Source organism: Mucilaginibacter sp. P25 (assembly GCF_050859465.1).
Taxonomy (GTDB): Bacteria; Bacteroidota; Bacteroidia; order Sphingobacteriales; family Sphingobacteriaceae; genus Mucilaginibacter; species Mucilaginibacter gossypii.
This window is the reverse complement of record NZ_CP193937.1, coordinates 5,226,552-5,457,237: the sequence shown is the minus strand read 5'-3', so window position 1 is coordinate 5,457,237 and position 230,686 is coordinate 5,226,552. Positions and strand designations below refer to the sequence as shown.

224 protein-coding genes, 1 tRNA gene, 12 pseudogenes and 1 riboswitch (2 of these 238 only partly in view) are annotated in these 230,686 nt (G+C 41.8%); of the genes and pseudogenes, 154 read left to right on the top strand and 83 right to left on the bottom strand.

The window, feature by feature from the left end; genetic code table 11:
* The 5 genes from ACRQ5D_RS27520 to ACRQ5D_RS27500 all read left to right on the top strand — a co-directional run.
* On the top strand, positions 1-2,174 hold the 3' portion of the coding sequence (locus ACRQ5D_RS27520; protein ID WP_091162748.1) for a GH92 family glycosyl hydrolase. 103 nt of this gene lie to the left of the window's left edge; the window shows 2,174 of its 2,277 coding nt (coding positions 104-2,277); its start codon lies off the left edge, out of view; its stop codon occupies positions 2,172-2,174.
* Between the two features lie 310 nt (positions 2,175-2,484).
* Positions 2,485-5,448, top strand: coding sequence for a discoidin domain-containing protein (locus ACRQ5D_RS27515; protein WP_432327271.1), 2,964 nt, complete (start codon positions 2,485-2,487; stop codon positions 5,446-5,448).
* A gap of 68 nt (positions 5,449-5,516) precedes the next feature.
* Positions 5,517-6,761 (top strand): L-fucose:H+ symporter permease, encoded by a 1,245-nt coding sequence (gene fucP / locus ACRQ5D_RS27510; RefSeq protein ID WP_091162750.1) that lies wholly within the window; start codon positions 5,517-5,519, stop codon positions 6,759-6,761.
* Positions 6,762-6,861: 100 nt separating this feature from the next.
* Positions 6,862-7,830: a LacI family DNA-binding transcriptional regulator gene (locus ACRQ5D_RS27505; RefSeq protein ID WP_431198470.1), complete on the top strand. Its 969-nt coding sequence runs from the start codon at positions 6,862-6,864 to the stop codon at positions 7,828-7,830.
* Positions 7,831-7,990: 160 nt separating this feature from the next.
* A complete protein-coding gene (locus ACRQ5D_RS27500; RefSeq protein ID WP_091162751.1) occupies positions 7,991-8,599 on the top strand; it encodes an MCP four helix bundle domain-containing protein in 609 nt (202 codons plus the stop codon).
* Between the two features lie 230 nt (positions 8,600-8,829).
* Here ACRQ5D_RS27500 and ACRQ5D_RS27495 read toward each other — a convergent pair whose 3' ends face one another.
* The 3 genes from ACRQ5D_RS27495 to ACRQ5D_RS27485 are packed head-to-tail and all read right to left on the bottom strand — an operon-like array spanning position 8,830 to position 11,196.
* Positions 8,830-9,513 (bottom strand): alpha-L-rhamnosidase C-terminal domain-containing protein, encoded by a 684-nt coding sequence (locus ACRQ5D_RS27495; RefSeq protein WP_432327269.1) that lies wholly within the window; start codon positions 9,511-9,513, stop codon positions 8,830-8,832.
* Between the two features lie 37 nt (positions 9,514-9,550).
* Positions 9,551-10,840 carry a hypothetical protein gene (locus ACRQ5D_RS27490; RefSeq protein ID WP_432327267.1) on the bottom strand — a complete coding sequence of 430 codons (1,290 nt, stop codon included), beginning with the start codon at positions 10,838-10,840 and terminating at the stop codon, positions 9,551-9,553.
* Between the two features lie 26 nt (positions 10,841-10,866).
* On the bottom strand, positions 10,867-11,196 hold the full coding sequence (locus tag ACRQ5D_RS27485; RefSeq protein WP_432327266.1) for a hypothetical protein: 330 nt from the start codon (positions 11,194-11,196) through the stop codon (positions 10,867-10,869).
* Positions 11,197-11,619: 423 nt separating this feature from the next.
* Here ACRQ5D_RS27485 and ACRQ5D_RS27480 point away from each other — a divergent pair, with 423 nt between their 5' ends.
* The 4 genes from ACRQ5D_RS27480 to ACRQ5D_RS27465 all read left to right on the top strand — a co-directional run bounded on the left by ACRQ5D_RS27480 (position 11,620) and on the right by ACRQ5D_RS27465 (position 12,907).
* Positions 11,620-11,943, top strand: a complete 324-nt coding sequence (locus tag ACRQ5D_RS27480) for a hypothetical protein (RefSeq protein ID WP_432327264.1) — start codon at positions 11,620-11,622, stop codon at positions 11,941-11,943.
* 71 nt (positions 11,944-12,014) lie between these two features.
* Positions 12,015-12,182 (top strand): hypothetical protein, encoded by a 168-nt coding sequence (locus ACRQ5D_RS27475; RefSeq protein ID WP_432327262.1) that lies wholly within the window; start codon positions 12,015-12,017, stop codon positions 12,180-12,182.
* Entirely contained in the window at positions 12,151-12,429 is a 279-nt protein-coding gene (locus ACRQ5D_RS27470) for a hypothetical protein (protein WP_432327261.1), read from the top strand. The genes ACRQ5D_RS27475 and ACRQ5D_RS27470 overlap by 32 nt, the downstream gene beginning before the upstream one ends.
* Before the next feature lie 43 nt (positions 12,430-12,472).
* Positions 12,473-12,907 carry a TlpA family protein disulfide reductase gene (locus tag ACRQ5D_RS27465; RefSeq protein WP_091162754.1) on the top strand — a complete coding sequence of 145 codons (435 nt, stop codon included), beginning with the start codon at positions 12,473-12,475 and terminating at the stop codon, positions 12,905-12,907.
* A gap of 5 nt (positions 12,908-12,912) precedes the next feature.
* On the opposite strand, the gene ACRQ5D_RS27460 is transcribed toward ACRQ5D_RS27465, so the two are convergent.
* Together ACRQ5D_RS27460 and ACRQ5D_RS27455 are read right to left on the bottom strand one after the other, a co-directional pair.
* Complete coding sequence (locus ACRQ5D_RS27460; protein WP_431198468.1) at positions 12,913-13,137, bottom strand: TetR family transcriptional regulator C-terminal domain-containing protein; 225 nt, start codon at positions 13,135-13,137, stop codon at positions 12,913-12,915.
* A gap of 5 nt (positions 13,138-13,142) precedes the next feature.
* Complete coding sequence (locus ACRQ5D_RS27455) at positions 13,143-13,508, bottom strand: TetR/AcrR family transcriptional regulator (RefSeq protein WP_432327258.1); 366 nt, start codon at positions 13,506-13,508, stop codon at positions 13,143-13,145.
* A 347-nt stretch (positions 13,509-13,855) separates the two neighbouring features.
* Here ACRQ5D_RS27455 and ACRQ5D_RS27450 point away from each other — a divergent pair, with 347 nt between their 5' ends.
* Positions 13,856-15,097, top strand: coding sequence for an MFS transporter (locus tag ACRQ5D_RS27450; protein WP_091162756.1), 1,242 nt, complete (start codon positions 13,856-13,858; stop codon positions 15,095-15,097).
* 97 nt (positions 15,098-15,194) lie between these two features.
* Here the strand turns inward: ACRQ5D_RS27450 and ACRQ5D_RS27445 are convergent, their stop codons facing one another.
* Positions 15,195-16,607, bottom strand: coding sequence for an MFS transporter (locus ACRQ5D_RS27445; RefSeq protein ID WP_256337324.1), 1,413 nt, complete (start codon positions 16,605-16,607; stop codon positions 15,195-15,197).
* Between the two features lie 120 nt (positions 16,608-16,727).
* Positions 16,728-16,918: riboswitch (cobalamin riboswitch) on the top strand.
* A 173-nt stretch (positions 16,919-17,091) separates the two neighbouring features.
* Between ACRQ5D_RS27445 and metE the strand changes: the two are divergent.
* Positions 17,092-19,415, top strand: a pseudogene (gene metE / locus ACRQ5D_RS27440) (5-methyltetrahydropteroyltriglutamate--homocysteine S-methyltransferase).
* Between the two features lie 228 nt (positions 19,416-19,643).
* The gene (locus ACRQ5D_RS27435) at positions 19,644-19,889 is read left to right on the top strand and encodes a cysteine-rich CWC family protein (protein ID WP_091162759.1); all 246 of its coding nucleotides are present in this window, start codon (positions 19,644-19,646) and stop codon (positions 19,887-19,889) included.
* Positions 19,890-19,950: 61 nt separating this feature from the next.
* On the opposite strand, the gene ACRQ5D_RS27430 is transcribed toward ACRQ5D_RS27435, so the two are convergent.
* From ACRQ5D_RS27430 to ACRQ5D_RS27415, 4 genes are all read right to left on the bottom strand, one after another.
* On the bottom strand, positions 19,951-20,451 hold the full coding sequence (locus ACRQ5D_RS27430; protein ID WP_091162760.1) for an SRPBCC family protein: 501 nt from the start codon (positions 20,449-20,451) through the stop codon (positions 19,951-19,953).
* 23 nt (positions 20,452-20,474) lie between these two features.
* Positions 20,475-20,963, bottom strand: a complete 489-nt coding sequence (locus tag ACRQ5D_RS27425; RefSeq protein ID WP_091162761.1) for a VOC family protein — start codon at positions 20,961-20,963, stop codon at positions 20,475-20,477.
* A gap of 122 nt (positions 20,964-21,085) precedes the next feature.
* Positions 21,086-21,505, bottom strand: a complete 420-nt coding sequence (locus tag ACRQ5D_RS27420) for a VOC family protein (protein ID WP_090527313.1) — start codon at positions 21,503-21,505, stop codon at positions 21,086-21,088.
* A gap of 6 nt (positions 21,506-21,511) precedes the next feature.
* Positions 21,512-21,841 (bottom strand): ArsR/SmtB family transcription factor, encoded by a 330-nt coding sequence (locus ACRQ5D_RS27415; protein WP_091162762.1) that lies wholly within the window; start codon positions 21,839-21,841, stop codon positions 21,512-21,514.
* A gap of 340 nt (positions 21,842-22,181) precedes the next feature.
* On the opposite strand from ACRQ5D_RS27415, the gene kdsA reads away from it, so the two are divergent.
* The 12 genes and pseudogenes from kdsA (at position 22,182) to ACRQ5D_RS27355 (ending at position 30,140) form a co-directional block, all read left to right on the top strand.
* The gene (gene kdsA / locus ACRQ5D_RS27410) at positions 22,182-22,958 is read left to right on the top strand and encodes a 3-deoxy-8-phosphooctulonate synthase (RefSeq protein WP_091162763.1); all 777 of its coding nucleotides are present in this window, start codon (positions 22,182-22,184) and stop codon (positions 22,956-22,958) included.
* 25 nt (positions 22,959-22,983) lie between these two features.
* Positions 22,984-23,223 carry a hypothetical protein gene (locus ACRQ5D_RS27405; protein WP_431198466.1) on the top strand — a complete coding sequence of 80 codons (240 nt, stop codon included), beginning with the start codon at positions 22,984-22,986 and terminating at the stop codon, positions 23,221-23,223.
* Between the two features lie 2 nt (positions 23,224-23,225).
* Entirely contained in the window at positions 23,226-23,888 is a 663-nt protein-coding gene (locus ACRQ5D_RS27400; protein WP_431198465.1) for a KpsF/GutQ family sugar-phosphate isomerase, read from the top strand.
* Positions 23,889-24,028: 140 nt separating this feature from the next.
* Positions 24,029-25,359 (top strand): annotated as a pseudogene (locus ACRQ5D_RS27395) (nucleotide sugar dehydrogenase).
* A 353-nt stretch (positions 25,360-25,712) separates the two neighbouring features.
* Entirely contained in the window at positions 25,713-26,972 is a 1,260-nt protein-coding gene (locus ACRQ5D_RS27390) for an undecaprenyl-phosphate glucose phosphotransferase (RefSeq protein WP_431198464.1), read from the top strand.
* Position 26,973: 1 nt separating this feature from the next.
* Entirely contained in the window at positions 26,974-27,198 is a 225-nt protein-coding gene (locus tag ACRQ5D_RS27385) for a hypothetical protein (RefSeq protein ID WP_431198463.1), read from the top strand.
* Positions 27,192-27,760 (top strand): annotated as a pseudogene (locus ACRQ5D_RS27380) (ABC transporter substrate-binding protein). The gene ACRQ5D_RS27385 and the pseudogene ACRQ5D_RS27380 overlap by 7 nt, the downstream one beginning before the upstream one ends.
* 93 nt (positions 27,761-27,853) lie before the next feature.
* Positions 27,854-27,935, top strand: a tRNA-Leu gene (locus ACRQ5D_RS27375).
* Positions 27,936-28,233: 298 nt separating this feature from the next.
* A complete protein-coding gene (locus tag ACRQ5D_RS27370; RefSeq protein WP_432327254.1) occupies positions 28,234-28,905 on the top strand; it encodes an SDR family NAD(P)-dependent oxidoreductase in 672 nt (223 codons plus the stop codon).
* Positions 28,905-29,273, top strand: coding sequence for a hypothetical protein (locus ACRQ5D_RS27365; RefSeq protein WP_432327252.1), 369 nt, complete (start codon positions 28,905-28,907; stop codon positions 29,271-29,273). Before ACRQ5D_RS27370 ends, ACRQ5D_RS27365 begins: the two co-directional genes overlap by 1 nt.
* Positions 29,274-29,651: 378 nt before the next feature.
* A pseudogene (locus ACRQ5D_RS27360) lies at positions 29,652-29,768 on the top strand (hypothetical protein); the annotation flags it as partial.
* A gap of 30 nt (positions 29,769-29,798) precedes the next feature.
* Positions 29,799-30,140, top strand: coding sequence for a helix-turn-helix domain-containing protein (locus ACRQ5D_RS27355; RefSeq protein ID WP_431198461.1), 342 nt, complete (start codon positions 29,799-29,801; stop codon positions 30,138-30,140).
* Between the two features lie 185 nt (positions 30,141-30,325).
* Here ACRQ5D_RS27355 and ACRQ5D_RS27350 read toward each other — a convergent pair whose 3' ends face one another.
* From ACRQ5D_RS27350 to ACRQ5D_RS27340, 3 genes are all read right to left on the bottom strand, one after another.
* Positions 30,326-30,673: a hypothetical protein gene (locus tag ACRQ5D_RS27350; RefSeq protein ID WP_091162769.1), complete on the bottom strand. Its 348-nt coding sequence runs from the start codon at positions 30,671-30,673 to the stop codon at positions 30,326-30,328.
* Positions 30,674-31,156: 483 nt separating this feature from the next.
* Positions 31,157-31,666: a helix-turn-helix domain-containing protein gene (locus ACRQ5D_RS27345; RefSeq protein WP_432327250.1), complete on the bottom strand. Its 510-nt coding sequence runs from the start codon at positions 31,664-31,666 to the stop codon at positions 31,157-31,159.
* Between the two features lie 125 nt (positions 31,667-31,791).
* Entirely contained in the window at positions 31,792-32,172 is a 381-nt protein-coding gene (locus ACRQ5D_RS27340; protein ID WP_432327248.1) for an AraC family ligand binding domain-containing protein, read from the bottom strand.
* A 287-nt stretch (positions 32,173-32,459) separates the two neighbouring features.
* On the opposite strand from ACRQ5D_RS27340, the gene ACRQ5D_RS27335 reads away from it, so the two are divergent.
* The 7 genes from ACRQ5D_RS27335 to ACRQ5D_RS27305 all read left to right on the top strand — a co-directional run bounded on the left by ACRQ5D_RS27335 (position 32,460) and on the right by ACRQ5D_RS27305 (position 39,625).
* The gene (locus tag ACRQ5D_RS27335; protein ID WP_431198459.1) at positions 32,460-33,581 is read left to right on the top strand and encodes a TonB-dependent receptor plug domain-containing protein; all 1,122 of its coding nucleotides are present in this window, start codon (positions 32,460-32,462) and stop codon (positions 33,579-33,581) included.
* A 115-nt stretch (positions 33,582-33,696) separates the two neighbouring features.
* Positions 33,697-35,205, top strand: a complete 1,509-nt coding sequence (locus tag ACRQ5D_RS27330) for a hypothetical protein (protein ID WP_432327246.1) — start codon at positions 33,697-33,699, stop codon at positions 35,203-35,205.
* A 38-nt stretch (positions 35,206-35,243) separates the two neighbouring features.
* Positions 35,244-35,513, top strand: a complete 270-nt coding sequence (locus ACRQ5D_RS27325; RefSeq protein ID WP_431198456.1) for a hypothetical protein — start codon at positions 35,244-35,246, stop codon at positions 35,511-35,513.
* Between the two features lie 19 nt (positions 35,514-35,532).
* On the top strand, positions 35,533-37,131 hold the full coding sequence (locus ACRQ5D_RS27320) for a RagB/SusD family nutrient uptake outer membrane protein (RefSeq protein ID WP_091162772.1): 1,599 nt from the start codon (positions 35,533-35,535) through the stop codon (positions 37,129-37,131).
* Positions 37,132-37,147: 16 nt separating this feature from the next.
* A complete protein-coding gene (locus ACRQ5D_RS27315) occupies positions 37,148-38,047 on the top strand; it encodes a hypothetical protein (protein ID WP_432327244.1) in 900 nt (299 codons plus the stop codon).
* Positions 37,968-39,371 (top strand): hypothetical protein, encoded by a 1,404-nt coding sequence (locus ACRQ5D_RS27310; protein ID WP_432327242.1) that lies wholly within the window; start codon positions 37,968-37,970, stop codon positions 39,369-39,371. Before ACRQ5D_RS27315 ends, ACRQ5D_RS27310 begins: the two co-directional genes overlap by 80 nt.
* A 29-nt stretch (positions 39,372-39,400) precedes the next feature.
* Complete coding sequence (locus ACRQ5D_RS27305) at positions 39,401-39,625, top strand: hypothetical protein (RefSeq protein ID WP_256337325.1); 225 nt, start codon at positions 39,401-39,403, stop codon at positions 39,623-39,625.
* Positions 39,626-40,041: 416 nt separating this feature from the next.
* Here ACRQ5D_RS27305 and ACRQ5D_RS27300 read toward each other — a convergent pair whose 3' ends face one another.
* Genes ACRQ5D_RS27300 through ACRQ5D_RS27265 form a run of 8 tightly spaced genes read right to left on the bottom strand, consistent with a single transcriptional unit; the run spans position 40,042 to position 45,319 of the window.
* Positions 40,042-40,752 (bottom strand): MarR family winged helix-turn-helix transcriptional regulator, encoded by a 711-nt coding sequence (locus ACRQ5D_RS27300; RefSeq protein ID WP_091162774.1) that lies wholly within the window; start codon positions 40,750-40,752, stop codon positions 40,042-40,044.
* 36 nt (positions 40,753-40,788) lie between these two features.
* Positions 40,789-41,856 carry an oxygenase MpaB family protein gene (locus tag ACRQ5D_RS27295; RefSeq protein WP_091162775.1) on the bottom strand — a complete coding sequence of 356 codons (1,068 nt, stop codon included), beginning with the start codon at positions 41,854-41,856 and terminating at the stop codon, positions 40,789-40,791.
* On the bottom strand, positions 41,853-42,602 hold the full coding sequence (locus tag ACRQ5D_RS27290) for an FAD-dependent oxidoreductase (RefSeq protein ID WP_431198454.1): 750 nt from the start codon (positions 42,600-42,602) through the stop codon (positions 41,853-41,855). Before ACRQ5D_RS27290 ends, ACRQ5D_RS27295 begins: the two co-directional genes overlap by 4 nt.
* Positions 42,603-42,622: 20 nt before the next feature.
* Positions 42,623-43,102, bottom strand: a complete 480-nt coding sequence (locus ACRQ5D_RS27285; protein ID WP_432327239.1) for an NAD(P)-binding protein — start codon at positions 43,100-43,102, stop codon at positions 42,623-42,625.
* 3 nt (positions 43,103-43,105) lie between these two features.
* Entirely contained in the window at positions 43,106-43,762 is a 657-nt protein-coding gene (locus ACRQ5D_RS27280; protein WP_091162777.1) for a flavin reductase family protein, read from the bottom strand.
* Position 43,763: 1 nt separating this feature from the next.
* Positions 43,764-44,480: an SDR family NAD(P)-dependent oxidoreductase gene (locus tag ACRQ5D_RS27275; RefSeq protein WP_091162778.1), complete on the bottom strand. Its 717-nt coding sequence runs from the start codon at positions 44,478-44,480 to the stop codon at positions 43,764-43,766.
* Complete coding sequence (gene folE / locus ACRQ5D_RS27270; RefSeq protein WP_091162779.1) at positions 44,480-45,160, bottom strand: GTP cyclohydrolase I FolE; 681 nt, start codon at positions 45,158-45,160, stop codon at positions 44,480-44,482. The genes ACRQ5D_RS27275 and folE overlap by 1 nt, the downstream gene beginning before the upstream one ends.
* A gap of 33 nt (positions 45,161-45,193) precedes the next feature.
* Positions 45,194-45,319 (bottom strand): hypothetical protein, encoded by a 126-nt coding sequence (locus tag ACRQ5D_RS27265; protein ID WP_369596615.1) that lies wholly within the window; start codon positions 45,317-45,319, stop codon positions 45,194-45,196.
* Between the two features lie 757 nt (positions 45,320-46,076).
* Here ACRQ5D_RS27265 and ACRQ5D_RS27260 point away from each other — a divergent pair.
* A complete protein-coding gene (locus tag ACRQ5D_RS27260; protein WP_091162780.1) occupies positions 46,077-47,123 on the top strand; it encodes an NHL repeat-containing protein in 1,047 nt (348 codons plus the stop codon).
* Positions 47,124-48,084: 961 nt separating this feature from the next.
* Here ACRQ5D_RS27260 and ACRQ5D_RS27255 read toward each other — a convergent pair.
* From ACRQ5D_RS27255 to ACRQ5D_RS27165, 19 genes are all read right to left on the bottom strand, one after another.
* A complete protein-coding gene (locus ACRQ5D_RS27255; protein WP_091162781.1) occupies positions 48,085-48,723 on the bottom strand; it encodes an MgtC/SapB family protein in 639 nt (212 codons plus the stop codon).
* 113 nt (positions 48,724-48,836) lie between these two features.
* Positions 48,837-51,491, bottom strand: coding sequence for a glycoside hydrolase family 78 protein (locus ACRQ5D_RS27250; protein ID WP_091162782.1), 2,655 nt, complete (start codon positions 51,489-51,491; stop codon positions 48,837-48,839).
* Between the two features lie 133 nt (positions 51,492-51,624).
* A complete protein-coding gene (locus ACRQ5D_RS27245; protein WP_432327234.1) occupies positions 51,625-52,896 on the bottom strand; it encodes a sugar transferase in 1,272 nt (423 codons plus the stop codon).
* Positions 52,897-53,090: 194 nt separating this feature from the next.
* Positions 53,091-53,555 (bottom strand): glycosyltransferase, encoded by a 465-nt coding sequence (locus ACRQ5D_RS27240; RefSeq protein WP_431198449.1) that lies wholly within the window; start codon positions 53,553-53,555, stop codon positions 53,091-53,093.
* Between the two features lie 2 nt (positions 53,556-53,557).
* Positions 53,558-54,208 (bottom strand): glycosyltransferase, encoded by a 651-nt coding sequence (locus tag ACRQ5D_RS27235; RefSeq protein WP_431198448.1) that lies wholly within the window; start codon positions 54,206-54,208, stop codon positions 53,558-53,560.
* Entirely contained in the window at positions 54,205-55,263 is a 1,059-nt protein-coding gene (locus ACRQ5D_RS27230) for a glycosyltransferase family 4 protein (protein WP_091162785.1), read from the bottom strand. The genes ACRQ5D_RS27235 and ACRQ5D_RS27230 overlap by 4 nt, the downstream gene beginning before the upstream one ends.
* Before the next feature lie 2 nt (positions 55,264-55,265).
* The gene (locus ACRQ5D_RS27225; RefSeq protein WP_143020678.1) at positions 55,266-56,516 is read right to left on the bottom strand and encodes an oligosaccharide repeat unit polymerase; all 1,251 of its coding nucleotides are present in this window, start codon (positions 56,514-56,516) and stop codon (positions 55,266-55,268) included.
* 3 nt (positions 56,517-56,519) lie between these two features.
* Complete coding sequence (locus ACRQ5D_RS27220) at positions 56,520-57,557, bottom strand: glycosyltransferase family 2 protein (RefSeq protein ID WP_091162787.1); 1,038 nt, start codon at positions 57,555-57,557, stop codon at positions 56,520-56,522.
* Complete coding sequence (locus ACRQ5D_RS27215; protein WP_091162788.1) at positions 57,550-59,070, bottom strand: hypothetical protein; 1,521 nt, start codon at positions 59,068-59,070, stop codon at positions 57,550-57,552. The genes ACRQ5D_RS27220 and ACRQ5D_RS27215 overlap by 8 nt, the downstream gene beginning before the upstream one ends.
* The gene (locus ACRQ5D_RS27210) at positions 59,070-60,359 is read right to left on the bottom strand and encodes a glycosyltransferase family 4 protein (protein ID WP_091162789.1); all 1,290 of its coding nucleotides are present in this window, start codon (positions 60,357-60,359) and stop codon (positions 59,070-59,072) included. Before ACRQ5D_RS27210 ends, ACRQ5D_RS27215 begins: the two co-directional genes overlap by 1 nt.
* 374 nt (positions 60,360-60,733) lie before the next feature.
* Positions 60,734-61,915: a lipid II flippase MurJ gene (locus tag ACRQ5D_RS27205; RefSeq protein WP_431198445.1), complete on the bottom strand. Its 1,182-nt coding sequence runs from the start codon at positions 61,913-61,915 to the stop codon at positions 60,734-60,736.
* 82 nt (positions 61,916-61,997) lie between these two features.
* A complete protein-coding gene (locus ACRQ5D_RS27200; RefSeq protein ID WP_431200883.1) occupies positions 61,998-62,495 on the bottom strand; it encodes a glycosyltransferase family 4 protein in 498 nt (165 codons plus the stop codon).
* A gap of 254 nt (positions 62,496-62,749) precedes the next feature.
* The gene (locus tag ACRQ5D_RS27195; protein ID WP_431198444.1) at positions 62,750-63,052 is read right to left on the bottom strand and encodes a hypothetical protein; all 303 of its coding nucleotides are present in this window, start codon (positions 63,050-63,052) and stop codon (positions 62,750-62,752) included.
* A 7-nt stretch (positions 63,053-63,059) separates the two neighbouring features.
* Positions 63,060-64,040 (bottom strand): lipopolysaccharide biosynthesis protein, encoded by a 981-nt coding sequence (locus ACRQ5D_RS27190; RefSeq protein ID WP_431198443.1) that lies wholly within the window; start codon positions 64,038-64,040, stop codon positions 63,060-63,062.
* A 118-nt stretch (positions 64,041-64,158) separates the two neighbouring features.
* A complete protein-coding gene (locus tag ACRQ5D_RS27185; protein WP_091162793.1) occupies positions 64,159-66,642 on the bottom strand; it encodes an SLBB domain-containing protein in 2,484 nt (827 codons plus the stop codon).
* Positions 66,643-66,803: 161 nt separating this feature from the next.
* Positions 66,804-67,037 (bottom strand): hypothetical protein, encoded by a 234-nt coding sequence (locus ACRQ5D_RS27180; RefSeq protein WP_431198442.1) that lies wholly within the window; start codon positions 67,035-67,037, stop codon positions 66,804-66,806.
* A 52-nt stretch (positions 67,038-67,089) separates the two neighbouring features.
* Positions 67,090-68,478 (bottom strand): hypothetical protein, encoded by a 1,389-nt coding sequence (locus ACRQ5D_RS27175; RefSeq protein WP_432327229.1) that lies wholly within the window; start codon positions 68,476-68,478, stop codon positions 67,090-67,092.
* A gap of 376 nt (positions 68,479-68,854) precedes the next feature.
* The gene (locus ACRQ5D_RS27170) at positions 68,855-69,109 is read right to left on the bottom strand and encodes a hypothetical protein (RefSeq protein ID WP_432329882.1); all 255 of its coding nucleotides are present in this window, start codon (positions 69,107-69,109) and stop codon (positions 68,855-68,857) included.
* The gene (locus tag ACRQ5D_RS27165; RefSeq protein ID WP_432327227.1) at positions 69,061-69,930 is read right to left on the bottom strand and encodes a tellurite resistance/C4-dicarboxylate transporter family protein; all 870 of its coding nucleotides are present in this window, start codon (positions 69,928-69,930) and stop codon (positions 69,061-69,063) included. Before ACRQ5D_RS27165 ends, ACRQ5D_RS27170 begins: the two co-directional genes overlap by 49 nt.
* A gap of 626 nt (positions 69,931-70,556) precedes the next feature.
* Here ACRQ5D_RS27165 and ACRQ5D_RS27160 point away from each other — a divergent pair.
* The 21 genes from ACRQ5D_RS27160 (at position 70,557) to ACRQ5D_RS27060 (ending at position 93,924) form a co-directional block, all read left to right on the top strand.
* Entirely contained in the window at positions 70,557-71,261 is a 705-nt protein-coding gene (locus ACRQ5D_RS27160; RefSeq protein ID WP_431198438.1) for a hypothetical protein, read from the top strand.
* 36 nt (positions 71,262-71,297) lie between these two features.
* Positions 71,298-72,425 carry a molybdopterin oxidoreductase family protein gene (locus ACRQ5D_RS27155; protein WP_431198437.1) on the top strand — a complete coding sequence of 376 codons (1,128 nt, stop codon included), beginning with the start codon at positions 71,298-71,300 and terminating at the stop codon, positions 72,423-72,425.
* Positions 72,367-73,512 (top strand): molybdopterin oxidoreductase family protein, encoded by a 1,146-nt coding sequence (locus ACRQ5D_RS27150; protein WP_431198436.1) that lies wholly within the window; start codon positions 72,367-72,369, stop codon positions 73,510-73,512. The genes ACRQ5D_RS27155 and ACRQ5D_RS27150 overlap by 59 nt, the downstream gene beginning before the upstream one ends.
* A 104-nt stretch (positions 73,513-73,616) precedes the next feature.
* Entirely contained in the window at positions 73,617-74,108 is a 492-nt protein-coding gene (locus ACRQ5D_RS27145) for a 4Fe-4S dicluster domain-containing protein (RefSeq protein WP_354437211.1), read from the top strand.
* Between the two features lie 184 nt (positions 74,109-74,292).
* Complete coding sequence (locus ACRQ5D_RS27140; protein WP_431198434.1) at positions 74,293-74,652, top strand: Rieske (2Fe-2S) protein; 360 nt, start codon at positions 74,293-74,295, stop codon at positions 74,650-74,652.
* Positions 74,653-74,686: 34 nt separating this feature from the next.
* On the top strand, positions 74,687-74,935 hold the full coding sequence (locus tag ACRQ5D_RS27135) for a DUF6755 family protein (protein ID WP_090527418.1): 249 nt from the start codon (positions 74,687-74,689) through the stop codon (positions 74,933-74,935).
* Between the two features lie 1,035 nt (positions 74,936-75,970).
* Entirely contained in the window at positions 75,971-77,557 is a 1,587-nt protein-coding gene (locus tag ACRQ5D_RS27130; RefSeq protein WP_432327223.1) for a TonB-dependent receptor plug domain-containing protein, read from the top strand.
* Positions 77,554-78,978 carry a hypothetical protein gene (locus ACRQ5D_RS27125; protein WP_432327221.1) on the top strand — a complete coding sequence of 475 codons (1,425 nt, stop codon included), beginning with the start codon at positions 77,554-77,556 and terminating at the stop codon, positions 78,976-78,978. The genes ACRQ5D_RS27130 and ACRQ5D_RS27125 overlap by 4 nt, the downstream gene beginning before the upstream one ends.
* Positions 78,979-79,012: 34 nt before the next feature.
* Positions 79,013-80,521 (top strand): RagB/SusD family nutrient uptake outer membrane protein, encoded by a 1,509-nt coding sequence (locus ACRQ5D_RS27120; protein ID WP_091162934.1) that lies wholly within the window; start codon positions 79,013-79,015, stop codon positions 80,519-80,521.
* An 11-nt stretch (positions 80,522-80,532) separates the two neighbouring features.
* The gene (locus ACRQ5D_RS27115; RefSeq protein WP_432327219.1) at positions 80,533-81,636 is read left to right on the top strand and encodes a discoidin domain-containing protein; all 1,104 of its coding nucleotides are present in this window, start codon (positions 80,533-80,535) and stop codon (positions 81,634-81,636) included.
* A gap of 8 nt (positions 81,637-81,644) precedes the next feature.
* Positions 81,645-82,775 (top strand): DUF5007 domain-containing protein, encoded by a 1,131-nt coding sequence (locus ACRQ5D_RS27110; RefSeq protein ID WP_243771468.1) that lies wholly within the window; start codon positions 81,645-81,647, stop codon positions 82,773-82,775.
* A 20-nt stretch (positions 82,776-82,795) separates the two neighbouring features.
* The gene (locus ACRQ5D_RS27105; RefSeq protein WP_091162799.1) at positions 82,796-85,942 is read left to right on the top strand and encodes a SusC/RagA family TonB-linked outer membrane protein; all 3,147 of its coding nucleotides are present in this window, start codon (positions 82,796-82,798) and stop codon (positions 85,940-85,942) included.
* A gap of 11 nt (positions 85,943-85,953) precedes the next feature.
* On the top strand, positions 85,954-86,457 hold the full coding sequence (locus tag ACRQ5D_RS27100; RefSeq protein ID WP_431198431.1) for a hypothetical protein: 504 nt from the start codon (positions 85,954-85,956) through the stop codon (positions 86,455-86,457).
* Positions 86,385-87,476: a RagB/SusD family nutrient uptake outer membrane protein gene (locus ACRQ5D_RS27095; RefSeq protein ID WP_431200881.1), complete on the top strand. Its 1,092-nt coding sequence runs from the start codon at positions 86,385-86,387 to the stop codon at positions 87,474-87,476. Before ACRQ5D_RS27100 ends, ACRQ5D_RS27095 begins: the two co-directional genes overlap by 73 nt.
* Positions 87,477-87,505: 29 nt before the next feature.
* Positions 87,506-88,111, top strand: a complete 606-nt coding sequence (locus ACRQ5D_RS27090; protein WP_431198430.1) for a hypothetical protein — start codon at positions 87,506-87,508, stop codon at positions 88,109-88,111.
* A 159-nt stretch (positions 88,112-88,270) separates the two neighbouring features.
* Positions 88,271-89,881: a DUF5008 domain-containing protein gene (locus ACRQ5D_RS27085; protein ID WP_091162802.1), complete on the top strand. Its 1,611-nt coding sequence runs from the start codon at positions 88,271-88,273 to the stop codon at positions 89,879-89,881.
* Between the two features lie 30 nt (positions 89,882-89,911).
* Positions 89,912-90,307, top strand: coding sequence for a hypothetical protein (locus ACRQ5D_RS27080; RefSeq protein ID WP_431198429.1), 396 nt, complete (start codon positions 89,912-89,914; stop codon positions 90,305-90,307).
* Positions 90,289-90,630, top strand: coding sequence for an alkaline phosphatase family protein (locus ACRQ5D_RS27075; RefSeq protein ID WP_431198428.1), 342 nt, complete (start codon positions 90,289-90,291; stop codon positions 90,628-90,630). The genes ACRQ5D_RS27080 and ACRQ5D_RS27075 overlap by 19 nt, the downstream gene beginning before the upstream one ends.
* Complete coding sequence (locus tag ACRQ5D_RS27070; protein WP_431198427.1) at positions 90,630-91,610, top strand: DUF4983 domain-containing protein; 981 nt, start codon at positions 90,630-90,632, stop codon at positions 91,608-91,610. Before ACRQ5D_RS27075 ends, ACRQ5D_RS27070 begins: the two co-directional genes overlap by 1 nt.
* Positions 91,611-91,641: 31 nt before the next feature.
* Entirely contained in the window at positions 91,642-93,075 is a 1,434-nt protein-coding gene (locus ACRQ5D_RS27065; protein WP_176844350.1) for a PA14 domain-containing protein, read from the top strand.
* Positions 93,076-93,111: 36 nt separating this feature from the next.
* Positions 93,112-93,924 carry a PKD domain-containing protein gene (locus ACRQ5D_RS27060; protein WP_176844351.1) on the top strand — a complete coding sequence of 271 codons (813 nt, stop codon included), beginning with the start codon at positions 93,112-93,114 and terminating at the stop codon, positions 93,922-93,924.
* 203 nt (positions 93,925-94,127) lie between these two features.
* On the opposite strand, the gene ACRQ5D_RS27055 is transcribed toward ACRQ5D_RS27060, so the two are convergent.
* The 6 genes from ACRQ5D_RS27055 to ACRQ5D_RS27030 all read right to left on the bottom strand — a co-directional run bounded on the left by ACRQ5D_RS27055 (position 94,128) and on the right by ACRQ5D_RS27030 (position 97,483).
* Positions 94,128-94,481: an SDR family NAD(P)-dependent oxidoreductase gene (locus ACRQ5D_RS27055; protein WP_431200880.1), complete on the bottom strand. Its 354-nt coding sequence runs from the start codon at positions 94,479-94,481 to the stop codon at positions 94,128-94,130.
* Positions 94,482-94,641: 160 nt separating this feature from the next.
* On the bottom strand, positions 94,642-95,520 hold the full coding sequence (locus tag ACRQ5D_RS27050) for an NmrA family NAD(P)-binding protein (RefSeq protein WP_091162806.1): 879 nt from the start codon (positions 95,518-95,520) through the stop codon (positions 94,642-94,644).
* A 163-nt stretch (positions 95,521-95,683) separates the two neighbouring features.
* Positions 95,684-96,205: a DUF420 domain-containing protein gene (locus tag ACRQ5D_RS27045; RefSeq protein ID WP_091162807.1), complete on the bottom strand. Its 522-nt coding sequence runs from the start codon at positions 96,203-96,205 to the stop codon at positions 95,684-95,686.
* Positions 96,205-96,471: a hypothetical protein gene (locus ACRQ5D_RS27040; RefSeq protein ID WP_432327214.1), complete on the bottom strand. Its 267-nt coding sequence runs from the start codon at positions 96,469-96,471 to the stop codon at positions 96,205-96,207. The genes ACRQ5D_RS27045 and ACRQ5D_RS27040 overlap by 1 nt, the downstream gene beginning before the upstream one ends.
* A 25-nt stretch (positions 96,472-96,496) precedes the next feature.
* Positions 96,497-96,835 carry an HD domain-containing protein gene (locus ACRQ5D_RS27035; RefSeq protein WP_432327213.1) on the bottom strand — a complete coding sequence of 113 codons (339 nt, stop codon included), beginning with the start codon at positions 96,833-96,835 and terminating at the stop codon, positions 96,497-96,499.
* Positions 96,836-96,892: 57 nt separating this feature from the next.
* Positions 96,893-97,483, bottom strand: coding sequence for a carbonic anhydrase (locus tag ACRQ5D_RS27030; RefSeq protein WP_091162809.1), 591 nt, complete (start codon positions 97,481-97,483; stop codon positions 96,893-96,895).
* Positions 97,484-97,607: 124 nt separating this feature from the next.
* Between ACRQ5D_RS27030 and ACRQ5D_RS27025 the strand changes: the two genes are divergently transcribed.
* From ACRQ5D_RS27025 to ACRQ5D_RS26990, 8 genes and pseudogenes are all read left to right on the top strand, one after another.
* On the top strand, positions 97,608-98,216 hold the full coding sequence (locus tag ACRQ5D_RS27025) for a TetR/AcrR family transcriptional regulator (protein WP_091162936.1): 609 nt from the start codon (positions 97,608-97,610) through the stop codon (positions 98,214-98,216).
* An 825-nt stretch (positions 98,217-99,041) separates the two neighbouring features.
* Positions 99,042-100,297: pseudogene (locus ACRQ5D_RS27020) on the top strand (putative DNA modification/repair radical SAM protein).
* A gap of 1 nt (position 100,298) precedes the next feature.
* Positions 100,299-101,057 carry a TIGR03915 family putative DNA repair protein gene (locus ACRQ5D_RS27015; protein ID WP_091162811.1) on the top strand — a complete coding sequence of 253 codons (759 nt, stop codon included), beginning with the start codon at positions 100,299-100,301 and terminating at the stop codon, positions 101,055-101,057.
* Between the two features lie 652 nt (positions 101,058-101,709).
* Complete coding sequence (locus ACRQ5D_RS27010) at positions 101,710-103,050, top strand: PhoH family protein (protein WP_090526023.1); 1,341 nt, start codon at positions 101,710-101,712, stop codon at positions 103,048-103,050.
* Between the two features lie 177 nt (positions 103,051-103,227).
* Positions 103,228-103,887, top strand: a complete 660-nt coding sequence (locus ACRQ5D_RS27005) for an MBL fold metallo-hydrolase (RefSeq protein ID WP_091162812.1) — start codon at positions 103,228-103,230, stop codon at positions 103,885-103,887.
* A gap of 415 nt (positions 103,888-104,302) precedes the next feature.
* A complete protein-coding gene (locus ACRQ5D_RS27000) occupies positions 104,303-104,935 on the top strand; it encodes an HAD family hydrolase (RefSeq protein ID WP_091162813.1) in 633 nt (210 codons plus the stop codon).
* Positions 104,936-104,946: 11 nt separating this feature from the next.
* Complete coding sequence (locus tag ACRQ5D_RS26995) at positions 104,947-105,741, top strand: DUF6438 domain-containing protein (RefSeq protein WP_091162814.1); 795 nt, start codon at positions 104,947-104,949, stop codon at positions 105,739-105,741.
* Positions 105,742-105,816: 75 nt separating this feature from the next.
* Complete coding sequence (locus tag ACRQ5D_RS26990; RefSeq protein ID WP_091162815.1) at positions 105,817-106,206, top strand: hypothetical protein; 390 nt, start codon at positions 105,817-105,819, stop codon at positions 106,204-106,206.
* Between the two features lie 25 nt (positions 106,207-106,231).
* On the opposite strand, the gene ACRQ5D_RS26985 is transcribed toward ACRQ5D_RS26990, so the two are convergent.
* From ACRQ5D_RS26985 to ACRQ5D_RS26970, 4 genes are all read right to left on the bottom strand, one after another.
* The gene (locus tag ACRQ5D_RS26985) at positions 106,232-106,510 is read right to left on the bottom strand and encodes a hypothetical protein (RefSeq protein WP_091162816.1); all 279 of its coding nucleotides are present in this window, start codon (positions 106,508-106,510) and stop codon (positions 106,232-106,234) included.
* 127 nt (positions 106,511-106,637) lie between these two features.
* Positions 106,638-107,003: a ferritin-like domain-containing protein gene (locus ACRQ5D_RS26980; protein WP_431198423.1), complete on the bottom strand. Its 366-nt coding sequence runs from the start codon at positions 107,001-107,003 to the stop codon at positions 106,638-106,640.
* A gap of 317 nt (positions 107,004-107,320) precedes the next feature.
* A complete protein-coding gene (locus ACRQ5D_RS26975) occupies positions 107,321-107,692 on the bottom strand; it encodes a response regulator (RefSeq protein ID WP_091162818.1) in 372 nt (123 codons plus the stop codon).
* A 64-nt stretch (positions 107,693-107,756) separates the two neighbouring features.
* Positions 107,757-110,771, bottom strand: coding sequence for a PAS domain S-box protein (locus ACRQ5D_RS26970; RefSeq protein WP_091162819.1), 3,015 nt, complete (start codon positions 110,769-110,771; stop codon positions 107,757-107,759).
* Positions 110,772-111,184: 413 nt separating this feature from the next.
* On the opposite strand from ACRQ5D_RS26970, the gene kaiC reads away from it, so the two are divergent.
* From kaiC to ACRQ5D_RS26930, 8 genes are all read left to right on the top strand, one after another.
* Complete coding sequence (kaiC, locus tag ACRQ5D_RS26965) at positions 111,185-112,447, top strand: circadian clock protein KaiC (RefSeq protein WP_432327207.1); 1,263 nt, start codon at positions 111,185-111,187, stop codon at positions 112,445-112,447.
* Entirely contained in the window at positions 112,437-112,946 is a 510-nt protein-coding gene (locus ACRQ5D_RS26960) for a hypothetical protein (protein WP_432327206.1), read from the top strand. The genes kaiC and ACRQ5D_RS26960 overlap by 11 nt, the downstream gene beginning before the upstream one ends.
* Positions 112,933-113,229, top strand: coding sequence for a circadian clock KaiB family protein (locus ACRQ5D_RS26955; protein ID WP_091162821.1), 297 nt, complete (start codon positions 112,933-112,935; stop codon positions 113,227-113,229). The genes ACRQ5D_RS26960 and ACRQ5D_RS26955 overlap by 14 nt, the downstream gene beginning before the upstream one ends.
* 4 nt (positions 113,230-113,233) lie before the next feature.
* Positions 113,234-113,551, top strand: coding sequence for a circadian clock KaiB family protein (locus ACRQ5D_RS26950; RefSeq protein WP_091162822.1), 318 nt, complete (start codon positions 113,234-113,236; stop codon positions 113,549-113,551).
* Positions 113,552-113,553: 2 nt separating this feature from the next.
* A complete protein-coding gene (locus tag ACRQ5D_RS26945; RefSeq protein ID WP_432327203.1) occupies positions 113,554-114,267 on the top strand; it encodes a PAS domain-containing protein in 714 nt (237 codons plus the stop codon).
* On the top strand, positions 114,239-114,505 hold the full coding sequence (locus ACRQ5D_RS26940; protein ID WP_432327201.1) for a PAS domain-containing protein: 267 nt from the start codon (positions 114,239-114,241) through the stop codon (positions 114,503-114,505). The genes ACRQ5D_RS26945 and ACRQ5D_RS26940 overlap by 29 nt, the downstream gene beginning before the upstream one ends.
* Positions 114,506-114,519: 14 nt before the next feature.
* Positions 114,520-115,221 carry a sensor histidine kinase gene (locus ACRQ5D_RS26935; protein ID WP_431200879.1) on the top strand — a complete coding sequence of 234 codons (702 nt, stop codon included), beginning with the start codon at positions 114,520-114,522 and terminating at the stop codon, positions 115,219-115,221.
* A gap of 85 nt (positions 115,222-115,306) precedes the next feature.
* Positions 115,307-116,083 (top strand): enoyl-CoA hydratase/isomerase family protein, encoded by a 777-nt coding sequence (locus tag ACRQ5D_RS26930; protein ID WP_091162824.1) that lies wholly within the window; start codon positions 115,307-115,309, stop codon positions 116,081-116,083.
* Positions 116,084-116,252: 169 nt separating this feature from the next.
* Here the strand turns inward: ACRQ5D_RS26930 and ACRQ5D_RS26925 are convergent, their stop codons facing one another.
* Positions 116,253-116,534 (bottom strand): hypothetical protein, encoded by a 282-nt coding sequence (locus tag ACRQ5D_RS26925; protein WP_432327200.1) that lies wholly within the window; start codon positions 116,532-116,534, stop codon positions 116,253-116,255.
* A gap of 92 nt (positions 116,535-116,626) precedes the next feature.
* Here ACRQ5D_RS26925 and ACRQ5D_RS26920 point away from each other — a divergent pair, with 92 nt between their 5' ends.
* The gene (locus tag ACRQ5D_RS26920) at positions 116,627-118,312 is read left to right on the top strand and encodes a MutS-related protein (protein WP_091162826.1); all 1,686 of its coding nucleotides are present in this window, start codon (positions 116,627-116,629) and stop codon (positions 118,310-118,312) included.
* 23 nt (positions 118,313-118,335) lie between these two features.
* On the opposite strand, the gene ACRQ5D_RS26915 is transcribed toward ACRQ5D_RS26920, so the two are convergent.
* Together ACRQ5D_RS26915 and ACRQ5D_RS26910 are read right to left on the bottom strand one after the other, a co-directional pair.
* Complete coding sequence (locus tag ACRQ5D_RS26915; protein ID WP_091162827.1) at positions 118,336-118,623, bottom strand: chaperone modulator CbpM; 288 nt, start codon at positions 118,621-118,623, stop codon at positions 118,336-118,338.
* A 12-nt stretch (positions 118,624-118,635) separates the two neighbouring features.
* Complete coding sequence (locus ACRQ5D_RS26910; RefSeq protein WP_091162828.1) at positions 118,636-119,559, bottom strand: DnaJ C-terminal domain-containing protein; 924 nt, start codon at positions 119,557-119,559, stop codon at positions 118,636-118,638.
* Between the two features lie 173 nt (positions 119,560-119,732).
* Between ACRQ5D_RS26910 and ACRQ5D_RS26905 the strand changes: the two genes are divergently transcribed.
* On the top strand, positions 119,733-120,245 hold the full coding sequence (locus ACRQ5D_RS26905) for a GNAT family N-acetyltransferase (protein ID WP_091162829.1): 513 nt from the start codon (positions 119,733-119,735) through the stop codon (positions 120,243-120,245).
* A 69-nt stretch (positions 120,246-120,314) separates the two neighbouring features.
* Here the strand turns inward: ACRQ5D_RS26905 and ACRQ5D_RS26900 are convergent, their stop codons facing one another.
* Positions 120,315-120,563 carry a hypothetical protein gene (locus ACRQ5D_RS26900; protein ID WP_432327197.1) on the bottom strand — a complete coding sequence of 83 codons (249 nt, stop codon included), beginning with the start codon at positions 120,561-120,563 and terminating at the stop codon, positions 120,315-120,317.
* On the bottom strand, positions 120,560-121,003 hold the full coding sequence (locus ACRQ5D_RS26895) for an HAD family hydrolase (RefSeq protein ID WP_432327195.1): 444 nt from the start codon (positions 121,001-121,003) through the stop codon (positions 120,560-120,562). The genes ACRQ5D_RS26900 and ACRQ5D_RS26895 overlap by 4 nt, the downstream gene beginning before the upstream one ends.
* A 205-nt stretch (positions 121,004-121,208) precedes the next feature.
* Between ACRQ5D_RS26895 and ACRQ5D_RS26890 the strand changes: the two genes are divergently transcribed.
* Complete coding sequence (locus ACRQ5D_RS26890) at positions 121,209-121,568, top strand: DUF1493 family protein (RefSeq protein WP_090526004.1); 360 nt, start codon at positions 121,209-121,211, stop codon at positions 121,566-121,568.
* A gap of 105 nt (positions 121,569-121,673) precedes the next feature.
* Here ACRQ5D_RS26890 and ACRQ5D_RS26885 read toward each other — a convergent pair whose 3' ends face one another.
* Positions 121,674-121,895: a PspC domain-containing protein gene (locus ACRQ5D_RS26885; RefSeq protein WP_022830549.1), complete on the bottom strand. Its 222-nt coding sequence runs from the start codon at positions 121,893-121,895 to the stop codon at positions 121,674-121,676.
* A 4-nt stretch (positions 121,896-121,899) separates the two neighbouring features.
* On the bottom strand, positions 121,900-123,186 hold the full coding sequence (locus tag ACRQ5D_RS26880; RefSeq protein ID WP_091162831.1) for a DUF2851 family protein: 1,287 nt from the start codon (positions 123,184-123,186) through the stop codon (positions 121,900-121,902).
* Positions 123,187-123,328: 142 nt separating this feature from the next.
* On the opposite strand from ACRQ5D_RS26880, the gene ACRQ5D_RS26875 reads away from it, so the two are divergent.
* The 5 genes from ACRQ5D_RS26875 to ACRQ5D_RS26855 all read left to right on the top strand — a co-directional run bounded on the left by ACRQ5D_RS26875 (position 123,329) and on the right by ACRQ5D_RS26855 (position 128,410).
* Positions 123,329-123,502, top strand: a complete 174-nt coding sequence (locus ACRQ5D_RS26875) for a hypothetical protein (RefSeq protein ID WP_431198418.1) — start codon at positions 123,329-123,331, stop codon at positions 123,500-123,502.
* Positions 123,424-124,638, top strand: a complete 1,215-nt coding sequence (locus ACRQ5D_RS26870; RefSeq protein ID WP_431200878.1) for an MFS transporter — start codon at positions 123,424-123,426, stop codon at positions 124,636-124,638. The genes ACRQ5D_RS26875 and ACRQ5D_RS26870 overlap by 79 nt, the downstream gene beginning before the upstream one ends.
* 161 nt (positions 124,639-124,799) lie before the next feature.
* Complete coding sequence (locus tag ACRQ5D_RS26865; protein WP_091162833.1) at positions 124,800-125,864, top strand: M20 family metallo-hydrolase; 1,065 nt, start codon at positions 124,800-124,802, stop codon at positions 125,862-125,864.
* Positions 125,865-126,219: 355 nt separating this feature from the next.
* The gene (locus tag ACRQ5D_RS26860; protein WP_432327193.1) at positions 126,220-127,182 is read left to right on the top strand and encodes a DUF5916 domain-containing protein; all 963 of its coding nucleotides are present in this window, start codon (positions 126,220-126,222) and stop codon (positions 127,180-127,182) included.
* A gap of 97 nt (positions 127,183-127,279) precedes the next feature.
* Positions 127,280-128,410, top strand: a complete 1,131-nt coding sequence (locus ACRQ5D_RS26855) for a hypothetical protein (protein WP_431198416.1) — start codon at positions 127,280-127,282, stop codon at positions 128,408-128,410.
* Positions 128,411-128,479: 69 nt separating this feature from the next.
* Here the strand turns inward: ACRQ5D_RS26855 and ACRQ5D_RS26850 are convergent, their stop codons facing one another.
* Positions 128,480-130,171 (bottom strand): sensor histidine kinase, encoded by a 1,692-nt coding sequence (locus ACRQ5D_RS26850; protein WP_091162834.1) that lies wholly within the window; start codon positions 130,169-130,171, stop codon positions 128,480-128,482.
* 517 nt (positions 130,172-130,688) lie between these two features.
* Positions 130,689-130,994, bottom strand: coding sequence for a hypothetical protein (locus ACRQ5D_RS26845; protein ID WP_431198415.1), 306 nt, complete (start codon positions 130,992-130,994; stop codon positions 130,689-130,691).
* A 447-nt stretch (positions 130,995-131,441) separates the two neighbouring features.
* Between ACRQ5D_RS26845 and ACRQ5D_RS26840 the strand changes: the two genes are divergently transcribed.
* The 11 genes from ACRQ5D_RS26840 (at position 131,442) to ACRQ5D_RS26790 (ending at position 141,418) form a co-directional block, all read left to right on the top strand.
* Complete coding sequence (locus tag ACRQ5D_RS26840; RefSeq protein ID WP_432327190.1) at positions 131,442-131,681, top strand: RNA polymerase sigma factor; 240 nt, start codon at positions 131,442-131,444, stop codon at positions 131,679-131,681.
* 45 nt (positions 131,682-131,726) lie between these two features.
* A complete protein-coding gene (locus ACRQ5D_RS26835; protein ID WP_431198413.1) occupies positions 131,727-131,972 on the top strand; it encodes an RNA polymerase sigma factor in 246 nt (81 codons plus the stop codon).
* Between the two features lie 36 nt (positions 131,973-132,008).
* A complete protein-coding gene (locus tag ACRQ5D_RS26830; protein WP_431198412.1) occupies positions 132,009-132,374 on the top strand; it encodes a hypothetical protein in 366 nt (121 codons plus the stop codon).
* Positions 132,352-132,930 (top strand): FecR family protein, encoded by a 579-nt coding sequence (locus tag ACRQ5D_RS26825; protein WP_431198411.1) that lies wholly within the window; start codon positions 132,352-132,354, stop codon positions 132,928-132,930. Before ACRQ5D_RS26830 ends, ACRQ5D_RS26825 begins: the two co-directional genes overlap by 23 nt.
* The gene (locus tag ACRQ5D_RS26820; RefSeq protein ID WP_431198410.1) at positions 132,927-133,151 is read left to right on the top strand and encodes a DUF4974 domain-containing protein; all 225 of its coding nucleotides are present in this window, start codon (positions 132,927-132,929) and stop codon (positions 133,149-133,151) included. Before ACRQ5D_RS26825 ends, ACRQ5D_RS26820 begins: the two co-directional genes overlap by 4 nt.
* 238 nt (positions 133,152-133,389) lie before the next feature.
* Complete coding sequence (locus tag ACRQ5D_RS26815) at positions 133,390-133,821, top strand: STN domain-containing protein (RefSeq protein WP_432327188.1); 432 nt, start codon at positions 133,390-133,392, stop codon at positions 133,819-133,821.
* On the top strand, positions 133,773-134,393 hold the full coding sequence (locus ACRQ5D_RS26810) for a TonB-dependent receptor plug domain-containing protein (protein WP_432327186.1): 621 nt from the start codon (positions 133,773-133,775) through the stop codon (positions 134,391-134,393). The genes ACRQ5D_RS26815 and ACRQ5D_RS26810 overlap by 49 nt, the downstream gene beginning before the upstream one ends.
* A 2-nt stretch (positions 134,394-134,395) precedes the next feature.
* Complete coding sequence (locus ACRQ5D_RS26805) at positions 134,396-136,900, top strand: SusC/RagA family TonB-linked outer membrane protein (protein ID WP_244311285.1); 2,505 nt, start codon at positions 134,396-134,398, stop codon at positions 136,898-136,900.
* Between the two features lie 19 nt (positions 136,901-136,919).
* Positions 136,920-138,896: a RagB/SusD family nutrient uptake outer membrane protein gene (locus ACRQ5D_RS26800; protein ID WP_091162838.1), complete on the top strand. Its 1,977-nt coding sequence runs from the start codon at positions 136,920-136,922 to the stop codon at positions 138,894-138,896.
* Positions 138,897-138,933: 37 nt separating this feature from the next.
* On the top strand, positions 138,934-140,139 hold the full coding sequence (locus ACRQ5D_RS26795) for a DUF5000 domain-containing lipoprotein (RefSeq protein WP_091162839.1): 1,206 nt from the start codon (positions 138,934-138,936) through the stop codon (positions 140,137-140,139).
* A gap of 34 nt (positions 140,140-140,173) precedes the next feature.
* Positions 140,174-141,418, top strand: a complete 1,245-nt coding sequence (locus tag ACRQ5D_RS26790) for a DUF4998 domain-containing protein (RefSeq protein WP_091162939.1) — start codon at positions 140,174-140,176, stop codon at positions 141,416-141,418.
* A gap of 70 nt (positions 141,419-141,488) precedes the next feature.
* On the opposite strand, the gene ACRQ5D_RS26785 is transcribed toward ACRQ5D_RS26790, so the two are convergent.
* Positions 141,489-142,697, bottom strand: a complete 1,209-nt coding sequence (locus tag ACRQ5D_RS26785; protein ID WP_091162840.1) for an MFS transporter — start codon at positions 142,695-142,697, stop codon at positions 141,489-141,491.
* A 77-nt stretch (positions 142,698-142,774) separates the two neighbouring features.
* Positions 142,775-143,050 carry an ArsR/SmtB family transcription factor gene (locus tag ACRQ5D_RS26780; RefSeq protein ID WP_091162841.1) on the bottom strand — a complete coding sequence of 92 codons (276 nt, stop codon included), beginning with the start codon at positions 143,048-143,050 and terminating at the stop codon, positions 142,775-142,777.
* A gap of 231 nt (positions 143,051-143,281) precedes the next feature.
* Between ACRQ5D_RS26780 and ACRQ5D_RS26775 the strand changes: the two genes are divergently transcribed.
* On the top strand, positions 143,282-143,590 hold the full coding sequence (locus tag ACRQ5D_RS26775; RefSeq protein ID WP_091162842.1) for a hypothetical protein: 309 nt from the start codon (positions 143,282-143,284) through the stop codon (positions 143,588-143,590).
* A 10-nt stretch (positions 143,591-143,600) separates the two neighbouring features.
* Here the strand turns inward: ACRQ5D_RS26775 and ACRQ5D_RS26770 are convergent, their stop codons facing one another.
* The gene (locus ACRQ5D_RS26770; RefSeq protein ID WP_090525447.1) at positions 143,601-144,074 is read right to left on the bottom strand and encodes an Lrp/AsnC family transcriptional regulator; all 474 of its coding nucleotides are present in this window, start codon (positions 144,072-144,074) and stop codon (positions 143,601-143,603) included.
* A gap of 148 nt (positions 144,075-144,222) precedes the next feature.
* Here ACRQ5D_RS26770 and ACRQ5D_RS26765 point away from each other — a divergent pair, with 148 nt between their 5' ends.
* The 11 genes from ACRQ5D_RS26765 (at position 144,223) to ACRQ5D_RS26715 (ending at position 154,945) form a co-directional block, all read left to right on the top strand.
* Positions 144,223-145,218, top strand: coding sequence for an NAD-dependent epimerase/dehydratase family protein (locus ACRQ5D_RS26765; protein WP_091162843.1), 996 nt, complete (start codon positions 144,223-144,225; stop codon positions 145,216-145,218).
* An 11-nt stretch (positions 145,219-145,229) separates the two neighbouring features.
* Positions 145,230-145,466, top strand: coding sequence for a sigma-70 factor domain-containing protein (locus ACRQ5D_RS26760; RefSeq protein ID WP_432327181.1), 237 nt, complete (start codon positions 145,230-145,232; stop codon positions 145,464-145,466).
* Positions 145,454-146,083 carry a sigma-70 family RNA polymerase sigma factor gene (locus tag ACRQ5D_RS26755; protein ID WP_432327179.1) on the top strand — a complete coding sequence of 210 codons (630 nt, stop codon included), beginning with the start codon at positions 145,454-145,456 and terminating at the stop codon, positions 146,081-146,083. The genes ACRQ5D_RS26760 and ACRQ5D_RS26755 overlap by 13 nt, the downstream gene beginning before the upstream one ends.
* 279 nt (positions 146,084-146,362) lie before the next feature.
* Entirely contained in the window at positions 146,363-148,219 is a 1,857-nt protein-coding gene (locus ACRQ5D_RS26750) for a beta-galactosidase (protein WP_091162845.1), read from the top strand.
* Between the two features lie 298 nt (positions 148,220-148,517).
* Positions 148,518-149,222 carry a hypothetical protein gene (locus ACRQ5D_RS26745; protein WP_432327177.1) on the top strand — a complete coding sequence of 235 codons (705 nt, stop codon included), beginning with the start codon at positions 148,518-148,520 and terminating at the stop codon, positions 149,220-149,222.
* Entirely contained in the window at positions 149,132-150,886 is a 1,755-nt protein-coding gene (locus ACRQ5D_RS26740; protein WP_432329879.1) for a response regulator, read from the top strand. Before ACRQ5D_RS26745 ends, ACRQ5D_RS26740 begins: the two co-directional genes overlap by 91 nt.
* Positions 150,887-151,127: 241 nt before the next feature.
* Positions 151,128-151,733: an RNA polymerase sigma-70 factor gene (locus tag ACRQ5D_RS26735; RefSeq protein ID WP_091162847.1), complete on the top strand. Its 606-nt coding sequence runs from the start codon at positions 151,128-151,130 to the stop codon at positions 151,731-151,733.
* A gap of 1 nt (position 151,734) precedes the next feature.
* Positions 151,735-152,697, top strand: a complete 963-nt coding sequence (locus ACRQ5D_RS26730; protein ID WP_091162848.1) for a FecR family protein — start codon at positions 151,735-151,737, stop codon at positions 152,695-152,697.
* Entirely contained in the window at positions 152,697-153,665 is a 969-nt protein-coding gene (locus ACRQ5D_RS26725; protein WP_432327175.1) for a carboxypeptidase-like regulatory domain-containing protein, read from the top strand. Before ACRQ5D_RS26730 ends, ACRQ5D_RS26725 begins: the two co-directional genes overlap by 1 nt.
* Positions 153,666-153,694: 29 nt before the next feature.
* Positions 153,695-154,429 (top strand): hypothetical protein, encoded by a 735-nt coding sequence (locus tag ACRQ5D_RS26720; RefSeq protein WP_431198402.1) that lies wholly within the window; start codon positions 153,695-153,697, stop codon positions 154,427-154,429.
* A gap of 45 nt (positions 154,430-154,474) precedes the next feature.
* A complete protein-coding gene (locus ACRQ5D_RS26715; protein ID WP_091162940.1) occupies positions 154,475-154,945 on the top strand; it encodes a RidA family protein in 471 nt (156 codons plus the stop codon).
* 250 nt (positions 154,946-155,195) lie between these two features.
* Here ACRQ5D_RS26715 and ACRQ5D_RS26710 read toward each other — a convergent pair whose 3' ends face one another.
* Positions 155,196-155,858: a PQQ-dependent sugar dehydrogenase gene (locus ACRQ5D_RS26710; RefSeq protein ID WP_431198401.1), complete on the bottom strand. Its 663-nt coding sequence runs from the start codon at positions 155,856-155,858 to the stop codon at positions 155,196-155,198.
* Positions 155,859-155,896: 38 nt separating this feature from the next.
* Positions 155,897-156,505, bottom strand: a complete 609-nt coding sequence (locus tag ACRQ5D_RS26705) for a hypothetical protein (RefSeq protein WP_431198400.1) — start codon at positions 156,503-156,505, stop codon at positions 155,897-155,899.
* A 273-nt stretch (positions 156,506-156,778) separates the two neighbouring features.
* On the opposite strand from ACRQ5D_RS26705, the gene ACRQ5D_RS26700 reads away from it, so the two are divergent.
* Positions 156,779-157,582, top strand: coding sequence for a hypothetical protein (locus tag ACRQ5D_RS26700; protein WP_091162850.1), 804 nt, complete (start codon positions 156,779-156,781; stop codon positions 157,580-157,582).
* Between the two features lie 191 nt (positions 157,583-157,773).
* Positions 157,774-158,745, top strand: a complete 972-nt coding sequence (locus ACRQ5D_RS26695; RefSeq protein ID WP_431198399.1) for a substrate-binding domain-containing protein — start codon at positions 157,774-157,776, stop codon at positions 158,743-158,745.
* A gap of 98 nt (positions 158,746-158,843) precedes the next feature.
* On the opposite strand, the gene ACRQ5D_RS26690 is transcribed toward ACRQ5D_RS26695, so the two are convergent.
* From ACRQ5D_RS26690 to ACRQ5D_RS26660, 7 genes and pseudogenes are all read right to left on the bottom strand, one after another.
* The gene (locus tag ACRQ5D_RS26690; RefSeq protein WP_432327172.1) at positions 158,844-158,984 is read right to left on the bottom strand and encodes a hypothetical protein; all 141 of its coding nucleotides are present in this window, start codon (positions 158,982-158,984) and stop codon (positions 158,844-158,846) included.
* 65 nt (positions 158,985-159,049) lie between these two features.
* Positions 159,050-159,391 (bottom strand): annotated as a pseudogene (locus tag ACRQ5D_RS26685) (GDSL-type esterase/lipase family protein); the annotation flags it as partial.
* Positions 159,388-159,528 carry a hypothetical protein gene (locus ACRQ5D_RS26680; RefSeq protein ID WP_432327171.1) on the bottom strand — a complete coding sequence of 47 codons (141 nt, stop codon included), beginning with the start codon at positions 159,526-159,528 and terminating at the stop codon, positions 159,388-159,390. The pseudogene ACRQ5D_RS26685 and the gene ACRQ5D_RS26680, both read right to left, overlap by 4 nt.
* 20 nt (positions 159,529-159,548) lie before the next feature.
* Positions 159,549-162,107 (bottom strand): ABC transporter permease, encoded by a 2,559-nt coding sequence (locus ACRQ5D_RS26675; protein WP_218134334.1) that lies wholly within the window; start codon positions 162,105-162,107, stop codon positions 159,549-159,551.
* Positions 162,108-162,111: 4 nt separating this feature from the next.
* Positions 162,112-162,801, bottom strand: a complete 690-nt coding sequence (locus tag ACRQ5D_RS26670) for an ABC transporter ATP-binding protein (RefSeq protein ID WP_091162853.1) — start codon at positions 162,799-162,801, stop codon at positions 162,112-162,114.
* Positions 162,802-162,952: 151 nt separating this feature from the next.
* A complete protein-coding gene (locus tag ACRQ5D_RS26665; protein WP_432327168.1) occupies positions 162,953-163,102 on the bottom strand; it encodes a hypothetical protein in 150 nt (49 codons plus the stop codon).
* A 22-nt stretch (positions 163,103-163,124) separates the two neighbouring features.
* Positions 163,125-163,586 carry a MarR family winged helix-turn-helix transcriptional regulator gene (locus ACRQ5D_RS26660; RefSeq protein WP_432327167.1) on the bottom strand — a complete coding sequence of 154 codons (462 nt, stop codon included), beginning with the start codon at positions 163,584-163,586 and terminating at the stop codon, positions 163,125-163,127.
* Positions 163,587-163,887: 301 nt separating this feature from the next.
* Between ACRQ5D_RS26660 and ACRQ5D_RS26655 the strand changes: the two genes are divergently transcribed.
* From ACRQ5D_RS26655 to ACRQ5D_RS26620, 8 genes are all read left to right on the top strand, one after another.
* Entirely contained in the window at positions 163,888-164,385 is a 498-nt protein-coding gene (locus ACRQ5D_RS26655) for an ABC transporter transmembrane domain-containing protein (protein ID WP_432327165.1), read from the top strand.
* A gap of 20 nt (positions 164,386-164,405) precedes the next feature.
* Complete coding sequence (locus tag ACRQ5D_RS26650; protein ID WP_431198395.1) at positions 164,406-165,587, top strand: ABC transporter ATP-binding protein; 1,182 nt, start codon at positions 164,406-164,408, stop codon at positions 165,585-165,587.
* Positions 165,588-165,622: 35 nt separating this feature from the next.
* Entirely contained in the window at positions 165,623-167,383 is a 1,761-nt protein-coding gene (locus tag ACRQ5D_RS26645; protein ID WP_091162943.1) for an ABC transporter ATP-binding protein, read from the top strand.
* A 174-nt stretch (positions 167,384-167,557) separates the two neighbouring features.
* Entirely contained in the window at positions 167,558-168,262 is a 705-nt protein-coding gene (locus ACRQ5D_RS26640; RefSeq protein WP_090525482.1) for an NUDIX hydrolase, read from the top strand.
* Between the two features lie 645 nt (positions 168,263-168,907).
* Positions 168,908-172,441: a gliding motility-associated C-terminal domain-containing protein gene (locus ACRQ5D_RS26635; RefSeq protein ID WP_091162856.1), complete on the top strand. Its 3,534-nt coding sequence runs from the start codon at positions 168,908-168,910 to the stop codon at positions 172,439-172,441.
* A gap of 1 nt (position 172,442) precedes the next feature.
* Complete coding sequence (locus tag ACRQ5D_RS26630) at positions 172,443-173,459, top strand: PorP/SprF family type IX secretion system membrane protein (protein WP_090525486.1); 1,017 nt, start codon at positions 172,443-172,445, stop codon at positions 173,457-173,459.
* Between the two features lie 261 nt (positions 173,460-173,720).
* On the top strand, positions 173,721-174,119 hold the full coding sequence (locus ACRQ5D_RS26625) for a hypothetical protein (RefSeq protein ID WP_091162857.1): 399 nt from the start codon (positions 173,721-173,723) through the stop codon (positions 174,117-174,119).
* Between the two features lie 18 nt (positions 174,120-174,137).
* Complete coding sequence (locus tag ACRQ5D_RS26620; RefSeq protein ID WP_091162858.1) at positions 174,138-174,371, top strand: hypothetical protein; 234 nt, start codon at positions 174,138-174,140, stop codon at positions 174,369-174,371.
* Positions 174,372-174,427: 56 nt separating this feature from the next.
* Here ACRQ5D_RS26620 and ACRQ5D_RS26615 read toward each other — a convergent pair.
* The 3 genes and pseudogenes from ACRQ5D_RS26615 to ACRQ5D_RS26605 form a co-directional block, all read right to left on the bottom strand.
* Positions 174,428-175,822 (bottom strand): annotated as a pseudogene (locus tag ACRQ5D_RS26615) (arginine decarboxylase).
* A 233-nt stretch (positions 175,823-176,055) separates the two neighbouring features.
* Positions 176,056-176,313, bottom strand: coding sequence for a helix-turn-helix domain-containing protein (locus ACRQ5D_RS26610; protein ID WP_432327162.1), 258 nt, complete (start codon positions 176,311-176,313; stop codon positions 176,056-176,058).
* 65 nt (positions 176,314-176,378) lie between these two features.
* Positions 176,379-177,035, bottom strand: coding sequence for a GlxA family transcriptional regulator (locus ACRQ5D_RS26605; protein ID WP_432327161.1), 657 nt, complete (start codon positions 177,033-177,035; stop codon positions 176,379-176,381).
* Between the two features lie 157 nt (positions 177,036-177,192).
* Between ACRQ5D_RS26605 and ACRQ5D_RS26600 the strand changes: the two genes are divergently transcribed.
* The 11 genes from ACRQ5D_RS26600 (at position 177,193) to ACRQ5D_RS26550 (ending at position 185,177) form a co-directional block, all read left to right on the top strand.
* Positions 177,193-177,615 carry a DoxX family protein gene (locus ACRQ5D_RS26600; RefSeq protein ID WP_091162860.1) on the top strand — a complete coding sequence of 141 codons (423 nt, stop codon included), beginning with the start codon at positions 177,193-177,195 and terminating at the stop codon, positions 177,613-177,615.
* 59 nt (positions 177,616-177,674) lie between these two features.
* On the top strand, positions 177,675-178,250 hold the full coding sequence (locus tag ACRQ5D_RS26595; RefSeq protein WP_091162861.1) for a dihydrofolate reductase family protein: 576 nt from the start codon (positions 177,675-177,677) through the stop codon (positions 178,248-178,250).
* Positions 178,251-178,355: 105 nt separating this feature from the next.
* Positions 178,356-178,679, top strand: a complete 324-nt coding sequence (locus tag ACRQ5D_RS26590) for an HTH domain-containing protein (RefSeq protein ID WP_091162862.1) — start codon at positions 178,356-178,358, stop codon at positions 178,677-178,679.
* Positions 178,680-178,864: 185 nt separating this feature from the next.
* Positions 178,865-179,137 (top strand): hypothetical protein, encoded by a 273-nt coding sequence (locus ACRQ5D_RS26585; protein ID WP_431198391.1) that lies wholly within the window; start codon positions 178,865-178,867, stop codon positions 179,135-179,137.
* Complete coding sequence (locus ACRQ5D_RS26580) at positions 179,095-179,919, top strand: hypothetical protein (protein WP_432327159.1); 825 nt, start codon at positions 179,095-179,097, stop codon at positions 179,917-179,919. Before ACRQ5D_RS26585 ends, ACRQ5D_RS26580 begins: the two co-directional genes overlap by 43 nt.
* Entirely contained in the window at positions 179,919-181,019 is a 1,101-nt protein-coding gene (locus ACRQ5D_RS26575) for a S8 family peptidase (RefSeq protein ID WP_091162864.1), read from the top strand. Before ACRQ5D_RS26580 ends, ACRQ5D_RS26575 begins: the two co-directional genes overlap by 1 nt.
* A gap of 47 nt (positions 181,020-181,066) precedes the next feature.
* On the top strand, positions 181,067-181,489 hold the full coding sequence (locus ACRQ5D_RS26570; RefSeq protein ID WP_432327157.1) for a hypothetical protein: 423 nt from the start codon (positions 181,067-181,069) through the stop codon (positions 181,487-181,489).
* On the top strand, positions 181,444-181,950 hold the full coding sequence (locus ACRQ5D_RS26565; protein ID WP_431198389.1) for a hypothetical protein: 507 nt from the start codon (positions 181,444-181,446) through the stop codon (positions 181,948-181,950). The genes ACRQ5D_RS26570 and ACRQ5D_RS26565 overlap by 46 nt, the downstream gene beginning before the upstream one ends.
* Positions 181,947-182,453, top strand: coding sequence for a hypothetical protein (locus tag ACRQ5D_RS26560; protein WP_431198388.1), 507 nt, complete (start codon positions 181,947-181,949; stop codon positions 182,451-182,453). Before ACRQ5D_RS26565 ends, ACRQ5D_RS26560 begins: the two co-directional genes overlap by 4 nt.
* 65 nt (positions 182,454-182,518) lie before the next feature.
* On the top strand, positions 182,519-183,163 hold the full coding sequence (locus ACRQ5D_RS26555; RefSeq protein ID WP_431198387.1) for a hypothetical protein: 645 nt from the start codon (positions 182,519-182,521) through the stop codon (positions 183,161-183,163).
* 277 nt (positions 183,164-183,440) lie between these two features.
* Positions 183,441-185,177, top strand: a complete 1,737-nt coding sequence (locus tag ACRQ5D_RS26550; RefSeq protein ID WP_091162866.1) for a phospho-sugar mutase — start codon at positions 183,441-183,443, stop codon at positions 185,175-185,177.
* An 81-nt stretch (positions 185,178-185,258) separates the two neighbouring features.
* Here ACRQ5D_RS26550 and ACRQ5D_RS26545 read toward each other — a convergent pair whose 3' ends face one another.
* Both ACRQ5D_RS26545 and ACRQ5D_RS26540 read right to left on the bottom strand, forming a co-directional pair.
* Entirely contained in the window at positions 185,259-185,669 is a 411-nt protein-coding gene (locus ACRQ5D_RS26545; protein WP_091162867.1) for an RNA recognition motif domain-containing protein, read from the bottom strand.
* A 170-nt stretch (positions 185,670-185,839) separates the two neighbouring features.
* The gene (locus ACRQ5D_RS26540; protein ID WP_091162868.1) at positions 185,840-186,088 is read right to left on the bottom strand and encodes a hypothetical protein; all 249 of its coding nucleotides are present in this window, start codon (positions 186,086-186,088) and stop codon (positions 185,840-185,842) included.
* A 723-nt stretch (positions 186,089-186,811) separates the two neighbouring features.
* Here ACRQ5D_RS26540 and ACRQ5D_RS26535 point away from each other — a divergent pair.
* From ACRQ5D_RS26535 to ACRQ5D_RS26505, 7 genes and pseudogenes are all read left to right on the top strand, one after another.
* A pseudogene (locus tag ACRQ5D_RS26535) lies at positions 186,812-188,151 on the top strand (DUF6377 domain-containing protein).
* A gap of 505 nt (positions 188,152-188,656) precedes the next feature.
* Entirely contained in the window at positions 188,657-191,698 is a 3,042-nt protein-coding gene (locus ACRQ5D_RS26530) for a SusC/RagA family TonB-linked outer membrane protein (RefSeq protein ID WP_091162870.1), read from the top strand.
* Positions 191,699-191,708: 10 nt separating this feature from the next.
* Positions 191,709-192,695: a RagB/SusD family nutrient uptake outer membrane protein gene (locus ACRQ5D_RS26525; protein WP_432327154.1), complete on the top strand. Its 987-nt coding sequence runs from the start codon at positions 191,709-191,711 to the stop codon at positions 192,693-192,695.
* The gene (locus ACRQ5D_RS26520) at positions 192,646-193,248 is read left to right on the top strand and encodes a RagB/SusD family nutrient uptake outer membrane protein (protein ID WP_432327152.1); all 603 of its coding nucleotides are present in this window, start codon (positions 192,646-192,648) and stop codon (positions 193,246-193,248) included. Before ACRQ5D_RS26525 ends, ACRQ5D_RS26520 begins: the two co-directional genes overlap by 50 nt.
* A 225-nt stretch (positions 193,249-193,473) precedes the next feature.
* Positions 193,474-194,298 carry an FG-GAP repeat domain-containing protein gene (locus ACRQ5D_RS26515; protein ID WP_432327150.1) on the top strand — a complete coding sequence of 275 codons (825 nt, stop codon included), beginning with the start codon at positions 193,474-193,476 and terminating at the stop codon, positions 194,296-194,298.
* Complete coding sequence (locus ACRQ5D_RS26510; RefSeq protein WP_432327148.1) at positions 194,295-196,619, top strand: VCBS repeat-containing protein; 2,325 nt, start codon at positions 194,295-194,297, stop codon at positions 196,617-196,619. Before ACRQ5D_RS26515 ends, ACRQ5D_RS26510 begins: the two co-directional genes overlap by 4 nt.
* On the top strand, positions 196,606-199,953 hold the full coding sequence (locus ACRQ5D_RS26505) for an FG-GAP repeat domain-containing protein (RefSeq protein ID WP_176844355.1): 3,348 nt from the start codon (positions 196,606-196,608) through the stop codon (positions 199,951-199,953). The genes ACRQ5D_RS26510 and ACRQ5D_RS26505 overlap by 14 nt, the downstream gene beginning before the upstream one ends.
* Positions 199,954-199,960: 7 nt before the next feature.
* Here the strand turns inward: ACRQ5D_RS26505 and ACRQ5D_RS26500 are convergent, their stop codons facing one another.
* Both ACRQ5D_RS26500 and ACRQ5D_RS26495 read right to left on the bottom strand, forming a co-directional pair.
* Positions 199,961-200,383 (bottom strand): hypothetical protein, encoded by a 423-nt coding sequence (locus ACRQ5D_RS26500; protein ID WP_432327146.1) that lies wholly within the window; start codon positions 200,381-200,383, stop codon positions 199,961-199,963.
* Positions 200,384-200,414: 31 nt separating this feature from the next.
* Positions 200,415-200,891 (bottom strand): hypothetical protein, encoded by a 477-nt coding sequence (locus ACRQ5D_RS26495; protein WP_432327145.1) that lies wholly within the window; start codon positions 200,889-200,891, stop codon positions 200,415-200,417.
* A 245-nt stretch (positions 200,892-201,136) separates the two neighbouring features.
* Here ACRQ5D_RS26495 and ACRQ5D_RS26490 point away from each other — a divergent pair, with 245 nt between their 5' ends.
* The 4 genes from ACRQ5D_RS26490 (at position 201,137) to ACRQ5D_RS26475 (ending at position 204,534) form a co-directional block, all read left to right on the top strand.
* Positions 201,137-202,012: a hypothetical protein gene (locus ACRQ5D_RS26490; RefSeq protein WP_432327144.1), complete on the top strand. Its 876-nt coding sequence runs from the start codon at positions 201,137-201,139 to the stop codon at positions 202,010-202,012.
* On the top strand, positions 201,981-202,463 hold the full coding sequence (locus tag ACRQ5D_RS26485; protein ID WP_431198382.1) for a vanadium-dependent haloperoxidase: 483 nt from the start codon (positions 201,981-201,983) through the stop codon (positions 202,461-202,463). Before ACRQ5D_RS26490 ends, ACRQ5D_RS26485 begins: the two co-directional genes overlap by 32 nt.
* A 30-nt stretch (positions 202,464-202,493) precedes the next feature.
* The gene (locus ACRQ5D_RS26480) at positions 202,494-203,291 is read left to right on the top strand and encodes a hypothetical protein (protein ID WP_431198381.1); all 798 of its coding nucleotides are present in this window, start codon (positions 202,494-202,496) and stop codon (positions 203,289-203,291) included.
* 133 nt (positions 203,292-203,424) lie between these two features.
* Entirely contained in the window at positions 203,425-204,534 is a 1,110-nt protein-coding gene (locus tag ACRQ5D_RS26475) for a hypothetical protein (RefSeq protein WP_431198380.1), read from the top strand.
* Positions 204,535-204,728: 194 nt separating this feature from the next.
* Here ACRQ5D_RS26475 and treA read toward each other — a convergent pair whose 3' ends face one another.
* Complete coding sequence (gene treA, locus ACRQ5D_RS26470) at positions 204,729-206,264, bottom strand: alpha,alpha-trehalase TreA (protein ID WP_432327141.1); 1,536 nt, start codon at positions 206,262-206,264, stop codon at positions 204,729-204,731.
* A 187-nt stretch (positions 206,265-206,451) separates the two neighbouring features.
* On the opposite strand from treA, the gene ACRQ5D_RS26465 reads away from it, so the two are divergent.
* Positions 206,452-207,603, top strand: coding sequence for a glycoside hydrolase family 130 protein (locus ACRQ5D_RS26465; protein ID WP_091162877.1), 1,152 nt, complete (start codon positions 206,452-206,454; stop codon positions 207,601-207,603).
* Between the two features lie 95 nt (positions 207,604-207,698).
* The gene (locus tag ACRQ5D_RS26460; RefSeq protein ID WP_091162878.1) at positions 207,699-208,013 is read left to right on the top strand and encodes a hypothetical protein; all 315 of its coding nucleotides are present in this window, start codon (positions 207,699-207,701) and stop codon (positions 208,011-208,013) included.
* 121 nt (positions 208,014-208,134) lie between these two features.
* Here ACRQ5D_RS26460 and ACRQ5D_RS26455 read toward each other — a convergent pair whose 3' ends face one another.
* Together ACRQ5D_RS26455 and ACRQ5D_RS26450 are read right to left on the bottom strand one after the other, a co-directional pair.
* Positions 208,135-208,659, bottom strand: coding sequence for a DEAD/DEAH box helicase (locus ACRQ5D_RS26455; RefSeq protein WP_432327138.1), 525 nt, complete (start codon positions 208,657-208,659; stop codon positions 208,135-208,137).
* A complete protein-coding gene (locus ACRQ5D_RS26450; RefSeq protein ID WP_431198378.1) occupies positions 208,656-211,457 on the bottom strand; it encodes a DEAD/DEAH box helicase in 2,802 nt (933 codons plus the stop codon). The genes ACRQ5D_RS26455 and ACRQ5D_RS26450 overlap by 4 nt, the downstream gene beginning before the upstream one ends.
* A gap of 158 nt (positions 211,458-211,615) precedes the next feature.
* Here ACRQ5D_RS26450 and ACRQ5D_RS26445 point away from each other — a divergent pair, with 158 nt between their 5' ends.
* The 3 genes from ACRQ5D_RS26445 (at position 211,616) to ACRQ5D_RS26435 (ending at position 215,984) form a co-directional block, all read left to right on the top strand.
* Positions 211,616-214,354 carry a bifunctional YncE family protein/alkaline phosphatase family protein gene (locus ACRQ5D_RS26445; RefSeq protein ID WP_091162880.1) on the top strand — a complete coding sequence of 913 codons (2,739 nt, stop codon included), beginning with the start codon at positions 211,616-211,618 and terminating at the stop codon, positions 214,352-214,354.
* 289 nt (positions 214,355-214,643) lie between these two features.
* Positions 214,644-215,753 carry a deoxyribonuclease II family protein gene (locus ACRQ5D_RS26440; RefSeq protein WP_091162881.1) on the top strand — a complete coding sequence of 370 codons (1,110 nt, stop codon included), beginning with the start codon at positions 214,644-214,646 and terminating at the stop codon, positions 215,751-215,753.
* Between the two features lie 21 nt (positions 215,754-215,774).
* Positions 215,775-215,984, top strand: a complete 210-nt coding sequence (locus ACRQ5D_RS26435) for an integrase core domain-containing protein (protein ID WP_176844356.1) — start codon at positions 215,775-215,777, stop codon at positions 215,982-215,984.
* Positions 215,985-216,400: 416 nt separating this feature from the next.
* Here ACRQ5D_RS26435 and ACRQ5D_RS26430 read toward each other — a convergent pair whose 3' ends face one another.
* The gene (locus ACRQ5D_RS26430; protein ID WP_091162883.1) at positions 216,401-216,883 is read right to left on the bottom strand and encodes a 5-fold beta-flower protein; all 483 of its coding nucleotides are present in this window, start codon (positions 216,881-216,883) and stop codon (positions 216,401-216,403) included.
* 237 nt (positions 216,884-217,120) lie between these two features.
* On the opposite strand from ACRQ5D_RS26430, the pseudogene ACRQ5D_RS26425 reads away from it, so the two are divergent.
* From ACRQ5D_RS26425 to ACRQ5D_RS26375, 11 genes and pseudogenes are all read left to right on the top strand, one after another.
* Positions 217,121-217,821 (top strand): annotated as a pseudogene (locus ACRQ5D_RS26425) (VIT1/CCC1 transporter family protein).
* 44 nt (positions 217,822-217,865) lie between these two features.
* Positions 217,866-218,285, top strand: a complete 420-nt coding sequence (locus ACRQ5D_RS26420) for a heme-binding domain-containing protein (protein ID WP_431200876.1) — start codon at positions 217,866-217,868, stop codon at positions 218,283-218,285.
* 64 nt (positions 218,286-218,349) lie between these two features.
* A complete protein-coding gene (locus ACRQ5D_RS26415) occupies positions 218,350-218,898 on the top strand; it encodes an MFS transporter (protein WP_432327135.1) in 549 nt (182 codons plus the stop codon).
* Positions 218,899-219,011: 113 nt separating this feature from the next.
* A complete protein-coding gene (locus ACRQ5D_RS26410) occupies positions 219,012-219,530 on the top strand; it encodes an MFS transporter (protein WP_432327133.1) in 519 nt (172 codons plus the stop codon).
* 243 nt (positions 219,531-219,773) lie between these two features.
* Positions 219,774-221,249 carry a proton-conducting transporter membrane subunit gene (locus tag ACRQ5D_RS26405; RefSeq protein WP_091162887.1) on the top strand — a complete coding sequence of 492 codons (1,476 nt, stop codon included), beginning with the start codon at positions 219,774-219,776 and terminating at the stop codon, positions 221,247-221,249.
* On the top strand, positions 221,246-222,004 hold the full coding sequence (locus ACRQ5D_RS26400) for a putative inorganic carbon transporter subunit DabA (protein ID WP_432327131.1): 759 nt from the start codon (positions 221,246-221,248) through the stop codon (positions 222,002-222,004). The genes ACRQ5D_RS26405 and ACRQ5D_RS26400 overlap by 4 nt, the downstream gene beginning before the upstream one ends.
* A pseudogene (locus ACRQ5D_RS26395) lies at positions 221,920-223,592 on the top strand (putative inorganic carbon transporter subunit DabA). The gene ACRQ5D_RS26400 and the pseudogene ACRQ5D_RS26395 overlap by 85 nt, the downstream one beginning before the upstream one ends.
* Positions 223,537-224,453: pseudogene (locus ACRQ5D_RS26390) on the top strand (DUF6671 family protein). Before ACRQ5D_RS26395 ends, ACRQ5D_RS26390 begins: the two co-directional pseudogenes overlap by 56 nt.
* Before the next feature lie 42 nt (positions 224,454-224,495).
* On the top strand, positions 224,496-224,696 hold the full coding sequence (locus ACRQ5D_RS26385) for a Sua5/YciO/YrdC/YwlC family protein (protein WP_432327129.1): 201 nt from the start codon (positions 224,496-224,498) through the stop codon (positions 224,694-224,696).
* Positions 224,647-224,823 carry a Sua5/YciO/YrdC/YwlC family protein gene (locus ACRQ5D_RS26380; RefSeq protein WP_143020686.1) on the top strand — a complete coding sequence of 59 codons (177 nt, stop codon included), beginning with the start codon at positions 224,647-224,649 and terminating at the stop codon, positions 224,821-224,823. The genes ACRQ5D_RS26385 and ACRQ5D_RS26380 overlap by 50 nt, the downstream gene beginning before the upstream one ends.
* A 210-nt stretch (positions 224,824-225,033) precedes the next feature.
* Positions 225,034-225,249 carry a hypothetical protein gene (locus tag ACRQ5D_RS26375; RefSeq protein WP_091162888.1) on the top strand — a complete coding sequence of 72 codons (216 nt, stop codon included), beginning with the start codon at positions 225,034-225,036 and terminating at the stop codon, positions 225,247-225,249.
* A 257-nt stretch (positions 225,250-225,506) separates the two neighbouring features.
* Here ACRQ5D_RS26375 and ACRQ5D_RS26370 read toward each other — a convergent pair.
* Positions 225,507-226,393: pseudogene (locus ACRQ5D_RS26370) on the bottom strand (LysR family transcriptional regulator).
* Between the two features lie 259 nt (positions 226,394-226,652).
* On the opposite strand from ACRQ5D_RS26370, the gene ACRQ5D_RS26365 reads away from it, so the two are divergent.
* From ACRQ5D_RS26365 to ACRQ5D_RS26340, 6 genes are all read left to right on the top strand, one after another.
* Positions 226,653-226,838, top strand: coding sequence for an isocitrate/isopropylmalate family dehydrogenase (locus ACRQ5D_RS26365; RefSeq protein ID WP_091162890.1), 186 nt, complete (start codon positions 226,653-226,655; stop codon positions 226,836-226,838).
* A gap of 114 nt (positions 226,839-226,952) precedes the next feature.
* Positions 226,953-227,231 (top strand): hypothetical protein, encoded by a 279-nt coding sequence (locus ACRQ5D_RS26360; RefSeq protein WP_091162891.1) that lies wholly within the window; start codon positions 226,953-226,955, stop codon positions 227,229-227,231.
* Positions 227,232-227,255: 24 nt separating this feature from the next.
* Positions 227,256-228,896, top strand: a complete 1,641-nt coding sequence (locus ACRQ5D_RS26355; RefSeq protein WP_432329877.1) for a peptidase domain-containing ABC transporter — start codon at positions 227,256-227,258, stop codon at positions 228,894-228,896.
* Positions 228,897-228,970: 74 nt separating this feature from the next.
* Positions 228,971-229,273, top strand: coding sequence for a biotin/lipoyl-binding protein (locus ACRQ5D_RS26350; RefSeq protein ID WP_432327127.1), 303 nt, complete (start codon positions 228,971-228,973; stop codon positions 229,271-229,273).
* The gene (locus ACRQ5D_RS26345; RefSeq protein ID WP_431200874.1) at positions 229,188-230,258 is read left to right on the top strand and encodes an HlyD family secretion protein; all 1,071 of its coding nucleotides are present in this window, start codon (positions 229,188-229,190) and stop codon (positions 230,256-230,258) included. The genes ACRQ5D_RS26350 and ACRQ5D_RS26345 overlap by 86 nt, the downstream gene beginning before the upstream one ends.
* Positions 230,255-230,686: the beginning of a TolC family protein gene (locus ACRQ5D_RS26340; protein ID WP_091162894.1), read on the top strand. The gene runs 963 nt beyond the window's last position; the window shows 432 of its 1,395 coding nt (coding positions 1-432); it begins with the start codon at positions 230,255-230,257; the stop codon falls past the right edge of the window. Before ACRQ5D_RS26345 ends, ACRQ5D_RS26340 begins: the two co-directional genes overlap by 4 nt.

Below are 230,686 nucleotides of genomic sequence, written 5' to 3'. Positions count from 1 at the left end.
CCAATACCAAATACGAGTTCTCGTACGGTAACACCTATCCGGCTACTTCGCTGCCTTTCGGCATGAACACCTGGACGGCGCAAACCGGCAAAAACGGCGATGGATGGAAATATCAGTACTTTGAGCATACTATCCGCGGTTTTCAGCAATCGCACCAGTGCAGTTCGTGGGTTAACGATTATGCGGTGTTTTCGCTCATGCCGGTTGCCGGTAAACTGGTTGTTAATGAAGACGGACGGGCGGCATCATTTAGCCACGATAACGAGATCGCTCAACCCAGCTATTACAAGGTAAAACTTGATAATAATATTACAACCGAAATGTCGCCGACCGAACGGGGAGCACACCTGAGGTTTTCGTTCCCGAAAGGTAAAGCCTCTTATCTTGTTTTAGATGGCTACACTAAAATGAGCGGGGTAAAAATTATCCCGGCCGAGCGGAAGATAACAGGCTACGTAAACAATTGCCGCTGGGCCCCTAAAGATTTCCGGAACTACTTTGTCATTATTTTTGATAAGCCCTTTACCGATTACGGCACCTGGGAAAATAAAAAGAATACCCTTTCGGAAAAGAACGGATCGGCAGAGGGCGAAGGTATTGGGGCCTATATCAAATTTAAAGATGGAGAAACGGTACAAGCCAAAGTAGCTTCGTCCTATATCAGCCCGGAGCAGGCCGAACTTACTTTGACAACTGAACTGGGTAAATACAAATCATTTGATGATACCCGTAAAGCTGCTGATAAAGTATGGAACCAGTTGCTTGGCCGTATGGCCATTGAGGGGGCTACGGAAGATCAGAAGGCGACTTTCTACTCGTGCATGTATCACGCCAATCTATTCTCACACCAGTTTTTTGAATATAATAAAGATGGGAAGCCATACTATTATAGCCCTTACGATGGCAAGGTACATGACGGTTATATGTATACCGATAATGGTTTTTGGGACACTTTCCGTGCTCAATTCCCGCTGAATACGGTGTTGCACCCCAAAATGGAAGGCCGGCTTGTAAATGCGCTGCTTGATGCACAACAACAATGCGGCTGGTTGCCGGCCTGGTCGTTCCCGGGTGAAACAGGAGGGATGCTGGGGAACCATGCCATATCCCTGTTAACCGATGCCTGGGTAAAAGGGATCCGCACCTTCGACCCCAAAAAAGCCCTGGAGGCTTACTATCATGAAGCTACCAATAAAGGTCCGTGGGGGAGTGCCAATGGCCGCCCGGGCTGGAAGGAATATTATGCCAATGGTTATGTGCCTTTTACGCCGCAAACCCTTGGTTCAACCGCCTGGACGCTGGAGTTTGCATACGATGATTTTTGCGGATATCAACTGGCGAAACTCACCGGTAATAAATTTTATGAAGATGTTTTTGCCCGGCAGATGTACAATTATAAAAACCTGTTTGATACCAAAACCCGTTTCATGCGCGCGAAAGATGGGCAAGGTAATTGGGTTGAACCTTTTGACCCTATGGATTGGGGTGGCCCCTATACCGAAGGTAATGCCTGGCACTGGACCTGGTCTGTTTTTCAGGATACGCAGGGTTTGATCAACCTGATGGGCGGAGAGAAGAACTTTACTGCTAAGATTGATTCGGTATTTACTGAGCCTGGAACCATCAAGGTAGGAGGGTACGGCCAGGTGATCCACGAAATGACGGAAATGGCTGCCTTTAAAATGGGGCAGTATGCGCAGGGCAACGAGCCTATTCATCACTTGCTTTACATGTACAACTATGCCGGCCAGCCATGGAAGGCGCAGCAGCATTTGCGCAGTGTGATGGATAAGATGTATAACGCCGGCGAAAATGGTTACCCTGGTGATGAGGATGAAGGACAGATGTCATCTTGGTTTGTGTTGAGCGCCGCTGGCTTTTACAGTGTTTGCCCCGGTACCGATCAGTATGTGATTGGTAGTCCGCTATTTAAAAAGATGACCATCGCTTTGGAAAATGGGAAAAAGTTCGTGATAGAAGCTAACAATAACAACAAGGAGAACGTGTATATCCAGTCGGCGACGCTTAATGGCAAGCCTTATACCCATAACTGGATCACCCAGGCCGATATTATGAACGGCGGTGTACTGCATTTTGAAATGGGCGACAAACCGGCTATAAACCGGGGTGTCGCTTCTGAAGATAGGCCGTTTTCGCTATCAAAAGCTCAATAACAAAATTAAGAAGAATATGGAAAACGTCATTGCGAGTGTTTAAATCCGGAGGCCTCTGAAGGTGAAATGACATTTACACTACCCGTCATCCCGAATTTATTTCGGGATCCCACGCGCTGAGCGGCTATGCAAGCGGCCTTGCATGTGGGGTGCTGAAACAAGTTCAGCATGACTGTATTTTTTATTATGTCATGGTAGGAACGAAGCAATCCCCGATTAGCAGGTCCGCTTTGTACAGTTTGGGATTGCTTCGTTCCTCACAATGACGGTTTACTATAAGAATTATAAGAATATCCGCTAAAACGATTTTATGATCAATATTTACAAAATAAAAAAGTCAATTCTATTACTTACTTCGGTGATGCTGCTGCTCAACCCGGCATCAGCACAGGAAATCTTTTACCTCAACAACGCCAATAAACAAATCACATGGAAAGTAAAAGCCCAGGCCGACCTGGGAGCCGATAGTCTTGACATCTACAAAAGCGGTTACGCCGCTACTGATTGGGTAAAGGCTATCGTACCCGGTACTGTATTTTCATCATACGTAGCAGCCGGTTTGGAAAAGGATCCCAATTTTGGCGATAATATTTATAAGGTTGATAAAAAGAAGTACGACCGCAATTTCTGGTACCGTACTGAGTTTAATACTCCCGCCAATTTCACCAAACAAAAAATCTGGCTTAATTTCAAAGGTATTAACCGCAAAGCCGAGATCTACCTGAATGGGAAGAAGATAGGTAGCTTAGATGGTTTTATGCAGCGGGGCATGTATGACGTAACCAAACTCGTAAATAAAACAGGGGCAAATACGCTGGCTGTTTTGGTTTACTGTCCGCTGAACCCATTGGTAAATTATGCCAGCCCAACATATATACCCAGCGCCAGTTGGGATTGGATGCCTTATGTACCGGGCCTCAATAGCGGCATTACTGATGATGTTTACCTGAGCAACACAGGTAGCCTTACCATTAATGATCCCTGGATTCGTACAGATGTGCCTACTACCGCCCGGGCTGAAGTATCGGTTTCGGTTGAGGTGAAAAACAGCACGGATACTTTTCAAACAGGGACCTTGACCGGTGTTATTAATCCTGGAAATATCCGGTTTACCCAAAAAATATTTGTGGGTGCTAACAGCAATGCCGAGGTAAAAATCGACCCAAAACATTTTTCGCAGCTGGTGATCAACGGCCCAAAACTGTGGTGGCCCAATGGCTATGGCGATGCCAACCTGTACACCTGTAACTTAAGCCTGAAATTGGGCGATGAAGTATCTGACAGCAAACAGATCCGGTTCGGCATCAAAAAATACAGCTATGATACCGTAGGCCATGTATTGCATTTATATGTAAATGGCACCAAAGTATTTTTAAAGGGCGGCAATTGGGGGATGACCGAGTATATGCTGCGTTGCCGGGGAGACGAGTATGATACCAAAGTGCGTCTGCATAAGGAAATGAATTTTAACATCATCCGCAACTGGATAGGCTCAACCACGGATGAAGAATTTTATGATGCCTGCGATAAATACGGCATCATGATCTGGGATGATTTCTGGCTTAACTCTATCCCCAACCTGCCTAATGATGTAAATACTTTCAATGCCAATGCCATCGAAAAAATAAAACGGTTCAGGAACCATCCATCCATTGCCATTTGGTGCGGTGATAATGAGGGCGAGCCTTTACCTCCGCTAAATAACTGGCTTCGTGAGGACATTAGCGCTTACGATGGTAACGACAGGTATTATCAATCTAACTCGCATGCAGGGAATTTAACAGGCAGCGGTCCGTGGACTAACTTTGATCCGCGCTGGTATTTCAGCCGTTTTCCTAATGGCTTTGGCGGTAACCAGGGTTGGGGTCTTCGCAGCGAGATAGGTACGGCGGTGTTTACTAATTTCGACAGCTTTAAGAAATTTATGCCGAAGGATAAATGGTGGCCCCGCAATGAGATGTGGAACCTGCATTTCTTTGGTCCGTCCGCAGGTAATGCAGGCCCCGACAGGTACGACGATGGAATTAAAAACCGTTACGGAGCCGCTTCGGGTATCGAAGATTATTGCCGTAAAGCACAGCTGCTGAACATCGAAACCAATAAAGCCATGTACGAGGGCTGGGAAGATAATATATGGGAAGATGCTTCGGGCATTATGACCTGGATGAGCCAGTCGGCCTATCCTTCATTGGTGTGGCAAACCGATTACTACTATGACCTCACCGGTGCCTACTGGGGGGCTAAAAAAGCCTGCGAACCGGTGCATATTCAATGGAACCCGGTAAATAATGCTATTAAAGTGATCAACACTACTCGCACTGCCGAAAACAGCCTCATTGCTTATGCCGATGTTTATAACAGCGATGGACAGATCGTAAAAGAATACAGCCAGTCAAAAACTATCGATGCGCCATCGAATACAGCGCTGAATTGCTTTACCATGGCTTTTGCTGATAACCGCGAAAATTTGGCACTAAACAAACCTGCTTTTGCATCATCAACCACCATGGGTAAGGCCGGTTCTGTAACGGATGGTAATCCAGGAAGCAGGTGGGCCAGTAATTCAAATGATGTCGAATGGATCTATGTCGATTTGGGTAAAGAGCAAGAAGTAAACGGCGTGAAATTAAACTGGGAGGAGGCATATGGTAAAGCTTTCAAGATCCAGGTATCTGACGATGCCAAAAGCTGGAAAGATGTTTATGAAAGCGGCGATGGGCATGTCGGTGTTCAACAGGTTACCTTTGATGAAGTGAAAGGCCGATACGTGCGTATGTATGGATTACAACGCGGATCGGGTTGGGGCTACTCTCTTTGGGATTTTGAGGTGTACGGCGGCGTGCCGAAAAGCAGCAGTCTTACGGATGTTCATTTCATCAAACTAAGATTGATTGATAAAAACGGAAAACTGGTATCAGATAATTTTTACTGGCGGGGTAATAAACGTACAGATTTTACCGCCATTAACCAACTGCCAAAGGTTAACCTGAAAGTATCATCAACCATAAAGCAAATTAACGGCAAGTATTATGTGGATGCAAAGATCAGCAACCCATCCTCATCAAAGGCGGCTGCATTTGCTATTCGCGTACAGGCAACAAAAGCCGGCACGGGCGAACAGATACTGCCCGCAATAATGAATGATAACTATTTTTCGCTGATGAAGGGCGAATCAAAAGATATTTGGATTGAATTTGATGCAGCGTTGCTGGGCAAGGACAAGCTGAAGCTATTGGTACAGCCTTATAACGATCCGGTAATAACGGAAAAGTAATAATAAGCCTTTGGTACCTTGAAGTTTTAAACTAATTTACCGGTCCAATTAACAAACAAACCTGCATAATGGATACCAAACCCAAATTCACCGAACGCAAGTTCCTTGTCGTACTCATTTTTGTAACCTCATTATTTATGCTCTGGGGCATAGCCATGACCCTCGGCGATACATTAAACAAGCATTTTCAAAATGTTTTGCATGTTTCAAAGTCGCGTTCGGCTTATGTACAGTTATCATTATTTGGCGCTTACGCGGTGATGGGCATCCCGGCAGGTATGTTCATGAAAAAATTTGGTTATAAAAACGGTGTGCTTTTAGGCCTCGGGCTTTATGCTGCAGGTGCATTCCTGTTTGTTCCGGCGGCTGATGCTAAATCGTTTGACTTCTTCCGGATAGCCTTGTTTATCCTGGCTTGCGGCCTGGCTACGCTCGAAACTGTTGCTCATCCATTTGTTGCCTCTCTCGGCGATCAGCGTACCAGCGACCAGCGCATTAACTTTTCGCAGGCCTTTAACGGTGTCGGCGGCGTTATTGGTCCGCTGTTGGGCGGCTATTTCGTTTTAAAAGGAGGGCAGGAGCATTCTAACGACCTGATATCTGTCAAACACCTATATATTGTGATAGGAACGGTGATAGCATTGGTTGGTGTAGCATTTTCATTTTTAAAAGTGCCCCCTTTACAAGATCCACATGTGGTAGCTACGGATTCATACGCTGTTGCTGCCGAAGGACATATTGAGGAAAGTCTATTCAAGAAAAAGCATTTTGTATTTGCTGCCATAGCTCAGTTGTTTAACGTGGCTGCCCAGGGAGGTACATGGGCGTTTTTCATTAACTACGGACACGAAATTATGCACTTGACTGATGAACACGCAGGCTATTATTTTTCATTAAGTATGGTGATGATGATGGCCGGCCGTTTTATTGGCACCTTCCTGATGCGTTACATAGCGCCAAACAAACTGCTGGCGGTATTTGCCCTGGGCAATATCCTGATGTGTGTTATTGTAGCACAGGGATTTGGCGTGGTGTCATTTGTTGCATTGCTGTTCATCAACTTTTTCTTCAGTATTATGTTCCCAACTATATTTAGCCTGGGGTTGAAAAATTTAGGTTCACAAACGCAAAACGCGTCCTCATTTATAGTAATGGGAGTTGTAGGCGGGGGATTGTTTCCGCCGGTTATGGGCCTGATTGCTAATCACAATGTTGCGACAGCTTATTACCTGCCTATCATTTGTTATATGGTGATATTTTTATTCGGGATCAGTTATCCTAAACTGAATAAAAAAGGAATATCAGCAAATTAGCTTAATCGATTTATTTTTATATTTTGGCCAATAATCGCTTAATAAATCATGGTTATTAAGCGATTATATTTTATATTTGATTTTAGCCAATTATAAGCCATTGAAAAAACTATCGATTGTTGATATCGCCAATGAATTAAAGGTTTCTAAAACCACCGTATCGTTTATACTGAACGGGCGTGCAAAGGAAAAACGGATAGGTGAAGACCTGGTAGAGCGTGTTACCAAATATGTAGAAGAAGTGGGTTATAAACCTAATTCCCTGGCTAAAAGCCTGCGTACCGGTAAATCAAATACCATTGGTTTAATGGTTGAAGATATTTCAAACCCTTTTTTTGCAAGCATAGCCCGGCTTATTGAGGATAGGGCTTATAAAAACGGCTACAAAATAATTTATTGCAGTACCGATAATGATACCCAAAAAACCAGGGAACTGATTAGTATGTTTCGTGACAGGCATGTGGATGGCTATATTATTGCTCCACCCGAAGGTATTGAAGACGATGTAGAACAACTGCTTAAGGATGGCCTGCCGGTGGTAATGTTCGACAGGCATTTACCCAAAGTAAATACCGATTATGTAGAGATTGATAACCTTTTCAGCACCTATAATGCCACCAGGCACTTAATACAACAGGGTTACAAAAATATAGGCTTCGTTACTTTCGCTTCGTCACAAACACAAATGCTGGCCCGGATGCAGGGCTATAAGGATGCGCTGAAGGAAAGCCGTTTTGCTCCGGTGGTTAAAGAGATTGTTTTTAACCAGGACGAAGAAATGATCATTAAACCGATGATGGCCTTTTTTAAAAAGCATCAGGATCTCGACGCGGTAGTTTTTGGCACCAACCACGTAGGTACCTGCGGGTTAAAAGTATTTAACACACTGGGTATTAAAGTGCCCGGGGATATGGCCGTTATATCGTTTGATGATTATGACGTTTTTAAGCTGTACTCGCCCCCGGTAACCGCCATAGCTCAGCCGGTTGAAGAAATTGCCGATAATGTGATCACCGTGTTACTCAAAAAGCTTAATACCAAGGGGGTAGTACCGCTTCTCATTCCATAATTCTTAAAACTAATCTGCAGATCAGGGGATCATCATCCGGTTTAAAGATTGATTAATTTTAAAAGAACCATATATTAGCAGATGTAAATAATACACTTGCAGGGGATAGGTTTTCTGTAACCGGGCATCCTTTTATTATCTTTAATAAAAATTTACTGTTATGACACGGGCTTTTATCATAAAAAATAAAGCGAGAATGGTTTTGGCTTTAGCTGTGCTTACCGCTATGCTTTTATTAGCCAACTGGAATGGTCGGGACAATGTTAAAGAATTGGATAAAACGCTGACATCCATTATGAAGGACCGCTTATTGCCAGCTACTTTTGTGCATGAAATAAGCAGTCGGCTTTATGAAAATAAACTGGCAGCTGTTTCTGGTGCAGATGTCCAGGTAAAAATTAATGGTAATTATGCAGCTATAGAAGCGTTAGCAAAGAAATATGAGGCCACTCAATTAACACGCGAAGAATCAGCAAAATGGAAGACCTTTCGTGTGCAATTGCGTGATCTGCAGCAGCAGGAAGCTGGCCTGAATAATGCAGAGTATGTTTTTAATCAGGCCCTTAAATCGCTTGATCAACTGATAGCGATACAGGTTGGCGAGAGCAACCGCCTGCTGCAAAGCGGACAAAGAAATGTAAGTTCAAGTATACTTACAGCCAATTTTGGTGTGGTTGTTTGTATTTTACTTGGATTATTTATTATGGTGCTGCTAAGCGCCAGGGAACAAATGATTTTAAGGCAGGACGAAAGGCATTTGCTCAATTAAAGATCTTAAATAATAAAAACCAGACTTACGAAGTTTCTAAAACTTCGTAAGTCTTCGAGGCTGTTTAAAAACGATGATTTCCAAATGTAGAGACGCATCACATGCGTCTCCCGCATCCATTTTACGCTTGCTCGCTTATTAAGCACGGCTTGTCCTACGGGAGACGCATGTGATGCGTCTCTGCAAAAAACATTCATTTCATTCGTTTTTAAACAGCTTCTTCGAGTTTCTTAAATAACCATCACATTTTCACCGCCTTTAAGCGGGTAGGATTTTGCTTTCCAAACCAATACGCCGGATGTATGCTGCGGTAAACTGACCTTTATTTTCCACTTTTTATTTTCTAAAACATAAGCTACTGCAACCTTACCGTTAGGGTGTGGGATCTCGCCGCTCACATTGGTCATTGTTCCCAAATGAGGGTCGATCTTGATCTTGCTGAATCCGGGCGAATAGCTGTCAATACCCAAAACAGTCCTGAAGAACTCAATGTTAGGGCTGCTTCCCCAGGCATGGCAGTCCGAACGGCTGTATTTAAGGTCGGAATATTCGGCCCAGGTGGTTAAGCCCATTTTAATATTCTCGCGCCAGATACCCAGCCAGTTCATATAATCGTTACCTAAACCACCTTTTACTAAGGCCTGGTGCAGGTAATATTTAAAATAAATGGTGCATTGGGTCAATGAGGTATCGGTTAATAATCGTTTGGATAACAAAGGCAGATCTGCGTTTTTCACCATGCCTGTAAGTATGGCTAATGAATTGGCATGCTGCGAAAATTGTTTCTTGTCCCATGTATCGGCATACAGCATTTTTGTCGGGTCCCAATATTTGCGTTGAATGGTTTGCTTAAGTTTCGCAGCTTCTTTGTTGTATAAAGTGGCGTAACCGGGCATGCCCATTTTTGTTTCCATAGCGGCAGCCCACTCATAAGCCCAAAGTAATTGCAAATCAATAATGGACGAGACTGCCGTCGGTGCCTTTTGGCGGCGAGCCTACATCCCAGTCTTTGCCGCTGGCCCAATCCACAAAAGTCCAGTAAGGGGTGTTTTTTAATGAGCCATCAGCTTGTTGGTATTGGCTGAAAAACTTTAATACTGCCCGTTCGCCATCCAGCTTATCCTTAATAAATTTACTGTCATTGCGGTACATCCAGTAATCATACAGCATACCTATGTACCATAACGAAAAAGTTGAAATAATTTGGGTATCATGCGTAGGGTAACGGCTTTGGGTAACGCCCTCTGTTAAACGGGAGTGGTCCATCAGGTTAATGGCATTGCGGGCCAGCCGGTCGTCGCCGCTATAATAATAGGATATCATTGCCTGGATGCGGGTATCGCCGATGTATTGCAGTTGCTCGTAATAAGGGCAATCTGTATAGGTTTCAAATGCATTAAGGCGGGCCGTACGCCAGCCAATATCGAGCATCTGTTTTATTTCCTTATTATCGGTATTGAAAACGGCACGCTGCTTAAATGGATACCCGGTAAAGGTGCCATACAGGTCATCAATAACCAAAGGCTCGTTTTGTGTATGCACAATTAAGCGGATGTACCTAAAAGTGCGGAAGTTGAGCGTAGTATATGATTGTCCTTTGCTGCCATTGGAGATCAAACTATCATTTCTGCCCGAAAAATCCTTGCCCTCCACATCGTTACGGTTACCTTTACGCATGCCATATTTGCTTAAATTATCAAAAAGCGATTCGGCATAGCTTAAAGAGATCCCCGCATCTTTCCCACCGCTAAAATTAATAGTAGGATAGGCGTTGGTAAGATGCGTTTGATCAAGCAGTATGGTAACTGTAGTATTTGCAGGAATAGTAAGCGGTGCCTTAGTGCCCGGAAAAGCCGGGGGAACATCCATCCCGGAGGCTTTACGTACAACAGGGATCCGCTCGCAAATTAATTCCTGGTGCGGAATGGAGGACGGTACCAATTGCCATCCGAAACCGTCCCACCGGCCCTTTAATTGCCCACCGAAGAGGTTTGCCGCCTTCGGCCAGCTGCTATCATCAAAGTTAGGCAAATACCAGTTCATAATGCTTTTATTCAGATCCACCATTTCGCCGGTGCTGGCTGCAAAATAGCCCCAGATGGGCTGATAACCTTTGTCCTGAATGCTTTTCCAGGTGTTATTGGTATTAAGGATCTCTTCGGCTGCTGAATTACCTTGTATAATAAAGGCTGTGCGGACACTGATCTGCGCTTCAGGGCGGTATTGAGCTTCGTTCCACACTAAAGCAGCTACGGTATTTTTACCGGCTACGAGATAAGGCGCAAGGTCGACGGTTTCATAGTTCCAGTAAAAGTATCGCCCCTTGCCGGGCCTAATGATACCAATGTGCCGTTTACATACAATTTGTAACGGTTATCTGCCGATACATGAATGACAAAGCCGGCCGGTTTGTTGGTCAGCTCAATGTTTTTACGGAAATAATAAATGCCGTATTCATTTCCGGTGATGCCGGGCATGGAGATCCATTGCGCATTCCATGTCTTTTCCTCTGCAGTTTTATGAACAGGCCTGGCATTAGTGTTTTGTGATGAGAGAAGGATAGTTACAGATAAAATTAAAATCAGAAGGTGTTTCATGCAGATTTCATTGATTAATTGGTGATGGTCAGGTTGTTTTTCCTGCTTGCATTAAGTAGATAAATTGGTTTGACTAATATAATTAAATCGATTTAGCATTTTATTATAATTTTTAATTTTTTATGATTTGGCAAAGCTGACGGGATTATGTTTCTTTTTGAACCATCGTTGGTTCGGCTTGCGTCAGGATTGGGATAACATGCAAACTAAATCCCGAAGTTGTATTAAATAAGCTGCTGAACTTTATATTTGTTTAAACCTATACATCTATGAAAAAAATGATCCTGTTCCTGCTTTCATTTTATTTTATCAGCGGGGGGTAGCTCAAAACCCGGTTCAACCACTTGTTATCCAGGGAAAGCTCAGCAATTCGGCCGAAAAGATGTTGAAGATCTTTTTGAAGATGCCAACGGTAAACTTCTTATGGATACGATCAGGCTTAATGATTCGGGTGAGTTTTATTTAAAAACGTACAAAATAGTAAAGCCTCAACGCACCAGCATCCAGCAAAACAATACCCAAATCAACCGGATCTATGTAGCACCGGGCTATGATCTCCATATAACCGGTGATGCCATTAATTACGTCAACCTGTCGAAAACTAAAAAGATAACCGGTATAGGTGCCGAAACCAATCAATACCGTGTAAAATTAGATTCAATCCTGGTAGCCCGGAACGACAAAACAGCGTGGTATGAACTAAAGACCGATGAGTTAATCCCGTTCCTTAAAAAAGCAAGACGTTAGAAGACTCGTTACTAAATGTTGTGTTTAACAAGCCGGCAAAGCAGGATCAATATTTCAATACGTTTAAGAAAATGATTGATTTAGATAATCAAAGCTTAAATTTTTACATGCTGCTTCAGCACCTTGATTTGAGTAAATACAATGCAGCGCAGATGCGGGAGCTGGTATCAAAAAATACCCCTTCAGCATTTTCAAAAGGTATATCGCATGACGAGATATTTAGTATCAGAAGACTATAAATCATGGGTTTTACCCCTTTATTATGCTTATGAACAGCGGCTGGATCTGCTGCGCGATTCTGCTTCGGTGAAGCAGCCCGGGTACACACTTGGCAAAATCAAACAGCTTTTTACCGGCAAGGTGAGGGACTATTATCTAAACCGGTACGTTGAAAAGAGAATTGGTAGTGCTAACTCTCTTGAAAAATTGAATATAGCCCAGAAGGAGATGCGTGTATTCATTGACGCAATAAGTAACCCGGCTTAAAAAATAACATCACCGGTAATTTTACCGAAAAAAGTTACAGCTGATGCACGTGCAAATTGGGAAACCGGCCCCGGCTTTTACTTTGCCCAGCGACCGTGGCAAGGTTTTTAACGTGGCCGATTTTAAAGGAAAAGTTATTTATATTGATCTTTGGGCCAGCTGGTGCGGGCCATGTCGCCAGGAGATGCCTGCATATAAAAAGCTAAGCGACAAGTTCAAAGCTAATCCGCAGGTTGCTTTTGTCAGTATTGCCGTACATGACGGAGAAAAGGAATGGCGAAATGCACTCAAAGAAGAAAAGCCGGACTGGCTGCAGCTTTATGACAAAGACGGTACAGTTGCACAATCATACATAGCCTATGCAATTCCAAAATATATACTGATTGATAAAGAAGGCAAAATGCTCAGTTTTGACGCTCCCGGCCCGGGGAGTGCGCAGGCCGAACAATTAATCAGTGAGGCTATTGCAAAGCCATAGTGTGTTTATGCTTTTTCCAGGGCATATGATGCCAGTTCAGTTTTCAGGCTTTTGATCATGATCTGCATTGGTTTTGTGCTGTTTAATACCCTGCAGATCGCGTTGCCTCCTTCTATCGAAAGCATCATCCGGGTTGCAAATTCAACGGGATTTATGGCGTTTGAGAGTTCCCCGTTTTCAATTCCGTCCTGAATAATATTGGCATAGGTTGTTATTGCGGTATCAACCATGTCTTTTAACTTTTTTTGATGGCCGGGTTAGTATCATCCGTCTCTGTCGAAAAATTAACTATCGGGCAGCCGCCTTCAATATAGCTTTTCAATGGATTTTTGCTGTTGTCTAAAGCGGCATTGATCTTGGCAATGGCAGTTTTATGTTTGCTTACTGTGTTGTTCCTTCTGTCGTTTAGTTTTCCTAAAAGGTAATCAACAGCGGCTTGTGCCAGCTCGTCTTTGCTTTCAAAATGGCCATAAAAACATCCCTTACTGGTATTGGCAACTTCAAGTACCTCATCAACAGAAGTGCCGGCAATTCCCCTCTCATTAAATAAAATCGCTGCTTGCTCAATAATGAATTGCCTTTTTTGCTCGCCTTTGCTCATCTTCAGTTATTTACTATGCAAATATAGACTAAATGGTTTAAAAAAATAAAGGCCGTTGATTGCCTATTGAAATTAACTGAATGTTTTATTATTTGTAAATATCTGTCAGCTAGTGTTTTATTTTCGGGTTTGGTTTGTAAATGTATAACTTTAGGTTGATTTTTTTACACTCATCTTATGAATGCGTGTATTTATAAGCCGATTAAACAGCGATTGACACAGTAATGTAAATATGGTTAAAAGTAGACCAAACGGTTTTATTTAATAAACCAATTAGTCTACTTTTGTTTTAAATAAAAACGCACAGCATACTGTTTTTACGATCTGTTAAATTTCAACATTAAGCTATGAAACTTATAAAAGAACACCACAGGGGCATCAGCACAATTTTAGCGTTCGCGCTGATCCCGCTTTCGGGTTTTGCAACTGATATTTATATACCTTCCCTACCTTCTATGGCCAGGGAATTAGCTGTCAATAATTCGGCCGTTCAGCTTTCGCTCATCGCGTTTATGATCAGTTCGGGCGTTAGTCAGTTGTTTGTTGGCAGCTTGCTCGATAGCTTTGGCCGGTACCGTATCGGTACTGTCTCTTTACTGGTGTTTGCATTTGCAAGTTTTGTCATAGCTATCTGCCATAATATTGAGCTTATTTATGCCATGCGTATTTTGCAGGGCATCACGGTAGCGCTTATTGTGGTAGGGAAGAGGGCATACTTTGTAGATATGTACTCGGGCGAGCAGCTTAAACATTATACAAGTCTTTTTTCTATCATCTGGGCAACCGCGCCTATTGTAGCGCCTTTTATCGGAGGTTACCTTGAAGCTGCCTTTGGCTGGGAATCCAACTTCCTTTTCCTGGGGATAGCCACTCTTTCACTACTTGTTTTAGAGCTGGTATACGGTGGCGAATCATTAAAAAATTATCACCCGTTCAAAGCCAAAAGTATTCTGCAGGTTTACCTGGCTACCATTAAAACCCGTGATTTTTCCCTGGGCCTCATCCTGATCTCCCTGAGCTATGCCATGCTGGTGGTGTATGGTATGAGCAGCCCTTTTATAATTGAGCATGTATTTCATTTGTCGCCTGTGGTAACCGGTTATTGTTCGCTGCTTTCGGGGGTATCATTGATGGCGGGCGGTATTATTTCAAAAACCCTCATCAGGAAGCCGCTTATCAAAAAAGTATCTATAGCGCTTGCACTGCAATTAGGCTTTGCCGCTTTAATGGTGTTCACAGCAGGGATTAAAACAAATTTATTTACGCTGATGGCATTTACAGCATTGGTTCACCTGTTATCTGGCTTTATATTCAATAATATATTTGCTTACTGTTTAGGCCGGTTTTCAAAAAATGCGGGTATTGCAAGCGGCGTGACCGGCGGCTCACTTTATATTATCACTTCATTTTTTAGCTATGGAATTGTAAATATTATGGCTATCAAAAATCAGCAGTTATTAGGAACCGCTTATTTATCGTTCGCGATACTGGCTGTTGTTACACTGATGCTTTTCATCAAAGCGAGGGCTTCGCAGCAAAAACAAGAAGAAGCGGCTGTTATTTTAGCTGCTGAGGTAGCTGTTGTATAAGGAATAAGATTCCCTGGTTTCATATAACTTTATGATGGAATAATGGAAGCCGGTAAGGAATTATCGGCTTCCATTTTGGTGTGTGATATCAGCAGTTTTATCTTTTTAGTCCTTTTACAATTAATAACATGGCGAAAGCGGTTAAGCCGATGGATATGGCTGCGCTTTTGGATACGGCGCCTAAAATGGCCAGTGTGCCTCCTGCAGCCATTGCACCAAAAACGGCTACACCTATGGCACCCGCTGTTTGCCTTGCCGTGTTTAATATAGCCGAGGCAGTTCCTGATAATGTTTTATCTACACTTGATAAAATACCATTGGTCATGGCTGGTACAGCAAGGCCCATACCCATCGGGATAACCAGGAAAGGCAGGAATAGTTCAAGATATGGGGTATGCTCGTGAGCTATGAATAAACCCGCAAAGCCGGCGGCAAACATGATGAGGCCAACAATGATAGGTTTACGGATGCCGTAGCGGTTAACGATGCGGCCGCTAATCACATTGGAGATCACAAAGCCTACAGTAAGCGGAAGAAATGCCAGCCCGGCCATAATGGATGGATAGTTTAGTACTTTTTGCAGATAAAGGCTTAAAATAAAAACGCTGCCATAGTAAGATCCGTTTAAAACCGCACCGAGTATTAAAAGTGCATTAAACCTCGCTGACTTGAACAGATGGAATGGCAGCATTGGATGTGCTGTTTTGCCTTCAATCCATAAAAAAAGACCGAAAATCAATAAACTCAAAATAAGCCCTCCCCAGATTAGTACATGGCTTAATCCAAGCCGGGGTATTTCAATAATTACACTAATGAGCGTGGTGACTGATAGCATCCAGGTGAGTTGTCCGGGCAAATCAAAACTCCTCTTGCTTGTTTTTGTCATTTGCGCCATTTTAAAACTCAGGATATAACCAATTATGCAGATTGGGATGTTAACAATAAAAATGAAACGCCAACTGCTGAATGCTATCAGGAAGCCACCAATAGTGGGGCCTGCCGCCATGGCAGCGCTTCCGGCAGCTGTCCACAAGCCTACGGCCCGCGTGCGTGTTTGTGGTGTATGTGCAAACTGGTGATTGAGCAATGCAAGCGAGCTTGGGATCATCATAGCAGCCCCAATTCCCTGGGCCACACGGCAAATGATAAGCGTAATTGCATCAGGGGCCAAACCGCATCCTGCTGATGCAATACCGAAAATGATCATGCCAATCTGGAAGATCTTTTTTGATCCTAATAGGTCGCCGAGGCTACCTGCCGACAGCATGAGTACTGCAAATGCAAGCGTGTATGCGTCAATTACCCATTGCAGGGTGCTGATACCCGCATGATATGCTTTTGCAATTTCAGGTAGTGCAATATTAACGATAGAAACATCAAGTTGTGCTACTACAAAGGCCAAACTGGTAGTTAATACCGCCCAGCCAAAGCCCGGAAGGTTTGAATGTGTTTTCTGATCCATATAGAAGCTGCCAAAGGTAAGGATCAGTTTGCATCTGGTATGGTACAATTCAACGTTTTATAGGTTTACGCGTTTATTGACCATGATATAGCCTACAATTTCACCAATAAAATAACCTGAATATTCAGCCGGCATATCATTATATTTGCCCCGATAGTTCTTTACTTTACTTCATCAACCGGTATAGGTTTTACTTAATTGTAGATTAATAGGGAATCGTGTGTAAATCACGAACTGTCGCGCAACTGTAAGTAACACAAAGGTTTTTGCCAGTAATGTCCACTGTCCTGATGAAAGGGATGGGAAGGGCGGCAAAAATGTTACAAGTCAGGAGACCTGCCTAATACTGAATTGACAATGCTTTCGCGGTATGAAGCTTGGTCTGGGTTATGATTACTTGCCTGTTGGGTCCATGACCTGTTATGACAGGCTGTGCCCATATATTCTCTCCATTTTTACATATCACCAAAGTATTACGAAGCTTAGCTAAAAGGGCTTTTAACCGATTTATTCATTTAATCAATTAAAAGAGATGCTAACGCAAAATTTAGGCTACCCGCGTATTGGTAGCCGGCGCGAATTGAAAAAAGTCTGCGAAAACTACTGGGCAGGCAAAACGGGCTTAAAAAATGTGCTTACCGTGGGTAAATACATCAGGGAAGAGAACTGGCTGCTGCAAAAGAAGCCGAGATCGACCTCATCCCATCAAATGATTTTTCATTTTATGACCAGGTGCTGGATCATTCACTGATGTTTGGCGCTATTCCTAAACGCTATCATGAAGTGATCAGTCAAAAAGGCAATACCGAGCTCGATCTGTATTTTGCTATGGCCCGCGGCTATCAAAAAGATGGATTGGATGTGGTAGCCATGGAAATGACCAAATGGTTTGATACCAATTACCATTACATAGTACCCGAGTTTTATAAAGACCAGCAGTTTAAACTGTTCTCCACCAAAGTTATCGATGAGTTTTATGAGGCTAAACAGTTGGGCATCGTTAGCAAGCCGGTATTGCTTGGCCCTGTATCGTACCTGTTGTTAGGTAAGGAGAAAGAGGCTGGTTTCGATAGGATAGACCTGATCAAAAATCTGCTGCCTGTTTATTTTGACATTCTGAATAAGCTTAAAGCTTTAGGTGCCGAATGGGTTCAGTTTGATGAGCCGTTTTTAGCACTTGATTTAAGCGAAAAACAACAAGAGGTATTTAAAGATACCTATAAGCAATTGAGGAAGGAATTTCCTTTTCTGAAGATAGTTTTGGCAACTTATTTTGAACGCCTGGGCGATAACACTCAATTAGCGGCAATTTTACCTGTTGATGTTTTACATGTCGATTTAGTGCGGGCGCCTCAGCAATTGAATGAAGTAATGGAGCATCTGCCCCAAAAAACTATCCTTTCTTTAGGTGTTGTTGACGGGCGCAATATCTGGAAAAATGATTTTGTTAACTCGCTGGTCATTATAAAGAATGCGAAGGATAAATTAGGTGCCGACCGCGTTTGGATAGCCCCTTCATGCTCATTGATCCATTCGCCATGCGATCTGCAAAATGAAACCAACGATGAAGTGCTTACTCCCGAAATTAAGCAGTGGCTGGCTTTTGCGCGGCAGAAAATAAACGAAGTGGTATTGCTGAGCAACTTATCGGAAGATGTGGTGAGCGATAGCAGCCTGCATCAACTGGCAAAAAACCGGCAGGCAAACGAGGCCCGCCGAACATCTGCACTGATCCATAACCCAGCGATTAAACAGCGTGTAAGCGCCATCACCGAAAATGATGCAAAGCGTATAAGTGCTTTTCCTGCACGCAAAGAACAGCAGCAGCAACTGCTTAACCTGCCGCTTTTTGCCACCACAACTATTGGTTCGTTCCCGCAAACCGCCGAAGTACGAAGCTGGCGTGCCCAATTAAAAAAAGGCGCGATAACCCCGGGGGAGTATAATAAACTGATAGCTACCGAAACTGAAAAGGCTATAAAATGGCAGGAAGAAATAGGGTTGGATGTGCTGGTACATGGCGAGTTTGAACGTAATGATATGGTTGAGTACTTTGGCGAACAACTGGCCGGTTTTACCTTTACACAAAATGGCTGGGTGCAAAGCTATGGCAGCCGCTGTGTTAAGCCACCGGTTATTTATGGCGATGTATCAAGGCCACAGCCTATGACGGTAAAATGGTCGGCTTATGCGCAATCACTAACCTCAAAATGGATGAAGGGTATGTTAACCGGCCCGGTAACTATTTTGCAATGGTCGTTTGTGCGCAACGACCAGCCCCGTTCCGAAACCTGTACGCAGATAGCATTGGCCATTCGTGATGAAGTTTGTGACCTGGAAAGCGCCGGTATCAAGATCATCCAGATAGATGAACCGGCCATTCGCGAAGGATTACCGCTTCGCAGGGATGACAGGGCAAATTACCTTGACTGGGCAGTTAAAGCATTCAGGATTTCGGCAAGCGGCGTTCAGGACAGTACACAGATCCACACGCACATGTGCTATTCGGAGTTTAATGACATCATTAAAAGCATAGCCGACATGGATGTCGATGTAATCACGATAGAAACATCGCGCTCGCAAATGGAGCTGCTGGATGTTTTTGCTGATTTTAAGTATCCTAACGAAATTGGCCCCGGTGTATATGATATCCATTCGCCGCGTGTGCCCAACAGGGAGGAAATGATCCGTTTGCTTAAACGCGCCCAGGCCGTAATACCCGATGCCCAGCTTTGGGTAAATCCCGATTGTGGCTTAAAAACACGGGGCTGGGATGAAACCCAAAAAGCCTTAACAGAGATGGTTGAAGCCGCGAAAGCTGTCCGCGAGAATGTTATCAGCAATGTAACTGCTTAAATAAAAAAACTACTGTGTATCCTTACGGGTACACAATAGTTTTATAGGTATAATTAAAAAATGGGTGTCATGTTGAGCCTGTCGAAGCATGGTGGGTAGGCCTCTGCGCGCGAGTCTTCGACAGGCTCAGACTGACAGTCCCTCTTTTGTCATTTCACCTTCAGAGGCCTCTGGATTTAAACACTCAGACTGACAGGCCTAAAGGGCCACGGGATTTAAATACTTAATATGACAAAGCATGAAAATAAACACTGCCCCCGGTGTAAAGAGCCCTTTGAATGCAAAGTAGGCAGCATCCTGTTGTGCCAGTGCCAGGGCATCAGCTTTACCGACCAGGAGCGCGATTATATCCGCTTAACCTACCCGGATTGCCTTTGCCGTAAATGCCTGATGGTTATGAAGCATGAGATCAGCTCGACCGCAGCTCAGGAAAAAATGAAAACGATACTTGAAGCAATCAGGAAAGGTAAGTAATAGTACAAGCCCGGTGCTGATAATCAAAAGCTTTTGGCTTTCTGCGTTCAGCCTTTTGCATCTATTTTATTTCTCCTGCTTCAAAAAGCTCATCCAAACGCCAGTGTGAATCATTTACCCCGCGTTCCATGCCCGATTGCAGCATGCCGTCACGATCAGTCACCGATTGGAAAACAGATTGTACAGTCACTTTTGTACGGTTCCCTGGTAGTGCTTCAAACCTGGTGGTTTCAAGCGTTACATGACCACTTTCTGGCAATCCTTCAAACTCAAATGTTTGGATGATACGTTCAGGCGCGGTTACATCATGGATAACACCATGAAAGCCATAATCATTACCGGCAGGGTCGGTATGAATATAACGGTAAGCGCCTCCGCTGCGGCAGTCAAACTTATCTATGCGCATTTTAAGTTCGCGCGGGCCCAGCCATCTAACAATAAGCTCAGGATCGGTGAAAGCTCTGAAAACCAGCTCACGCGGTGCTTCAAATTCGCGGGTTATAAAAAGCTCCTGTTTTCCGGGCTCGGCCTTAATTTCTGTTTGATTTTTTGTGGTGATCATGGTGTTTTTATTTAGGTGATTGATTAATCGTTATCGTTAGCTTCCTGCAAAAGCTTGATATCCATTTTGGTCATCTTCATCATGGCAGCCATAACTTTTTTGGCTTTTTCAGGATTTTCGTTGTTATAAAGTAATTCGCTCATAACTTCAGGAACAATTTGCCAGGTAACGCCGAATTTATCGTCGAGCCAGCCGCACTGATTGGTTTTGCCGCCGCCTGCAGGTAGTACTTCCCACAGATAATCAATTTCCTCCTGGGTTTTGCAGTTGATGTAAAATGATGTAGCAGGCGAAAAATTGAACATTGGTCCGCCATCTAAAGCTAAAAACTGCTGATCTTCTATCCTGAATGTTCCAACTAACATTTTGCGGCCATTGCCGGGATCGGTAAGTGAGCTTACTTCGCTTTCGGAGTTTTTGAATACCGAAGTATAAAATTTCAATGCTTCTTCAAGGTTGCCGTTAAACCATAAAAAAGGGGTTACTTTCTGGGTTGCTTTAAATGTTGCCATGGTTTCTGTTTTTTATTGATTAAAAATTTGTTGCTTTCGATATCTCAAAGTTACCTGCCCTGGCAAGGGCTAATAGTGCCCAAAAACGACGAGATAAGGGGGTATTAGCGACAAATTGATTTTTATCTCCCTGGCATTTTGCTCATATCCATGTGCAGCACATTCCAGCTATGGCCATCAGGATCAGTAAACAGGCAGCCGTACATCCAGCCATCCATTTCCCGGGGCTTGTGATTGCTTTTGCCACCGGCTTCGATAGCCTTTTGAGCCAGTTCATCAACTTCTTCCTTGCTTTCCGCGTCGATAGACAGCAGAACTTCAACTCCCTTTGCCGTATCCGCAAGACCGCAGTTTTCAACAAAGCCTTTAAAGGTGCTTTCGTCAAAAAGCATTACGGTAACATCTTTTTCGCCAACCTGCATGGCTGCAGAATTCGGGCCGTTACCAAATTGCGAGTTAAACCGGAAGCCGAGTTTGCTGAAAAACTCCTTTGATACATTTACATTTTTTACAGGCAGATTGATCCAGAATTGCTTCGTCATAATTGGTTATTTTAATGGTTTATCATTGTTTTTTAATTCTTCGAGCAGATTGTCGAGTGCGTCAAATTTTTCTTCCCAAACCTTGCGGTAACGCTCAACCCATTGAGCAACCTCTTCAAGCTGTTTCAGCCGGGGTTCGCAATACCGTTCACGGCCTTGTTTTTTAATAGCGATAAGACCGCATTCGGTTAAAATTTTTATATGCTGGGATATAGCGGGGCGGCTTACATCAAAGTTATCCGCTATGGCATTCAGGTTCATGGGTTTAAAGGCTATCAGGTTAATGATATCCCTGCGGGTTGGATCGGCAATGGCCTGGAAAACATCTCGTCTCATCTAAATCAAATATAATATGTAAGCGATTGCTTACAAATATAATATGTAAGCAATCGCTTACGCAAATTTTTTGAATATTTTTATTTGTAAATAAAAAAGGGGAGAAGTACAGGGTCAACATTTAAACATTCGGACTTGCCTAAGCGCTCAAAAACATTAGCGTAGTGTAACCCCTAAAAAAATAAATATTTGATTATGAATATCTTGTGAGTTATATTTTAAAAAAGTGGTAACCCTGTTAACCCTATTTATGTGCGTTTGCCCGGGAGTGAAATAGGCCATCCTGTATGATTCTCAAAAAAATCATCATCTTTGTGGCTGATAAATATATCCTAACAATATGCTGTTTGATCAAATAAGCCAAAAGCCGTTCTTTATTCTTGGACCCTGTGTAATGGAAAGCCAGGAGTTATTATATACTGTTGCCGAAAAAGTAGCCGAAGCCGGGCAGAAATACAATGTGCCGGTGATCTTTAAATCGTCATTTGATAAAGCCAACCGCACATCTATTCATTCATACCGCGGCCCGGGATTAGAGAAAGGCATGGAAATGCTGATGAATGTTAAGCAGCGTTTTGGTTTACCGATTACTACAGATATTCATGAGCCATTCCAGGCAGCTATTGTAGCCGAGGTTGCCGATATATTGCAGATCCCTGCGTTTTTATGCCGCCAAACAGACCTGTTGGTTGCGGCTGCCCAAACCGGTAAAATCGTCAACGTAAAAAAAGCCCAGTTCCTTTCGGGGCATGATATGTTTTATCCGGCTCAAAAAGTTATTGAAGCCGGCAATAACCAGGTAATATTAACCGAGCGGGGCAATATGTATGGCTATAATAATTTAGCTGTCGATTTCAGGAATATTTACGATATGAAAGCTTTTGGCCACCCGGTTTGTATGGATTGTACCCATTCGGTTCAGCGTCCGGGCGGAGCAGGAGGAAAAACCGGCGGCGACCGTACTTTTGTGCCCATGATGGCGCTGGCAGCAAAAGCTTTTGGGGCAGATGGCTATTTTTTAGAAACGCATCCCGATCCTGATAATGCCCTGAGCGATGGCCCTAATATGGTTAAGCTGCACGAACTGGATAAGGTTTTAGCACCATTAGTAGGGTAAGTTTTTGTTCTGAATGTCCGGATCCATGAAAGATATTGCAAAAAGGGTTTTTGATATTGAAATAGAGTCGCTGCAGCAGGTAGCCGGCTCAATTGATGATGAGTTTGCAAGGGTTGTTGATGCCATATTAAAATCAACAGGAAAGCTGGTTGTTATTGGCATTGGCAAATCGGGGCTTATCGGTAAAAAGATAGCAGCCACATTGGCCAGTACAGGTACACCGAGCTTTTTTTACATCCGGGAGAGGCTTTTCACGGCGATTTAGGGATGGTAAGCCCCAATGATATTGTTTTATTGATATCCTATTCGGGCGAAACCGACGAGGTGCTGAAACTTATTCCTTATTTAAAATGGAACAAGAATGTGATGATCGGCATAACAGGTAATCCTATATCAACCGTTGCCAAAAACTGCAGTTATCACCTTAATATAAAAGTTGAAAGGGAGGCTTGTCCGCTTGAACTGGCGCCAACCTCATCAACTACCGCGGCGCTGGTTATGGGCGATGCCCTTGCTATAGCTTTAATGGAGTCGCGAAACTTTCAGCAGCATGATTTTGCACGTTTTCATCCGGGCGGTAGCCTTGGGCGCAAACTGCTGGTAAAAGTTAAAGACCTCATGCGTACCGATAAGCTTCCTTTTATTAATGAGGAAGCTTCATTTATGGATTTGTTACTGCGCATGTCCGAAGGCAGGTTGGGTATGGTTATAGTGGGCGACGCGTCCCGGATTAAGGGGGTGGTTACAGATGGCGACCTTCGCCGGGCCTTGCTAAAACACCCGGATACCTCAACCTTAACCATCGCCGAAATCATGACCGTTAACCCGGTTATTATTGATGAGCATGAATTTGTAGGCTATGCCGAGCAGTTAATGCTTGAAAAAAGATCACTACCTTACTGGTGGGTTCTGCACAAAACCGGTCAATAACAGGTGTTTACCAGATATATACGGCCTGAAACACTTTTGATTAGCCTAAGCCGCGCATTCTTTGGATCGGGAGGCAGCTGATTTTGGTAATATTTGATTATCTTTACCGGTATCTATCATATTCTACCGTGTTAAATTAAATGTCTGATCAATCAAATTCGATCACTAATAAATTTCAGGCTCCTGCAAATATTCATATTGCAATAATAGGTCTTGGCTATGTGGGATTGCCCCTTGCTGTTGAATTTGCCAAAAAATATCCTGTAAAAGGTTTCGATATTAAACAAAGCCGGGTAGATGAGCTGAATAACGCGTTTGACCGTACCCTTGAAACCAGTAGCGACGAACTATCGGTAGTTTTAAATTTAAAGGATGAAAGCAAGGGCCTTACTTTCACATCGCAGATAACAGACATTGCTTCCTGTAACGTTTATATTGTTTCGGTACCAACACCTACCGATCAGCACAACCGGCCCGATCTGAGCCTGCTTATTCGGGCAAGTAAATCAATAGCAGGAGTATTGAAGAGGGGGATGTTGTTATTTATGAATCAACAGTTTATCCCGGCGTAACTGAGGATGTTTGTGTGCCTGTTTTACAAAAAGAATCAGGTTTGCAGTATAACAGGGATTTTTTTGCAGGATACTCGCCCGAGCGTATAAATCCGGGGGATAAAGTCCATACGCTGACCAATATTTTAAAAGTAACATCGGGCTCAACGCCCGAGGCTGCTGATTTTATTGACAACTTATACCGGTCAATAGTAAAAGCAGGAACGCATAAAGCCCCCGCCATTAAAGTTGCGGAAGCCTGTAAGGTGATCGAAAATTCACAGCGGGATATCAATATCGCTTTTGTAAACGAACTTGCCAAAATATTCAACATCATGGATATTGATACCCATGCGGTTTTGGCAGCGGCAGGTACCAAGTGGAATTTCCTGAATTTTAAACCAGGTCTTGTAGGCGGCCACTGCACAGGAGTTGATCCGTATTACCTTGCAGCAAAAGCCCAGCAAATGGGTTATCATCCCGAAATTATCCTGGCCGGACGAAGGCTTAATGATGGTATGGGTACGTACGTTGCCCTTGAAGTCATTAAACTGATGGTGAAGAATGATATTTCGGTAAAAAACTCAAAGATCCTGGTGCTCGGTTTTACTTTCAAAGAAAATTGCCCGGATGTTCGTAACACCAGGGTAATTGATATTATTAAGGGATTTGATGGTTTTGACGCAACCTGTGAAATATATGATCCATGGGCTGACCCGGATGAAGTAAAAAGAGAATATGGTATCTCTACATTAAAAAATTACGGGCAACTAAGCGGCGCTTACGATGCTATTGTTATGGCTGTGGCACATCGCGAGTTTTATGATTTAGACTATGCAAGCTTAAAACATAAACCATCATCGGTAATTTATGATATAAAAGGTATTTTAAACAAGGATGTTGTAAGCGGACGGCTGTAAATGTTTTTTTTACAGTTATTTTTTCGCATAGAAAATCATTTTTTTGTCACTGTTAACAGAGAATTCATTTTGAATAAATTTCTTAATTTCTAATTTTGTGGCTGTGAAAATAATACATTCGTAACCGTGTCTTCATTTAATTATGACATTGTTATTAGTAAATAATTATAGTAATTTTAGCAGGGTTGCATACTACATAAGCACATATACATGATTCACAGATACGCTACTTTTATTAAAGCAGTGAACCTTACCATTGATTATATTATACTTAATATGAGCATGGTAATTTCTTACTTCATTGAAGACCGGTCATATATTTTTGGATTAACAACAGGCAGTACCTGCCTATTGTGTTAGTTTTTAATCTAATTTGGCTGCTGTCAGCTAATATTACCGGGCTTTATGAACATGTTCTGAATAAAGATTCAATTAAAACCTATCGCGGTGTAATTAAAACTTATCTGCTGTTTGTAAGCTTTATTTGCTTCACTATCATTATATTGATAGGCACCAAAGCGTATTTTATAACACGCGAGTATCTTTTTTATTCACTGGCGTTATTCGGTTTCCTGCTTGGTTTATGGAAGTTAATATTCCTGAGCATCCGTAAAAGCGACCGCGCAACGCTTATCGATATACGTACTGTTATCATTATAGGTGGGGGCCGCATCGGGTCAGACCTGCATAGCTTTTTTAAACAAAACCCCGAACGTGGGTATAAGCTTGTTGGCTTTTTTGATGATGCATCAGACAGCGTACTTGATCAAAGCCTTTATTTAGGCGGTACTAATGATTGTATAAGCTATGTGCTCAACAATAAAGTTGATGAAATATTTTGTACCCTACCAAACTCTGAAGCCGAGAAAATAGAGCAGTTGATGCTTGATGCAGATAAAAATCTGATTAGGTTTAAATTTGTGCCAGAATATTACGACTACGCTAAAAAGCCAACTTTTATACAAAGCTTCGGCCATATCCCGGTTATATCCGTAAGGCCAGAACCTTTGGAGAACATGCTGAACCGCTCCATCAAACGCTTGTTTGATATCTGTTTTTCTATATTTGTGATCCTGTTTATTTTTAGCTGGTTATTCCCCATTTTGGCCATCATTATAAAGCTTGAGTCAAAAGGGCCGATATTCTTTGTGCAGGAGCGCTCAGGCAGGGACAATAAGCCGTTTAAATGCTATAAATTCCGTAGCATGCGGGTAAATCACGATTCAGATAAAAAACAAGCTACACGCGGCGATTCACGTATAACCAAATCCGGGGCATTTATCCGTAAAACAAGTATCGACGAATTGCCACAGTTCTTTAACGTAATATTAGGCAATATGTCTGTAGTAGGCCCGAGGCCGCACATGATAAGCCACACTCAACAATATTCGCAGCTTATTGATACTTTCATGGTAAGGCATTTTCTTAAACCTGGTATTACGGGTTGGGCCCAGGTGTCAGGCCTGAGGGGCGAAACTCAAACCACACAGGCTATGCTTGAGCGTGTGGAGGCCGACGTTTGGTATCTTGAAAACTGGTCGTTCCTGCTGGATATGAAGATTATCTTCCTAACGGTATGGAACGTGTTTAGAGGCGAAAAGAACGCGTTTTAATATGCCGATATTCCGGGATCAGCTAAGCCGAAAGGTTGAACTTTCCGGAATCCCTAAGCGGATCATATCCATTGTCCCTTCACAAACAGAATTGCTTTTTTACCTTGGCTTAAACGTTGAGGTGATAGGCATTACTAAATTTTGTATCCATCCGGCAGATAGGTTTAATTCAACAACGAAAGTAGGGGGACTAAACAGCTTGATGTCGAAAAAATCCGATTGCTGACCCCGGATTTAATTATCGCCAATAAAGAGGAGAACGACCGTCTTCAGGTAGAAGAGTTAATGAATATATGCCCGGTTTGGATCAGTGATATTTTTGATCTGGAATCGGCTTTGCAAATGATTGTTTGCATTGGTGATATGATAGGTAAGCCCGGGCAGGCAAACGTGCTTTGCACGGAAATTAATGGTGGTTTTAAGGGTATAAAGTTTTCTGTAACGAGGCTGGGAGTTGCCTATCTCATCTGGCGTAAACCCTATATGCTTGCCGGCAGGGGAACTTTCATTGATAGTATGCTGCAAACATGTGGACTAAACAATGTAACAGAGGGGAGCGTTACCCGGAGATTGATGCAAATGCTTTAGTCGCGGCTAATCCGGATCTTCTTTTTCTATCATCAGAGCCATATCCATTCGCTCAAAAACATATAGAGGAGTTTAGGGCGCTTTTACCAAATGCAAAGATAGTTTTGGTAGATGGTGAAATGTTTTCATGGTATGGCAGCAGGCTTTTATACGCACCCGTATACTTCAAACAACTGATAAATGGGCTTGTGAAAAATTAATTCCTACTAAATGAGCATGATAGCAAAAAAATGAAAATTATGTTTTTAAGTATAATTTTAAACGCTATCTTTGCAGCCTGTTAAATCAGAAACGCGGAAGTGGCGTAATTGGTAGCCGCACCAGACTTAGGATCTGGCGCTTCACGGCGTGGGGGTTCGAGTCCCTTCTTCCGCACTTAAAAGTAAAAGCCTTCAAAGTCATTGATTTTGGAGGCTTTTTTGGTTCGATAGATAGGTTATTTAAAATGTCATCCGTTTTAAGTATTTGTATTTTAGTGATTTACTGGTTCCAGTCCAGGCATCAACCCAACTACTCAAAGTTCAAAAAATCTTTGTTATACATGCTAATTCATTGCCAGGCTGACTTAAATTGCATTAAATTCTATGGTCTTATAAACAAAGTTTTTCGGCCTTTAAAACAAAACGTCTGAATAGGCTACCTTCTAATTTTGCTTTCATAAAATTCAATTATTATGGAACAAAATAATTATAATGGGACTTTGCAAAAACCGGTAGGTTCAGGCTTCAACGCAGTATCCACAACATCTGATGTTATAAAGGAAGTGGATCTTAATGGAAAAATTGCTATTGTCACAGGCGGCGACGGAGGTCTTGGCCTGGAAATCACCAAAACGTTGTCTAAGGCAGGTGCGGCAGTAATTGTACCTGCCAGGGATATTGAAAAAGCAAAATTAAATCTTCAAGGAATTGCCAATGTAGAAGTGGAGCCGATGAACCTAACGGAACCTGTCTCTATTACTTCGTTTGCTGAAAAATTCCTGGCATCAGATAGGCAATTGCATATGTTAATAAATAATGCGGGCATCATGTGGACACCTTTACAACGTGACAGCCGAGGTTATGAGGCACAGTTTTCTACCAACCACTTAGGACATTTTCAACTTACAGCAAAACTTTGGGAAGCCCTTAAGAAGGCAGAAGGAGCAAGGGTGGTGACGGTTTCCTCTTCTCGGCACACCATTATTCTCCTGTACTATTTGATGATGTTAATTATCATACGAGAGAATACAACAAATTTGAGGCGTACGGCCAATCTAAAACAGCTAACGTGCTATTTACTGTTGAACTTGATAAAAAAGCCCGTCCGTTCGGTGTCCGTGCTTATACACTGCATCCCGGTCTAATGTTGGATACCAATTTGAGCAGGCACCTGACCTTTGAAGATTTTGTTACTTTGGGTGCTGTAAATGCTGACGGCACACCCAATGAAGAAGCCCAGGCAGCGATGCAGAAAATGTCTAAGACTAAAGAGCAGGGCGCAGCCACAACCGTATGGGCCGCAACAAGTCCGCAATTGCAAAATATAGGCGGTGTTTATCTGCAAGATGTCGAAGTTGCCAGTTACAATCCCGATGCATACGATAGTAACGCAGGGAAGCGCAACCCTGGCGGGACATTCGGTGTGGCCCCATTTGCCCTGGAGCCGAATGCGGCACAAAGGCTTTGGGTTTTGAGCGAGGAACTTACTGATACAAAATTTGATGTTCAATAAACAAGACAAATAGGGCCCAAGCTGTTGGGCTTTATTTGCTTATTTTTGTATTATGGCGGTACGGCAAATAAATAATTACGCGGAGATTGTATTTACCTGTAGCGAAGCGGTACACCAAAATAGTGAACTGGTTGCGGAGGAACATTCTATTGTCCGGGTATTATCAGGCCAATTGAAAGTAATAGAATCTAATAAAACTTACTTTTTTGAAACTGGGGAAACTTTTTTATTTCCTAAGAACCGGTTAGCCCGGCTCATAAAAACGGGAAAAGACGATTTGCCCTACAGAGCGATTATTGTAAAGCTAACCCAAGATGTGCTGAAAGCATTTTACGAGCATAAAAAAATGAAGTCTTTACGGTATTTAAAACTGATGCCATAATTCCTTTATCTAAAGGGCCGTTACTGGACAGTTTTTTTGCTTCAATGCTTCCTTATTTTGATCTGGAATACAAATTACCGCGCGAACTTTCGGAGTTGAAAATACAGGAAGCGATAGCCATATTGCGATCTATAAATGACAGTATGGACCATATTTTATCCGATTTTTCAGAGCCGCATAAAATTAACCTTGTCGAGTTTATGGAACGTAACTATATGTTTAACATGCCCATAGAAAAATTCGGTTATCTGACAGGCCGAAGTTTAACAACCTTTAAGCGTGATTTTAAGAAAGTGTATGGTACAACGCCTCAGAAATGGCTCATGCAAAAAAGGCTTGAACTCGCCCGATACCAATTGGCTGAAAAGAATCGCAAACCTTCTGAAATTTATTTGGAAACGGGCTTTGAAAACCTCTCGCACTTTTCATATGCCTTTAAAAAACAATTTGGTTTTACGCCAAGTGAATTGTCAAAAGCTAAATAAATTGAAACAACTGTTCTTAGGATACTTTGTGTTGTTAAAAGTTCTTAAATGGCAGATAACCCGCATAGGATAGCTAAATCCTTTAAAAAATGGTTCGAATTCCGTACCGTTAGGTGCACCACATGGGATTCTGTCGAAATTTCGAGAGGGTTGCTCCAAAAAGAGCAGCCCTTTTTTATTGATTTTTAGTAAGTTATCCTCGAACGCCGGATTGATGTAGGGTGTGCGATATGCCCCCTCTCTAAACATGAGACTATGTTCGAACGCCCCTTTAATAAAGGATGTTTTTGATTGAGGTTCGCTTTTTTATAAACGCCCGGTATTGAGGTCAGCGAAGTTAATAAGATCGTTTGTTGATGCAGGCTGTCGTCCCCCAGCTTTTGATTATAACTAATTTCCTCACTCAGCCGTGTCTTTTCAGCCTGAAACTTTTCATAATATTTCAGGTAGGTTTCTACTTCAATTTCCTCGTTGATCAGTTCCTTCAACTGGCTTTTCTTCACCACAACTTCCTGTGTTTTAACCTTTACCATGTCTTTGAAGCTGGCGGTTGCAGGCGATACAAGGCTTAGAAAGACTTAAATAATCCAGGACCTGTTCCAGTTTTTCGTGAAGTACAGTTCCAAAAACATTGAAAATATTTGAACAGTAGGATCCAAAGAAATCCTTTTTGAGAAATATGTCAGGTTGTTCATGGAGTAAACAACTTATACGGCAATACGGAAAGCTTGTTGAACTTAGAAATTTTCGCTGTGAAATAGGGTCGATTATGATGATGAGCCGTGGACATGTTTAATGCAATTAGATTTTGCGTTGGAATTGCTGGTGAATCGGGCTTTTAGTATCTGCTGTTGCTGAAGAACTGTCAAAAAACAATATATTTCCACAGATTCAGGATTGGCAGCCAGGCGATTTTTATTGTGTGAAGGATGAGGTGAAGTTGTCATCTTTATTGATAATCACTAACAGCCTGATACGCCAGACTCATGTATAGTATTTAACGGTTGGCTTGCACATCAGGACTGTGGAGACCGTTTAAGCTTAGCAATCATGGGTTGATAAGCACTGTTTTTTTGATGGCTATCCGATGGATCTTCCATATTGGCAGCTATTGGGGAATTTACCAAGTTGTTACTTTCCGAAAGCCTTTTTCGGTAATCAGACGGGGATGTGCCCATTAACCGGCTGAACATCCGGGAAAAATAGTATTGGTCATGGATGCCGATGCGAAAAGCAAGTTCTTTGACAGACATGGCCGTGAATGAAAGGTACTGACAGGCTTTTTGTATCTTCAGGTAATTAAAATATTCCATAGGCGTATGTCCTGTTTTTTTCTTGAATATTTTACAAAAATAGGTGACTGACATTTGGGAATGATCAGCCATTTCTTTCAAGGTGACAATCTTTTCAATGTTGTCTTGCATGAAATTGATGACAGATTCTACGGTATCCGTACTCGGCTCTTTCTTCTCCCAGTTAAATTGTTCCGTGTAGATCATGGAGGACAAAAAATGATAAAAACTCATGTTCGCATAACGCAGCGTATCTTCTCCGTAACCTTTTTCAAGGTTGTAGTAAATATCGTCAAAGATCTTAATACGTTCAGCGCTGTAGGTTAACTGCGGTTTAAAAGATTCTTGCTTTTCTACGATCAGGTCAGTGATGAATCGCGCATTTTCTCCCTTGAAATGTGCCCAATAGATCGACCATGGATTTTTTCGTCAGCGCCGTAAGCGTGCGGCGTATTTGCTGGTATTGCGATAAATTGTGAAGGAGCTATTTGAATTCGTTTTTTGTTAATATCAATCCATCCATAACCATCTGTGCAATAGATTATTATATGCTGATTGATGCCTTGCGACCGCTGCGCGTAGTGGAATAGTGCCCTGGGATAATAGCCGATATCAGTGATGTAAACCTGCCTGGTGATCGGGTCATCGATCAAAAAATCCGAAACAATTTTTTTGGGGATCACAATCAGTCTTTGACCGTCAAACCCATCTCTCTTGCGTAATGATTTGTCTTTGGACATTTAATGCTGAATAAAGATATCGGCAAAAGTGTATAAAAATATTTCATTGTTTGTAAAAATCCATCACAATCACAAAATATGTCATTTTTAGCATGGTCGAAAGGTTGTAAGTTTGATGTATAAAACCAATATGTAAATATATTATTCGCCTGAACGGTTTTCAGTAGGAAACTAAATTTCGAAAAATCTTGATTATTCGTTTTTTTATTGATGCCAGGTAAAAGCCTGGCCCTGATTTCTATTGTCCATCTCTCTGGCGCAGAACTAATTTTTTTAAACCCAATTCAATGAGAAAACTACTACTATTCGTTGTGCTGTTTTCGGCCGGTCTGATCAGCGCTTACGCTCAGCAGCGGAAGATCACCGGCACGGTTAAGGATTCACAATCCGGGCAAACCCTGCCTTTCGCCACCATTTCCATCATCTCTAACGGAAAGACTATTAGCAAATCTGCGGCCGATCGGGCCGGTAAGTTCTCGGTTGACGCAGAAACGGGTATGATCATCCAGGTATCTTTCGCTGGTTACGAACCGGCCCGGATTACGCTAGCGGCAAGTTCTGATCTTACCGTTCCACTTAAAAGCAATACCAATCTTTCTGAGGTTGTTGTGATCGCTTATGGTCGTGAAAAGCGTAAAGATCTGACCAGTGCGGTAACTACCGTTACGGCGCAGCAACTCAGTGAAGCTCCGTCCACCAACCTTGCAACGGCACTCGGCTCGCGCGTTCCGGGACTGGAAGTGCACGCAACCAGTACACAGCCTGGCTCAGGCGCTTCGGTTAATGTCCGGGGTCTCAACTCGATTTCCCAGCTACAAGGCCCGCTTTATATTGTTGACGGTGTCGCCTTAGTCGGTGATATCCGCAACATTAATCCCAATGATATCGAGTCTGTTGAAATTCTGAAAGATGCCGCCGCGGCCGGTATCTATGGCTCCCGTGCGGCAGAAGGTGTGATTCTGATCACGACAAAAAAGCCAAAAGCAGGGGCGACTAATGTGAATTTTGATATGTATGCGGGCATCCAGCATAATAATCCGGCTTACCAGATGCTCGGGGCGCATGATTATGCTACACTTAAACGATTGGCTTATCAGGATGCGGATCCGGGGACCTTCGGTCAGCCGGGTACGACGACCGCTGACGCCAAGATATTTAATGCTAACGAATTACAGAGCATAGTTGATGGCTATACCGGTTATGACTGGCAAAAAGCAATCCTGCATAATAATGCACTCACTCAGAACTATACACTTTCTGTGGCTAATGGAACCGGCTCTAACAAGGTATATTTCAGTGGGCAATACCAGAACCAGGACGGCATACTTATTAACACCGGCTATAAAAAATATTCCGGCTACCTGAGCGACAGAAACAGCGATCAGATCATTTTTGAAATTGGGCGGTAGCATGAATTTTACTCATGACATTACCCACAATGCGATGCCGAACGAGTATCAGCAATCGCTGACACAAAGCCCGTTGCAGCCGATCTATGACAGCAGCGGTCAGCCGTTGATCACTGTGGACAACTCCACGGGGGTACCGACTATTTTCAATCCTGTAACACTGGCCTTAAACGCCATCGACTTATACACCACCAACCGGACCAATGCAAACCTATTCGTCGAGTTTACACCGGTAAAAAACCTGATGTTCCGTTCCAGTATCGGCGCTGATATCTATCAAGCCGAAGAAGATAAGTATTGGCCAAGAACGACAGGACCGGGTTATGCACCGACAAATGGCTTAGGTGAGATTTATAATACCCGTGCTACGGACGTACTATGGGAAAATACTGCAACCTATAACCTGACGAAAGGCAACCACGACCTGAGTTTACTGGGCGGTTTCACTTTTGAACGTCACGAAAATACGGCGACTGATATGCAGGGAAGCCAGTTTCCAACGGACTTGCTGAGTTATAAAGCCATCGGCAGTGCCGGTCAGAAATTGCAGGACAATAGCAATTATGATGGTTGGGCAGTACGCTCATTCTTCGGCAGGGCTGTCTATAAATTTAAAGGACGTTACATCTTGAACGGCACGATCCGTCAGGACGGATCCAGCCGCTTTGGGGGTAACAATAAATTCGGTGTATTCCCCACAGTCAGCGGCGCCTGGCGGGTGATCGATGAGCCATGGATCGGCTTCAAGCTGAAAACTTGGCTGAGCGACTTTAAACTCCGCGCCAGCTACGGCTTGGTAGGTAATCAGAACTTGCCTTATGACGCAATTTATACCCGGTATGACCCAACCACTTATCCGTTTAACGGGACGAGTGTAACCAGTGGCTACCTGGCGGGGGGCACGAACGGCGTATTCGGAAACAACTCTCTGCAATGGGAAGTGCAGCACCAGTTCAATGCAGGTACCGACATTGCCATGTTCGATAACCGCATTCAATTATCACTTGACGTATATAATAAAAATATCAGCAGCCTGCTGATGCCACTTCCTTTGGCGCCATCATCTGGTTTTCAAACAGAATACGTGAACGTTGCGGCCATGAGAACGCGCGGCATTGACGTGGCACTGAAAACAACTCCGGTGAAGACGGCCAGCTTTACCTGGCAGGCGCAGATCAACTGGTCGAAGTATGACAGCAAGGTAACCAAGCTATTCCCGGGCAGGGATTCCGTTAACCTGTACCTTCGCGTTGGCTTGCCGCCAGCGGGCACTTTCGTAAACTACATTTTCGACGGCCTGTACCAGCAGGGAGATAACTTCAAGTTAAATCCAAATGGCAAACCTGGCGACATCAAAATACGCGACGTTAATGGTGACGGAAAGATTACACCGCTGGATCAGGTGGTGGTAGGTTCAAGCATTCCAAAAGGTTCGGGCAATTTCTGGAATTACTTCCGTTACAAGGCGATCTCACTGACTGTGAACAGTACGTTTGCGTATGGTCAGAAGTTGAACAACCTGACTTTTACCAACCTGACTTATTACAATTCGGCATTTGGTAGCCAGGGCAACGTCACCGTTCAGGGGGTGACTACTGGACCCCAACGAATACAAATACAGTAATTCCAAGACCAAACTCTTTCGGTACTTCGCTTAAAACATTGCCTGGTGGTATCTCTCAGGGATCAAGCTATTCCATCCAGAATGCCAGCTACCTGAGAATCCAGCATATTACGTTAGGTTATGATCTACCTTCTTCGCTACTGAAAAAGATAAAAGTCAACACTTTGAATATCTATGCGCAGGCGCTGAATCCATTTGTCTTCACCAGTTACAAAGGAATTGACCCGGATATCGCCGGTAATTATGCATCTAACGAAATTTATCCTCGTTACCGTACTTTCATTTTAGGCGCAAGACTTTCCCTGTAACATTAAGACCAAATTAGACATGAAAACTTTTCAACGTATAAAATTCAAAGCAATCGGTATCACAGCCATCATGCTGTTGTTTGTCATCGCCGGTTGCCGTAAGGAACTTGACTATACTCCGGAAGTATTTGTTTCGGCCCAAAGCCTCTATAAGGACCAGGCCGGGGCTATAGCAGGTGTAACCGGTATCTATCAGCAATTGCAGACGCTTAAAAAATCTGACTATCAGCTTATTGGCGTAATTGGCACCGATGAGGCGCGCTGCGCTTACCAGGCGCAGGGTTATGGTTCTTATTGGGCTGGAGTAGTGGGTATTGACGTTTATGACCTTACCTTCAACAGTCAGAACGCTGACATCAGCGGCTTTTGGAGCGTTTGTTATAAAGGGATTGCCAATGCAAATGCAGCAGTTCTTAATATTCCGCAGATCAAGAATTTCGGAGACGCTTCGTTGCAAAACCGTTTGGTTGGCGAAGCCCGATTCCTGCGCGCGGTTTATTACTTCTACCTGGTTCAATTATTCGGCGATGTGCCTATGCCGCTTGAAAACACGGCTTTCGACAACGGCGTACCGCGTACGCCGCAGGCTACAGTTTATAACCAGATCATTTCCGATCTTAAGTTTGCTTCGACCAATTGCTGGGCTAAAAGTCAACTTGGAGCAAGTGCCGCCGGCCGGGCCAATATGGAAGCGGCAAAAGCCTTGTTAGGAAAAGTGTACCTGACCTTGCATGACTACCAGAATGCTAAAACAACGTTTGAGGAACTGATTAATGGTAATAAACTGACTTTGCTGGCAAATTATGCTGATCTCTTTGATGGTCAGCATGAAAATAATACAGAATCACTTTTTGAGATCCAGTATTCTACAGATAACAACAATAACACTCAGGGATTGCAGAATCTTTACGGTTCCTACGCTGGTCCTCCGGTGCCTTTTCAACAATTCAATCAGCATACTCCAGGCTATGGCGGTACGGTGATAACTTCCACAGCGTTTTACGCTGATACCGTTTTTGCGAAACCTTACTCATGGGCATATCAGTATGACGCACGTTACAAAGCTTCTATCAGTCACGATCGTTATGACAGTAACGGTAACACCATGAGCTGGTGGGCAGACCCGGGGTTACCAACCGTGAAAAAGTATGATATCTCTTCCAGCGACATTGATGTTTATCACTCTGGCAAAAACTTATATTATCTGCGCGCAGCAGACGTATTCCTGATGTATGCGGAAACTTTGAACGAATTGGGTCAAACTCAGGCAGCACTGGTACCGCTCAATAAAATACGTGAACGCGCTTTTGGAAATAGTTCGGTAAATTACGCTTTGACCGATCAGGTCTCGATGCGAGAGATCATACTGGATGAGCGTGCCCGGGAATTGGGCGCTGAAGGCTGGCGCTGGTTCGACCTGAAGCGTACGGGCACATTGATCTCGCGGGTGAAACGTTACGACGATCCAAAACGTGACTTTATGAAGAAAAATAACTCGTCTACCGATCCGCATCCAACGCAGGAGATTTCTTCCAAAAATTTGTTGTATCCTATTCCTCTGAGCGAATTGCAAAATAATGCTGCACTGGGATTAAAAGCACAAAATCCTGGTTACTAATTAAATTGATTTATATATGAGCAAATTCAAATATCTGTGGCTGTTTACCCTGGCTTCAGTTCTTTACTGCTTCCCATTCGCATCGCTCGCACAGCAAGTAGATCGGTCGGGTGACGCGCTAATGGTTAGAAGCGAAGGGTCCGCCGTCACTATCAACCAAAAAACAGGGCGTTTGGATTTTAAATTTGGCAATGGCGTTACGATTGATAACGCCATTGCCTATGTAAGGGAATTATCTTCCGGATATTTGGCGACGACTGACTGCCAGTTGCACCAGGTAAGCACTGATACGTTCAGCAATGCCGCCGGCAAAGGTATACGGCTGACGATACGACACTCCGGAAATGCGGCCCGAATTACCTTGTTGCAGCAGTTGCTGATCTATACCGATCACCCCTACATTTTTGCTAATCTTACTGCCATTAAAGGAGACGGTACGGATGAAGAAATGGAAACCCGTGAGATCTGCGCGTTGGCTGTTTTACCAAAAGAAAAGGCCCTGCTTGTGCAGCCGGGCGCCGAGCCGCGTTTGCTCGACGTTCCGTTTGACAACGATAACTGGACGCATATTCTGGAACGACGCTGGGAACCCGGGAAACCTGCATTCAACGGCATAACCTACGAGTTTTCTTCAGTTTACGACAACAATAGTTTTTCAGGTATCGTCTTTGGCAGTCTGAGCCACGACTTCTGGAAAACCGGTATTGCATATCATTCAGGTAAGACTACGGGTCAGGTCGATTCACTATCTGTTACCGACGGCGTAGCAACCCCCGATAATTCTGCATTAAGACCAGAGTATGGGGGCAACGACGGAACCCACGATCATGCAGTGCATGGTACCGCTAAGGGGCCGTCAGTTCATCTCGTCCGTGATTTTCCTTGCTGCGGGAGATGTCCGCAAAATTTTTATTGACTACGGCAATGCCAACGCTTTACTAAACGGCCGGCTGGACTGGAAAGGCGCAGCACCTTTTTATTGGAATAGTTTTGGTGTGGAAGGCGTGCTGGGTTATGAGGGGAAAATGATGCCGCGTGATATTCCCAAGATTTCAGATTTTATTGCAACGCTTGATCAGTTCAATAAATATTCAAGACCGGTTATGAGTATCGATTCTTATGATCAGGGTAAATATACCACGAGTTTGCTGGCATCGTTCGGTAAATACATTGACAAGAAAAAACAGGATCTTGGCTTCTACTTTATACCCTTCGCCATGTGGACCTGGCGGAACAATACTGCAAATACTAAAATTCAGGGATCAGATTATAACCTTTCAGACGCGCTGCTCTCAGACGATCACGGCAACCCGATCTGGTATAAGGAAGGCGACTGGGGGTGCCTGGCGATGGATCCTACACACCCTGCCGTTCGGCAGTACGTGATCTACCAGCTCAAAAAAGCTAAAGAGATCGGCGCAAAATTTTTGAAGATCGATTTCTTAACTGCCGGCGCACTTGAATCTACCCGTCGGTACAACTCGTCCGTTCGTTCCGGTCTTCAGGCTTACAATTACGGTATGAACATGTTGAAATCACTGGCGGATTCCATTCTGGGCAAAGACGTTTTTATAACTGAGGCAATTTCTCCCATGTTCCCCAGCCAGTATGCCCATGGCCGTTTTGTTTCTACGGATGTCTACTCCCATTTTAGGGACGATCAGCCGGGTTTCCCGCATTATGGTAGTACAGAGGCATCCCTTGCCAGCGGGTCTCATCTCTGGTGGGTACAGGGAACACTTTGGCCGTATACCAACCTGGATGTGGCCATCATGAAGAATTTCCAGAAAAATCCTGATCTGACTGAAAAAGATATCCAGGTACGTCTGTATGCTATGATGAGCATGGGCAGTATACTTGGGGACGGCTCGGATTACCGGAATAAACTCGCGGCTGATCGCGCAGCAGTTTACCTGAACAACAAATACCTGTGCGCTTTCTTTAGTGCACCAAAGGCTTTTACACCAGTAAAGGTAGCTGACGGTGAGTCACTCGACCAGCAGATGGCATTTTTTCTGCCGGGTAAAGAAGTCTTGATCTCACAGTTCAACTTCAGTAATTCCGCCGGCTATGACCAAATTTGGAAAAAGAAGGAGCTGGGTCTTACGAACACCGGTTACCTTATAAAAGATTTTCTGACGGATCATACAGTAGGCAAGATCGAAAGCGGACAAGAAACTTTTTCTACCAGCGTACCTGCAGCAGATGCGAGAATGCTTAAACTGGTACCATCTAATTAATTTAAAACTACAATTATAATATACCCGATATGGAAGTAAAAGCTTGGGCGGAACAAGTGACCATCCCGACCTATGGGATCGGACAACCGGAAAAAAATCCAATGTTTCTGGAGAAAGGGGTTTACCAGGGCAGTAGCGGTGTTGTTTATCCCCACCCGGTTGTCGAAAAAATATCTGATGAAAAAACGGATAAGGAATACACGGCAGTGTTTCTGAAAAACGATTACCTGAAGATCATGGTTTTTTCACCGTAGCCATGATTTTATTTTACAAGAGTACGCTTTGTGTTTTCTTAAAGCCGTAAACTTACCTCTTATTGTTATCGTGTTAGGATGAATTTTTGTATTGGTTCAGCAAGCGATAACGTTCTACCAATTACCTGATTCAAAACTTGATTTATATAAAGCCTGTTTAATCATTTTCTTTTCACAAATCGTGTTGCTGATTTTTAGTTTTTTGAGTATTTCATTTAAACTGGATAACTTCTTTTACCGGGCGCAGTGTGTTTCGTTCGACCTCCCTTTACAAGTTGACGGCAAAATTTAAAAATGCATAATTCATTCTGCTCATGAGTTCGATCTTGATGGTCAATGTCATCTAATTACAGCCTGATCGCAACGAAGAGGCCCTGGCTTTGTACGGCATTTCAATAATGACTTCAGTATCGATGTTACTCTGGATCAGAGGTACGCCCATTATGCGGTGTGATTCCGGTCGCTACTTTTTTAAGATCTTCCTTGCTGAGGATGGTTTTCTTTTCGTAGTGTTCCAAATGAAAGTTTTCCAATTTTTGTAAAAGATATTGCAGCGTGAATTTTTCGGCAAAGGTCAACCTGCCGGTGATGATCTGTCCCACATAGTTGGTATGTTCAAATACCTGGAACAATAATTTCTTGCCTTCGTCAGTAATGGCAATATGCTTACTTCTTTTATCCTTTTCATCGTCCCACTGCCTAACCAACCCTGACACAACCAAACGCCTGATCACTTCCGTACCAGAAGTTTTTTCCTGTAGATTATGGCTGATAAGTTCACTTTTTGATAAGTGCGGGTGCGTTAATAAAATAGCCAGTGCCGTAAAATCCTCGGCGGTTTGCAAGGGCGTACCCTCCAGTGCTTTTTTAATATATGATTTGGCGTAACGACTCATGAAAACAAACAGGCGCCCGATGTTATTATCCAACTGATAAGCAATATCCAAAGCGGCGCTGTCATTATCACCGAACCTAACTTCACTGCTATGATTATTAACGGCGGGATCGCCAACCTTATTCAAAAGAAAACCTGTAAAATCCTGCAAAGACACTTCCCGTCCCTGGTTTTCTTTTTCCAGTTCATCTACAAGATCGATCAGTTGATGAATGAGTTGGTATGATTTCATGTTTTTATAAATTAAGCATGCCGGCAATTTTCAAAATTAGTTTCTTTTAACGAGTGCTGGGTTTTGCGTCTTGAAGGTAGCATAGGCAATCTGGTAATTTTTCTTGGCATCTCCCTGCGGCTTAATGCTTTTAAACAGGTTCAACGTTTTGATCAGGGTTAGTTTATAAGCAGGCAGTTCGGGGGCGTCGATCGCCAGCATATCGGCCATTTCTTTTCCAAGCAGGTAACGCATCAAGCCCAGTATATCGTTGGCCGTGGCCTTACTTTTATTAACGGAAAGGATATGAGCGGTCAGCGATCTGGTTAATTCCTGTCCATGTGCAGAAACAGCGAACTGCCTTCGTTTAATAATGTTATCAAGTTGCTGCGCCATTTTAGAGTTTTCAGGGATCAGATCTTCATCTAATCCCGACAGATAACCTACTACTCCCCATATGTGCATAAACGCCGCCTGATCATCCTGGCTTACGCTGTAACCGAGCATTCGTAACCCGCGAATAACGATCAGTGAAAATGACAGGTTTGTTCCGGCCATGTCTTCCTGGTTGATCGGTAATCCCCAGCTATCATCCCATTTACCGCTTTGCAGTGTGTAGTAACGAACGGCAGCGTGCATGATCCGCACTTTTAAAATTTCTTCATAAGCGTTTCCGTTTTTACCGAAAGCATCCGGCCCCATAACCTCCCAAACAAACACAGCGGTATCATAAAGCCTTTTGGTAGTTTGTTTACGGATCAGTTCGGACAAGTACAGCACCATCGCGCCATTGGCTGCATTATAACAATAGGGTAATGATAACAGCCCGAGTAAACTCATAATTATCTCCGAATGCCGGGCATAGAAAATAGCGCCGTTTCTCATCAGTAGTGGTTGCGCCCATATTGGCAGTTCCGTAGCTTTATCAATAAAGTCAATTTTTGGGAATAAATGCTGTAATAATTTCAAATGGTCGGCACCTGATTGGCCACCCATCCAGTCCTGTAATTGCTTCTTCTTTACCGGATCGCTAAAAACATAATGTATAAACTCGTCCGCCCGTTTATCACCCAACAGCCGCTTGCGGTTTAAAAGTTCATTGCTATATAAATTATGGTTGATCATAAGCGCATGGTATTTATAATGCCCTCTGCAGCCAGCCTGCCGCTTTTCATCGCTGCATTAATTGAGCCATTCATCAAATAATCCCCGCAAATGAAGCATTGGTCATTTACCCGTATGGTTGTATAACCAGGTTCATTAGTCACGTGGTCGTCATTCGGCAGCGCATAATCAATATGGTAGGTTTTTAAGTGTTTCCAGCTAACGGCTTCGGGATACCAGAATTTCAATTCGCTAACCACATTTTCCTGTAGTTCATTTTGGTTCGCATTTGAATGGTCGCCTATTAACGATAATGAAATTAAAGTATCACCGCTTTCAGAATACCTGTTAGAAATACGATCCAATACGGCAATGTTATTTACAATTTTTCCAGGTAACGTATTTAAAGCTATCAGGGGCTTTTCAAACGGTCGTTTCCTGGCGGTGAAATACATATTGCTTACAGAATGATGCTCAATGTTCGAATTTCTGTTGCTTATGGGAGAACGCAAAGGATCGGTAGCTATCAAAACAAAGTTAGCGTGATAGCTAAGCCCATCTGTTGTTGTTACCGAGCCTCCATTAACTACGGATACATTTTGATGGAATAAGAGTTCCTGCGGAGCAAGGCATTCGGCCAGTTGTTTAGGTATCATGCCCATTCCTTTGGCTGGGATAGCGGCATCACCCTCGCTGAACATTTTAAAAACAAACTCAAACATTCTGCTGGAGGTACTTAAGCGGTCTTCGAGAAATATCCCGGTCATAAAGGGCATGAAGAACTGGTTTACGATGGTTCCGCTGAAACCTTCTTTTTTAGGTATTCTGTGGTGGTGATCTCTGGTTCTGAAAAAATCTTGTCGATACTCTTACCGGCCAATTTTAGCTTTAATCGGAGCATGCGTAATTTATCAGTAAATGTAGCAGCTGAAGACAGCAAAGTGCTCATTGTTGAACCTGGCTGCCTGATCGGATCGCCTAAAATATTAGCGCCTTTTTTGTTCAAAATAATTGCGCCGGGATCGAATTTACAAAGGTCCAGCGCCTTATAATCCAATAGGTTTCTGGCCTCCGGATAAGCTGTTAAAAAAACCTGGAAACCCCGGTCGAGCAGGTAGCCATCCACCTCATCGGTTCGCACTCTACCACCTACTCCATCGGAGTGCTCCAAAACCAAGACCGATTTTTGAGCAGCCTTTAATATTTTGGCTGCTGTTAAACCGGCTATGCCTGCACCTACAACAATCACTTCCGCGTCTTTTTTCATGGCTTATGTATTGAAGCTGGTATTTGTATTTAATAAATGAGGTTCAACTCCAGGCTTGGCATAGGCGAGTTGCCCAACGGGTTGCGGTAGATAGTAGGTATCCAAACCGGCCACGGTCATGGTTCCAGCTTTACCGTGATCAACTGTTCCATCTGCCCCGATCAATCCATCTTCTGTTAGGATATGGACTATTTCACCTATAACAATTGTTGTTCCGTTAACCTCCATATCAATCATCTCACGTAATTCCAGCCCTATGCGTACGTTGGATGCTTTCACAAAAGGTGCCTTAAATCCATTTGTATAATACTTTTTGAAATGACAGGTGTCAAACTCAGAAAAGCCGGAAGGATAACTTGCACTGGTTTGGTGCGCCTGCATGTACCATTCTGGTAACACGTTATTGAGGGTATATTGTCCTGTTGATCTGATGTTACGCAGCGTATCATTGTGCTCACGTTCGGGTCGGATCACCATTCCGATAAGCGGCGGGTTCGCACCCAAATGGAAAACAGAACTGATGATACACAAGTTAGTGACACCGTCATTACTGGTTGTTCCCAAAAGATTCAAAGCCCGGTAGCCTATCAAACTGTTGATCAGGCTTGTCCTGTATTGCTTTTCCAGCTGATAGATGTTTTCGCTTTTTATATCCTGCATCTTAACTTGTTTTTAATTTACCTAAGCCGCCATCCATGCCGATAACCTGCCCCGTCATCCAGGTACTGTCATCCGATAATAAATAGGCGATAAGCCGACTGATATCTTCGGGTTGTCCTATTTTTCCTAAAGGATGACGTTTACCGGAGGCTTCCCGTTTTTCAGGGGTACTCAACAAGGCCTGAGCGAGTGGGGTGTCTGTTAATGAGGGGGCTACCACGTTAACCCTGACATGCTGGATAGCAAGCTCGGCTGCCAAAGAAAGCGCCATGCCTTCAACTGCGCCTTTGGCAGCTGCTATACTGGCATGGTAAGGCATGCCAGTTTTGGCGGCGACCGAACTGATCAGAACAATGGATGAACCTCCGGCATTTTTAATTGGTTTCATAGCCTGCCGGATCATACGTGCTGCACCTAAAACGTTCAGCTGGAAATCTTTCAAAAAATCTTCATCAGTTAACCTGCCGAACGGTTTCAGCGTAATGCTTCCGACCGAGTAAACCAACCCGTGCAGTTGCTCAGGAAGGAACAGCTCCATCGCATCCAAACTTTCTAAAACGTCTGCTTTTAAAAAATGTAAATCTTCCGGCCACTCGGCTGATGCCGATCTTGATACCGTATAAATATTGGCGTTCTGCCGATGAAGCAGTTGAACTAATGATAAGCCAATGCCGGAACTGCCTCCGACCACCAGGATATTCTTTCCGTTGAAGTCCATTATCCGATATACTTTAAAAATTCATTCTTGGTTTCAATATTTAGAAACTGCCCGCTGTATTCAGCTGTAAGCGTGGTACTGCCGGCGTCCCGGATACCACGGCTGGATACGCAATGGTGATGCGCGTCTATAATTACCGCTACATCTTCCGTGCCTAACGCTTCTTTGAGCATATTGGCGATTTGCATGGTCAGCCTTTCCTGCACCTGTGGTCTTTGCGAACAGTACTGAACAATCCTGTTCAGTTTTGATAAACCGATTACCTGCCCATTGCTGATATAGGCAACGTGGGCTTTACCTACAATAGGTACAAAATGGTGCTCACAGTTACTAAATACAGCAATATTCCGTTCCACCAGCATTTGATTGTAGTTGAATGGATTCTTGAATAAAGTGGGTTTGGGTTTGTTAGCAGGGTTAAGGCCGCTAAATATCTCCTTCACATACATTTTAGCTACCCGCTTAGGTGTGTCTCTCAAACTGTCATCTTCCAGGTCCATTCCCAAGGTTTCCATTATTGCGGCGAAATGTTTGGCGATAAGTTCCATTTTGGTATCGTCGTCCAGTTCAAATGCATCAGGCCGGAGTGGCGTGTCGAAAGCAGCGTTATAATGATCTTGTTCCAGATCAGTTACTACCTGCGCTAAAGTTAAGTCGTTAACTGTTTCGTCTTTTATCATGAAGTCGTATTAGTATAAGTTAAATGGCGTTTACTATATTATTGCCCTTCGCTGATTTTTAAGCCGGAAATAAAACCCTGTGTTTAAACCTGTATAGATCATTACATTTAGCAGGATCAGATTCATCCCATAAAAAACATCCTCTACAGAAATGGTCAAGATACGTACGCCTATGATGTGTGCCCGGGTTATACCAAACTACCAGGTTTTCCAGGCCCGTGCCGGTCAGCAAACCATTATACAGTGACACTATATCAGGCTTTGACTAAATAGGCTGCTGCACTTAAACGAGAAAACCCAGAGCCAATCACCGCTACGGAAGATTTTTCGTCAGGGATAATATTATTGATAGGATTTGACTTTAACATTTAAGGAAAATTAGCATTTAGTTTACGATTCAAATATAATACAATCATATACTATATTTTAACATGTAGTACAATTTTGTATAAATTAAGAAAGATTATAAATTACTATTTCCGCAAACTTTTTTAATTGATCCCAAAAACCAATGTTATAATTCAGTTGATAAAAAGATGATAAATGCATGTTGTAGATGATGACAGTCAGTTATTTAGATGATGACAAGCATTCTGAAAACCTGATCCTTTTCCTATTATTGCTTATGTTTTTACAATTTGTAACACAGAAAAAAATATTTGACTTCCCTGGTTAATAACGGTTTGCCCGGCATTTGTCTATCGCCTATTGATGTATAAGGTAGTACAAATTTCGCAGTCCGCCCAATGGCCGGCATACCTGAGCTATCCATTATAAGATTAAGCGCATTGTGTCTTTTGGGATACAAATTTGGGTATTGCTTTTTTCAGCATATCTAGTAAAGATCATCATATAGGTTGTTGAAATCAGCACTGGAGTAATAAGGATCTCTTTTTTTAGTTTTACTCGTTGTATTATGAAAACGCAAATAACTGTTGTTTTAGGATTAGCCTTTCTGTTAGGCAATGCATCCTGTATTAAAGACTTTCACAAACCCACCACAGTAACGGTTAGCACGTTTGCCGGTCAAAGTATTGGAGGGTCATCTGATGGTGTCGGCACATCGGCTTCATTTAACAGCCCAGTGGGTATAGCAACAGATGTTGCCGGTAACATATACGTGACAGATAATTGGACCGGCTTGATCCGTAAGATAAGCCCGGCGGCTGTAGTAACAACCCTTGCCGGCAACGATAAGGTTGACATGGATGGCCGGGGCCCTGTGTTTTGGTATCCGTCCGGCATAGCGGTAGATGCTTCAGGTACTGTATATGTAGCCGATAGTCATAACAATCGGATCTGTAAAGTAAACCCGGAGGGCGTGGTAACAACCTTTGCAGGTAGCGGTGCCCAGGGAACAGCCGATGGCCCGGGAGCTACGGCTACATTTTATAATCCGGGAGGTTTGGCCTTAGATGCCTCCGGTAATGTTTACGTGGTACATAGTAACCTGGTCCGTAAGATAAGCCCGGAAGGCGTAGTAACAACCCTTGCAGGTAGCGGTGCAGCAGGTTCGGCCGATGGCAAGGGTACTGCTGCGTCATTTAATGGTGCTTCTGATGTAATAGTAGATGCTATCGGTAACCTATATGTGGCAGATTCCCACAATAACCTAATCCGTAAGATTAACCGGGGAGGCGTGGTAAGTACGCTTGCAGGAAGCGGCGCCAAGGGTGAAGCTGATGGCAAGGGTGCTGCAGCTTCATTTGATACTCCGTTTGGTTTGGGTATAGATGCCGCAGGTAATATATACGTGGCGGATCGTCTGAATAATAAAATACGCAAGGTGACCCCTCAAGGTGTGGTAACCACGGTAGCCGGTACCGGTGAGTTTGGGTCAGATAATGGCCCGGGCGCTACAGCTACATTTAAAACCCCAACTGACGTGGCCGCAGATAATTTCGGCAATTTATATGTAACTGATGGCAATACTATGATACGGAAAATAGTGATAAGTAGATAAACTCTCTGAATGATATCTATTAAAACTCCATTATATGTTAGGAATGGTCAAGCATAAACCCTGAATAATCGGTTCTATCGAAAACGGGTTAGATATTTGAAATCAGCCTGACCATCAAACAGAGTGGCTAATAGTTTCAGTTCATCCAAAATAGGTCTGTGGGTACATCGGGTTTTAGTACTATTTTAGGCAAGTTGTCAATTTTATTGGCAACTTTTTTATGAATTAATTGCAGGTAGCCAATTGCTTCTCTTGAGGTAATCGATTAAGCTAATTATTTACAATTGAGTTTTATTCCTCTTGTTAAATTTGTAATAATTGAACCTCATGGACCATATCATATTCAACATTATTTCTGAATCCTAATGTTGATTACACCCGCAGTCCGCGATACGGACAGAGGATCGGAACAAATTAATCATAACGCCTAAACAATCAAATATTGATTGGACAAGCTGTTTAGGTCAATCATCAACACATTAACGTTCGGCGCAATCAAAATGCCGGAATCCGGCTGGGTTTTCAAGATCCGCTAAACAGCTCGTGCCACTGGCGTATCATGCCTAAAAACCTGTTATTTAAAATGATGATCTTAAACATAGCAAAAGCCAGCTGACTTATGTTGAAGGGGGATTGGGATATATAAGGTTCAAAAAGCTAAATAAACCAGATTGACTTTCCGGAGGATATTTGGTGTGTAAAAAAAGCTATTGCATGGCTGATAACTCGCATAAAACAGCCAAATCCTTTAGAAATTGGTTCGAATTCTGTACCGTTAGGCGCACCATATAGGAACTGTGTCTGAGTTCTGAAAGGGGCACTTTAAAAGAGTGAACCTTTTTAATTATAAAAAGCCGCTACTTTTCGATTTGATCAAACAGAACTCGGATCAAGCAGAATTCTTGTGGGAGAATGAAAAAGCATTTGCTTTGTGGATATAATAATTAATACGTTGTCGATATCACGAAAACTCAAAATGTTCGATAACTGGAATATCGCTAACTGAGTTGATGAACAGATCCATTTTAACTGAAGGTCCGTGAAGCTGCCATGTTAAAAGCATATAGTCACCATCTTTCACCCTCTTAACCATCTTGAATTTCAGTTTATGAGCTGTCATCATATCTTCGCACAAGATGATACCATTTACCGAGACCGGGCATTTAATATAAAATGTTTTGGATTGATTATAATAATCTATTTTCTTTTGAAAGAAAGGAAGTACGGAAAGTATAAACAGGATCATTATACTGGCGAACCCGGCAGCTAAGTAGTAACCGGCTCCAATACCCATGCCTACTGCTGCAACGGCCCAGATGGTAGCTGCGGTAGTGATGCCATTAACCCGGTTTTCACCTCTGAAAATAACGCCGGCACCAAGGAACCCAATCCCCGTAACCACGTTTGATGCTATCCTGTCTGCATTGTCAGGCGCCCCAATGGCGGTTGACATGAGTGTGAAAAAACAAGCGCCAAAAGATATCATGATGGTGGTACGGAAGCCAGCCGCCTTACCATGATATTCTCTTTCGGCGCCTACAAGTCCGCCCCACAACAGGGCCAGTAAAAACCTGACCAGTATTTCTATATCGAAAGCCATAAATTCAATTTTATTTGATTATAACCGAATATATGATTTTTATAGATACTTGAACCTGCCGGATTTCATCATTTATGTAGCGGGAGAACCCGGTTTTCAGAGACAGATTGCTGTCATCTGCTGTAATGATAATTGCCGGGGCCCACAGTGAATTTTTTGTAATTATTTCCTGAAAAATCGGGAACAAAAATATCAGCTGTTGTATTTTGCGGAACAGTTACCCTCATATCTAATTTCCTATCAGTGATTTGCCATTTACTATAGATGGTTCCGTACGGGCAATCGTATTTTCCTTCGGCCCATGATAGCCCGCCGCCAATTACCGGTTTGATTGTTATTTTTTTATAGGCTGGTGCGGCAGGCGTAATACCTGCAATATAGCGATACATCCAATCGCCGATAGCCCCGTAAGCGTAATGATTATAAGAATTCATAGATGACTCTTCAAAACTGCCGTCGGTCCTGATACCATCCCATCTTTCCCAAATAGTTGTAGCCCCCTGTTTAATTGGGTATAGCCAGGAAGGATAAGTATCCTGCAATAATAACTTGTACGCCACGTCGGCGTAACCGAACCTGGTGAGGGCATCACAAAGATAAGGAGTGCCTAAAAAACCCGTTGTCAGGTGATCCCGGTATAGCCCGATGTTCTTAACAAGGCGGGCTGCAGCCTGCTGTCTCAAGTTTTTCGGCAGCATATCAAATTCCAAAGCTAATACGTATGCTGTTTGGGTATCTGATGAGATCAGGCCGTTAGCGGTAACATATTCGTTCACAAATGCCCGTTTTATTTTGAGCAACAACTTTGAATAATATTGCTCGTCGGTTGTTTTGTTTAAAACTTTGGCGCTGTTGATCAGTATTTGGGTTGAATATGCATAGAAGCATTGTGCGATAAGATATTTGTTGGTTATCGCAGATGTACCATCTCTGTCGTTATTCACACTATAAAACAACCAGTCGCCAAAATGATTACCCGTTACCCATAAATTGTTCCTGGTTTGCTTTTGGATATAATTAACCCAGGCTTTCATGCTTTGAAACTGGTTTTCTAAAATCTTTTTGTCTCCATATGCAAAATACATATTCCATGGGATGATGGTTGACACATCTCCCCATCCTGAACTGCCGCCAACCTCATTTGTGCCATTTTTGAATACATCCGGAACCACAAAGGGGATACTACCGCCTGGATACTGATCGGCAGCTACATCCTTGAGCCATTTGGTAAAGAAATTGTGAACATCCATATTAAATGCTGCTGTACGTGAAAATACCTGCGCATCGCCTGTCCAGCCTAAGCGCTCGTCGCGTTGCGGGCAATCTGTTGGTACATCAAGAAAGTTACCTTTCTGTCCCCATTGGATATTGTGTTGCAATTGATTAAGCAAGGGGTTGGAGCATAAAAAGCTCCCGGTAGCTTTCATATCCGAATAAACAGCTACAGCGGTAAAGTCATCTGGATTTAATGCGCCTTTTATACCGCTAACCTTAATGTACCTGAAACCCTGCCAGCTAAATTGCGGCTCAAATGTACGTTTTAAGGTATCTTTTAATATATAAGTGTTTTCGGCCTTTGCCGCCCGTAAGTTCTCTGTATAAAATTCGCCTGCTTTATCCAGCACTTCTGCGTGAGCAATTTTAATTGAGTCTCCCGGATGGCCTTTCAGTGTAACTTTTACCCAACCCACCAGATTTTGACCAAAATCAATCACCTTTTCACCGCGTGGCGTAGTTATGACCTTTATTGGCTTAAATGTTTCATGTTGCTTAACGGGTTCGTTATATGTAGCAATAAGGGTGTTTTTAGCGTATGGCATTATGATTACAGGATGCCAGTCATGGTCATCAGAAGCGGGCTTTGCCCATCCTGATTTTTCTAATCTCGTATCAATAATACAACCGTTGTAGATCTCGGCAAATTGTAAAGCTCCCGTAGATGATCTCCAGCTTTGATCTGACGATATGATTTTCTCTGAGCCATCGGTAAAGATGATCCTCATCTCCATTAAAACTGCTGTTTTATCACCATAAAAATTAGCCCTGGGTGTATAAGGGCCCAGCGGGCTGCGATACCAACCGCTGCCCAGTGTAATACCCATGGCATTTTCTCCCTGGGCTAACAGAGTTGTAACATCATAGGCCTGATATTGTAACCTTTTATTATAACTTGTCCATCCTGGTGTAAGGAAGCTGTCGCCTACTTTATGCCCGTTTAGTTGTGCTTCATAAAAGCCATGCGAAGTTATATAAGCTGTAGCCTCCCGTATTTTTTTGTTTAATGAAAAATTAGTTCTCAGCAAAGGAGCGGGGGCGTTTACTGTATCATTTAAGGCAGGCCTAATCCATTGGGCATGCCAGTCAGAAGCAGATAGCAGGCCCATTTTCCAAAATGACTGATCACTCCAAGCTGAACGTAATCCGTTGGTATCCCAAATCCTTACCCGCCAAAAATATTTATGGCATGATAGCAGTGTTTTGCCGCGGTAAGGTACATACACTGACTGATTTGATGTTATTTTTCCGCTCGACCATAACGGGGTTGTATTATTTTCGCTGAACGAGGCTGAGTCTACTTGTATTTCATAAGCTTGTTGGCCGACGGGTATATTATTTTTTTCTGCAAGTTGCCAGCTAAAACGCGGATTGTGTGCATCAATACAAATTGGGTTTTTCAGGTTTTCGGTTAAAAGATTTTTTAAAACCACTTGTGCCGAGGTAGTGAGCCATGAAAATAAAAAACATCCAATAAGAAATGGTGCTCTCATAATTTAATGTATAGGGTAACCGGTAAATTGGTTTATAAAAATAAAGCAGGATGGTTTCATTACCATCCTGCTCTGTCTTTTGAATACTTATTATATTTTCGAGAGATCGTTATCCCGAGTTTGGGAATAACGTTTACTTTCCCTTGAGTTGAACCATCACTTTTATGGTTTGGAAAATTATGCTTAAGTCGTTATTAAAGTTGATGTTTTTTAAATATATAAGATCATAACGAACACGATGACGCATTTCCTGAACATTTTCGGCATAGCCATAATTTACTTGTCCTATAGAGGTGAGACCCGGCTTGAGTTTAAATAACTTTTTGTAGTTAGGTGATTCTTCTATGAGTTGCTCAATAAAATACTGCCGCTCTGGTCTGGGACCAACGATAGACATGTCGCCCTTTAAAACATTCCAAAACTGGGGTAATTCATCCAGCCTGGATTTACGTAAAAATACACCCCATTTGGTAATTCGGGGATCTTTATCTTTTGACAGCATCGGAACGGCTTGTTCTGAATTTACATACATGCTTCTGAACTTATACATTCTGAAGGGTTTATGATTCCTGCCAATTCTTTCCTGGCGATAAAAAACCGGACCTTTTGAAGTTAATTTAGTTATTATCGCTAATGCAATAAACACAGGAAGCCCAGGGATCATTACCAAAAGGGAAAACATAATATCGAAACAGCGCTTGAAGAAAATAATTTTCAAACTAAGCTCAATGGAAGAAGAAAGCTGTATTACAGGGAGATTTTCATAATTGACGATACTGGCATAGCTGTTATCAAGTACAAGGTCCGAAACCAGTTTAATTTTAATGGAATGTTGGTCGCCGAGATTAACCAGTTTATTTAATAAAAGCTGATCCATAAATTTGTAGCATATAAACGCTTCATCTGGCTTGGCCTCAAGGATTTTATCAAATAATATTTCATGGGGCAGGCTCTCAATCATTTCTTCGGGTATGGTGGTAATAAAATTATACCCGTACTCCGGATGCCTTGAAAATGATTTTTTTACCCGGTTAACGATATCAGCATTACCAATTATGATGACATGTTTAATATTATAACCTTTTTTACGAATAAAATCGAGTGTGAAAAAGATTAGGGAGCGCTGAACAACTATAAAGATAAAAAACAAAAGATACGTGCAAAACATCACCATTCTGCTTATCTCATAAAGCTTAAAGAAATATACTATCCCCAGAACCATTACCAGGTGGTATACGATAGAGGACATAAATTTGCTTAAATTGTCACTTAATATCAGGGGCCTTTTTATGATATAGTTTTTAGTTACCGAAGCAATGGTAATCCAGGTTAAGTTAACTAATAATAAAAAATCAGTCGACTGTATTTCTGACAGAATAAAATGCAAATATAAATAGGTGGGCACACTGTAGTGCAATATTTAATAAGATTAAATCACAAAAAAATGTGAATGGCTGAAGTAGTTTAGAGTAGCGCATTTGCGATCAGGGTTAAGTTGTGCAAATATAATAATTTTACTAAAACGAATCGTTTTTAAATAAAACCAATGTTTGTTAAACTTAATTACGGGGTATTCATCGAGAACGCTACAATTAAAAACTAATAATTCTTTATTTTATTTTGTGTTTTATTATTAATTTGGACAAGTAGCTCATTTTTAAATATATCTGTTGAAAAAGAAGAAGCGTGCCGGGTAATTTCTTTATAATTAAATAACGATTCGTTAACCTCGAAACGCTCCACTGCCTCTTTAATGGCTTCGGCAGATTGTTCATAGAAGAATATGCCTGTTTTGTTTTCGACAACACTTTCCAACGCGCCCCCTTTACCAAAGGCAATTACAGGAGTGCCGCAGGCCTGGGCCTCAACAGGTAAAATGCCAAAGTCCTCTTCAGCTGCAAACACAAACGCCTTAGCTTCGGCCAGGTATTTTTTGAGTACATCAAATGGTTGATAGCCAAGTAAGGTTGTATTTGAGGTAGTTAATTTGCTCACCTTTTTAAAATCAGGACCTTCGCCAATAACAAATAATTTTTTATCAGGCATCTGGGCAAAGGCTTGCACAATCAGATCAATTTTTTTATAAGGGACAAACCGTGAACAGGTAACGTAGTAATCCTTTTTTCATAAACAGGTAAAAAATCTTCTGTTGCTACGTTGGGGTATATAACTGTACTTTCACGGCCGTAGATCTTTTTAATTCGCCTGGCTATATAGTTTGAATTAGCGATAAAATGATCGACCCGGTTGGTGCTTATGATGTCCCACTGCCGGACGCGGTGCAGCAAATATTTCGCTATGAAGCCCTTCAGGCCCTTGTCCAACCCGGATTCTTTTAAATATTGATGATGCAAGTCCCAGGCATAGCGTATTGGCGAATGACAATAACAGATATGTATTTGGTTTGAATTGGTTAAAGCTCCTTTAGCTACAGCATGTGAGGATGATATAATCAGATCATAGCCTGATAAATCAAACTGCTCAATAGCCAAAGGAAATAAAGGCAGATAGGCCCGGTATTTAGTTTTTGCAAATGGCAGTTTCTGAATAAAAGAAGTGTTTATCTTATGCCGGGAAAGGCCAAGCTTAAAAATGGTTTCCTCGCGGGCTACAAGCGTATAAATATCCGCATCCGGATATAATGCGGCAATTTCTTTAAAAACATTTTCAGAGCCCCCAATTACGGTAAGCCATTCATGTACTAATGCGACTTTCAAGGTTGTGTAATTAAATCAGTAATGGAATTGACAATTTGCCTGGCCGAAGTTTCCCAGCTAAACCGCTTTATATTTTGTTTTCCGTTTTCAACAAGACGCCCGCATAATGCCACATCTTCAATAAGTAAATCAATATTTTTCGAAATCTCCGCAACATTGAGCGGATTTACATAAACACTGGCATCACCGCAAACTTCACGCAAGCTGTCTATGTCAGATACTAACGTTGGACAGTCCTGGGCCATTGCCTCAAGCGGCGGAATTCCGAAACCTTCATATAAACTTGGATAGACAAATAAACTTGCTTTGTTATATAAACCTGCAAGTTCGTGGTCGTTAACGCGCCCGGTGAATATAATATCAGGATGTACATCAAGATGCGCATTATCTTCGTTATTGAAAATCGAGTTGCTGTCTCCAACTATTATAAGTCTAATACCTCTGTGTTTTATTGATCCGAAGGCCTGCACAAGGTTCTGTATGTTTTTTCTTTTATCTATTGATCCTACAGCCAATATATACTTGCCGTAATCTGATTTAACAGGTGTAGGAGAGGGGAGTTCAGATATGCCATTATATATCACTTTTATTTTTGCGGCTTCGACATGGAGATACTTTACGATTTCAGTTTTTGAAAAATCACTTACAGTGAATATGCGCTTAGCTTTCCTGCTTATCTTTGGTACCAGGAATTTGTAAAACCTTACAAAGTTTTTGCTAAACCACTGTGGATTAACTAAAAAGGCAATATCATGTATGGTAATTACCTGATTGTTGTAAAATAGCGGTGCAACATTGCACATGTTGATAAGTAAGGGGCTGCTGTTCTTTTTTAAATATAATGGTAAATCAAGCTGCTCCCATATAACCCCTTTATTTTTTCCTATGATGATTACACCAAGCTGCTGAGCCAGATCGTGGTGAATGATGTTGGACGGAGCCACAAATATAATCCCCGGCATCATCAATTTTAACTGTTTTGCTATCTCAATGGCAAAACGTTGCACTCCTGTAAGTTTTTGGGTGAGGAAACGCGCGTTGATAATAATTTTCATGTTTACTTTTTTAAAATAAAAACATAGAAAAAAAGTACTATTAAAGGCGGGAAAAACATGTATGAAAAAACGTAAAACCCCGATAGTTGAATGCCGATAAGACTATAAAACGTTATTGCAACAATGTTTTTTGACATGCTGCCGCTTTTTATCCAATGTTTCAGATATTTTGTAAAATATCCCATTATTAAACCTGATATGAGACTTACAGCAATAACGCCAAGCCATGAAAATGCCGTATATCCCCATATAGATACAGGCAGTCTTAGCCCTCCAGAAGTAATGTCATTTAGGTCGGTGTCAGGACTTATTACTTTTAGTGCCCAAACCGAGGGGTTCCACTGGTAATGACCCGGAATTAATCCTCCCAAAAAAGTTTTTCCATAAGTTAGCTCCGGGTTAAGCAGATACATTTTTAAAAATTGTAGTTGATCTGATATGTCCGGTGCCCCCGAAGCAATCAGCGTCCACAATGAATCTTCGGAATACAGATCAGTGAATTGATCTATGCCAAAAATAAGCCCTATTATGTAGTAGGAGATACTGCCTATAATTATTGTAAAAGAATTGAAAATAACGAATAACCACGAATATAGTCGGCCTTTATCAGCGCACACCAGGCCAATAACCGTTAATAGCGCAAATGCCGTTGTTCCACGGTTCAAAGTTGATAACAGAACACATGAAGCGAGTATTACAAGGGAAATGTTAAAAAATGTCCGCTTGATATAAACCAAAATAAAGCCAAAGCCGAGGGCATTTATTAAGATAAGATTAGAAATGCGGTATAAAACTGCTACACGCATATATGGAGCTTCATAAGCGCCCCTAAAAAACTTTGCATTTAACGGATCACTTGCAAATGCTGGCACAAAACCCATTAAGAGGTAGCTTAATAGCATGCCTGCGACACCTATAATCAGAAAAATCTGTGTAAGTTTAATAAACCGTTTTTGATAAAATTCATTATCACGTATCACAAAACTTAAGGGCATTCTTATTAGAGGTACAAGGTAACCTATAATTAATCCCAATAAATAAGCAAAGGCGCCTAAAACGGTGATCTTGTAAAATAAATCAAAAACTTCTCCGCTATAATTTTCATTATCGCTTAGCATTATAAGCGGAACGAAATAAGCGACAAATACAAAACCTACATTAAGCAACATAGGCACATTGTACCTGCTGGGCCAAACTAGTATCGGTCCTATTGTTAAAATTGTAAGGGAAATGAACAGAATAAAATTATTCATTAATTATATTTTACCAGTATAGGATGTAAACAAAACTTTAACAACAGCTTTGGTCACCCTTGTTACGAACCTCACCCTGCCCTTTAATAACCTCTTTAATAATGCATAAAATACCCCTATAGTAACACTGACAGTACATTGAGGATACCATTTTTTTGTGAACTTAAGCCGATTCACTATAGAGAAATAATCGGCAACAGATTTGTCTTTATTTTTCCCGTTTAACGAAGCTCCTTCTATTGAAGCTCCCTCTTTATGATATACTATCGCGGTTGGTTCTAACGCTATTTTAAAGCCATATTTGCGTCCTGTCAAAATCCAATCCATTTCTTCATAATACAAGAAATAGTCTTCATTCATCACGCCAACAGTGCTTAAAAAAACAATTGGAAAAAATATTGATGCTCCTACAATATAATTGTCATTGCTCATTACGTAATTGTTATACTGCCCACGGTCTATTTCTCCGTCGCCAATATGATAGGTACTTCCCAGCCATTTATTGTATCGGCCACATATTGCCTGCAAAGCCTCTTTTTTATAATAATATTTGAGTTTGCTTCCGATAACATATACCGGATCGTTATTTTTATAAAAGTTAATCATATTTTTTAACGTTTCTTTTTCAATAACGGTATCGTTATTGAGTAGCCAAACGAATGATGATTGATTAGCACTTTTTAAAATATATTTAAATGCCAAATTATTAGCAGCGGCAAAACCTCTGTTAATAGCTTTTATAAATAGTACCTTATTAGGCGCCGGCTCAGCTTTTTCAAGCTGAGCCTCTTTTAAATAGGTATACGAAATTGGTTTGCCAAGCATAGGATAAACCAATTCAGGGAATAACGTGTTTATTTCTGAACAATTATATTCACCTTTGAGCCATCGACGAATATTATATTCAGATTCATCGTTGGGCGAATTATCAATTATGATAACCTCAAAATTTTGGTATGAAGATTTTAAAACACTTTCCAAGCATTCAATTGTATCTTTATACTTAGTATAATTTACTAAAACTATGAATACTTTACTCATGTTTTAACCTCGCTTCAATCATCAGTTTTCGACAGGTAAAATACCGCAGAAAATTAAATTTGTTCAAAACTCTTTTGATCGGATGGCTATTATCAAAATCATAGGCTAATTGCCTGCTTTGGTATAGGTTAAATGACTTTAAAAATTTTAGCAATGATTTGCTTGAATAAAAGTTAACCTGAGATGTTTTAGCAAGCGTCAGTCGACCAAACTTAAGATCATTTTTAATGAAACCCAATACAGTTGAAAAGCTTTTATAATTGGGCACCACAATAATCAATCTTGTATCATGATTCATAGCTTTAATAACGTTTTGCATATAATCAAGAATGTCTTCCTGGTATGGCAATGTCATATCTGAAATTATAACATCAGCAAACGAAACCGGTTGTTCCCGTAGTTCAAGAAGATTAATAGCCTTTGACCACGATGTATCTATTGCAGATTTAAAACAAGTCTGTGCATAAACTATACCGGGAGTATGTTGCAAATATCTTAATTCCTGAACAGAGGATAAACTATAATGAATAATAACCGGATTGTTTTTTTTAAATATGTTCAATGCATCATCTATAAATCTTGTCTTTAAAATAACCGCATCTTCAGCAAAATTAAGCCTGGCGGAAACAGTTTTTTTGTCAACGGTGCTTTTTACCACTTTAAAAACATAATCCACTAAGGCTTCGGTAGTTAAATTTTGAGTTGTAAATTCCAATAAGCCGTTTACAGTTTCACTATATTCTTCATCAGAGAATGGAGTGCCACTTTCAATTTTAGCTTTTATTTTCAGCAATATATCTTTAGGGAGATTTGTTAAAGTTTTATCAGGGCATTCATGTAAGTCTTTAAAATAGGGCAGGCAACCGTTTGCCAAGATTTCATAATGCCGCAAACAATCCCACCCTTCTTTTTTAAACGTTACAGCAAACTTTGATGTCTGATAATCAAAATAATATGAATCCTCTGTTTTATGTATGTATGTATGTAGCTTACCCGGATAGTTAATTGCCCACTCTCTGCTTTTCTGTGGAATCGTTTTTACAATTTTTTTGGCAGGAATTGCAAACCCTATCGGGTAAACTGTTGGAGTGCTATTTATCAGTTCTCTTTTAAAATAGTACCCTTTAGTTGTTAGTTCTTTAACAATGGACGTGCGGTCTTCCCCATCTATAAAGATGATTTTATCTGAACTGTAATTTTCAATAACAAGGTCAAGAAATAATTTGCATTGTTGAACAGAGCCGTAAACGATATAAGTATAATAGCCTTCCCGGATTCGGTTAAGCACGTCGTTAATTGGAGGTACATTTTTAATTTCAGGAGCCAATAGCCCATAAAGGGAAAAACCTTTGCCATATAAGTGTTTTTGTTCGTCGGTTAACAGGGAAGTGTACATATACCACATATCGTTGACCGCCTCAACACCCTGTTCATAAACGGTTTTTAGGCCGTGGTACATGGCATCGCATAAGTAATCGGGCTGTTGAGCCGAGCTAATAAATAATATTTTCATTACCACATTTTTCTTATTATGCTAAAAAGCTTGTTGTGAACTTTATAAGCAAATGTTTGGTAATACCTTACTTTTATTTTGCCGATAAGATTCGGTTGTCCGAATAAATTGCTGCATCTATTTTTATAATCAGCTTTAAGATCGTTATCCCAATTTACAATTAAGTAAGGTGCATCTTTAAATTCAATGCCTAAGTTTTTTAATATTAACTGCTCGAGGCTATGAACTATATCTTGAGCTCTGTAGGAGCGGTATATTTTTTGAATGGAGTTTTTTCCAAATAGTTTTGCCTGTTCCGGATTACAACAAATCTGATTAATTGCAGCGGCTATCGTCTCTTTTAATCGATATGTCACAAAGCCGGTATCCCCATTATCTACAACTTCAACCTGTGCATTGTCTTTAGCGGGGGTGCTAATGGTTACCACCGGTACTCCCATACTCATTGCCTCAGCCATCACCATTCCAAAACTTTCGCCTATATTACTTGCTGCTAAGAAAACATCCATTGCTTTATAGTAAGTAAGAAGCTGTTTCATATGAGTTGTGTTATCTAATATTATTACGCTGTTAGTTATTTTTAGTTTTTTGATCAACGCAAGCATCCTTTTCGTGGCACCCACCAATAAAAATTTAGCATTATTGTTATAGTTGAGATATTCAGCAAAAGCGGTAAGTGTTATCATATCAAATTTATGATCGTCGGCGCGGCCTACCCGACCTACCACAAAGCAGTCATTAATGTTATGCTTAATTTTAAATTGTTCAACATCTGCCAAGGGAGGTTCTATATTTTCATCTTTTAAAAAATCTATGTCAACCGGATACGGCAATACCTTTCGCTTACCCACAAATTGCTCTGCATATGAGCCGTCAAGTGCCATTCGCCGCACCAATATCATTTTTGAGATATACAGATCAAAGTCAATAAGATCATAAAATGGCGATTTCTCAAAGTGGCCGAAAACGTTAGTTTGAATTATTAATCGGGGTTTGTTTTTGTTTAAAGAAGCAAATAATTTTTCGTCCACCTGACCATATCCATGCCAATGAAAAACATCTGTTCCTTCAATAATCTTTTCGAATTCGTTAAAGTCTCCATTTAATACCACCACTTTAATACCGAGGCCCTTAATTAATTGCTCTCTTTCCCCGCCTTTGTAGAGGCCAACCGCAGTAACATCAAATTTTTCCTTATCTAAATATTTACAATATAATTGGAGTGCATATTCGGTGCCGCCTAAGCCCAGTTGATCTGCGCATTCAATAATTTTAATCTTTTTTTCCATTTAAAAAAACTCGCTTATATGATGAACTGAAGAACCTGCTAATTATCTTCGCTTCATCGATTCTCAAAATCAAAATTAAAATAAGCTCAAAACTAAAGATGAACGCGAAAGAGATAAATATTACTAACAGGTTGTTTTTTAAATACGGTTTTAAATAATCATGAAAAAAAGCCCGCCTGTTGCTAATAAAGAAAATATCAAGAGCATGAAAAAGGCATCAGTAAGCATCTTTTTCCTAAATTCTTTCAGTCCAAAATACATAAGTATTAACCCCATTATAAAGTTGGATAGCATTGATGATATGGGAAATGTATTTAATTCAAAATAATTGTTAAAAAAAATATTGAAGCCTATTTTAACCACATAGGTTAATATCACAACCTTAGAAAAAAATATACTTTTTTTTGGGCAATTAAAAGTTGGGTATAAACTACATAAAATATAACCGCAAATAACCCAAGCCCATACCACCTAAGCAACAGACTTGTAGGGTTAACATATTGTTCTACAAATTTACCCCGAACTAAAACCACTTCAATAATCTCTCGAGGTGCAATAATCAACATAATGGAAATAGGCAAAATCAGCAATATGGTAAACCTAAAATACTTCTGAGTTTCTTCCATTAACTCTTTCGCTGTGTTTTTAACTGCATAAAGCGATAACAGAGGAGTTAATACCGTTGTTACAACTGCAATCATCAAACCTGTAGGCAGCTCAGTAAATTTCCTGGCATAATCTAACATTGACACACTACCGGTGCCTTTTGTGGTTGTTATATTGCGTTCAATAATAGTATCGGCCTGTGAGAACAAGTAATTAACATATAAAGGTAACGCGAAGAGGAAGAAGGGTTTTACCTGTTGGAAATTTGGAATTATAAATTTGAAACTATAATTAAATTTATACTTAAGTTCCCGATACAGTATAATGAGCAGAAGTATTGAGCCTATATATGCTGACACAATTAATGAGTATATGCCTATTGACGGCGATAGTATGATAATCAATATGATATTGAGCGTAAGCGAAACAAATGAAAATAGATCGGGAATAAAATATGATTTGTAAGCATTTAAAATAGAACTCCAGATATTAACAATTTCCAGCATAATCAATGAAGGAATCAAAATATCGATCATCAAAACCAGTACCTTTCTTTGGTCCTCGGTAAAGCCCGGTGCAAATAAGTTTGCAAGACTATCCGCAAAACAAAATATACCTGCACTGATAATAAGAGATAAGATAATTATAGTTGATACTAATGAGTTTGTAGCATCGTTTACGCTTTGTTCCGATTCTTCTTCACGGATGTGAATATATTTTGTAATAAAAGTTTCGTTGATTGGGCCAAATAAGAGTTGTATAAATACCGTAATTATCGATACCCCTACAAGCCAGGCATCCCTATCAGATGAAGCGCCAAAGTACTTAGCGGAAAGTATAATTATAACTAATGTTAATACTGCCTTTATGAGCTTAAGCCCTCCCAAGCCGATAGTTATTGCAATACTGGATTTTTTAAAATACTGATTTAGTTTTGACTTAAATTTCAACGTGCTTTGACTTTAAAAAAGTATTAATCTGTAAAATGGTTTAGGTTTTAGACGTATATACCAAAGAACTTTTTCTGAAGTACTATTTATTTTTTTCAAAAATATCGGTCAGTTCGATCGCGCAATCCGCCCATGACTTTTGACCTAAAATAAATTTATTCCCATTTTTTGCTATTCTTATCCGCTCCTTATCGTCATTAAGCAGCATTGATAGTGCATGAACAATATTATTGGTATCCCCAGCTTTAAAAACAATGGCAGTGTCATTATTTTTAGCATACATCATATGTCCTTCAGCGTCCGAGCAAACTACTGCGCACCCGCAATGCATAGCTTCAATACCCGGTATTCCGTACCCCTCCCATAAACTCGGGGTTAAAAATATAGAGCAGCTATTCATTAGCTGCGGCAGGTTTTTAGGCGTTTGGTGATATTGAAATCCCTCCGGCAAATTTAAAGGTCCGGCGGAAGTCCCAAATAAATGAACCTTTAGATCGTTGTTTTGCTCTTTAAGCCTAAGCAAGGCCTCAAGACCAAACTTCGACCCTTTTCTTTCCTCTGTTGAATACATCATACAAATAGTGCGTTCAACCCGTTTCTCAATGGGCGATGCTATTTTAAAAAAGTTCGTATCAACACTAATTGAAACTTTATGAACCTGTTCGCCTAACTGTGTTATATAGTTTTGTATGTGATTTGAATAAGTTAGCTTAATTATGTTCTTGAATAAATACGAATCAATAATAGTTTCTTTTTCGCCTGTCCAAAATTCAAGATCTTGAATCAGATTAAATTTTTTTCCTTTAGTTTGACTGAGTTTTTGGAGGTCATACGCTAATGACCATCCTGTAAAAAAATTGCTTCAGCATCATCAATCAAGATATTGCTTACCTGTTTAATGATAGTTGATTTTATGCTTTTATTGAATTTGTACCATGCCGGGTGTTTATTAAAAAACAGGTACAATCTTTTTACTAATAGTTTTAGCCCCGATAATTCAAAAAAAGACGTTTGTATGCAATTATATACCACAACCTCGTGACCTAAATCACTTAGCTGATTAGCAAACTCATACATGATTTTTGTGCCCCCTCCTGGTCTTCGAATTACATGAGGTAGTATAATGCTGATCTTCATGTATTAGTTAAGCTTTAGGAACCAATTTGGATTGTCTGAATAATAATAGTATTAATACTATTGACAAAGATGCTAATAACATCCCCACAAAAAATCCTACAAGTTTGTTAAGTTTAGTTTTTTCGAGAGGCAGTATGGGACTGTCAATTAATTGAATTAATGGTGTCTCCTGTCTCAATGACATTTTTGAAAGTTCAAGGTTCTTTACAATCTCCCCATAAATAGCGGTACTTGCCTGTACATCTATTTGTTTTCGCTGAGACGGGGCCCTTAATATCTGCAGGCTGGGATTTGCGTTAGGTGAAGCATCTATTGCTGATGCAACTCCATTAATTGAATTATTTAGAACCCTCTTAACGCTGTCTGCTTGGAATTGAAGTGTTTGTATGTTTTGGTTGCTCTTTTTGGTCCTTGTTGTTTTGTAAAAGTCGTTAACATTTGCAACAAGTTTCAAATTAAATTCCTTTGCAAACAATTCATCTTTGTTTGTAACATCTACTCTTATAATGCTCAGTTTTTTATCCGGTTTACTAACTGTAAGCGATTGCTTATTGAGTACTTCAACAAGCTTAGAAATAATGCTGTCTTGTTTACGGCTAAAATTATCTGAACTGCCGGTAAATGAAATATCACCGTTATTATCTTCTTGTTTCCAAACGTCTCTAAGATGGTTAAAGTCAATGTACCTTTCAATTAATTGTTGCTTTTTGCCGTTAAAGGTTGCTTCGCTTAACAATGTTTTTTCAATCATTAAACGTGATCTGTATAGTTCAAGAATATTATCGTTTTGAAATATTCCACCGGCGCTTCCTCCGCCAATATCTATACCAGCCATGGAGGCCAAACTTGCATATTGATTTAAACCACCGGATTTATTTCCATCATCTAATACAAAAGTAGAAGAGGCCGTGTAAACGGTTTTTTTAGTATCGCATATGCTAACCCTAATCCTCCACCTGCTATGCTGGTAATTAATATTATGAGCCATTTGCTTTTGAGATATGAAGACACCGACCGAATTTTTTTTACAAAATCTGTTATTGAAATTTCGTCGGGGCTATGTTTTATAGTTTGAGTCATGAATAAAGTTTGGTGATTTTTAGCTGCTATTTATTCAAACTTAATATCCCTAAAATAATTGCTCCCAAAGAAGCCAGTCCGGTAGTAAACCCTAATATAGTTTGGGCAGTATTACCCTTACTTTCTGATTTTTTAGGTACATATATTTCACTACCAGGTTTAACAGATGGATGATTATTAAAGAAAAGAAACTTCCGTGTGCCTTTTACCGTTCCGTTAGGGTAAACCACATATGCGCCGCGCCTCAGTGCATCCGGCCCGTAACCGCCGGCATTGGAAACAAAATCATTAAATGATTTTGATTTGTCAAATACCACGGCGCTTGGGTAAAGTACCTGGCCGTTAACACGAACAATCTGCTGTTGCTTTGGCACCCTGATAACATCGCCATTTTCCAAAAGCAAATCTGTTTTTGATCCGGGAGACTTTAAAATTTTATCCAACTCAATACCAACATAATTATTTCTTTGTTGTACGGTATCGGTAGTGGTTTTCGTCGAATCTTTGTATGATTGTTTTAACCTGTTTATCCGGGCCGAGCGTTCAGCATTTACTGATGCCGTATCTGCTTTGTTTTTATCTATACCCAGTATTGCAAAATTATCGCGTTTTAGCGAACCGCCCGCTGCATCGGCCGAGGCGGTAAGCCCGCCAGCCCTGGCAATCAGGTCGGATATTTTTTCGTTTTTACTTTTGATGGTGTAGGAGCCGGGGTATAAAACTTCGCCCTCAACCTTTACTGTTTTTTGCTTTTCATATCCGGGCAGGCTATATACCGAAACAATATCAAAGGGCGTAAGCACAAAGTTAGCGTCTGCCGGTTTCAGCTTACCGTCAATATTAACGCTAAAAACCTGCGATACTGAACTGTTTTTAGATGAAGGATCGGCATCGGTTATCCTCCGGGCTACTTCAATACGGTTTGTACTTGCGCCTTCTGCAAAACCGCCGGCTTTTAAAATCAGGTCTTCTACTTTCATATTTTCTGAAAAAGCAAACTTCCCCGGTTTCCTTACATTACCATTAATAGTAACGGTGTATTTATCTCTTAAATCAAATATGGACGAGATGTTAACAATATCTTCACGCTGTAAGGGGATATTTACAGATTTATTGATAACGTCCTTAACATTAAACCCTATTATTTCGGTACTGTTATCCGGCTTTAGGCGGGTAATTGTACCGCGTTCGGTAAAAGCGTCTTCTTTTAATCCCGCGGCTTTGTCAATTAATTGCAGCAGTGTTAGCCCACTTTGCAGTTCATAATCGCCAGGCCGGAAAACTGCTCCTTTTATTACTACCCTGTTTTCAAACCTGTATATAATAGGTTCAATAGTATACTTATCGCCCCTTAACGGAATGTAGTTTTTATAATCGGCTTCCAACACATCCGTTATTTTGCGCTGCTGATCACTTACCTGCGATACTTTGATCCTGGCAGTATATGCACTATCAGTAAAACCTCCGGCATAAGTTATAATGTTATCCAGGCTTTCACCCGGCAAAACTTCAAACAAGGCAGGTATTTTAATCTCACCAACAAGCTGCACCCTGGTCCGGTACGTTGGTACGCGTACAATGTCCTGATCCTGCAGGGTAATGTTGTTTTTCTGATCGCCTTTTAACAAAAAATCATAAACATCCAGGTGCCTGATAATGTGGTTATTCCTGATAACCTCTATCTGCCTTAAGCTACCATTATCATTTGGGCCGCCTGCCATATATAATGCATTAAAAACGGTAGCGAGCGAGGGTAGGGTATAAGTGCCCGGTTTAGCTACCTGCCCTATAATAATTACCTGAATACTACGGATATTTCCAAGGGTAACCTGTACGCTTGTACCGCGGCCAACCGCATAATTATTCGCTGCAAGCCTACTTTTTATCAAAGCTGTGGCTTGTTCAATAGTTTTACTGCCAACATTTAAAATGCCAACCCCCGGAATGTTTATATTTCCTTCGGGGGATACTTCCAGTTTCCAGTTTACCAAAGAGCTGCCGTAAACACTTATGTTAAGCTGATCATTAGGCCCAACAATATAATTTAACGGGGTAGCCAGTTTAAGATTGGGTTCAAATGAACTGTTTTTATTTTTAAAAATATCGGCGCCAAAAATTTTTGGCTTTAAGCTTTCAAATAAATCTTTATTGGTGTAAAGGGTATCAGTAGTATCTGGTTTATAATTAAGTTGCCTGCCTTGCCGTGTAAGTGTCGAATCGGGTTGGGTATTGGATGATTCGTTGTTTTTGGTCCTTAATTTTTTTATACGAAGTTCTAACTTTTGAACCTGTGCGGCTGACATTCCCCGGCTTTGAGCTTGCTGTAGCAACTCAGCGTCGGTTAATCCTGATTTTTGAGCTTGCTGTAGCAGCTGAATCAGTTGCTGATCTGAAATATCGTCGACATTAATTGAGGAAATGTTTTGTAAGTTGGTTTGGGCGGTAATATTAGTAACTGCTCCGAAACTGAGTACAGCAATTAAAAATATAAGAAAGCGAAGTCTGTTCATATGTGAAAGTCATCAGAGTATAAAATAACACTCCAATAAATGATAATATTTTCTGCAAAAGTAAACCAATTTCCCATTTTAGGGGTTAAAGTGATTTTTTTAATTTCTAGTATAAATGGTGTGTTGATCGATAAACTAAAAATCGGGGCTAAAATTGTTCATTAATTAAAAAAATAAGTAAAGTTAATCCTGGCATGTAAATTGAAAGTCGAGCCATTTTTGTATTCATAATTCAACGTGTAAACAGGGGTAGCTTCTGCCGAGAGCAGGTAGTTTTTAAATTTATGATTAGCATAAAATGTACCCGCAATATCTACCCAGTGAAGATTGCTTACTCTGGCTTCAGTAAAAGCCTGGTAATACAGATCATTGTTATGTAACTGCCTTTCCAGCATAAGGCCATAAGAGTTGTAATTTTTGAGGTAACTTATATCAAAGATAAAGCTGTTACCACCTGGTCCGATTCCAGCACCTATGTATCTGCCATAATTGGTATAACCGTCTCTCGGGCTTTGCGAATGGATATACCATGAAGGTTCTGTCACGCAGCAAATAGGTTGGCGCTCTTTGCAACTGTGTTATTTCCGATTTAATTTGTATAAAGCCGCCCCGGCTAAGTTCAAACAATTTGCGTCCGCCAAAGGTATATGCTGATGAATGCTCGGGTTCCTGTAAAAAGTCAGAAATACTTCCGGTGCGGTCATTACGAGCCCATTCAAAGTAAATTTCAGCTTTGTATAAAGGTAGCAGTTGTCTGATGTTGAGCGCGTACGCAAAATCCTGTTGGTCGCCGTTTTGTCCGTTGTTGATGTCATTCGCCTTTAGTGAAGAGCCGGTAATAACCGGAATTACTTTACGGATAATGTTTTTATTATGATAAAGAGAGTCTTTGTCAAGATAGTCATAAGCAGAAAGGCCAAGGTATAAGCCCTTTAGCCATTTAGGCTGCCAGTTGACACTGTAGGCCGAAATATACCTTGTAACTTTAGGTTTGGGGCTATATAAATTGCTGCCGTATATAAGTTTGCTTACATCGTCTGGTGCAAAACCCGATTGTTTTAGATTGCCTCCTATGATCTGCCACTCAAATGAGCCAACCAGTGTTTTAACCGGTTTGGTTGAATTGAAGGTCCAATGGAAAAAGCCAGGGGCCGAATTGCTCATCATGATTGAATTTCTTATTCCTGGTCCCCACCACAAGTTTTCTGTAGATACGCCGGCTTCAATGCTTTTATACGTCAAAGTGATTTTTGATTGCCCGGGATAAAGATGTTTTAAAGAAGATGTACCAAATCGTTCGGGTGCATCAATTCCATTGATTTGGCCAAAATAAGCACCCATAAGTGCCGGCGAATTGTTTCGGGCCTGTACATCTGCAAAAGTTGAAAAGCTTTTATTTTGTGCGTAAACCAGCTCAGGTTTTATCTGTACGTTGAGAATTCCGGCTTTTAACAAGAAACCGCCGCTAAGCATGCTTTGATAGCCTGCATTGGGATACAAGGAGGAATTATTGTAGCCAAAGGGACGGTTCACGTTGTATTCATTTAACCAGTTAAACGGAAGGATGCGTAAACCCGATGGCATGCCCATGAAATTGAATTTTAAATACTCATGGCTCGAAATCAATGGCTGAAACGCAGGATCAGCAACCGTTGAAGCTAAAGGCCTGATAACAAGCGATGACGTATTGCCTGTATTTCCTGCTACCTGATCCCTGCGTAATAGCTCCTCAGCATAGCTTCCAACTGGTATGGTTTGACTATAGCCTTTTAACGCAGCAGTGAAGGATAGTAAAATTAAAACATATAAGGATCGGATAGTTATACGGATGCTCATCAAAAAGAAAGGTTTAGGAAACTAATAAATTAACCAAATGGTAATATTAAAATATCTTTCTGTTGATATTGACCGGTGCATCGTATCCAGATGCGAATCTTTAATCAATAGCTCGAGTTTTCTGATATTTCGGTGGCAATTATCGGCTTTTTTTTGAAATTTCAAAACCTTTTTTTGGGTTTAATAAAAAAATACAATTTGATTACCAATACGGTTAATTATGCCAAAACATTACAATGACCTTTAAATAAAAAACTCCGGACAATCTTAGCCGCTTTTTCCAAAACAGATTTTAACTATTATTGATTGTTCTCCCTTTCTGTTGCTTTTGAGGTTAGAATAAAGCAATGCCTTTATACTTAAGTTTTTGAAATATTTAAAGGCTCTTTTCTGAATGCAAAAAACGGATGAACTCTCTTAACATTCCGGCAAAAACAATCACCCATGCTGTAATTGAAAAATAAATAAAGATATTGGAAATGGGCAGGATAAACGGGAGATCAAGCGCTTTGGAAAAATTAAAGGTAGCTACGGCGTACATACCGGCCGGAAAAACGAGCGACCAATATTGCGGATCATATTTCACGGGAACTTTTTGTATGATATGCCGCCATACAGGTAATAAAAACAGGATAGGGATCCACCAGGTTGCAAACGCCCAGAAAAAACCGTGAGCCCGGGTAAAAAATAGCTAATGCCGCTTATCCATTCATGATTGTGTGAGTACATCAATAAACGTGAACCCGCCAGCGTGGTAATGGCTACGGCACCCATATTTATCCAATAAGGAGGGGTTAACAACTCCGCTTTCATGCTTATAAAAAGCCAGCGGTATATAATTAACGATATAAATACCATATAGTGCATTGCTCCAATGAGGAAAGCGCAAAACGATATAAAAATAGTAACATCCTTATGAACCATTTCACCGGCAATAATAGCCCCCAGCACCGCTACAGATTCGGTGGCTACGACAATGAGCAGCCAGGCACCGCTTAAACTCGCTTCCACTCCTTGTTTAGGTTCTTTGGCGGTGATCACAATAAAAAAGGTGTAAGTAATCATCACCCAGAGTACGATGCCAAATTCCCATAAAAAAATGGCTACATCTTTATAGGAGGTCATTAAAGCAAACTGGTTCCCTAAAACATTATTCGCGGCAACGATGGTTAAAAAAGTGACTCCACGCGACGAACTGCTTATATCTTTCCATACATCTGTAGGGTATTTAATTGCCCTGAATATGAGCACAGCCCAAAGCACAATATAAAAAATAACGTTAGCACATAACAAGATGTTGGCAACCTGTTTCATATTATATAAAAAGGCACCAACCGAAACTATCCCGGTTGCCATTACCAAAGCAAAGTAACCAGGGAAGAAAGTTTGGAGTGAGTGGCCCGTAATCGGTTCGCCTGGTTTAGGTGGTAGTGCTGTATGCTGAGCTTCCATATTTTCGTAATAAGTTTATGATAACAGGAAATAAAGAGGCATTAATAAAAGGTAATTATTGAAGAATATAGTCTAATGTAATTAAAACCGATACAAGAAACTGTTTTTTTTGTATTTTTAAATGTTTTATAATAGCCACGGCATATTATAATAATAAACAGAAACCAGGAAAACCCGCATCAGAAATAGTTGTATATTTTTGGTGAAAATCTAATCCGGCTTATTGAAACCGGCAATTATCATACTTCTTAATACAATTAGCAGATGGATATGTCTCTTAATAAAAAGGCCCTATTTATAGCTACAGGAGTTTCCTTATTGTTAATCTCGTTCGTTTTTTATGGCTCACGTAAGCTTCAAAATTTCGACCCCGCATTAATTATTTATTTATTCGGAACTGTGTTCGCTTTTTTCGGAATAGTTTACCGTTATACCGTATGGTTGCAAAGGCCACCTACCTGGATGTATTTTAAGCGCACCTTTCAGTTTTTTTTACCGGGAAGATATTTTTGCATGTTATTTCATTTGCAAAAGAGTTTATACAAAATATTGGCTTCCAAAAGTTTATTTATCCCCGCGGACGGAGCCGGTGGATAGGCCATTTTTTAATGGCAACAGGTTGCACAATGGCTTTCTGTGTTACTTTTCCTTTAACCTTTGGCTGGATAAATTTTACCATGAACCCCGCAACCAGTATAAACCCCTCGAGAGTGCACATGTATGAAGCCCATTTCTTCGGATTCAAAATGTTTGAATTTGCACTTGGTTCATTTGTGGCTTTTGTGATTTTTAAGGCCCTTTACTGGTGCTCGTGGTTAGTTATTGCCGGCGTATTGATATTTATGCGTCGTCGCCTCACTAATGCCGGTTTAGTTGCTACGCAAACTTTTGAGGGTGATTTGCTGCCGTTAATCCTGCTTTTAGCTATTGCTGTTACCGGTCTTGGCTTGAGCTATGGTTATGAATATATGAAAGGCATTGCATATGATTATATGGCCGTAACCCATGCTATAACAGTTATTATGTTTCTTATCTGGATCCCGTTTGGCAAGTTTTTTCATATTATACAACGGCCGGCCCAGATAGGCGCTCATATTTACAAAAAGGAAGGTATAAAAAGGGGGATGGCGGTATGCCCTCATACCCACCAGGAATTTGCTACCCAGTTGCATATAAACGACTTGAAAATTGTAACCAAAGAATTAGGCTTTGACTTTACACTTGAGGATGGTACATCGCACCTTGATCTGAGCCCAGAAGGGAAGCGCTCAAGATTGGCAATGGCTCATCTTAAAGCCAGGCAGCAAAATGGAGGTAACCTTTTCGGTTAATTGACGCAGTAGTAATTTAACATAGAATACAAATTTATGGCCCATTTACCAGTTTCGCCCGAAAAGCTAATAGAACAGTTTGGCCCGCATTTGAATTATCCTCCCCGCGAAGGTTTTGCCGGCCGTGATGAGCCGGATAAAGCGGTAAAAACGCATTGCTGTTTCTGCGGAATGCAGTGTGGTATAAAGCTACTGGTTAAAAATGATAAAGTTGTTGGATTTGACCCCTGGGAGGAGTTTCCTTTTAACCAGGGACGTTTATGCCCAAAAGGCGTACAACGATATATGCAGAACAATCATCCAGACAGGATTTTACAGCCCTTACAACGCAAGGAAGGCGTAGGCTTTACTCCGGTTTCGTGGGATGAAGCGATGGATAAAACCGTGGCCGAAATAAAACGGATACAGGAAAAATACGGAAAGAACGCTTTTTCTGTGCTGTCGGGAGTTTCGCTTACCAATGAAAAAAGCTACCTGATGGGCAAGTTTGCGCGGGTAGCATTGAAAACCGCCAATTTAGATTATAATGGTCGTTTATGTATGGTTAGCGCGGGAGCCGGCAATAAAAAAGCTTTCGGACTCGACCGCACCTCAAATACGTATGCCGACCTGGAGAAGGCGGAAGTGATTATTGTAGCGGGCGCTAACATCAGCGAAACCTTTCCGACTTTAACACACTGGGTTTGGCGTGCGCGGGACCATGGGGCAAAATTAATCGTGGTTGACCCCAGGGTTATTCCACTGGCCAGGACCGCCGATCTGCATTTACCGGTCAGGCCCGGAACCGACTCCGCTTTGTACGGCGCAATACTTAAATACCTGGCCGATCATGATATGCTCGATCATGATTTTATTGACAACCATACCACAGATTTTGATAAGGCATTGGCAGCTGTTAAGGATTACACGCTGGAATGGGCCGAAGAAATTACCGGTATTGAAAAAGCGAAAATTGAACTGGCAGCACAATGGTGGGGCAAAGCAAAAACAAGCTTTTTGTTACACGCCAGAGGTATTGAACATCATTCAAAAGGTGTAGATAATGTGCTTGGCTGTATCAATATTGTCCTGGCAACCGGCCGTATTGGTAAGCCATATTGCGGCTATGGTACTATTACAGGCCAGGGAAACGGACAGGGGGAGAGAGCATGGCCACAAATGTGATCAGCTGCCGGGAAATCGTGATATTACCAATCCTGAACACCGAAAGTATATAGCCGGGGTTTGGGGAATTGATGAAAAAGATATGCCCGGCAAAGGTTACACCGCCTATGAACTTATTGAGGCCATTCACCGGGGTGAAGTAAAAGGGCTGCTATCCATTTGTTTTAATCCGTTGGTTTCTCTGCCTAATAATAATTATGTGCGCGAAGCACTGGAGAAACTCGAGTTTTATGTTTGTATTGATTTTTTTATGAATGAAACCGCCCGTCATGCTGATATTATTCTGGCCGGATCATTACAGGAAGAAGAGGAAGGAACGGTTACTACCGCCGAAGGCCGTGTAGTTCGGATCCGCAAAGCCGTGAACCCGCCGGGACATGCACGCAGCGATACATCCATCATATTGGAATTGGCAAAAAGACTTGGTGCCGAAGATAAATTCACTTATCGTAACAGCGAAGAGTTATTCAATGAGTTAAGGGTTGCTTCAAAAGGCGGCACTGCGGATTATTATGGTATTACTTACCAAAAAATTGAAGACACAATGGGCGTTTTCTGGCCTTGCCCTACTTTGGATCATCCGGGTACGCCGCGCTTATGGGAAGATAAAAAATTTGCGACTCCCGACGGTAAAGCCCACTTTAACCCGGTGACTTACCGGGATCCCGGTGAAATTACAGATGAAGAATACCCGGTAATATTAACAACCGGCAGGGTTGTATCACAATACCTGAGCGGAACACAAACCCGCAGGATAGGTAAACTGGTTGATTTGTATCCTGAACCCAAATTAGAAATACACCCGGAACTTGCCCGGAAATATGGAATTAAACAAAATGAACTGGTGCAGGTATCTACCCGTCGAGGTACAGATGAGTTTCCTGCCAATATTGTAGAGACTATCCGCACCGACACTGTTTTTTTGCCTTACCATTGGCCTGGCAAAAAGTCGGCAAATCAGTTTACACCGGCAACGCTTGATCCGGTATCAAAAATCCCGGAGTTTAAAGTTTGCGCCTGTAACCTGAAGCCTTTGGGCGTTATATCGCCGCCGTCAACGGCGTCAGGCGCGTATGCGAGTATTTAATAAATTGTAACCCGAAATTATAAGATATGCCCGTAACCAATTACAGAACAGAACAGGAATTCTTTGTAGATATGCAAAGATGTATTGGATGCAAAGCCTGTGAAATGGCTTGTTCAGAGTGTGAAACAAACGGCCACGAATCTATGATCCATGTCAATTATATTGATCGCGCCGTTACCGTACAAACCACCGTGCAGGTTTGTATGCATTGTGACGATCCTGTTTGCGCTAACGTTTGTCCGGCAGATGCTATAACGAAAGATGAGTTTGGCGTAGTACACACTGCCAATACAGCACGGTGTATAGGCTGTTCAAACTGCGTAATGGCATGCCCTTTCGGCGTCCCTAAAAAAGATGAGGCCTATGACCTGATGATGAAATGTAATATGTGTTACGACAGAACCAGCGCGGGCAAAAAACCGATGTGTGCCACCGTTTGCCCAACACAGGCACTGTATTATGGTACAAGGGAAGAAATTGCAAAGATGCGCCCGAATAGCACGCCTGTTAACAATTTTATTTTCGGAAAAGAAAGTGTGAGCACCAAAGTAAACATCATGATGCCCAAAGGAAGTACTTCATTAATTATAGACTGACATTATTTATGGCCACAGATAAAAAGGATAATCACTGGAAAGAAGATTTTCCGGTCTATCAGCTTGAATCTACCCAGGTAAGCCGACGTGATTTTGCAAAATTTTTATGCCTCGTATCTGGTGGGTTGGCCGTTGGAAGCGGGTATGTTGCCATAAAAGCTAATTTTTTCCGCCGGATAAAATCGTGGGTGAACACTTTGTTTGTAAGAAGCACGAACTTCCGGTAGGAGGGACCCGCTCGTTTGTGATCAATGGCAGTACTATTCCTTATATTCTTATTCGCATGGAGAATGATGAGTTTAGGGCTTATGAACAAAAATGTACCCATTTATCCTGCGCGGTTTTTTATAAACCCGGCAGCGGAAAAATTGAATGTCCTTGTCATAATGGCTTGTTCGACGCTTTTACCGGCGAAGTGCTTGCCGGCCCACCGCCCCGACCGTTACCCCGTTTAACTGTAGTGATTAAAGGGGAAGAAGTATACGTCAAAGATTTTAAACCCGATAACGACAAACCGGATCCGAATCGTCAATCCAGATCATAAGGTCATTAGCCTTTACAAACATTATAATTAAGTTATGAGTAATTTCCGCGAAGCCCAAAATCAGGCACATCCTAATAAAACCAACACACTCATGCTGGCATTGATCATGATCCTGATATTAAATGTGAGTATCCAGGTATGGCTATTGTACACCGCGCTAAATAACGCGTTAGAAAAAAATACAGATATAGCCTTCCCATCTTTTATCGCCTCATCAATTCTTTTCCTAATCGGTTTTGGCTGGTTGTATTTTTTGCCTTCGGGCCCAAGAGTAACAAAATAAGATGATATAACCCCATTACAATAATTTTATCTTTGCCCGGTTTTTATTTAATTTTTCGGTATGCTATTCCGGCGGCTATAAATTTTTCAATCTTAATATATACATGATTGGTTTACCGGTGGATGTCCGTCTGTCCGGCCTAATATCCCCGCATTTTGATATTTCCAAAGGTGAATGATGGTCACGCCGGGAAGCGGTGTGCAGTTATAACCGATGGACTTAATTCGCAGAAAGTGAGCAAGCAATATCGAAAACAAAGAACGGAAAAGACCTATTGCCGGGGCAAGAATATGAAGTGCAGGTTGCAGTACTTAACTAAAAATGTAATTCTTACATTTTATGGCTGATTTTAATTGGTTGGAACATGATTTTTTAACATTTTATCAGGATTTTACTGGCTGCACTATTGATATTTTGTGAAAAAACCTAAAGTTTTTGTTGATTTTTTTGTCATTTTTTCAATGGAGATCGATTGTTGCTACTTGAAATAATAAAAGTTTATTATTTTTTTGATATTACTTGGTAAAACGTTTTTCTTAATTATATTTGTTAAAACCAATTGTGAAAAATACTTTATTACTTAATCGTTTAAGCTACCTGAACTGCTTGTTTTGAGATTTATGTAATTATTAAATTAACCAATATCACTGACATGAAAAACATTATTTACCTGTACCTCATCTTTCAGAAGCCTATCATCTGACGGGGTTGATCCTTCGGAAAAATCTCTTGCTGAGATTTTAGGTATCAAGAATTTTATTAATTAACCTAATCACCAAAAGTGAAAAGAACGCTTGGGTATGGTCATTTTTGATGGCAAACCTGGGGGTGTATAGCTATGCGCCGCTATCAAAAATATTCCTGCCGGTTATTTTTGATTTCTGTTCTTTTCGCTTGTAAATCAGCGCTATGGAAAAAGAATTACATTCTACTTAATCTAAAGGTGCATGTCATCTGCATAACTCGTTTGCAGGCATAAAAGCACATGGCCCGTTAAATCAAAAATTATTTTACAATCTAAAAGATCCATTCATTATGCGATACTTATGGCTGTGCTTTGTGGTTTTCGCAGCAATTGCCACAAATGCACTTACAGGCTTAGCTAAGGGGAATGAGGGCAGAAAAAGCAAAGTAAAACGTCCTTTTTATAGTAAGCCTTACGTCCGTCGGGATACAACGGCAAAAGATTCATTATTAAAAGACAGCATGAATATTATTATAAAGCATACCCTTTATAATAAGCTGGCAGATAGTGTTACCAAAAAGCCTTATGATCTATCCAAATTCCCGGCTGTTTCCCTGCAGCAATTGTTAAAAGGGCAATTTGCAGGGCTGTATATACAGGAACCTTCGGGCGAACCCGGTACCGTTCAAAATATGTTTATGAGAGGGGCGCCCATGCCGCTTCTTTCTCCAAGGGATGTTTACCAATCGCAGCCACTGGTTGTACTGGATGGTATTCCGCTTGTAACAGAACACCCATTTGCATATGATATACAGCTATATAACTATAACAGGATGGGAACAGCCACCAACCCATTTGCTGGTATTGATATGAATAATATAGCCTCGGTTGAAGTGTTAAAAGATCTGTCGGCCACGGCGGTTTATGGGCCTCGTGCTGTTAATGGTGTTATCGTTTTAACCTCTAAAACCCCTATTGCCGCTAAAAGCATCACCTTTGATTCGTATATAGGTTTGGCACAGCGGCCGCATGTAACCACTATAAACGGTAAGTATGAAAATGCTTTCAGACAGCGTTTTTACGACCTTTATACTACCAATGGCAGATACTCTGATGATGAGAACTATCCCATCTACCTGAGCGATTCATTAAACAATGTTTATAGCGGGAAATCAGACTGGAGCGATCTTTACTATCGTAATGCTGCAGTTTATGGTATTAATTTTGGAATTTCCGGGGGCACAGATCGTGCTAACTTCCGTTTCTCATTGGGGGATCTGAAGAATAATGGTGTTGCTGATGGAACAGTGCTAAACCGATATAGCGCTATGTTCAACATTAATATGAAACCTATCAAATGGCTACTTTTTTCGGCTATGGTAAATGCCAACCGGATTGAGCGGCAACGAAACAGGTATCTCCGCGACAGATTTGCCCAAATCAACTATTTCCCAGATCTCAGCGCCCCGCTACCACCAAACAAAGAATTTTATGCCGACTACCTGGCGCAGTACAAAAAAGGCTTCGATAACAACAAAACAAATATTGTTGACGGCTATGCCAAAATAGGTATCGATCTCGGAAAATTTAAATTCGTAACCACCTTCAATTTAGATTATAATGAAGGCTACCGCGATGTGTTTTATGCGCGCACGCTTTTGCAGGGCAACAGCTATGCTTCCAATTATTTTGGCTTTAGCCAAAGGATAATGGCTGATAACAGGGCAACCTATGATCTGACAGTAAATAAAGTGAACGATTTCCATTTTGAACTGGGGCAATCAACGCAATGGGACATTTATAAGTACAGCAACGCCTATGCATACAAAGGAGTGAATGACTATATTAAGATAAACCTCCTGGATTCAAACCCGAAAAACCCGGACGGGTCTGATAACCCTAACTATCTCAATTCAACAGCCTTCCCCGCGAATTGACCTATCGTTTTCTGGATAAGATCAAGCATAACCTGGTTTCGTTTTATGCAAAAACGGATTATTCATTCAAAGAAAAATACTTTCTGTCCGCAACGGTACGTGCTGATGGATCGTCAAATGCTCAGCCTACCAGCCGGTGGTTCTATTCGCCGGTATTATCTGCAGCCTGGAACATTAAGAAGGAGGTATTAGATAATAGCACTATTATAAACGACCTTATTTTGCGTGCAAGCGCAGGGAGGATCGGCCGTCTTAATGCCTTTGACAACTATGCGCAGGGGCCTCAGTATACAGCATCGGTAGGGTATACAGGTAACTTAACCGTACCTGGCTATAACGCTTTTGGTGTGCTTACCAGGCCTTACTCTACCGGTTGGATTGGTTATGGCATACCATGGTCATATTCTAATCAGCTTAATATAGGCACAGATGCCGGTTTTCTTAATAATCGTTTGCACCTTTCGGTTGATTGGTACCTGAAACAGGAAAAGAATTTGCTGATAGGTATTCCCGCTTTTGCGGAGTATGGGTATAAGCAGTCAATTGAGAGCGGTATGGCTGTAAACAATACCGGTATAGATGTATCTGTATCTGCCAATATCATCCGGAACACAAAATTTGGATGGACATCTTCATTGAATCTAAATCATAATGTCAATAAGCTCAAAGCATTGCCAAGGGGCTTAAATCAGATCATTATTGATAACAGGCTTTTAAAGGTAGGGAGCCCGGTTGATCAGTATTGGTTACTGGTAAATGATGGCATTTATAAAGCGGAAAGCGAAGTACCCGTTGTAAATGGGCAGCCACTTAAGTACAATGGCATCGCCCTGCATGCCGGCGATCCCAGATGGCGTGATATCAATGGCGACAATGTAATCGATAATAACGATAAGGTATTAAAGGGACATTCTTTACCAAAAATTTCAGGTGGTTATGATAATAATTTCAGATACGGCAACTGGAATTTAAATGTCAATCTCTATTTCAACCTGGGGCGCGACCTTATACACCAGGAAATGGCCAACCGGTTTGATTTTATTAACCGGGAAGGTAACAGCGATGTAAACTCTGTTAAAGAGATCACATTTTGGGAAAAACGCGGAGACTATAGCAAATACCCACTGTATAACCCATGGAGTACTGTTATCCCATATCGCGTTGATCAGGACCTTTTTCTTGAAAATGCTTCATTCCTGAAATTAAGAACCGTTTCCATTGGGTATGACCTAACCAAAGCAATGCGCTTAAAGAAAATCAAGCTAACCAGGTTTTATGTATATGCCACCGCAAATAATGTGTTTACTATAACCCCTTATACCGGTCAGGATCCTGAATTGGTGAATTATGATGGCTATGATACCGGTTACGGCCTGCCTATACCACGAACATATACCCTGGGTGTAAAAATGGAATTATGATATGAAAAACGATCACAAAAATCATGTTGTAAAAATGAAAAAGACATTATGTATCGTCCTGGCCCTGTTTACTGCGGCAATAACAAGCTGTAATAAAACCCTGGATATTGATTCAACAAGGGTTGTGGGCGAAAAAAACATGTGGAATAAGCTTGAAGATGCACGTGCGGGCTTATTAGGAGTGTATGCACTTACCCGTGCAGCCTTATCTGACAACGATGGTCACTGGCTTTATGGCGATGTACGTACAGGCGAATTTATTAGTCCGAACCGGCAGGACCTGAAAGCAATTGCAAGTAATCAGCTCAACGCCTCATACCCAACTGTTGACGCCTTGAGCGACTGGACGAGATTTTACGCCATAATTAATGCTGCGAATATTTTCCTTGAACGTATTGGCGATGTAAAAGCCGCCGATAAGCGCTATACAGAAAACTATTTGATAGTTGATGTTGCCCAGGTACGTTTTTTAAGGGCCTTTACCTATTTCTATATGGTAAGGATTTGGGGAGATGTACCATTCATTACCTCATCCCACGATGGCAAGTTTGAAAATCAGCCCCGCGAAAGCGGCAGCAAAATATTAGTATGGGCGCAGCAGGAAATGCTTAAAGCCGCAGCTGATCTGCCATTTGTATACAGTAACAACGATGTGCAGCAGCCCGGCAATTACTATAATGAAGATGCTACCCGCTGGGGAGGTGCTTTAGCTACAAAGAACTCAGCTTATGCGGTCCTGGCTCATTTGGCGGCCTGGCAAGGTAATTATACCGATGTAGCTACCTATACCAAGTTTGTTGAAGATAATTATGGTAAAAGCGGCATCAATTTTCAAAGCACTGAAGATCTGACCAAATCAAACGGGTTCTTTTTCAATAAAAACACCAGCCAGATGTTTGGTTTTAACTCTGACTGGGGGCATATTGACGGGTCGGTAACAGGCCACCTGGAAGAGTTAACCCTGGCCGAACCCGTGGTGAATAAAAAAGTGCCGGATATCTACATGCCTAAAGATACTATCCTGAAAATATTTGACTTGCCAAAGGATGAGCGCTTTAGTATAGATACGCTTGGTCAGCCCCGTACCGAAAGGTACTTCACCAATATCAATGGCAAGTACCCCATTTTTAGCAAAATAAAAGTGATACTGGGGGGCGTTTCTGATCCTAACTTCCGATACTTCACCAGTGCTTTGATCTTTACAAGGATAGAGGATATCGTATTACTCCGGGCCGAGGCATTGGCTGTTTTAGGGGATGTGAACGGGGCCGAAAATGAAGTTTTTAATATCATGACCCGCCGGGGGATGGGAGATCTTACGATAGACAGCGACCAGGACATTATTGATTTGATATTTAAGGAGCGCCATCGCGAATTGATGGGAGAGGGACATCGCTGGTATGACCTGGTACGCTATAATAAAATCAAGCAAAACAACCCGGCATTCATGAAACTCATCAATTCGCAGGGGATATACTGGCCTGTTTCGCGTAAGCTCATCGCTCAAAACAATCTGTTAACCCAAAACCCATTCTGGAAATAAACTGACCATATATGAAAAAGTTAAAAAAATATATGAGTGCCTTAACGCCGGTGTTGATTGCAGCCCTGTTGCAAACTGCCTGCAAAAAGGATGGCGGCTACCATGACGCTACAGGCACCAACTCAAAATTTGCGGGTAATACTTATGAGTATTTAAAAAGCAAGCCCGGTGTATATGATTCATTACTGGCGGTAGTCAACCGGATGGGACTGCAGCAAACGCTCATGGACAGCAATGTTACCCTTTTTGCGGTTACTAATCCAAGTTTTCAGCTGGCAATTAATAACCTGAATACATTAAGAAGGCAAAGCGACAAAGATCCGCTGTTTTTGGCAAAAATTGATGGCGTGCAGTTGGACACCATGGTTTCATATTATATTATCAGGGGTAAACGTACAACTGATTCCCTGCTGCTGCAGGACGGGCTTGATCTTTTCAGCGTACGTTTCGGATATCCTATGCATGGCAAGGTTTCCAAAATATCAGCTTCCGGCCTTACCGGTGGCGGCCCGGATCTTATTGAGTTTAGCAATACCAAACGCAGCAAGTTTATCAGAAACTGGTCAACCACTACCACCGGCTCCAATAATATCAGCACCAAAAATGGTATTGTTCATGTGGTAAGTCCCGATCACATTTTCGGTTTTGATGAATTTGTATCCCGATTAACCTTTGTTCCGCCACCGCCAAACCTGATGACCCTGATAGGTGGCAAGCTTACCGTTTTGAGAGATAACAATGGCGGTCCGGATAATGGCGAAGGCTCTAAAAAAGTAATTGACGGCGACGATCATACCAAGTTCCTGGCCGAACTTCAGGGACGGTTATGGATGCAGTTTGAGCTAAATGAGCCTGCCGTATCAGGGGTGTATACGCTCACATCTGCCAATGATGCACCTGAACGAGACCCCAGGGCCTGGACTTATGAAGGCTCAAATGACGGCAAAACCTGGACGGAATTAGATCGCCGGAGTAACTTCTTCTTCGAAGAACGATACCAGACCAAAGTTTTCAGGTGCCCTAACGCCACCGCTTATAAATTCTACCGGGTGGATATTTCCGAGCTGCGTGACGGGGCCTTTTCCAACTGGCCGAATGGACCATCAATAAAGTAAAATAAGGCATGGAAGATCAAAATATCAATACATTAAAAAAACGAAAAGAGATGCAAACATTCATAAAAATGGGATCTGTAGCTCTACTATTTGCTGCAGTCGCGCTCAGTAGTTGCAAGAAGATGTATGGCATTCCCGATGAAAAAGATTATCTGAGTTCGAATGTAAACTACAGCAATAAAGTTTTTGAACCGATTTTAGGCCGAACCACTTTAATGGGCGGGTTTAATGGAGATAACTCAACCCAGCCATTAAAGTTTGAGATCATCAACGCGCGTTTTGGTGACGGTAAGCCTGTAACAGATCTTTTTCAAAAAAGGCCAACATATGTATGGACAGCGCCCTACAACGGGCTTGAAAAGAGCCTGGCCGAGATAGAGGCAAAACGCAAGCTGGAAGATCACCCTTTATTTGAAGTGCGCTCGTCGGGCGAGTTCATTATGTGGGCTTCTTCCAATAATGAGCTGATCAAGCCCAGGCCGTCTGATAGTACCAATTTTCCGCAGGATACGCGCTATTTTGACATAAAAATAACCAACACGGGTGGCAGTACTATAATTCGCGACCTGCAGGTACGCCCATTCCGCGAGCGTCCTTATGAGCCTTCTGATGACTTTAACATTTACTCCGGCATGCCTGCGCCTCATCCCAAAACGCCATATAATCCGGCCAGCCGAAACTACATCAGGCCATTTTTAAACGGGGTAATAGGCCAGGTAACCGACATCCCGCTGCAGAGTAATGACGATAAAAAGGATGTGGTGGTTTATATCCGCCCGTTTACCGGCGGTACGGGAAATTCGTTAAGGTTTAAGTTTCTGAACAAAGACTCAGTAGAGATGAATCCGGCCCTGTTTAACGAAACTACCTGGGATAAAATAGTGCATGGCTTCAACATGCAAAAAACTACAACATATGTACAATACGATGTTGCATATCCTATTCCTTTAGTTGAAATACCAACTGTATATGCTCCCGGAGGAACCAGGGACCATGCCGAATTTAAATATTCGCGAATTGGTTTTGGCGGCAGTAGGGTAGTGGCAAGCTTCGGGATAGATTTCGCTATATACAAAAAAGGCGACTGGGAGATAGTGTTCCATTTTTTGAAGGACAATCCAAAGTTTGAAGACGAATAACCGAATTAAAACTTATCACCATGAGAAAACACATACTATTTTATATAGTGCTTGCTGTTTGCACGATCTTATTCTGCGCAGATGTTCATGCACAAGCACAAAATATAACGGTTACCGGTACGGTGGTTGAAAAAGCTACCAATAAAATTTTACCCGGTGTAAATATATATATGGGCAGTAAAGGCCTGACACAAACTGATTATAAGGGAAAGTTTACCGTTTCTGTACCGGCTAACAGCACACTTACTTTTACGTTTGTAGGTTTTGTTACGGAAAAAGTAAAACTTGAGCCCGGCCAAAAAAACATAACTGTAACGCTGACTGAAGACAAAAAGGGCCTTAATGAAGTAATTATTGTGGCCTACCAAAACAGGAATAAAGAATCATCACCAGGCGCTGCGGTTACCTTAACCCAAAAGGACATCCAGGATGTGCCGGCATCAAACGTCGAAAACCTGCTACAGGGAAAAGTAGCTGGTTTAAACGTTCAGAACAATACTGGTGCTCCAGGTTTCAGGGGTTCCGTTCAGGTGCGTGGTTTATCAGCCCTGAGTGTATCCGGTAGCGGTAGTGAATCGTTCTTGCAACCTACATCCCCCCTGTATATTATTGATGGGGTACCTTTAGATGCGGATAAGGCTGCTGAATTTGGTTTTCAAACGCAGGGGCCGGGGGTAAGCCCGTTATCATTGATCCCGATAGAGGATATCCAAAGCATACAGATCATGAAGGATGCGCAGGCAACTTCCATGTATGGATCAAGGGGGGCTTATGGCGTAATCATCATAACTACCAAGCGTGGAAATTCTAAAGTACCCCGGGTAAGGTATACCGGCAACTTCTTCGTTAACGCCGTCCCACAGCTGCGTGCAACACTGGGTGGTAATTCCGAACGCCGGGCAAAAATTCAGCAGATATTATCCAATGCAACAATTATTGATGAGTTAAGGAAATTAGGGCAAACCGGGTTCCTGGCTGATAGTTTGAACGCATATTGGAACAACTCAACAAACTGGCAGTCTATTTTTTATGGTACAACGCATAACCAAAGCCATAACGTAGCCTTAGACGGAGGCAACGACCGTTTTAACTACAAAGTGAACATGGGGCTTTATTCGGAAAAAGGCGTGATCAAAAACACCGGTTTCGACAGGTATAACCTGAATATGAACATGGAGTTTAAGCCAAATGATAAATTCAGGTTCTTTGGTTCATTGTTCGGCTCGTTGGGAAGCCAGGCTAAGGGCAATGGTGTGGGCTTACTGCAACAAGGAGTGGCCTCGAACGGTCAGGCATCTACACTGCTGCCGCCTCCTTCATTTTATCTCTCACCAGATGGCGTAACATCTGCTTTACAAACCCAAAACAGTAACAGCACAAGAAATATCCGTACCAATATTGATGGTCGTTATGAGTTTATACCGGGGCTGGCACTATCCTCAAGCATCAGTTATGATTATACCTCAGATGCAGAATCAACCTTCACTCCCGCAGCTGCAAATGCTCAGTTTGCGCAGGTATATGATTATGAGGGCCGTAATTTCACATTATATAACCGTAATGCACTTACTTATGCCAAAACATTCAGCGCCGACCATACGATATTCATTAATACGTTTAATGAAATATATAAACAAGGTGGCCAAAGCGGTATCATCAGGCAAAACCGTATACCTAATGATCAATTGCAGGGGCCAGTAGGGTCGGACCCATATAACTCAAGAGGCGGAGGTGTATTGTCGAACTTTAAAAATGCAACCATCGCCTCATTTGCAGGCTCCTTTAACTACGATTATAAAAAGAAGTATGTACTGGAGTTATCATACCGCTTAGATGGTACATCCTCAAATGGCTTAGAGAATCCGTATTCCAAAAATCCTGCAGCCGGTTTCAGGTGGAATTACTACAAGGAAAACTGGTTTAAAAATTGGGATTGGCTCACTTCAGGAGGTTTAAGGTTAACTTGGGGTCAAAATATCGTACCAACTGGCAGTTTGCAAAGCATTTATGGCTTGTATAACCTTAATGGCAATTTCAACAATAATCCAACCATTGGTATTAATTATGAATTTGTGCCTAACCCGGCATTAAAGCCTACTACCACTACGCAGTACAACCTTGGGTTTGACATGACGATTTTGCAGGGTAAAGTCGACCTGACTTTTGACACTTATTACAAAAAGGTTGATAACTTACTTTTTGACCGATTTTTACCTAATAGTACAGGTTTTCAGAAAAAATCCAGCAATGACGTATCCATTGCCGATTATGGGTATGAGCTGATGCTAACGTTAAGGCCTTTAACCGGCAAGGATTTTAACTGGACGGTATCATTCAATGGCGCTATTAACCGCGATTACCTATTGAGGTTACCCGCCGAATACAACGGACAATACATCAAATTTGATTATAATAACTATCAGCACATTGTTTTCAGGGTAGGTAAAAATACATTGTCAAATTACCTGCTGGTTAACCAGGGTGTTTATTCAACCGATGGTGATGTACCGGTAGACCCTGTAACCGGTAAAAAATACCAAACCAGCGGGCTTGCCTTTAAAGGCGGCGACCCGAGGTTTAAAGATGTTAACGGCGATTACATCCTCGATGACCGGGATTATGAAATAACCGGTAACTCACAACCTTTAATTACCGGTGGTATATCGACAAATATCAACTACAAAAATTTTGGATTAAATATTTATGCCTCCTATACCGCCAAGAGAACAATATTAAATAACGCGTTATCAGACAGGTTGTCGATCATGAGAGATCCTTACGCCCTGCTGGCAGCAGTTCCATTGGACGATCTGGATATATGGCGAAAACCGGGTGATCAATCCAAGTATCCTAATCCCTATTCGTTTTCGAGGTTCAATCAGATCAGGCCACTTCGTTCCGATCAAAATTTGTGGCAGGAAGAAGGTTCATACCTAAAGATCAACACGGTTACACTATCCTACATGTTCGACAAAAAGTTTGTACGAAGGTTCGGGTTCAATAACGTTAGGGTTTATTTCTCAACCAATAACCTGGTCACATTTTCGGGATATAATGGCCCCAACCCCGAAAACGTAACTTCTCTGGGCCGGGATATATCAAGTGGGTACCCGGTACCGCGCACATATAATTTAGGTTTAAATATTGAACTCAATACAAGTAAATAAAACTCAAGATCATGAAAAAAAGTGTTATATACATTTTAGCAGCGGCAGCAAGCTTGTGTTTACCAGCCTGTAAAAAGTTTCTGAACGTACAACCCATTGATAAACTAACAGGGAATAATTTTTACCAATCGAAAGATGATGTGGTGGCCAATATTTATGATATGTCAAGAACATTTTTTGGCAAGATCAACGAGACGCATTTTATTGGTGCTACGGGCGAATATCGTTCGGGAGAGGTTTTATCTGAACCTCAGGCAGATAATGGGCCCGCACGTGCATATGTAGAGGTATTAGGCCGGAATGACCTGCTTGGGCTTATCAACGGCAATCCGCCCTGGAATTTTTACAACTTTTATCGCATTACCGACTGGACAGGCTATTACCAGGTAATACAAAGTGCCAACATCCTCATCTCGAAACTGGAAGCAGGCGTGCCCGGCGTATCAGACAGCGAAAAAAGCAGTTTGAGGGCGAAGCGGCTTTTATACGCGGGCTTGCATACTTCTTTATGGTAAGGCTTTATGGCGACGTACCTTATTATACCGATGCTTACCATTCAACAGCTTTACCGCGCGAAAACATGGTATCTGTTTTAAACAAAAACATCGCCGACCTTAAAAAATATAAGGACGGTTTGCCTTGGACTTATTCTGATCCTGCTTTAAAAGGGGTACGTGCAAGCAGGGGCAGCGTTATCGCGCTTATCATGAACATGAACATGTGGAATGCCGGTTTCGACAAACCCAATGCAACCAAGTACTACCAGGAGACTGCAGACCTTGGGCAGGAATTGATTAAGAGCAATGCTTACAGGCTGTTACCCATCAATGAATGGGCCACGGTTATCAAAGGCCGGTCGGACGAGAGTTTGTTTGAGTTTTATCGCAGTATAAACTATGGCGATCAGAACACCAATGTTGCCCCTATTGGCGATATGTTTCTGCATTATCCATATAAAAGGCCGGAATATACGCACCGTATAAGCTTTGCCTATTTCAGGGCCGAGTATATGCAAAAACTATACTCAGGTACGGCTGACAAGCGCGCTACAATCTGGTTTAACTCAGACATCTACGCCGATAACGGAAAGTTCATGATGCTGAAATTTGCTCAAAATTCATTTGCAACCGGGGAGGAGGACGCCAATCCTGACAACACCTTTATGATATTCAGGTACGCAGGTGAAATACTGCTCTGTGCAGAAGCGCTGGCGGAACTCGGTCAGGACGATCAGGCTATTGCTTTGCTGAATAAAGTAAGGGACCGGGCAGAAGCTTCGCGCTATACCGGAGGCGGGGGCCAAGACCTTAAGGATTTTATTTTCCTGGAGAGATCGCGGGAACTGATGGGCGAGGGGCACCATTACTTTGACCTGGTACGTACCCGCAGAATTATGAACAGTGAATGGTCATATAACGTATTGACGCTGGACAAATTTAACCGTGGTGCCTGGACATGGCCAATCAGCAATAACGCCCTGGCCAATAACCCCTTCATGACATTAAATATGTATTGGGTTAACGGAGGTAATTAACCTATTCCTAAAAAGTAATGATAAGAAATATGAAAAATATAATTATTGTTTTTGCCGGGTTTTTACTGGTGCTTACCGGCTGTAAACGCGATGAGTATTATAAAGACGGAGGTAAAGCTAAGGCTGATTACCCTGCCGATATGCTTCAATACCTGCAGGATAAAGCAGTACCGTTTGATACCATTGCCCAGATCGTAAAACTGGCTGGTATGGAAGAAACATTCCGCAAAAGTGATTTTACCTTTTTTGCACCAGACGATGATGTTATAAAAAGAACCATAGGTGACTACAAAACCAGGGGCTCTTTAAATCAATTTTTGTACGAGGCCGGTCGTGATACCGTGAAAAAGCTGTCGGACATCGACTCTGCCATATGGAAAAAATATCTGCAACGGTATATGTTCAAGGGGATCAACCGGCTTAAAGATTATCCGCAAATAGATTTTAACCTGCAAAATCAGTATCCCGGAGCGCTTTATTATTCATACAGCGGCGATGTGGTGAATATTGGTGTGATATATGACGACGCGAACAACATCAAATACATTGGTCCGCGTACATTGATAATCAGTTATATCTATGACATTAATAATGCGCAAAACGTGGTTTTCGGTAATAAGGTTCTCGTCATCTGATATCAAACCTACGAACGGGATAGTACATACCCTGCAATATGACGGAGCCTATTTTGGGTTTAACCGGTACGACTTTTATGAGGAAATATACTTTGCAGGCCTTCATCATTCTGAGTAAAACATTATTAACAATATTCTTTCAATGATAATAAATTGAATATGAGAAGACTTAACTATATCATCACGTTTATCCTGCTGGTGCTCATAATAGAAGCTTGCAAAAAGGATAAGACAGTTTATTCTGACCCCTATGGGGAGGGAAAGCCACCATTGGGCGTCATCCTTAGCCGCGATGCAATACCTGCACCGGCAAATGGGACGGTGGGTACCGAGGTAACATTCAAAGCCACCGGACTTATTCCTTACAAAGGCAAAATAAAGTTCATGTTTAACGGCGAACCCGGCCAGGTTACCGAAGTAACTGAATCAACTATTAAGGTAAAAGTTCCACCATTTGGCAGCACAGGTATTACGTCAATAGCAATTGACGATCAGTTAGTGCTCGGGCCGGTATTTAAGGTATCCGGATTGATTAATATCGATCCTTCTTTCAGGGCAACTGCCGGAGCAAATGGCAATGTAAACCAGGTGTATCCTCTTGCCGATGGCCGGAACCTGGTGCTGGGTTGGTTTACCAATTATGATAATAAAGGGATTATCACCCCGCTTAACCGCATTGTAAGAACATCGGCAGATGGCGAGTTTGACCGCACTTTCCGCACGGGTAAGGCAGCAAACGGATCATTATCGAGAGTAATAGAACTCGGTGGAAAATATGTGATAGCCGGAGGATTTAGCGGCTACAATCAGCGCACAGAAAACATTAGTAATATTACCACTTTAAATGTTGATGGCAGTATTGATACCATTGGCGTAAAAACCTACAGGCGCCCGTCCCAAACAGATACAACCAAATATTTTCCGAAGTTTAATGGCGGTACTAACGACTATATATCTAAAATATACAAGCATCAGAACAAAATACTGGCAACAGGGAGTTTCAGATATTATGTAAGACGGGTTTATACCGAACATAATCATGATTTTACCCGTGACACGGTGATTCTTGACAGTACGGAGATCCGGCAGATAGCCCGTTTTAACCTGGATGGGACACTTGACAAAACCTATCGTTTTAACATAGCGACAAACAAAGGCTTGCCTTCGGCAAACGGCCCTGTTGACTCGTACATGCATACCGACGCTGATCAGCTGGAAAAACTGGTGCTGTTTGGAAGTTTTACCACGTTTGATCAAAAAAACGCAGGCCGTTTAATTCGCTTAAGTGCCGATGGAAACATAGACGACTCATTTAAAACCGGGACAGGTACCGATAATAGCATTTCATCTTTAACGTACAACCCGGTAACCAAAAAATACCTGATAACAGGGATATTCAGAACATACGATGGCAAACCGGCCATCAGCATGGCGCTGATTAATTTGGATGGTAGTCTTGATCAAACTTTCGTAGCTAAAACATTTGAGGGAGGCTATCCTGGTTTTGCCCGGCAGCTTAATGATGGACTGGTAGTAGTTAGTGGCAGCTTTAAAAAGTATAATAACGTTACCCGCAATGGTTTTATGGTACTAAATACCAAAGGTGAACTTGCCGGGAATTACAATACTACAGGACCATTTTCAGGTACATTGTCTGATATCATTGAAACCAAATCGACTGATGGAAAGCGGGCGTTATTGCTGATTGGTGGTTTTGACCATTTTGATAATATTCAGGTTAGCAATATTATACGCGTTACCATCGAATAAATTTTAATTGAACTTATAATCTATAAAGAAATGCAGAACAGGAAAAAATACAAACAGATCATTTTTTCAATTATTTGTGCATTGGCTGTTGCTACAATATCATGTAATAAGGATTTTGTGCGCACGCTGCCCGATAAAAATTATACTGATACCGCCAAAGCAACATCCGGCGAACGTAAGGTTTTGTACCTGATTGTTGACGGGGCACGGGGCTCATCAGTAAATAGTGCCAATGTGCCTAATATTAAAGCATTACTGCCCAGTTCAATTTACAGTTGGGTTGCATTGAGCGATCCGGACTCGACCCGCGATGTAAGCAACTGGGCCAATATGCTAACCGGCGTAAAAAAGAAAAGCACAAGATCTTGTCGGATGATTTTGCCGGCAACAACCTGGCAACTTATCCTGTGTTTTTTGAAAGGATAAAAGAAGAAAGACCAAATGCCAAAATCGTTTCTTTTTCCTCCTCGGCTATTTTTAAAAATAAGTTAACACAGGGTGCTGCCGTAAGCGAGTTGTATAGTACTGATGAGCAAATTAAAACAGCTGTAGTTAATGACCTGAATACCGACACGGCACAATTGATAGTTGGCCATTTTAATGATATTAAAGAAGCAGGTGTCAAATATGGATTCGACAATTCATCGTCGCAATACAAAGCTTCTATCGAAAAATTTGACGGTTACGTAGGTGAGATTATTAATGCCCTGAAAAAAGGAAAAATTATGCCAATGAAGATTGGCTGGTAGTGATTGCGTCGAGCGGTGGTGGTAAATTCAATATCCCGGTTACCGAGAACGATAATACAGTTTTCAGTAACACCGCCGCCAATACATTTACTATCTATTACAATCCAAAATATAAACAAAGAATAATAGGTAAACCATTTACCGGCAACAGGTATTTGGGGCGCACAGTACGTTTGAAAGATACGGGAGTGAGAGCCGAGATAGATACAGCTGATATCTTTAACATCGATGATACTACCAAGTTCACCATCGAGCTAAAAGTTAAGAAGAATGAGGATAAATTCTTTTGGCCAAGTATTCTCGGGAAAAGAGCGCAATGGTCGGCAGGTCATCCGGGTGTTGGCTGGGTGATTTATCTGGAAGATGCTTACTGGTATTTTGAATACCGGGGGACTAAGGATAACGATTATCATCAATGCCGTGGCGGCGATTTACAAAAGGGCAGATGGCAAAACCTGTCGGTTAAATGTGAAATACGCGCGGGCAGACGATATATCAGAACGTATACCGACGGGGTTTTTAATAATGAGCTGGATGTAACCTCATCAGGAAGTTTTAGTAACAGTAGCCCTTTAAAGTTAGGCTATTTAAATGGTACCGGGCATGGTACACCTGATGTGTATGTAACCGACATCAGATTTTTCAAGGTCGACGTACCCGATGCCGTGATTGGAAATTATGCCTGCGAAACATCCATTAGCGAAGGTCATCCTTATTATACCTTTTTGGCAGCATATTGGCCGGGCACAGATGGCCAGGGCGACAAGATCAGGGATGTTGGCCCGCAGGCCCGCGACTTTCAATTAAAAGGCCCTTATCAATGGGAAGATTTTAATGATCTGATTTGTCCGCCGCCGGCAGGGGCACTGGCCATATTTGTTCCGCAAACGGCAGATATTCCGGCACAAATAATAAACTGGTTCAGAATACCTAACAGGCAGGCCTGGGGGCTTGACGGCCGCGTTTGGCTTGATCAGTAAATTTAACCATTACAAACTAAAATATTTGATGATGAAAAAATACAGATATATCTTGTTTATCGGGTTAATTGCCCTGATAGCGGGAGCCTGCAAGCAAAATGATCTTGATGAGCTGAAGCCAATTCAAAATACCGACAGAAACGTTTCCGGCGCAGGAGCCAATACTGGTGATGCAACTGCTGGTAACGAAATAGTTAAAGTTCCATTTAAAATATCCTTATCAGGACCGGCAACCAAAGCATTCCAGGTAGGTATAACATTTAATAATGATACGGTAACCAAACTGATAGCAAATGGTACACTTAAAAATACAGTGGTATTACCTGCGGGTGCAATTGATTATCCCGGCGTAATCAATGTAGCATTTGGGTCAGATACAGCAACTGCCGTTGCCAGCGTCAGGTTATCGGCCATAGAAGCTAACTATGGCAAAAACATAGCTTTTGCATTTAAGCTTACGAATCCGGGTAAAGGCAACCAAATTAAAGGATCGCAATCAAATATCCTGGTGGTGCTTGATACCAAAAAGCTTATTAAAGAGAGTGATATTCATTATGTGTCGCTTTTGAATGGCGGTGGCATTATGGATGTTGACTATCAGAAAAACTACACTACGTCGCCTGCAGGTATCACTATTCCGTTAACTGTAAACCTGGCAGGTGTACCGGCCGGTGCGTTTAATGTTCATGTGAAATTAAACATGGATACCATTACAACTTTGGTAAGTAAAAAAGTGCTGCCTGATAACACTATCGCACTTAACCCCGATCAATTTTCTATTGATACCCTGATTAGGGTAAATTCCAACGCCAGTACAGCGGTGGTACGCTTATCAATAGGATGGCCTGTTTTTGATGCCAATATAGTTGCCAATAAACGTTTTGGTTTTGTGGTGAGTTTGGTTAATCCGTCAAAACATATATTGCATCCAATAAAAAGCAAGTTGATCGTTTTGGTGGAGCCAGAGGTTAACCTTGATAATAACTCTTACATCACCGGAAACGGAACAGGCTTAAAAGCGGAGTACTTTTCAAACAACCAACTGCTTGATTTTGATGGCAGAAAGCCCGATCTGGTACAAATAGAACCCACTATTGATTGGCCTAATGACGGGGTTTGGCAAGCCGCCATACCAAGTATAAGTCATGATAATTTCTCGACCAGGTGGACTGGCGAGTTCCTTGCACCCGTTCGGGGTGAATACGTGTTCTGGCAGAACGAATGGGACGACGGATCAAGATTATATATAGATGGCAAGGCCATTATTAATGATTTCACTACCGAGTGGGATAAGGATAGCCGTACCGCCAAAATATTTCTGGAACGCGGTAAACGCTATAAAATAGAAGCCGATCATCGCGAAAACGTGGGTGGCCAGCGTGCACGTTTAACTTTTGAAGTTCCGTCGGCCGGCATCAACGGTAGAAGAATAGTACCACAAAGCCAATTATTCCCCGCCCCTTAAGCCAGCTACGCTAATTGATCAATGAAAATTAAGGACATGAAAAAAACATTGCATATTATCTCGGTATTTTCAACGGTAGCCCTGTTGTTTGCCGGGTGTAAAAAAGATAAGCCAGCGCCCCAACCCGAACCAGATGAGCCCAAACCCATCGCAGGTTTCACAGTGGCCCGGACAGATAGCGTTGATTTTTTAAGCTATCAGTTTACCAGTACATCCATCAATTATAAAGATATCCTGTGGCAATTTGGCGACGATAGCACATCGGCAGAAAAAGCACCGAAGCACAGATATGCCTTTGATGGCTTATATCACGTGACATTAACGGCCAGAAATTCACAGGGATACTCAGCTGCCCGGGAAATAATATTGAACGTTGCCGACCCTAATTTTGACCGCACCAAGGTTGGTGAAAGTTATTTTGCTACCATAGGCGGTACATTGACTGTATCACGCGACAATGGCGGCGGCCCAAATGCAAATGAGGGGTCACTAAAAGTGGTTGACGGCGATCCGAATACCAAGTTTTTTCAATCAGGGTTCTCAGGCGACCTGGTGATGAAATATGAGCTTAAAACACCTGCCGTTGCAGGAGCATATACCATGACATCGGCAAATGACTCTCCTGACCGTGACCCGAAAGGATGGATCCTCCAGGGTTCTGAGGACGGAATACGCTGGATAAACCTGCACAGCAAGAACAACGAAGTTTTTGCCAACCGCTTTCAACGGATCTTATATCATTTTAATAATAATGTTGCCTATAAATTTTATAGGATAAGCATTAAGACCAATAATGGCAGTCGTGACTTCCAGATGGCTGAGTGGACGGTTAATAAAAAGCAGCCATAAAATTGGTTATTTGTAACAACGATCCATGGAATGTTCGATCTGATGTTACGTAAGTTCATTCGCATGGTCAACAGTTTTAAGGAATAAGGCCCGGGAGTATAGTATCCGGGCTTATTCCTTAGGTATTCGATCGTATAAAGTGTAGTAGCATAACTTAATCCGTCAATTATCAACACTTATGCTAAGTTGCTTTCACTAAACTATCACCAGCCGGTGATGATGTGCCCTGACTTTCTTCCCCGCATACCTGGCAACACCGCGCGGACCAGGTTCGGCACACCGAACACATTGGTGTAATACTGTCGCCTCACTTCTTCATTCGAAGCTTCTTCAATGGCGCCAACGATGCCGAAACCGGCATTATTGAGGAGGACATCGATCTGCCCGAACTGCTCGAGGGCCTTGCTGCCCCCTTGTTTTACTTCGGCCTCTTTGGTGACATCCAGAATCACAACCAACAGGTCTGCCGGGTTGCCCAGGGCAACCTTTAGGCCGGCGGCATCATTACGGACGGTAGCAATGACCTTGTCGCCCGCTGCAAGAACGGTTTTAACGATTTACAGGCCTAAGCCTTTGCTGGCACCTGTGATTAGCCGAATTTTCTGTTTCATGGTTTTGATTTTAAATGATTTACCGATTTCTTATGCACCAAAGGTAGCCCGGTGCCGGCCAGTGCTGCTAACCCGGATCGCACGAATACTGGCACAGATTTACCGTTTAGCTGAACACCGCTTTGTTCTTTCTGAAAAAATGGGACAGTGTCTCCGGCTGCTGGCCGGTGATGGTTTCAATTAGGTCGTTTGTCCCGGCGAAAACGCCGTTTACACAATCTTCCGCGACGTGGGTCACGTGCTGGATGAAATGTTCGCTGGCCGGTCTTTTGGCATTACATTCAAAAAATTGAGCTATGGTCACGGGTTGGTACCGGATCGTTCTTCCCAGTTCGCCGGATATGACCGCAGCCATTTCTGCCAGGCTGTATTCCTGCGGGCCGTAAAGCCGAAGGATCTGCCCGGCATAGGGGGTTATATTGGTGGCTACTTTGGCGACTACGCGCCCCAGGTCCGCAGAATCAACCGGTGCCCAACGTCCGTTGCCGAAAGGCAATGCGATTTCGTTGTTTTCCCGGATTAGGTCGCGGATATACAAGAACCAATCGTCAAAAAAGGTAGGCCTTAAATGAACGCTGGGAATGCCGGTAGCGTTGAGCAATTGCTCTCCTGCCCAATGATCCTGGGCTGCGTTGCTTTTGGCTTCTCGCCTGGCGGATATCTGCGACATATTGACGATGCCTTTCAGTCCATTCTCCTTAGCGGCTATGGCAAAATAAGCGGTAGCCTGTAATACGCCGGGCACCAAAACGGGGTAACACAAGTATGCGGTGTCGATGCCCTGCATGGCTGCAGTGATGTCGTCGAGGTTCAACAGGTCACCGGCTACCACCTCAACGCCTTTGGCAGCCAGTCGCGCCGAACGTTCATCCGGTTGATGGACGAGCGCCCGCACTGGATAGCCCATTTTTAATAGTTCATCGATGGCGGCGCCACCACTCTTGCCGGTCGCGCCGGTGATGAGTACTTTGATTTGCTTTTCCATTTGTTTTATATTGAATGATCAAAGATAGCCCGGACCTGGCGGGGGCTGCTAACCCGGAATGCTGAATTACTGACACAGATTGTCGGGGCTTTAAGGAGGCATTATTGTTTGGTAAGTAAATCAACTATTGGCTAACCAGCCCTGCAGTACAGGGCTGGTGTCATTAATGCGCGTAATATGGTGAGATCATCAGGTAAACGATAACACCCGTAAGGCTGACGTAAAGCCAGATGGGCATTGTCCAGCGGGCCACTTTATGATGACGGTTGATCTCGTCTTTGAGGGCCAGCGCTATGGTGTATATCGCCAGCGGTACGATGATGATGGCCAGGAGGATATGCGTGGTAAGGATAAAATAATACACATATTGCAGGGTGCCTTTGCCTCCGTATCTGGTAGATGGTGTGGTAAAATGATAGGCCAGGTAGCTGATTAGGAACAGGCTGGTCGCGGTAAAGGCGATTCCTATGAAACGCCGGTGCCAGTCGCGGCGTTTACGCCGAATGGCTATCAGTGCGGCCAGTAAGGCCACAAAGGTAAGGCCATTTAAAATGGCATTGATCTGTGGCAGTAGCATAATTTTTATGCCGCCAGGTAGTGCTGCTTTGGGTAAAAAAGCCGAGAGGGCGATCAATCCGTTGATCGCCAGGGCCAGCGCCCAGATCCATCGTTGGTAGTTTTTCATTAGTCGGCAAAAGGGGCGCTATTAAAAAAGGCCTGCGGAACTGGGATGTTGAGCTGGCCGGTCCGGTGATGCTCGATGCAGGCGCACATATGGAAACGGTGCGGGTAGGGCTGCTTACGTTCGAACTCGTTCTCGAACAGTTCGAGGAAGCCTTGTTTGAAACCCAGCCGTGGATAATGCTGTACGACATCGTCTACTGCCTGGGCATCCAGTTCGAACCCAGCCGGCAGCCCGGTAATATCATAAAGGATGCCGTATTGCAGCATGCGCGTCGCATCATCTTTAAACAGGTTAAGGTCGCCAACGTGCAGCGCGATGTTGTGCCATACTTTCCAGGCGCGCCTCGTCGCTCACGCCGTGTTCAAGCAGGAATTGCCTTGCGGCTTCGGCGCCTTCGATCTCGAAGCGGTTTTGGCCGGGCACGGATGATGTAAAACCGAGATCATGCAGAACAGCGGAAAGAAACAGAAGCTCCTGGTCTGCCGCTACCTGGTGCTTTTTGGCGAACAGGTCGGCAAAATGATAACAGCGCATAACGTGGTTGAACAGCATCGGGCTGGAGACGCTGCGTGCATAAGCTTCCGCCGCGCGGACCGGTGGTGTATCCGGTTTTAAAATTATTGAATTCATGAACTAAAGATTAAAATGAACAGGCGGGTCGCCGAACAAGGCTCGCCTGCTTGCAGGTTATTGATTTTCGCCCGGGATATCACGGGCGATCTCGGTGAGCTGACCGCTGTTGATCTCATAAAAGAAACCATACAATTTGATATTTTTGGGCACCAGCGGACTGTTGCGCAGCAGTTCCAGGTCGTGTTTAACGGATTGCTCGAAGTCAAGTATGGCCATGCTGTCATGATCGATCAGTGTTGCGATGTCGGCATGGTGATGCTCATGAAACGAATGAATGAGATGTTCCGGCTCAAAGGCGGTAGCGCCACAGAACGAGTGGTGAACCACAACTACCTTCTCAAAATGAAAGAGATAGTCCATAGTAGCGACGGATTGCAGCGCAGAGAAGGCGCGGCCGCCGGCATTGGATACCGTGAACATCGTGCGGGTATTACCCACCCGGTTACCGTCGGCGTCAAGGATGTTTTCGCCCGGGTACACTTCGTCTCCGAAGTAGTTGGCCACCGCTTGCGGTATTTCCGAAGCGCGGGGGTCGAAGCAATGAATGACTATGGTTTTCATGGGAATGGCTTGATTAAAGCCTTCGAAATGTTCTTGGTCGAACCAGGGTTGCTTCCTGAATTCGAATTGACTAAGATTTGTCATGTCTGTGAATTTTGTTGGATCAAAAGTAAACAGATCTGTATACTTTTGCAATTAAAAGTAAACAGAACTGTCTACTTTTACATTCCGCTGATAATCCATGCACTTAAAATTTTTAATTTTGAATATGGCAGATACACTTAGCTCCTTCAGGGATTTGCGGACTGAGAAGATCGAAGAACTGAAACCACGCGAACGGATACTAAAGACCGCGATTCGTCTTTTTAATGAACATGATGTACACACGATCGGCATTGACCGGATCATTGCGGAGAGCCAGGTATCTAAAAGAACTTTTTACAGTTATTTCCCTTCAAAATCTGATCTGACCGCAGCTTACCTGGAGTTTTGGGACGCTTTCCGGTTTGATATTCTGGAAAAACGGGTGGGGGCAGCAAGTAATGAGCCTAAAGCGGAGTTGTTGGCTGCTTTTGACGCGGTGGATGACTGGATCGCGGACCCGGATTTCAATGGCTGTGTTTTTACGCGTGGCTTGAGTGATTTTAGCACAGACGAAGAAAAGCCGCTTCGGGCAAAGGTAGACCGGCACCTGGAAAAAGCATCAGCGTTTATTCAGGAACGTTTAAGTCAATTGGTTGAACCTGCTCAGGCCAAAACCCTACTACCACAGTTACTTAGTCTCATCCTGGGAGCAATGGTGGTAGCACAGGCGACCGGTCGGAAAGACACGGCGAAACTCAACAAGGCTGCGGCGACACATTTGCTCAACGTCTGATCACCTAACCGTTGATTACTTGAATGAAGCCTAAACTCCATCGGCGATTGTCGTGTCTTAGTGGATATCCAGGAGCCATTGATCAATGTGTTCCGGAGAAGGGATCATTGCATTCTGTAACACTTTTACATACTATCTTTCTGAATTACATATTTAAATTTAGGTATTATCGACACAACTGTTTATCTGATGAACGCGAAATAACGTGGTCAGGTATGCTGCAATCTCCACCAAGTAGCCTTTTTCAAATTCTCGAACCGCGTAAATCTTCTTAAATGCTTGATGAAAAATGCATTGATTCTATCAAGTGGTTAACTGATTCGAAAAGCGCCCACTTGGATTTTTCTATTTGTTTTGTATACAAGACACATTTAAGGCTTTTCACTTTACCAACGGCAATAGGTGTCCCAAGTGGGATATAGGCAAATGTGGACCGAATAGATTTTTTGCATTGCGGATTTTATGATTAGTAAAGGAATTAAAAAAACGGCATTTAAATCAGTTTTACTTTCGCGCTTGTTGCAAATACATTAGAGTTTGTTGCGTTGATTGACTCAAAAAACGCTTGATCTGGCTTAATCTATGTAGCTGCGGAGCTTTTTTCAAAAAATATTGAATTCCGCAACGGTGGGCAGGTGGTTCCATTTTTCGCTATAGATGCTCACGCGGTGCTGGAAGTAAATATGAGTAATAGTGCTAAAAAGCGGTATCAATGTCGTGAAGGAAAAAGTTGTTGAGGCATACAGCGAAAAAAACAAAATGGCTTCCCTTTTATTTATCCCGCAATTTGGTTGATTGCTAAAAATATTAGTATTTTTGGTTGGTATGAATGTAGACAGGATAACGGAAAAGCTTAATATTTTGGCCGACGCGGCTAAATATGATGTTTCATGTGCATCGAGCGGAAGTAACAGGAAAAATAAGGACAAGGGTTTGGGAAATGCCAGTAACGGAATTTGCCATAGTTATACGGAAGATGGGCGTTGTGTTTCGTTATTGAAGATCCTGCTTACCAATCATTGTATTTTTGATTGCGCATATTGTGTGTCTCGGAAGAATAATGATATCAAACGGGCCGCGTTCACGGTACAGGAAGTAGTTGACCTTACCATTAACTTTTATCGCCGCAATTACATTGAAGGCTTGTTTTTAAGCTCTGGTATTTTTAAAAATGCTGATTATACCATGGAGCGATTAGTGCACGTAGCAAAAAAACTCCGAACTGAGCATAACTTTAACGGATACATCCACTTAAAATCCATTCCGGGTGCAAGTGCGGAGCTAATGCAGGAGGCCGGGTTATATGCCGACAGGCTCAGTGTGAATTTAGAAATGCCTACAGAAGCCGGATTGAAACTGCTTGCACCTGATAAAAACCGGCAGGACATGATTGACCCGATGCATTTTTTGAATCAGGAGATCATCCGAAACACAGAAGAGAAAAAGCTTTTCAAAAACGCCCCCATGTTTGCACCTGCAGGGCAAAGTACCCAGGTAATTGTTGGTGCCACACCCGAAAGCGATCAGCAGGTGCTGCAATCGGCTAATTATTTCTATAAAAATTTTAACTTAAAACGGGTATATTATTCGGGTTATGTACCTGTGCTGGCCGATAAGCGGCTTCCTGCCCTTAATACCGCGGTGCCGCTGGTGCGCGAAAATCGTCTTTATCAGGCCGACTGGCTCATGCGTTTTTATGGTTTCCATGTAAACGAGATCGTCAATAATCAAAACCCGTTACTTGATCTGGATATTGATCCCAAACTCAGTTGGGCAATCCGCAATATGCAGGCTTTTCCTATTGATATCAATAAGGCCGATTTGCAACTGATCCTCCGGGTGCCGGGTATCGGTTTGTTATCGGCACAAAAAATTTTGGCTGCACGTAAATTTGCCGGGCTGGGCTGGGAACAGCTAAAAAAATAGGAGTGGCCATTAACCGGGCGCGATACTTTATTACCTGCAAAAGCAATGAATTTGAACGGCGCGATTTAACGGGGCAAAACATTAAGCAATTTATTATGGCCCAATCGCAAAGCAAGTACATTAAAAATACACAAACCCAACTTAACCTGTTTTAATATGAACACGCTGGTTTATGACGGAACGTTTGAGGGGCTGCTTACAGCTGTATTCGAGATTTACGAACGCAAACTGTATCCTGTAAAGTTATTGAAAGGGGAGTGGCGCAGCGGTGCGTTGTTTGAAGAGATAATTCCTATTGTTACTGACGAGGCGCGCGCCGGCCGGGTATTAAAGGGATTGCGGAAAAAACTTTCAGCTGCCGGGGTGCAGCGCCTTTACATTAGTCACATGGCCGAAATTGCCGGCGAAGACTGCAACGTGCTTGGTTTTATCCGTCATGTTTTTGACAGCGACCAAAATATTGAAGAAGATTATGGCAATAAATATGTAATGCGCCTGTCGGAAATTTTAAAAATGGTGCGGCGCGAAAAACACAGGATGGAAGCTTTTGTTAGGTTTCAAAAACTGAATGACGGAACTTTTTATGCTGCCATTGAGCCTGATTTTAATGTATTGCCATTGTTGATTAAGCATTTCAAAAGCCGCTATACCGATCAAAAATGGATGATCTATGATACTAAAAGAAATTATGGGCTGTACTACGATCTTCATGACACGCAATTCATCGAAATGAATTTTGATGAGTTAAGTAAACCGGTTAATGTAATTGCGGCTTATAGTGAGGACGAAGGTGTCTATCAAAACCTTTGGAAGAATTATTTTAATAGTATAAACATCGCTTCACGCAAAAATACCAGGCTTCATGTGCGTCATATTCCCAGGCGATATTGGCGGCATTTAACAGAGAAAATTTAACGTTTTTAAGATTTTGAGCATTTTTTCTTTTTCGATACAAATGGTTTTTCATGCATTTTGTTAATAAAGGTTGATGTTAATAATGTAGTCTGTATTTCAGTTAATTACCCTAATTTATACTTGAGAAGGACTGAAATTCAATGTTGATAAGTGTTGATTTGTTGTTAATAAACTGTTAATAAAAATAATCAAAAATATTTGCCAAATCACGGTAATGTCCCGATATTGTAATCATCAAGAACGACGTACTTTGACAGCCTTTCAGGAAAACAGAAATTGAATCGGGTGAACCTTCGGGGGAACTAAAGATCAAGGGAAGTCCCTGAGTTGCAAGAAAAAATGAAAAAGGCGAAAGTCTTTTGAAAAAAGAAAGCAATTAAAGGAGGTACCGGAATTAAGAAGAAGAACTCCACGGAGGGAAACAACAGAAACCGGTGACATTGAAAATAGTCGACCGCTCGTGAGAGCAACGGACGAAGATCATGTCGGTAAGAGATACACAAAACTTGATGCTGTTGGGCAACTACGGTTAAACAACAGTTTGGAAACGGGAGTTCAAATCGCAAGAGATGACTCCCGTTTTCGCTTTTACAGGTTTTTTGTTTGAGGAGAAATTTTTCTTCAAACCTTAAAATCGTTATTTTAGGCGGATATGAAGGACGGTCAGCGTAACCAGAAGAAAATATTTGTTTTAGATACTTCTGTGATCCTGTATGATCACAACGCATTTCAAAACTTTCAGGAGCACGATGTTGCCATACCCATCCAGGTATTGGAAGAGCTCGATAATAAAAAGAACGGTAATGATACCCGCAACTTTGAAGCCCGAAGCTTTATCCGGTTGATGGATGACCTGTCGCACAATGGACTGATCAACGAATGGATCCCGCTTAATGGTAAAACCAAAGGCAGCTTTAAAGTTGCCATGGATACTAAAACTACCGGCCAGGATGCCGAGCAGATTTTTGGTTCAGATAAAACTGATCACCGTATCCTCAACGCGGCCCTTGGCTTACAGGAAGAAAATCCTGGCAAAAAGGTAGTGTTGGTATCAAAAGATATTTGCCTTCGCCTCAAAGCCAAAGCCCTTAACCTGCATGCCGAAGATTATGAAACGGGCAAGATCAAAAACCTGGAGGAACTTTATACGGGTAAAACGGATGTAGATAAGGTGACGGAAAAACTGATCACCACTCTGAATAAAAATGAAAATTTACCGGCCGAAAATTTAAAGATAGGTTCGTATACCAACAATCACTTTTATGTATTAAAAGGAAAAAAAGGCGATACTGTAGGTTTTTACAATTCACAAACTAAGCAGCTTGAAAAAGTTACCGAGCAGCCTGTTTTAAATATTCACCCTCGTAATATCGAGCAGTCTTTTGCTATTCATGCGTTATTGCACCCGGATATAAAATTAGTAACTATACAAGGAAACGCCGGCACGGGTAAAACGCTATTAGCTTTGGCCAGCGCGCTCGAGCAACGTAAATATTATCGTCAAATCTTTGTTACCCGCCCTATTGTTCCTTTAAGCAATAAAGACATAGGCTTTTTGCCTGGCGATATTAAATCAAAGATTGATCCTTATATGGCCCCGATATGGGATAACCTAAAATTTATAAAGGATCAGTTCGGTGACGACGAAAAAATGCAGGCCAAAATTGATGAGTTAGTCAATAATGATAAAATCTCGATAGCTCCACTGGCTTTTATTCGCGGGCGCACGCTCAGTAAGATATTCTTTATTGTTGATGAAGCGCAAAACCTCACCCCGCACGAGGTGAAAACTATCATATCCAGGGCCGGAGAGAACAGCAAATTTGTATTTACAGGTGACATTTACCAGATAGATACCCCATATCTCGATGCCGAAAGTAACGGACTGTCGTATTTAATAGATAAAGCAAAAGGGCATCCGCTTTATGCTCACATCACCCTGCAAAAAGGGGAGAGGAGCGAACTGGCCAATTTGGCTACGGAGTTGTTGTAAAAATCAGCCTTACTTAGTTTTAAAACCTCGTAAGGCTTTACGCTTTTATATATAATTCGCTCCCTAAATTCCTGGAGTCCAAACACTGAGCGTGATATCCGCTTTTCAATCAGGATTAACTTTTTAAAACTTCATAAGTCTTTCCTGTGTATCTTTAGGAAATAAACCTACGCGCTTATGAAAATATCAAAATACCTTCATTCATGCCTGCTTTTTGAATTAGACGGTTATCAGCTCTTGTTTGACCCCGGAAAGTTTTCATTTGCCGAAGGTTTGGTTACACCGCAATTGTTTGTTGATGTAAGAACTATTGTGATCACCCATATCCACCCCGATCATTTCGATATAGATATCTTAAAAATTATTGTAGAGTTAAGCGGCGCAGTAGTTGTCACTAATTCGCAGGTAGGAAGGGAATTAGATAAGATCAATTTAAAATATATAATTCTTGAAGAAGGCACCCATCGGGCCGGGCCATTTAAACTCCAGGCTTTCCCGGTGAGGCACGAACTTATCATGGATAATCCACTACCGCAAATGACCGGCTTCCTAATCAATAACAAAGTATTGCACCCCGTTGATTCGATGGAAGAGAAGCTTTTGAATTTTAAAGGTATCGAGTTGCTGATCATGGTTTCGATGGCTCCATTTGCCAATGAACCAACAATTTCGGCCTTTGCCGATGAGCTGCATCCTAAGCAAATTTTGCCTGTGCACGACGGGTTTGCTAAAGATTTTTTCATACTTCAGCGTTATGCCGCGTACAAAAAACATTTTGACAATCAAGGAATCAAGTTTCATGAAATTTATAAAGTAGGGGATGGGATAAGTCTTTAATAAGAAGCCTTAAGTTCCAAGAACTGTTTAAATGTGGTTGTTTTTAATTTTAGAGACGCATAATTGCGTCTCCCGCATGCAATTTACGGTGGTAAGATGGCCTGCAAAAGCGATTGTCCTACCGGAGACGCAATTATGCGTCTCTACCTGAAAAAATCTTGAATCGTTTTTAAACAGCTTCTAAGTGGGAAGTCTTAGCGAGATAACCATAACTGAGAACCTGAGACCATAAAAATATAACCCTGTATAAAAAGAAACCCCCGCCGAGAGGCGGGGTTCTTTGCGGGCTCAGCCTCCTGCTAAGCCGACCCGCGTTAACCTTATCACAATGCTAAGGTGAGGATTAATAATGAAGAAAACATGAACATTAATTGCCGTTAATTTTTCATCTTAGCGAAAAACATACTTTTAGCTAATGCAGAAACCCGATAGCCTCATTTTTGATATGGACGGAACCCTTTGGGATGCCGTTGACACCTACGCCGAATCATGGAACCTGATATTTCAAAAGCTTGACATTCAAAGGACTATTAAACGAGATGAACTGCTGCACGTGATAGGTATGGATGGTAAAAAACTTACCCGGGTAATGCTGCCTGAATTTGATGAGGAAAAGGGGATGGAGATCTACAATGCTGTAAACCAGGTAAGACGCGAAATATTGCCAACCAGCGGTGGTATTATGTACGGTGGGGTTACAGAGGGTTTAAAACAATTGGCAAGCAAATACAAACTTTTTGTTTTAAGCAATTGCGCGGTAGGTATCATACCGCTGTTTTTAACGTGGGCAGGCATTAATGAGGTTATTACAGATAGCATGGCTTATGGCACCAACCAGATGCCTAAAAACCATAATATGCATCTGCTCATGAATAAACACAATTTGCAGAACCCGATTTACATAGGCGATACTAATGGCGATGCTGAACAAACGCGCCTTGCCGGTATACCATTTGTGTTTGTTAGTTACGGTTTTGGCAATACCGATGACTATGATAATAAGTTTGACGATTTTGAATCCCTTACCCAATATTATTTGAGTTTGTAAGTTTAGTTTACATGAAAAGCGTATCACTGCTTATCTTATTTCTCACTGTCCTGTGCGGCCCGGTAATGGGCCAGCATGCTACTGTTGAATCAGAACAGTGGATAACCGAAGATCTCGGTTATCTTTATTTTAATAGCGGCAAGGTTTATTTTAATTTGGATGGATATAAGAAACACGAAAACAAATACCAAATAGAGCATGATACGCTTAAAATAATTGATACATATACTACCAGTGCAGATAATTTTAAACAACAGCATATTGACGTTTTTAAGTTTATCATCAATTATTTCGATGGCAAGAAATTAACTATTAAAGCTGTTAATGATAATGCTGTAAAATTAGCCGGTCGCCCTCCCTTGCAGTTTAAAAACTATAAATCCAGTTTTGATAATGGGATCAAATTTTCAAAACTTCGTTTCCTATCCTCAACCTGTTATGGCAATTGCCCTCAATTACTGATTAATATTTGGGCAGATGGTACGTATCGTTTAAAAGGGGGCGAATTTGCTGACCCCTACAAAGGTGATTATGCCGGAAAGCTTACCAGGCTACAGCTCGATAGCCTGAACTATTGGCTAAAACGGAGTGAATTAAAAAAGATGTACGATTGGAAACAGGGTAGCCAGGTTACAGATGCACCTAATTATTACCTGGATATCGATTTTGAAAACAATAAGGACAAACTTACGCTAACTACAAATGATCCACCTTTTAACCTAACTGGTTTGGTTACCTTTTTAGTGGAGTCTTTTAAAAAAGTAAACCTCACGAAAATTAAAGAAGGAGAGAAGCCGGCAAACTAAACAGGCCATTGTCATGATATAAATGTTTGCTTACCTGCTAAGTTTTTGTAGCTTAGTTAGCAAATAAAATCTCCGATGAAAACAAAAACCAAGGTTATTATCACCCTTATATTACTACTGATTATAGTAGGCTTTTTTTACTATCGATATTATTTTGTTTTTGGCGAGGGAACTAAAGCCGGTACCATGAACTATTTTGTAAAGAAAGGTTACGTATTTAAAACTTATGAAGGTAGGTTAATTCAAAGCGGAATCCGTACGCAGGTAACAGGGGGTACAATTGGCTCAAATGAATTTATGTTTTCTGTAACCGATGAAAAAGTGGCAAAAAAACTGAGCAGTAACGCAGGCTCATTTTTAGAACTTCACTATAAAGAATACCTGCATACGCTGCCATGGCGGGGAGTAAGCGTTTTTGTGGTTGATAGCGTAGTTTCGGCCAAACCACTTGCGCCTGGTATGTAATAAAATACATTAAACTACAACCTGCTTAAGCGTTGACCAGGTTGTAGTTTAACTCGCCGTTTTGTTTGGTGATCTTTACCAATCCCCGGTCAAAAAGATAATTAAGTACTTCAATCGTGTTTTTCTCGTGTGTAAAAGTATTTACCGCAGGTTCGTATTCCTTTAGCTTCAATGCAATATCAGCTACTGTGGCTTGCTTTAATTGCGAAAGCGTATAAATCACCTTATCCTGTGTGCAGGTAACCTTAGCGAATTGATCAGGCATGCCGCATGCCGAAAAAAATGATTGATTTGAATTGCTCATCTGCTCAATATAACAAAATTATGATCAGGCATTAACCGCATCTCTTAACGATTTAATGGTGTCATGCGTTTTTTTAAACCTTCTAAATGGTTATTAAGCATGGTTACAACCTGCTCATCTTCCCATATCAGCTCCTTATCGTCAAGCGCGGCGCGATAAGCTTTTTTGCTACATCCTCGCCATATTCGCAATCCGAAAGTATCGAGTGACTGTCTTTACTGACAAAAACCGATTTTACATCCATCCAGGCGTGATAAAATTTCCCCGCAAGGGTAGTACCGTCTGTAGGATCTCCTCCTAATACATGAATGTAATCGCGTATTTCACTAACGTAGTTTTTGCTTTGATCAATATATTCATTAAAAAGTAAATTCAATCCGACTTCATCTGTTGCTTCGGTAGCTTTGTGATATCCGGTTATCCTGTCGTTATTTATTTTGATCAGATCGTTCAGTGCTGAGATCTGATGTTGTACGTGCTGTAAAATTCCCATGGCGTTGTTGTTTTGTTTTAATAAATAACATACCATATGGGTTAATGTTTTTATATTTTAGTTAGGTGTTGACCAGTGAAATGACCAGTTTAACTACATGCCATAAATGCAACTGGCTGAATCGGCAGCCGGATAAAACAGACATCGCCGGGGGCATTCCGGGGGCGTAATAGCATTTAGCATGTCACGTTTATATTAATTTAAAGGGATAACTTAAGCAACTGGAAGAACCGGCGGCCGGGTGAGACGGCCGCTATAAGGTTCTTTCCGAAGAGGGGGTAATTGTTATTTAGTTGATTGATGTTGCTTGTCTATTATTAAGTTTTTTGAACAAAATGGGCCACTTTTTTTAGTAACTCATTCATGTCAAAAGGCTTGGCCAAAAAGTCGTCGGCGCCGGCCATCATTGCAGAATCACGTATATCGCGACTTGCCGATATCATGATAACAGGTATATCTTTGGTTAGCTCGTCTTGTTTTAGCTTCTTGCAGATATCCCGACCGTCTTCGCCGCTCATCCAGATATCTAACAGTAGCAAGTCGGGGAGTTCGTCTTTCATATCAAGCACTGTTGTACCATCTACGGTTGATGTTACCTCGTAGCCTTCAAATTCAAGCAGCATTTCCATAGCATCAACAATGCCCGGGTCATCATCTGCAATCATGATTTTCTTGTTCTTTGTATTCATTTTAGGCGTAAAGGCTTGGTTAAACCCTCTGAAATTAGCTGTGATAAATTTACCTTATTGTGAACTATCCAACAGGTGAATAACTGTTGGTATCGTCTACAGGTAATGCAAAGCAAAAAGTAGACCCTTTGCCTTCAATGCTGTTTACCCACATTCTGCCGCCTTCTCGCTTAATAATTTCTGATGAGATGTATAATCCTAACCCCAAACCGGGGAATGTATGCTGCTTGTTCCCACTTACGCGGTAAAATTGCTCAAACACCCGGTCCTTCTTGTCTTCGGGTATCCCGATGCCAAAATCCTGTACACAAACAATCACCTCATTGTTTTCGCGGCGAGTGTTGATGATGATGGTATCGGTATGAGGCGAATATTTGATAGCATTCGTAATGAGGTTGGTAATAACCTGGCTTACCCGATCTTTGTCTGAATAGATACGGCCTGTTGGTGTAAAGTTTTGGATAAGTTTATGTTTTTGTGTAGTGTGCTGCAGGTCTTCAACAGTTTCCTGTAGGGTTTCATTAAAATCGAACCATATTTTATTGAACTGTAGCCTGCCCGAGTTAATCTTGGTAACATCAAGGAGATCGCCTATGAGGTTTGTAAGACGGTTAATCTGGGCATCCATCCTAAGCACCATTTCGGCCTTTTTTTGTTCGCCTTCTTTGGTAAGCATAGCACCCAATACCTGGGCATATGCTTTTATGCTCGTAACCGGGGTTTTTAATTCGTGACTTGCGATACCTAAAAAATCATCTTTTTGTCGTTGTAATTGTTTTTGCTCATCAATGTCTGTATTGGTACCAAACCATTTAATGATTTTTCCGTCAATTATGAAAGGTAAAGCCCTGGACAAATGCCACTTGTAATTTTGATCTTTGTCTTTTAATCTAAATTCACATTGGTAAACATTACCCGTGTTCACTGCATAATTCCAAGCCTCAACACAAGCATCCCTATCATCGGGATGAATAGCATTGAGCCAGGATGCTGCTATTTCATTTGCCTGGGCACCAAAATAATCTACAGCACGTTGATTAAAGTAGTCGACCTGGCCATCCGTGCGGGCCGTCCAAAGTTGCACCGGCATAAAACCAGTAACAAACTCAAACTGCCTGATCTGGTTATTCAATTCCCTGTTACGTAATTTCACTTCGCTTTCGGCAAGTGTTTTATCGGTGACATCGGTACAGGCACCTATGTACCCGGTAAATTCCCCCTGCTCATTATATTGCGGATTGCCGGTGGCTATACACCATCTTATTTCACCATCCCGGCGTGTGATCCTAAAATCAACTTCATAGAACCGGCGGGCATTTAAATCGGCTAAGAACTTTTCACCGGCCCTGGTTCTGTCTTCTTCTAAAAGTGCGTTGATCCACCCTGCGCCCATATTATCCTCATATTTAATACCAGTCCAATCAACCCAGGTTTGATTTACGTAAGTAATATTACCTTGAGCATCGGCCATCCAAAGTACTGTTGGCGATGCATTAGTGATGTTTTTAAGCAATCTTTCACTATCAGTAAGGGCTTTTTTATCGGCAATTTCCCTTCGCAGATCCCTTGCAATTGAAGCCCTGCCCTGTGGCAAGCCGGTTACAGCGTCATAAACCAGCATGGTGGTGCCGTACACAGGTATGGCTTCGCCGGTTTGGAAATGACGGTAAAGTACTTCACCGCTCCATTTACCATGCTTCATTAAAATTGGATTTACTTTGTCCCTCAGCTTATCAAGCTCATCAGGCATTAAATATTCGCTGTTGTGCCTCCTGTGCTCGTTGGCGCCTTTGATACCCAACATTTTTCGCCCGGCGGTATTTACGTAAGTTACATTACCATCAAGGTTGGATAGGCTTACAAAATCTGAGGTATGGTTAATAAGCGACAATAATTTATACTGTTCATTTCTTGCCGCTTTTTCAGGGCGCAGGTCTCGGGCTACGGATGCCATACCAATAGGCAAGCCATTTAACGGATCATCGATTCTGAAACAGTTAACGTAAACCGGAATATTTTCTCCTGTCTTAAAATGCCGGTAGTGCATTTCACCTTCCCACTTACCATACTGCTGTACCGCGGGGTTTATCTCATTATTTACTTTGTCTGCTTCATGATCTGCAAAATATTCAACGCCGGGTTTTAAAGCTTCTTTTGTACTCCCAATACCTAATATAGTGTAGGCTGTTTTATTGATATAGGTTACAGAACCATCCATGCTGCCTACTGCAACCACGTCGGCTGTTTTATCAATCAGTGCAATCAGTTTTTGTTGTTCTTGTTTATCTAATATTTCGCGGGTTATATCCTGTACGGTACCTGCAAAGCGGATAGGCTCATGATTATCGTTAAAGTAAGCCCTACCTTTCAGGTGGATCCAATATTTCAGGTGCCCTGTGTCATCAACGGTGCGGACGATTATATCATAATTTCCATTGCTTACAGGATCATAAGCCTGCATTACTGCTGTTCGCAAGCGTTGCTCATCTTCCGGGTGGACAAATTTCAACAGATCATCATACTTTATCTCATCATCTTTTCGAAAACCGCAGAGCTCTTTACAGCGGTCGTCCCATGTTGCGGTTTGTAATCTGGGGTTTAAATCCCAGGTTCCCAGTTCGGCAGCTTGCAGGGCAAATTGAGCACGTTGTTCACTTTCAACCAGCTTTTTACGGGTGTTAACCAGTTCGGTAACATCTGTAGCTGTATTCAACACGCCCCAAACTTTACCATCGTCGTTATGTAACGGTTTAAAAATAAAGTTGAAGTAAAATTCTTCAAGCTTATCGTTAACCATAAGATCAACCCTTTGCTCTTTCCACTTATAAGCCGTACCGTTATCGTATACATTTGATAATATTGCATGAAAGCCCGGCTCTTCGAATTCGGGCAGCAGGTCAAAGTAATTATGCCCAATAACATCATCTCCCTTTCCCCATATATCTGTCATGGCCTTATTGGCAATCCTGATCTCCATTGTTTTGCCAACATATAATGCTATAGGGGTAGGAGATTCCCTGAACAGAATACGGAAAATATCTTCGTTTAATTGTTGATGAAGGCCGGCGTTGTTATTCATTATATAAATAATATGTATAAATATAGGCTATAATAATTAAGATCAAAATCTCAATTCATACATCATAATATTTCAATTAGTGAGTATGCCTGTTATATTAATATAGCTGCAATTATTGATAAAAACGGGTTACAGAAGCGTATACCTTGTATTTTCTAAACAGTATACCTGTATAAATGTTTAAATTCTGTTTTTAGAGAATTTGATGGTATGAGATTTTAAAGGTTTGTAAAATCAGGAGAATTATTTGTATTAATAGTACGGTAATTTTACCATGTTTTTTGTTTTTTTACTCCATAAAATCAATTATATCAAAACAATTTCATAGGTATTACTATTACCATACCAATAAAACAAAATCCTGTATACTTGATGGTTGTGGTATGCGGGTAGTTAAACAGATTGGATTTATTATGACCAAATTGCATAAAAAACAGCAGCTTATAACGTTTGAGCAATTGCCCAAAACTCCTACCGGTATTACCGGTTTAGATGAAATAACGGGCGGTGGTTTACCTAATGGAAGACCAACGCTGATATGTGGTGAAGCGGGTTGCGGTAAAACACTTATGTCGCTTGAGTTTATCGTGAGGGGTGCTACCGAATTTAACGAGCCCGGTGTATTTATGGCTTTTGAAGAAAAGGCAGATGAATTGGCTTCGAACGTAGCATCGCTGGGCTTTGATTTAATTAAACTCCAGGATGATAAAAAATTAAGACTTGATCATGTGCATATAGACCGAAGCGAGATTGAGGAGACAGGCGAATATGACCTGGAAGGTTTGTTTATTCGCTTAGGCTTTGCTATTGACAGCATCGGGGCAAAAAGAGTAGTACTGGATACTCTTGAAAATCTTTTTTCGGGTTTATCAAACCAAATTATATTGAGGGCCGAGCTTAGAAGACTTTTTACTTTTTTAAAGGAAAAAGGTGTAACTGCTATAATAACCGGCGAAAAAGGTGACGGCTCTTCATTAACACGGCAGGGGCTTGAAGAATATGTTTCAGATTGTGTGATCCTGCTTGATCACAGGGTTATAAATCAGATCTCAACCCGTCGTTTGCGCGTGGTAAAATATCGCGGTACACAGCATGGTACCAACGAATATCCATTTTTAATTGATGAAGATGGCATTTCTGTACTTCCGGTAACATCTTTAAGATTGGAAAAAGAAGTGTCATCCGAAAGAATTTCATCAGGGATACCCTCTCTTGACAGCATGTTTGGAGGCAAGGGTTTTTTTCAGGGCAGCAGTATCCTCGTTTCGGGCACGGCCGGTACCGGTAAAACAAGTATTGCGGCCAGCTTTGCCAATGAAGTTTGCGGCAACAAAAAGAGGTGCCTTTATTTTGCTTTCGAGGAGGCGCCTAAGCAGATCCTTCGCAACATGAAATCAATCAATCTCGACCTGCAAAAACACATCGACAATGGCTTGCTCGAGTTTCATGCCTCGCGTCCTACGCTTTACGGTATTGAAATGCACCTCGTCGCTATTTACAAGATCATTAAAAGATTTAAGCCCGCAGCGGTGATCCTCGACCCGATTACAAACCTCATTACGGTGGGTTCGGTAAGTGAAGTAAAATCGATGCTGATAAGGCTGATAGATTTTTTACAGGACGAGACAGATCACGGTTATGTTTACTGCTCTCAGTTTAAATACGGTGGTAAGTGAACAAACCGACGAAGGTGTATCATCATTAGTTGACACCTGGCTGCTTGTAAGAGATATCGAATCGAACGGAGAGCGTAACAGGGGGTTATACATCATGAAGTCGCGCGGTATGAGCCATTCAAACCAGGTACGCGAGTTTACAATTACCGATAAGGGGCTGAGCCTGGTTGACGTTTATCTTGGCCCCGATGGAGTGCTCACAGGATCGGCAAGGGAAGCACAAAAATTAAGGGAAAAAACAGGCGTGGCACTAAGGGAGTTTGCTATAACTCGTAAAGATAAAGAGATATTGCGCCGGCGTATGATGCTTGAATCAAAAATTGCAAGCTTGCAGGCCGAATTTGAGTCGACAGAGGAGGAATTGAACAAAATATACCTGGAAGAAGAGTTGAAACAGGATATTATAGAAAGAAACCGGCAAGAGATAACCGACATTCGCCGGGGAAATGCGGATACGCTTAAAAGTAAATCAAAAAGAAAAAATAATGGAACTGGATGAAGTTATAAAATATGAGTTAAGGCTGTATATAGCGGGCAAAACTGCTAAATCAGTTACCGCGCTCACCAACCTTAAAAAATATTGTGAAGAACATTTGAAAGGTCAGTATGTTATTGAAGTAATTGACTTGCTGCAGCAGCCTCAACTGGCCGAAGGGGATCAAATATTTGCAATCCCCACGTTGGTAAGAAAAGTACCTGAACCGATTCGCAAAATAATAGGCGACTTGAGCAACGAGGAAAAAGTTTTGGTTGGATTGAATATAATACCAGTAAGTAAATAGTTAGATGACCGAGCAAAACCAATTGCCTTTAGATCAAGGAGAAAACCAGTTTTTTCGATTGCGTTTATTTGTAATTGGAGCATCGCCCAATTCTGTCAGGGCAATAGCCAACTTAAAAATTATTTGTGAGCGGTACCTTAAGCCTAATTACGAGCTCGAGATAATTGATGTTTACCAGCAACCGCTCATCGCACGGGAAGAACAGATCATAGCATTGCCTTTACTTATTAAAAAATCTCCCGGCGTTGAACGCAAGCTTATCGGAGATATGTCAAATACAGACAAAGTTTTAAAAGGGCTGGGAATATTTACAGAAAGCTAATTATGGAGCCGGACAAACTTACATATGAGCAGTTGCTTGCGGAAAACAATAAGCTTCGATATCAATTAGAAGAAGCTACCGACGTCATTTCTGCTATTCGTAATGGCCAGGTTGATGCCTTTATAGTTAAAGATGATGAAGGCCACCAGCTTTATACGTTGAAAACGGCCGACCAAACCTACCGCGTTTTTATTGAAAAAATGAACGAAGGAGCGGTTACGTTGAATGGCGACGGTACTATATTATATAGCAATTCGAGTTTTGCGGCTATGGTTAATGAACCGTTAGAAAAAGTGATCGGGCTGGATTTTAACGCTTTTGTTGCCGAAGTTTCGGTGGAAAAATATAAGCAGATAATTAGGGATGGCTGGAATGCCGATTGTAAGGGCGAGGTTTTGTTATCAAATCGGGATGGTAAACTGACTCCCTGTTTATTATCATCTACCACACTTGATCTTGATGAAGGAACGGCATTGAGTTTGATCCTGACCGATTTGACTGCTCAAAAGGAAACCGAATGGGAGCTGAAAATTAAAAATGATCAGCTTGAAGAAGCTCAGAATATTGCCGAGAGGCTGAATAATGATCTGGAAGATACTGTGAGGGAGCGTACCAATGATTTGCTTATCAGTAGGGAACATTTTAAGTTGCTGGCTAATAACATTACTCAAATGACCTGGACGAGATTTGCCCGGTGGCGAAGTCGATTTTTATAATCAGCGCTGGTTTGATTATACGGGCAGGCGATATGGTGAAACAGCAGGCTGGGGCTGGCAACAGATCGTACACCCAGATGATCTGCAAAAAACAATGAGTGCTTACCTCGAATCTTTGCAAAGCGGGAGTGTTTATGAACTTGAAAACAGATACCTCCGCTGGGATAATACTTATCGCTGGCACCTTAACCGCGCAGTGCCGTTAAGAGATGATAATGGAGAAATTCTTTTTGGGTAGGGACCGCAACAGATATCGAAGAACAGAAAAAGCAGCTTGATTTAAAGGATGAGTTTATTGGTGTGGCCAGCCATGAACTTAAAACACCTTTAACCAGCCTGAAAGGTTATTTACAGCTTATTTTGGCTTATAAAAAGGAGGAAGTTCCCTCAATAGTAAAACAATATATTGAAAAGGCCGGCACTGCTTTAAATAAGCTTCAGCGTTTGGTTAACGATTTGCTTGATGTAAGTAAAATTCATGCGGGAGGGCTTGAATATGCCAGGGCGAAAATAAATCTTCGCGACCTGGTAGCGTCAACTTTAGAAAACGCTATCCACCTATACCCTGAATTTAATTTTATCAATAAATCGGAAACTGATTTTTTTATAGATGGAAATGCCGGGCGACTGGAACAGGTACTGATAAATTTCATTAACAATTCTGTAAAATACTCAACCGAAAATAAAAATATCATTATTGAAACCGGTAATATAAACGGAAAGGTACGTGTATCAGTAACGGACTTTGGCATCGGATTGTCGGCCGCGCAGATCGAGCATATTTTTGAGCGGTTTTATCGTGTTGAGGATAAAAAATTTATGACGAGCGGCCTTGGTATGGGGCTTTATATCTCAGCTGAGATCATTAATAATCATAGCGGCGATATAGGGGTCGAAAGTGAGCTTGGTGCAGGCGCTACCTTTTATTTTGAGTTGCCCTTGCTTGAAAAGTAAGCATTGTTTATTTCGGTTCAAAATTGCAGTTGACATAAATACTTCTGATATTGGTTGGAAAACCACCTGATATAAAACATAAAATATGTCTGCCGAAAACGAAAATATATCCGTTACATATGAGCCTGACGGTGTAACCACCATTTGTTTTTATCATCCGGCACAAAACTCCCTGCCCTCGGCGCTATTAAAACAACTTGCCGATGCGATATTCAGTGCCGGTAATAACCCGGAAACAAAAGTCATTGTTTTAAAGAGCGCGGGAGATCGTACTTTTTGCGCGGGTGCAAGCTTTGACGAGCTGTTGCAAATTAAGGATAGGGAAACCGGCGCGTTATTTTTTGAAGGGTTTTCCAATGTGATTAGTGCCTGCCGCAAATGCCCCAAAATAATAATTGCGAGGGTACAGGGGAAAGCAGTTGGAGGAGGGGTTGGCCTTGCCGCCGCTGCCGATTATTGCCTGGCCAGCGAGGCGGCATCAATAAAGTTAAGCGAGCTTGCTATAGGTATTGGCCCCTTTGTGATAGCCCCCGCTGTGATCCGTAAAATAGGGTTATCAGCATTTTCCCAGGTCACTATCAGGGCTTCAGATTTTCAAACTGCCCAATGGGCAAAGCAAAACGGCTTGTATAATGAGGTTTATGAAGATACTCCAAGCCTTGATGCGGCTGTATATGAGCTTACTCGAAAATTAGCTTTATATAACCCGGCAGCACTTACCGGATTAAAACAGGTACTTTGGGAAGGCACTGCTGATTGGGATGATTTGCTTAAACAACGTGCGGCTATAAGCGGTGAATTGGTTTTATCGGAATTTACGCAACGGGCATTACATTCTTTTTTTAAGGATAAATCCAAGTAACATTTGAGTAATAAACTGCCTGTATTTTAACACAACCCTTGATACTTCTCATTTTTAATGGGGCTAATTTTGTGTATATCTAAATAGTATTGGTTAATTATATGACCGTTTTATACTGGCATAGTTGCTTATTGTAAGAAAGCCCCGGAAATCCGGAGGCTTTTTGTTTTTACCAGTGCCTGCAGTAACGATGAACACGATAATGCCTTTGATAGTATACCGGCGCGTCATAATATCCTGTTGCGTAATAGCGTGGACGACCATAATAGACAGGCTGGTCATAGTAGACGTCCCTGCCATAGTAAACAGGTGTTCCGTAATATCCGCTTGTGTAAACTACCCTATGATAAGGACGGCCAAAATGTGCGCTTATACTTATACTTTGAGCTTTTGCAAATTGAAATGAAAACATCATCACAAAAGCTATTATTGAAAATCGCATAAATTTCATGGTCATAAATTTTAGTTAATACCTGAATTGTAATACATAATTATGACTGGCGATGGATAAGTTGGTTTAATTAAATTTTTATATTTTTAGATATGTATTACTTTGTTTTTTCTGCGATAGTTGTCTTTATCGTAATTGGAGTGCTTTATATTAAGTCGTATTATGATAAATTACGCTGGACAAAAAAGCAGCTGATAAAAATTCAGGAGAAGTGGGGCAAACCGATTAACGCCCGCCGAAACTTTGACTTAATAAAGATTTACCTGGATTCGGAAGACAGTAAAAACAAGCTTTCGGCTCAAACAGCCGACGATCTTGACCTGATAAGTGTTTTCAATTATATCGACAGAACAAACAGTAACCCTGGTAAACAATACTTGTTTAATTTATTACATTGCCCTACAACCGAGCTTGATGTTTTGCATGACCTCGACAATGATATTGAGGATCTTAACATGGATATACCCGGCCGCGAATTGCTTGAAGTGGAATTGTCAAAACTTAACCACCCCGATGCTTACTTTATAGCCGATCTTTTTCTCAGGGCACATGAACCGGTATTTGCATCGGTAATTAATTTTTATATAAAGGTTTCACCTTTTCTGATCCTGGCTGCGTTATTATCGCTGATTGTTATTCCTAACATTTTCAGCTTTATCTTTTTGCTATTGTTGTTTGCGTACAACATTGTTATTTACTTCAGCAACCGCAAGGCTATTTCAGGATATACCAAATCGTTACCGCAATTGCTGGTTATGTATAAAGTTGCAATGGCGTTAGCTAAAAGCGGGAAATTTGGTCAGGTACACGACGTAAAGTGTTCCCTTTCCAGCCTAAGAGGTTTAAAACGAGCGCTTAAGTTTGTAAACATAGAAAGCGGCTTCGTGAATGGTAAAAGTGATATTGCTTACGCAGCCTTCCATTTGTTTAAACTGCTTTTTGTGATTGAGCCCAATACTTATACATCATCATTAAAACAAGTCAGTAAATACCGCGAGGATATTAAAGAAGTGTATAAATTTATTGGCAGGGCCGATACGCTGATAGCTATACAATCAATACGTGACGGTATGCCTTTTTATTCAAAACCCGCGTTTATGGGTGTTGATGGCAAAATAGAGATTACCGAACTTTTTCACCCATTGGTAGCTAATTGTGTAACTAATTCCCTTTATACAACTAATGCAGACAGGGGGGCATTGATCACAGGGTCAAACATGTCTGGCAAAACTACATTTATTAAAGCGCTGGCATTAAATACGCTGCTATCGCAAACTATATTTACAAGTTGTGCAAAGGCCTACAAGGCTCCTTTTCTCAAAATACAAACCAGCATCAAAACCAGCGATAACATTGATGAACACAAGAGTTATTTTCAGGCACAGGCCTTAGCTATTTTAGATATCATTGATAACAGTTCTCAGAAAGAGGATATAAAAAGCATGGTGATCATTGATGAGATTTTCAGAGGTACCAATACCATCGAACGTATAGCCGCAGCAAAGTCTGTGCTTTCGTACATTACCGCTAACCAAAATTTTGTTTTTGTATCAACCCACGACCTTGAGCTGGCCCAGCTGCTCGACGAGGATTTTGTTGTATATTCCTTTTCAGAATCAAAAGACGGGCGCATCCTGGTATTTGACTATATCCTGAAGCAGGGCCTGCTTGAAAACACTAACGGAATCGCCATACTCAAATCCATGGGATATCCAGAACGTGTTATCGATGAAGCCAATATTGTAAGCGAGCGAATGATGAATAAATATTTGGTTTAAGCATTCCTAAAAAGAAAGCTTTCTTATTCATATAAGCTCAACCTGTTTTTTAAATACCGCATATCTTCCTGTAATTTTTCAACCCGGTTAAGCAGGTGAGAGATAGCTTCAATGCCGGCTACGTTAATATCCAATTCGTACAAGCTCACCAGTTTTTCCAGCTTTTGAAGCTCAGTTTGAGGGATGAAGACAGTTTCATTAATGATGGTTACTTCAACCAGTCCCGCTTCATGTAAAGATGTAATGAACGTGTATTCAACATTATGATATACACAAAAATCGTTTGCTGCTATTAATTCTGCTGTTTTCATAATGTTTTAAATTTAGGCTGAGGATTTTGCCAGTTCTTCAAATAATTGTTTCTGCTTTTCGGTGAGGTTGGTAGGGGTTTGAATATCATAGGTCAGGTACAGATCGCCAAATTCATTTTCTTTTTTGTAAACGGGCATACCTTTGCCTTTGAGCTTTACTTTAATGCCATTTTGAGTTTCAGGTTTTACTTTCACTTTAACTTTGCCGTTTAATGTATCGGCAGTTATTTCGCCACCTAAAACTGCAGTGTACAGGTCAAGTTTCAACGTGGTGTACAAATTGTTACCATCACGCTTGAAATTTGCATCAGGTGCAACACTAAACTGAATATACAGATCTCCGGCGGGGCCGCCGTTTACACCCGGGGCGCCATGCCCGGCTATTTTGATAGTTTGTCCGTTTTCAATACCTGCGGGTATGGTTATCCGGATATTTTTGCCATTGACAGTCAACGTTTGCTTATGTGTTTCAAGAACGTCTCGAAGGTTTAAACTTAACGAGGCATTATAGTCCTGCCCGCGATATTTTGCCTGCCTGCCGCTACGCGCGCCTCCTGCGCCGCCAAACATCGATTGAAAGAAATCTGAAAACTCGTCACTTCCAAACCCTTCGGCACTGCCAAATCCTTCGGCTCCGGTAAAGCCGCCATAACCACCAAAACCTCCTTGTGCACCGGCTTGTTGGCGCGCTTGTTGTTCGTATGCTTCGCCGTGCTGCCAGTTCTCGCCATATTTATCGTATTTCTTTCGCTTTTCCGGGTCACTTAATACTTCATTTGCTTCGTTTAGCTGCTGGAATTTTTTGTGGGCATCTTCGTCATTAGGGTTAAGATCGGGGTGATATTTGCGGGCCAGTTTACGGTAAGCATTTTTAATATCCTTTTCGGATGCATTTTTGTCGAGCTCTAATACTTTGTAATAATCTATAAAAGCCATGGCGGGATTTAATATAAACAGATGTGTTATTAACTACTAAATATACAGCTTGGTTTTAAAACTTATGGCTTTTTTAATGTCATTTGATATAAGTGCGCGGACTTTAAAATTATGGGTTATAGCTTTTATTTAAAATTCGCAAATACTACCTTTGGCATCCTTAAATTAATCATATGCCTGTAATAACCCAAGCTACCCTTACCGACGTACCCGAACTTAATGTTTTAGTAAACAGCGCTTACCGTGGTGAAAGCTCAAAACGGGGTTGGACAACTGAGGCCGACTTAATTGGCGGCTCCCGCATTGATGAACAAACTCTGACGGGGTATATGAATGATGAAAATATCATCATTTTAAAGCATACTGATGAGGAGGGCAATATTACAGGTACTGTTTATCTTGAAGTCAGAACTCCAAAGTTGTATGTTGGCATGTTTAGTGTATCGCCATTATTGCAGAATAAAGGAGTGGGCCGCGCACTGATAGAAGAAGCTGAAGTTTACGCGCGTAAGTATAACTGCAATACTTTAACTATGACAGTAATTAGCATCCGCTCCGAACTGATAAGCTGGTATGAGCGCCGCGGCTACAAACCAACCGGCGAAATTCAGCCTTTTCATGCACATGGCCGTTTTGGGGATGCCAAACAGCATATTGAGCTGATTGTAATGGAGAAGAGCGTTTAAGTCCTAAGTTTTAAGTTCTAAGTCTTGAGTCAAAAGTTAAATTGGTATAATCGACTTAGGACTCAAGACTTAGAACTTCACAAATTCCAATACTTCACTGATCTTATGCACATGTTTGAAGTTTTTGTGTGTTAAAACGGTTTCTACATGTTCGTGCGCCCATGTTGTATGATAGGGTACGTGAACAGCATGCCCGCCAATGTTGATCACGGGCATTACATCTGATTTTAAGGAATTGCCGATCATCATAAACTCATCGGGATTGATGTCAAGGTGTTTGATCAGCTTGATATAATCATCCTCCTTTTTATCACTCATAATTTCGATATGGTGAAAGTAATGTGCCAGCCCTGATTTTTGAGCTTCCGCTCCTGGTCAAGCAGATCGCCTTTGGTGGCTACCACCAGCCTGTAATGATCTTTTAATGAGGATAAAACATGTTCTACCTCGTTCAGTAACTCTATCGGTTGATTAAGCATATCCTTACCATATTGTAATATGGTTTCCACTACATCAACGCTAATATTTTTTTCAGAAATGCTCAATGCTGCCTCTATCATGCTGAGGATATAGCCTTTTATCCCGTAGCCATAAAGTGGGAGGTTATCAACCTCAACTTTAAAAAGCTCTTTGGAAATGGTGTGCTGTGGCGAAAAATTTTCGAGCAGGCTGCAAAACCTTTCTTCGGTAGCTTGAAAGTAAGGTTCATTTACCCAAAGGGTGTCGTCGGCATCAAAGGCAATTACTTTTAGGTTCATTTGAAGTATCTGGTTTACCTGGTGCAATAATAATACATCGGGTTGATTTTAGTAGCATAAAGCTCCATTGTACAGCAATAAATATTTAACATTTATGAACTATCAGGTTCAATTTAAACGATTTAAAAATAAAGTAAATTTGTATGCAACCTTATTTCAAAAGCTACGTCTCATAACTTAAATGGTCAAATTAACATTCGTTTAAATGGAAGAGATACTGCCACCCTTAAAAGAATTTATAGTTGATTATTGCAACAGGTATAAGATACATAAGGTTGATCCGCATAGCCTGAACCTCGATACTAGTATTGATCTTGATCTGGATATTTTTGACATTGAGATAGACCTTTTTCTTGCCGATTTTGCCGAACAGTTCAATATAGATCCATCTAAATTCAGTTGGTATAAATATGGCTATCCCAAAGGCTCAACCCGGGTAAAAGTTATTAAACTGATGTTTGGCTACAATACTACATGGGTTAAACAACTGGCCCAATATTGCTATACTCCCAAATTTAAGGTGCGCAACTTACAAGATGCTGTAAAAACTGGCAAATTGGTTTAATGTAAGATGTGCTTTCACTAATCAAAATCGGTGAAATCAGGAAATAGTCGGTGAGATCTCCTAATATAAATCAGCGAAATCAACGTAATCAGAAACGATCAGCGGTTAAAGATCAGTAACCCCGGTATGCTTGCGTTTAATGAAGTTGCGGATATCCAACACAATACCTGCAAAAAAATAAAATATAAGCGGGAAGCCTACCGCCAGGAATGAGGAGTAGATAAAGAAAAGCCTGATCTTGGAGATCGAGATATTAAAGCGTTCGCCAAGGTAGGTGCATACACCAAAAGAGTACCGTTCAAAAAAAGTAAGTATCCGCTGTAGCATGGTGTCAAGCCAGTTTTAGTATCTTATTACCAACGCCGCATTGCAGGCATTTCTTATAGTTGCAGTAATTATTTTTTAACTCAAGCAATGCCTGTGATTCAAACGCAGTTTCAATTTTCACTCCTAAGTTAACAAAATCAGCAATAATATTGTTTTTTTCGGCCGGTAAATTTTCTAACAATTTAAGACTACGGCTAATATAATATTGCTGCTGATGCTGCTTGCCGTAACTAAACAGGAACAAGGCCACTGCATTGAGCAGCAAAATATCAACAGAACCATCGCCCATATTTTTCGATGACGGCTTGGATTGTACATCAAACCGGTAATGGTCCTCCCAGTAATCGTTTACTTTGATCTCTGTAAATAAACTACGCAGTGCTTTTACCTCTTTAATCTCTAATATTTTAGATAACAGGTGGTTTGACTGTACGATAAGTGCGGCAAATTGCGCCAGCCTGATGGTTGGAAAGTTTTGGGGCCTTAGCCGCATAAACTTCCACAGGTGGCTTTCTATAGGTTTAAGGTTGTATTTTTTACGCAGATATTCATACTCCTTTTGAAGTTTGAGGGGATAATCATCTTTAAATTCACCCTCTAAAAAGCCTGCCTGCCCAAATATCAAAGCTTCAATTTGCATCGGGCTGTTTTTGTTTTTGGCGAGGATAAGCTGAGGCAGCGATTTAGCCATCAGCTCAAACGGCAGGGCGTTTACTTTAAAACCAAAGTTTGCCGCTAAAAACTGGTAAAAAGTTTCCTCCCAATCGCCTTTATTAAGTGCCAGAGCCGCTGCCACATTTGCCGATCGTTTTTCCATCCGCTCAACCAGCACGCGGGTAAGCCAGTTTTGCATGGTGAGGGCATCCACTGTAGCGATGCCGTTTTCGCAGGGTATAAAACTCTGGTTACCGAAAACCAGTTTATGATATTTGTTGTAAAGCGCTTCACTAATACGGCTTTGCAGTTCAAGCGTTGGAACTTTGCGCCCATTTGGTAAAAACAACTGCGCATCGTTACGATAAACTACATGTAATATCACATTATCATAAGCGCCATCATTAGTATGGCCATGCTTTTGCCAGTCGGACGCGGAAAGATGCACTTCTACATTACCTGCCCAAACAGTCTCGCCAATACGGATCCCCGCATTATGAAAATCTGGACCTGAATCTGAATTGTGCAGCCCGGCCGAAAAGATTTCCAGTTCCTCTCCATCTACAGTTTGAAGGTTTTCGCGCTCAAAAAGCCTGAATTTCCAGATGTAATGCAAAAAATCTTCGGTGAAAAGCATGGTTGTGGTTTGGCTGAATGGTTGATAGCGTTATTGTGTGAATAAGTTTTTATTAAAGCAAATATGCCGGTTATTATATTGGTATTGCGCCTCTATTTTAAAACTCCTAATATTACGGAAACCAACAATATCTGCCAAACCTATGAATGGAATAAAATCACCAATACCCCAAACCACGGGCGGACGCATCAAGTCCATCATCGGCGGATCGCTGGGAAATTTGGTTGAATGGTATGACTGGTATGCTTACACTGCCTTTTCCCTTTATTTTTCAGATGCTTTTTTCCTTCAGATAATCAAACCGTACAGCTTTTAAACACAGCCGGTATTTTTGCCATCGGCTTTTTAATGCGCCCTATAGGCGGTTGGGTAATGGGGACCTTTGCGGATAAGCGCGGCCGTAAAACTGCGCTTACATTTTCTGTATTGCTTATGAGCGTTGGTTCATTGATCATTGCTATAACACCTGGCTACAAAACCATCGGTGTTGCTGCGCCTATACTGCTGGTGTTGGCCCGCATTATCCAGGGCCTGAGCGTAGGAGGGGAGTATGGAACCAGCGCCACTTACCTGAGTGAAATGGCTACAAAAAAGCACCGTGGTTTTTACTCAAGCTTTCAATATGTAACGCTCATTATGGGGCAATTACTGGCATTGGGTGTTTTGGTTTTGCTGCAAAGAGCGTTTTTATCTGAAAAACAATTGCATGACTGGGGTTGGCGCATTCCATTTGGAATCGGGGCAATACTGGCTGTCACCACTATGTATTTAAGGCGAAGCTTACAGGAATCAGCATCGTTTGATAAAGAAAGTAAAAAAGCTGATGCCTTGAATGGCACTATAAAAGCTTTAACAGAGCATCCTAATGCTGTTTTTACGGTAATTGGATTAACCATTGGCGGCACACTGGCGTTTTACACCTTTACCACCTATATGCAAAAGTTTTTGGTTAATACGTCCGGCTTCAGTAAGAGCGCCGCTACGCTCATCTCAACCTTAACATTAGCTGTATTTATGGTGATACAACCTTTATTTGGCTTACTGTCGGATAAAGTTGGCCGGAAGCCATTACTAATTGGTTTCGGCATATTGGGTACGCTTTGTACAATTCCTATCATGACATTGCTAAGCCATACTAAAGATGTATGGGTTGCATTCGCGCTGATCCTTTGCGCGCTGGTCATTGTAAGCGGCTATACCTCAATCAATGCTGTTGTTAAGGCCGAACTTTTTCCGGCCAATGTGCGCGCCCTGGGCGTAGGTTTTCCTTATGCAATAGCCGTATCCCTGTTTGGCGGCACTGCCGAATATATTGCCCTGTGGTTCAAAAATGAACATCATGCGCAATGGTTTTATTGGTATGTAACTGTTTGTATCGGGCTATCGTTGGTTTTATATATCACCATGAATGATACCCGCAAACATTCAAAAATGGAAGATGAGCAGATTTGAAAATGTGCAGATTACAAATGATATGTAATGTTTGCGTTAGGTGAATATTAAGTTACTTGTAAATCTATTAAAGTGACTTAATGTTCAGGAAATGTATTTCATCCACATAAATAAAAAGTGTTAATTTTGCCCGTTCATTACAAGGGATAACCCTTAAATTTATGACTGACACAAGCAATTTATTTCAACTGGCGGTAACATTACTGCAACAACTAATATCCATTCCATCGTTTAGTAAAGAGGAAGACCGCACCGCCGATCTGATCAACGAATTCCTGCAGTCGCATGGGGTAACCACTCATCGTAAGCTTAACAATATCTGGGCCTGGAATAAACATTTCGACCCGGCTAAAGAAACTATCCTCCTTAACTCACATCATGATACCGTAAAGCCCAATTCGGGCTATACACGCGATCCTTACGATGCCAAAATTGAAGATGGTAAATTATATGGCCTTGGTAGTAATGATGCCGGGGGCTGCCTGGTTTCACTTATAGCGGTATTTCTTTATTTTCATGATAAGGAAAACCTGAAATATAATTTCTGTCTGGCGACTACCGCCGAAGAAGAAATTTCAGGCGTAAATGGTCTGGAACTGATCATTCCCGATTTGGGGCAACTATCTTTTGGTATAGTAGGTGAGCCAACCCTGATGCAGTTGGCAATTGCCGAACGGGGTTTAATGGTGTTAGATTGCACTGCTCATGGCCGTGCCGGACATGCCGCCCGCGAAGAAGGGGAGAACGCTATCTACAAAGCGTTAACAGATATTGAATGGTTCCGTACTTTTAAATTTCCGAAAGAATCAGAAGTTTTTGGGCCGATAAAAATGTCGGTGACTATTATTAATGCTGGCTCACAACACAACGTTGTGCCTGCCAGCTGCGTGTATACCGTTGACGTGCGTGTAACTGATGCTTACCGTAATGAGGAAGTGCTGGAGATTATCCGTGAGCATGTTGCCAGCGATGTAAAACCGCGTTCTATCAGGTTAAAACCATCATCTATCCCTAAAGAACATCCCATAGTTCAGGCTGGTATAGCGCTTGGCCGTACCACCTATGGCTCACCAACAACATCAGATCAATCATTGCTGGATATCCCTTCCATAAAAGTTGGCCCCGGCGATTCCGCACGTTCACATACTGCCGATGAGTTTGTTTATGTAGATGAGATCAGGGAGGGCATTGAGTTGTACATTAAGATGCTGGAGAGTATTAATTAACATTGTCAAAATAAAAATTTACCCATGACACGTTGTAGAAGCCAGACTTAAGAACTTTTCAAACTTCGTAAGTCTTTCTTCTCTGGCTTTGTCATTGCCTTTCAAAGTCCGCAGGATTTCAAACCTATGATAACGGGTAACCAACAGCCCGCTTAACCGATTGGTTAAGCGGGCTGTTTCATTATAAGAATAAACTTAATTTACCTGAGTTGAGCATATTTTACTGATTAGTAGGTGTATAGCTAATTGCATGGAGAAACCGAGCGGTAAATTATATGATACAAGGCATTTACTTTTACTAAAAAAATGTAGTTTTAAAATTCGTGAACCAATAAGTTTATATACCCTTATCTTAATGCCCTTAAAACGCTATTGCCGCCTTTCGGCAAAAACATTCTTGCTCATCATCTTATGCTGTATAACCTCCTTTTATGCATCGGCTCAAAAAAAGAACGCGGGGTATAAGTACCATATCCGCAGGGCTGCTTCGGCTATTAATATAGACGGAGTGATGAATGAGCAGGCCTGGATGCAAGCTGATTCGGCGGGAGATTTTTTCATGGTGCTGCCGATGGATACCAGCAAGGCTACTGTTAAAACCGAGGTGCGGATGACCTACGATGATAAAAACCTGTACATCATAGCTATCAATTATAATTCGGTACCGGGGCCTTACATGGTTGAATCGTTAAAACGTGATTTCAGTTTTGTAAAAAATGATAACTTCCTGATTTTCATGGACCCATTTGATGCCCGCACCGATGGCTTTAGTTTTGGTGCCAACGCGGCGGGAGGGCAGTGGGACGGCAGCATGTATGAAGGCGGCAAGGTTGACCTGAGCTGGGATAACCGCTGGTATTCGGCAGTAAAAAATTATCCTGATAAATGGGTTTGGGAAGCATCTATTCCATTTAAGAGTATCCGTTATAAAAAAGGCATAAAGGAATGGGGGATCAACTTTAGCCGTAATGATCTCAAGACTGCCGAAAAATCAAGCTGGACACCCATCCCACGGCAATTCCCTACAGCTTCATTGGCTTATACCGGCACACTTGTTTGGGACGAAGCGCCCCCAACAGCCAGCAGCAACGTATCTATAATTCCATACGCGCTTACGGGTTTATCTAAAGATTATCAGCATAATACCAAAACCGAATATAAACATGAAATAGGAGGGGACGCCAAGATCTCCGTTACACCAGCCCTTAACCTCGATTTAACAGTCAATCCCGATTTTTCGCAGGTTGATGTTGATCAACAGGTGATCAACCTCAACAGATACGAACTTTTCTTCCCCGAAAAACGACAGTTTTTTTAGAAAATGGTGACCTGTTTGCCAACTTTGGTTATTCTGATATTCGCCCTTTTTTTCAAGGCGGATAGGCCTCAACGTACCGATTGATTTTGGAGCAAGATTGACCGGTAAATTAGATAAGGACTGGCGTATTGGCGCTATGGATATTCAAACAGGCGGCTCGGGCAGCGCCCAGCAGGCTCCTGAAAACTATGGCATCATTACCCTGCAAAGACGGATCCTTGATCGCTCAAATATCGCTTTCCTATTTGTAAATAAGGACGCTACTGCCAATATTCCCGGCACCACCGGATCAACTGCTTATAACCGTAATATAGGCGCTGAGTTTAACCTTGCCTCGCGCAGTAATATCTGGACAGGCAAAGTACTGGCCCTTAAATCATTTACGCCCGGCGTGAGCGGGCATGATTACGTGGTATCCGATCATTTCCAATACCTGAGCAAATACTGGACGCTTTATATGCAGGAGGAGTACGTAGGTAAAAATTACAATGCCGAAGTAGGCTATGTTCCCCGTGTTGGTTATGTGAAGTTAAGCCCGCTGTTACTCCGTAATTTTTTTCCTAAGCAGGGTAATATTCTAAGCCATGGCATCCAGCTTACCTCTAATTATTTCTTCGATGAGTCGTTTCACCGTACTGATAATGAAAGTATCCTGTCATATTTGATCACATTCCGTAACCGGGCAACACTGTCGGTGTCCGGTATAAATGATTATGTGCGCCTTCTGAGGCCTTATGATCCAACTAATATCGGTAAAGGTTTATTACCTACCGGCTCTGAGCATAACTGGAACACTATTGATGTGCAGTTTGTATCGAAGCCGCAAAATGTGTTTACCTATTTGCTGGAAGCATCGCACGGTGGGTATTATGATAAGGGCGTACGCAATAGCGTTACAAGTTTAATAGGCTATCGTTTTCAACCTTATGTAAATATTGCTATCAATACCTCCTTCAATGATTTAAGGTTGCCGCAGCCATTTGGCCATAATACGTTCTGGCTGGTAGGGCCAAAAATTGATGTTACCTTCACCAATAGCTTGTATTTTACCACCTATATACAATATAATGAGCAGGTGGATAATATCAACATTAATACCCGCCTGCAATGGCGCTATAAGCCTGCTTCCGACCTGTTTATTGTTTATGGCGATAATACCACGCCATCACCGTATACAGTAAAAAACAGGCAGTTAACGTTAAAATGGACGTACTGGTGTAACTTATAATTAGCTGGAGAATGAACAGCTTTTTAAGATTTTGGGTATTTAATCAAATTTTAAGTAAAACGTCGGCAGTTAGTCTATTTCATACTTTTCGTAAGGGATCTCAAAGCTAAAAGTGCTTCCTTTACCTGCATCACTTTTCACACTGATTTTTCCTTTTTGCAACTCGAGCAACTGCTTGCAGATGTACAAACCAAGCCCGGTACCAGTATTGCCTTTGGCCGAATTGGTTTGATAATACTTGGAGAACAGGTTAACCTGCTGCTCCTGGCTGATACCTGCCCCTGTATCAGTAATATCAATTGTTAATTCGCCTTTACTATCCGCAAATTTAAGGGTTGCAATGATCTTTATGCTGCCGGTATCTGTATATTTAATGGCATTACTAATGAGGTTCACCATGATCTGTTTAAGCCTGAAGCTGTCGCCCAAAACTTCAGCGTCAGGGTCGCCTTCAAAATGATAGTTTAACCCCAGTTGTTTTTTATCGGCGCTGAATGCCATACTTTCGATAACCTCTTTCAATGTTTTATCAGGGCAAAAGGGGTCTCGATGGATTTTTAGTTCACTGCTTTCCATTTTGGCAGCATCAAGTGTATCGTTGAGTGTTTGTAACAACAGGTCGGATGATGCTCTCACAGTACCCAACATTTCCGCCTGTTTGGGTGTGAGTGTCGTTCTGCTGAAAATGTATAGAAAACCATTTATTGATGTAAGCGGATTGCGGATTTCATGGCTCATATGCAGCAGCAAGTCCATTTTTTGCCGGGCTATCATTACTGCGCGCTCGTTCTCCTTAAGTAAAAGTTCTTCAGATTTCCCCAGTTTAATAACAAACACGATCAGCAATATGGCAAAAGCCAAAAGCAGCAATAGTGTAATCAGGTAAAGTTTATTCAGTAAGCTTGTAGTTTCAAGATAGCTATTAAAAGCCAAACCCTTAAAGGCGTCGGTCATGCTGTAGTTGATATCTTTAATAGCCGCAATTAGTTGCTCCATTTTATGAGTAATACGCATATTAAGCATAATGAGCTGCCGTTGTGTTTCCTGTAATTTTAAGTTGCTCTGTTCTAGCTGTTTGAGTTTGTTGAGATAGGCGTATTTATCTTTAGTTCGGAGCTTTTGAGTAACCGAATCTATGTAAACGCGTGTTTGATGATTAATGACAACATTACCGGTGCCGGTTGCATAGGCATTTTTATTTTTTATAGCCTCTTTGATCCTTGCAAAAAAACCTTTCTTTTTTACGTTTCCTGGTTGAGTTAAAGTGTCGCTGCTGCTTTGCACCGTTCGGCTGCTTTTAACTGCTAACCTATTTTGAGCTGTTGCCGTATTGAGGTCTGAATAAGTGGTTAACAGGGAGTCAAAGTCGCGCCGGGCGGAGAAGAGTTCGGCGGATAACTTTACTTTTTGAGTGTGCCATGTGTGGAGCTGCGCACGTTGTGCTGTGTTAAGCCTGGTTGTATCATGCTGCATATTAAGCAGCGTGTCAATTTCGGCAAAAGCCATTGAAAGTTTATCCTGATAGGCCTGAGCTTTGGCGGTACTGGCATCTACAAGCGATGACTGAAACAGATCTTCGGCCTCGTGGAGTAATAATAACGCCTGCTGCGGCCTGGAGTTGTTAAGATCCATAAGGTGCGACACCCGGGCCGTATGCGCCAATCTTTCGGTGATCTTGTCCCTCACGAAAAGGGCGGCGATGACTAAAATTATTGTAAATGCTAAAAAAGCAAGCAGGATTTTCCTTGATAAAACGTTCATATATTTATTTTCATCAGTATGCCGGACTTTATTAATTTAAAATCGATTCCGACGTTCCCAATGGTTTTGAAGAACAATGATAATGATAAAAATAATAGAATCATTCAGCGATTGCTACCATTGATTGTCAGGTTTTTTAAGGCAGGGTTAAACATGTAGCTTATAATTTATCAGGTAACTATAAAAATAATAGAATCATTCAGCGATTGCTACCATTGATTGTCAGGTTTTTTTAAGGCAGGGTTAAACATGTAACTTATAATTTATCAGGTAACTTTCGCCTGGGTTAAATGTTGTGGGTGTTGTGGAAATGGAAGCTTTTATTTTAACCACAAGTTATGTGGCAGAAAAAAGCTTGAGATGAAAAACATCGAGCCGGTTAAAAAAATACAATTACTTAGTTAAAGATTTAATACCTGTCAATATTGGTGATAGCGCAATTAAAATTCATCAAACGTTGTGCGACTGTCTGTAAATGGAGAACTATAAAGATTTATAATTAAAAGCTTGTAATCAACTATGAAAGTCCATTCTGATGTTTGATTTTTTTATGGGTAACCAGGTCTTCGCAGCCGAACGCATAATCTATATCTAATACTATTCGGAAACTTCCCTGGCCTGTGTTCTGATCAAATTTGATCCGGTCAAAATTTAAGCTGACCACTTCCGGCGAGCCCTCAGGTCTGAATTCACGCTCAAGGGCATACTTAAGCTGTTCGTAGTTTGCTGAAAGAGGCTCAAATATTATATTCAAAAAATTCAATAAGCTGGCAGGTTCATCCTTTAACTCATCGAGCTGCCCTTTGTGAAGTTTAATTTGCAAGCTGTTTATCATCAAAACAAAATTAAAAACAAAGCTGGATTAAATGAAATGCGAAATAGAACGAGTGTTTGTGCTCATTTTGTAAAAAAAGAGCCGGATGAATTTTTGATGCTGAACTGGATATTCTAAGTTAAAAAGAATTAAAAGGGAATGCCTTATTTTTATTTTTTAATTGTTTTTATTACATTAATTACTGAATGAAATCGATTGCTTTTGAACATTTTTTAAAACAAAGGTATATCCCGTTTCTTACGATGTATCAAGAATGTCTCCGCTATAATTAAATGGCCCGTTTAGTAAAAAAGGCTTGTTACAGATCCTGTTTTTGAGTAAAGTGACAATTTTTAATATTTTTTTAATAATTGTTGTTTTGACAATAAAAGTTTTTACATTTAGCTTTCTATAGTAGCCCAACCTATTTAGTTATAAACCAGTTAAGACCAATTCATGGAGATTTTGAACGATGCTTATATTATTGAGCAATTAAAATTGGGGAACAAGGAGGCCTTTGAAGCAGTATTTAAAAAATACTATAAGCTGCTTAATGTATCGGCCTTTTATATTTTACGGGATGAAATGGAAGCAGAAGATACCGTTCAGGGTTTTTTTGTCGATCTTTGGGAAAGACAATTATATACCAATATTAATCTCGTCATTAAAAGCTTATTTAACTACAGCAATCCGTAACAGATGCCTCAAAAAAGTTGAAAGCGAAACACGAACGCAAAAAAATTGGTAGATTATAAATATACACTTACCGAAATAGAGGAGGAAGAAACACCTGTACCAGAAATTTATCCTGAAAAAGTGCTGGCTGATTTGTCGATACAGCGGATGCAGGCTTTTACCCTGGTGCATTATGAGCATAAAAAGTATAAAGATGCGGCCCTTGAAATGGGTATTAGTATAAATTCTTTGAAAACTCATTTGAAACTGGCAATAAAAACTTTAAAAGAAGGGTTAAAAAGTGCCAAATAAGTTCACCCTTTTATCCATAATGAGGTCTTATATATAATGACATACAATAAAGCGTATTTTCAGGAACTGATAATTGAGCAAATTGCAGGCGTAATAAGTGAGGAAGACAGTCATTTGCTTGAACAGGCTATACAAAATGATCCCCGGATTAAACAACTGTGGGATGAAATGCAACAGGTACTTACTTCAGATAAAGCTCAAACCTTCTTTAATAATATTGATGAAAATAAAGCCTGGAATACAATCCAGCCCGAAATAAAGCCGGTACGATCGATCAGGCATGGCTGGGCAGGCGCAATAAAATGGCTTTCTATAGCGGCTTTATTATGTGTCGCTTTTACTGCCGGATATTATTGGCGGCAAATACCTGTTAATAATCTTGTTGCTGCAAAAAAATCTTAAAACGCCGTCCATTGAGTTACGGCTGGCAAACGGTGAGCATATCAACCTGTCTGATACCAGCAAAAAGGTGATTAATATGTCGTTTGCTCATTTAAAGAAAGGTGTTAACGGTTTAAGTTACCAGGTAGATAATAGTAAAAATGAGGAGTGGAGCACGCTCCTTATTCCTTCAAAATTAAACTACCGGATAGTACTTTCAGACGGTACACAGGTTTGGTTAAATTCGGTATCGAGCCTGCGCTTCCCGTTTTCATTTTTAGGCAAAACCAGGGAAGTGTACTTAACAGGCGAAGCTTTTTTTAAAGTTGCAAAAAATGCTGCTCACCCTTTTATAGTTCATACGGGCCAAACTGATGTGAAAGTTTTAGGTACGGAGTTTAATGTAAATACTTATCATGCTGATGAAATAGTAACTTCGTTGGTTGAAGGCTCGGTATCAACAAGCGGGGGGATAAGCAAAAAATGCTTTTACAACCAGGCTACCAGGCTGTTTATACATCGGGTTCCGGGTTCCGGGCTCAGCCATTTGATCCTGGCGTTGAACTGGCCTGGATGAATGATATTTATTATTTCCATAACACTAAACTTCACGATATAAGCGATGTACTGCTCCGCTGGTTTGATGTAAAAGTAGTTTTTGACGATCCTGCGAAAGCTGATGAAGCATTTAGTGGCGCTATTCAAAAAAACAAACCAATTGAAGTTTTCATTCAAAATATTAAAGCATCTGCAGGAGTTTCGGCCCTTTTAAAGGAAGGGGTTTTACACATCAGGTAAGAAAACGCCACGGTTAAACCACAACCTGTTTCCTGGTTATTTAATGCCTGGCCGTTATGCGCCATGGGAATCATTTGCCCTTGTTTGTCAAACGGATAGCATTAGTAATGTATTGAAATAGTGTTGATTAACAATGTTGGTTTTTCATTTTAATAAAAAATACAATTTTTCTTATTTCCGTTCACCCGTTTTAGCAGGAACAGGTCTTAGAGAAAACCAAATCGTAAACCCAATAAATATGGAGAGAATTCTATTCAGCCGGCGGCTTATACTGCCCTTTATTTTTCTTTTATTGGTAACCCGGTATAGCGCTGTACAAGCGCAGGGTACCGGACCAATAACACTTAAAAAGGCTAACATCAGTTTGGCCGATGTATTTAAATCAATCAAAAAGCAAACGGGCCTAACCGTTTTTTACAGTAACACTCTTTTGAATGACAAAGAATTGGTTACTGTAGATTTTAAAAACGCTGAACTGAAAGAAGTGTTCGGCGTTCTTTTAAAAGGAAAAAACCTGACTTATGTAGTGCGCGACCAACTCATTGTTATTGAAAAGAGTGAACCCGCGCCCATTGTAAACCCTCCCAAAAAAGAACCTGCAGGAGCCGTCGTTCCTAAAAAGTGCAGGGAGTTGTTTCTGATGACAAGGGGCTTACTTTACCAGGTGTAAGTGTTAAGGTTAAGGGAACCATGAACGGCACACAGTCAGACATGGATGGAAAGTACACTCTCAATTTAAAGGAAGGCGGAAGTTCAGTTATTATATTTTCATTTGTGGGATCAAAATCGCAGGAGTTTGATCTTGCAAACTATTCCCCGTCGGCAGCCGGCGTTTATAAAATAAACGTGCAAATGGGGGCTGATAAAAATGCGCTTGAGGAGGTTGCAGTTGTTGCCTACGGTACGCAAAAAAAGACAAGTCTTGTTAGTTCCATTACAACTGTAAACCCTAAGCAACTAAAAGGACCTTCAAGTAACCTTACCACCATGCTGGCAGGCGTGGTACCGGGGATGATCTCTTATCAAAGAAGTGGTGAACCGGGTGCTGATAATGCCCAGTTCTTTATCAGGGGCGTGGGTACGTTTGGAGCTGGTAAGGTTGATCCGCTGATATTGATCGATGGCATTGAAATGGGCACAACCGATCTGGCAAGGCTTCAGCCGGATGACATATCGGGCTTTTCGGTACTGAAGGACGCTACAGCCTCATCACTATATGGCGCAAGGGGGCAAACGGTGTAATATTGGTAACCACTAAGCGTGGTGAAACAGGGGCTGTAAAATTCAATATCCGGGGTGAAAATTCAACATCATCAAACGTCAAGAATATTGATCTGGCCGATAATATTAGTTACATGACATTGGCTAATGAAGCGGTACTTACCCGTAATCCGCTGGGCATCTTGCCTTATTCTCAAAATAAAATAGATCATACTGCAAAAGGCGATGACCCGCTGTTATATCCCAGTAATAATTGGATCAAGCAGTTGATCAAAACCAAAACCAATAACCAACGGTTTAATATGAACGCCAGCGGCGGGTCAGAAAAAGCTAAGTACTATCTGGCCATGACCTATAATATTGATAATGGCAACCTGGCCGAGAACAGCCTTAACAATTTCAGCAACAACATTAAGCTGCAATCATATTCTCTTTTATCAAATACAACTTTAAACCTTACTAAAACCACAGAGGCGGTGGTGAGCTTAAAAGGTCAGTTTGATAGTTATCATGGCCCTATCGGCGGCGGCGGTTACACTTTTTTAAATGCCCTTTGGAGTAATCCTGTAGCTTTTCCGGCAATTTATCCGGGTAATTTGCTGCCATATGTAAACCACCCGCTTTTCGGTAATGCCATTATACCCGGTGGCGGTTTGTATATGAATCCATATGCGCAATCCCTGTCTGGTTTCCAAAGCTCAAATACCAGCACACTGACAGCGCAATTAAGCTTAAGTCAAAAGCTTGATTTTATAACGCAGGGTTTATCGGCAAGGGCAATGGCGTATACTACGCGTTATTCATACTTCACCGTTTCGCGTCAGTATAGCCCTTATTATTACCAATCGGATGTAGTTAACGGAACTTTTAATGGGTTAACGCTACTTAATAACGGATTGGCAGGCAGCAGCGTTGGCAATACGCCAACCGAATATTTGACTTATAATCAAGATCCGGCGTTAAATGTTTCTAATTCCATAGCTTACATTGAAACGGCGGTAACCTATAACCGCACCTTTGCCCAAAAACACGCTGTTAGCGGGTTACTGATCGGGACTATGCGTAACTATCTTACAGGTAATGCCAAAACATTACAATTATCATTGCCGTCACGTAATCAAGGGGTGTCGGGCAGGTTTACCTATGGTTATGATAACCGCTACCTATTTGAGTTTAACTTTGGTTACAATGGGTCTGAGCGTTTTGCAAGTAATCACCGTTTTGGTTTTTTCCCGTCTGTGGGTGCAGGTTGGGTAGTATCTAACGAGAAGTTTTTTGAGCCATTGCTTTCAACTATCGATAACCTTAAATTCAGGGTTACCTATGGTTTAGTGGGTAACGATCAGATAGGAAAGCCGGAAGATCGTTTTTTCTACCTGTCTGATGTTAACTTAAATAATGGCGCCTATGGCCAGTTTGGTACCAACTACCTGTATAGCAGGCCGGGCGTGGTTACCAATCGTTATGAAAATCAAAATATCACCTGGGAGCAATCAAGGCAAACTAACATCGGTATGGATTTAACTGTGGCCAAAAACTTCACATTAACAGTTGATGCCTACCAACAAAAACGTGATAATATTTTAATGGTACGCAGCACCATCCCAACCTCTATGGGTTTACAGGCTGATATATCTTCAAACGCAGGTAAATCATCCAGTAAAGGGGTGGACATTGCTATGGATTACAAGAAAAACTTTAACAACTCTTTCTGGATCCAATCGCGCGGTACGCTTACTTATGCTAAGAGCAAGCTGTTGAAAAATGAAGAACCTGTTTACCCAAATAACCTTCAATACCTGAGCAAAGTAGGTAATTCCTTAAGCCAGATATATGGACTTATAGCCGAGCGGTTATTTATTGATAATGTAGAGGTAGCCAACTCGCCCGTCCAAAGCTTTGGCGACTATAAAGCCGGCGATATTAAATACCGCGACATGAATGGCGATGGAAAAATAACCAGTTCAGATATAGTGCCGATAGGGTATCCGCAAGTGCCGGAAATCATCTACGGTTTCGGTTTTTCTGTTGGGTATAAAAACTTCGATATCAGCGCGTTTTTCCAGGGCTCGGCAAGATCTTCTTTCGTCATCAATTCAGCAGATATTTCTCCTTTTTATTTAGTGAGCGGCAGGCAGGATAACGGTCTTAACACCGGTAACCAAAGCGGCTTGTTAAAATCAATTGCCGATGATCACTGGTCTGAAGATAATCGTAACCCTTACGCGTTTTGGCCACGCTTAAGTAATACCATACAAGCCAACAACAGCGCAACCCCAAATTCTCCAACATCAACATGGTGGTTAAGAAATGGTTCGTTCCTGCGCCTGAAGTCGGCAGAACTTGGATACAATTTCAATAAGAGTCAACTCAAGTTTATCCATTTGAATAGCGCACGTATCTATCTAAACGGCTTAAACCTGTTAACCTTCAGCAGCTTCAAGCTTTGGGATCCCGAAATGGGAACCTCAGGATTGGGTTACCCGATTCAAAAAGTATTTAACGTGGGCCTGCGGGTAGAATTTTAAAAGCTTTCAAATTAATTATATGAAAAGTAATTTTATACAAAAAATTAAGCAATCGGTATTAAGTCAAACACCAAAGAGGAATATCTCCATGGTAATAATGATCTTGATAATGATTGTGCCGGTAACATCCTGTAAAAAATCATTTTTGGATGTTGTCCCTGATAACGTATCAACAATAGCCAACGCCTTTGTTTCACAAACCGAGGCCGAAAAGTATTTATTTACCTGCTACTCATACCTGCCAACGGAAACAGATCCTACTTATAACGTTGGGCTTACCGCCGGTGATGAAGTTTGGGTGGAAGACCCTGCAAATCACATACGGTCAACAAACGTACTGCAACTGCCCAGAGGATTCCAAAACTCGTCTGACCCTATAGCCAATTATATGAATGGTACCAGGGACGCGGCTGCGAATTATAAGGCTATACGGGATTGTAATGTTTTTATTGAAAATGTAAGCGACAAAAGCAAGGTGCTGGATTTGGATATTGACACACGTGAGCGTTGGATAGCGGAAGCCCAATTTTTAAAGGCTTTTTATCATTTTCAACTTTTCAGGGCTTATGGGCCAATACCCATTATCGATAAAAATCTGCCCATTGACGCGTCCATCGACGATATACGGGTAAAACGCAGGCCGGTTGATGAAGTAGTAAATTATATAGCCGGATTATATGATCAGGCTGCTGCAAAACTACCTTTAACAATCAGGAATGAAGGAAGTGAACTGGGGCGTGTTACCAAGGCGGCTGCTTTGAGTATGAAAGCCAAATTGCTGGTAACGGCGGCAAGCCCGTTGTTTAATGGCAACCCGGATTATAATTCATTCAAGAATAAGGATGGCGAGCAGTTGTTTAACCCTACTTTTAGTGTCGAAAAATGGCAGCGCGCTGCCGATGCCTGCAAAGCAGCCATTGATTTTTGCGAATCCCAAAATATACGCCTTTATACGTTTCCTACACCTACTAATCCACTTAGTCAAACTACTATGACTCAAATGGGTATCAGAAACGCGATGAGCGAAAAGTGGAATGAAGAACTGATATGGGGGCTAACTGCCAATAATAACATCAACTATAATTCATTCTTCCAGTCGATGTGCGCCGGGCAATATGATTTTAACAATGCCGATGCAGCAAAGTCAGCCAATCGCCCGTTACTTGGCCCTACCTTAAAAATGGCTAAGATGTTCTACACTAAAAACGGGGTGCCGATTAACGAAGATAAAACTCTTGATTTTAGTGATGTAGCCCAGTTAAGAGTTGGTACTCATGATGAGCGTTTTAACATCAAAGAAGGGGAAACAACTGCAAGGCTTAATTTTGACAGGGAACCGCGCTACTATGCCGATCTGGGATTTGACCGCGGTGTTTGGTATATGGCCAACAGCCCAACTAAAACCGATGAAGATACCTGGTGGATGAAGGCTCGTGGTGCTGAAGTAGGCCAATCTTCACCTATACCAATTGCTGGTTTTTATATGAAAAAAGCCCTTAACTGGCACTACGAATGGGCAACGGTTACCTATATCAATTACCCTTGGCCCGAAATGCGTTTGTCTGATCTGTATTTGCTTTATTCAGAGGCATTAAATGAAGCTCAGGGGCCTGTAGCTGATGTATATACCTACGTAAACCGCGTAAGGGCGCGGGCCGGCCTGCCTACGGTTCAGGATGCCTGGACTAATTACAGTATTAATCCAACCAAATATACTACGAAAGAAGGAATGCGGTCGATTATACAGCGGGAACGCAGCCTTGAACTTTGTTTTGAAGGCCACCGGTTTTGGGACCTTTTACGCTGGAAAACAGCCGGTGTTGAACTTAATGGAAACGTAACAGGATGGACAATAAGCGAAAATTCACCTCAGTTGTATTATCGCGAACGGTTGATTTTTTCGCGGCATTTTGTGATTCCGCGCGATTACTTATGGCCGATAAAAGAAAGCGATTTACTGGTTAACCAAAACCTGGTTCAAAACCCTAACTGGTAGATATAGCGACAATATGTTTAACAATAAAAACATTCACATGGAAACAATGAAATTACGGGCTGCTTTCTGGATCGGGTTGTTAGCAATAATAATAACGGGCTGTAAGCAGGAAACACTTAATAAACCTACTATAACTAATAACAACCCGCCTGGAGTTGTTACCAACGTGCAGGTACAAAACGAAAACGGTAAAGCCAGTTTAACTTATACGTTACCCGGAGATAATGATCTGTTTTACGTAAAAGCAGTTTACGAAACCTCTCCGGGTAAAACACGCGAGGTAATTGCATCACGCTACACCAATACATTAACTGTTGATGGCTTTGGCGATACTCTGGCACATGTGATAAAGCTTTACGCAGTAAATTCAAGCGAAAAGGTTTCGGCACCTGTTAGTGTCACAGCAAACCCTTTAACGCCACCGTATCTCCTTGCTTACCGATCACTTAAAATAACTGCTACTTTCGGTGGTTTTAACATTGCTTGTGATAACCTTACCCAGGATAACCTGGTTATAGTACCAATGGTTGATACAGCTAACAATAGTTTATATGTGCAGCCAAAGGGTATGGATAATGTTTACAGTAACAGCATCTCAATAAAAGCTGCTGTAAGAGGTCAGCCGGCTATTGAGCGTAAGTACGCATTCTTTGTAAGGGATAGATTTTTAAATAAATCCGACACTTTATTTTTAAATCTTACGCCTTTTTATGAGGAGCAGTTTTCAAAATCGGATTGGTCGGTTTACAAGCTGCCAGGCGACGCAACCAACTTGTATTCATATACCGATGTAACCAAAATTTTTGACGGAAACTTTACCGGCGGTTGGCCAAATTGCCTCTTCACGGTTGAAAGTGCCGGAAGCCCGCAAATGGTAACAATCGATCTTGGTAAACAAAGGGTATTCAGCCGCTTTATTCTCAATCCATTCATCGAGATCGGTAATGTATATTATGTAAGGGGTAATTTGCGTGATTTTGAAATATGGGGGTCAAATTCGCCAAATGTGAATGGCGCGCTGGATGCTTCATGGACGAAATTGTTAACCTGTAACATAGTAAAACCATCTGGTTCCCCTTCAGGTACGGAAACAGCTGCTGATTACAAATATGCACATGACGGATGGGGTTTTGATTTCCCTGCCGGATTAAGTGCTTACAGGTACATCAGGATCAGGAGCTTGCGTAACTGGACAGGATCGTACTTTATGAGTATCAGTGAATTTACCATGTTTGGAAAGTAACAAGGCCGATGCATTTATCAATTTAATTACAATTATGAAACTATATAAAATAACATCATGCTATCTTTTAGTGCTGGCCGCTTTCACTATGAGCGCCTGTACAAAAATGGATGATTATAAAAAGAAATATGAGCCCAATGGGGCAATAATATATCCAGGCAAACTGGATTCCGTTCAGGTGTTCTCTGGCAGGAACCGTGTTTTGCTAACCGGTCTGTTTACATCTGACCCTAAAATTGTGAAATACCGGGTATACTGGAACAGTAAACAGGATTCGATAGAAACGCCGGTAACCCGTACATCCGGGGTTGATACGGCTAAATTGTTCATACCCAATTTACCTGAAGGTACAATGACCTTCGAGGTCCGCACTTTTGATAACGGGGGGCATATTTCCGTTCCGGTTACGTTGGCTGCCAATGTATATGGTAATCTTTACCAAAGTTCACTTATCAACAGAGGTATAATCGCGGTCAAATTACAAACAGATGGCTCAGCGTTAATTAACTGGGCTGACGTGAATGCTGATGACGGATTGGTTTCAATGGAACTAAAATACACAGACGCTGCCAACAAACAACGCGATACAGTAATTGTATCGCAGCCAACTGGTTTAAGCACATCTCTGCCTAAATTTAATGCTGGAAAAACGCTTAGTTACCGCACAGGTTTTAAACCCAATAAAACGGCCATTGATACTTTTTATGCAGATTACGTAGATCAGAAGGTAATCGATGTAACTAATGCTTACCTCTTAAACACAGGGCCTTTTCAAAGAAACACCTTTGATGGCCGTTGGGGAACCCTCGCTGCGCCCTGGATAACCAATGCGGCGGCCAAAAATAAAGATGGCGGTACCAATGGGGGCTATAGTTCTGATGGCGGTGGTACCATTAACTGGGAAACATGGAATAATACCCCGGTAGTAAACGGTATCGTATATCAGGTTACTTCTTCGCAGCTATCGGCAGGAAGTTATACTGTGTCATTTGATGCCTATTCGGAGGTGCAATCAAATTCATCGGTTTATTGTGTGGCAGCTGCCGGAGGGAACGGCATCCCGATACTCGCAAACCTTTCAACAGCGCTGGGATCTGTAAAGATGTATAACGGTGCAAATGTAGGTACAACCAGTCCGAGTTCAAGAGACGTAAAAACCTTCACCTTTACAATCTCTTCACCGCAGGTGGTGTCCATAGGATTTCTGGGTAATCTGGTCGGTAATGGAAATCCGGGCAATTATTTTACGGTGTTTAATATTAAACTGTTTAAAAATTAAAAGTGATAAAAAGTCCCTGGTGTTAGCCGGGGGCTTTTTACTTTAATATAGCTATCGTTTACAATTGAGCTTATTCATAAATGGCCACTTGTACAGGTTCGCCCTCTGGTATTTCGTCAATTTGAGCTGATATCGATTTTTTTGTAGCATTTGAGTTAATAAAACTCATGCCAAATGCAAGTAAAAGCAGGGGTACTGTCATCCAGATTACCTGATGGATACCATAATGAGCAATCACAAAACCACCCAGTAAAGTGCCCAATGTAATACCGGCGTTAAAGAAGGAGGGAAGCAGGCTGTTTACAAAGTCAAGCGCTGGTTCCTGAATGCCATGGGTAAGCTGTATATTTGCCGCCAAAAATCCTCCGGTGTGTATAAATCCCCAAACTGAAAGAATAATAACCATTGGAATAAAATGTCCGCCAAACATATAGGCCAATACATGGGTTGCAACTAAAGACAGCAAAAACAGCCGCGTTGTAAGCGTTACATTTTTACTAAGCGCTACACCCATAAGCCAGTTGCCCGCTATCCCTGTTCCTCCAAATACCAGCAACATGATGCTAATCTGAGCCCCGCTCATACGCGAAACTTTATCCAGGTATTCGGCAAGATAACCATAGGTGGCAAACATGCCTGCCAGGATAATGGTTGAAGCCAGTAGCTTAATCCATAAGTGTGCACTCCGCAGCAGCTTTACCTGGCTTTTGGGGCTTGGCTGTTCTTCATTAACCGGCATTGAAGGTGCAAATAGCGTCAATGCGCCAAAGGCTAATAAGTTAATGATGGCCGATAAGATAAAAGATGCCCTCCAACTAAAGAGATCTGCCATATAGGTGGTTAAGGGTACGCCCAACACGGTGGCAACGCTAAGTCCGGCCATTACTATAGAGATGGCTTTGGGCGCGTCTTTTGGCCCTGCTTGTTTTGCAGCTGCAGTCATGGATACAGCCCAAAACACCGGGTGTAAAAACGCCGGTAATATACGGGCAATCATAAGCACGGTGAAGTTCGGCGCTATTGCCGATAACAGGTTGGAAATAACAAATATCCCTAATACCAGGCACATCACAAATTTGCGGTTAAGACGTGCTGTTAGCATATTGGTAAACGGTCCCGCAAGGGCCACAGTTAACGCGAAAGCACTAAGCAGCCAACCTGCCGTATCAATGGAAATATGAAATTCTTTCACCAGGTCAGGAAGGATACCGATAACTCCGAACTCCGTGGTTATGATGCCGAAGGCACCAAGGGCCATAATGTAGATTAATTTATTCATGAGTAGATGTATTTGAATATTTGAATGTTTCGATGTTTTATGTTGAAGTAACCAGTCAAATCAGAAGATGTCAGTACTTAGCTTTTCAGTTCGTTCAGGCAGGCAATGTAGTCGTTAAGTACCTGTTGGTTCAATACATATTTAAGGTTCCGACCTTCTTTTTGTGATAGTAATAAATCGGCATCAACCAGTTGTTTAAGGTGGTGTGATACGGAAGGCTGCGTAAGGTCAAGCAGATCATTTACCTCCGCACAGTAAAGGCAATCTTTCCTTTTTTTAAACTGTTGTAAAATAGCTATCCGGTTCGCATCACTCAGCGCCTTGGATATTTTCTCTATTTTTTTGTTGTCCATTTTTTGCCGTCAATTATATATGTATTCAACGTTATAGTGTAAAGGTAAAATAATATTAACATATAGAAATGTTTCTATGTATTTAACACGCATAAATGACAATAAAAGGATATATGGGCAAGCCTTATGGGAGAGAGATGCTTCTCCGATGTTTCATTTTGTCACAAACACACCCGTTTGTTGGCACATTTGCCTGTTTAATAGTGATCGTGCTGATCTTAATTTTATGGTATGAAAGTAGTAAGAGTACAATACACCACGCGCGCGGAGTTTGCGGCCACCAATCAGCGGAACATCGCTGCCATTGTTGAAGAGTTGAAAACTTTAAATCATCCCGGTATTAAATATACAGCATGGCTATTGCCCGACGGTAAAACATTCATGCATTTTGATCAGCTCGAAAATGAAGAAGCCCACCTTGTATTACAAGGGCTGGCTTCGTTCCATAAGTTTGCTGACGAACTCGAGGCCAGTGATTTAGAAGTCGAACCCAAGCTTGAGCTGCTTTCGCTTGTGGCGTCTACGGAGACCTATTTTTAATGCACTAAAACTACTGTTTGCCGATTGGTAAAGCCGTTTCTGTTTTCGCAGCTTTCATTACGAGTTTGGTTTCTACCTTGCCAATGGCAACAACCGCGAAAAGCCGGTTCATCAAAAAATCATAGTACTCTTTGCGGTCTTTTACGGTTACCTTAAGTATAAAGTCAAAATCGCCGGTGAGGTGATAGCATTCCAGTACTTCCGGAAGTTTAATGATCTCACTTTCAAAATGACTTAAACTGTGCTGGCTGTGGTCCTTCAGTTGCACATGCGTAAAGGTCATGAAATCCAGCTCGAGCTTTTCATGATCAAGCACCGCAACATATTTTTTAATATAACCTCGCTCCTGGAGCGAACGGATCCTGTTATTGATAGGAGTAGTGGTTTTGTTAAGCTTAAGGCCTATCTCCTGGCCGGTAAGGCGCGCATTTTCCTGTAAAAGCTGGAGTATGCGGATATCTGTTTCATCGAGTTGGTTGAGCATGAGAGTTATAAAAACTAAAATATAAGCTTTAAATATTTATCAAAAGTTTTAAAACCTGTTTTTAAGAATATTTTTAGTCTTAAAAACCAAATTTTAAGTGCTGTGTGGATTATGAGATTGTGAATATACAATTTTACATCGTAATACTATGAAGCACGACAAAAAACAACTATCGCCGGTAATCCTTGTTACGGGCGCCCGGGGGCAGATCGGTACCGAACTGGTTGCCGCTTTAAGAAATATTTATGGCAGGGAACAAGTAATTGCCACCGACTTACACGATGCTACGACAATCGTGGATTTAGAAGGGCCATATCATCAGTTAAATGTATTAGACAAAGATGAACTGGAAAACCTGGTTGCTACCTATGGAGTAACTCAAATTTATCATCTTGCAGCTACCTTATCTGCCAAAGGAGAAGAGACCCCGCTAAAAGCATGGCACCTGAACATGCAAAGCCTGCTCAATATATTGGAAGCAGCCAAAGATCATAAATTGGATAAAGTGTTTTGGCCGAGCAGTATCGCTGTATTCGGGCCTTCAACAGCACGTAAGATCAGTCCCCAGAATGCTTTGCTTGATCCGCAAACTGTCTATGGTATCAGCAAGGAAGCTGGTGAACAATGGTGCGCCTATTACAGGGAGCATTATGGGGTGGATGTACGCAGCCTGCGTTATCCAGGATTGATCAGCTACAGCGCCCCGGCTGGCGGGGGGACTACGGACTATGCGGTAGCTGTATTTCACGAAGCTTTGAAGAATGGACGTTACGAATGCTACCTAAGCCCCAACACTGCATTACCTATGATGTATATGGATGACGCGGTAAGGGCTACACTTCAACTGATGAACGCGCGCGTGGAAGCACTCAAAGAACGCGGAGCATATAATATCGGTGCTTTAAGTTTTACACCTGCCGAGCTTGCCACAGAACTGAACAAACACCTGCCCGATTTTACCATCAGTTATAGCATCGACAAGCGCCAGTCCATTGCAAACTCATGGCCGGCCAGTGTTGATGATGCTGAAGCAAGGCGCGACTGGAACTGGCACCCTGAATATGATCTTGTCGCTATGACTGCAGATATGCTTGATCATCTTACACCTGTTTATAAAAACAACAACATTGCAACAGTGAGTTAAATAAGGGGTTGATGAGAGACCTGAATATTACCCAATCGATCACAGCCCGGGATGCTGCTTCGCTGGAGAAGTATTTTAGTGATATTACCCGCGAGCCAACTATCAATGCGGAAGAAGAAGTTCTGTTGGCTGGGAAGATCCGGCAGGGAGATCTGTCGGCTTTGCATAGGTTGGTAAAGGCCAATCTGCGTTTTGTGGTTTCCGTGGCAAAAAGTATCAGCACCAGGGCATGCCCATGGGCGACCTGATAAGCGAAGGTAATTTGGGTTTGCTTGAAGCCGCGAAACGGTTTGACGAAACCCGCGGCTTCAAGTTTATATCTTATGCAGTTTGGTGGATCAGGCAGCGAATCATGGAAGCACTGTTAGATAAAACGCGGATGATCCGCCTGCCTGCCAACCAGGTGGATATGATTGTTCATGTTAACAGGGCTACAGGGGTTCTGGAACAACGACTTGAGCGACTGCCCGTTCAGGATGAAATAGCGGCATTCCTGGAAACTGCTGAATGGAAAGTGAAAGAAGCTTTGCATGCGGCGCCTTTTACACATTCGTATGATAAAGCCAATACACCCGGCAATGACGGATACAGCCTGCTTGATCGTTTACATACAGATGAACCCGGAATAGAAGGCCTTTTGGAAGCTTACCAACTTAAACAGCAGCTTGATGATTTGCTTAATAAGCTAAACGATGCTGAACGATCTGTTGTGTTTTATCATTATGGTCTGGACGGGCACAGTGAACTCTCGGCTCCCGAAATCGGTAACCGGCTTGGTATTAGCGCAGAAAGGGTGAGGCAGCTACGAAACCGGGCTATTGACAAGCTTAGGGAAAGTGCTAATTTGAAAAAGCTTGAAATTTAAAATAAGCAGGTAGGGATTTTATTTTTTTCTGCGTCTTAATTTCTTTCGATACTTTATCCTGCATTAACTTCACCAGTCCATTATTCAGGGCTAATTTGCGATTAAAATGAGCTGCTGAACTATTTATCTTGCATCCGCTGGATTAAGCAAACGTTTGCGCTAAATTAAGATTGCAGGAAATTAGGCATTCCTATTTAACCTTTATAATTTAGGAACTTGAAAACATCATGGTCGGTACACTTAACACACGGTCAATCATGTTTAACCCTACAAATGCAAATGAAAAAAACACTCCTCTCTTTATTATTGCTAACCCTCATAATTTCACAGGTTTTTAGCCAGGCGAAACATAGTTTTAAAATTGCTGAAGGCAATTTTATTTATGATGGAAAACCTATCCAAATCCACTCGGGCGAAATGCATTTTGCAAGAATCCCTAAAGCTTACTGGAAGCAGCGCCTGCAAATGCTCAGGGCAATGGGTATGAATGCGGTTGCCACTTACGTTTTCTGGAACCATCATGAGGTTAGTCCGGGTGTATGGGATTTTAAAACGGATAACCGCGATATCCGCGAGTTTGTAAAAACCGCACAGCAGGAGGGCTTAATGGTAATATTAAGGCCGGGGCCTTATGCTTGTGCCGAATGGGAATTTGGCGGCTATCCTTGGTGGCTCCAAAATGATAAACAATTGGTTATCCGCAGTAAAAACGACCGCTTCCTTGATTCGTGCAAAACTTACATCAACCAGTTGATGGGGCAGGTTAAAGATTTGCAAATAACCCATGGCGGGCCAATAATTATGGTTCAGGCCGAAAATGAATTTGGATCATATGTAGCCCAGCGTAAGGATGTGCCGCTTGCCGATCATAAAATTTACAGCGCAGCTATAAAAGATCTGCTTTTAAAAGCGGGCGTTGATGTGCCATTGTTTACTTCTGATGGCGACTGGTTGTTTGAAGGCGGCGTAATTAAAGGGGCATTGCCAACTGCCAATGGCGAAGGTGATACCAAAAATTTGAAGAAGCTCATTAACCAATATAACGGAGGAAAAGGCCCTTATATGGTGGCCGAATATTATCCTGGCTGGCTTGACCATTGGGGCGAGAAATTTGAAAAAGTATCAGAAACCTCGGTAATCAAAGACCTGGAGAAGTACCTGAAAGATACCGTATCATTTAATATATACATGGCACATGGTGGCACCAATTTTGGTTTCACAAGCGGTGCTAATTATGACAAGGAACATCAAATTCAGCCGGATATCACCAGCTATGATTACGACGCCCCTATTAGTGAGGCAGGATGGATAACTCCCAAGTTTACAGCTATCCGCAACCTGATGAAAAAGTATGCGGCCTATGCTATTCCTGAAGTGCCTACGCAGATCCCTGTGATACAGATTCCGGCTATTAAGCTTACCAAAACGGCCGATTTGCTGGAGATGGCGAAAGCCCAGCAGGCAGTAGAAAGCGATACCCCACAAACATTTGAAGCGCTTAATCAGGGCTATGGTTATGTATTATACAGCCGTAAATTTACCCAGCCTGTCAGCGGCACTTTAAACCTGGAAGGCCTGCGGGATTATGCAACCATATATATAAATGGCGAAAAAGTTGCGGAGCTTAACAGACAAAGTAATAAATTCAGCTGTCCTATAAATATTCCTTTTAACGCGCGTTTGGATATTTTGGTTGAAAACCTTGGCAGGATCAATTATGGTGGCGAGATCATTCACAATCTTAAAGGAATCATTAGCCCGGTGAAGGACGACGATCATGAAATTACAGGTAACTGGCAAATGTATGAGCTACCTATGGATAAAGCACCGGCGCTCGGGGCAGGCACAACAAACACAACCGGCCATCCAGCACTTTACCAGGGAACATTTGACCTGAATAAAGTGGGGGATACCTTTTTAGACATGAAGAATTGGGGAAAGGGTATAGTATTTGTAAACGGGATCAACATTGGTCGCTATTGGAAAATTGGCCCGCAGCAAACGCTTTATTTGCCAGGCTGCTGGCTTAAAAAAGGTACAAACAGTATCGTTGTACTTGATCAGTTGAATGATATCCATCAAACGGAGATCGTTACGGTAACCATGCCGGTATTAGATGGCCCGGTGAGTAAATAATATAATTTAACTTAAGGAATGACGGCAGGAAATTATCTTGGCGTCTTTTTTATGGCTGTTATTCAACAGGGTTGGATTTTAATATTTAACTATTACTATTTAAACATAAGGGGTAATTTAACCTATCGTTTATATCAATAGATAAGCCTTAATAATAGTTCTAAATATTCGTACGGGTTGTTATATTCACGCTTAATTATGAAATTCTTAAGTTAGATTAAGGAAAATAAATCCTGTTTCATATTTCTGAACGAAACAATTTGCAAGCTTTTGGTTTGATAATAGGTGCCGTAAATCGATGAAGATCAGTAAGGTTCTATATGTTATATTTATATTATTGATCGGAACCAAAGCAAGGGTATCTGCACAAAAAACCTATGTAGCCGCGGTACACGGCGTGCTCGATCTTCGTAATCAGCCTATCAACGATAAAATTGAACTGACGGGAAACTGGCTGTTTTATTGGAACCAATTAATAAATCCCACTGACACCACTGCTATTAAAGACAGGCTTTTGGTTGAGTTCCCATTTAAATGGAGTGGCTATACCTGGCGGGGCAAAAAGCTACCTGCGTTTGGCTATGGTACTTACCGGCTTAAAATTTTACTTCCCCAAAAACACGGCGAATTAAAGCTGGCCATGCCTGATGTTTACAGCGCGTACAGGCTTTATATTAACAAAAAGTTAGTATCGTCGAACGGGAAAGTAACTACTTCCCGAAAGGGATTTGAAGGACATTGGGAATATCATGCTGTTGACCTGCCCAGCAGCGATACCATCAATATCACATTACAAGTTTCCAATTTTATACACAGTAAAGGAGGGATCAGTAAACCCATCTTCATAGGGCCTGCGGAAAGAATTGACCTGGCCCGGCATCGCGCCGAAGGTATTGATCTGATGCTGACGGGCTGTTTACTGATGGGGGGATTATTTTTCTTGGTTTATACCTGCTGGGCAGCCGTGATAAAGCCATTTTACTTTTTGCCCTGTTCTCGATAGTTTATAGTTACCGGATCATAGGTACAGATAACTATGTGCTGCACACCTTATTGCCTAATATTAACTGGTACATAACGGCCCGGTTGGAATATATGAGCTTATTTTCAGGGATAGGTTTGTTTGGCCTTTACACGTTATACTTATATCCGGCAGATGTAAATCGGCGGGTTGTAAATATTATTAATGGCATTTGCTTTTCGTTCACTTTAATGACATTATTTAGTCCTCCGTGGATTTTTACCCAGCTCGTGAACCCATTTTTAGCAGTGATGCTGTTTTGCCTCGTTTATATTCCATATGTATACTCAAAAGCCTGGCGCAATAACAGGCCCGGATCTGTTTATGCTTTAATGAGCGCATTTGCTTTAATGTCGGTATTTGCGATATCGCTTTTTCATTACTGGGCATTAATATCTCCGCTGCAGCTGATTAGTTTTTTAGGATATATCGCTTTTTTCTTTTTGCAGTCGCTGGTGTTAGCGCACCGGGTATCATTTGTATTGAAAAAGGCGAGGGCTGAAGCCGAACAGGGTTTAAAGGTTAAAAGTGAATTTTTGAGCACGATGAGCCATGAAATCCGGACACCGCTTAATTCGGTAATAGGGATGAGCCATCTGCTGCTTAAGAACGAGCCTCGCAAGGATCAGATCGAACATCTCAACGTCATGCTTTTTTCGGCTAATAACCTTTTGGCAATAGTGAATGATGTATTGGATTATAACAAGATAGAAGCCGGGAAGATAACTTTTGAAAGTATTGAAATAGACCTGGCTGCACTTGCCCGTAATGTAGTAGGTGGTTTGCAAACAGTAGCACACGATAAGGATATAAACCTACGCCTTGATTTTGATAAGAAATTGCAGCATAAACTGCTTGGCGACCCTACCCGCTTATCGCAGGTAATTACCAACCTCGTTCATAATGCCATAAAATTTACTCCAAGCGGCGAGGTAGTTTTAGGAATTGAGGTGAAAGAGCAAACCGAAACTACGGCTACATTAATGGTGTTTGTTAAAGATACTGGTATCGGCATTCCCCGCGGCAAACAGAAACTCATATTTGAGCGCTTTACCCAAGCCGATTCGTCCATATCACGCAGTTTTGGTGGGACAGGTTTAGGTCTTGCAATCAGTAAAAAAATATTGGAGTTACAGGAATCGTCCTTGCAGTTAATTAGTGAGGAAGGAGTAGGCTCGGTATTTTATTTTATTAAAACCTTTGAAAAAGCTGGTAAAATATCGGAGACGGTTAATGTTAACCTTAAACCCGATGCAAATGATAAGCTCCTGAGCGGGATCTCTATCTTGCTGGTTGATGATAACCCGATGAATGTGCTGGTAGCGCAAACTTATTTAAAACGCTGGGGGGCTACTACCGACGTGGCAACCAACGGGCAGGAAGCGCTTGACAAACTGGATACGTCAAAACATCGTCTCGTGTTGATGGATTTGCAAATGCCTGTGATGGATGGGTATGAATCTACAAAGAGAATGAGATTGAACGGCATAAACATCCCCATTATAGCGCTTACCGCCAATCTTCCCAAAGATGTAGAGGACGAAGCTTATAAAACAGGTTTTGATGACATTGTGATGAAGCCTTTTTTACCCGATGAACTACATAGTAAAGTATTGCACTACGTTTTTAAGCAGGAGCATGTGTAAGATGTTCCTGAATCAAACTTCCTGTTTATTTTCTGAATAAAAATTTCATTCACTCATAGGGGTAAAATGATCCTGGCGTGTTTCAGGATAAATTTTACTAAAATGAACAGATTAGCTTCCTTATTACTTCTTATTACTTTTATTTACCCTCCCGATAATAATTGGGCCAGGCGGATAATGGAGGAAAATAAATGGATAAACATCCTTGCAACCATTAATTACCGCATTAAGATTTAATTGAATGTTAACCCAAACTGATCATATTTTGGATATAAATAGCGAACAATTGATCCCGCTGCTGCTCTCGGGCGATGAAGCAACCTTTGAAAAGGTATATAAGCACTTCATCAGGCCGCTGCATGTGTATGCTATCTCTATTTTAAGAGATGAAGATACCGCGAAGGGGATGGTACAAAACGTTTTTATGCGGCTGTGGGAACGAAAGGAACGGCTGAATTTTACCGGCTCGATAAAGGCCTACTTGTATGGCGCGGTTTATAACGAATGCCTTAATAACCTTAGGCACCAGAAAGTAAAGGTTAATCACCAGCAGCACGTACTGTATATGACAAAGGATAAAGTTGATGGGGCCGCCGGTATGGAACTGCTTGACCTCAAAGAAAAATTACAACAGGCATTAAATGACCTGCCCGAAAAATGCCGTACAGTGTTTCAGTTGAGCAGGTTTGAGGATTTAAAATACCAGGAAATTGCTGATGAATTAGGCATCTCCATAAAAACAGTAGAAAACCAGATGGGCAAGGCGCTGAAAACATTACGGCTCAAATTAGTTGACTACCTGCCGTTGATCATTTGGCTTATAAGCCGGGCTTTTAATATTATTTAACATGATGGACGATTTATTAACCAAATACATGCTGAACGAGACCACGCCGGTTGAGAATGAAACCATCAACCGCTGGCTTGGCGAAAATGATGATAACCGGAAATATTTTGATCATTTTAAACTGATCTGGGATACCAGCCGCGAACTTAAAATAGAAAGTAAGCTTGATCCCGATACTTCATGGGTCGAATTTAAACAGTTGGCACAAAACAGGGGTGAAGCACCGGCTAAAATTAAATCTTTAAAGCCGGTAAACCGCTGGCTTAAAATGGCTGCTATGTGGCTGGTGATATTAGGCACTGCCGGTACCTTATACACCCTGCTCAAGCCGGTCAAAGTTAATATGCTTGCACTGCAAAGTGGTAATATAGTACGCAAGGTTACCTTATCAGATGGATCATTGATCACCATGAATAAAAACTCGGTGTTGAATTACCCGGACAGATTTACCGGCGATACCAGGGAGATATCGTTAAAAGGAGAAGCTTTTTTTGATGTGGCTCATGACAAATCAAAACCATTTATGATCCACGTAAATGATGTGGTTGTAAAGGTGGTTGGCACATCATTCAATATCAAAGCTATTGGCCCTAATACCGAGGTTATTGTTGAAACCGGCGTAGTGCAGGTAATTCAGCAGGAGATCACCGTAAAGCTAAAGCCGAAGGAAAAAGCATCAGTACAAGGTGGTCGCCTGCAAAAAGGTAGCAGCCAGGATGAGCTATATAATTATTATCGTACCCAAAAGTTCGTAGCTAATAAAACACCACTATGGCGGCTTGTGGACGTACTCAACGAGGCCTATCACGCAAATATTGTGATAGATAATAAAAAGCTGGCTAATAGGACTATAACAACCACATTTAAAGCAGGTTCACTTGATGGGATATTAGAGGTCATAAGCAAAACCCTTGGCGATGTTAAAGTGATCAAAAAGCCTCATCTCATCATAATCAAAAACTGATGGAAAAGAAACTAAATATATTATTTTATATAATGCTCGTATTGGCGGGCTGCCTGCTCATTACCAACGCGCTGGCACAGGATAACCTGAGCCGTACTGTAACGCTCAGTGTTAAACAAAAAAAGATAGCCGAGATACTGACCATTATCGGTGAAAAAGGTAAGTTTTATTTCTCATACAGCAATGATGTCATTAAAACTGATAGTGTGGTGAGCATAGTATCATCCGGGCAAACAATTAAAAGCCTGCTTGATGAGCTGTTTCATGGCAGGGTTGATTATAAGGAGTCGCCGGGATATATTATACTCCGGCCTACCCCATACAGGTTAACCCTTGTGCCTGATACCCTGGCCGGGCCAGGCAATGTTTATTACATCAGCGGTTACGTGTATGATGATTTCACCGGCAAAAAACTTTACAATGCCAGTGTTTATGAAAAAAATTCGCTGGAATCAACCCTTACCGATCAGAACGGTTACTTCCAGCTCAAGATAAAAGCCAATGGTATGATTACTCTTAATGTAAGTAAGGAGCTATATCGTGATACCAGTATCAATTTTTTAAATAATGTAAACGTATCCATAAAATCACGCGAATATTATTACAGCGCCGATGCCGCAAATTCAAAATCAGACAGGAGCTGGCTGGGCAGAATGTTCCTTTCATCAGGCCAGAAAATACAGAACCTTAATTTAGGCGGTTACCTTTCAACGGTTCCGGTACAAACCTCGCTTTTACCAAGTTTAGGAAGCCATGGTATGATGAGCGGGCAAATTGTCAATAACTTTTCGCTCAATATTTTAGGGGGTATAACGGTGGCGTTAATGGCGTTGAACTTGGGGGACTGTTTAATATCAACAAACAGGAAGTTAAATATGTACAGGCGGCCGGGCTCTTTAATATTGTTGGGGGTAACAGCAAAGGCGTTCAACTGGCCGGCATTAATAATAACGACCAGAAAAACATAGAAGGTATCCAGGCGGCGGGCATATATAATATGGTAAAAGACAGTCTTAAGGGTGTTCAGCTTGCCGGGATCTTTAACCACGTGAGAAATAGCAAAGGTATCCAGGCGGCAGGTATTTACAATTACACCCGGAAAAACAACAAAGGTTTTAGTATTGCAGGGATAGCCAATGTTACAGGCAACGACGCAAGTGGAATGCAGATGGCAGGAATTTTTAATAAAGCCCGGGTAATAAAAGGTGTGTCATTTGCTATGGTAAATATTGCCGATACGCTTGATGGTTATGGCATCGGCTTATTGAATATTTCGCGTAATGGATATGCTAAAATTGAAGTGTACAGTAACGAGATCACTACAACAAACATCGCCTTTAAATCGGGGAATGCTAAACTGTATTCCATCATATCAGGCGGCGTTAATTTTACAGATAAGCATGTTTATTATAGCACAGGTTTTGGCTTAGGTCACGATTTTATCTTCAATAACAATATGTCACTGTCAGCTGAAGGTTCGACTCACTTACTATTGGCAAAAGGATGGAAAAACCAAAATCAGATAAACCGGGTAAGCGCGTTGCTCAATTTCAGGGCAGGTTCAAAAGTTAGCTTCTTTGCAGGGCCGTCATTTAACGTTTACACAAACTATGGCCATCATCCCGGTGACGGCGATATTCAGCAGATCATAAAAAACAAACCCGGTTTGATTGATTGGGGTAACCGCACAAAAGGTTGGATCGGTTGGTCGGCCGGTATCACGATATTGTAAGTGTGCTTTAATATGGTCAAATTTGTGCAAACCAATAATCACCTGATGAAAAAAATCCTTTACCTCATTTTGTTCTGCACATCGTCGGCTTGTTTTGCCCAGGAGGCTAATAAAGACGTGACTTTTTTAAACCCATCCACAGTCGGTAAGCCATTTGGCTATTCTCACGCTGTAATTGTTGACCTGGGTAAAAATAAAATGGTGATCATGTCGGGCCAGGTTGGTTTGGATCAGGCCGGTAAGCTTGCCGGCAAAGGTGATCTGGCGAGCCAAACTGAACAGGTTTTTACTAATATCAAAAACATTGTTGAGGCTGCAGGCGGCACCATGAATGATTTGGTTGAGTTGAACTACTATATCATAGACGCATCGCAGGTACAGGTAGTTCGTAATATAAGGGATAGATATGTGGATACAAAGCAACCACCGGTAAGTACACTGGTGCAGGTAAGCAAGCTTTTCAGAGATGATATTTTAATTGAGATAAAAGCGACGGCTGTTATCAAAAAGAAGTGAGGTTGATATTAAGCCTGCGAAGTTTTAAAAACTTCGCAGGCTGATTTACGTGTTACCACTTTTTATTGGCAGCCCTTGCTACCTTTGCCTATGCAGCAGTTACCTCATTTGCCTTATTGCCAAAGGCCATTAAATTAAAAAAACCGACGACAGGTTACCTTGTCGCCGGTTTTTATGTCTTATTTTTACCTGTGAGGCAATACTTGTAAGTAAGATTATCAATGATAAAATGAGGGCTTTTTTTAGTCCGTTATTGTTTTTTATAGGTGATTTTATAAATATTTCCAGCTACATCATCGGTAACGTAAAGTGAGCCATCGGGGGCTTGCGCCAAGCCGCATGGACGGTGGGCCGCAGCGCCCGAAGCAGTATTAGCAGCAGAGCCAGAAAAGCCGTCGGCAAAAACTTCCCACTGACCATTAGGCTTGCCATCTTTAAACGGTTGAAATACCACGAAGTAACCAGCCTGCGGTTCAGGTGCGCGGTTCCATGAACCATGAAAAGCTATGAATGCACCATTTTTATATTTCGCGGGGAACTGATCGCCGGTGTAAAATAACAGGCCGTTAGGGGCAAGGTGGCCCGGATAAGCAGCTGCAGGGTCGATAGCATTTTTTCCGCCTTCAATCTTGCCGTCGCCGCCATATTCAGGCATCAGCATTTTTTTATGTTGTTCCTGGTCGTAATACATATAAGGCCAGCCTGCATTATCTCCTTTTTTAAGCGCATACATACACTCGGCAGGTAATATGGCCGATTGTTTAGCGGTGAAATATTGTGGATAGAATTCAAAAAGCTGGTCGCGGCCGTGCTGCATTACAAAAAGCTGGTTGTTTTGCTGGTTCCAGGTGATACCTACAACATTACGCAGACCGGTGGCATAACGTATACCATCGCCATAATGCTGGTTCAATTTATCTGCTTTAAACTGCCAGATGCCGCCGGCCGAATCTAAAATAGGGCAGCCCTTTTGGCCCGGGGAACCTTTTTTCGGTCTTCAACCTGGCAGGCATTTGAGTAAGCGCCAATGTTTACGTAAATGTTGCCATCGTTATCAAGCGTTATGGCCTTAGCTTCATGCTCATGACGGCTAATAAGGCCGGTAACAATTTTTTCGGGCTGGTCAGCATTGATTACCTCGCCCTTATCGTTCAGTTTATAACGAAAAACCTCTTCATCCGACGATGCATACAGGTACCCGTTTTTAATCGACATGCCTGTGCCGCTATAAGCGCCAAAGCTGTTCTTTACGGTTGCCTTGCCGCCATCTTCGTGAAGCATTAATATCCCCTTGTTGTTTTTAACATTTGTAAGCTTTACATAGATGTCGCCTTGCGGTGTAATGGCAATATGGCGGGTGCCACCAAGTTTTTCAGCAATAATACTGGCGCTAAAGCCTTCAGGAGTTTTAATACCCGCGTTTTCTGTTGATGGAGCAGGAGTAGAAGTGCTATCAGCAGTTTTCTTTGAGTCGCTATTACTTTTGCAGGCTGTAATAAACATAATACCTCCCATAGCAACTACAGGCAGTATGGAACGTAATAATTTGCGGTTTTTCATGGTGAAAATTAATGGTTATTAAATTAAGTAAATATACCGATAATCCTAAAATCTCTTTTGTAGTAATCGAGTAACATTGTTGATTTTTTTAAGCATATCAATTAATAAAATTTGGCAACAATAGATTGCGGCCTTAATTGTTTGAAATAAAATTTGGTTAAAAGACTTGCGGGTAAAACATAGTATCAATCAACTAATGTTGTGACATATAATGCTGTGTTTGATTAAACCATTGCTGATAGATATCGTCCTAACTATATAAAATTTACAATTATGAAAAAGTTAGCCATATTATCAGCAATAGCAGCCGGAAGCTTATTTATCAGTAAAGCCAACGCACAGGTATCTATACAATTTGGTATCAATATCCCCGCTCATCGCGTTTACGTACCTGCCCCTCCTCCGCCAGTAGTTGAAGAAGAGCCTGTTTATGATGATAATGTAAATGTTAGTGACGACGATGATTATTACTATTTACCGGAAGTAGAAGCTTACTATAATGTAGGAGCCGGATGCTACTACTACAATGACGGAAGCCGCTGGGTAAGCTGTGCTTACCTGCCAGGCGCTTACCGGGACTATAACTGGCGTACCGCTGTGCGTTACGAAGTAAGAGCTCCACGACCATACTTGCGTCACGATTTTTACAGGCAAAGGTGGGGCGGTTACATGGGCGACCACGGTAACTGGGGGCACCGCTTTGACAGAAGGCCTGCAGGTGGCTATGCTTATCGCCCGGGTTGGGGTGGTGATCGTGGAAACTGGGGCAGAAGGCCTAATCCATATGATAACCGTGGTAACTGGGGAAGTGGCAGGGATGATCATAACTGGAGCAACGGTAATCATGACCGTGGTAACTGGGGTAATGGAAACCAGTCTGACAATAACAACCATGGTAATCATGGCGGATGGGGTAACGGACAGCCTAACAATGGCAACAATGATAACCATGGCGGTCATGACAATCGCGGCAACTGGGGTGGCCGACCATCGAACGGCGGCGGTTATGACAGGGGCAATGGTGGCGAGCGTTTTTCTCAAAATGGAAATTACGGCCGCGGCATGCGCAGGTTTTAATATTCTAACTCCCTATATATTAACTGAAAGGTCGCCTGGTATGGGCGATCTTTTTTGTTTTATATGTTGTTGTGCATTTTTGAGTTATGTTGCATGCATTAATTAATAAGTAATATAAACCATTTATTATCTACTAAACCTGTTTAGCATTACCATTTATATTATATATTTGGTTTTAAAATACTAAATCCTTGAAGAAGAAATTATCTATAGTTGACATTGCCAATAGTCTGAATATATCTAAAACTACCGTATCTTTTATCCTTAATGGTCGCGCACAGGAAAAACGCATCAGCGACGAGCTGGTGAAGCGAGTACTTCAATATGTAAAAGAGGTTGGTTATAAACCCAATTCGTTAGCCAAAAGTTTACGCACCGGCAAATCAAATATCATTGGCTTGCTGGTGCAGGATATTTCCAATCATTTTTTTGCCACAATAGCACGCCGCATAGAGGATCTCGCTTACCAAAATGGGTATAAGATCATTTACAGCAGTACAGATAACGATACGCAAAAAACGCGCGAACTGATAGCTATGTTTCGCGACAGGCATGTTGACGGCTACATTATTACCCCGCCCGATAATATTGAAGAGGATATCAGCGACTTGATCAAAGATGGTTTCCCGGTGGTGCTTTTTGACCGCTACCTGCCTAAAGTAGCTACCGACTATGTAGTGGTTGATAACCTGTTCAGCACCTTCAACGCCACACAATATCTTATTGATAAGGGACATAAAAATATTGCTTTTATAACTTATAGCTCTATCCAAACTCAAATGATAGAAAGGCTTGAGGGTTATGAAAAAGCCATGCACCAAAGCAAATTAAAACCCAATATAACCGAGGTCGATTTTCACACTACCGTTCAGGAGATGCTTAAGTTAATGACAAACTTCCTGGAAAAAAATAAGGATGTCGATGCTATTCTGTTCGCCAATAATCATTTGGGTAAATGCGGTTTGAAGGCCATCCGTAAGGCAGGTAAAAATATACCGGGTGATATTGCTTTGATCGCGTTTGACGATTACGAACTTTTTGAATTGTATACCCCGGCTGTTACCGCTATAGCTCAGCCAATTGACGAAATAGCCGACAACGTGATCAAGCTGCTGATGGAAAGGCTTAACGCTACTGTCCCTGAAGAAAAAATCAACACATAACATTAGCAACCGAACTAATTATCAGGGATTCATCAAACTAATGAACTATTTTGCAGGATGAATTCGGGGTGATGGTGTACCAGGTCTTGAACGATTGATCATTTCAATTCATCTTGCAAAACTGCCCAAACATTATTGGCTACAATCTTCGCACCCTGAGCAGTAGGGTGGATGCCATCGCCCTGGTTAAGTGATGGTACGCCTCCAACGCCTTGCAATAAAAAGGGGACAAGGGCCATATTGTTTTTTTAGCCAGATGGGGGAAAACGTTTTTAAACTTACCGGTATAATCGGCGCCCATGTTCGGCGGTACTTGCATGCCCAGCAAAACAAGTTTAGCATCAGGATATTTGGCTTTTACCTTATCTACTATGGACTGAAGATTTTTGGCGGTTTCGTTTACCGGAATCCCGCGAAGGCCGTCGTTAGCCCCCAGCTCCAATACAAAAACGTCTACTTTTTGCTTTAACAGCCAGTCTATGCGGCCATTGCCGCCTGCAGTAGTTTCGCCGCTTAATCCGGCATTTATTACTTTATACGGTAATTTTAATGAATCAACCCGGCGACTGATTACACCCGGAAATGCATCGGCAGGGTCATCAAGACCATAACCGGCAGTGAGGCTATCGCCAAAAAATAAAACTATTTTTTTGAAGCCGAATCAGTTTTAGCAGTTTCTGTGGCAGCTTGCGTCTGATCATTGTTTGATGATTTAGCACCGTCACCGCAACCCGCCATTGTAAGGGCCGCAAGCAAGATACCGCTTAATGTAACTTTGTTCATATAAAATAAATACAATGCGCTCAGGCGTTTGTTCTTAAAATCTCAAGCGGCGGCTTGTTTAGCACTCCGCGGCTGTTTAGTAAGCCAATAACAACAGTCAACAAACTTACTATTAAAAATAGTACAAGTGCCGGTAACATGTTCACACTGTACGGTATTTCAAAACTATATTTTGCCAGGAAATAAGTGCCCGCAAAAGCTATCAGGATTCCGGTTAAGGCCGACAGGCTGCCCAAAAACCAATACTCCAACGCTGTTATAGTGAATATTTGTTTACGGCTTGCACCAAGCGTACGTAATAAAACACTTTCCTGGATGCGCTGGTATTTGCTGATCCGCACAGATGCTATCAGCACCACAATACCTGTTATAATACTGAACGCGCTCATGAAACGTATAACGTAGCTGATTTTACTTAACAGCTCATCAACAACACTTAAAATTAGCCCCAGATCAATTATCGAAACGTTAGGATAAGCCCTTACTACAACCTGCTGAAAAGCTGCTGATACCTTGTTTGATGGCACGTGTGTCATCAACACATGAAATTGCGGTGCACCCTCAAGTATTCCCTTCGGAAAAACCACCTGAAAATTGGTTTGTACCTTACCCCAGTTAACCTTGCGGATACTGGCAACATATGCCGGCATTTGTACGCCCTGCACATTAAATACTATTTTGTCGCCAATTTTAAGATTTCCCCGTTTGGAGAGGTTTTCTTCAACGGATACCGGGATTTCTTTTGAAGGATCAGCTTTACCGATCCATTTGCCATCCAGTAATTTTTCTGAAGATGTTAATGAATCCCTGAAGGTTACCCGGTATTCCCAGGCAAAAACACCATGCTGTATTTTGATGGTAGTGTCCTTCGTAAGATCGGCAGCGGTTTTGCCATTAATTTGTTCAATACGCATAGTAACTATTGGTACTCGTTGCAGTACCGGAAGCCCCTGTTGTTTTGTTAACTGAACAACACCTTTTTCCTGATTGCTTTGGATATCAAACAAGATCATGTTTGATTGATTACCGCTGGATGAAAGATTAACCTGCTGTACCAATAACGTCTGCACAAAATAAAGTGTGCAGATAAACATTGTGCTTAAGCCGATTGATACGATAAGAATAATTGTTTGATTATTGGGACGGTATAAATTAGCAAAACCTTGTCGCCACAGGTAACTCCATGAACCTTTTACTATTGCTTTAGTGATGCGCATTAACAGCCAGGCCGTAGCGGTAAGGATCATGAATGCAATTAAGATCCCAAGTGTAAACAGGATACTGCCTATCACGCTGTCTAACTGTAAATAAGTAAAAGCTATTATAAAGATCAGTATCAACAGGTAAACCAGCCAACGCAAAGGATCCCGTCTGTTCACGCTCTCATCAACTGAAATTCGGAGCGTGTTAAGCGGCGAAATTTTTCGAACAGAGATTAAAGGGAGTAAAGCAAATAATATGGAGATAATGACCCCAAGTAAAATACCCTGGCCAATAGCCATCCACGATATTTGTACGGAAATGGTAAACGGTAAAAAGTCCTTAAATACAATGGGGAGTAAATGTTGAACAGCGGTACCAAATATAGCCCCGGTAACAGAACCGATAATCCCGATGCCTACAATTTGTATCAGGTAAATCAAAAATGCTTCGGATGATTTAACACCAAGACAACGCATAATAGCTATCGATGCAATTTTTTCTTTTACATAAATATGGATTGCACTGGCTACACCAACACAGCCCAGCAATAGGGCTACAAAACCAACCAATGATAAAAAACGGCTCAGGTCGCCAAAGGCTCGGCCGGTATTGTCTTTCTTGGTTTCGATGGTTTCAAAGCGCATTCCGGCCCTGTCGAGTATTGGGTCAATTTTTTTGCTGAGCTTATCTACATTTACGGATGAATTGAACTTGTAATAAAAACTGTAATTAACCCGGCTGCCAATTTTTACAAGCCCGGTTTGTTCCAGGTATTGCATGGGGATATAAACCACCGGGGCAATACCCGCCATTACGCCGCTTTGACCGGGTGCTTTATTCAGAATGCCGGCAATCTGAAAATTGAGATTGCCAACTTTTACCGAATCGCCCACTTTGGCATCGAATTGCAGCATCAGGGTTTTATCAACCAGCGCCATTCTGCCTTTTTTAAAGGTGAGTCCGGCTACCTCGGGTGTAGTTTCTAAAGTGCCGTAGTAGGGGAAACCTCCCTGTAAAGCCCTGATCTGCACCAACCGGGTACCATTTGTGCGCGGAAAATAAAGCATGGACGCAAAGCTTCGTTCCTGTGAGCGCTCGTCGCCTAATGAATCGAGCATATGCTTCAATTTATCATCAACAGGTTTGTTTCCGGATATGGCGAGATCTGCACCTATGAGAGTGGCTGCCTGATCGTTCACATCATTTTGTACATTGTACTTAAACGAATAAATGGCTACCAGTGCAGCTATCCCAAACACAATGGCGGATATAAAAAGGAAGAGCCTTGAACGGTTGCGCCGGCTATCGCGCCAGGCCATCCGGAATAGCCAGGGGATATTTATCTTTCTTTTAAAATCAATTGCGGTATTGTCCATTAGCTTATCCGTTAATGGTTTTTTCGTCGGCAATCAGTTTGCCGCCCTTAATCCTGATAATGCGCTGTGTTTTGGCTGCCAGCTCAGGGTCATGTGTTACAACCACGAGGGTAGTGCCCGCTTCCTTATTCAGGTCGAAAATAAGTTTGATCACCTTATCGCTGGTTTCTGCATCCAGGTTCCCCGTGGGTTCATCGGCAAACAGGATCCGGGGAGCATTTGAAAATGCGCGTGCAAGTGATACACGCTGCTGCTCGCCGCCCGAAAGCTGGAGCGGGTAATGATGGCTGCGCTCTGATAAGCCTACTTTATCTAAAAGATCCAAAGCCCTTGCTTTGATGTTTTTTTCGCCCCTAAGCTCAAGTGGCACCATGACGTTTTCGAGTGCAGTTAGTGTCGGTAGCAACTGGAAATTCTGAAATATGAAACCTACATGCTGATTCCGCACTTGTGCACGCTGATCTTCAGTAAGCTTGTTAAGGTTAATGCCATTGAGTTCAACGGTGCCTGAAGTTGAGCGGTCAAGCCCGGCACAAAGGCCAAGCAGGGTGGTTTTTCCGCTGCCTGATGGCCCGACTATAGCATTGGTTGAACCTACTGCGACTGAGAAATTTATTTGATCGAGCACGGTGAGTGTACGACCTGCACTTTGGTATGTTTTACTTAAATCAGAGATATTGAGGATATTGTCCACAGATGTTTTTTGGTATAGATACAAAAAAGCCGGGGTTGTTACTACGCCCGGCCATTAAACACCCAAGTATTATGCCATCTTTACTTTTAGCTGACATTGAGTTTTGAGGTTGGCTTTTATCTGAATAATAACGACGTAACCGGGATTGAAGTTAAGCTTTATCTGCCATTGCAAGCTCATACATCTGGTCAAAAGGTTTATTTTTTAGTTCGATGGCAACAGCGGAGTTCCGCTGCTCACAATATTTTAGCATTTCATAGCAATCGGTTAAAATATCATCATCGATACCTTTAAAAGTCATTTCCACCACTTTTCCAGAGATCTTATAATATCTCGTCAAGAGCCGTAATACCCTTCTCGGTTATTTTGATCAGCTTAGCCCGTTTGTCATCGGGGGAGGTTCGTTCATCTATCTTGTTTTCCCGGATGAGCCGGTTAATGACTTCCATGCCGGTTGTTGTTTCGGCAAACATATAGTTGATCAGGTCGCTTTTTCTTACCTCACCAAGGTGAAGTAAACCATTCAGGTAATAGAAACTTTCGGCAGGAGGGATGCCGATGTGGTTAACTGCCGACCGGAAATAAAGCGAATAAGCGCTCAGGATGCGGCCGAGGGTTTTAAGCAGGTATGCGCCGTTCATGATGCGCTCACCTTTTTTGCCGGCTTGTTTAGGTTTTGGGCGTTGCTTTTGCAGATAATATCTGCAAAACGCTTCTACAGTAGGTTGTTCACTTACTTCTTCAAAAGCAGCCCATTCATCAACTAATTGCACTATTGGTTTCATTTTGTTACGGTTTGGGTGTAAAATTATAAATTTATTTCTAAAATGTTTTAATTGTTCCTAAATAGAAATATATTTGCCAAACTATATCGAAATAGAAATATATGGAAAATGAGAATGGCTTGCCGTTCTGTTCTGATTTATTTCGATAATTTTAGATTGAAATAAAAATGTTTTGCAGGCTGAGTCGTCAACTATAATAAAAGCGCGATTTGATACCCGCAGAAGAGAATTATAAATCAAAGATCACTATGCAACCTGATCCTACAAAAAAACAAACAGTAAACCTCCCGGCGTATTTAGTTTGCTGAAACCATATAAAGGGCTTGTGGCGCTGTTACTGTTATTTGCTTTACTGGGCAATGCCATGAACCTTTGGCTGCCTAAAATTATAGCTAACGGTATTGATGCCTACTCCAATCATCATTTTGTGATAAACGAGGTTATGGCCAAATTTCTGACGGCGACAATTGTGGTATTTTTGTTTGCAGGCTTACAGGCAATTGTGCAAATATATGCATCTGAAAAAGTAGCGCGTGATCTCAGGCAGCAACTGGCTAATAAAATATCCCGCCAAACCCATGCTTTTATCGAACAGGCAAATCCTTCAAAACTGTTAACCAACCTTACTTCGGATATCGATTCGATCAAACTATTCGTATCGCAGGCTTTGGTTTCTATTGTATCGTCGCTGTTTATCATTATTGGCTGCAGTGTTATGCTGCTAACCATTAACTGGAAACTTGCGTTGGTTGTGATCACTATTATTCCCATCATTGGCGGTACTTTTTTTATGTTTTGAAAAACGTACGTGCTCTGTTTATGAAAAGCCGCGGTGTTATCGATCAGCTTAATAAGGTAATTAATGAGAGCATACTTGGCGCAGCACTCATCAGGGTAATCAACTCGCAGCAGTTGGAATACAATAAATTCCTTGCTGCCAATACCGAAGCAAAGGATTACGGCTTAAAGATCCTTGGTTTTTTTGCCGGGCTCATTCCCATTGTAACGTTTACCGCTAACATGGCAGCATTTACTATTTTGGTAATGGGCGGGCATTTTGTAATCAGCGGCAGCATGACCCTGGGTAGTTTCGCGGCTTTCAACAGCTACCTGTCGTTATTGATATTCCCGATATTCATTTTAGGTTTCATGAGCAACCTGATAGCCCAGGCTACCGCTTCATTTACGAGGATCAGCATGGTTTTGAATGCGCCGGATGTTACCGACGGTGGCCCGTTGAAGGATACTTTGCGCGGCGATGTGGAACTGAGGAACGTTACAATAAGCTACGGCCAAAAATCGGCGCTGAAAAACGTCTCATTTAAAGTAAATGCGGGTTCAAAGATCGCCATCATCGGGCCTACATCTGCCGGTAAAACACAATTGTTGTACCTGCTTACAGGTTTGATCAACGCTACCGAGGGAGAAGTGTTGTTTGATGGTAAAGATCTTGCCGAATATGACAGCGAAACCTTTCACCGGCAGGTTGGCTTTGTTTTTCAGGATAGCATCATCTTTAACATGAGCATCCGTGAAAATATAGCTTTCAGCGATACGGTAACTGATGAATCGCTTCAAAAAGCTATTGAAACGGCCGAGTTAAGTACGTTTATCGATAACCTGCCCGATAAATTGAGCACCATTGTTTCTGAACGGGGCTCAAGCCTTTCGGGCGGACAAAAGCAACGCATTATGCTTGCCCGGGCACTTGCAGTTAATCCAAAGGTTTTGCTGCTTGATGATTTTACTGCTAGGGTTGATAACAATACCGAAAGGAAGATCCTGGCAAATATTCAAAAGAACTATCCGGGTTTAACACTGATATCGGTGACCCAAAAGATTGCCTCTGTTGAACATTACGACCAGATCATTTTGCTGATGCAAGGCGAAATAGTAGCCAGCGGCGTGCATGATGAGCTGATGAAAACGAGTCCGGATTATGTACAGATCTTTAATTCACAGCAAAGCACCAGCAATTACGAACAGGGTGTTAACCATTAAACATGAAGTTAACGACTGAAAAAATATTGATTACAATGAACTACGATCTTAACCAATTAGGTAAAAATCAGCCAAAAACTTCTACGCTGGCCGGGTTAAAAAAGCTGCTCCAGCTGATAGCCCATGAAAAGCGTACACTCATCATTGCTTTTTTCGCCATCCTTGTTAACTCTACACTTAACCTGCTCGGACCGCTCATTATTGGTCATACTATTGACAAATATGTGCAGCACAAGGATTTCAGCGGGGTCTTACATAATGCGGCTATTTTATTTTGTATGTACCTGGTAGCTTTATTTACCAGCTATAAGCAAACCACGCTGATGGGAGGGGTAGGGCAAAGGATGTTATTTACCCTACGCAATTCTATCTTTAATAAGTTACAGCAGTTGCCGGTAGCCTTTTTTAATCAGAACAAGGCCGGCGACCTGATATCGAGGGTTAACAACGATACCGATAAGCTTAATCAATTCTTCTCCCAGTCACTGATGCAGTTTATCGGCAATATCTCTATTATGATTGGCGCCGGTATTTTTTTGCTGGCTATCAATATTGAGCTGGGAGCAGCTGCTTTATCTCCGGCCTTGGTCATCCTGTTTTTAACGCTGGTATTATCACCATGGATAAAAAGGAAAAATGCAGCAAATTTGAAAAGTACAGGTGCATTGAGCGGTGAGATCCAGGAGAGTATTAATAATTTTAAAGTGATCATCGCTTTTAACCGGCGCGATTATTTCAGGAAGCGTTTTGAGATAGCTAACAATCAAAACTATAAAACAGCTATTGGATCGGGCCTGGCTAACAACGTCTTTGTGCCGGTATATGGTTTACTTGCCAGTATGGCCCAGCTTACCGTACTATGCTTTGGTATCTACCTGATCAGTAAAGGTATGTTCTCTATAGGATTGCTGGTGAGCTACTTATCATATGCTACCAATTTTTATAACCCGTTAAGGCAACTAGCTGCCTTGTGGACAAACTTTCAGCTGGCGATGGCGGGCTGGGACAGGATCTCGCAGATCTTATCCCTTGAAACCGATTTGCCCGTGCTGCAGGCAGGCATTAACGAACCTAATGCTGCTTTATTGGAGTTCAGACATGTGCACTTTAGTTATGATGAAAGCCGGGAGATCCTCCATAATATCTGCTTTAAATTAGAGCGCGGCAAAACCTATGCCTTGGTTGGCCCAACCGGAGGCGGTAAAACAACAACAGCTTCATTAATAGCACGTTTGTATGACCCTACTAAAGGACTGGTGTTACTTGGCGGGAAAGATATCAGGAGTTTTACGGCCGAGGAACGCAGCCGAAAAATAGGCTTTATTTTACAAGAGCCGTTCCTGTTTACAGGCACGGTAAGAGATAATATACTTTATGGCAACGAGCTTTTTAAAGATCATACCAACGAAGAAATGGAACAGGTGATCAGGGATGCTAACCTGGGGAGCCTGCTGGCAATTTTTGAGGAGGGATTGGACACCAAAGTTCTATCGGGCGGCGACAGCATTAGCTTGGGCCAGAAGCAGCTTATTGCATTTATGCGGGCGGTTTTACGCAACCCGGAGATTTTGATATTGGATGAAGCTACGGCTAACATTGATACCATTACCGAAAAACTGCTGAGCGACATTTTGGATAACCTGCCTAAAACCACCACAAGGGTAATCATAGCACACCGTTTAAATACGATTGAAAATGCTGATGAGATCTTTTTTGTTAATTCGGGCGAGGTGATCAGGGCTGGATCATTTGATGACGCTATGGATTTATTGTTGCAAGGAAAGAGGGTAAGCTGATCTTTCTTGGGATATGGATATGCGGTATCACGGTTTTGCCTTGTTTTTTATCCGGATTTGATAAATCGTTTTAAATTTTTGGAGATAAATTGCCGGTATATAAAATAGTTGTCCGATCAACACTAAATAATTGCTAAATTATTTTTACAATTGCATATAAACTTAACCTAAGTTATGCATAAGTACAGCGGCGAAACGCGCATTTTAGTTGCAACAGATTGTATCATATTTGGATTCGACGGGGCAAATATTAAGTTATTGCTTGTTCAGCGTGGCCTTGAGCCCGAAAAACACAAGTGGAGCCTGATAGGTGGTTTTATAAAACCAACCGAATCACCCGAAGATGCTGCAAACCGTGTGCTTGAATTGCGCACCGGGCTTAAGAATGTGTATATGGAGCAGTTCCAGGTATTCGGTAAACCGGAACGTGACCCGGTAGAAAGGACCCTTTCCGTTGCTTATTTCGCGCTTATCGACATTCATAAATATGAAGCCCAACTAAGTGAAGAATATCACCCCGAATGGTTTTTACTGGATGAGATGCCCGATCTGATCTTTGACCATAATGAAATGGTGCGACTGGCTAAAAGACAACTGCGTTATAAAGCCGCGCTTCACCCGATTTTATTTCAATTGCTTCCGGAAAAGTTCACCATTCCGCAATTACAAGCCCTTTATGAAGGAGTTTATCAAACCAAGTTTGATGACAGGAACTTTAGCCGTAAGCTGCTTTCAACAGGTTTGCTTGTAAAGCTTCCTGAAAAAGATAAGCTCTCATCAAAAAAAGGTGCATTTTATTACAAGCTTGATCAGTCACATTACGAGGAAAATTTTGAAAAGTTCCTGAATCTGGTGCCCAACCCTGATAAGTTTTTTTGACATGCACGACAAATGCGTTTTAATATTTTAGTGACAACGCCTTGTTGTTTATATAGCTGACGAGAATGATGTCGGTTAGCTATTAGCATCAAATAATACTTGTTTTATAGCTTGATGCGGGTTAAACGCACCCGGTCTTATCAGCATGTTTTTACTAATAACAGGCGCAACATTCGGATGTATGTGATTACTTAGAAAATATGTTTAGTGTCAACCCTGTAAAAAGATAGATAATTCATTATTAGATATTTGTATGTGTTATATTTAAAATGTGTTAAGTCGTGTTAACCCCGGTTAGCTGCGTGTTTCCTGTTTTAACATGTTTTTTAATTACCACCTGAACCTGCTGACCGGGTTTTTAAATAGCCATATTTTTTCTGACACCGTTATCGCGGGGATTAACAAAACCATTACTACATCATGATAACGTGACGATCTGAAATACATCATTTAAAATGCTCTTGAAGTTTATGATCTGCGGAAAAGCGACTTGAGCTTAGTTATAAATTAAACGTAGCTAATTATGAAATTGACCGGGCAATTAAACGGCTGGTTATTTTATATAATCATACCGTATAAATTAAAGGTTTTTGTATTTTTAAAGGGTTAGTTTAATACTACAAAACCAAATCCAACTGTACACCTTTGAGCAAGATAATTTTTTTGCGGTCGTTAAGCCTCTCTTTTATTTTCATATGCATTGCTATTTGCACTAACGCGCAAGGTTCAAACCAGGGTACGGAGTTTTATACCGCATATATTGACCACGTTGATGGTGCAGCAGGCAGTCCTACCGCGTTGGGCAGGGGTAGTCAGATGGACCTTTACATAACTGCCGACGTAAATACCACTGTAACAGTTAAAGTTGCAGATGGCAGCTTTTCAAGTACCTATCAGGTTAACGCAAAGGATATATTGACGGTAGCTATCCCACCCGAAGCCTTTATCGGAAACCAGGGGCAGTTTTTAAAGGGGATTCATATCACGTCGTTAAAACCTATTGCAGTTTACGCGCATATTTTTGCAGAGAACGTATCCGGCGCAACGCTTCTGCTGCCCGTTAATACGCTCGGTAAAGATTACCTCTCCATTAACTATAAACAAATATCAAACTCAAACAACGGCACAAAAAATACTGAAGAAGTACCCTCATATTCAACCTTTGCGGTAATAGCTACAGAAGATAATACCACTGTTGAAATAACCCCCTCGCAGCCACTGCTAAACGGGATCCCTGCAAACCAACCATTTACCGTTAATTTGAAAAAAGGCGAAGTATACCAGGCCTTATCAGCTACTGACCTTACCGGCAGCCGCATTCGCTCAATTGTGAGCGCTGCCGGGGCCTGTAAAAAAATCGCTGTTTTTTCGGGCAGCTCAAAAATAAGCATAGGATGTCAGGGCGATAAGGGATCATCAGATAACCTCTTTCAGCAGGTTTATCCTTTAGCAGTTTGGGGTAAGAACTATGTAACCGCACCTTTAAAAGGGCGCTATTATGATATCTTAAGAATAGTGCTTAGTTCGCCCGATACAAAGGTTACTGTAAACGGTGCCGCGCCAACGGGAGGGCTGAACAATGGTTTGTATTACGAGTTTACATCAACTACAACTAATGTTATCACTGCCGATAAACCAATCCAGGTAGTGCAATATGCAGTAACCCAGGGCGAAGGTTTAAATTGCCAGTTTATTCAAGGTGATACAGGTGATCCTGAAATGATCTATCTGACCCCGATTGAACAAACACTCGATCACGTTACGTTAAACTCAACCGGAAACTATCGGATCCTGAATAATTTTATTAATGTTATTATTAAAGCAGCTGCGGTGCCAACGTTTTCGCTCGATGGAGAACCTTATACTCAGTTTTCTCCTGTGCCGAACAGTATTTATTCTTATGCACAAATCAGCGTAAATGCAGGTGTACATAATATCAAAGCATCCGACGGGTTCAACGCAATTGCTTATGGGTTTGGCAAAACGGAATCATATGGTTATGCTGCGGGCACCAACCTTAAAAACCTGAATGAGTTTATTGTATTATTAAATCCTGCGGACAAGACGGTGCAGGCCAATGGCTGTACTGATACTCATTATAAACTGCAGCTTACGCTGCCATTTCAAACCAATAAAATAAGCTGGGACTTTAAGGATGGCAGTGCTGCTGTTGTTGTAGACAACCCAATACCAACCGGTTCCATCATAAAGGATTCGAAGGTGCTTTATACTTATGAATGCCCGGTAGATAAAACCTATACCGACGGCGATTATAGTGTGGTGGCGACTGTATTTAACCCTATTGCAGACGAATGCGGATCGAATGAAGACATAGAGTTTGATTTTAATATCTCGGTGCCGCCGGTTGTAAAGTTTAGTTTTGCAAATACCTGTTTTGGTAGCGATGTTCAATTCACCGATCAGTCAACCTCAGGTACACGGCAAATTAAAACATGGCGATGGGACTTTGGCGATGGGTTAACTGATGTTGTGCAAAACCCTGTACACAAATACGCCCAACCCGGTTATTACCTGGTTAAACTTTTTGTTACCAATGAAAATGGATGCGGCGCTGCATCTGATCCAATAAAAATACATATATCAAAACCACCTCTTGCATCTTTTAGCTATTCGTCGCCAAGCTGTACAGGTCAGGATGTTACATTTACGGATAACTCCACATCTGCCGAAGGAAGTATCATTAGCTGGCAATGGGACTTTGGTGATGGCACACCGGTTGAAACCCTTAAAAGCAAGAACCCATTTAATCATACGTTTAGTGGACCGGGAGATTATTTGGTTAAGCTAACCGTTACAAATGATAATGGTTGTACAAGTAATATAGCCCCGCTGCCTGTCAAAGTTTATCCTGTGCCGGTAGTTGATTTTTTGTTGCCCGATGCCTGTGAAGATGACTTTGTTCAGTTTACTGATCAAAGTACAATTGCTGATGCCACAGAAGCTGACTTTACCTACGAATGGAATTTTGGTGACCCTAATGCAGCACCAGCTAACCCGAATATTTCCCACGGTAAAAACCCGAAGCACAAGTTTTTAGCCGGCAATTACCAGGTTACACTTAGGGTTACTTCAAAAAATGGATGCTCTTTTACATCGGCTTCAAAGTCATTAACAATTAACGGTAGTAAGCCAAAAGCTAAAGTAATTATTAAGGATCCGGCAGGTTTGTGCAGCGCTCAGGAAGTGTTTTTTGAAAACCAATCCTCGGTTAATTTCGGCGAGATTACCCGGCTGGAGGTTACTTATGACATCAACGACCCATCAACTACGGTAGTTTATGACCATCCGGCATATGGTAGGCAACTCAGGCATAAATATCCTTTGTTCACATCAGGATCGCGGCAGGCTATCTTGCGAGTAATTGCATATTCGGGTACATCATGCTCTGATGTCGCAGAAATTCCGGTTAATTTAAAAGCTTCGCCTGTAGTCACCTTTGATCAGGCGCCTGTTTTTTGTATCGAATCGGAGCCCAAAAAATTGATTCCCCAAATTAAAGCCCCTGCCGGTTCGGGCGTATTTTCAGGAACTGGTATTAGTACAGATGGTGTGTTTAACCCTGCTGTTTCGGGCGTCGGCGAATTTGATATCATGTACATTTATACCACCCGGGACGCGTGCGCTGATACAGTTATGCAGCAGGTTAAGGTAGATGTATCGCCTGTTGTAACGTTGGGGCCGGATTTTACTATGCTTGAAGGCACAAAGCGCGTTTTAAAACCCATAGTAAACGATAATAACTTAAGTTATAAATGGACACCGGCAACAGGCCTTGATCATGATGATGTGGCTAATCCTGTTGCAAGTCCGTCGCAGGATATTACCTATCAGGTAGTGGTTACATCGGCACATGGATGCCAGGCTATGGCCAGCGTATCGGTAAAGGTTTTAAAATTTTTAGTCGTTCCCAATGTGTTTACGCCTAATGGAGATGGGGTAAATGACATTTGGAATGTTAAATATTTAGAAAGTTATCCAAATAATAAGGTTGACGTATACAACCGATTCGGAGAAAAGGTATATTCGTCAATTGGTTATAGTGTACCCTGGGATGGGAAATACAAAGGCTCATATTTGCCTCCCGGGACTTATTATTATATTATTGATCCGAAAAATGGCCGGGAGGTTATTGCAGGTAATGTGACCATTATCAAATAAAATGAAGCGAATTTTATATACTCTACTTATTATTGCCGTAACAATTCAATTAGCAAAAGCACAGCAACGGCCGCAGTACACTCAATACGTATTCAATAATTACCTTTTAAACCCTGCGTTAAGCGGTATTGAAAACTATACCGATGTAAAACTGGGTTATCGCAGCCAATGGACAGGGCTTGAAGGTGCACCGGTAACGTCCTATTTTTCAGTAAACGCGCCTATAGGTAACCGGTTTTTGCAGGGCGATGCCACTGCATTTCCTGCGGGTGGAGGTTTAAACCCATCAAGCAGGTCATATACACAAAATTACATGGCTGCCGAGCCGCATCATGGCGTGGGATTAATGGTGGTGTCTGATAAAACAGGCCCGATAACACAAACCAATATTGACGCTACCTACGCTTATCACCTCGGCCTTACCGAAACATTGAATTTAGCGGTAGGGGTGTCTGCTGGGGTAAGTCATAATATTATAGATAAAAGTAAACTTACCTATGTTGATCAAAATGACCCAACCATTAATAGCATCGCGGGGGCGCAGTGGAAACCTGATTTGGGAGTAGGTGTATGGGCTTATTCATCTAATTATTTTTTTGGCGCGTCGGTACAGCAAATCCTTCCGCAAAATTTATATGTAACTACTTCGACAACTGCTGTACAAAACAAAACGGTACCGCATTATTTTGTGACTGGTGGCGTTAAGCTTTTTGTATCTGATGATATTACGCTTATGCCTTCGGCCTTGTTGAAATTTATAGCACCGGTTCCGGTAACTTTTGATGTGAACATGAAAATGTCATTCAAAGACAGGTTCTGGATTGGTGGTTCATACCGCCGCAATGATTCATATGCCGCATTGGTTGGATTTAACCTAAGTTCGCTTATTAATGTTGGCTACTCATACGATTTTACAACATCTGCCCTGAATACGGTTAGTCATGGTTCGCATGAAATTGTGTTAGGCATCCTGCTTAATAATCGATATAAAGTAACTTGCCCTCAGCATACTTTTTAATTTTAAAAAGCGTTTTTAATATACTGGCGGATAAACTACCGTATCGTTCGAGATTAGTCCGAATCAAGCTCTGTAATCTGGTTCGGCTCGCGAAGGCGCAATTATGCCATGCTGCATAACATTTATAAACTATTTTGAAGCTTCCTAATAATTACAACTATAATAGTTTTAATTTGCGATATTTAATTTCTTAAAAGGATAAAAAATAAAACAATACAATTGTTTCGTAGGTTTATTAAATAACAACTAAAATTAAAACCTATGAATACCAATAATGAAAACTGGGGAAACCAGGATAATGATCGTAATGATTTTGAAAACAACACCAACTCATTTTCTGTGAATGGTGATGAAACCGATCCAAACCGTGATCTTGAAAATGATGATGATTTGGATGAGGTAAATGATATAGTAGACTATGATGAACAGCCTGAGGTAGAAAAAACCGAAGACGAACAGGTGGGTACCCATAGCCAATCGGAGATTGATCAACCCAACAGAAGTGCCGATACTTCATTTAGTGAGCAAACAGATGTAACACCGCCGAATAAAAAGGAATTTCCGTCGGTAGGCCCCGCTAAAACTGATTTTGAGAGCCGCCCGCAAGGACGCACCACCGGCAGGATGGTTGGTCATGAACCAGGAACTGAAGGAATTTAGTAAAAGGAGGGTATAATCATGAATGATTATAAAAATAACTATCCTGCTTCCCGGCAGGGTAATATTAAGGAGACCAGGGAAAGTAACATTAAAGACAGCTATAACTATGCTGCCCGAAACAATCCCTGTCTTGAAACAAAAGGTCCTCAAAGAAAACACTTTAAAGTTTTACATGAGGATGGGAGCCTGGCTGATCTTCCGGATCCAAATGTTGAAGGAGCAGGTGTCGGAGATGGCACCATAGGCCGTTAAGCAAAAAAGGTGACCGAAATGGCCACCTTTTTTTGCTGTTATGATTAGATATAAAATTACGTGGTATAACCCAGAATTTTCAATACTTGCTTGCTGTTTTGCTCTTCTCCAAACACCTCAAAGTTAAACGTTCTCGTCCCTGTTACGGCGAATGATCACATGCTTGGGTGATGGCAGCAGGCAGTGGTGGATACCGCCGTAGCCACTTAATACTTCCTGGTAGGCGCCGGTATTAAAGAAACCTAAATATTGCACCTTACGGGTTTTAGGCATAAATACGCTGTTCATATGCGCTTCCTGGTTGTAATAATCCTGCCCGTCGCAGGTGATACCCCCAAGGTTTACACGTTCGTATTCCGAATCCCAGTTGTTAACCGGCAACAGGATGTACTTTTGGTTCAGCGCCCAAACGTCTGGCAGATTGGTAATGAACGAGCCATCAAGCATCAGCCAGCGTTCGCGGTCGTTTTGTTGTTTACGGCCTAATACCTTGTACAGGATACCAGAAGCTTCGGCTACAGTATACTTACCAAATTCGGTAATGATATCCGGTTCCATCGTGTCATGCTCGGCACATATCTCTTTGATCCGGCTTACTATTTCGTTGATCATGTATTCATAATCAAAATCGAAAACCAGTGAATCTTTAAATGGCATACCACCGCCAATATCAAGCGTATCCAGATGTGGATTTACTTTTTTGAATTTACAGTAAAGAGTTACATATTTTTCAAGTTCATTCCAGTAGTATGGTGTATCGGAAATACCCGAGTTAATGAAGAAATGTAATAGCTTAACCTGGAAGTTAGGGTTATCCTCAATTTTGTTATGATAAAAATCAATAACATCTTCCATACGCACACCCAAACGTGAAGTATAAAACTGAGAATCAGGCTGCTCTTCAGCTGCAATCCGGATGCCCAGGTTACAAGGAGTGTCCATCTCAATTTCGTCGTCGTAAAGGTTAAATTCTTCTTTATTATCCAATACCGGAATGATGTTTTTAAAGCCATCATGTAACATATCAATAATATATGTTTTGTACTGGAAGGTTTTAAAGCCGTTACATATTACGGTTATTTCCTTTGTTACAGTACCTTTTTCTCCAGCGCGTCAATCATAGGCATATCAAACGCCGATGATGTTTCCAGGTGAATCTCGTTTTTCAGGGCTTCTTCAACAATGTGCTTGAAATGCGAGCTCTTGGTGCAATAGCAATATTTATAACTACCGCGATAGTTGTTTTTGATGATGGCCTGTTGAAACAGCAGTTTAGCTTGCTGGATCTTTTTGGATATCATAGGCAGATAAGTAAAGCGTAGGGGAGTACCGTACGTTTCAATCATCTCCATCAAATTTAGGTCCTGAAAGTATAGTTCATCGTCGATGATCTCAAAACCATCCTGTGGAAAGCCTACACTTAAGTCAAGAAATTCCTGATAACTCTGCATCCTTAAAAATTTTGGGCAAAAATGTAATTTTTAAACGGAATATTTGGCTATTTGTTAGGATTAATTTTATTGACAGAATGTAATGTTTTTGCCGTAGAAGCCAGATTAGCCATTACCTCCTGCAATACAGTGTGTTGCGGCTGATAATCAATAGATATTTTCGATAATAACCAAGCTACAACATAGGTGATCCGGGAAGGGGTAGCAAGCGCCTAAAATTTTGATAAACATACCTATGCTACAGCCGCTTCTTTGTTATATTTATTACGGTAATCAATTGGCGAGAGCCCGGTGATCTTTTTAAAAACTGTACGAAATGCCTTGGCATCGGTATACCCAACATCATACATTACCTCATTGATGTTTTTGGGGGTACTTTCCAATTGTTTTTTGGCTGCCTCAATTTTTACGCGCTGTATATATTCAACCGGAGTATTATTGGTGGCTTTTTTAAACCGTCGTTCAAAATGCCTGCGGCCAATAGCATACATTGATGACAGGTCTTCAACTGAGATTTTTTCGGTTACGTTATTTTCTATATATTCCTGAGCTTGCTTTATAGGATTGTCCTCGTGTTTTTTTGCCCCGTGAACATCGCAAATGGAGACTGACTTTTTCGGTCGATCTCCAGGGCATAGATCTTAGCGGCCATGATGGCTATATCCCGCCCGGCATACTTTTCAATCAGTAATAGTAACAAACTCCAGTATGAAGTAGCGCCGCCACTTGAATATAAACCCTGCTGTTCGGTAACAATACGCCCGTCAACCAGCTTCACTTCCGGGAACATATTTCTGAACGCATCGGCTGTTATCCAATGGCTGGAACACTCTTTACCATTCAATAACCCTGTCGAGGCCAATATAAATGAGCCGATACAAAGACTTGCTATTTCTGCACCATTATTGTACTGGTTGATGATCCACGGTACAAAATCCCGGTTTACGTTTACCGCGTTTTGAAGATCGCCACTTATGGCAGGGATGATCACCATATCGCTTTTTTGCAGATCACTTAATAAAATATCCGTATGAACCGAAAACATGCCGCCATGCACCTTAACTTCTTTGGAAAGCCCAACCATCTGTACGTCAAAAACAGGTTGCCTCCCCATCGATTGTAAAAAATCGTTGGCGCCTGTGAAAATGGTTCTGGCGTCAACTATGCTGGCTAAAACCGCTTCATTGGGTATCAGGATGGCAACATGTTTCATTTTGTTATTGTATAACTGGTTATCTGGGATAAAGATAATGAACACTAAAGTCGCAAACAACCCCTTAACAAGTCCTTTTTACGTGCTACACAACTTTATCGCACCAAATAACTTTGTATCGTTAACAAACATATAATCACGCAAACCAAATATCATCATGAAACCAAAAACAATTAAAACCCTGTACTGGATCTTTACCGCCCTTTTTTTATTGGCTATGCTGGGCGATGCTTACGGGGGAATCACTATGCAGCGGGCTGGCAAAGATTCATTAGCTAAACTTGGTTATCCCTTTTACCTCATGGTTATTATGGGGTGGGCAAAAATAGCAGGTGTACTGGCCATAGCGCAAACCAGGTACCTGGTTATTAAAGAATGGGCTTATTCTGGCTTCACCATTAGCTTTATCGGTGCATTTTTATCGTGGCTTGCTATTGGAGCCGGGGCTGCCATGCTCATTCCGCCGGTAGTTATGCTGCTTGTTATGTTCTTCACCTACTATTTATGGAAAAGGTATGAGCAGGTAAAGGAACTGGGCTTAACCAACACTAAACTTGCCGGAAATACTGAACTGGCTTAGTGTTTTCAATTTTATTATAAATCCCGGGTTTGTCAAATCCGGTTTGCTTATTTATTACCATGCGCAAACTGATCGTATCCTTAAACATTACGCTGGATGGTTTTGTAGCGGCGGAGGACGAAGGCCTGGATTGGCATTATCAATACTGGACGGATGAAATAGCCGAGACAATAACAGAATTGCTTAGCCGGGCCGATACTATTTTATTGGGCAAAAACACATATCGGGCTATGGCTGCCTATTGGCCCTTTCAGGCCAAGTGCATGAATTTTCCGCGTACGGATATTGCTTATGCAGATATGATGAACAACTACCAAAAAGTGGTTATGTCGTCAACAATGACCTCCGCGTTGTGGAACAATTCATTACTGGTCAAAGGAAATCTAAAGCAGGTTGTTAAGCATTTAAAAAAGCAGCAGGGCCGTGACATCCTTACTTACGGAAGCATCAGTGTGGTCAAAAAGCTGGTGGCCGCGAATTTAGTTGATGAGTACCAGTTTTGGATCCACCCGGTAATTTTAGGCAATGGTAAAGCACTTTTCAACGGGGTAAAAAGCCACTTGCTTTTAAAACTGGTTTTAAAGAAAGTTTTTTCATCGGGTGTTATATTGATGGTTTATCAATCCCACAATTAACTTAGGTAACAGCATTAAACCGACCGGTTTAAAAAGGCATCTTTACTGCTGACACACTGTTGTCAATAGCGCATTACACCTTTGTATGTAAAAACGTGATCCGTTATGAACAGAGCCGACAGGTTGCTCAAGGTATTGGTGCTGCTGCAAACCAGGGATGTGGTTTCTATCGACCTGCTAAAATCACATTTTCATATCAGTACCCGTACAGCCTACCAAGACCTTGAGTGCCTGAAGCAATTAAAAATAACAGTGACCTTTGAAGCTGAAAAGGGATGTTTGGTTTTAGTTGCAAGCTGCCTTTCGCCGGATGGTAAAAGTGAGATCATTTCTCAGCCGATGCTGGTTATTCCGCAGGCCATAAAAAATGAGGTACTATTGACTATTCCGCGTGCGGTAAATGATGATCCTCAAAACTCATCGTCGTAATATCTTAGTTTTTCGGCAACTCATAAAAATTTACGCCTTCGCTGTTTTGAGCCAATTTAAAACGAGGGAACATCTGATTTTTGCGCAAAAATACGTATGAAAATACCGTATTTTAACGGATTGATATTTGGCCGATTGCTTTGTAAATTGGGGAATATTTTTATGCCTGCTAAACCCGCAACCTTATGTTTAATTCCCCAATTATCGATCTTGCGCTCACGCTGTCGTTTACCTATTTTTCGCTCAGCCTAACTGTTAGTACAGTTCACGAGTATCTGTCTGCCCTGCTCAACAAGCGGGGAGAGTATCTGAAAAATGCTATCGAATGTTTACTATTTGACCAGGACTGGAAAAAAATAGCAGAGAAGCTTTATAACAATCCGAACATTACATCTTTAAAAAAGATACAAGCAGCTTGCCATCATATATCCCGGCGGGCAACTTCGCTGCAGCTTTAATGGATCAGTTTAAAGGTGATAAAAATATTATCCTTGATATGAATAAGATCCGGGATGTTTTAACAGATGACGGCATAGCAGCACAGGTTGGCATCTCTGCCGGGATCAGGAAACTTCTTCTTAATTTTTATGAGCGCGCCCAGGGCGATCTTCAGAGTTTTCAAAAACAGATCGAAACATTTTATAATTCGGCTATGGACAGGGCCTCGGGAGTTTATAAACGATCATCTCAGCTTATTGTGTTTATTATTTCGGTGGTAATCTGCGCCTCTTTAAATGTTGACACCATAAATATTGTAAACAAGCTTTGGGGTAACCAGGAAGCATTGAAACATACAGCCGACAATTTACAAACCGTAGTTAAACAAGTAAATGAAAAAGGATATAATCCTAAAACTGATACGATAAAGTTTGAAGCCAGCAAAGTAACGGTTATTAAAAACATACCTGCCGATACAAGTAAAAACGCACCTAACGCGAAAAAAGTCGCCCAGCAAATCAGCACAGTTAGTACGTTTCTAGTAAGCTCTGGTATCCCTGTGGGTTGGACGGCACAAAACACTCCAGATTTGAAGGGTAAAACATTCTGCCAAAGCCTTTTGTCGCTTTTAATCAAGATAACTGGTTTATTATTAACAGCTATAGCTTTAATGTTAGGCGCTCCTTTTTGGTTCGATTTGATCAACAAAATTGTAAGTTTACGTGCGGCAGGCAAAAAGCCTGAAGAAGAAGCAACCACACCAACTAAAAATACCACCGTAACCGTAAAACCAGTAGGCTAATGCGCATTAAAGTAACCAAGCTGCTTAATACCAGGGTAGGAGGCGCTCATACAACCTATCAAACCGGTGCTATAAGAGAGCCGGGTGACGAGATAGAAGTAACGGGCACTGTGCAGGGAGAGGAACTTGACGGAAACAACACCTGGTATAAAGCGAGCGACGATGCTAATAGTCATTATTGGAGCGGCGGGGCCGAACAAATAGATAGTGCCGGTGGCAATTATCAGCAATGGATGATTGACTTGAACCTCCCGGAGATTTGGGGCCGGTATGCAGGTACAGGCGTTGGTGTTGCTGTGGTGGACACCGGTATTGCGCCAGGCATAACAGACCTGTTTTATAATCAGAGTAAGTATTATGTTTATGGAGATAATGTTGAGATAAAAGACAATGCCGGTCATGGTACATTTTGTGCTTCCCTTGTTGGGCTACGGAATACCAGCGGCAACTATGTCGGTGTGGCTCCGGGCTGTAATTTATTCGCTTGTAAAATATCCGAAAAAAGAACATTTGAAAACACGGAGAGAGATGCCCAAAGATATGCTGACGCGATTAATTGGTGTGCAAAAAATCCTGATATTCATATAGTTTCAATAAGTTGGTCGTCGGGTATAAGCAATGCTGCTACTCTAAGTTTAATTCAGGAGGCTATAAACAATGCCGTAGCTAACAATAAAATAATTGTTTGTTCTATCGGAAATTCGATAGTATTTGGAGATACAAGAAAATATTATCCGGCCTGTTTGAAAAATACAATCGGGGTCGGCATGGTTCCGGATAAGGAGAATGGCTATCCTTGTATAAATGAGTTCCTGTCGCTGGTGATCAATGGCTCGCAAATAAAATCATATGATCAGAATAACGAATTGATAGCTGATAGCGGGAGTAGTTTTGCGACGGCTATTACATCGGGCATAATTGCGCTGATGATTCAAAAAATGAATTTTAGTTATTCATTTGCTATGATCACTGAAAAATTGGCGGCTATGACGCAGAAAACAACCTTCATTATAACCGAAGATGGAAACCCGCCAGCATCCTTCGATCTTCCACTGCTAAAACCCGAACTTCTATTGAATTTTTTTAACGATATTGTATGAAATATAAATATGCCTCCCTTTTTTTGTTCTTGCTTCTGTCCTGCAAAATGTTTGCGCAACAACCCGAAAGGCGCGTTTTTTATGATGTGTTATATTTAAAAAGTCTTTACGACAAAGACGGAAAAATAAGGATCAGCCCACAAAACAAGCCGTTGTTTGCTTATTATTTTAATCTCAAGAACACCACTAATGTAGATACTGTTATCAAGAAAAACCCTTTTTTTAGCCTGAACGGGATTTATGAAGCTGGCGGTGCAAGCGGAGGGACAATACCCAGCCCATCCGGATTACTACAATCCATAGGCTCACTTGATGTTACCAATCTTGCCGACGGTCTTGCAAAGTTTTTAGTGGAACGAACAAAGCAGGAACTTTCCACTGCCTTTTTTCACGGTTTAAAAAGGAGCTGGACAGTACCAGGCAGTTGCAGTTATTATTCCCGGTTACTTACAAATCACTTACAGCTATAGATGTTGAGATCTATAATTACGCCGCCTATACGGATTTGCTGCGGGAGTCATTTCAGAAAGACCTGGCACTATTACTTCCCAATGTTTCCAATTTGATTGACGACCCGTGCATGGATCAATTGTTTGCTGCCATGCCCCACGTCAGGATAATCTTCATCGATGCCTTGTATATAGCCAACGAGTTTCATGAGGGTTCCCATCCCGGGGATATTTTTCATACCTATCTGGTTAATAAAGCAGGCAATGGCACCTTAAAGCTTGTAAATGAAAATGTATATCCGGCATTGCAAGCTTTTGATCTTTTTTCACAATCATTACGGTCAAATCAGAGAGATAAATACTGGGTCGATGCCGATTCGGCGAAGATGCTGTTTAGTAACCCTGTAACTTTCCAAATCTACCTTGGTTTACTTTATCAGCAATTGGAAAAAAAGACATTAATTTCAAAGAGGGTTCAATGAGGCAATTTCTCAAAGATCGTAGTGGTGACTTTTTAAAATTTGAGGAAATTTATCAGAGTTATAACATTGAATTTATCCAAAAAGCAACAATAGTAAACAGGTATTTCATTAATTTAAAGCAACTTCAGCAAAAAGGTGAAAATACTTTTAATTACCAGGATTATTACGCGCTTTATAATTCATCACTTAATCTTTTTGAGCAATTATTGAAATCACCGGTGCTTTTAAATATCAATCCGACCAATATCACTATACCAATGATTGACAGGAACGATCCGAAGATTGATCAGTACCTGTCATCAGCCAGGAGTCTTGGCAACGTTTACATTGATGTTTACGAAAAGCAGTACCCATCGGCCATAGTTGAGCTTAGCGACGTTTACGATAACTTGTTTATTAATAAAGTCGTTACCAACCCAATAAAACAGGATTTGGTTACAAAACTTGCTGAAAAAAAGCAGAATATAATAAACTGCAGGATGCAGTCGCCAAAACTGCCATAAAGAAAGAAATAAATGAACTTGAAGCGAAAATTGCAGCGTTCACCGAGTGGCCGGCAATAAATAAAATGTTTATTAAATATGCCAATTTTGCCGCTGAGGTATCAAAAGCGAAAAACAGTGACGAAGTAAAAAATGCTATTGAAGCAATTGCTTTACCGGTAGGCAGTTCAACCGTTAAACGCGAGGCTATTTTTAATGTTGCTCTAAACGCCTATGTTGGCCCTTATGTAGGTAAAGAAAAAGTGCATGGCATTGATGAAAAGTATAAAGGTACATACGGGCTCTCAGCACCGGTAGGAATTTCATTTAGCTGGGGGCACCGTTTATTATTTGTTCCTACGGGCGATAAAAAATGGTCGACTTCTGTTTTTGTTTCTTTAATTGATATCGGCGCACTTGCTTCATACCGTTTTACATCCGGAAGTACCCCAGTAGCAAAAGATACCAGCGCCACTGTAGCGCAGGTGCCCAAAATTGAGCTGAAGAATATCATAAGCCCCGGTTTGTTTTTATCTATAGGTATACCATCTACACCAATCTCAATTTCGGGTGGTTTCCAGGTTGCGCCAAATTTGCGTAGCGTTAGTTTAACAGGAGCCAATAAAGATGTGATAACTAACACTTACGGCGATAATAAGTTATATACACGTTGGTCGGTTGGGGTTTTAGTTGATATACCGATACTCAACTTGTTTACTAAAGGACGTTAATAGATTTGATTAACGGTTCGTCGGCCAACGATAAATGGAGGGCGAAGGATGGCAGCGCCATTTATAGCTTGAAATTGATAAAACTTTTACTGGAGTATCTTGTTCAGATAACGGTTCGGCGACTGCCGCTCTTGCCGTGCATTATATTTAAAAGTTATTGCATATTGGGCTGGCATAATTAAAAAGATGATTTAACTTTAAGGCGTTCTGTTTTGATTATTTATTATCATATTTAAAACAAAACCGAATCTGATAAATTGAAAATATACAACCACTTATGCAGGAATTAGACCCCACCATTCTTCAAAAAGCAAACTCATGGCTTCAAGGAAATTATGATGCTGATGTAAAGCAGGAAATTCAAAAATTAATTGACGATAAGGCATATACCGAACTGACGGATTCATTTTATCGTGATCTGGAGTTTGGTACCGGTGGCCTTCGCGGTATTATGGGGCCGGGTTCAAACCGTATCAATAAGTATACTATAGGCGCCGCCACACAGGGATTAGCTAATTATCTGAAAAAAACCTACCCCGGCGAAAAAATCAAAGTAGCTATTGCTCATGACAGCCGTAACAACGCCGATTTCTTTTCGACTATTACGGCCGAAGTTTTTTCAGCTAATGACATTTATGTTTATTTTTTTAAGGCATTACGTCCTACGCCCGAGCTTTCGTTTGCGGTACGCCATTTAGGCTGCAAAAGCGGTGTAATGCTTACAGCATCACACAACCCCAAAGAGTATAACGGGTACAAAGCTTATGGGGCCGATGGTGGGCAGTTTGTTTCTCCGCACGATAAAGCCGTGATGGACGAGGTTGCTGCAATCAGCAGCATTGATGACATCAAATTTAACCGCGTTGATGCTAATATTGAAGAAATAGGGGAGGACATTGACGAGCTTTACCTGAGCAAGATCACTGAGCTTTCTGTTTCGCCTGATGCTATTGCACGTCAAAAAGATCTTAAAATAGTTTATTCGCCAATCCATGGTACCGGTATCACATTGGTACCCCAAGCCTTGAAACGGTTTGGTTTTGAAAATGTGATCTTGGTTGATGAGCAAATAACTCCCGATGGAAATTTCCCAACAGTAGTTTACCCTAACCCCGAAGAAAAGGAAGCGCTTACACTTGCCCTTAAAAAAGCAAAGGAAACTGACGCCGACCTGGTATTGGCTACAGATCCGGATGCAGATCGTGTGGGTATTGCTGTGAAAAATACCGATGGCGAGTTTATCCTGCTCAATGGTAACCAAACCGGCGCTATGTTGATCAATTATTTATTAACCGCATGGGAAGAAAAAGGCAAGCTTACCGGTAAAGAATACATCGTTAAAACCATTGTTACCACAAATCTAATCGAACGCATAGCCGAAGCCAAGAATGTTACTTACTATAACACGCTTACCGGCTTTAAATATATCGGCGAGTTAATGACCCATTTTGAGGGTAAACAAACCTTTATAGGTGGCGGTGAAGAAAGCTATGGTTATTTGATAGGCGAACTGGTTAGGGATAAGGATGCTGTAGTTTCAAGCGCATTCATTGCAGAAATGACTGCTTATTACAAAGACAAAGGAAGCAGCCTTTTTGAAGCATTAATCGACACTTATGTGCAATATGGTTTTTACAAAGAAAAGCTGATCTCCCTGACTAAAAAAGGTAAAACCGGTGCCGAAGAAATTAAGGAAATGATGGAGAAATTCCGTACCAATCCTCCGGCTACCTTAGGCGGCTCAAAAGTAAGCACACTTAAGGATTATGAAAAACGTATTGAAACTGATTTAGCAACCAATACAAGCAAACCAATTGAATTGCCTGTATCTGATGTTTTGCAATTCATTACAGAGGACGGTAGTATCATTTCGGCCCGCCCGTCAGGCACGGAGCCTAAAATTAAGTTTTATTGCAGTGTGAACGGTAAACTTGAAAGTAAAGAGACATATAGTGAAACAGATAAAAACCTTGACGCTAAGATTGCCTCAATTATGCAGGATCTCGGTGTTTAACTATGGATAATGATGTTTGAAAAAATCCCGGCCAGATCTCAATCGGCCGGGATTTTTTATGTATGATTTATCAGTCGTTCGTTACATCGTTTTTCTGGGGCGCCTTGGTCTGTCACTTCCGGGCGACTGATCATTATTGCTCCGGTAATTGCTTTGGCTATTATAGCTTCGGGTATTGTTAGTTCTATCCCCGCCGCCTCTGTTATTGCCGTATCCAAATGACTTACGTGGTGGAGGAGTTTTCTTTATAAAGTCGTCGTTTATTTTTACACTTAATACCCGATCGGCAATAGGCGTACCGTCTAAGGCGATCACCGCGTTTTCTGCCCCGGTGCGGTCCTTCATTTCAAGAAACGCATACCCCTTACATATTCTTGTTTTTTTGTCGCGTACAATTTTAATCGTTTCCACATCGCCATGTGGACCTATCATTTTAACAAGTTCCAGCTCTGTCATTTCCAGAGGAAAGCCGCCTACAAATAATTTGACCATTTATAAATTGAGATTAAGATGATAGATAACCACCGTACACAAATTTCGTTTGATTTTTTTAAATAAAGGATGTTTTCGCGTTAAAACCAAAGTTTATTTAATAATTCGTTGTTTTCAAGTCAGTAATGGTCAAAAAATGGCATTTTGTGACTCTTAATAATAGAACGTCATCAATACAAAACAGAGAACGACTGGTATACATCTTTAAGAAGTACTGAAGGCCCGTTGGCTGCAATTGCGTTTTCAAGGTTTTTATTGCTAAATACAGCTACCCCCATCTCGGTTTTTACCTGGTATCTCAATGACAAATTCAGTGCGGTTGTATCCCAGTTATAAATATCGGCATAAGCGTTCGGACGCCCGGTAAATGGCCCAAATGCTTTTAAGAAATAGTCCAGTATTTTATAGGCGTCAGCCACCTAAAAAAAAGATAAATGTTCACTATTTTGTTTTTGTAAACGCGGAAACCTATTGCATCTAATAACAAACTATCTCCCTGTATCAATGGCCGCTGTCTTTATATTGATAACGAATACAATTGTCTGCATTGTGTTTAGCATCAATATCTAAACAGATAAGCTCACGGGCCGGAATAGATTAAAAATAAAACTCGTCGTTTAGGTGGCATGACTCAATCTTTTTCAGGTTCGGACAGTGTAATTTCTGTGGATCAAAAAACAAAACTAAAACGCATTAGCAATACTGTAAATCCATATATTTGAGAATATAAACCGGGGATAGGTGTGCAATTTATCTTCTAAAATGATAGCCTTAGTTGGTTGCAGTTTAATTAATTTATTGCCGTATTTGATTTGCAGAAATTGTGTGTTTGATTAATCGGATCGGTGCGTTATTAAAAACCTTTATAACAAAAATGAAATATATCTTCTGTTTGCTTTTTTCATTAATTATTCTTTCGGCAAATGCATTCACTGATCCTAATACCTTACTCGAAGAATTAAAAACTGAAATCGCAAAAAAATATATATGATAGCAGTAAAGAAGCAAGGATCCGAAAATTAAAGGCATATCAATCAACCCTTTCGCAAACCAATTATGATGCGCGGTTTGATACCTGGGACAAGCTTTACATCGAATACAAATCATATCAGTTTGATTCGGCGTATGTTTATGTCGATAAAATGATATCACTAAGCAAGGTAACCGGTAATAAACCAAAGGAGTATTATAGTTACGTAAGGATGGCTTTTATTCTTCTTTCGTCGGGGATGTTTAACGAGACCTTTGACTATTTGCGAAAAGTAAATGTAAAAGCCCTAAGTAATGCCGATAAAGTTGATTACTATTTCTTTTTAGCCAGGTGCAATTATGACCTGGCGAATTACAGTAATGACAAATATTTTAGCCCCGATTATATTAAGACCGGTAATAAATACATTGATTCAGCGGTCTCGTTTTGCGGCAACGACCATATAATGCATACTTATTTACTTGGTTTGAAGGATTATCAGGAAAAGAATTACGTAGAAGGGCGCATACGCTTTAAAAAATTACTGGAAAAGGACATGCCAATTTCCATGCACCTGCGTGCAATGGTGTCATGCTCATTGGGATCAATCTACCTTGAAGATAACGAAAGGCAGGAGGGTCTTAATTTGATGATGAGGGCTGCAATAGCCGATATCAAATCATCAACGCGTGAAACGGTTGCGCTTTATACGCTGGCCGAATTATTGTATAAGCAGGGGAACATCAAAGATGCTTACAGTTTTATTCAATTGGCAAAAACTGATGCCGACTTTTACGGAGCCCGGCAGCGTAAAATACAAATTGCTTCAATTTTACCATTAATAGCGGCAGCCGAGCTTAATAATACCGAGCATCAAAAAAACCGCTTCCTGGTGTTCCTGTTAATTATTACTGCGCTTGCATTGCTGGTTGTCTTTTTCCTGGTGATGATCATTAACCAATTAAAAAAGTTGAAGGTTAAAGAAGCAATAATTGAAGGGAAAAATGTGCAATTAAACCACATAAACGCGAAACTAATTGAAGATGCAAAAATTAAAGAGGAATATATCGGGCAGTTTTTTAAGGCCATTTCGGGATATATCGTTAAGCTCGAAAATTTGAAAATCTCTATTGATGCCAAGCTCTCGATGAAGAAGTATGACGCCATTCATACTTTTGTAAATAATATTGATATTAAAAAAGAAAGGGAGAGCTTATATTATAGCTTTGATCATATTTTTTAAAGATCTTCCCTAACTTTATTACGGTGTTCAATAGCTTGTTTGCCGAGAAAGATCAGATCTGGCCTGATGAGGACGAAGTATTAAATACTGATCTTCGCATATTCGCGCTTATAAGGATGGGTATTGCTGATAATGAAACTATTGCCAAAATATTGGAATATTCTGTCAATACAATCTATGTTTACAAAATGAGGATCAAAGCCAAATCGTTGCACCCTGATCAATTCGAACAACGGATTATGGATATTAAGGCTTTTGATTACGAGTGATTTTTTTGAAGATACATGCTAAAAACCCTGTAAAGTAGCCAAACCTTACAGGGTTTTTAGCAAAAAAGTATTATAAATGATTAAAAAAACATTATATTTTTTGTCGCCATTTTTTATATAAATATCTGTTTTTCAATGTTTTAAATTTAAAAAACATTGAAAAAAATTATAAAATTATTAAAATAAGCCTTTTTCGCGTTTACCGCAACGGATAAGTCTTTTTCTGAGTTTATTTATAAGTAAATTGCATCAGAATTTAACCTGTAATAATTGTAAACCATTACATTTTTAAACGATCGGTCATTGTTAACCTTTTCCTGTACTCACCTGCTAACCTATCGGTACGGGCGATGTTTGCATGGCCATTATGCGTATACTTCGGGTATTATTTATTATGATAACCCGAAACCATATTAGCATGATTTCGTATAAATGTTGGGGATCTCTTTTACGGTTTGAAAACTAAACCCAAACAACAACCAATTTCAACTAAATCTCAAGTTTTATGCAAATTAAACATTTACTCAACGTATGTTTCTTTGCTGTTTTTCTCTTTTTGATGGAGCCTGCTATGGCCCAAAATAAGATAATAACAGGTAAAGTAACCGACAAAAAAGATGGCTCCCCTTTAATAGGAGTATCGGTAGTAACAGCTGTAGGTGCCCAGGGTGGCGCCATAACAGCAACAGACGGATCGTACAAAATTTCGGTCCCGGCAAATACCCCAAGTCTTACTTTTACTTATGTTGGTTTCCTGAACGCAACTATTCCATTAAACGGTCGGACTTCTGTTGATGTGCAGATGGAAGAAGCGAATCGTGCGCTGAATGAAGTTGTAGTGATCGGTTACGGTACACAGAAAGTTAAGGATGCAACTGGTTCGGTAGCCTCATTGAGCACAAAAGATTTTAACAAAGGCGTTATTTCAACTCCTGATCAATTACTTCAGGGCCGTATTTCGGGCGTACAGGTTACGCCATCAAGCGGTGAACCGGGTGCTGGGGCTACAATCGCAATACGTGGTGCTGGTTCTATTCGTTCAGGCGATGGCCCGCTTTATGTAGTTGATGGTGTTCCATTGGATAACGGTGGAGGTACAAGCGGTGGTTATGGTGTTGGAGCAGGTAGCTCATCTGCACGCAACCCGCTGGCTTTCTTGAACCCTGCTGATATTGAAAACATTTCTGTGTTAAAAGATGCGTCTTCGGCTGCTATTTATGGTTCACGTGGTGCTAATGGTGTAATTTTAATAACCACTCGTAAAGGGCGTAAAGGTCAGGGTATCCAATTTTCATCAAATACAAGTGTTTCAAGTACTGCAAAGCGTTATGACGTACTTGGTAGGGATGCGTTTTTGAAAGCAGTAGCTGCAGTTGGTGCTAATGCGGGTCCGGTAGCTGATGGAGGTATTGATTATGGTGCCAATACCGACTGGCAAAAACAGATCTTCCGCAGTCCGATATCGCAGAACTATAACTTAAGCCTGGGTGGCGCAAGCAAAGATAATACTGCAAGTTACCGTGCCTCCTTTGGCTATGACGACCAGCAGGGCATCGTGAAAAATTCAGGCCTAAAACGTTTAAACGGACGTATTAATGCTTCCAAATCATTTTTAAACGATAGGATCAAATTAGATCTCCAGTCAACCTATTCAAATGTTAAAAACCAGTATGCCCCAATTACTAATAATGCCGGTTTTAACGGAAGTTTAGTGGGTGCAGCTATACAGCTAAACCCAACAGCCCCGGTATTTGACTCACAAGGAAGATATTTTAACCTTAACGGCTATAACGATGCTGGTTACCCTAACGGTAACAGTTTCAGGAACCCGGTATCGTTATTAAATCAGATAGATGACAGGGATAATATAAACAGGTTTTTGAATAACCTTACACTTACCTTGAAGTTATTTGAAGGTCTTTCATACAAGGGCAATTTTGGAGCTGATATATCAAGGGGATTAAGAAAGACTTTTTATGATCCTAAAATTGTTGGCTATACAGATGCTATCGGTATCAGGCAGATAAACTTCCCGTCGCCAACAGGTAATGGTACTGCTATCCTTACACATAACGAGTTAACAAATTACACAACCGAACATACCTTAAACTATGACAAGAAGTGGAAGGATGGAAGCTCGCTTACAGCTTTGGCCGGTTATTCATACCAGACTTTCAAAAACTTTAACCGTAATGAATTTGGTTTCGGCACATCAACTGCCGGTGTATTAGTTAAAAATTATGATGATTTTAAAACGCATCTTCCTTATCCGGTTGGCGATAGCTCGAGCTATAAATTACAATCATACTTTGCTCGTGTAAATTACTCTTATAAAGATCGTTACATTATTACTGGTACAATCAGAAGGGACGGTTCATCGCGCTTTGGGGCTAACCATAAATATGGTAACTTCCCGGCTTTGGCTGTAAAATGGCGTATAACCAATGAAAGCTTCATGCCTAAAGATGGTTTATTTGATGATCTGAGCCTTAGGTTAAACTATGGTAAAACCGGTAACCAGGAAATTCCGGCGTACGCTTCATTACCTGTGCAGCAATTACAGGATTTTCCAGGTAATTCAGTTGCTCCGTTATACCAGGCTAATCCCGATTTGAAATGGCAAACTAACACCACCTATGGTGCAGGCCTCGATTTCTCGATCATAAAGGGACGGTTAACGGGTTCGGTTGATTATTTCAACAAATCAATTAAAGATTTGCTTTTCTTCCAGGATATTGCGCAGCCAACGTTTTCTTCGAGAATTTATAAAAACCTGGATGGTGACGTAATCAATAAAGGTGTCGAAGTAGGATTGAACCTTGCTGCTATACAGAGCAAGGACTTTAATTGGGATGTTGCTTACAACATGACTTTTATAAGCAACACGCTTAAAAACTTCAAAAATTATATTGTTACGGGTAATATCGACGGACAAGGCCTTTCTGGCGCTTATTCGCAATTAATTACCAACGGCGTGCCGCTATATACCTTCAACGTTCCGAATTATAAAGGGCTTGACGCAAATGGCTTTAGTATCTATCCTCAGGGTGTCGATGTTTCTTCACTACAAGGAAGCCCTAATCCTAAATTCACTGCCAGCTTAACCAATAACTTTAATTATAAAAACTGGAGTTTAAGCTTCTTCCTAAATGCTGCTACAGGCTTCTATATTTACAACAACACTGCAAACGCGTTCTTTTACAAAGGCAACCTTGTTAGTGGTCGTAACGTAACAAAAGAAGTAGCAGCAACCAATGAAAACCCGCTTAACTCTGGTGAGGTATCAACCCGTTTTCTTGAAAAAGGTGATTTTTTAAGATTAAGCAATGCCACCTTAGGGTATACCTTCTCGCTTAAATCTAAGGCGATAAAAACTTTAAGGGTGTCATTTACAGGGCAGAATTTATTCCTGATCACCGGTTACTCTGGTTTGGATCCGGAAATTAACACAGATAAACAACGTAATGACGTGGCTTCAAAGGGTATCGACTATACCTCTTACCCCAAGGCCCGTATATTTACTTTAGGTTTAAACGCAGGCTTTTAATAACATGAAAATGAAAAATATAACATCACGAGCAGCTCTTTGTAGCTTAGTTCTGATAACCGCAGCCGGTTGTGCAAAACTGGATGAAAAACTTTACGGATCGAAATCGTTATATGGTAACAATGCCGGATCGGCCGAACTGAATGGTGTTTACACACAATTATATGGACAAACCGATCAGGCCAATACATATGCCCTACAGGAACATCCAACGGATGAAATGATGGGTCCTACCCGCGGTACTGACTGGGGCGATTTTGGTACATGGCGTAAATTGCACACCCATACCTGGACACCTACCCACAACCAGGTAAATGATACCTGGGACCAGCTAAATATTGGTGTATTCCGTGCAACACAGGTAATCTCAAAGGCAACCGATAACAATATCAAAGCACAGGCAAGCTTTTTACGGGCCTACTTTATGTTCCAGGTGGTTGATTTGTACGGACAGCAACCTATGCGTGATCCTGATGCGCCAACCTCATCTATTCCTACAGTTATGAAACGGGCGGAAGCAACTGATTTCATAATCAAAGATTTGGAATTTGCGGAAGCTAACCTGGCAGCCACTACCGCAAATATTGGTGTTGCTAATAAAGCAGCAGCTCAGGCACTGTTGGCAAAAGTTTATTTAAATAGGGCGGTTTATGCCGCAACCACAGTTGGTGGTCCGTTTACATTTGCTAAGGCAGATATGGATAAAGTGATAGAATATGCCAACAAGGTTACCGCGGCAGGATATACTTTGGAGCCTGCCGGCAAATATTTCCAGGATTTTGCATGGGACAACTCAGAACAATCACACGGAAACATATTTGGCTTCTACAACACCGCCACATCTTCTCCTGCGCCTGCCAAAAACCGCTGGAGGATGGGCCTTCATTATAACCAAACTCCGGATGGTTGGAACGGTTTTACCACACTGGCCGATTTTTATAACTCATTTGAAGCTACCGACAGAACGCCGTGGTGTAGATTATCCGGGATTAACTGATAAAGTTGGTTTAAGGGCAGGTTTTGCTGTGGGGCAACAATATGGCCCTGGTCACAAAGCTTTAACACAACGTAGTGGCAAGCCTCTGATTTTTACACCGGATGTTAACCTTAACTTTTCAACCGAAGCTCAAGGCATCAGGGTATTTAAATATTTCCCTCAACCAAAAGCTGATAACACAGTTAACGATGATAATACATCTAATGACTATGTGATTTTGCGTTACGCCGACGTGGTGCTTGAAAAAGCGGAAGCTATTTTACGTGGTGGTACTGACCCTATGGGACAAACAGCGTTGCAGCTTGTAAATTCAATCCGCGTACCTCGCGGTGCCACAGCCTTAACTTCTGTTGATTTGGCTGCTATGCTTGCTGAAAGGGGCCGTGAACTTTACTGGGAAGGTTGGAGAAGGAATGACCTGATCCGTTTTGAGAAATTTAATGATCCGGTTGATCAGCGCCCGGCCAAAACAGATAAAAGCAAAACAATTTATCCAATTCCTCAGCGTGCGGTGGATACAAATCCTAATCTTAAACAAAACCCAGGTTATTAATAATTGAGATTTATTTGATTGAAAGGAACGTAGCGGAATTTTCCGCTACGTTTGTTTTTTCGCAAAGTATATGCAACCAAAAATACTCCTGTTTCTGCTTATCTTGATCCCAACTGTTTTTTGCGCCTGTAATGGGGGGATAAACAAACCCTGTTTACCGAGCAGAATAATGAAACCATCGGCATCAATTTCGCTAATCAGCTCAATGACCAGGACCGTACCAATGTGTTCACCTTTCGTAATTATTACAATGGAGGCGGGGTTGCCATTGGCGATGTCAATAATGATGGCCTCAATGATGTTTATCTGACATCAAACATGGGCGGCAATCAACTTTATATTAATAAGGGAAATTGGAAATTTGAAAATATAACCGATAAGGCAGGGGTTAGGGGTACTAAATACTGGAGCACCGGGGCTACTATGGTTGATATCAATGGCGATGGCTGGCTTGATATTTACGTTTGTCACAGCGGTAATGCCCGGGGCAACGAAAAGGGTAATGAACTATTTATTAATCAGCACGATGGTACGTTTAAAGAAGAAGCTCAAAAGTATGGCCTGGTAGATAATGGGTTATCCACCCAGGCCATTTTTTTCGACTACGATAATGACGGCGATCTGGACTGCTTTGTACTAAATAATTCTTTCAGGCCTATAGAGTCGTTTGATTTTAGTAAAAACCTGCGCGCTGTTGTTGATGAGTTGGGTGGTGCCCGTCTTTATCGTAATGATGGCGGCCATTTTACCAACGTAACCAAAGAAGCGGGCATATATTCAAGTGATATAGGTTTTGGTTTAGGCGTTTCTGTAGCCGATATCAACCAGGATGGATATCCTGATATCTATGTCTCCAATGATTTTTTTGAACGCGATTATCTTTATATCAACCAAAAAAACGGAACTTTTAAAGAGGATATTCAAAATGAAACCGGCCACCTGAGCCTGGCTTCAATGGGATCGGATATTGCCGATATTAATAACGATGGGCAGTATGATATTTTTACTACGGAGATGCTGCCCGAAGGCGATCGGCGTTTAAAAAAATGACCTCGTTTGAATCGTACGATGTGATCAAAGCTAAGCAGCGCGATGGTTATTATAACCAATACATGCAAAACTGCCTGCAGGTGCGTAATAGCGACGGTACGTTCTCCGAAACTGCCTTCTATTCGGGCGTAGCAGCAACCGACTGGAGCTGGGGCGCGCTGATGTTTGATATGGATAATGACGGATGGAAAGACATTTTTGTGTCGAACGGCATCTATAAAGACCTTACCGATCAAGATTATATTGAGTTTTTGGGTAATCGCGATAACATGGCCAAAATAGCCGAAGGCCGGAAAAAATTTGATTATAAAGATTTTACCGATAAAATGGCTTCATCGCCTTTGTCTAACTATGCCTATCTGAACAATCGCAACCTTACTTTCACCAATAAATCAACTGATTTTGGTTTGGATAGGCCTGGGTTTAGTAATGGCTCGTCATATGCAGATCTGGATAATGATGGGGATAATGACCTGATTATAAATAATGAAAATGCCCCCGTTTCTATCTTTAAAAACAATGCCGAAAAAAATGGGAACCACCACATCCAGATAAAATTAAAGGGAACAGGCCTGAATACTTTTGGAATAGGTACTACGGTAAAAGTGTTTATGAAGGGCAGTTCGCTAATTTATTATAATCAGCCAACACGTGGTTTTCAAAGTTGCACATCGCCCAATTTACTTACAATAGGTATAGGTAAATACAAATCTATTGATTCGATCCAGGTGATTTGGCCGGGTAATACTTATCAGTTGTTAAAAAACGTAAACGCAGATAAAGTTTACACGGTTAAGCAAACCGATGCCGTCTTGAAATATAACTGGACAAAGCCTGCTGTTAAAACACTATTTGCCGATGTTACCAAATCAATATTTGACAGCATTCCTAAGCATAAGGAGGACGATTTTATCGATTTCGACAACGAGCGCCTGATGCTCCAGATGTTATCGACAGAAAACCCTTATGTGGTTACCGGTGACGTTAATGGCGACGGGCTGACTGATTTTTATTTCGGAAGTTCAAAAAACAGTTTTGCCAGCATCTATATCCAACAAAAGAACGGTAAGTTTAAACAAACCATTCCTGAAGATTTTAAAAAGCAGGAATACCTGGAAAATGCCGGGGCTGTTTTTGGAGATTTTGATGGCGATGGCGACCAGGACCTGATAATAGGAGTAGGAGGTAACGCCGATGAAGCCGAAACACCAGTGTACAATCCTCGTTTTTTTGTGAATGATGGCAAGGGGAATTTTCATAGGGACCCTGAGAGAACACTACATGCGGCTGTTAATGCCTCGGTGATTATTTCGGCCGATTATGATGGCGATGGCAAGCCCGACCTTTTTGTTGGGGGCAGAAGTGTGCCCGGGCTTTACGGATGTTCGCCGCAATCATTTGTTTTTCATAATGAAGGCGACGGGCATTTTACCGATGTATCAAAATTAGTATTGGGCACGGATACAAAGATTGGTATGGTAACGGCAGCCAAATGGGCTGATATTGATCATAACGGTTCGCCAGATTTGATAATTGCAGGTGATTGGATGGGGATTAAGATCTTCAAAAACAACAAAGGGAAATTTGCGGAAGATAAACAATTGGCTAATTACAAAGGCTGGTGGAGCAGTCTCGAAATTGCTGATGTGGATGGCGACGGCACCCTTGATATTATTGGCGGTAACATCGGGCTTAACTCAAAATTCAGGGCTTCGTTTGAGCGGCCCATGGAAATTTTTGTAAAGGATTTTGATAATAATGGTACAAAAGAATGTGTAACTTCCATGTATAAAAGTGATGGAGTAAACTATGTTTTTCATATGAAGCCTGATTTAGTGGGCCAGATGCCAATCTTCAAAAAACGTTTTCTGCGCTATATTGACTATGCGGGCAAACCATTTGACGAGGTATTTCCTGCTGAGATGCTTGATGGCGCTGAAAAGCACCAGATGAATTTCCTGGCTTCGGCGGTATTTTTTAATAAAGGCGGAAAATTTATTTGTAAACCACTGCCTGCCGATGCACAGTTATCTATGATAAATACTATTTTGTGTGCAGATTTTGATAATACCGGAGCTGTGAAGATCATCTTAGGGGGCAACTTTTACGGCTTTAAACCTGAAGTCGGGCGGCTTGATGCTAATCGGGGGCTTGTTTATCAATATACAAAAAATGGATTTACTTATTTTCCAGCTTCCAAAACGGGCCTCAATTTAAACGGACAGGTACGCTCATCGTTAGGTATAAGAAATGCAGCCGGTAAAAATTATTATCTGTTTGGCATTAATGATGAACCGCTTAAAGCTTATGAACTACGTTAACATCAATTTAATGCTGTTTGCCAAATATATTCTTAGATATTTCATTCTCCTTCTTGGTATTGGTGTGGTCGGCTTGTCTTCTTGTAAACCCCAAAAAACAGGAGAAGGTGTATTTAAATTACTCCCAGCTAATGAAACGGGACTAAGCTTCGAAAACAGGAACGTAGTATCCGATTCAGTTAATGTATTAGATTATTTGTATTTCTACAACGGTGCCGGCGTAGCTACCGCTGATTTTAATAACGACGGCTTGCCCGATCTTTATTTCGTATCAAACCAGGGTTCTAACAAACTTTACCTTAATAAAGGAGGGATGAAGTTTGAAGACATCACCGATAAAGCGGGTGTTGCAGGTACCGGGAATTGGAAAACCGGTGTAACTGTAATTGATATCAATGGCGATGGATTTAAAGATATCTACGTAAGCGTGGTTTCAGGTTATAAAACCTTTAAAGGTAAAAATCAGCTTTATATCAATAACGGTAATTTAACTTTTACCGAAAGCGCGGCCAAATACGGGCTCGATTTTGCAGGACTTTCTACCCAGGCTTCTTTTTTTGATTATGATAAGGATGGTGACCTGGATATGTTCCTGCTTACTTCATCAGTTCATAGCAATGATACCTATGGTGACTCAACTCAAAGGTTTAAATACAGCCATGATGCCGGCGATCATCTTTTCAGGAATGACAATGGGCACTTTACAGATGTAACGGCGGGTTCAGGTATTTATTCGGCACCGATCGGTTACGGCTTAGGTGTAAGCGTAGGTGATTTGAATAACGATGGCTGGGATGATCTTTATGTAAGTAACGACTTTTTTGAGCAGGACTATTACTATGTCAACCAGCATAACGGCACATTTAAGGAAGAGTTGAAAAATGCGTTCGGACATACCAGCCTTTTTTCAATGGGGAATACTATCAGTGATGTCAATCAGGACGGCCATTTAGATGTGCTTAGCACCGACATGCTTCCGGAAGAAATGAAGGTGTTACGATCAACCATCAACGATGAACCCTTGGATATTTATAACCAGGAAGTTAATGCCGGGTATTACTATCAATATTCAAAAAATTGCATGCAATTGAACGTGGGCAACGGCAATAAGTTTGTCGACCTGAGCTTGTATAGCGGGAATTCTGCTACAGATTGGACATGGTCGCCACTGGTGCAGGATTTTGATATGGACGGAAAGAAAGATATGTTCTTCTCTAACGGTATCAAACGCCGTCTCAATGATATGGATTACCTGAAATACCTTGGTGACCCTATGGTTATGCAGGCATATAAACAAAATCGCGTTTTTGACAAGGACAAGATCAACAGAATGCCTGAAGGCGGCGTACATAATTACTTTTATCACGGTGAGGATAAATTGAAATTTACAGATGTTTCTAACGGCAACGATATGCAGCGGGCATCTATATCGGCAGGATCTGTTGCCGTTGATTTAGATAATGATGGTGATTTGGATATTGTGACCAACAATATGGATGAGCCGGCATATATCTATAATAATACCACAATGGAAGGCCGCAAAGAAAGCAAGCCGGGCTATCTTAAATACACTGTAAAATATAACCTTTTGAACCGTGATGGCATAGGTACTAAATTTTTCCTTAAGTCAAATCATCATCTCGATCACCAGGAAATACAAACCAGCAACGCGTACGAAAGTAATTTGAATAACGAGCTGCTTTTTACATTTGCCCCTGACGATAAACCAGAATCGCTGTTAGTGGTTTGGCCTGACAATAGCTACGAAGTGGTGAAGGATTTCAGGCCCGGTCAGAAAACTACTTTAAGATATAACCCTCAAGCAGTTGAAAATAGTAAACCTATAGCTGAGGTTATCGAAGCTTTCATCAGCGATAAAAAACAGTTTGACAGCAAATCTATACAAGCAAAGCTTTTGGCCAACGTTAAAACTTTTGACACTCCCGACTTTAATTATTATTCGCTTTTACCGCACACTTATTTGCAGCACACTCCCGCAATTGCTGTAGCTGATGCCAATAATGATGGCATTGATGATATTTACGTAGGAGGCATAGCCGACGAAGAAAAATACATACTTGCAGGTAATAAATCGGGTGGATTTACCAAAGTTAAAGTGTCATTATTTGACCGGGATAAATATATTGCGGACGAGCAGGCTACATGGGCTGATGTAAATAACGATGGCAAGCCCGATTTGATCGTGATCAGCGCTAACCATCCTTTTCAGGAAACCGAGAAATTGATACAGCCTCGGTTATATATCAATAAAGGCAATTTCCAGTTTGAAGATCAACATTTACCAAAGCTCAATTACCAGGCTTCAAAAATTACGTTGTTTGATTTTAACGGAGATGGAGTGAACGATATTTTATTTACCAGCGCTGTTTCATTTAAGGATTATACAGCTACTATCCCTTCCTCAATACTCATTAATAAAGGCAATGGAAAGTTTGAAATAAGTCATGACAAAGCTTACGATCAAATCATGAACCTGCAATATGTCACCAGTATAACAACTGTCGATATCGACCACAATGGCAAGTCTGATCTGCTGATTACGGCCGAGTGGCAGCCCATTTACATTTTCCTGAATGATGGAAAAAAATTAAGTCGTTTTTCATCATCGGTTTTGGATAAGGAAAAGGGCTGGTGGCAGTCGGCTATAATAAGCGATATGGATGGCGACGGCAAGGCCGACCTTATTGCCGGTAATTGGGGATTGAATAACAAATATAATGTTACTGCTGATCAGCCGCTGTATGCCTATAATACCGATTTGGACAAGGATGGTAAAAACGATTTGATATTATCATATTTTTATAAAGGCCTTTATTTCCCTTTTCGTCCCAAAAATGATTTGGAGCAGGAACTTCCATATCTCAAAAAAGAATGGCTTAGTTATCAAAAAATGGCTGACAAAACCACCACTGAGGTATTTAAGGACAAACTGGATGACAATGATCGTTTAAGTGTAAACCAGTTCAATAGTATTTTTGTGAGCGACGTATTGCATTCTTCTTCGATTACTGCACTGCCATTTCTTTATCAGCAGGCTCCAATTAAATCGATGCTAAAATATAACAATGGAGATATATTACTGAACGGAAACTTTTGGGGTGTTGTGCCTTATGAAGGAAAGTACGATGCACTCGGCCTGGCTGGTTTACACTACAACAAACAGCAAAAGCAATTTGATGCGCCGACATACTATGTTAACGGTGCAATCAACTCACAGGAAATCAATTATCTGGTGCCAGTGAAAACAGCAGCTAACTTGAATACTTATCTCGCGGTTACCTATGATGGCCGATTAATGTTATTAAGCAAGTAGCGTAATATCACAATATTGGATAATATATTTTGGTGATCCATTTTGAAGTATCCTTTTGTGCCAGCCGATCGGTTACAAGCGATTGAAAAGGCATGGCAGGTGATACCAGCCTGTGATCTTTCATGTATCTTTTCATTTGCAACAATGCATTATTGACCGTGTTTTGGCCGCCACGTACGTCAGCCACCAATAAATTGCCCCCCTTTGGTATGTTATTTAAACTTGTTTTTTGAAAAGGAATTATCCTTTTGTCAATCGGTAAGGCGACATTAACCTGGTATTCGTGCTCATCTGTTTGGGTAACATTAAGCATAGGGAAGTTTGTTTGTTTGGCCCCCTGGCTGCCAGCGTGTTGTTGCAGGGTTGTAACGGTGTTGTAAATTACCTGTAATGAAGGATATATCGGATAGGTGTTAGCTGAAACGAGCAAAACTGTGTCTTTAGCATGATTTAAGTAGATCCTATAACCGTATGCGTTTCTTTCTGTCCTCAAGGAAGTGTTTAAGGCTTAGTAAAATTTCGCCAACCAGTTTTTCCGCATCTTTGGTTTTGAAATAATTAGTTATCCGTGAAAAAAATTGGGTGTTATTCTCATCAACAGCATCCCATTTAAATTTGACAGAACCTTCGGCGTCGGCAAAATAACTTATTTCGCCATCAAAAGTCAGGTTATCTTTTTTCAATTTAAGATAGGTACTGCTATTGGTCATTTTATCGATGCTGATCTTTGTACCTTTAAAATTGTATTGCCCGTCCCCGGTTTTGGTACCGGGCCACCATTTATCCCATCCACCTTCTGTGGTCAGGAATTTTCCGGCAATAACATCGGAGGTATCAATTGACAGGTCCTGTGCTATAACAGGTTTTTCGGGGAGCAAAATATAAGCTGCCGCAATAATTATAATAACGGTAAGTACAATAAAAAAGATCTTCTTCATTTAGTTTATAAAAGACGGATACCCGGGGTGATAAATTTAATAATATCGGGTGGATTAACATGTGTATATTGTTATAAAATATGTTGCCTTTTGATTAAATAAAAAAATGCCTGATCGGGTTAAAAAACTAATGTAAATATGCTGTAGCGTACTGAAAAAAGCCTATATTGGCTGTTGATCAATCAAAAAAACCAACAGATTTTCTCCTTGTGTATCTGCCCGGTTTTTAACCTATTTTATAACTTATGAGATCCTTTTTATTTTGTCTTGCCGGTGTATTATTTTTATTCACATCCTGTAAAAAGCCCTACTATGAAAAAGTACTCCACGATCCCGAACTTTATCGTATAACCGTTAAAAAACTTAATGATATTGTACTGGAAAATAACTTTCCGCCGGTTACAGCTTCCCGTAATTATGTATATGCCAATATAGCCGCTTATGAAGTTATAGCTTCCGGCGATCCTGAGCATTTTAGATCATTAGCCGGGCAAATTAAGCACTTACCGGCTGTACCCAAAGCGTCAAAAGATACTGCTGTTGATTACCAATTTGCTTCGTTGCTTGCCTTTTGCACAGTCGGCAATGCGGTAACGTTTCCGGAAGGTAGTATGGATCAATATGTTGATGAGCTTAAAAAGAAGGCCAAAGATGCAGGTATGCCGTCGGTTTTGTTTGAAGGTTCCGTAAACTACGCTGATAAAGTCGCTAAATTTATATTGAAGTGGAGCAAAGGAGATCACTATGCACAAACCCGGTCGGCAAGTAAATACACGGTAAAACAGCAGGATGGTCGTTGGATCCCCACGCCGCCCATGTACGCGCAGGCCCTTGAGGCCCATTGGGGTGAGATCAGGCCCATGGTGCTGGATTCCACAGCCCAATTTATTCCGCCCGATCCGCCGGCCTTCAATGTTAAAGACCATAATAGTCCCTTTTACAAACAAGCGCTTGAGGTAAAACAAATGGTTGACAGCTTAACCAAAGAAGAGAAACACCAGGCAGATTTTTGGGACGATAATGCTTTTAAACTCAATGTAGTTGGCCATGCATCGTTCGCGACCAAGAAATTTTCCCCGGGGGCACTGGATGAATATTACTGCAATCGGTACAAGAAGTAAAAAGTTTGATTTTGGAACCACAGTAAGCGTTTATACCGAGACTGCTATTGCGCTGTTTGACGGCTTTATTAATTGCTGGTACCTTAAATACCGCTCAAATTACGTTCGCCCCGAAACGATAATTACTAAATATATGGATGCCGAATGGCGCCCATATATTCAAACACCTCCATTTCCGGAGTATAGTAGCGGCCATGCCGTAATTTCGGCAGCCGCAGCCGAGGTGCTTACCAATAGGATTGGTGATAATTTTGCATATACAGATTCATCAGAAATGGAGTTTGGGATCGATCCGCTTTCTTTTAAATCATTCCGGGCGGCCGCGAAATCGGCAGGGATGTCAAGGGTAATGGGAGGGATCCATTTTAAAAATGCCTGTATTGTGGGCAATAAACAAGGCGCCGAGATTGGGCAACTGGTGGTGAAAAAGCTACAATTAAAGATTAAGTAGTATTTTAATTATTTACTTAGATAGTTGATTTTGAATAAGATATTTAAATTCGGTTTGTTTTTCGCTTTGCTGGTACCGGCTGTGTCGGGGGCGCAAAGCATCGATCCGTGGAAAATTAAAGCCGACAAAATTGATCCAGCAAACTATTACGGAATTACGGTGGCCAACGGGATGATCGGGATAGTATCAGCGCCGGAGCCTTTCAAGGTTAAAAATGTAGTACTGGCCGGCGCCTATGATCTGTACGGCAGGGGACGGGTAAGCAATTTCCTGAACAGCTTTAACCTGCTTAATATGTACCTTGAAATAGATGGCAGGCGGATCGATGCCAAAAGTATCAGCAATTTTAGGCAGGAACTGGATATGCAGCATGCTGCGTTCACCATTACTTTTGATTATGCTGATAAAGCAACTATAAAATATACCTATTACTCGCTGCGGCAATTGCCTTTTACTGTTTTGATGGATGTTTCGGTAACAGCAAAACAGGCTATCAACATTACTTCGGCCAGTGTAATGGAGGCGCCCGATGCGCTTAAAGAAGTGCAGAACTATTATAACGAAATCGACAGACCGCATGTAACCATTAGTTTGCTTACCTCAATGGCAAAGAGCCCTACAGGTAAAATGCAGTTATGTGCATCTACTTCGTTCTTATTCAGCGAACCGCATGGACATGAGCCGCGGATTATTCATGAAATGTGGGACAATAATATGCACCTTATGAAGTTTAGCAAAGCGATAGCTGCCGGGCAAACTTATAATTATGCGGTAACTGGTCTCGTCCATAACTTCAGCCCACCATGCCGACCCGCTGAACGAAGCTGAACGACTTACCATTTTTGCCAAACTGGAAGGTCGGGACAGGCTAATTAAATTTCATAACAAAGCTTGGGATGAGCTGTGGACAAGTGATATCCAAATTGAGGGTGATGACCAGTCACAGCAGGATATTCACAGCATGTTATATCATTTATATTCATTCTCGAGGGCTGGTACAGCATACTCACCTTCGCCTATGGGACTTTCAGGGTTGGGTTACAATGGCCACGTTTTTTGGGATTGTGATGTTTGGATGTATCCGGCTATGCTGGTTTTACACCCCGACATTGCCAAATCAATGGTTGAATACCGGTTTGAACGATTGGATGCCGCGCGTAAAAATGCTTTTTCGCATGGTTATAAAGGAGCGATGTTCCCCTGGGAAAGCGCTGACAGCGGGGTAGAGGAAACACCGGTTTGGGCATTGAGCGGTCCGTTTGAGCACCACATTACTGCGGATGTAGCGCTGGCCGCGTGGAATTACTATTGTGTAACCCAGGACAAACAATGGTTGAAAGAAAAAGGCTGGCCGATACTTTCAGCCACTGCCGATTTTTGGGCAAGCAGAGTTGAACGCAATGGGCCCGGTCATTACGATATTAAAAACGTAGTTGCTGCAGATGAATGGGCCGAAAACATTGACAACAATGCTTTCACCAATGCCGCAGCGAAAGCTAACTTGCTAAATGCTACCGCTGCTGCCAAAATCCTGGGTGAAAAGGCTGATGCCGATTGGGTAAATGTTGCTCAAAACATCCCGATCCTGAAGCTGGATAATGGCGTTACCAGCGAACACGCTTCTTACAAAGGTGAAGGAATTAAACAGGCTGATGTTAACCTGTTGGCTTACCCGCTTAAAACAATAACCGATCCGGCACAAATAAAAAAAGATCTTGAATACTACGAAACCCGTGTACCTAACGAAGGTACACCTGCCATGACCCAGGCCGTTTTTGCTTTATTATACTCGCGGTTGGGTAATGGCGAAAAGGCATTTCACTTTTTTAAGGATGCTTATGAACCTAATCTCAACCCGCCGTTCCGGGTAATTGCCGAAACAAAAGGCGGGACCAATCCGTATTTTGCTACAGGTGCAGGTGGCATTATTCAAAGTTTATTGATGGGTTTTGGCGGTTTGGATATTACACTAACCGGCATAGTACAAGTTAAAAGCAAGTTGCCTGCTAACTGGAAATCATTAAAAATTACCGGCGTAGGGATGAATAGGGCTACTTATACAATAAAGTAACTGCTTTATAACTTTATACATTATGCCCCTTTAAAATCTCCTGCGTTTGACAGAGAGAACGAACTGGCGATTGGAAGACTTACGAAGTTTCAAAAACTTCGTAAGTCTGGATTCTGAAACTTGCTTTACCAGGTAGTTAGTTCTGAACTTCTGCAGGTGCCTTTTCTAACTGCTGGGTATCGATATGATACCTGTTAACTAAATGCAGCAGTACCCCATCTCGTCCAGCCGAAACCATCTTGTAGGGGGTATTCACCACCGCCGGCAGTTAATTGGGTATCAACCACATTATACTTTTCAAGTAATTTACCGGTCTGTTTAAACACCCGGATGTTAAGTTTAAGCCAGCGGGTGGCAATTTCTTTGGCCAGCGTATTGTAATTGTATTTTTCGAGCCCGTCAATAGCTATGTATTGCAGTGGGGCCCAGCCATTGGGTGCATCCCACTGCTGGCCGGAAAAGTTGAGTGTAGTAACCAGTCCGCCGGGTTTCAGGAAATTATTTTTGAGCCCATCGGCCACAAGGCGGGCTTGCTCATCACTGGCAATTTTAAATTCGAGCGGGAACTCCCCTGCAAGTGTTTCCACACTTGATAGTTGATTCAGCCTCCAGTTATAATCATCAAACCAGCCTGTTTTCTGGTTCCAGCAATATTTCAGGATCGCATTTTTTCGACTATTTGCCCGATACCTATACATTTTGGCCAGCTTTGCATTTGAGAGCTGGTTCAGACTGCGTGCAATAGTCATTTCCAGGTTATATAATAAGCAATTCAAATCAATCGGTATAATGTCGGTGGTTTGTATAGTTGGCAACTTGCCCGACGAATCAAACCAGCGCGTGCTAAAATCCCAACCCGAAGCCGCCGCTGCCCGCACGTTGCGGTAAAATTGTGCTGTCGGTTGTTTGCTTTCTTTGGCGGCATCTACATCTTTTATATATGATTCTTCGCGGGGTTCATCACTTTCGTCCCAATAACGGTTCAATATCTGCCCATCCGGCATTCGTACAACCCGGTGTGTAGCCTGGTTGGCTTGTACGGCCTCCCATCCATGCATCCAATATTCATATTCTTTGATCAATTGCGGACTGAAATGTACCAATACTTTCTCTCCCTCAATTTTTGCCAACAGATTTACCATCATAGCAAAAAATGGCGGTTGCGAACGGGTAAGATAATAACTTCGGTTGCCGTTGGGGATAAAGCCGTATTTATCAATGAGGTAGGCAAAGTTTTCGACCATGTTGCGGATCACTTTAACCTGATGGCTTTCCTGTAGACCCAACATCGTAAAATACGAATCCCAATAGTAAATTTCTCTGAACCTGCCGCCTGGTACAATGTAAGGGTTAGGCAGCGCCAGGGTTGAAGAAAAAGGTTTTGCTTCATCCGGACGGCGTTGTAACACCTGCCACAAAGTATCAATATGTTTGCGGATACCGGAAGATATATCTGTTTGAAAATTGTTGTGCGATACAGGTACGTTAAAATTGGCCAATACAAATGCCTGCAGGTTAAACCCTGGCTGATCTTTCTGTTCGTTATAAGCCTTCATGATCAGCGCTGGATCCTGTTTGGGCACAGCGTCGACAAAAGTTTTGTTATCCGGGAAAATAGTTGAAGTTTGAACCGCCTCAAACAATCCCGGGAATTGTTGCCGGGGTGTAGGCGTTTGCGATTTTGCGTTAAGTACAAAGAATAAAAATGCGAGTAAAAAAAGTTTTCTCATCAGCCTAAAATTATACCCCGTTGCAGAATGGGTAATTGGTTTATAACAGGTTATAAATTTACTATTTTTGGAACGAATATAACCGGTATCTGATTTGTTTTAAGGGGTTTTTGTGCGATATTATCGCGGGGAAATAATTGATATCAAGGTATGGGCCAATTAAAAACAAACACATAAGCCATTTATTATGATAAACTTTTTACGGAAGGGAAGTATTATATTTTCATTATTACTTGCCCAGTTATGCTATGGGCAGTCGCGGGTTAATACCCTGCCTTCCTGGGCCTTTGGCGGCTTTGTCCGGCCGGCAAATATCAATCCTATCATCTCACCAGATACGGTTTCCCGGTTCCTTGATCCGATGAGTAGAAAGCAGGTTCAATGGGAAGCCAATGATACTTTTAACCCTGCCGCGACCATAAAAAATAATAAAATAGTAGTACTATACCGGGCTGAGGACTTGTACGGTATCGGTATTGGCTTCCGTACTTCACGGGTTGGGTATGCCGAAAGTGCTGATGGTATTCAGTTTAGCAGAAGGAAAACCCCGGTGCTGTATCCCGATAATGATATTGCTAAAAAGTACGAATGGCCCGGAGGCTGTGAAGACCCCCGCGTAGCCGTTACGCCCGGCGGCACCTATGTTGTTTTTTACACCGAATGGAACCGCGATTTGCCAAGATTAGGTGTGGCCACATCAAAAGACCTCATCCATTGGAAAAAACACGGGCCGATATTTGAAACAGCTTATCAGGGCAAATTTTTCAATATCGCCAGTAAATCGGCGTCCATATTAACCCGGGTGATCAACGGTAAACAAGTGATTATTAAAACAAATGGAAAATATTGGTTGTATTGGGGCGAGCATCATGTATACGCGGCAACATCAACAAACCTGGTGGACTGGGCTCCGGTGGTTGATAATAAAGGAGAGTTGAAAGAGCTGATGTCGCCGCGTGATGGTTATTTCGACAGTGACTTAACTGAGTGCGGCCCGCCTGCTTTGATGACCAAAAACGGTGTAATCCTATTTTACAACGGCAAAAACAAACCCGCCGAAGGCAGAGACACCCGGTTTAACGCCAATTCATACTGTGCAGGACAGGCCTTGTTTGATGCAAAAGATCCTTCTAAATTCAAAACACGCCTTGATTTTCCTTTCTTAAGACCAATGGAACCTTTCGAGAAAAGTGGTCAGTATATTAACGGAACAGTGTTTATTGAAGGGATGGTTTATTTTAAAAAGAAGTGGTTCCTTTACTATGGCTGTGCCGATTCACGGGTAGCTGTGGCTGTATATGATCCATCTAAACCGGCGCCTCCTGATCCGGTTGAATAGTATTTGACATTTGTTTATTGTTGAAGATCAAAATGCAACGTAAAACTTTTGGTTGTGACGGCTAAAGTTTTATCTTCATAGTAAAAATCTTTATCATGCTTTATATCTTAATCTCAGTGGCAATTATTCTTTTTATTGCCCACGTTATTTTGTTATTTACTTCGTTTTCAAATGCCGGCATTATTCCCTCACGCTACTTTTACTCGCATCTAACGCTTTGGCTTACCGGCTTATCTGTGTTTGCTTTAGCTGCCCTGTATAGTGGTACAAACCAGTCAACCTTCCTTGATTATTTTAATACCTGGATGAGGAGATCGTATATCGTGCTGTTTACTTTTGGCCTATCGTTGATTGCTCATGCTGTTGTTACTTTTTTAGTGCTTCCATTATTACGGAAATCTAAAAGCTAATAATAACTTATAGCATGGGAAGGCCTAAGCAGCTTAATTATTATTAAGCTTTGTAACTAATTCAATAAATCAAGTAGGTCATCTTTTGACAATGAACCTGCAACAGCGCTGTCGGGCTTGATCAGGGTTTTGGCGATATCCTTTTTGATTGCTGCATCACCATGATCTTCTCTTCGATAGTGCCGGGGCAAATAAGCCTTACCGCCACAATTTTTTTATCCTGGCCTATGCGGTGACAACGATCTATGGCCTGGTTTTCGACAGCCGGGTTCCACCACGGGTCGACGAGGTAAACATAATCTGCTTCTGTTAAATTAAGACCGGTACCACCAGCTTTTAGGCTAATCAGGAACACCCTGATGCCGGGATCGTTTTGAAACTCATTAACTACTTGCTCCCGTTTGCGGGTTTGACCGGTGAGGTATGAGAAGCGAATCTCACGGGGTATCAATTCCGTGCGGATAAGATCAAGCATGGAAACAAACTGCGAAAATATGAGGATCTTATGCTGATGCTTTTTGCTTTCTATTTCCTCAATCAGCGTTTCCAATTTGGCCGATGCATCACCGGGCATTTTTTCGCCTTTTATGAGCATCGGCGAATCGCAGATCTGTCTCAATTTGTTTAACCCTTTTAATACGTTCATCGGGCTTTTTTTAGCTCCTCATTTGTTGTGGCCGAAATGTACTCTCTAAATTCTTTTTCGTATGAGTCGTAAATATGACGCTGCTCCTGCTTCATTTCGCAATACAGCACCATTTCGGTTTTTTCGGGCAGTTCTGTTGCAACCTGCTGTTTAGTACGCCGAAGTATAAAAGGCCTTACTTTTTCCTGTAGTTCGGCCGCGCGTTTGCTGCCTTTGAATTTATCGATAGGAACAGCATAAATATCCTTAAAATATTGCTTGCTCCCCAATAGACCGGGGCAGGCAAATGATAGCTGGCCATACAAATCGAACGTATTATTTTCTATCGGAGTGCCCGTTATCGTAATTTTATTGCGCGATTTCAGGAGCCTTACAGCCTTGTAACGCTGCGATTCGGGATTTTTTATATTCTGCGATTCATCGAGAAAAATATAGTTGAAATTGAAATCCTTTAAAAAATTAATGTCTGACAGTAACGTGCCGTAGGAGGTAAGCACTATCTCATACTGGTGCAGGTGTTTAGTATGCTTAAGCCGTTCAGCACCGTAAATGGTATGGATGCTTATAGAAGGCGCAAATTTTTGTACCTCCTGCTGCCAGTTAAACAGGAGCGAGGTTGGCACTACAACAAGGTTGGTATTGTTTTCGGTTTTGCTGCGCTGTAAAAGGATAAAGGCAATCACCTGGAGACTTTTGCCCAGACCCATATCATCGGCAAGGCAACCACCTAAATTAAAATTATCCAAAAAGTTTAACCAGTTTAATCCCTGGTGCTGATAAGCGCGAAGCGTTCCGTTTAATCCGGGAGGAACCGGTACTTCATCAATGGTTTCTGTACCGGTAAGTTTTTTGTTGTATATCGCAAGTTCGTTTCGCACATCCTCGTCAAGCATTTCCTCGTCGTAATATTGCTGTATAGCTGTATAATTACTTTTTGAGGTGTGCAGTGTATCATCATCAGCAATCTCCCCCGAATTAAAATAATCGGTGAATTTCTCTATCCATTCGGTGGGTAAAATTCCCCGGGTTCCATCATCAAGGCGTACATACTTGCTTTTATTTTTTACAGCCTGGTGAACCTGTTTTAACGAAGCTCTTCTTTTGCCAAATTTTATATCGATAACTGTATTGAACCAGTTAATCCCGCTCACTACGTTGATGGTTATCTTTACTTTATGAGGGTTCAGCTTGTTGCCTTCCAGTTCGTTAAAGCCAAGTATTTCGATATTGTGGTTATGCCATTCGTCAAATACATTTAAAAACCATTCTTCATCTAAAAAGTGCCTTTTATGCAGGTAGAAGTAGTCGAGGCCGTTATCCAGTTGTTCATTAAAATAAGGATGTTGTTTTACAAGCAGAGCTGTAAAGGCTATTTCCTCATCATCGCGCCGTTTAACTAAAAATTGGTTGCCTTTTTCGTCGGTTCCGTAGATCTGCTTTTGCGTGCGGATAGGAATCTCGGCCTCGCCATAACGCAGCACGGGGATGATCATTACATGAGCGCCAAAATCCGACAAATAAATGATCTTTTCGGCAGGTTGATCAAAGCCCTCTTTTATTATCTGTTCGTGTGTTGCAGGCTTAATGTAAGTGTAATCAATGCGGAGTTTGCTTTCCAGCTTATTAAGCAAGTGTGATTTTAATTCTGCAAACTTACTCTTATGCACCTGCAGGCTACCCTGTTTCTTTTTCAGCAAATCAATGATATTCAATACCTGCAGGCTTTCAATAAGATAAAGCACATTGCCTATGCCGATAAAATAGGTATACCTGATATCAAGATCTTTAATATCATACAGCAAACCATCTATATTAAAAATACCGCTTATTTCATAAAACTCATCCCAGGTATTTACTTTTAGCTCCAGGTCACTTTTTAAATTTTTAACCAATACAGGGTTTATCGAGCCAGCTGTTACTTTATCCGAAACAGTGTTGTCATGCGCGTAAAAACTGTAGGCCAATGGGTTTTTAACAATGGCTTTTAGTGCTGCGATACCCGCAGCAGTTCTTTGTGTGTTAATATGATTTTGAAACTTGTGTACCCCGGTAAAAAATTTGAGCTGTTGTGCGTCATTCGTTTCCCAGATCAGGTCTAAAGGAGCTATAGGCACAAGGGGGTTCTTGATTTTTCCATCTTTGGTGCTTTGTGCGGTGTATAGTTCAACAAATAAATATTTATAGTATTTATGCTGCTTTAGTACGATACAGGTTGTTTTATCAGTGTCCTCGCCGGGCTGCCCAACCGGTTCAGAAATGTCATTAACTATAATGCTTTGCAAATTGGCAAGGCTCTCTTTGGTAATGGCTGTTAACGCGGCGGAGCGGGGAACTATCTCGAAATTTTTCGACAGTGATCTTACCTCGAAAAACCTGTCGAGATCAGGCTCTTCTTCAAGCCCGTAATCGACCGCTGCTTTTTTTAGTTTTGTATGCCGTAGTTCATCATCAAAAAACACCCTAAACTCATCACGCTGTGTTATAGCAGAGAGTACCTGGGCCTGGTGTTCGCAAAGCTTATTACCTGTTGCATGGCATCCGCAGGAAAGTGCCAGCTGCCCTTCGTGGCTGGTGACAACTACCTCAGGAAAAGCTACTGTGCCCGATTGGTTAGTAAAAGCCCCATGGTTAGTTTCCAAATGTTTGGCCAGTATTTGCCTGTAGCTTTGTTTATCAAAATAAATGCTGACGGCTGCATGAGCGGCAATAACACTTTCACTAAGGTCGGTTATGGTTGCGCCTTTGATGATGACATTATGGTTGCTTTCACCTTCCTGATAGCTGATTATCCTGATCACTCGTACATTGATGTGTTACCCGGTAAATATCATAACAATTATATAAAAGAAGATAATTACCAACGCATTTTCGTGAACTATGTAACAATTATATTCTTTATCAAATATTTACCTTTAGTAAACCTATCTGCCTTAATTTAGCCACTTAGTTCAGTACTATGAAGTATCCAAAATTCTTATTGCATCTATCCATATTAGCAATTTCTTTTTCCCTTTATGCCTGCCATACCGTTTCTGGCAACAAACAAACCTCCGATAATGAACAGGTTAATATGCATAGCGCTTATGATGACAGCACACTAAACCGCCATATACTACCGGTTTTAATGCCTTACAACCGTATTATTGATCCGGCAGGAACAGTGATCTCATTTGGTGACGCTGCTGATGAAAATCATAGCATGGATGTAAGGCTGATCCCCGGCACCAGGTTTATCGCTGTCGAAGACCGGTATGGGCTTACTATAATCGATACTGTAGCTAAGAAAGTAACCACCCGCTGGACCTATAAACAAGATACCCGCTACCGCGAACTTACAAGCACTTACTCCGGCTTAAAAGTTGTGAATATTGACAATCAAACTCAAATATATTGGAGCGCCGCGGCAGGCAAGGGTAAGGATTCAAAATCATACGTTTTCCAGGCCATCTGGAAAGATGGCAACATCAGCATACAAAACACTTTCAATTTTAAAGCTGAAGGTGAATCGCCATTGGCATTACCTAACGATTTAGCCATCAATAAAGAAAATGGCATAAATTATTTATATGTAGTTTTAAACGGAAATAACCAACTGGCAAAGATCAATTTAACTGATAATAAAACCGTTTGGATAAGATCAACCGGTGTTGCACCCTATGGACTGACGATTGCAAAGAATAAGATATTTTTAACCAATTGGGCCGGCCCGCAAGCTATTGATACATTGAAGCGTGAAACAGCGGGCGTACCCTATGGTAAGGCTTATGTCGATCCCAAAACCGGGGCAACAGTGCAGGGTACAGTAATGGTTATGGATTTGGCTAAGGGAGATGTGATCAAAGAAATTCCTGTGGGGCTGCATCCTAATGCCATTATCAATAGCGCTGATGAAGCTTTTGTTTATGTGGCGAATGGCAATAGTGACATGGTATCGGTAATCTCGACAAGTTCATTACAAAATGTAGCAGCGATTGATGTTAAATTAAATCCCGGTAAAAAAAGTTATATAGGTGATACGCCCAATGCGTTAGCTATAAATAACGATGGCACAATACTTTATGTAGCAAATGGTTTAGATAATGCTGTTGCCGTTGTTAAATTGGGTAGTAAAACATCTCTTAAAGGAACCGGCAATAACGAAGTGAAAGGCTTTATTCCAACCGAAGCATACCCCGGCGGCCTGGCTGTTGACGGCAATAATTTATTTGTAACCAACCTGGAAGGAGAAGGCTCGAGGGTAAGTGCCGATGAGATAGGTAAAAGCAATTTAAAAGGTGATTTACCCTTGGGATCAGACGTTACAGCTTACAACTCGCATCATTCAAAGGCTACGGTATCAATGATAGCCATTCCCGATGATGCTTTGCTTAAAAAGTATACTCAAAAAGTCCAAAACCTAAATCTCAGTTTCCGCCAGCAGATAGCGCAGCTGCTGCCCCGTAAAAACATTGCGCCTAAACCCATACCTGAGCGTATTGGCGAGCCTTCGGTTTTTAATCATGTACTTTATATTATCAAAGAAAACCGAACCTACGACCAGGTTTTGGGCGATATGCCTGAAGGTGACGGCAATAAATCGCTTTGTATTTATGGTGATAGTGTTACCCCCAATCAACATAATTTGGCGCGCAACTTTTTATTGCTTGATAATTATTATGCCTCTGGAAAATGCTCTGCCGAAGGGCACCAGTGGACTGACGCAGCGATGGTTACCGATTATGTTGAAAAAAGCGTACGCTCCTGGTTTAGGAGTTATCCGCATGTGCAGGAGGATGCTTTGGTTTATGACGGGAACGGTTTTATCTGGAATAATGCCGCCGATCACGGCAAAACGGTCAGAATTTACGGTGAAGCCTGCGCTGTACATTTTGATGATAAGTTAAGCTGGAGCGATATTTATAACAATTACACAGCAGGTAAACCATTCGCTTTTAAAAATACCAGCACTATTTCTCGGGTGAGGCCAATGCTGTCACAAAATTTCCCGGGATCCGACGAGCATAAGATCAATGAACAGTTAAGGGCCACCGCTTTTATTAAAGAGCTACATGAATATGAGCAAAAGCCCGGCGACCAGTTACCGCAACTGATGATCATGGCCCTATCGGCCGATCATACGGTAGGCACCCGGCCAGGCTACCCGACACCTGATGCTATGGTAGCTGATAACGACCTGGCGCTTGGCCGGATTGTTGAGGCGATTTCAAAAAGCCGTTTCTGGAAAAATACGGTAATATTTGTCACCGAAGATGATTCACAGGCTGGGTGGGACCATGTGTCCGCTTATCGTACTACAGGGTTTGTGATCAGTCCTTATAGCAGGTTGCAGCACAAGGTGAGTAAAAACTATAATCAAACCTGTGTAGTACGTTCTATTGAGCAAATATTGGGTTTACCACCAATGAATATCATCGATGCTACTGCATTACCTATGTTTGAATGTTTTACCGGTAAACCATCACTATACACTTATACCAGTTTAAAAAACAGGGTGCCGATTAATAAAATCAACCAGCCTTTTTCTGCGCTAAAAGGCTCGGCTTTGCATTTTGCACAGTTATCATCGAGGCCCGAATATGACCATATTGACGGTGGTAATGACGATGTGATGAACAGGATACTATGGTTTGCAGCCAAAGGCAAAAAAGTTTATCCTGCTAAACTGGCCGGCAAAGATGAAGACGATGATGATTGATCGGGAAAATAGCTAGGTTTAATCTCTCTTCCACAGGTTATCTGTATCATATTATATGGATGCTTAGAGCTCGCTTTCTTAACCAGATAGCGAGTTTTTTTATACCTGATTGGCTTAAATTTCTATTGATCGATTAATTGTTTTATGCGTAAAAATACGGGAAACTCTTCTGAAAATTCCGTGAAATTACGTGGTCATTTATGCACGATATTACTTTATCTTTATTGCAAACCTCGTCAACGCCTGCAAACAATTAATCAATTAATTTTTCAACCTAACCAAAAAAGTTATGAAAATTTCTGCGCTTGATGAGAACGGCGCACCAGTCGACTGGTGGTTTATCTACAAAGTTCCTCAACTTGACGGAGGTGTGGGTAATGACAAAGCTACAGGGTACGAATATGTTTATTACGACTCAACTATCGATGCCAATACCGACGCCCGAAAAAGGACGATTACCAAGTCTCCCAATGTTTTGAATGGCGATAAAGGAGCACTCAACCTGACTATGGACTCCGTGTTCAAAAACATTAAATCACCGGCTCCGAGTACCGGATGGGTTCTTTATAATGACGAGATGCCCGAAAGTGCCAATAAACATGATGATGGCACCAAAGGGCATACTAAGGGAGTATTGGCATTTGATACCGAATCTAAAACTGCATTTTGGTTACTTCACTCATGGCCGAAATTTGCAGACCCTGGTGCCATCAAAGATCCTACTCCCAAATACGGGCAAACCTATTTGTGCATTTCATTGGATTTGGATACCGCTAATCTTATTGCCAAACAGATGCTGAACCACCAGGAGCCGCAAATCTATCTTCATAATACCGCTAATCTGCCCGCAACTGCCGAGTTGCATTCGCTGACACAGCCTTTGGCGAGCCACCCGATTGCTCTGGGCGACTCCATTGATTTAAAGTCTATTGGCGGTATGTCATTCAAAGTTATAGCCAAGAACCGTGAATGGAATAAAGATTTTTGGAACGAATTGGTAGGGCCTATCCTAAACGATGATTTAGACATTGAAACCTGGATCCGCGGTCCTATTCCTCCTATCGCTGATAGCGATGGTATTCATAAAACTTTTGATATCAAGTATATCAATTTAGGTTTCATGGGCGCACACTGGGCCTGGCCCGAAACACATGACCATGCCAAATGGGGAGTCACATTGCATGACCCCTGGATTTGTGTTGGCGATATCAACCGCATGATTTCGCAAAGGAGGCGCGGCGGCTGTACAATCGCGTTTCAAAATCAAACTTTGTGGTCGGGTTTATCCAAAACAAGTTTACTTTTAGCGCCCCCGGGGCATAACAGGACCGAAGCGCACGTTCTGATCCAAAAAACACATCACCTTCATGCGGAAGCACCATTGAGGGAACAGCAGTAAACGATAAGAGTAACACAAATCTTGGAGCAAACTATTCGTGAGCAAGGCAAACCAAAATGTATCAGGGTAGATAAAGGGCCCGAATTCAACAGCAAAGGGTTCAAGGATTGGTGCGAGAGTAAAGATTTTACAGTTCAATTTACCCAGCCAGGCAAGCTAATGCAGAACGGCCATATCGAACGCTTTAACAGAAACTTTAGGGGAAACATCTTGGAATGCTTACCTATTTAAAGATATTCATCGGGTACAGTTTTAACCGATAAATGGATGGAAGATTACAATTACCGTAGGCCGCATGAAGCACTGTGACACATAACTCCTGACCTGTACAAGCTGCTAAACCGTTGAGATATTGGAAACTCGATCAGGTTTCCAATATCTCAACGGTTACAACAACAATGATAATTATATTTTTGAATCAATAAGTCTACAAACACCAGTCCGAACTAAGGGCGGGTTACATTGTAAGTGTGAAAGCAAAGGTTTTGATGCAAAGAAAGGATAAAAGGGATAAAAAGGCATATCATAGCTGACACGTTGGGGATGATTCTTGCAGTGGTGGTTCAAGGCGTATAGGTTCAGTTTAGGGCGGTAACGGGGCTATGGATGTCGTGGATAAACTCTTTTCACCTTGAAATGGGATTTAATTAGCTTTTACCTTTCTTAGCCAACGAATCTCTTTTCGCTTCTTCCAACTTTTTCTTTTCCAGGAAAAAACAATGTGCAGCGCAAGCGTGAAGCTTATAGTTTCGGTGAGCATAGCCCCAGCTATGACCTTTGGGGTCAAGTATCTCACATTTTGCTTCGTCAACGTTCTTTAACTGCAATATTTCTTCGCCATTATTGTTGTAATAATTGCCGTTTTTTGCAGCCTTGCCGAGCTTGTTGCCTTTGGCATCTATAACGTTGCCGTCGCGGTCGATAAAATACAATTTGTGGCCCTGGTTGTCATTAACAATGTTGTCTTTGGTGATGTAACCAAGTTTTGTACCGGCGTGGTTATGTATACCGCCTTTGCCATCAATGGTGATAAAATTATACTTGGTTGAATCTTTTGCTTTTTGAGCAAATGCACCCGCCGCAAACACTATAATTGCCGCAACGGTGAGTAGGTGTTTTAGCTTTTTCATGATGAGAGTTTTTTACAAAGAAAGCAACCACCCATCGTTAAAAGTATGACTGCCAACGTTGTAAAAAATGATATTGCTCATAAAAGGTATTTGATTTTGTTGCTTTTCTTTCAATCACGTTGATAACTATCTGGGTAAATTACTCCGCAAGCTGTTAACTGTCATTTATTGTACAAATATTGGTCATGAAAAATGCGATATAGTTTCCGTTAATTCGTAACACTTTAATCATCATTTATGTTAACGATAGATAATTACCTGGAATCCCATTATATCCATAGGAGTAACTGGCTGCGGGCTGCAGTTTTAGGTGCCAACGACGGGATCATCTCCATCTCGAGTCTTGCGATCGGCGTTGCGGCAGCAAGTAGTACCAGAGAGCCTATTGTTTTGGCTACAGTTGCCGGCCTGGTTGCAGGTGCGTTGTCCATGGCCGCAGGCGAATACGTTTCCGTTAGTTCGCAGACGGACACAGAAAAGGCGGACATAAAACGCGAGGAGATGGAACTCCGGGAGATGCCGGAAGATGAGCTCAGGATACTGGCGCAGATTTATGAGAAACGGGGACTGAAAAAGAAACTGCCATGCAGGTGGCAAAGGAATTGACGGAAGCAGACGCACTAGGCACGCACATCCGTGATGAACTTGGAATTAATGAGATCAGCCAGGCCAAACCAATACAAGCTGCATTAGCGTCCGGGGCGTCTTTTACAGCAGGCGGTGTGCTGCCACTGCTGGTGATCCTGCTTTCTCCGGTCAAACAAATGGAATATTACCTGTATGGGTTCACGATTATTTTCCTAATCATATTGGGTGCCATAGCAGCAAGAACCGGAGGTTCAAACATTGGTAAAGCAATTTTACGCATCACGATATGGGGAACACTGGCGATGGGACTATCTGCAATAGTCGGTTATTTATTTGGTGTGAAAATTTAGGCATACATTATGAAAGCAATAAAAAAATACTCCTTGCGCTATTGGTGATACTGGTCGCAATCCAATTCATCCACCCAAAGAAAAATATTTCTTCCGGGCCCTATGCCAATGGCATAGATAAACACTATACCGTGCCTAAGGATGTTCAGGCTGTGCTAAAGCGGAGCTGTTACGATTGCCATTCAAACAATACCTATTATCCCTGGTACAATAACATCCAGCCGGTGGCCTGGCTGCTTGCACATGACGTTAATGAAGGTAAGGAGGAAATTAATTTCGACGAATTTAACAACTATAGCCTTTCCCAAAAACGGCATAAGTTAAGCGATCTTTCCAAAGAGGTGAAGGAGGGAGAAATGCCAATGAGCATTTATACAGTAATTCATCGCAATGCCGTTCTTTCACAGGTCGAAAAGCAAAGGCTTATTACCTGGGCCGATAGCCTGAAGGGTACATTGAATTAACAGCTGTGCAACCGGCATCTACCCAATGGAAGTGTTATTTATATATCCCGGATAATAGACCTACATGAAATTTTTAACGCGGACTGTCTGGATTCTCTCTTTTATAAGTTTGCTGACGGATGTTGCCAGTGAGATGCTTTATCCTATTATGCCCATTTATCTGAAGAGTATAGGCTTTTCTGTATTATTAATTGGCATATTAGAGGGGATTGCCGAGGCTACCGCAGGATTGAGCAAGGGTTATTTTGGAAAGGTGTCTGACAGTAGCGGAAGACGTGCCCCATTCATCCGCCTGGGCTATACGTTAAGCGCTTTGTCAAAACCCTTGATGGCCGTAACTATTTTTCCGGTATGGATCTTTCTTGCCCGCACTGTTGACCGCCTGGGAAAAGGAATAAGAACCGGTGCACGAGATGCCCTGTTGTCTGATGAAGCCACGCCAGATACAAAGGGGCGTGTATTTGGCTTTCATCGTTCGATGGACACAATAGGAGCTGTGGCCGGCCCTTCGCTGGCATTATTGTATTTATATGTTTATCCTACCAGTTATAGCCCTTTGTTCCTGCTGGCATTTATTCCCGGAGTATTGGCTATAGGCTTGTCATTTTTTTAAAAGACAGCAAAGCAAAGCCAAAAGAGAATGAGGCTACAGTTTCATTTTTCTCTTTTTTACAATACTGGAAAACCAGCCCCGCCAGTTACCGAAAGCTGGTTGGCGGATTATTGATGTTTACTTTGTTCAACAGTTCTGATGTATTCCTTCTGTTGAGGATAAAGCAGGCCGGACTAAGTGACACGGCCACAATAGGGATGTATATTTTTTACAATATAGTGTACGCTATTGCAGCTTTTCCGCTTGGTATACTGGCAGACAGGATAGGCCTGAAGAAAGTATTTATTACCGGACTACTACTTTTTGTGGTGGTGTATAGCGGCATGACGGTAACCGGGGTTTGGTACTGGTATGGCCTCCTATTCTTTATGTATGGCCTGTATGCGGCCGCGACTGAAGGTATATCTAAGGCTTGGATAAGCAATATCACTGAAAAGAACGATACAGCAACCGCCATTGGAACTTATACAGGATTCCAAAGCATCTGCACAATGTTGGCCAGCACACTTACCGGTTGGTTATGGTTCCGGTTCGGGGCCGGGCCTGCATTTACAGTTTCAGCTTTAATGACGCTGATTGTTGCTTTTTATCTTTCACGGGCCACGGCTGAACCTTGGAAAGCTGTTGGGTAAGGTATATATTAACGGATTCTTTCCTCTTGCTATCGTGTAGTTGAAATTGTATAGTCAATTGAAAATCAGTTGTTTTAGTTAATATGTCCAATTAAGAATATAGCCTATGTGCCGGCGTACAGTAAGCAATTGTACTTCATTTATTATCATAAAATAATTTTATATGATTCATTTAATATATAAATAAAAATTAATAAATATTTCTTTTCAGTTTTGCAGCGTATTCATCAAAACAAGAACGAAATGCAATCGAAAACAAATGCCCAGCCAATTAATTTAAAAAATCTTAAAAAATCACCCGCCAATTTATTCAACCAGCTAATAAATATTTTCTTGTCGGTTTTGTGCCTGTTCTCAATCGTATTGTTGGCCACAACTACCAATAAGAATCTACCCTGGTGTTACTTTGGAATATTTAAGATCAAAGCATTCACGCTCTTGATATGGTCGGTTGTTAGTTTTTTCAGTGCCATTATCAGTGTTTACAGCTCCACATACCTCAAGGGCTTTAAGTATCATTCCCGCTTTACGGGCCTGTGCCTGGGATTTACGTTGTCAGTAATGATATTTGTCACTTGTGATCATATCATTGCATTGTCGCTCGCCTGGTTTACGATGGGTTTTTTTATGGCAAGGCTGATCGGTATAATCAACGGATGGCCCGAAGCCAGGCAGGCAGCCGGGTTTGCACAAAAGTATTTTTTGTGCTCTGGCGCAGCGCTGACTGCAGGGGTGTTAATACTTGGTTTTGCAACAAACAATTTTACGTTAAGCGGTATTACAGCGACACTAAACAGCCTTCCAAAAGCTGTTTGGCTTTCCTCTTCCATTTTGATCATCACTGCCGCCCTGATACAATCCGCTATTTATCCCTTTCACCGCTGGCTGCTTTCGGCGATGACCGCACCAACACCGGCTTCAGCACTGATGCACGCCGGTTTTGTTAACGGCTCAGGTATTCTGCTCACCCTGTTTGCCCCCGTGCTTTTAAAAGCGGACGCACTTTCAATTCTTTTTGTCACAGGCGGGATAACTGCGATCGCAGCCCAGTTCAGCAAATTACTGCAGACCAGTATCAAGCAAAAACTGGCCTGTTCCACTATCGCCCAAATGGGGTTTATGATTATGCAATGCGGACTTGGTTTTTTTAATGCTGCGGTGACCCACCTGATCCTGCACGGCTTTTATAAGGCTTATCTATTTCTTTCCTCTGGAGAACAGGTACAGGTTTCCGCACCTGGCAAACCGTTGGCGATAAAAATCAGTCCCCAACATGCAGTGGCTGTGTTAATTGCCGGCATCCTTGGAGCCGGCTGTTTCGCTATACTAACTGGAAAAGGCATCATTATCAATAGCGGTATTTTTTTAACGCTTATCGTGGCTATAACCGTAGGACAGGCAACTTATAATATCGTTAAGCAGCAGTCGCTTTCGGTCGGGCGTAAAATTTACCTGCCGGTGCTGCTATACTCTGCCGGTATGGGCAGTTATGCCCTAATCTATAATGGTCTGAGCAGGGTCATGAGCGATATGCCGGATGTTGAAAGCCCGACTGCGTTATCGCCCCTACATATACTGTTTGGTTTAATTTTCCTGTCGGGCTTTTTTGTCATGAAGTTAGGCATATATAAAAAATGGTCCTGGCTTTACGTAAAATTATTGAACGATTCACAGCCCTACAAAAAAACCATCTTACTATCAAAAAACCAATCCCTATGATCAGATCTGAATTTACGGCCGCAATAAAAGAGGCCTCCGCCGTGGTTGACAAAACCTGGCCTTTATACGGCTTTGTGACCGCTAACCCGCTGTCCGGCTATGAACACCTGCCGTTTGGAGAGGCTGTTATGGAGGCTAAAAGAACATTGCAGGTATTAGCTCTACCCGGTGCGGCCATGTTTCGCCAAGCTTTTATGTCCGGAGAAATTGATTACCAAATCCTTGCTGAAAAGCTGGCAGAAAGTGGTCGTTACCAGAAACCCGAGTACTACCTGGAAGAAATGGATGTAACCAGTTGTCCGCACCGGACCAACGAGACCCATGAGCTCGACAGGATCACCGCCAAATGGCTCAGCGTATTTATGGATGAAGGTATGGCGGAATGGGAAATGCCGGGCAGATCAGCGGGCTTTTTTACAGCCTGGCGGAGAATCGCGCTTCATGACAGTGAGTTGCGTAATTTTTCAATTCATACGATGCCCCACACCGCGGTTGAAACGCTCCGCGTTATCTTGAAGGGATGCAGTGCGGAGGAACAAACAGCTATCTTCAAATATCATTTGTCGGCGCTGCCGGGCTGGACCGGCTATATCAAGTACCGTATGAGCGAGTGCCCGCCATGGCAGCAGCAGAACCCAGTTACGCTGGAAGATTACCTGGCTGTCCGTCTTTGGCTAGCGGAACAGATCAACGGGGAATTCGATCTGAAGAAAAAATTGCGGAAGACGAACAGGCAGTTTCCGAATTGCAGCTGATCTGGCTCGCAGCCTGGGAAAGCAGCTGGCAGAAAAGGCTGGCCGGCAGGCTTCAGGAAAATCTGATGAGCCTTAAATCTGTGAGTAAACTAAGTAAAAGCACTTTGGCGCAAATGGTATTTTGCATCGACACCAGGTCGGAGCCAATCAGGAGGCATATTGAAGCCAAAGGACAATACGAAACCTTCGGTTATGCCGGCTTTTTTGGCATTGCCACCAATTACTGCGACCCGGCCAGCGGACTGATCCGCAAGTCATGCCCGCCGATCCTGGACTCCGCGTACATGATCACAGAATCGGCGCTAAAGGAAAAATCAGCTGAGCTGGCACAATATCAGCAGCAGAAGAACTACCAGGGTTTCATCAGCTTCCTTAGCCAGCGCCTGAAAAACATGCTGCCTTCGGCTTTCGGTTATGTAGAGGGAACAGGTCTTTTTTATGGTTTTAGCCTGATTCGAAGGACGTTTTTCCCATCTGTCGCAAAATCACGTACAGACAAATCAGCGGATCAATATGAAAATAGTTGCGTACCGCAGTTAAAGAAAAATCAGGGAGATTACACCGAGGACGGGATAAAGCTGAAAGAAAGGGCTTTAATTGTTAAGACAGCTTTTGACCTGCTTGGCTGGAAGGAATTTGCACCACTGGTTATCTTTGCCGGCCACGCTGGTCAATCAGCTAATAACCCGTTTAAATCGAGCCTCGACTGCGGTGCCTGTGCGGCGAGTCCGGGACGTCATAATGCCCGTATGCTGGCTGAACTGGCCAATCAAGCCGATGTAAGAACTTTCTTAAAGAGTGACTGCGGGATCTCCATTCCCGCCGGCACTTTTTTGTTGGTGCCGAACACAATACAGCAACCGATGAACTTGTTATTTTCGATTCCGAAGCACCGGCATCTCATCTATCGATGCTAAAACAGATAAAGCAAGATCTTGCCGATGTCCAGCGAATTGCGACAAGCGAACGGCTGGGATCATTGAACGGACTTGATGCGGCTCGTAAAAAAGCGAGTAACTGGGCAGAAACCAGGCCCGAATGGGGACTTGCCGGCAATGCAGGATTTATCGTGGCACCGCGCGACCTGACCAGGGGCATGAACCTTGAAGGCAAGTGCTTTCTGCATTCCTACGATTGGGAAGCCGATGAACAGGGATTGTTCCTGGAGATGATCATGCAGGGCCCGATGGTGGTCACTCAATGGATCAACAACCATTACTATTTTTCCACCGTTGATAACGAACGCTTTGGCGGGGGATCAAAAATTACCCATAATGTCACAGGGAATTTCGGTGTCGTACAGGGAAACGGCGGAGATCTGAAATCCGGTCTGCCCCTGCAGTCCGTCAATAGTTCCGATAATATTATTTATCACCATCCTCTGCGATTGTCGGTGCTTATTCAAGCGCCGGTCTCGCGGATAGCGGAGATACTGTTAAGAAATGATCATATAAAGAACCTGGTCGACAACAAGTGGATCTACCTGATGGTCATGGATCCTTTGTACGGTAACCAAATCAGTTTATATCAGTATGACTGCAGCTGGACCGTCATCAATACTGAGGAATGGTCGGATTTGCTTGCATAATCATCACATCATGAACAAACGATCAGCCGCGCTGTTCAAGGGGAGGAAACTGGTTATAGCGACTATGCATGGTAAAGAAAAAGTCATTGCCCCATTACTGGAAAAGGCGCTGGGTGTAGAAGCCTTACTGCCCGAAGGGTTCAATACTGACCGGTACGGTACATTTTCCGGCGAGATCGAACGGGAAAAAGACCCGCTGGAAACCGCCAGGACAAAGTGCTTGGACGCCTGTAGGATGACGGGCTGTACACTGGCGGTGGCGAGTGAAGGATCTTTCGGTGCGCATCCCACAATCTTTTTCATACCAGCCGATGACGAGATCATGGTATTTATGGACCTTGAAAATGACATCTATGTCAGGGCAAGAGTAGTAAGCCCTAAAACAAATTTCGGCGGAAGCAAATTCGCAGACTGGCCGGATGCTGTTAAGTTTGCCCATATCGCGGGTTTTCCTGCCCATGGTCTGATCCTGAGAGGTCCGCAGCGATCCGATACGCTGAAAGGAATCCAGAGCTGGGAGATTCTTGAAACAAATTTTGAAACCCATCTGAAAAATTACGGAGAAGTATTCCTGGAGACCGATATGCGTGCGATGTACAACCCAACGCGCATGCAGGTTATTGCTGAGGTCGCGGCAAAGTTGGTTGAAATCATATTACGGACCTGCCCCCGGTGCCAGTTTCCCGGATTTGACGTCATCGAGGTCAAACCAGGTCTGCAATGCAGTCAATGCGGCCTGCCGACAAAAAAACGCTGTCCCACCGTTACCAATGCAAAAAATGCCTGCATAGCGTTTTAAAGCTTTATCCCTTTGGAGAAGAAACTGAAGACCCGCAGTATTGCGACTATTGCAATCCCTGATCATCATGTAAAGACACACCTAAACAATTAATCAATTTCAACATGAAGCATATACCCCTCTCTCCGGCAATGGCCAGGGGCATTGAAATCTCAAATAGCGGCAGTGTCATCGCTATTCCCACTGAAACAGTGTATGGCCTGAATGAAAAAGCAGTAGCTGAAATATTTGAGCTGAAACGAAGGCTGGCTTCCCCTGATCGTTCCTATCGCGTCGTCTGCAAAGCCGGCCGATGTCGCGGTTGAAGTCCCTCAGCTTGCGACGTACCTGACGGAAGCATTCTGGCCCGGACCTTTGACCCTGGTTTTTGAAAAAACATCCTTTGATAGACGACGGAAAAGCCCCCTGCCGGTAACATGCGAGAACCTGTAGCGCAGAGTCGTGCATAGGAGCGACAAAGAGGGCACTTGCCGCTGCCGGAAAAAATGCTGACCGGTTACATTTGCTGCACACTTCCACTTTGGAGGAGGCGCTGCTTTTGGACAACAAGCATGTACGTGAAAAGCATATCACTGCGGAGGCCTGACTGCCCCATTTATATTTCTCAGATCAGGATTATGATCGACCGGGGAACATCAAAAAGTGGAACCCGGCGGTCAAAAAGTGTTAGCCGGTCACCTGGGCATGATCGCGACCGATCATGCGCCGCACCTGCCGGCGGAAAAACAAGGCAGCTACCTGGATGGAAAAGCGGAGGGCGCTTGTACGGCATGCGCTGCAGATGATGATGGAACTATATCACCAGGGGAAAATCAGACTGACGGAAATCGTAAAGAAGAAAAGCCATCATGTTGCTGAAGTTTACCGAATTCTGGACCGGGCGTATATCCGGGAGTGATATTACGCAGATCTCGTACTGGCAGGCCCGGATTTGCCGGCCACAGTTACAGCAGGATCCGTTCTATTACAAGTGCAGCTGGACGTCTTTGTAGGACGAGAACCTTTCAAAGCACGAGTAAGCCATACCTGGATAAACGGCAGGCTGGCTTTTCATAACAGAAAGTTTGACCATAGTGCAAAGATGCGCCTTGTTTTTAAAAAAGGTCCGATAGTATTCAGGCCTCCAGCTGCGCTACATACTGCTCGAACCAGGAAAATTTCTCATGGATGATCCTGGTCTTTTCTTTCTGCAGGTGCAGCAGAAAAGCTGCTGCTACAGGAGAAAAGGCTTTGCTTTTAAGCCATATCATTTTCCAGACCGAATTCAGCGGAAGCCCTTTGACCGGAATGATCTTAACTTCACCATTGATAAGTTCGTTCTTGATGCCGATCAGCGGCATGATCGCATAGCCAAGGCCCGCGATGACCGCCTGCTTTACCGCTTCATTAGATGTCAGCTCCATTTTTTTCTGACCTTAAGGTTATGAGCGGAAAGGTATCTTTCCATGGTGTGCCGGGTGCCTGAGCCCTCTTCACGGTAAATGATCGGAAGTTGTTCCAATATATGATGCGTACTGCCTTTTGATGATTCCGTATCTTTTCCGCCTACCAGATACAATTTATTCTGCATCAGCTCTGTGGCGTCTACCATCAGCTTATCGGGCAATACCGATACCAGCGAAAAATCGACTTCATTTTTTTCCAGGCTTTCGATCACACGTGCTTTATTGGTTACGTCCAGCACCAATTCGATGCCCTGGTGTTGCTTTAAAAAATCAGAAAGGAAATAAGGAATAACGTATTTTCCGGTCGAGACTACCGACAACTTTAGCCTGCCGGTAAGCTGGCCTTTGTAGGCTTGGGTCTTATAGTTGATCGCGTGAACCTCAGCGAGGATCTTTTCAGCCGCTACAGCGATCTCCGCACCAAAATCCGTCACGTATAACTGTCTTCCAATGACCTCAGTAAGCGGTATCTCAAACTGGTCCTGCAGATTCTTCAGCTGGATGGATACGGCGGGCTGTGTCAGATGAAGTTCTTCAGCAGCCTTGGTGATACTCATCGTCTGTGTGATCTTCAAAAATATTTGTAACTGGTGCAGGGTATATTGCATAATTGATTATAGAAGTAAGAAAAAATGAATAAGAACCATTAACACAAAACTGCTGCTTGGTTAAAATTGATATTTTTTAAGTGATGAACGAAACTGGACATATCTTCTTCAAGTTAACTTATAAAAAATATTAATACATAAAATTACAAATATAAATGAAAATTTATGATTTGCAATCCCGAATTTTGTTGAAATAAATTAAAAGCGTATGACAACAATTACTGTAGCTAAAGGTGACGGAATAGGCCCCGAGATCATGGACGCCACTTTATCCATCACTCTGGCAGCAGGTGCAAAAATCGAAATCCAAGAGGTATCGGTGGGTGAGCAAGTATATTTATCAGGAAATACTTCGGGGAATGTATCTATACAGGCGACTGTAGTTACACAATGACTCGTTGATATCCGGCATATTATCGGGAGAATATCCTGTAAATTTCCAATAAATTCAATCATACATGAAGAAAATATAAATAACTATTAAACATATCAATTAAAAAATTAAATCATGTACGGCAAAAAAAGTTATCCGCTTATTTCAGGCAAATTCAACTCCAATGAGGCCTTGTCTATCATTATGAGTTTTTATAATCATAAAATAAATTACCATAATATTCAGCTTCTAGGTGCCATGGAACATAATGACAGTTCCGTTAGCGCCATTGAACAAAAATTAAAAAGCTTGCAAAACACCCGGGAAGAAATAAGAAAACTTTTAACAGATGGCATTGAAGGCGACCATCAGGTAGAAGTGATGGGATATATCGAAATTGATTTAAATTCTTAGTCCTATGTCTGACAATTCCCAGGCATCTATAAGAAGTGCAGGAAAAAGCTTTTTCAACTTATCAACCTGGAAAGAAAGGAAGTTGGGCAGATATACTTTTTTGCGACCCTAACCGGAATGATTCAGCTTTCGCTACCCTTAGGTATACAAGCAATAATCGGTATGCTTTTTGGCGGTGTATTATCTGCATCATTAGTAGTGCTCATTTCGTTTGTCGTAGGAGGTGTGCTGCTAAACGGCATGATACAAGTGTTGCAAATGCGGGTAACAGAAAGTATCCAGCAGCGTATTTTCACACGCCTAACCTTCGCTTATGCATATCGCATACCCCGTATCGATCTTTTGAGCGTTGACAGCTATTATCTTCCCGAACTCGTAAACCGCTTTTTTGATACAGCAAGTTTGCAGAAAGGGCTTTCTAAACTGTTGCTTGATATCCCCGCAGCTTCTATTCAGATATTGTTCGGTCTGGTTCTGTTAAGTTTCTACCACCCGGTTTTCATCATATTAGGCCTGATGTTGCTGGCCATAGTTTGCATGATATTTTATTTTAGCAGCCATAAAGGCTTTACCACCAGTATGGAAGAAAGCGAGTACAAGTATGAGGTTGGCCACTGGCTGGAAGAGATCTCACGGGCCATCAAGACCTTCAAGTATTCACAGAAGCATCAGTTGCACATCAAAAGAACCGACGAACTTACGGTCGGGTATCTTGATGCACGTAGCGCGCACTTTAAGGTACTTGTATTTCAATACCGGGCGTTAATAGCGTTCAAAGTCATCATCACAGCCGCCATGTTAATAATTGGCACGCTGCTGTTCCTGAAACAGCAGATTAACCTTGGCCAGTTCATAGCTTCGGAGATCATTATTATTGCCGTACTCAACTCGGTAGAGAAATTGATTATCAGCCTGGAAACGCTGTATGATGTGCTTACTTCGATTGAAAAGTTGGACAAGGTTTTGCAAAAACCGCACGATATTGAATTAAGCACCGCAACTGCCGGAAATATCGATCTTAATCAGCCTTTAACGATCGCTGTTCAAAACCTAAGCTTTTCTTTTAACCATCGCAAACCTGTTATTGATCAGCTGACTTTTGAAGTTAAACCAGGAGAGAAAATTTGCATCAACGGGAAAGAAGGTTCCGGCAAAACCACCCTGCTGCGGATAATCGCCGGGTTATACAGCGGTTACAGCGGACAAATTTTGATCAACGGCCTGCCACTTCAAAACATACCTGCCGAAGTTTGGCGCTCCCGTGTGGCGATATTTTTTGCAAGGGAAGAATTATTCAGCGGCACGCTTTGGGATAATCTTACCCTGGGTAACGAGCAATCAGACTTTACGTTTGTCGCAGATATTTGTCAGCTAGTAGGCTTACAACTTTTTATCGACGCGAACGCAAATGGCTATCAAACAGTGCTTCACCCGCAGGGTCAAAAGCTTTCTTACAGCGTAATACAAAAAATATTATTGGCAAGATGCTTTCTATTAAAACCGGCAATTCTCGTTATGGAAAACGGCTTGCAGGGGATAGAAACCGAAAACCGAAGGCTGATAATTGATAAACTCATCAATGATAAAAGTTTTAGTCTGATCGCCATATCTGACTCGGAAGAGTTCTCCGGCGTATGTGATAAGCTAATTACACTGAATACATAAACTGATAAATAGATGTTTTTGGAAAAAATACAAATACCAGCCGCTTTCTGGGTTACCGTTCATTCAAAAAAGCGGTGGATGCCAGCCCTGACACACCCAAGGTGAAATGGATGGCTGCTATGCTCATCATCATGCTAGTAGCATTGCTACTGCCCTGGACGCAAAATGTCCGTTCAAAAGGAAATGTATCCACCCTTGAACCGCAACAGCGCCCCCAACAGGTAAATACCATGATAGCAGGGCGAATAGCCAAATGGTATGTACGTGATGGCGCCATGGTAAAGCAAGGGGATACTTTGCTGCAAATTACCGAAACTAAAGACGAGATACCTGGATCCGGAACTTATCCAGCGGACTTCCGAACAACTTCGTGCTAAAAACGATGCGACTGAGTTTTATAAAAGTAAAGTAGAAACAGCTGATAGCCAGATTTCTGCCCTGCAGCAGAGCCTGCAGCTAAAAATACGTCAATTACAAAATAAGCTTAAGCAATATGGGCTACAGGTACAATCAGACAGTATAGCTATGGTCTCCGCTGCCAACCAGCTAAATATAGCAGATCTTCAATTAAAAAGGCAAAAGGAACTTTATCAGGCAGGTTTAAAATCGCTGACCGAGTATGAGCAGCGGCAGCAATATTATCAGGATGCTTTAGCTAAAAGAACAGGTACCGAAAATAAATTTTACAACAGCAAAAATGAACTGCTAAATATTAAGCTGGAACTTTCGGCCACGTCTCAGGATTACACAGAGAAGATATCTAAAGTGTCAGGAGATCGTTTTACCGCACTCTCTCAGGCAGCAACCGGCGAAGGTGAGATCTCAAAGCTCAAGAACCAATTATTCAATTATAATGCCCGGAGTAATTTCCATTACATTATCGCCCCGCAAAATGGCCAGGTCTTACAAAGCATCAAGGCGGGTATAGGCGAAACTGTTAAGGATGGCGAACAACTGCTCACCATAGTGCCCCTGCATTTTCAAAAAGCTATCGAGATAGCGGTTGAACCTAACGATATGCCACTAATAAGTAACGGACAGCTGGTCCGTGTTCAATTTGACGGTTTCCCGGCCATTGTTTTTTCGGGCTGGCCGCAGGCATCCTACGGTTTATTTACCGGCCGTGTTGCCGCCATCGATAACAGTATCGACGCATCTGGCAAATTTAAAGTATGGATACAGCCGGATGAAGGAGGCAAGAAATGGCCTGCTGGAGTACGTTATGGCACCGGCTGCCAGGTTATCGCCTTGCTCAATAATGTGCCGGTATGGTATGAACTGTGGCGCCAGCTCAACGGTTTTCCGCCCAATTTTTATACATCAACTATTACAGATAAAGGTAAAACTACTAACAAGAAATGAAACGAATACCGTTAGCCTTTGCCCTGTGTATGGTTTGTTTACATGCGCTAGGGCAAGATGAGTTATTAACGCTAAATGAATACCTGGCAGCAATTAAGCGTTATCATCCTATTGCTTTGCAGGCGGGATTAAATACAGATAAAGCCCGGTACACGCGCAGGGAAGCGATTGGTGGTTTTGACCCAAAGCTGGAAGTTAACCGGGAGCAAAAAGTGTTTGGAGGAATCAGTTACTACGATTACGTGACACCGGAGATTAAATTGCCGCTTTGGTATGGCATCGATTTGAAAGGAAGTTATACAAACTATGACGGTTATTACGTAAATTCCGAAAATAAGGTACCCAAAGAAGGACTAAGTTACTTAGGAGTAAGCTTATCATTGGGCCGCGGATTATTGATTGATGAACGCAGAGCTGCGCTGAAGCGG

Excerpts from the sequence above, each read along its gene's own strand:
- ACRQ5D_RS26645 (WP_091162943.1), top strand. The coding sequence starts at position 165,623 with ATGAACTACGATCTTAACCAATTAGGTAAAAATCAGCCAAAAACTTCT.
- ACRQ5D_RS26415 (WP_432327135.1), top strand. The coding sequence starts at position 218,350 with ATGAAATTTTTAACGCGGACTGTCTGGATTCTCTCTTTTATAAGTTTG.
- ACRQ5D_RS27300 (WP_091162774.1), bottom strand. The coding sequence starts at position 40,752 with ATGAAATCATACCAACTCATTCATCAACTGATCGATCTTGTAGATGAA.
- ACRQ5D_RS27045 (WP_091162807.1), bottom strand. The coding sequence starts at position 96,205 with ATGAAAAACTACCAACGATGGATCTGGGCGCTGGCCCTGGCGATCAAC.
- ACRQ5D_RS26840 (WP_432327190.1), top strand. The coding sequence starts at position 131,442 with ATGGAGATTTTGAACGATGCTTATATTATTGAGCAATTAAAATTGGGG.
- ACRQ5D_RS27175 (WP_432327229.1), bottom strand. The coding sequence starts at position 68,478 with ATGAGCATCCGTATAACTATCCGATCCTTATATGTTTTAATTTTACTA.
- ACRQ5D_RS27405 (WP_431198466.1), top strand. The coding sequence starts at position 22,984 with ATGAAAGATATTGCAAAAAGGGTTTTTGATATTGAAATAGAGTCGCTG.
- kdsA (WP_091162763.1), top strand. The coding sequence starts at position 22,182 with ATGCTGTTTGATCAAATAAGCCAAAAGCCGTTCTTTATTCTTGGACCC.
- ACRQ5D_RS26955 (WP_091162821.1), top strand. The coding sequence starts at position 112,933 with ATGGAACTGGATGAAGTTATAAAATATGAGTTAAGGCTGTATATAGCG.
- ACRQ5D_RS26455 (WP_432327138.1), bottom strand. The coding sequence starts at position 208,659 with ATGAACGTATTAAAAGGGTTAAACAAATTGAGACAGATCTGCGATTCG.
- ACRQ5D_RS26485 (WP_431198382.1), top strand. The coding sequence starts at position 201,981 with ATGAATATTACTGCAATCGGTACAAGAAGTAAAAAGTTTGATTTTGGA.
- ACRQ5D_RS27305 (WP_256337325.1), top strand. The coding sequence starts at position 39,401 with ATGGAAGTAAAAGCTTGGGCGGAACAAGTGACCATCCCGACCTATGGG.
- ACRQ5D_RS26595 (WP_091162861.1), top strand. The coding sequence starts at position 177,675 with ATGCGCAAACTGATCGTATCCTTAAACATTACGCTGGATGGTTTTGTA.
- ACRQ5D_RS26445 (WP_091162880.1), top strand. The coding sequence starts at position 211,616 with ATGAAGTATCCAAAATTCTTATTGCATCTATCCATATTAGCAATTTCT.
- ACRQ5D_RS26780 (WP_091162841.1), bottom strand. The coding sequence starts at position 143,050 with ATGGACAACAAAAAAATAGAGAAAATATCCAAGGCGCTGAGTGATGCG.
- ACRQ5D_RS27480 (WP_432327264.1), top strand. The coding sequence starts at position 11,620 with ATGGATACGATCAGGCTTAATGATTCGGGTGAGTTTTATTTAAAAACG.
- ACRQ5D_RS26610 (WP_432327162.1), bottom strand. The coding sequence starts at position 176,313 with ATGTATGCTATTGGCCGCAGGCATTTTGAACGACGGTTTAAAAAAGCC.
- ACRQ5D_RS27310 (WP_432327242.1), top strand. The coding sequence starts at position 37,968 with ATGGTACCGCTAAGGGGCCGTCAGTTCATCTCGTCCGTGATTTTCCTT.
- ACRQ5D_RS27475 (WP_432327262.1), top strand. The coding sequence starts at position 12,015 with ATGATTGATTTAGATAATCAAAGCTTAAATTTTTACATGCTGCTTCAG.
- ACRQ5D_RS26475 (WP_431198380.1), top strand. The coding sequence starts at position 203,425 with ATGTTATATCATTTATATTCATTCTCGAGGGCTGGTACAGCATACTCA.
- ACRQ5D_RS27285 (WP_432327239.1), bottom strand. The coding sequence starts at position 43,102 with ATGAAAAAAGACGCGGAAGTGATTGTTGTAGGTGCAGGCATAGCCGGT.
- ACRQ5D_RS26920 (WP_091162826.1), top strand. The coding sequence starts at position 116,627 with ATGTATTACTTTGTTTTTTCTGCGATAGTTGTCTTTATCGTAATTGGA.
- ACRQ5D_RS26630 (WP_090525486.1), top strand. The coding sequence starts at position 172,443 with ATGAAGCGAATTTTATATACTCTACTTATTATTGCCGTAACAATTCAA.
- ACRQ5D_RS27155 (WP_431198437.1), top strand. The coding sequence starts at position 71,298 with ATGGCCCATTTACCAGTTTCGCCCGAAAAGCTAATAGAACAGTTTGGC.
- ACRQ5D_RS27455 (WP_432327258.1), bottom strand. The coding sequence starts at position 13,508 with ATGAGCAAAGGCGAGCAAAAAAGGCAATTCATTATTGAGCAAGCAGCG.
- ACRQ5D_RS27195 (WP_431198444.1), bottom strand. The coding sequence starts at position 63,052 with ATGAAGATCAGCATTATACTACCTCATGTAATTCGAAGACCAGGAGGG.
- ACRQ5D_RS27160 (WP_431198438.1), top strand. The coding sequence starts at position 70,557 with ATGGCTTTCTGTGTTACTTTTCCTTTAACCTTTGGCTGGATAAATTTT.
- ACRQ5D_RS26790 (WP_091162939.1), top strand. The coding sequence starts at position 140,174 with ATGAAACTATATAAAATAACATCATGCTATCTTTTAGTGCTGGCCGCT.
- ACRQ5D_RS26980 (WP_431198423.1), bottom strand. The coding sequence starts at position 107,003 with ATGGGAATTTTACAGCACGTACAACATCAGATCTCAGCACTGAACGAT.
- ACRQ5D_RS26620 (WP_091162858.1), top strand. The coding sequence starts at position 174,138 with ATGAATGATTATAAAAATAACTATCCTGCTTCCCGGCAGGGTAATATT.
- ACRQ5D_RS27180 (WP_431198442.1), bottom strand. The coding sequence starts at position 67,037 with ATGCTGGAAAGGCAGTTACATAACAATGATCTGTATTACCAGGCTTTT.
- ACRQ5D_RS27230 (WP_091162785.1), bottom strand. The coding sequence starts at position 55,263 with ATGAAAATTATTATCAACGCGCGTTTCCTCACCCAAAAACTTACAGGA.
- ACRQ5D_RS26910 (WP_091162828.1), bottom strand. The coding sequence starts at position 119,559 with ATGGCTTTTATAGATTATTACAAAGTATTAGAGCTCGACAAAAATGCA.
- ACRQ5D_RS27385 (WP_431198463.1), top strand. The coding sequence starts at position 26,974 with ATGCCGATATTCCGGGATCAGCTAAGCCGAAAGGTTGAACTTTCCGGA.
- ACRQ5D_RS26925 (WP_432327200.1), bottom strand. The coding sequence starts at position 116,534 with ATGAAATTTATGCGATTTTCAATAATAGCTTTTGTGATGATGTTTTCA.
- ACRQ5D_RS26985 (WP_091162816.1), bottom strand. The coding sequence starts at position 106,510 with ATGAGCAATTCAAATCAATCATTTTTTTCGGCATGCGGCATGCCTGAT.
- ACRQ5D_RS27370 (WP_432327254.1), top strand. The coding sequence starts at position 28,234 with ATGGAACAAAATAATTATAATGGGACTTTGCAAAAACCGGTAGGTTCA.
- ACRQ5D_RS26830 (WP_431198412.1), top strand. The coding sequence starts at position 132,009 with ATGACATACAATAAAGCGTATTTTCAGGAACTGATAATTGAGCAAATT.
- ACRQ5D_RS27280 (WP_091162777.1), bottom strand. The coding sequence starts at position 43,762 with ATGCAGGATATAAAAAGCGAAAACATCTATCAGCTGGAAAAGCAATAC.
- ACRQ5D_RS27040 (WP_432327214.1), bottom strand. The coding sequence starts at position 96,471 with ATGCTGCAATACGGCATCCTTTATGATATTACCGGGCTGCCGGCTGGG.
- ACRQ5D_RS26905 (WP_091162829.1), top strand. The coding sequence starts at position 119,733 with ATGCCTGTAATAACCCAAGCTACCCTTACCGACGTACCCGAACTTAAT.
- ACRQ5D_RS27420 (WP_090527313.1), bottom strand. The coding sequence starts at position 21,505 with ATGACGAAGCAATTCTGGATCAATCTGCCTGTAAAAAATGTAAATGTA.
- ACRQ5D_RS27365 (WP_432327252.1), top strand. The coding sequence starts at position 28,905 with ATGTTGGATACCAATTTGAGCAGGCACCTGACCTTTGAAGATTTTGTT.
- ACRQ5D_RS27465 (WP_091162754.1), top strand. The coding sequence starts at position 12,473 with ATGCACGTGCAAATTGGGAAACCGGCCCCGGCTTTTACTTTGCCCAGC.
- ACRQ5D_RS26930 (WP_091162824.1), top strand. The coding sequence starts at position 115,307 with ATGTCTGCCGAAAACGAAAATATATCCGTTACATATGAGCCTGACGGT.
- ACRQ5D_RS26625 (WP_091162857.1), top strand. The coding sequence starts at position 173,721 with ATGAATACCAATAATGAAAACTGGGGAAACCAGGATAATGATCGTAAT.
- ACRQ5D_RS26765 (WP_091162843.1), top strand. The coding sequence starts at position 144,223 with ATGAAGCACGACAAAAAACAACTATCGCCGGTAATCCTTGTTACGGGC.
- ACRQ5D_RS27100 (WP_431198431.1), top strand. The coding sequence starts at position 85,954 with ATGAAAAAAAGTGTTATATACATTTTAGCAGCGGCAGCAAGCTTGTGT.
- ACRQ5D_RS27115 (WP_432327219.1), top strand. The coding sequence starts at position 80,533 with ATGAAAAAGTTAAAAAAATATATGAGTGCCTTAACGCCGGTGTTGATT.
- ACRQ5D_RS27355 (WP_431198461.1), top strand. The coding sequence starts at position 29,799 with ATGGACCATATTTTATCCGATTTTTCAGAGCCGCATAAAATTAACCTT.
- ACRQ5D_RS27010 (WP_090526023.1), top strand. The coding sequence starts at position 101,710 with ATGAAGGACGGTCAGCGTAACCAGAAGAAAATATTTGTTTTAGATACT.
- ACRQ5D_RS26360 (WP_091162891.1), top strand. The coding sequence starts at position 226,953 with ATGTACGGCAAAAAAAGTTATCCGCTTATTTCAGGCAAATTCAACTCC.
- ACRQ5D_RS26755 (WP_432327179.1), top strand. The coding sequence starts at position 145,454 with ATGGGCGACCTGATAAGCGAAGGTAATTTGGGTTTGCTTGAAGCCGCG.
- ACRQ5D_RS27005 (WP_091162812.1), top strand. The coding sequence starts at position 103,228 with ATGAAAATATCAAAATACCTTCATTCATGCCTGCTTTTTGAATTAGAC.
- ACRQ5D_RS26430 (WP_091162883.1), bottom strand. The coding sequence starts at position 216,883 with ATGAAAAAGCTAAAACACCTACTCACCGTTGCGGCAATTATAGTGTTT.
- ACRQ5D_RS26660 (WP_432327167.1), bottom strand. The coding sequence starts at position 163,586 with ATGAAACCAATAGTGCAATTAGTTGATGAATGGGCTGCTTTTGAAGAA.
- ACRQ5D_RS27105 (WP_091162799.1), top strand. The coding sequence starts at position 82,796 with ATGAGAAAACACATACTATTTTATATAGTGCTTGCTGTTTGCACGATC.
- ACRQ5D_RS26490 (WP_432327144.1), top strand. The coding sequence starts at position 201,137 with ATGAGATCCTTTTTATTTTGTCTTGCCGGTGTATTATTTTTATTCACA.
- ACRQ5D_RS26590 (WP_091162862.1), top strand. The coding sequence starts at position 178,356 with ATGAACAGAGCCGACAGGTTGCTCAAGGTATTGGTGCTGCTGCAAACC.
- ACRQ5D_RS26410 (WP_432327133.1), top strand. The coding sequence starts at position 219,012 with ATGTTTACTTTGTTCAACAGTTCTGATGTATTCCTTCTGTTGAGGATA.
- ACRQ5D_RS26820 (WP_431198410.1), top strand. The coding sequence starts at position 132,927 with ATGAATGATATTTATTATTTCCATAACACTAAACTTCACGATATAAGC.
- ACRQ5D_RS26640 (WP_090525482.1), top strand. The coding sequence starts at position 167,558 with ATGCATAAGTACAGCGGCGAAACGCGCATTTTAGTTGCAACAGATTGT.
- ACRQ5D_RS26680 (WP_432327171.1), bottom strand. The coding sequence starts at position 159,528 with ATGAACAAAGTTACATTAAGCGGTATCTTGCTTGCGGCCCTTACAATG.
- ACRQ5D_RS26675 (WP_218134334.1), bottom strand. The coding sequence starts at position 162,107 with ATGGACAATACCGCAATTGATTTTAAAAGAAAGATAAATATCCCCTGG.
- ACRQ5D_RS26890 (WP_090526004.1), top strand. The coding sequence starts at position 121,209 with ATGGAAGAGATACTGCCACCCTTAAAAGAATTTATAGTTGATTATTGC.
- ACRQ5D_RS26585 (WP_431198391.1), top strand. The coding sequence starts at position 178,865 with ATGTTTAATTCCCCAATTATCGATCTTGCGCTCACGCTGTCGTTTACC.
- ACRQ5D_RS27500 (WP_091162751.1), top strand. The coding sequence starts at position 7,991 with ATGACACGGGCTTTTATCATAAAAAATAAAGCGAGAATGGTTTTGGCT.
- ACRQ5D_RS26760 (WP_432327181.1), top strand. The coding sequence starts at position 145,230 with ATGAGAGACCTGAATATTACCCAATCGATCACAGCCCGGGATGCTGCT.
- ACRQ5D_RS27215 (WP_091162788.1), bottom strand. The coding sequence starts at position 59,070 with ATGAAAATATTATTTATTAGCTCGGCTCAACAGCCCGATTACTTATGC.
- ACRQ5D_RS26570 (WP_432327157.1), top strand. The coding sequence starts at position 181,067 with ATGTTTGCGCAACAACCCGAAAGGCGCGTTTTTTATGATGTGTTATAT.
- ACRQ5D_RS27400 (WP_431198465.1), top strand. The coding sequence starts at position 23,226 with ATGGTAAGCCCCAATGATATTGTTTTATTGATATCCTATTCGGGCGAA.
- ACRQ5D_RS26815 (WP_432327188.1), top strand. The coding sequence starts at position 133,390 with ATGGAGAGAATTCTATTCAGCCGGCGGCTTATACTGCCCTTTATTTTT.
- ACRQ5D_RS26990 (WP_091162815.1), top strand. The coding sequence starts at position 105,817 with ATGAAAACAAAAACCAAGGTTATTATCACCCTTATATTACTACTGATT.
- ACRQ5D_RS27190 (WP_431198443.1), bottom strand. The coding sequence starts at position 64,040 with ATGGCTCATAATATTAATTACCAGCATAGCAGGTGGAGGATTAGGGTT.
- ACRQ5D_RS26505 (WP_176844355.1), top strand. The coding sequence starts at position 196,606 with ATGAACTACGTTAACATCAATTTAATGCTGTTTGCCAAATATATTCTT.
- ACRQ5D_RS26705 (WP_431198400.1), bottom strand. The coding sequence starts at position 156,505 with ATGAAAAACCGCAAATTATTACGTTCCATACTGCCTGTAGTTGCTATG.
- ACRQ5D_RS26775 (WP_091162842.1), top strand. The coding sequence starts at position 143,282 with ATGAAAGTAGTAAGAGTACAATACACCACGCGCGCGGAGTTTGCGGCC.
- ACRQ5D_RS26800 (WP_091162838.1), top strand. The coding sequence starts at position 136,920 with ATGAAAAGTAATTTTATACAAAAAATTAAGCAATCGGTATTAAGTCAA.
- ACRQ5D_RS27090 (WP_431198430.1), top strand. The coding sequence starts at position 87,506 with ATGAAAAATATAATTATTGTTTTTGCCGGGTTTTTACTGGTGCTTACC.
- ACRQ5D_RS27225 (WP_143020678.1), bottom strand. The coding sequence starts at position 56,516 with ATGAATAATTTTATTCTGTTCATTTCCCTTACAATTTTAACAATAGGA.
- ACRQ5D_RS26745 (WP_432327177.1), top strand. The coding sequence starts at position 148,518 with ATGAAGATCAGTAAGGTTCTATATGTTATATTTATATTATTGATCGGA.
- ACRQ5D_RS27130 (WP_432327223.1), top strand. The coding sequence starts at position 75,971 with ATGCGATACTTATGGCTGTGCTTTGTGGTTTTCGCAGCAATTGCCACA.
- ACRQ5D_RS26975 (WP_091162818.1), bottom strand. The coding sequence starts at position 107,692 with ATGAATACAAAGAACAAGAAAATCATGATTGCAGATGATGACCCGGGC.
- ACRQ5D_RS26735 (WP_091162847.1), top strand. The coding sequence starts at position 151,128 with ATGTTAACCCAAACTGATCATATTTTGGATATAAATAGCGAACAATTG.
- ACRQ5D_RS26555 (WP_431198387.1), top strand. The coding sequence starts at position 182,519 with ATGTTTATTAAATATGCCAATTTTGCCGCTGAGGTATCAAAAGCGAAA.
- ACRQ5D_RS27425 (WP_091162761.1), bottom strand. The coding sequence starts at position 20,963 with ATGGCAACATTTAAAGCAACCCAGAAAGTAACCCCTTTTTTATGGTTT.
- ACRQ5D_RS26560 (WP_431198388.1), top strand. The coding sequence starts at position 181,947 with ATGAGGCAATTTCTCAAAGATCGTAGTGGTGACTTTTTAAAATTTGAG.
- ACRQ5D_RS26970 (WP_091162819.1), bottom strand. The coding sequence starts at position 110,771 with ATGAATAACAACGCCGGCCTTCATCAACAATTAAACGAAGATATTTTC.
- ACRQ5D_RS26605 (WP_432327161.1), bottom strand. The coding sequence starts at position 177,035 with ATGAAACATGTTGCCATCCTGATACCCAATGAAGCGGTTTTAGCCAGC.
- ACRQ5D_RS26915 (WP_091162827.1), bottom strand. The coding sequence starts at position 118,623 with ATGAAAACAGCAGAATTAATAGCAGCAAACGATTTTTGTGTATATCAT.
- ACRQ5D_RS27135 (WP_090527418.1), top strand. The coding sequence starts at position 74,687 with ATGAGTAATTTCCGCGAAGCCCAAAATCAGGCACATCCTAATAAAACC.
- ACRQ5D_RS27110 (WP_243771468.1), top strand. The coding sequence starts at position 81,645 with ATGGAAGATCAAAATATCAATACATTAAAAAAACGAAAAGAGATGCAA.
- ACRQ5D_RS27165 (WP_432327227.1), bottom strand. The coding sequence starts at position 69,930 with ATGGAAGCTCAGCATACAGCACTACCACCTAAACCAGGCGAACCGATT.
- ACRQ5D_RS27185 (WP_091162793.1), bottom strand. The coding sequence starts at position 66,642 with ATGAACAGACTTCGCTTTCTTATATTTTTAATTGCTGTACTCAGTTTC.
- kaiC (WP_432327207.1), top strand. The coding sequence starts at position 111,185 with ATGACCAAATTGCATAAAAAACAGCAGCTTATAACGTTTGAGCAATTG.
- ACRQ5D_RS26495 (WP_432327145.1), bottom strand. The coding sequence starts at position 200,891 with ATGAAGAAGATCTTTTTTATTGTACTTACCGTTATTATAATTATTGCG.
- ACRQ5D_RS26795 (WP_091162839.1), top strand. The coding sequence starts at position 138,934 with ATGGAAACAATGAAATTACGGGCTGCTTTCTGGATCGGGTTGTTAGCA.
- ACRQ5D_RS27350 (WP_091162769.1), bottom strand. The coding sequence starts at position 30,673 with ATGGTAAAGGTTAAAACACAGGAAGTTGTGGTGAAGAAAAGCCAGTTG.
- ACRQ5D_RS27340 (WP_432327248.1), bottom strand. The coding sequence starts at position 32,172 with ATGTCCAAAGACAAATCATTACGCAAGAGAGATGGGTTTGACGGTCAA.
- ACRQ5D_RS27515 (WP_432327271.1), top strand. The coding sequence starts at position 2,485 with ATGATCAATATTTACAAAATAAAAAAGTCAATTCTATTACTTACTTCG.
- ACRQ5D_RS26700 (WP_091162850.1), top strand. The coding sequence starts at position 156,779 with ATGAAAAAGTTAGCCATATTATCAGCAATAGCAGCCGGAAGCTTATTT.
- ACRQ5D_RS26575 (WP_091162864.1), top strand. The coding sequence starts at position 179,919 with ATGCGCATTAAAGTAACCAAGCTGCTTAATACCAGGGTAGGAGGCGCT.
- ACRQ5D_RS26880 (WP_091162831.1), bottom strand. The coding sequence starts at position 123,186 with ATGCTTTTCACCGAAGATTTTTTGCATTACATCTGGAAATTCAGGCTT.
- ACRQ5D_RS27255 (WP_091162781.1), bottom strand. The coding sequence starts at position 48,723 with ATGGCTTTCGATATAGAAATACTGGTCAGGTTTTTACTGGCCCTGTTG.
- ACRQ5D_RS27035 (WP_432327213.1), bottom strand. The coding sequence starts at position 96,835 with ATGAATTCAATAATTTTAAAACCGGATACACCACCGGTCCGCGCGGCG.
- ACRQ5D_RS26860 (WP_432327193.1), top strand. The coding sequence starts at position 126,220 with ATGCCCTTAAAACGCTATTGCCGCCTTTCGGCAAAAACATTCTTGCTC.
- ACRQ5D_RS27015 (WP_091162811.1), top strand. The coding sequence starts at position 100,299 with ATGAACACGCTGGTTTATGACGGAACGTTTGAGGGGCTGCTTACAGCT.
- ACRQ5D_RS27335 (WP_431198459.1), top strand. The coding sequence starts at position 32,460 with ATGAGAAAACTACTACTATTCGTTGTGCTGTTTTCGGCCGGTCTGATC.
- ACRQ5D_RS27430 (WP_091162760.1), bottom strand. The coding sequence starts at position 20,451 with ATGATCACCACAAAAAATCAAACAGAAATTAAGGCCGAGCCCGGAAAA.
- ACRQ5D_RS26545 (WP_091162867.1), bottom strand. The coding sequence starts at position 185,669 with ATGGTCAAATTATTTGTAGGCGGCTTTCCTCTGGAAATGACAGAGCTG.
- ACRQ5D_RS27315 (WP_432327244.1), top strand. The coding sequence starts at position 37,148 with ATGAGCAAATTCAAATATCTGTGGCTGTTTACCCTGGCTTCAGTTCTT.
- ACRQ5D_RS26525 (WP_432327154.1), top strand. The coding sequence starts at position 191,709 with ATGAAAAATATAACATCACGAGCAGCTCTTTGTAGCTTAGTTCTGATA.
- ACRQ5D_RS26550 (WP_091162866.1), top strand. The coding sequence starts at position 183,441 with ATGCAGGAATTAGACCCCACCATTCTTCAAAAAGCAAACTCATGGCTT.
- ACRQ5D_RS27470 (WP_432327261.1), top strand. The coding sequence starts at position 12,151 with ATGACGAGATATTTAGTATCAGAAGACTATAAATCATGGGTTTTACCC.
- ACRQ5D_RS27415 (WP_091162762.1), bottom strand. The coding sequence starts at position 21,841 with ATGAGACGAGATGTTTTCCAGGCCATTGCCGATCCAACCCGCAGGGAT.
- ACRQ5D_RS27345 (WP_432327250.1), bottom strand. The coding sequence starts at position 31,666 with ATGAGTTTTTATCATTTTTTGTCCTCCATGATCTACACGGAACAATTT.
- ACRQ5D_RS26400 (WP_432327131.1), top strand. The coding sequence starts at position 221,246 with ATGATCAGATCTGAATTTACGGCCGCAATAAAAGAGGCCTCCGCCGTG.
- ACRQ5D_RS26715 (WP_091162940.1), top strand. The coding sequence starts at position 154,475 with ATGAAAAAAATCCTTTACCTCATTTTGTTCTGCACATCGTCGGCTTGT.
- ACRQ5D_RS26945 (WP_432327203.1), top strand. The coding sequence starts at position 113,554 with ATGGAGCCGGACAAACTTACATATGAGCAGTTGCTTGCGGAAAACAAT.
- ACRQ5D_RS27250 (WP_091162782.1), bottom strand. The coding sequence starts at position 51,491 with ATGAGAGCACCATTTCTTATTGGATGTTTTTTATTTTCATGGCTCACT.
- folE (WP_091162779.1), bottom strand. The coding sequence starts at position 45,160 with ATGATAAAAGACGAAACAGTTAACGACTTAACTTTAGCGCAGGTAGTA.
- ACRQ5D_RS26730 (WP_091162848.1), top strand. The coding sequence starts at position 151,735 with ATGATGGACGATTTATTAACCAAATACATGCTGAACGAGACCACGCCG.
- ACRQ5D_RS26465 (WP_091162877.1), top strand. The coding sequence starts at position 206,452 with ATGATAAACTTTTTACGGAAGGGAAGTATTATATTTTCATTATTACTT.
- treA (WP_432327141.1), bottom strand. The coding sequence starts at position 206,264 with ATGAGAAAACTTTTTTTACTCGCATTTTTATTCTTTGTACTTAACGCA.
- ACRQ5D_RS26850 (WP_091162834.1), bottom strand. The coding sequence starts at position 130,171 with ATGAACGTTTTATCAAGGAAAATCCTGCTTGCTTTTTTAGCATTTACA.
- ACRQ5D_RS26720 (WP_431198402.1), top strand. The coding sequence starts at position 153,695 with ATGGTAAAAGACAGTCTTAAGGGTGTTCAGCTTGCCGGGATCTTTAAC.
- ACRQ5D_RS26405 (WP_091162887.1), top strand. The coding sequence starts at position 219,774 with ATGCAATCGAAAACAAATGCCCAGCCAATTAATTTAAAAAATCTTAAA.
- ACRQ5D_RS27450 (WP_091162756.1), top strand. The coding sequence starts at position 13,856 with ATGAAACTTATAAAAGAACACCACAGGGGCATCAGCACAATTTTAGCG.
- ACRQ5D_RS26665 (WP_432327168.1), bottom strand. The coding sequence starts at position 163,102 with ATGACTTTTAAAGGTATCGATGATGATATTTTAACCGATTGCTATGAA.
- ACRQ5D_RS26995 (WP_091162814.1), top strand. The coding sequence starts at position 104,947 with ATGAAAAGCGTATCACTGCTTATCTTATTTCTCACTGTCCTGTGCGGC.
- ACRQ5D_RS27150 (WP_431198436.1), top strand. The coding sequence starts at position 72,367 with ATGGTACTATTACAGGCCAGGGAAACGGACAGGGGGAGAGAGCATGGC.
- ACRQ5D_RS26770 (WP_090525447.1), bottom strand. The coding sequence starts at position 144,074 with ATGCTCAACCAACTCGATGAAACAGATATCCGCATACTCCAGCTTTTA.
- ACRQ5D_RS27065 (WP_176844350.1), top strand. The coding sequence starts at position 91,642 with ATGAAAAAATACAGATATATCTTGTTTATCGGGTTAATTGCCCTGATA.
- ACRQ5D_RS27295 (WP_091162775.1), bottom strand. The coding sequence starts at position 41,856 with ATGATCAACCATAATTTATATAGCAATGAACTTTTAAACCGCAAGCGG.
- ACRQ5D_RS26875 (WP_431198418.1), top strand. The coding sequence starts at position 123,329 with ATGAATGGAATAAAATCACCAATACCCCAAACCACGGGCGGACGCATC.
- ACRQ5D_RS26385 (WP_432327129.1), top strand. The coding sequence starts at position 224,496 with ATGAAGCATATACCCCTCTCTCCGGCAATGGCCAGGGGCATTGAAATC.
- ACRQ5D_RS27050 (WP_091162806.1), bottom strand. The coding sequence starts at position 95,520 with ATGGAAAAGCAAATCAAAGTACTCATCACCGGCGCGACCGGCAAGAGT.
- ACRQ5D_RS26885 (WP_022830549.1), bottom strand. The coding sequence starts at position 121,895 with ATGCTACAGCGGATACTTACTTTTTTTGAACGGTACTCTTTTGGTGTA.
- ACRQ5D_RS26510 (WP_432327148.1), top strand. The coding sequence starts at position 194,295 with ATGACCTCGTTTGAATCGTACGATGTGATCAAAGCTAAGCAGCGCGAT.
- ACRQ5D_RS27030 (WP_091162809.1), bottom strand. The coding sequence starts at position 97,483 with ATGACAAATCTTAGTCAATTCGAATTCAGGAAGCAACCCTGGTTCGAC.
- ACRQ5D_RS26530 (WP_091162870.1), top strand. The coding sequence starts at position 188,657 with ATGCAAATTAAACATTTACTCAACGTATGTTTCTTTGCTGTTTTTCTC.
- ACRQ5D_RS26950 (WP_091162822.1), top strand. The coding sequence starts at position 113,234 with ATGACCGAGCAAAACCAATTGCCTTTAGATCAAGGAGAAAACCAGTTT.
- ACRQ5D_RS27435 (WP_091162759.1), top strand. The coding sequence starts at position 19,644 with ATGACAAAGCATGAAAATAAACACTGCCCCCGGTGTAAAGAGCCCTTT.
- ACRQ5D_RS26690 (WP_432327172.1), bottom strand. The coding sequence starts at position 158,984 with ATGGCCCTTGTCCCCTTTTTATTGCAAGGCGTTGGAGGCGTACCATCA.
- ACRQ5D_RS26440 (WP_091162881.1), top strand. The coding sequence starts at position 214,644 with ATGAAAATTTCTGCGCTTGATGAGAACGGCGCACCAGTCGACTGGTGG.
- ACRQ5D_RS26865 (WP_091162833.1), top strand. The coding sequence starts at position 124,800 with ATGACTGACACAAGCAATTTATTTCAACTGGCGGTAACATTACTGCAA.
- ACRQ5D_RS26600 (WP_091162860.1), top strand. The coding sequence starts at position 177,193 with ATGAAACCAAAAACAATTAAAACCCTGTACTGGATCTTTACCGCCCTT.
- ACRQ5D_RS27145 (WP_354437211.1), top strand. The coding sequence starts at position 73,617 with ATGGCTTGTTCAGAGTGTGAAACAAACGGCCACGAATCTATGATCCAT.
- ACRQ5D_RS27060 (WP_176844351.1), top strand. The coding sequence starts at position 93,112 with ATGAAAAAAACATTGCATATTATCTCGGTATTTTCAACGGTAGCCCTG.
- ACRQ5D_RS27320 (WP_091162772.1), top strand. The coding sequence starts at position 35,533 with ATGAAAACTTTTCAACGTATAAAATTCAAAGCAATCGGTATCACAGCC.
- ACRQ5D_RS27085 (WP_091162802.1), top strand. The coding sequence starts at position 88,271 with ATGAGAAGACTTAACTATATCATCACGTTTATCCTGCTGGTGCTCATA.
- ACRQ5D_RS26895 (WP_432327195.1), bottom strand. The coding sequence starts at position 121,003 with ATGAACCTAAAAGTAATTGCCTTTGATGCCGACGACACCCTTTGGGTA.
- ACRQ5D_RS27290 (WP_431198454.1), bottom strand. The coding sequence starts at position 42,602 with ATGACCGGGATATTTCTCGAAGACCGCTTAAGTACCTCCAGCAGAATG.
- ACRQ5D_RS26365 (WP_091162890.1), top strand. The coding sequence starts at position 226,653 with ATGACAACAATTACTGTAGCTAAAGGTGACGGAATAGGCCCCGAGATC.
- ACRQ5D_RS26460 (WP_091162878.1), top strand. The coding sequence starts at position 207,699 with ATGCTTTATATCTTAATCTCAGTGGCAATTATTCTTTTTATTGCCCAC.
- ACRQ5D_RS27080 (WP_431198429.1), top strand. The coding sequence starts at position 89,912 with ATGCAGAACAGGAAAAAATACAAACAGATCATTTTTTCAATTATTTGT.
- ACRQ5D_RS27275 (WP_091162778.1), bottom strand. The coding sequence starts at position 44,480 with ATGGACTTCAACGGAAAGAATATCCTGGTGGTCGGAGGCAGTTCCGGC.
- ACRQ5D_RS27220 (WP_091162787.1), bottom strand. The coding sequence starts at position 57,557 with ATGAGTAAAGTATTCATAGTTTTAGTAAATTATACTAAGTATAAAGAT.
- ACRQ5D_RS26650 (WP_431198395.1), top strand. The coding sequence starts at position 164,406 with ATGAAAAGCCGCGGTGTTATCGATCAGCTTAATAAGGTAATTAATGAG.
- ACRQ5D_RS26900 (WP_432327197.1), bottom strand. The coding sequence starts at position 120,563 with ATGAGTGATAAAAAGGAGGATGATTATATCAAGCTGATCAAACACCTT.
- ACRQ5D_RS26785 (WP_091162840.1), bottom strand. The coding sequence starts at position 142,697 with ATGAATAAATTAATCTACATTATGGCCCTTGGTGCCTTCGGCATCATA.
- ACRQ5D_RS26725 (WP_432327175.1), top strand. The coding sequence starts at position 152,697 with ATGGAAAAGAAACTAAATATATTATTTTATATAATGCTCGTATTGGCG.
- ACRQ5D_RS27000 (WP_091162813.1), top strand. The coding sequence starts at position 104,303 with ATGCAGAAACCCGATAGCCTCATTTTTGATATGGACGGAACCCTTTGG.
- ACRQ5D_RS27260 (WP_091162780.1), top strand. The coding sequence starts at position 46,077 with ATGAAAACGCAAATAACTGTTGTTTTAGGATTAGCCTTTCTGTTAGGC.
- ACRQ5D_RS27210 (WP_091162789.1), bottom strand. The coding sequence starts at position 60,359 with ATGGAAAAAAAGATTAAAATTATTGAATGCGCAGATCAACTGGGCTTA.
- ACRQ5D_RS26750 (WP_091162845.1), top strand. The coding sequence starts at position 146,363 with ATGAAAAAAACACTCCTCTCTTTATTATTGCTAACCCTCATAATTTCA.
- ACRQ5D_RS27495 (WP_432327269.1), bottom strand. The coding sequence starts at position 9,513 with ATGGAAACAAAAATGGGCATGCCCGGTTACGCCACTTTATACAACAAA.
- ACRQ5D_RS27120 (WP_091162934.1), top strand. The coding sequence starts at position 79,013 with ATGAAAAAGACATTATGTATCGTCCTGGCCCTGTTTACTGCGGCAATA.
- fucP (WP_091162750.1), top strand. The coding sequence starts at position 5,517 with ATGGATACCAAACCCAAATTCACCGAACGCAAGTTCCTTGTCGTACTC.
- ACRQ5D_RS27460 (WP_431198468.1), bottom strand. The coding sequence starts at position 13,137 with ATGGTTGATACCGCAATAACAACCTATGCCAATATTATTCAGGACGGA.
- ACRQ5D_RS27025 (WP_091162936.1), top strand. The coding sequence starts at position 97,608 with ATGGCAGATACACTTAGCTCCTTCAGGGATTTGCGGACTGAGAAGATC.
- ACRQ5D_RS27485 (WP_432327266.1), bottom strand. The coding sequence starts at position 11,196 with ATGAAACACCTTCTGATTTTAATTTTATCTGTAACTATCCTTCTCTCA.